This window comes from Candidatus Sulfotelmatobacter sp., from assembly GCA_036500765.1.
Taxonomy (GTDB): domain Bacteria; phylum Acidobacteriota; class Terriglobia; order Terriglobales; family Acidobacteriaceae; genus Sulfotelmatobacter.
Genome location: DASYBM010000016.1, coordinates 113,382 through 344,067, shown reverse-complemented (window position 1 = coordinate 344,067; position 230,686 = coordinate 113,382). Strand labels below are relative to the sequence as shown.

The following is a 230,686-nucleotide window of genomic DNA, read 5'->3' as shown; positions in this document are numbered from 1 at the left end:
CCGGCGCTGCTATACCCCGGATTTTGCGGCTGGTCGAGACGACTGCGAACGGCCTGAATCGCGGCGACAATTCCGTCGCGCTGAACTTTACCGATGACTTCCCGCACTAGATCAGGTCGCGACTTCGCCTTCTGCAGCAGGCTCTTGCGCGCAAATTCCGCGGCTGCGCGCTCGGTTCCGGCCGATACTACGGATGCGGCAATCCGCACCAGCGCGCAACCGGGAAGAAGTTGCGGTGCGGGAACTTCCTCCACGGCAATTTCACCGCTGCGTGCGTCCTGGAGAACTTGTTTCAGAGCTTCACCTGTTCAGTCACGGGAACGTTCGGTTGGGATTTCATCCGGGACAGAACCGCGCGGAATTTTCCGTTGGGTTCCCTTTCGATTTCATCGAGGTATTCAAATCGAACGACAAGTTGCGCGCTGATCCAGCGTCGGATTTCGCGTCGAATATCCGCTTCGTCGCCGGCGCCGTAGCGGTCGCGGCGCACCACTCGAACTGTAATTTCGCCCACCTTCTCCTGGACGACCTGCGCCTCTTTTACCTTGAGCGCATCCTTGAACACATAGTCGAAGCGCATGATGCGGGCGCCCTCCGGGGTGATGACATAATCGTCCTGGCGTCCTTCAATGCGCAGCATGACCCTGGAAGTGCGCCCGCAAGGGCAGGCGCAACCGCCCTGCTGCCACACGCCAATATCGCCTACTTCGTAACGAATCAAGGGGAAAACGTCGCTGGCAAAACCGGTGCAGAGAATCGACTTGGCCGTACTGCCGGGATGAAGTTCTGTGCCTTCGATAATCCCAAACTCGAAGTCTTCATGGTAAACCAATTCTGGACACTGCGACGCGTTGCCACAACCTTCGGAGCAACCGTACTGGTCGCTCAGAACGGCGCCGGTTCCGGTGAATTTCTGGATGTCGCGGCGTTGAAAGTCGAGCAAGTTCTCTGCGCCAGTGAAAACTGCGCGGGGAGGGGCATGCAGAGTCAACCCGGCTTCCATGGCATGCAGCGCCAGCATATGGATGATCGACGGATACCCGGAATAGAACTCGAAACTGCGGGAGTTGAGAAACCCCATCACACTGCCGATTTTGGCGGGCGTGAGGTGATGCATGGTAAGCAAAGCCTGAGACAGGGGCCGATTCCAGCGCCAATAAGGCGGCGATTGCTGGTGGAGCGGAACCACTCGTTTGCCGGTGAAGTTCGCGTGCCATGCGCCGGGCTCAACGCCGAAGCGCAGCCGGTGACGCCACCATACCGCCCATTGAAACGCAATGGCCGCTTTCGTGACATAAAAATGCAGAGCTTTTCCCGTGGTTCCACTGGTGTGGCGAAATATAAGATCGCGACTGGACGCATCCTGCGAAACGAGGCGAGCGAAGTTCTGCCGCACGTCCTCTTTGGTCAGCACCGGCAGCTTAGAAAGATCCTCGCGGCAACGGATGTCGTCCGGCGATAACTTCAGACTCTTCCAGCGTTCGCGATAGTACGGGACGGTTTCATAGGCATGGCGGACGAGACGGCGAAGCCTTTCGTTCTGGAACGCTTCGATCTCCGACGCGCTCCATTGTTCGGAATCCATTAATTCCCGCAACCGCTGGTCAAAGATGCTTCCGAAACGGGCGCGCGCTTCTTTCTTGCCGTAGTACCAGCAGGCCGCATTCTGGAGGAAAACCGGCAAGCGAGGATAAATTTGCTCGACGAGAACGGATTCGCTCATGGCTGGTGAGCCGCCTCGACGGGTTGATCGGTGGAAATCTCGTGCGGGGAAAGTTCGATGTGTCCCTTCCAACCGAAGTGAGGGATAAAGCGAAGAGTATCGTCGGGGGAAACATCGACGAGTGACCGATTCCACGCAGAGTCGTTGCTTTGAATGACGATCTCGCGCCAGTGGTGATTGGCGAGCGGGAAACTCCGGCACTGAAACGCCCGCGACACAATCGGAATCTGGTCGGGATCAAAACCCATGAGATAGGCGCAAGCGGCGTCCACACTGGGGGGATGCACGCCAAACAGCAGAACTCCCGCGGGCACGGGGTCGGGGTTCAGCGGCCCGCTTCCTTGACCGGCCAGAATTCCATCGACCAAGACGAGATGGCGCTTACGGCTGTGCCGTTGGGGATCCCGGAGCGAACCGTCGGCGTTGCCATAGAACACCAGTTTGTTCAAGTCGAGGCACATGCGCCACACGGTGTCATTGCCGAACCAATTGCCGCTGCGAACGGTCGTCTCGGTATCGCCGAACATTGGCTTGCCCACGCCGCGAGCCAGTTGGTGAACCCAAGGGCCGACCACGGGAATGCGATGCGAAATCTCGCGAATGGCGGCGGCAACTTTGCGCTCGGTGCGGTGCTTCAAGCCGGGAGTGGGGGCCTCATCTCCGCCATGCGCTCGAGCGCCTTCGGTATGATGGGGCAGCCAGTTTTTGTCGGCGTTAACTCCTACCAGGTTTTTGAGACTCGCCGTAACGCCCGCTTTTTTATGAGTCTTCAACTTCGGCAGGCTGAACACTACATCGCACTGGATGGCGCAACCGGCGATGAGATATTCGTGGCGCCCGCCGCTGTGGTGACGATTGACCACGCCGGCATCGTAGTCCGCGCCGTAGTAGTGTCCGGCGCCGGGATGGCCGGCGAATTCGCTGGCTTGCCCGAGATCGAAGGCGATCGATCCATAAGGATTGGGAGAGAGCTTGCGACGCTCCACTACTACATCTCCGCGCGTGGTCCACTCTTCCCGCCGCAGATCGATGAGTTCGAAGGCGAGTCCGCGTGCCCGATACAAATCTCGAATGGCATCGAGGCCGAGAAGCCGTGATATCTCGGAAAACGAAGCGTCCGTTTGCGGCGCATCGGCAAGGATGATCTTGCCTTTTGGGCCGATTGCTTTCCAAACGTAGTCGGCGACCGCGCGGATCACGCTGCCGTGCGTAATTACATAGCGCCAGCCCTGGGGATCACGCGGGTGCCGCTGGTGCACCAGGTTCGGCTTCAGCAGAACGGTTTCGCCGGGATGAATCAATTCTCCCAACGGGTTCCACTCCGGCGTATTGAAGTGGGCGGCGTCGAGGCCCGCTGTTTGGAAGCAGCCACGCACGCCTTCGTAGGCGGGGTTCGATTCTGCTCCGGCATCGCCACAGGTATATTCCGGACAATACTCAGAGGGCGCGAAGGGCGGTGTCGACGAGTAGTCGGAGCTGCTGCCGCGCCAGGCAACCACTGAATTTTCCGGAAACCGTCTCATCGCGACTGCCGCATCGAGGTTCGAACCGCCTCGTCCTTTCCTGGCTGCCCTATTCGTTCCGCTCGTTGCAGTTCATAGATCTTCGATTTGATATGAAACGCTTGCACGCCCTGCAAGCCGCAATAAATCAGGCCGGGAACGCCATCGAGGAATCCCAGGCTGAAAAGATACTTGAATAAAAAGAACCACAGCGGAGCGCCGGGAAGGCGAAGGAACCTGGTTTTGAGCCAGCGGCGACGCTGCGCCTGCGTGCCGAAAAATGAGGGCTCGAGTTGCCCGTTGGCTTCACCTTCCATCCAGACTTTTGCTTCCCAATTGGAATATTCGTCGTGCTTGCGAATGTAGCGGGAGAGCGAATCGACGTTGCGGTGAGCCAGCGGATTCTTTAGCCGAGCCGTGGCGCCTTCGACCACAACGTGCTCGTGAATTTCCATGTCGGCCATGGATAAATCCTGATCTTTCAGGCGGCATTCGTAGCCGCCTTTGCCGCGGCGAAACAGTGAGAGCTTCCAGAAACCTGCGCCACCGTAGCGAAGCAGCCGGCTGAGAAAGTACATGCGCAGGGAAATGTAGTAGCCGTTGACGTTCGGGTCGGCGATGGCTTGGCGGATTTCCTGCTCGAGTGCGGGAGTCAGTTCTTCGTCGGCATCGAGCAGCAAAATCCAATCAAACGCGAGAGGCAGATTTTCCATGGCCCACTGACGCTTCTTGGGCCAGCCACCCTGGTAGTGGAATTGGACCAGATTGGCTCCGAAAGAACGAGCGATTTCAGGAGTCGCGTCGGTGCTCTGCGAGTCGATGACATAAATCTCGCCCATCTCGCCCAACGCTTCCAGACAACGAGGCAAATTTTTTTCTTCGTTCCGGGCGGCGACGATCACGCTGACCGGTAATCTTCCGTTCGCGGTCAGCGCGTCCAACTTGGCGATTTCTTCGACTTTTTGCATTTCTGAAATGCCTTACAAATGAAGTTCGCACCAGCGTTGCAGCACGTACAAAGACCATGGACGCGACCACGAAGTCGCGCCACTCAGAAAACTTTCCCACACTCGTTCTACCTGCGCGCCGTCCAGTAATCCGCCTAGCGGGCCGGCACCGGTCCGCTCTTTCTTGAGTACAAGCTCGATCTCGGAGAGAAGCTCTTGCCGCATCCAGTGCTCGAAGGGCAACGTAAAACCGCGTTTGGGACGGTGCACAATTTCCTCGGGCAGCGAGCCCGCCAGAGCCCCGACCAGGAGTTTCTTGGGCGTGCCATTCAGTTTCGACCGCCCGGGAAGCGCCAGCACCGCCTTGGCCAACCGATGATCGATCAGGGGAACGCGAACCTCCAGGCCCTGGGACATGCTCATAAAATCGGCATCGCGCAGCAGCGTATTGAGCATATAACAGCGCGACTCGAGATAGGAAACACGATTCACAGGGTCGAGCAAACGAGATCGTTGCAGCCGATCGCACTGCGAAGCGGTGGCAGTTCGAGCGGTGGCTTGATCGGTGCGAGGAAAAAGAAGGTCACGCTGCCCCGGCGTAAACAGCATTCGAGTGAGGAAGTAAGGGTGCAGAATCCGGCCATTCGCGCGGGCGAGCGAGGCCAGTTTGCGATTCTGGTCGCTCTCGGGAGCGAGTGCGGCAAACATCGACGCCAGCGAACCACGAACGGGGCGGGGCACACGTTTCCAGAGCCAGGCGTACCGCTCGACACTCGGTAACGTTCGGAACGAAGAGTACCCGGCAAAGACCTCGTCGCCTCCGAGTCCTGAGAGCGCGACTTTCACCCCGGCGCGCCGGGTTTCTCGCGAAACAAAATAAGTGTTGATGCCGTCCATGGTGGGCAAGTCCATCGCGCCCAAGGCATCTGGAATCGCGGCCAGGACATCGCTCTGCGAAACGTTGATCTCGTGATGATCGGTGTGAAACCTGGCGGCAACGGCGCGCGAGTATTCGGCCTCGGAAAAATCGGCTTCCCGGAAAACGATCGAGAATGTACTGGCGGTTATACCACTGCGGCTGAGAATGCTGACCAGGGCACTGGAATCAATGCCTCCGGAGAGAAACACTCCCACGGGCACGTCGCTGACTAACTGCAAGCGCACGGCTTCTTCCAGGAGGGGCTGTAAGGGCGCGGCGGGCGGTTCGTTTCTAACTGCGAACGGTTCGCTCGAATGCCCGCCAGTCGCCGGATCGTCCACCAGATCCCAATAGGAGGACTGCTGAAGAGTTCCGCCCTTCCAGCTCAGAGTGTGGCCTGGAGGAAGCGAACGAACTCCCTCCACGATTGTCAGCGGATCGTAGGCCGAACCGAAAGTCAGGTAGTTGATGAGACCGGCGGGATCGATGCGAAGTTGAATAAGGCCGGTTCCCAGCAGAGTGCGAACTTCCGAGGCGAAAATCAAATACGAACCGGCATGGGCGTAGTACAGGGGCTTGATGCCCATGGGATCGCGGGCGATGAATAAGCGATGCCGGTGCGCGTCCCACAAAGCAAAAGCGAACATGCCACGAAATTTCGCCAGGCACGCATCGCCCCAACGGGCGTACGCCTTCAGCAGGACTTCAGTGTCAGAGTGGCTGACGAAGTTTGTGCCGGCTTGCTGGAGTTCGGCGCGAACCTCGCGGAAGTTATAGATCTCGCCGTTGTAGACGATCCAGTTGCCGGTTTCCGCATCGTGCATGGGCTGATGGCCGAGCGGGGAGAGATCGAGAATAGAAAGACGCCGGTTGCCCAGGCCGATTTCTATCGGATCGGGGATGGCATCGCGGAGAAGAATCGTGCCGGAATCATCGGGCCCGCGGTGCGCCAGGGACTGCGTGCCGCGTTCCAGCACGCCGTCGGGGATGCGCGCGCCATGCGCTATGATGCCGAAGATTCCACACATATTGAGCTATCACCCTGTACTGGAGCAGTCTAGCGTACGCGAGGCGCCGTGCCGCATCATTGCACTTTCTCAACCGTAATCCTCACGGCGTAGGTGCCCGAGCCAGTCGCGCATGGCTTGTAAGCGGTCGCATAAGTAATCGCGGCATTACCTGCCGACCAAAGAGAAATATTGCCGCCGCCAAAATTGGACGCGCCTCCCAACATCAGACGATTGCCATCGGAGATGCCGGCTCCCGAAAGCGGCACGCGGATGGCCTTCTGACTGGTTTCGTCGGACCATCCGATCGTGAGCGCGGCTTCTGCGCTGCCGGCGGACGAGCACGCACTTGTGGAATCGACGTAATAGCTGACCCGATATTGCCCAGATTTGCAGGCAGTAGCGGGACACAAATTCGTCGGCGAAATGGCTGCCTTTTGGCCAATCAACGATACCGCCCACCGGCGGCCCTCTTCACCGGAAGCCGCAGTGTTGCCCGAGTCGGCGGCGCAACCGACACATTTTCCTGTCACGGTGAGATTTCCGTTAATAGTCACCGGAACATTGAAGGTCTTGGCCGCGGCCGTCAGCTTCTCCTGCGGTTTGCCATCGGGAAATTTTCCAATGTATTCGCGAACTTCGTTCTGGGCACGGCTGTAAAACGTGTCGATGTTTCCTTCATAGCCGAGATCGAGGTCGTTAAGGTCGGCGTCTGGGCGATGATTGGCAGTGGTCCAGGTTTTTCCCCAATTGCTGTCCCCTAATGTAATCAGCGGAGTGAAAGAGGAAATTGCCCCGCGGTGGCCAAAGTTGAGTCGTCCCTTGTGGCCGGTTTGCGGCGTCTGTAGCCCATTGGCGGCTTTCATAATTGTCGCTCCCGGAATGTAACCGGTCGCGTTGGTTTGGAGCGCCTCCAGATTCGCAGCTGCCGGCGGAGTGGCCGCCGTCGATATCAACACATGCGCCGATCCCGTGATTGCCCCGGGAGGAACCGTGCTCACGATAGCGCCTGCGCCGAGAATGTCCGCCTGGAGCGGGGGTGGGACATTGGAATAGTTGGCGGTCGACCTGTCGTCGTTCGGGCTGATAATGACTGCCCCCGGCCAAAAATCCAGGCGCGGCATGTACAGGTTGCGCGAGAGATCTTCCGCCGCATTGGTGTACGAAGAAAGTTCTCCGCCATTGTCGGTGAAAGAACAAGTCAGGGTGGCGCATGAACTCTGCTGCACCGTGGTCACCAGATACTTGCCCGTGCCTTCGGGAAATGGACGAAGGCTGCGCGAGTCCCAATCGATTTTGAGTATTTTGTAACTCGATGCTCCGGCGATCCGGGGAAATGTTCCGGTCACGCTTCCAGAACCGCTGGAAAGGGCATAGCCGGCGGGCAGTGGAAAGCCTTCACCAAATGTGGCGTGCACCGGAACTACCCAGTAGAGCCAGTCCCGCGAACCCGTCTTCGCTCCCCAGTTTGGAAACGTGCCGGAAGCGCCATTGTTCGCAAGTCCGCTGAGCTTGACTTGCACGCCCTCGGCGATGATCCCGGCGTTGCCGACGTTTCCTAGTGGGCTGTATTCCGTACAGGTGGGGGACGATTCGTAATAAACGTTCTCCGAGATGAAGCCGCCGTATCCTCCATGCTGGTTGCTGACCCGCACGCCAAAAACCGACCAGCCTTGAATGACACTATCGGAAATCCTCAGGCCGTTGCCGGAGAGCCACTCCACGCCCTTGCCCTCGCATTGCAACGAAAGATTAAGATTCTTGAGCCAGCCGACGGCGGACCAGCGGTTGAAAGGCCCCGGAGCCACAACGTACGCACCACAGTACGTGGGATTGCAAGTTACGCCATGTCCACCGATGGTGGTATCCAGTCCGTCGAGCAGAAACGCCTGGTCGTCGTCCACCTGAACGTAGGAACCGAAGCTGCCATTGCGCGGGGCGAGGCGAGTAGTCACGTTGAAGATGCGCGTCGCCTCGGCGTTGACCTCGATGAACGGCTTCGTGCCTGCGATCATCATTGGCCTGCCGCGGGGGCTCAACAGCGTGATGTCGCCGAAAGCACTCGCGGATCCGTGTTCGCCCACAAAAACGCAGGCGTCATTCGGCGTGTAGCAATTGAGAATTGAGCCAGCGAAATCGACCGTCTGGCCTCCTGCCCGAATGGATATGGGCGCAAAAACGTCATACTCGCCGGGGGGAATCACGACCCTGCCGGACTGCGAGCTTCCCGTGGGATTGGTGGGAGTAAATCGCGCCGCAATGGAAGCCTCCTGAATTCCGCCCGAGGCGCTGCCCACAACGTAGCCGGCGGAATGGGAATGAGCCGTGGTGAACTCCAGCGTGCCGGAGTGCCCATCTCCTTTGCAGGTTCCTCCCGTAACCTTAACGGGCTCCGGCGCCCCGGTGCCGGAGATGTAGACGTAGTACCAGGGCTCGGCGGCGATTACGCCGGGCGGACAGGGATCGAGCGTTAAGGAGTTACGACCCGCCGAATTGAGTGCCGACGAGGGACTTTGACGCCAGTTCAGATCCGTTGCAGAACGATAAATGTTTGCCGCCAGCGGACCTGAATCGGAAGCCGAGGCGTAGGGCGGGTGGTGTAACGAAGTGAAGATCGCGAAAGCCAGGGTCAAGACTCCAACCGAGGCGCCCAGGGCTCGGGTGGCGGGTCGCCAGGAACCTCGTCGCGAACGGAAGTGACTCCCGGGGAAACGATCTGGACTCAACATGGTGCCCTCCTGATGTGCGGCTGAGACGTTTGGCCAGGCGGATGCTTTCGAGTATTCGATACTGTAAGGCGGGCGAACCGATTTCGCCAAACTCGACTGGTGCAAGAGCGGCGACTGGCAGGCGATGCACCACAATTGGGGCCGCAGTTGATGCCCGCACCGTTCTGTTGTATCGTGCGATTTGCTCCATTTTGAGTCGCGAACCCCTGCGCGTCATCCTTCGCGTTCCGAAGGGCGAATGAGCACAACGGTTTTCATGCCAATTTCTGCTAACGTCGTGCTCGGCCATGGAGTGAAGATCTTCCAGCCCGATCTGGTCAACCTCTACGGATGCAGCGTAGGAGACGAAACTAAGATTGGCGCCTTCGTCGAGATTCAGAAGAACGCTTTGATTGGGAAGCGCTGCAAGATTTCTTCTCACACATTCGTTTGCGAAGGGGTCACCATCGACGACGAAGTATTCGTCGGCCACGGAGTGATGTTCATCAACGACTTATATCCACGAGCAACCGAGGATGGCCGACTGCAAACTGAGGCTGACTGGAAAGTTGTGCCGACGCGTGTAAAGCGCGGCGCGTCGATCGGAAGTGGGTCCGTGATCCTGGCGGGGGTGACAATCGGCGAGGGCGCCCTGATCGGCGCCGGAGCGGTCGTAACTCACGATGTGCCCGACCACCAGATTGCGAAGGGCGTTCCGGCGAGATTGGGGCGCAGTCTCTCGCAGATGGTAACGTCGAAGTCAACATTGCACTCGGCATCGAAGCGTAAATCGAAATCGGCACGTTAACCAAGTTCGACAGGGAGGAATTTTGGTTCGTATCGGCGTGATCGGCTACGGCTACTGGGGTCCGAATCTGGTGCGGAATTGTTTTGAGGCGAGCGGCGCACAAGTCGCCTGCGTGAGCGATTTGCGAGAGGAGCGGCTGGCTCGGGTGAAGAGCCGGTATCCCACGATCAAGACCACGGCGGATTTTCGTGAATTGATTGACGACCCTTCGATTGATGCGGTCGCGATCGCTACGCCGGTCTCTACACACTATGACCTGGCTCTGCGCGCGTTGCAGGCGGGCAAGCACGTGCTGGTCGAGAAACCTCTGGCGTCGAATATCGATCAGGTGCAGCGCCTGATCGACCTGGCGCAGAAAAGAAACCGCGTGCTTATGGTCGATCATACTTTTGTGTATACGGGAGCCGTGCGCAAGATTCGCGAACTGGTCGACAGCGGAGGCCTGGGCGAAATTTATTATTACGATTCGGTTCGGGTAAACCTCGGGTTGTTTCAGCACGATGTGAACGTACTGTGGGATCTGGCAGTGCACGACCTGTCGATCATGGATTACGTGCTGCCATTCCGGCCCTGCGCAGTTTCCGCTACCGGACTCAGCCACGTACCGGGCAGCACCGAGAACATCGCGTACCTCACGCTATTTTTCGAAGGCAGCCAGATCGCGCACATCCATGCGAACTGGCTGGCACCGGTGAAGTTGCGGCGGACGCTGATTGGCGCCAGCCGCAAGATGATCGTTTATGACGATATTGAGCAGAGCGAAAAGATCAAGGTCTACGACAAGGGCATCACGCTAAACAATCATCAGAACCAGGAAAAGATGTATCAGTTGATGGTGGGCTACCGCACGGGTGACATGCTGGCACCGCAGATCGACGGCACCGAAGCGCTGCGCTGCGAAATCGACCACTTCCTGCGCTGCATCGAACGGCAGGAGGAACCGATCACGGGCGGCGCTGCGGGACTGCGGGTCGTGGAAATTTTGCAGGCTGCATCGCAATCAATGGAGCAGCATGGGCGTCCAGTGGACTTGCGCCTGACGACGATGGAGGCCACGGCATAGCCGCGCGGCCGACGAGAAATAGAATTGAACTTCTAGCTGCTAGTTTCCGAGTTCCTAGCTAGAAGGTAAGAGCTAGAAGCTGAATTTCATGGCCAAGATTAAAGTTCCTTACCTCGATTTGAAAGCGCAGTACCAGAGCATCAAGCCCGAGATTGATGCGGCCATCGCGCGCGTATTGGAAAGCTGCCAATTCGTGCTGGGCCCGGAAGTCGCAGGCTTTGAGCGGGAGTTCGCGGACTACTGCGGAACGGCCGAATGCATCGCGCTGAATTCCGGCACCAGCGCCTTACATCTGGCGTTGCTGGCGGCCGGAGTTGGTCCCGGCGATGAAGTGATCACCGTGCCGTTCACTTTTGTGGCCAGCGTGGCTGCGGTTCTTTATGCCGGAGCGCGGCCGGTTCTCGTGGACATCGATCCGCGCTCGTTCACCATGGATCCGTCCGCGATCGAAGCGGCGATCACGCCGCGCACCAAGGCAATCCTGCCGGTGCATCTCTACGGCCAATCCGCCGACATGGATCCGATCATGGAAATTGCGCGGCGGCGCGGGTTGGTTGTTATCGAAGACGCGGCTCAAGCTCACGGAGCAAAATATAAAGGCCGCACTGTGGGCAGCATCGGCGACATGGCGTGCTTCAGTTTTTATCCTGGCAAGAATCTGGGAGCCTACGGCGAGGGCGGCGCTGTGACTACCAGCAATCCCGGATATGCGCGGACGATCGGTATGCTGCGCGACTGGGGTCAGGACCGCAAGTATCATCATGTGCTGCGGGGATTCAATTATCGAATGGAAGGCTTTCAGGGTGCGATCCTGCGTGTGAAGTTGGGTCACCTCGACAGGTGGACTGAGGCTCGCCGTGCGGTGGTGAAACTCTACAATGAATATCTGGCCGACTCGGGCGTTGAAATGCCCACCGAGATGCCGTGGGGACGGCACGTGTATCACGTTTACACGCTGCGCGTGGACGATCGCGACGGCCTGCAATCCGCGCTGTTGGCCGATGGAATTCAGACGGGCATTCATTATCCAGTGCCCGCGCATTTGCAGCCGGGGTATGCTGATTTGGGTTATGGCCGCGGAGATTTTCCCAACGCGGAAGCGGCGGCGCAACAAGTTCTCTCGCTTCCACTCTACCCTGAACTTTCCTTCCAGGCAGTTGCGGAAGTTGCCACATCTGTAAAGAAGGCGGTCCCGCACAGATCGACGACCGCGGTATCGCGCTAACGCTGGAGCAAGAATTGATCATGGCTACATTCGCAGCGATTCCCGACATTCTGGAAGTCACGCTACGGGACGGGTCGTATCTCATCGACTTCCAGTTCACCGCGGAAGATACCGCGACGATTGCCGCCGCGCTGGAAGGCTGCGGATTCCGCTGGATCGAAGTCGGGCACGGCCTGGGCCTGAATGCGTCGCAATGCGGCAAGGGCATAGCCGCAGCAACCGACGAAGAGTACATGGAAGCCGCGAGTGGGGCTCTCCAGCACGCGAAGTGGGGAATGTTCTTCATCCCGGGCATTGGACGCGAGGAAGATATTCGGATGGCCGCCAACTACGGCATGTCGTTCCTTCGCGTTGGCACTAACGTGACGGAAGCTGTGCAGGCTGAGCCTTACATCGCATTGGCGAAAGAGCTGAGGCTGATCGTCTCCTATAACGCGATGAAGTCGTACGCCGTTTCCCCGGCGGAATTTGGCGCGGTCGTGGCGAAGGTGCATGACTGGGGCGCGGATATTGCCTGTCTGGTCGATTCTGCGGGCAGCATGGACCCGGATTCGGTGGCGGCGTACCTGCGCGCTGCAAAGTCGGAAAGTGCGTCTCCGCTCGGCTACCACGGGCACGACAATCTCTCTCTCGCCATGGCCAACACGCTGCGCGCTATTGATGAAGGTGTGGTGCTGGTTGATTCTTCGCTGCAAGGCATGGGACGATCCGCCGGCAATACCGTCACCGAAGTGCTGGTGGCGATCCTGCAAAGACGCGGGTCCGTGCAGCATATCGATCTGAAGGCCGCGATGGACGTGGGCCAGGGACTGATTCAGCCGCTGCTCGGGAAACGCGGTGTCGACCCCATGGCCGTGACCGGCGGGCTGGCCAAGTTTCATTCGTCCTTCACCGGCAAGGTGCAAAATTACGCGCGCAAGCATGACATCGATGTGCGCGACCTGATCGTCCGCCTGTGTCAGGAAGATCAGCTATCTGCGCCGGACGAATTGCTGGAGCGCCTCAGCCACGAACTCGCAACTCTGAAGATGCCTCGCGTGCTTTCGATTCCCGCATTCCGTGTGGAATCGGACAGAGAGAAAACTTCTGCCGACGCCTTGGACGCACTGCTGAAAGAATTGCGAGCCCGTGCCGTCAAGGCGGGGAAGTTTTCGGCGCTGAACGTGGTTACGGGAGAGAAGCCGCTGAAGGATTTCCTGGTCTCGGGCAACATCCATTCCACCCAGTCGCACGTGGTCGGTTCGGTGACCCTGACGGGCGCTGCGCATCTGGATACTGTTCTGCATACGGCCGACGGCAGAACGGACGTTTTGTTATTGGATGTTGACCGCAAACCTTTCGGCCCTAGGAACGTTGCGGAAAGCGCTCGGGCGATCCTCCAGAGAACTGCGCTTCTCACTTACCTCGACAGTCGGGTATGGGTTGAGGCCGTCGAGGAGCAGGTGGTCCGTCTGCTGCACGAAGTACTGAACGATTGTGAGATTGTGATCGCCGGCGACCATCCCCGCAGCCGTTTCCTGGCTTTGCGATTTGCCGAACGCGGTGCGCGCGTCACGCTGCTGCCTGATCCGGAGCAGACTTCCAACGCGCCGTCGCTCGATCATGTTCGATCGCTCTCGCTGGACGGGCAGGAATTACAACTGTCTGTCATGAAGGCTGAGTCTGGTTCGGCGTTCGATGCGTTGAATCGCGCGAGGGTAGTGGTCGTGTGGCCATCTGGAAGACCGTGGTTTGATCGGCGATTCACAAAATGCCTGGCCCCGAAGACCTATGTACTGGACGCGGGGATTGGAACGATTCTGCCGACCGGAATCGCCACAGCGCAGCAACAGGGATGCTTCCTGCTGCGAGTCAACATCTGGCCCGCCTTGACCGGCAGGCTGTCCGCGACGCACGAATCGCTGATGGAAATGCGCGACGCGCTGGGTTGGGAAACTTTGGACGGGGTACCGGTAGTAGCCGGCGGTGCCATGGGTAAATCCGGCGACGTGATCGTTGACAGCGTGCATCATCCGACGCGAGTGGTTGGAGTCTGCGACGGTCAAGGCGGGGTGCGCTTTCGCTATAACGAACACGACGCTGAACGCGTGCGCCGGGTTCAGACGGAGATTAACCGACGACTGGTCACACCGCAACTCACCGGCGCAAGCGCTCGTTAGAGGGGAATTCGCGACTCTGCATCATCTTCATCGATTCGAACTATGACGTCCAAGCGAATTCTCATTCTCGGCGGGGGTCGGTATAACGTGCCGTCGATTCGTGCGGCCCGAGAAGCGGGATTCGCGACTCTGGTTGCCGACAAGAATCCTGAAGCGCCGGGGTTGAAGATCGCTGATTATGGACTGCCGATCGACCTTACCGATTGCCAATCGCTCACGAGAGCGGTGACTGACCTGGGCGGAATCGATGGCGTGGTCAGCATGGCGGAGGTCGGCGTGCGCGCCGCCGCTAACATTTCCACGCGCCTGGGCTTACCTTCAATCTCTGAGGAAGGCGCCGCCAACGCGACCAGCAAAGCCGCCATGCGCCGCCGCTGGCTGCCCCTGGGACGGTATTCTGCGGCGTTCGAAGTCGTGAACATTTTGGATGACGCTCAATCGGCCGCCGCGAGGTTGGGACGATTCCCTCTGATTTTCAAGCCCGACCTGAGCCTGGGCGGCTCCCGGGGCGTCACGCGCGTCGAGCGAACCGAAGATATCACGAAGGCCTTTCTTGCCGCTCAATCTGGCGGCCTCGCTCACTCCGATGTCGTTATGGAACATTGCGTCGAGGGCAGTGAACACAGTGCCGAGGTGCTCATCTGGAACGGTAAGACTTCGGTTCTGTGCATCGGCCAGAAAATCAAATCGTTGCCGCCCTACCGGGTCGATATCAGTGTGCAATATCCTGCTCAACTGACGACGACGCAGGAATCGACCGTGGCGGATATGTGCCATCAAGCCGTGAATGCGCTGGGATTAACTCAAGGTGTTGCGCACATCGAATTCGGCTATACCGACGAGGGTCCGGTGCTCTTCGAACTCGGGGCGCGTTGCGGCGGCGGACACACGCCGCAGATCGCCCATCATGTCAGCGGCGTAAACGAATTCGTCGAAGCCTGCCGCATGGCTTGTGGGATCGCTCCAAGGCAGTTCGAGCCGACGCACCGCCGCGGGGCCGATTATCGATTTCTGATTTTCGCCCCGGGCGCCGTCGAGCGCATCGACATTCCCTCAGCAATCAAGGCAGACGGTGGAGTGCTGGACGTAGACATCACCGTGCAGCCCTGTGACGAGATTCGGCCGCTGCGCAGCACTTCGGAGCGATCCGGATTTCTGGTGGCGACTGGCGAGACTCTACAGGAAGCGGTCGGCTGCGCCGACCGGGGCTGCCGCAAAATCGCAATCCACTATTCCGACGGCGCTACACGCCACGCCGCGGAGCTTGTCGATTTTCAGGAGTTGGCTCACCCATGACCATGCCGCAAGTGCTCGACCCGGAGGACGTAAATCAAGTCATTCAGCGCTATCGACGGCGTATTGCAGAGCATGGCGTAACCTTTGCGTCGTTGAATTCCGGCAGCGAAGAAAAGCAGGCGATGCGGCAGTGGGTTCACGCCTCAGCGCTGCGCGGAGAACGGCCATCGATTCTCGAAGTGGGCTGCGGCCTGGGTGATTTTTACAAATACCTCATAGCTCAGAAGCAAGATTGCACCTATCATGGCTACGACATCGTTCCCGAGTATATTGCGCAGTGCCAGAGCGCTTACCCGCAAGCGACTCATCCGGAAACCAGATTTGAAGTGCGCAATATTTTTCTCGACGGGATTAACGGCATCTATGACACCGTGTTGATGTCGCAGGTCCTCAACAACCGCTACGAGAAGTCGGACAACATGCAGGTGATGCGGCGCGCGCTGGAGTTGGCGTTTCAGCACACGCGGGTTTCCGTCTCGGTGGATATGCTCTCCACTTACGTCGACTTTCGCAATCCCGATCTTTTCTACTATTCGCCGGAAGAAATATTCAGCATGGCGAAGGCAATCGCACCGCGCGTGGTGATCCGCCACGATTACCGCGCCTTTGAATTCTGCGTGCAACTTTTTCATCAGGAAGCCGAGGGTTACCTGAAGTGACCAAGCATCTGCTGTGCCTGACGGTCGACACGGACCCCGATGGCCTGAGCGGAACAACTACTAACCGGCAAACTCTAAGCTTTGCAGGACTGGAGCGGCTGAAGTGCTTGCCAAATGAACTTGCTGCTTTCGCCGAACTGGGGCGAATACCGATGACATGGTTCGTTCGAGCCGACGGTCAATTGGAAAGCATTCTTGGCACCGCATCATACCTGCTCGAGACCTACGAAGACTTTTGGACGCAAGTAACCACCGCCGGTGATGAACTCGCCTGGCATCCTCACCTTTATCGTCAGGACAGGCCGGAAGACGCTGCGTTGCTCATCACCGATGCGATTCAGGCGCAAGATGAATTGGAGCGATTGTGGAACAATATCGGTGAAAGTTTTCGTCCTTTTCATTCCACCGCTTTTCGCAACGGCGAAGGTTGGCACACACCGCAAACTTACGCTGTCATCGAGCGGCTTGGACTCCTCTGCGATTCAACGGCGATTCCGGGACGCAGCGGGGCCGCAGGGCATCCCATGAATTGGGTCGGCACACCGAACCAGCCGTACTTCCCTTCTGCGGACAATCTTTGCCAGCCCGGTCCTCCGCGATCGATGCTTGAACTTCCTATGAACACCTGGCTCTTGCAGGCGCCGTATGACGAGACTCCGCGAGTCCGTTATATGAATCCCGCGGTGCATCCATATCTTTTTGCAAAGCCTCTGCGAGACTGGGAGAATGCTTGCAAGCTTTTGCCTTCCGATTTGTATGTCTGGGTGATGATTTTTCATCCCGACGAATTGCTTGCCACGAAGGATCAGGACGCGCTTTACTCGCGTTCGACAAAGGCACTCTGTGCCAATCTGGTTTCTATGGCCGAGAGCCTGCAGGGATTGGGACACGTCTTTGAATGGACTACAGTATCCCGGGCGGCGGAGTGTTGGAGAGCACAAAAGAAAGGGACGAGCGCATGAGTTCAATGGTGCCCACCACGACGATCGAGACTCTCCAGTACTGCGAGGCCGATCTGCTAGGCGAAACCGGTGGCATGGCGATCGAATGGTATGGACGCGCGGCGACTGCGCTCTACCGCGCCTACGGGCTCGCCAGAAAAATGTCGCCCGCAAAAGCCGATGAAGCCGAAGTGATTCTTCCTTCCATCTCTTGCGCGACCCCCGCCAATGCCGCGCTGCTGGCCGGCGTCACACCGAGATTTGCGGACGTCGATCCCAATTCAGGGATGCCGACAGTGGAAAGCATTCAGGAACGGTGGACCCCGCAAACCTGTGCTGTAGTGTTCATTCATTTGTATGGTCAAACGGCGGACTTACGGCCCTTAGCCGAATGGTGCCGCAGCAGGAAAATTCTTCTCATCGAAGACCTGGCTCAAGCTTTGGGCGCGCGCTTGCCGAACGGCACGGCCGCAGGCTCGATCGGGGATCTCGCGGTATGCAGCTTCAACCCGACCAAGATTTTGGAATGTGGCGGCGGAGCCCTGCTGATCCGTTCGCAGAAGCTGGCATCTATGTGCGCAGAATGGACGCATTCTGACCCTCCGCTTCAGGAGATCGAGGACGGGCAAGCCGGAACGCTTGCCCTCAGCTACCGAAATCTGCACCATTCGCTGGTTGGATTGTTGCGGTCGCGGGCTCGATCGGGGGATGAAGTCTCGAGTGCATTTCTCAAACTCCAACCAGCATATCGAAGACTCTATCTGCGCCGCATGAAGAACGCTGTTGCGTTGGCGCAAGCATGGCCCCAATTGAAGGCAATACTGCGGCATCGCACTCGCAATGCGCAGCAGTATGAACAAGACCTGGCGGACGGACCCTGGCAACTTCTCAGCCAATGGCAACAGAGCGGTGTGTGCTGGCGTTATTCGCTGTTGGTGAATTTTCCGGAGAAGCTGGTCGACTTCAGCGAGGCCGTGAGGCGCGACGGGTTTCACGTATCGAACCTCTATTGGCCGGTGAATGACTTCTTCCGTCCCAGCGACGCCTGCCCCAATGCCGACCAATTTGCCCGCCGGATTCTTAACCTATGGGTGGACAATACTGTCGATCGGCCGTGGGTGCAAAAATGTGGCGAGAGTCTAATCAAAAATGCAGCCCGGTTTCTTTCCTGACTCCGGTACACTGGAAGCCGACTTTTCAATTTTTATGGGCGGCCCCGAACTCAGCATCGTCATCCCGGTCTTCAACGAAGAGGTCGTGCTTCCGGTTTTGATAGAAAGATTGCGCACCTTCATCGACCGGCTCGCTCCTCTGGAGACGGAAATTATTCTGATCGACGATCATTCCGCCGACAACTCTCCGCAACTGTTGAAGAAGATCTGCGGGCAGGATTCCAGGTTCCGCTACGCCCGTCTTGCGCGCAATAGTGGAAGCCACGTGGCTATCCTGGCGGGACTCGCACAAGCGCGGGGCGAATGTTCGGTGTTTCTCGCTGCCGACTTGCAAGATCCTCCCGAGCTGATTTTGCAGATGTTGGATTTGTGGCGTTCCGGCCACCACGTCGTGTGGGCTGTGCGAGAGGAGCGCGAGGGCATTTCGAAGGCCGACTTGTTTCTGGCCAATACTTTCTACCGCCTGCTAAATTTTTTGGGAGAAGTCAATCTTCCTCCGCGCGGCTCCGACTTTGCCCTTCTCGATCGCAAGGTTGCGGACGCGTTGTTGAAGTCGGCAGGCAGCAATCCAAGTATTGGCGGCGAGATCGCACGCCTGGGATTCTCTTCGGCGCAAATTACTTACACCAAGGAAAAGCGGGCGGCGGGCGGCTCCAAGTGGACGCTCAAGCGCAAACTGAAGGCTTTCGCCGATGCTTTCGTATCGTTCTCCTATGCTCCATTGCGGGCGATGTCGTATCTGGGAATGATGTTCAGCTTCCTTGGATTCGCCTATGCTCTCGTTGTCATCTGCGTCCGCTTGATGACACGCACACCCGTGCAGGGGTGGGCATCGTTAATTGTCGTGGTGCTGGTGCTGGGCGGAGTTCAAATGATGATGCTCGGCGTGCTGGGCGAATATCTGTGGAGAACGCTGGAGGCGGCGCGGCAGCGTCCCATTTATTTTCTGGAAGAGACATCCGAGGGCAACTTAGAAGCCGGCGCCAATGTCGAAGCCCAACCACAAAAAATGGGGCGGCGCTTTGGGACGTAATTTTCGTGTGCAGTCGGCCGTTGTGGGCCTTCTCATCGGCCTCGCCTCTGTCGCGATTCTGCTGCGACAAGTGGATCTCAAACAATCCTGGAACGCGCTGGGACGACTCATCGGGCCCTTCCTGCTGATTCCGCTGATGGTGTTTGTTGTCAACCTGCCGCTGCGCGCCTGGCGCTGGCAAATAATTTTTCCGACCTCGCGGCGTCCCGGTTTCGGAGCCTGTCTGACGGTTCTCGGGATCGGGAATATGGCCAATTTTCTATTGCCAGGGCGAGCCGGCGATTTGGCTCGCTGCATTCTGCTGGGACCTGCGGGTTCCCTCACGGATAGCACCCGCACGCTTGGCACACTCGCAGTCGAAAAAGTTCTGGATGGGTTGGCGCTCGTCGGCATGGTTCTGTTCTCGATTTGGGCGTTGCATCCTCCACCGTGGGTTTTTCAATTGCTAAAAGCAGCCATTCTGATCTTCGGAGCGGCGCTGGTTCTGTTGGTAGTTCTCCGTTATCGGACGCGACTTCTGATTGACATTGTGCGCCGCGCTTTTCGATCCATGCGTCTCTCTGCGCTGGAGGGAAAGTTCGATGGCCTGCTGAATTCGTTTGCCGATGGGCTCAGCGCCATCGGTTCCGCAGGGCAGATGCTGGCTTTGCTGCTGCTTACCGCAACCATCTGGGCCACCGAAGCTGGAACGATCTGGGGCCTGGCCCGGGCGCTCGGTCTCGCCGTATCGTTGAAGTCGGCTGTGATTGCGTCGGCGGTTTTGGGCTTGGGCCTGATGATTCCGGCAGCTCCCGGCGGTGTGGGAACCTATGAACTGTTCGGAACGGAAGCCTTCAAACTGACCGGAATTGCCGCCAGCAGCGCGCTGGCGTTGACGGTGGTAATTCACGCCTGGGTTTTTGTGGCGAATATCGCGGCGGGAATTTGCTTGCTGGCGATTCAGGGGATCAGCCTGGCTCAACTCAGAAACCGTCTGGAGGTCGAGCCCGATGCTCAATCCACGCTGCAGCGATCGAGCTGATTCCTCCGGTTTGATAGAATCCGTTTTTCTTTTCTCCGCAGGCGAGTGCGACTATGATGTTGTGCTTCTGCGTTTGAAGTGGAATCATTTTGACAAGGCATGTTGAGCTGACGGTTATCCCCGAACTGGACGGGGTGCGTGGCATCGCAATCCTTCTTGTCCTGGCTTTCCATTTCGGCCACATGCTTCCTGGTTACGGAAACCAATTATTCTCATTAGGTTGGACAGGGGTCGATCTTTTCTTCGTTCTTTCCGGGTTCCTGATTACCCGGATTCTGTGGACAACCAGAGATAGTCCAGAATATTTTTCAAGCTTTTACGGGCGAAGGATTCTACGAATTTTCCCGCTCGCATTCGCTTTCCTGGCGTCCTATTTCTGGATTGCGCTGCCGTTGGCTCATCATTTCGGCTACGACCTCGATCGCAACGGATCGGACCAGTTGTGGTATTGGGCGTATCTGGCAAACTGGCACCCCCACGGACTTCACGGGAGCCTGTCGCATCTGTGGTCGCTATCGATCGAAGAGCAGTTCTATTTGATCTGGCCGACCGTGGTCTTCGCGATCGCTCTGAAAAATCTGCGACGACTCTGCATCGTACTGATCCTTCTACCTCTCGCACTCCGTTATGTTTTGATGGGGATATTTCATCTCTCCATTCATACGATTCCGGGAATGACGTTCTGTCGCACCGAGGCGCTGGCGCTAGGCGCGCTGATCGCTCTTTCCCTCGGAATCGAGGGTCTTGCGATACCGAGGCTGCCGAAACTTGCTTTGGCGTCCGCGGTGGGAGTGCTCGCCATTGCCCTCACGGCTGGGACGGAATCGAATTTAATGGGAATCTATGGTCTGACACTCGTGGCGCTCGCATGTGCTGGATTTGTGCTGCGCGCGGTTCAGAGCGCGGGAGATAGTACCCGATTGTCGAGCATGCTCCGGTCGAGTTGGCTGCGGCGATTTGGTAAGTACAGCTATGCGATCTATGTTCTGCACGCACCCATCGTGGCAGTGGCGTTTCACTTGTATGCCAGATCGCCAACGCCCCTGCGCGGATGCACTCTTTTCTTTGCGGGAATCATTTCTTCGTACCTTGCGGGATGGGTTTCGTGGCATCTGTTCGAGAGCAAGATTCTTCGCCTAAAGCGCTATTTTGAGTACGATCAAGCGAGGAAACAACCGGCCGCAGCAGTTGCGGTCAGTTGACTGTCATCCGTGCCAGGTTGTGCCCGGCTTGATAGAATCATCCATCCGATTCCTAAACAGTTCTGAAGCAGTACTCTCCGGGGGTTCTGGAATGCAGCGTGTTCTGATTACGGGCGGCGCGGGATTGATCGGATCCCACATTGCCGATCTGCTGGTGCAGCGCGATGTCCGCGAGATTGTAGTGCTCGATAATTTTGTGCGCGGGCGACGGGAGAATCTTGCTACGGCTGTGGCGAGCGGTCGCGTCACAGTTGTGGAAGGTGACATTCGCGATCGTAAGCTTTTGGCCGAGGTCATGCAGAGCATCGACGTGGTATTTCATCAAGCCGCGATCCGCATCACGCAGTGTGCCGAAGATCCGCGACTGGCGCTTGAAGTGCTTGTTGAGGGCACTTTCAATGTTGCGGAGCAGGCGATGCGAGCGAAGGTTTCCAAAGTGATAGCCGCATCGTCGGCCTCCGTTTATGGAATGGCGGATGAGTTTCCCACGAACGAAAATCAACATCCCTACCACAATCGAACGTTTTATGGAGCCGCCAAGACTTTCAATGAAGGTCTGTTCCGCAGCTTCTATGAGATGTACGGCCTGCGCTATGTAATGCTACGGTACTTCAATGTCTACGGACCGCGCATGGATGTCTACGGCGCATATACAGAAGTTCTGATTCGCTGGATGGAGCGAATTGCCGCCGGAAAGAGACCTCTCATTCTCGGCGACGGCCAGCAGACTATGGACTTCGTGATTGCCGAAGATATCGCACGCTGCAACCTGGCCGCGGTTGACGCGGACGTCACCGACGAAGTATTCAATGTCGCCAGCGGCTCCGAGATCAGCCTGAAGGATCTCGCGCACACTCTATTGCGTGTGATGGGATCGAACGCGCCGCTTGAGTATGGACCAGAGCGAAAAGTAAACTCGGTTCCGCGCCGGCTCGCCGATGTTTCCAAAGCGAAACAAATGCTGGGATTTCAGGCGACCATTTCGATCGAAGATGGCCTGCGCCAGCTTGTGGCGTGGTGGCAGGCGGAACGCCAGACCAGCGAGGCTGTTCGTGTTTGATCCGAGAGTGTGTGATCTGAGAATGCTTCGTTCACAAGTGTGTGAACCGCGAAACCACGATCCGCAACACTACGATCCGCGCACTGGGGAAATTCGTGCCCATGCCTAAGAATTTTGTTCCAGTCGCGCGTCCGAATCTCGGACCAGAAGAGGTATCGGCTGCCGAACGGGCGATTCTCTCCGGCTGGGTGACGCAAGGGCCCGAAGTCGCAGCCTTTGAGCAGGAGTTCGCCGCTTTCGTGAAGGCGCCGCATGCGTGTGCGGTCTCCAGCGGCACGACGGCTCTTCATCTGGCGTTGCTGGCTGTTGGTGTCCGACCCGGCGATGAGGTCATCACGGTTAGCCATTCCTATATCGCTACCGCAAACAGTATTCGCTACTGCGGCGCGTTGCCGGTTTTCGTCGACATCGATCCGCAAACGTTCAATATCGATCCCCGGAAGATCGAGGCAGCAATCAGCGAGCGCTCGCGCGCCATTCTGTGTGTTCACCAGATGGGAATGCCGTGCGACTTGAACGCTATTCTCGAAATTGCGGAGCGGCACAAAATTTCCGTTGTGGAAGACGCCGCATGCGCCGTGGGAAGCGAAATTCTTCGGCACGGACGTTGGGAAAAAATCGGCAAGCCGCACTCCGATGTGGCGTGCTTCTCCTTTCATCCGCGCAAATTGCTCACGACGGGCGATGGCGGCATGTTGACCACAACCAGCGCCGAAATCGATCGCAAGTTCCGTCTGTGGCGGCAGCATGGCATGAGCACGCCGGACACGGTGAGACACTCCTCGCCGCAAGTCATGTTCGAATCGTACCCGGAACTGGGCTTCAACTATCGCTTGACCGACATTCAGGCTGCGATTGGCCGCGAACAACTAAAGCGCCTGCCAGCAGCCCTTGCGCAGCGACGACAGCTCGCGACGCGCTATCACAAGCTGCTGGCGGATGTTCCGGGATTGATTCTACCCGCGGAACCCGAGTGGGCGCGCACCAATTGGCAGAGCTACTGTGTGCGCCTACCCGAAAATACAGATCAACGCCGCTTCATGCAGGAAATGCTCGACGAAGGCATCGCCACGCGACGCGGAATTATGTGCGCGCATCTGGAGCCAGCGTATCAGTCTCCGAATACGTGGCGCTGCGCGCAAGTGGAACGCGAACCCGACAGAAGCTGCCCGAATCTGGTCGAGAGTGAGCGGGCACAAAATGAGGCTGTGATCCTGCCTCTATTCCCGCAAATGACAGAAGCGCAGCAAGACATGGTTGCACACGCTCTTCGGCATGCGTGCTGTGAAAAATAGTTTGAATGAGCGCCCCAACGCAGTTTCAGCGTGACACGCCGACCCGCAGCGCTCTGAAACTTCTGCTGTGGCTCTCGATTGTGCTGGCCGGCGCGGAGTTTACGGTGCGCGGGCCAGTCCGATTCCTGCAGATTCCAAATGATTGGAACGATCTGTCGCAGAACTACGCCGCTTCGAAGCTTTGGCTAAAGGGCCGGAGCCCGGCCGATCCCGGGAATTTTGTGGCGTTGTGGAAGCAGGAGAGCGGCAGCCGCCTCGACCTCAACGACGTTCGGACTCATCTGGCTCCCCCTCTCGGTGGACTTATAGTGCTGGCGCCGATTGCGGTCTTTCACTTTAAAACCGCCAAAATGATTTGGCTCGTGGTTCTGCTGCTGGCGTTCGTGGCCACGGTTTTATCGTTAATAAAGGCCGGAGGTTTGCGTTGGGGAGAGCTTCGCACTTTGGCTTTCGTCGCCGCTTGTCTGGCCCTCGCTCCTTTCCAAACTGGAATCGGCAGCGGCAATGCCACAGTCCTCGTCATTGGTCTGTGCGCGTTGGCGATCGGGGCAGCCACCGAAAACCACGATATCTCTGCCGGATTTCTATTCGGATTGTCCTGTAGCCTGAAGCCGCAAATCGGCGCATTTCTGGTGCTTTACTATCTGATGCGGCGGCGCTGGCAACTATTCGTGACCGCGGTATCTACGGCGATTGGATTAATCGTGGTAGCCGCTCTGTATCTGCAACTCCGCGGCACTTCCTGGCTTCAGGATTATCTTCACAATGCCCAGGGATTTGTGACCAGCAACCACATCGACGATTTCTCGTCCGCAAATCCCAGTCGCTTTACCTTGATCAATCTGCAAGTCCCGTTGTTTTCGATAACGGGTCAGTCCTCATTGGCAAACTGGCTGGCGTTCGGCGTAGTCGGAGTCTTGTTGTGCGTCTGGCTTTACTGGGTCGGCAAAGGAAGCTCGCGCGGTTCGGCGATGCTGGCTCTCGGAGCAATCTCAGTCGTTGCCCTGCTGCCGGTCTATCACCGGTTCTACGACGCCGGGCTTCTGGCTGTGCCTCTCTGCTGGTGCGTCACCAACGCCGCAGACATGTCGAAGTCGACTATCAGAATCGTGCTGCTCCTCATGGCCCCCTTCTTGTTTCCCGGAGCGGCATTCTTGCAGCAACTCGTCGTGCATGGTCATATCTCCGACACGGTCGCGAATTCCTGGTGGTGGAATTGCGTCGTGATGCCTCACGAAAGCTGGGCTCTGCTCTTACTATGCCTGCTTCTGCTTTATCGAATGAAGCTCGCCGCATCGCATCGTCTCAAAGCAACCCCTTAACCACAGAGGACGCGGAATTCCACGGAAAAATCAAGTCCTCTGCGTCCTTTGTGGTTAATGCGTATCTGGGCGGCTGGTTTTGGACGCAACCAGGCTGCGGCACAACTTCACGATTTCTTCCACGTGCGCTTTCCAGGAAAATTGCTGCGACCGCTCGAATCCAACGTCCGCCATGTGTCTCGATGTGCCTGACGCCCCAGCCAACCGAGCCAATGTTTCCGCCAGCTCCTTCGCTGAGAGTGGCGGGAAATACGCGGCCGCATCCTGGCAGATTTCGCGATGCACCGGAAGGTCGGAAGCGATCACGGGCACTCCGCTAGCCATCGCTTCCACCAAAGGGTGAGCGAAGGTTTCAGCATAGGCAGGAGTCACATATAGATCGGTGCGGCGGTACAACTGATGGAGTTGCTGGTACGGAATCGCCCCTAGTTCAACCACCATGTCCGAGATTCCCAGTTTTTTCACCAAGGCGGCGGCGGCTTCGGGCCGATACGTCCCGGGGTTTTTGCCGGCCGCGAGTTGACAAGTCAGCAACAGTTTGACCGGACGATCCCCCATGCGATCGCGCAGCAGAGGCAGCGCTCGAAAAAGCGTTTCGAAATTCCGGTAGTAGTTGTAGTGGCTGACAAAGAGCAGCTTCAGGGATTGTTCGGTGCGACGCAGCTTCTCCTCCACTGCCGGTGCGAGTGGAGTGTCATCTTGAAAAAAAGTTTGACGATCAAACCCATGATGAATGGCCACTATGGGAGCACTGGTCCATCGGATTAGTTCGTCCGCGAATGCGTGGCTGGGCGCGACCGTAACATCGGCCCAATGAATCGACCTTTTGGCAAACGCTGCCCTCATGTGGGTGTCGAGCCAGGTGCGGTATTCGCGGCGCGACAGCAGGTCCCGGTAAAAGTCGCCGCAGGTGTAGAGCGAGTTGCGGGAGAGCAGAATTTGCGGTATCGGCGATTTCCGCAGCGCGAAGTTTCCGGTAGAAAGCAGGACTTGGGCGCGACAGTTCCGAATGAGGCGAGGCAGCGCCGACTGTTCGTACCAGAACCGGCCAACGTGCGCAATGTCGGGCACTACTAGAGCAATATTTTGGAAGTCGCCAAGCTCTTCCCGTAGGGTCGGGCGCAAAGCAACAGTGACCTGGAGGTCGGGTTGCGCAGCCAAATGCGGAAGCACGTTGCGGACATAGGTCAGACCTCCGCCCGCGCTGGCTGCGAGGGAGTTGATAAACAAATGCATCATCGGTTGGGAGCGACCACACCCAACGGTCGGAGTATCGCGCCAAAGCGCCACTCGATCGCATGCCCAGAGGGAGCCACGTCCATAAAAACGAAAGCGAGACACCAAAACAATACGCACAGATGATAGCCAGCGGCGAATAGCCAATCTTCAAAGGCGGCATGAATCAATCCCGCTAACATGATCATCGCAATAGGGACCGCCGGGTGGCACGCGTTCCCTGTCGTGAGCATCCACAAAACCGTGCGCGCAATCTTGCCCAGCAACAGGAACATCAGCAAGAAGAACGGTAATACACCGAGAATTCCAACTCCGGCGAGAATAGCCAGATAACTGCTGCCGTTCTCCGATGTAATATCCTCCGTGGAAACAAACATTTCTACGGGGCCGTCGTTTATGACGTCGGCCGTTCCCAACCCGGTTCCAAACCAGAAGTGATTGCTGATGGTGTCCAGCGCCCTCTGCCAGGGATCCTCGCGCGACGCAAATACGTTGCCATTCGTGCTGTCTTTATAGAGGACGGTCTTGGTCACCGAAGAGAAAGCTCGCTCTGTGGCGTCAGGGTTAAAAATTGCCCCGGCCGCAATGCAAATAGTGATGATGGCAACGCCGGCGCCAATCATGGTGTATTTGCGCAAAGCGGCGCACAGTAAGCCACAGGAGATTAAAGCCGCGGCCATGCCGGCTCGCGAGTGACTGTGAAAAGTCAGGTACATTGACAGCAGGTAAAGGATCAACCGACGGCGGTTTACGGCAAGGGGCTCTGGCAGCAGCGCTCCCCAAAACAACATCGGAGCTGCGGCGACTCCCATTACGGCGCCGAGTGAGTTGGGATTTCCCATGAATCCGATGCCGAAGATAAGGTAGTACACGGCCATCACGGCAACAAACCCCTCGCACGCTGCCAATAGTCCCGTAAAAAAACGACTCTCACGCCCAGTCACCGCAAGTCTGGCTCCCGTGCCGGCATAAAGAAACAACAGCCCAAAGCTCGAAGCCTTCAAGATGGCTACGCCTGGAAATTGCGAAACCGAAGCCGACACGATCGAAGTAAGGACCGCGAAAACCGCTGTGACATGAAAGAGGCCGAAGCGATGATTTCGCTCTTTCAGCATGACCAGCGAGCCCACCGCAGCCCCCACGGCAAGAATGGCCCATCTCCCCGTAGTCCAATACCCTCCTACGGCTACTCGCACGCCGGCAAACAGAAAAGCGACTATAACGAGCGCGAAGAAAAACCGCCGGTACATCCAAACCGCAACCGCCAAACCCTCGATGAGGATCAAGCCTCCCATGTTCGTAACGTTCGCGAAATAGCGAGGCTGGGAATACGCCAGAAGGAGCAATACCAAAGGGCATACAACTGCTGCCGCGATGAGCGCGATTTTGGGAACACGCTCATTCATGGATTGCTCCATTGCCTGCAACCATTCCTGCGACGCCTCTCGCCCATTCTCGAGGTGAATAGCCAGCAATATGCCGCGCGCTGTTGGCGCCCATGGTTACGCAAAGATCGGGTTGAAGGGCAAGACTTCGCATGGCCGCAGTTAACGACGGAACCTCTTTCGGCGGAACCAGCAATCCGTTCCAATTTTCTTTCAGCAGGTCGGCGCCGCACCCTGCGGCGTGGCTCAGGATCACCGGCAAGGAGCACGCCATCGCTTCGTTCACTACCAGCCCCCAGGTATCGGTATAGGTTGGCAGAATCAACATTTCCGCCAATGCATAGTAGATTGCGAGTTGATCCCGTTGGGCAAAACCAGCGAATTTTATCATCCCAGGCGAAATCGATGCAGCCGCCCGTTCCAACTCTGGTCGAAACGCGCCATCGCCCACAAAAACGAGTCCGACCTGTTGTCGCAGCGAATCATCGAGCCTGGCGTAGGCCGATAGCAACTCAAGTACACCTTTCTCGCGCACCAGCCGGCCTACAAAGAGAAAATAGCGGCGGGGCAAAGCTAGTTCGGAACGATGCTCGGTTGCATTCTGGCGTGCGGCCTCCGCTGCCGCGGAAAACAGGTCGTTGTCGACGGCATTCGGCGCGGTAAAAATGCGGCTGTCACGGATCTTCAGGGAGTGCAAATATTCCCGAGCCGACGACCCCGGCACTACGAATCCGTTACAGGAGCGGAGAAACTCGATTTTCATCAATTCCACCACCGTCCGGCGGCTACGATGATCCTGCTGCGTGCTTTCGGCCCAAAGAAAAAAGGGAGTCTTATGAAACCGCGCCCAGATCAGAGATTGCCACGAGGCAACGTAATTGTAGCCTCCGCAGAGAATGAAATCCGGCTGGGCTTCACCGAGTGCGAACGTCACTCCACGGTTCAATAAGGCATTGTAATTGCCAATGCGGCTTCGCCACGAAGGCAGAACCTGGCAGGAGAAGCGGATCTCGTTCTTGTAGACCTGCCATTGCCGAAGCTCAGGGTCGGTCTCAGCCAGAAAAATAACGTGCAAATCCACTTCGCCCTGCTGCGCCAGTTCGTTGAACAACGGAATGCGATAGGGAGAGATGATCTCCGTCAGAATGACAAGGCGGCGCTTCATCTGACCGACTCCCGATAGATTCGCGACAGACTCTCAGCTTGCTGCGCCAGGGTTAGATTTTCCAGAATCGTATCGCGCGCCGCGGCGCCAATGCTGCGGCGGCGGGGCTCGTCGCGCAACAGCATCGCCAGCGCCAGCTGCAATTCGCGCTCGTTATCGGGCCCCACCAGAAAACCGTTGGAACCATGCCGGACAATTTCCGCAATTCCCTGCCCGCGGCAACCGATCACTGGCTTACCAACGGCCATCGCTTCCAGATAAACGCAACCCAGACCTTCGTATCGACTGGGCAGTGCAAACACGGTACAGCGGCGCATGGCCTCTGCCACCTGGGTGCGATACTGGCGTCCAAGAAAGCGAACGCGTTGACTGACTTGAAGTTGTTGCACCAGTCCTTGCAGCCGTGAAAGTTCAGGACCTGCACCGATGATTTCAAGCGTTAGAGCAGGAAAGTCGGCAGTGAGAGCGGCAACCGCACGAATCAATGCGGCATGGCCTTTGATTGGAATCAGGTTGCCAACGCTAAGCACAATTGGCGCGCTCGCGGCAACGGCGCCGGGGGAAAACAACTCAGGATCCACGCCGTTATAGACGACGGAAGTCCGGCAACTCGGCCCCGTGCCCTCCAAGACTTGCTCGCGGACATGCTCGCTGACGCAAATCACGCGGCGCGATGAGCGGTATACTCGCCGGGAAATGCGGCGGCACCATTCTCCAGCCCGCCCGCTGACCTGACTAGTCGAGAAGGCATCGAGCCCGTGCACTGAGACCACATAAGGCAAGCCCAACTCCGCGCTCAACAGCATAGCCGCGTGCCCGCACGGCAAAGGCGCATGCGCATGGATCAGATCGATAGGATGCGACCGCTGCAAATCGCGTACACGCCCGACCATGCTGGCGAAAAGGAATGCGCCTGACGTGGGAAGTCCATAACCACCGGGCAGCGAGAAATAGCGAATCCATTGCGAACGCACGCCTGACTCTCTGCTCTCGAGTTTTGACCGGTAGAAGGGCTGCGCCGCGAACACGGTGTTCACCACACCAACCTTGGCGAGCGCGTCGAGCGGCTCGGCCACAAAGCATCCGCCGGCATCGTCGTGCGCGCTGGGATAGAACGGAGTTAAGGTGAGAACATGAAGGGGAGTGCCGGTCCGCTGTGTTCTCTGGAGTGGCCCATCCCGGAGAACCGGGGGCAATTCCGGGTTCCCACTCACCGGCTCGGAGCCTCCGGGCTCCGCACAGAAATTGCCTCAAGCTTGCCGATGTCGGCTTCTTCGGCAAGGCATGGCTCACAAATCGTAGTCATTTCCGGGTCGGAAGGGCCAGTCACAGCCAGGAAGCCACTGGAGAAGGCTTGCTTCCCGATACACTCGCCGAGGTGCCTGCTGGTTTCTTCCATTCTAATTGAAGTTCGCGGAGACGCGCTTGTAGACGCGCTCGCCAGTCCCCTTGCTCGATTGATCTTTGCAGGTGCCGGCGCGCGATTTCGAGCAAACGTCTCCGCATTGCCTTCTCCGCGTCAGGCGTTACTGGCATTTGCTCGTCAGGATCCGATTCGAGGTCGTACAGATCCTCCGCCGCGCGGTCAAAACGAAGCACCAGTTTGAAGCGTGACTCCCGCACCGACAGCATGCGAGGTCCGCTCCGATTCTCGCGACGAAAGGGATTCGTGCAACCTGCGATGCATTCCGAAATTGCAACGCCATCAAAATCTTCCTCTTTTCGCAACTGTGGCCAATAACTGCGGCCTTGGAAGCCTGGTGGGACTGGCAGTTCCGCAATATCCAGCAACGTAGGCGCAAGATGTACCAGGCTGAACGGAGACTTCTTCACCGGCTGCTTGGCGCTTCCCGGCACGCGTAACAACAGCGGTACATGCAGCAACTCTTCCATCAATTTCGAGGGCGGATGAAAACGGCCCTCATGCTCCAGAAATTCCTCCCCATGATCCGCCGTAAACGCAAAGACAGTGTCGCTCCAGAGATTCTGTCTTCGCAGCGTTTCCACCAACCGCCCCATTTGCGCATCCGCCCAACGGACTCCGGCATCATAGAGCGCGACGATTTCATCGCGATGGCGCGCCAGCCGCCGTGCTCCGAGATCCGACCGGTTCCAGTAGGAATTCAAATAGCGTGCGCGATAGGGCGTAACGGGTGCGTGCCCCATGAGTGCCAGAGCAGCCTCGGTTGGATAATACGGCGCATGTGGATCCATCAAATGCAGCCACAGAAAGAACGGCGAATTTCCAACCGAGGACAGCCACGCGCAAGCCTCGTCCACAATTGAGTCAGCCGCCGGAAAGCGGCGCAACTGGTCGAGCGAGTCCGCCGGCGGCGTTACCCGCTGACAGTATTCGAAATAAACCTCGCCGTAGATGGCTCCCCATGGCCCCAGAGCCGCGCCGGCCTTCTGTAATCTTCGGTTGAGACGGCCTGCCCAGCCGCCTCCGCCGGGCGCGTTCGCGCTGCCATCGTGGTTACGATCATCGTTGCCACCATCTGAGAGCGGGCTCAGTTCGTCTTCCGGTTGCAGAAAATCGCGAAACGTATCGAATCCGCGCCCATAGCCGAACCGCGACGAGATATAGGGATTGGCGGCGGAAAAGGCGGCCGTAGCGTATCCGGCTTGCTTCAGAGTGGACGCCAGCGTCGATTCGTCCGGCGCCAAGCCTAGTACGTCGCGACCGAGCGCCAATGGGTAGCGGGAAGCCAGGATAGCCGGCAAAGAATAGTAAGTGGGCGCGCCCGCGACAATGGCCGTAGGTAACACGAAACTCTCATTGGCCAGCGAATCCAGAAAAGGCGTGGTGGGGCGATCGTAGCCCATGAAGCCGACGTGGTCGGCACGCAGGCAATCCACGGTCACGAGAACGATTGATTTCTTTGCTCCCATGTTTTCGTATTATTTTCGTACTTCCTTTCTATGTCTGCATTCTATGCTTGCTCACTCTATGCCTGCTCCCGAGCGATGCTGGCCTTGGTAAATCTCTTACGAATCACCTTCACTTGCACTCTACCCTGCTCTGCCGGGTAGGACCCGCTCAGGATCAACTCGTGCACATCCTCGTCGTGAACATAAAGCAAATCGGCGTGTTTTGATTCCAGCGCCGTCAGAAAATCGTCGATGCACTGAAGCGTGCGGCTGCGAAAATCCCGCACCGTCGAATGAAAATTGATCGAATGCACGGAAACAATCGCCGGAATCCCGCGGACAAAACAGTTTTCCGCCTGTTGAAGACAAGTATCGATGGAGAACTCTGCATTCACCGCAGGCTCGAATTCCACCGTACGCGAAAGATGCAAAACCGCATGACGATCGAAGTGCGGAGGCATGAAGGCTCCCGGGCCATTTTGCGCCACGCGAATTCCATGCTGCGCCCATGCCCAGTGCGTATCGTCATTGGAGCGGTAACCCGGAGCGCAGGCTGAACGCGGTAACCGGGAGAAGAGTTTGGCGAATGCTCCCACCGCCTGCCCAATCAATTCTTTCTGCGCTTCCGCCGATAGGAATCGTTCGTCCTCCGCTTGGTCTGGATCCCAATATTCGTAGCCGATCCAGGGCATGCGCCAGTGAATGTAAGGCGTCCCCGCCTGCCACAACCTGCGCAGAAGGTCGGAGCGTTCGCCGCTGCGATTGGCGATGCGCTCGACGGCCGGCCGGCAGAAGTGCGTGGTTCCATGCAGCGCAGGCTGGAAGACCCCTTCGCCGATTCCCGCGCGATAAGCCTCTACCAGACCCGGGCGCGCCCATCCGGCAGGAAATCCATCGGCGAGCGGCAGCAGATGAACCTGCCGAAACGACTCCGCTGCCATCTTCGCAAAATCCAGATTGGCCACAATAAAATTCATTTCCATGCAGGGATGACGACCTGCGCAATCGCAATGACGTTGCAGTACAGCACTCAAACCGGCCAGATCTTCAGCCGTCTCCAGCGTGTAAAAATCGTAGGGATGTTCGCCGAGCGTCAGTCCCGTCGCTTGCAGCCGCTCGAGCCCTTCTGCATCGCGCAGCCCCACGCGACCCCAGTCGTCGCTTTGAAACAGCAACATGGGCCGGTCAAAATAGAACCCGTCGATTGGAAGCAGGTCGCGTCCGCGCTGCCAAAGCTTCTGCGCCAGATTCATCGTGGTTCTACTCCCGCCATTATTTCCTGGCCCAGACGCTGTAGTTGGCGGCAAACTGGTCGTTGGCGCTGCCGGCAACGCGCGTCAGCAATTCGCCGGACAGATTGAGCAGCGGACAGATTGTCCAACGGAAAATGGAGCGCAAAACAGGATAACGCACGAAAGTATTGAGGCAAATGTTGACGGTCCGAAAGAAGCCCACAATGCTTCCGCCCTCTGGAATAATCTCAGACTCGCCGAAGACCGCGACCAACTGACGCAGGCTCCCGGGAAGAAAACGCCAACGGTCAGAATCAGACTCGCACGGATAAACCGAAGGCGCGCTTAACAAAAGGCAGCCCCCAGGTTTCAGCACGCGGTGAATCTCTGCAATCACAACCGCCGGTTCGGGAATAAATTCGAGGGTCTGCGTGCAGATTACGAGATCGAATTGGCCGCCAGCCAACGGAATTTGTTCTCCCCGCGCCACGATATTGACCAACGGCGTCCAGCGCAAATCGATCGCCACATATCGGCGGACCCGGTCCTCTAGCAAGGGCCGATAAGGCTGAATCCTTCCCCCCAGATCGAGGACGTCCAGCTTTCGGCCATTCAGCTTCCGGGCGCCCAGATCGTGGCTATCCAGTTTGGGGGCCGCGAGCCATTTCCGGAAAATCTCGCGCCGCCGTCGCAGCACCAGCCAGTTGGGATTGGTCAGGGAAGGATACAGCCGATCTCTTCCTTCGCGAGCGACGCTGCCCAAAGTCTCCATGCTGTTCATGAATTCGAAAAAACAATTTAACAGGAGGTTCCCGATGCGAGGTTGAAATGCGCGAGCTTCAGAACATCCGCGTCAGAAATAACTGAGTCATAGATCGAATTCATAATTGCCGAATTCAAGATCGCCGAATCGTTGACATCCGATCGAAGATCGCGAAATCCGAGATTGCGAAACCTAGAGATAGCCGAGTTCGCGCAGCCGTTGCTCCACCAGTCGTTGCTCGGCCAGGTCCGCGTTGGAAGTGTCGTCACGGGAAAATTCGCGCAAGACAAATATCAGCAACTCTTCCAAAGTGCCGAATACATGACCGAATTTCTTTTCCGCAATCGCGCACAGGTCCGCCGGGAGCCGCACTTCCCTCATTTCCGTCATATTTTCACCAAAACCAGATGCGGCCCCTTCATCGCCCTAAGAAAGCCCGCGCTCGACCCCAAACCGCATCGGCGATCAAACGGTCATCCGCATCCAATCCCATGGCGAGCGCCACCCCTGAGAATGCACCGTAGGCCAGCACCAGTGAGACAATCACCGCGACCCACTCCGCCCGCCTCCAGACTGAAATCCTGCTTACCAGTAGCGTAATCAGCAGAGCGCTTGCCGTGGAGGGCAATAACTTCAGGTAGCTGCGGTTATAGGGGAACAATTTCAGGGCCTTGTGCACCTCGGAGAGATTCCACGTGTTCGTACCGATATTGGTAAGGGCCGCTGCCATAGCCGCACCCAGCGCGCCCCAGCGCGGCACCAACTGGAAGCACAGCACTACCATCACCACCGCCATCACAGCCTGCACCCGAACCAACCGCCGCTGGTTGCCGGACATCAGTAAGAGATAACCGACCGAGCCGACGCCGCAGTTTACCAATTGCCCGCACGTTCCGACGATCAGAATCAGCCATCCCGTTTCGAAGTCGTGGCCGAACATGCCCATGATCGGACGCGCGTAAATAATCATCACAATGGCTAGGGGAAAGGTCAGGCCCAGCATCCATTTGGTAAGCGTCTGGAACAAGCGCCCCAGCAGAATATTCTCCCCGCGCGAGTGGATATCCGCGATTACGGGCGAGAAGATCTGATTCACCGACTGCAAAATAATCGTTTCGTACGCGACCAACGCAGCGACCACCGCGTAAACTCCCACTTCGCGGGCGCCCCGGTAGACGCCCAAAGCAATGCGGTCGGTCTGGCCCATAAGAAACGTCATCAAGCCAACCCCGAACATGGCTGCGGAAAACGACCATACTTCCCGGTCCATTCCAAGCCTTTTCAGATCCGGCGACCGGGCCTCGACCGGGGTCAGTCGCCACACCAGCGAAATCAGCAGCGCCAGCACCACGCACGCGCTCACAATCTGCGCCGCCAGGTATCCCCACAATCCTCCTCCAAGCCCGATCAAAAGCACCGACACTGCCATCGTGACCGGGCTGGAAACGAACCTCGTGATCATGGTGCGACGGCCTACTTCCCGGTAGCCAGCGACGATATCTCCGAAAAATGTGGTGAATATCGACGTGATCATGATCGGCACAAATAGCGGCAGGTAGCGCGCGAGTTGAGGAGAATGATAAAAACGCCGCGCCACCCAGGGACCGGCTTCCAGCAAAATTGCGGAGAAGATCAGGTTGGTCGCCAACAGTATCCAGGTGCCGTTCCACAGCAGCGTCCGCAACGCTTGAAATTTCTTCGATGCCGAGTAAACCGCCACGAACCGCACCGCGGATTCGGGAATTCCCATCACGCCGAAGATGCCCAGGAAACTGATGATCGTGATCCCCAGGGCATAGATACCCAGCGCCTCCGCCCCCAAAACCCGGGCCAGGTAAACTTTGAAGGCGTAACCCAGCCCGGCGGTAAAAATCGTCCCCGTAAATACAACTCCGGATTGGCGGGCAATGCGCCCCATCTCCGTCGTGAATTTGACACTCTCCGATCCGGGGGACGAACTGATTTTGGTTGAGACTGCCGGCGGCGGCTGACGAACCTCCTCGCTCCGGTTTATGTGATCTGAAAGCAGCGTCATAGTTGCGCCGCTTTAGTCTACATGTTTTCGGTTCGTTTTCTTCCAACGCCCGATCATGGCGCGAACCCCGGCCTCCACCAAGGGAGAAGTCTTGATGATCTTCGCGGCGCGGTAACGCAAAATCTCCCGCACGTGCTGAACTGCGGACGTCCGTAGGCTTACGTAGAGCGTTTCCCGGCTTTGATTCGCGAACCGTTCTTTGTACTCCTCCGTCCCCAGTCCCAGGTCGACCGTGGTGAAATCGGGGTTCTCCGCCGCTTCCTCGACTATCTTCGCCAGCAGGCAAAAGCCCGGAGAATATTTTTCCAAATCGCTGTCGAATGTAGGGTGGTACCAAAACCAGGTACCGTAAAACTGAAAGCCATAGTTCCACGCCAGAACCTTCGAGCCCGACATCATCCGCGTGAGCGCCACCCACCCCGGCTCCGCCAGCAGTTTCGTCAATTCCTTCACGAACTGCTGGCGTTCACGGTTCGCCAGATTACTCACGCGGCCAGTGGCCAGAAAGCGCGCCACATGTGCCTGCATGAACGCAGGCAATAAGGGCCCAATCTCTGGCCAGGTGCGGGCATGGTCGAGCCGTACGGGGGATTCACTGCCCAGCGCTTTCAGCGACCGGCGTACCATTTTGTTCCCTGGCAAGACCGGTTTCTTCTCACCGGGACGATGTTCCAGGCTGCTTAGCAAAACCTGAGCGCAGATGTAGGCTGTGCGCGCGAAGCATCGATAACCGTTTTCCTGCGAGGCCGTTTGCAGGGCCGCGATCGAATCGGAGTCGGCGGGCAGGTTGGTGAGCGTAATGTCGCAAATGCCTTGCTTCCTTAATTCCCCTAACACCCACGCAATCAACCCGTCCCTATGAGCCGGCAAGCTGAGAAAATCGCAGTAGTCTCCCGTAGTAGCGCAAAGAAAAGAGGCGTGAGTTCGATCGGAATCGGTGGCCAGGGACGCGACTCCACACAGCGTTCCGCTCTCGTCGTACGCCAAACAAAGCAGTGGCCGCAGGGTCGCATCGTAAGCGCGCTGTACTGCCAGGGACCACTCGTAGGTATAGAAAACCTGAGGCTGATCCACTCGCTGCACCAGTGCATTCCACTGCTGCCGCAGATTCGCATCTTCCGGAATTTCCTTAAGCAGTACGACGCGCACGATTGAATTCACTTCGCGAAAGGTTCGCTGAATAGGTAATAGTATCAACCCATCGCAGAGCGAGCGGCCACCTCACCAGCGGCTGCCCGAGCATCGCCGTGGGTGCAGATTAGTCTCGGCGATACTCCTCGTCACTTCGATGGTGAATTTTTGCATAATGCTCCCAGGGTTCGAGTCGGGCGACCGGCTCGTTGCTGCATGCGCACGTGGAACCCTGACACGTGCGCCTCAAGTTCGGCCAGATTCATTTCAGCCGTAACGTGCACCCGAGGCAGCGCATAGGGAGGCAGATCGACGCCAAGCCCCCCTCCAAAGTTCACAAAGGCAGCTTCGTAACCGGCTTTCTGCGGCATCGCCAATACTTCCGGCGTAACCGATTCTCGGTTCCCAAAGGGGTAAGCAAACGCCCAAAGTCGGTGTGGAAGAGCTCCCTCCAAACGAATCCGGCTTTCGGAAATTTCGGCGTACGCTTCTTCCGCGGGAAGTAGCGACAGCATCGGATGGCTCAGCGTGTGCGCGCCGACCGTCATTCCGGAGGCGGCCAATTCTCGAAGTTCGCCGCGTGTGAGCAGCCCGAACCGGCGCCACCAGGCGGGTTTGTCCTGGCGGGAATCTCTCTGCCCCCCAAACTGCATCCGCGCGGCGGCAAGAAACGACGCTCGCGCTCCCTCATCCACCTGCGAAAGCCGCTTCACGGAATTCCACCAGAGCGCGCGCCGTTCTTTGCGCGATCGCGGTTCACTTGATCTGAGTTCACCCCGAATAGTTAACCCTACGCTTGAAATCTCGAACGGTCCTGCCGGAGCGAGCAGAAACAGCAGGAACAACTCTTCGTACCACAGTGTGCTTCGCGATTCCGCGACCGAAGCCCCAGTCACGAAGAACAGACACGTCACTTCCTCCTGTTGCAGAACGGGCAACATGTCGGTCAGACAATTGAGAAGGCCATCGTCACAAGTCAGAAGAACCGCCCGCGGCGGCAGCGCGCCCCGCTCTTCGCGCCAGGCCAACACATCGTCAGGGGAGATCACGTTATAGTGCGCCTTCAGCAGGCGCAGTTGCCGGCGGAGCATTTCAGCGCCGATAAGGTTTCCATCCAAGGCTGCGTCGATCGGTTCGTAGCCTTGTGGCAGGACACCGTGGTAGGTCACCACCGCAAGTCCTGCGGCGCTGGCGCGGTGAAAAACGCCGGCCATCGCCAGTGCGGGATAGAACACTTTATTCAGGAAGGGACTGACGATTCTCATCAATCAATCCTCATCGTCGCTTGACCAAGTTTTGAGCCCCGGTTCCCGTTTACGGAGTTTCAGCGTCCGACTGTTTCGCAATCGCGATGTAGTCTAGACATTCACGATCCCGAGCATCATGATCCGAGCCATCATGATCCCGGCCGCTGCTCGATCACCCTACAAGGAGCGCCCATCGCAGTGCTTTTCGGAGGAATATCTTTGACCACAACACTTCCCGCTCCAATCGTCGCCCAGGCCCCGATTCGCCGGCGAGGCAGCACACTCACGCCACTCCCGAGCAGGACGCCGGTTTCCAATATTGCTCCACCGGAGAGATTGCAGCCGGAAGGAATCACGCAAAAATCGCCTACGCAAACGTCGTGGGTGATCGAACAATTCAGATAAATCACAACATGCGATCCGATCCTTATATCGGCGGTAAACTGCGTGCCCGCCATAATTACGGTGCCGGCTCCGATTGCGACCGATTCTGCAACTTGAACGGCCGGATGAACGACCGAAACAAATTTTGATTTCACCGCTGACATCGTTTCAACGACTCTGGATCGCACTTCGGGCTTTCCGATCGCGCAAACAAATCGCAACGATTCGTACTGATTGTTTCGATACCAGTCGTCCCCGCCGAGGACCGGGACTCCTCCCACTTTCTTCCCGGCAAGCTTTTCATCCGCGTCCAAGAAACCCAAGACATCCCATTGCCGGCCGGCTTCGTTGCACGCTCTTACCGTGGCCAGGACTTCCCGGCCCAGGCCGCCAGCGCCGAGAATCACCAGTTTTGCAGGCTCAGTCATGCGGCTCATTCTACCCGGTGGTCGGCAAATTTCTTGATCAGTAACTTCGGCCCAATCTCGGTTTTCTTCAACACCGATACAATTCTCTCCGCAGCACAGCCATCTCCATACAAATTCTGCATGTTCGCGAGCGACTTTCGAAACTCGGAACTCACGGCTTTCTCAATCCCGCGCGCGATCTCTTCCGGCGAGTTTCCGACGTCGATCACATTGGCAGACCGGACGCGGCCCTCTTGACGAATTCCTATATTCACGACGGGCAGGCGAAAACTTGCGGCCTCGATGATGCCGCTGCTGGAATTTCCCACCATGGCCGCGACATGTCTTTGCACGCTGTGGTACGTACGATGGCCAAGATTTTTCACCAGCCGAGCGTTCGGGGTCTTCGCGACAAACTTTTCTATGCTGGCGACAATCTCGGAGCGATGCGGATCCGCGTTGGAGTGCGTAAACAACAGCGAGTAGCCCGGTGCCGAGACCGCTGCCAGCAGCGCAGAGATATGCTCCGCGGGATTCTGTTCCAGCGTTACCGGATGGTAGGTGATCAGAAGGGTTTGCGACAGGTCCAGTCCAATTTCCGCTTCCAGTTCCTCCCTCGGTATCGCCTCCATCGATAAGATCGAATCGATCACGGGAGAACCCGTCGTATGCACCCGCCACGACTCTTCCCCAAGTTGCTCGATGCGTCGGGCATATTCCGCGGTGGCGGCGAAGTGCACATGACTAAGCTTGGTGATGCAGTGTCGAATGGCGTCATCGATCGCGCCGAAAGTGAGTTCTCCGCCATGAATGTGGCCGATCGGAATCCGACAAGGCAGCGCGGCCACGGCTGCCGACAGCATCTCGTACCGGTCTCCGAGCAAAAGGATAATGTCAGATCGAAGTTCTCCGTAGGCCGTGGCGAACTCCTGCACGCCGGCTCCGATGGCGACCGCTGCGTCCTGCCTTGAATCGCCCGGCAGTCGCATCGGCACTCGGGCAGCAATGGCGAACCCATCGTTCTCCATCTCCTGAACGGTGCTTCCCTGGGTGGGATCGAAGTGGGCCGCGGCCACAATCAGCTGCAATTCGAATTGTGGGTCAGCCTGAAGCAGGCGCAGCACCGGAAAATAGATTCCATAGTCCGATCGGCCCACCGTCACAACGGCAACCCGGAGCGTCATGCCAGATCACCGGCAGCGATCGGCGTATCGAAGCAAATTTCGCGCGCGGCGCTTCTACCCACTATCTTTTTCCAGTCGGCAGGAGAGATACCGGTGCCCGGCCGCTTAAAAGCAAGCATCTCCCGAGTGATTACCTCGCCCCGCGCAATCGTGCGCGCCGCCACGATGCTGCGCCGAGCTACATCTCGCACATTCTGCTCGGCGGCCGTAGGCCTTTTTACCCCGTCGCCTCGCGCTGCCTCAATCAACCGAATCGATCGAGCCATATTCTTGAAGGCATCGGGTGCGAGAGACGCCTTGTGGTCGGGCCCCGGCAGATTGATGTCTAACGTGATGTGCTTCTCGATAATATCTGCCTCGAGCGCGACCGCGGCAATGGCCAACTCGTTTCCGAGCGAGTGGTCGCTGAATCCGACGGGCACGTTGAAGTGCCGCTTCATCGCCGGAATGACCTTCAAGTTGGCCGACTCGGGAGTGGCGGGATAGCTTGAAACGCAATGCAGAAGCGCCAGTTCGGGGCAGCCGGAAGCGAGCAGCGTCTCCACGGCGCTCTCAACTTCCTCCAGGTACGACATCCCAGTCGACAGGATTACCGGTTTCCGCTTTCGGCCCAGAAACGCCAACAGCGGAAGGTCAGTCACGTCCCCGGAACTGACTTTGAAGGCGGGAACTCCGATCCTCATGAGCAAATCCGCGCTTTCTTCATCAAACGCCGTCGACAGAAAAATAATTCTGCGCCTCGCGGCGTGTTCAGCGACGGCGTATGTCATCGCCTCCGGCATCTCGAGCCCCCGCACCATTTCCAGTTGTGCTTCCGCGCTTCCGGTCGTCGCCTTCTGATAGTCGGCCTTCGGCGCGGCGGCTGAAATCAGCTTTTCAGCTTTGAAAGTCTGGAACTTCACGGCGTCGGCCCCGGCTTCGACAGCCGCATCGACGAGACGCAGCCCCGTTTCCAGACTGCCGTTATGGTTCACTCCCGCTTCGGCAATGACGAAGCAGGGATTCCCACTTCCGATTTTCTTGCCGCCAATTTCCATCGCCTGACATTATAGGCGAGACGGAATCGGCTTCCCCCACACTGCAATGTCATCCTGCACGGAGCCGTTCTTCAGGCGGAATGAAGGATCTCCCGTTCAACCGACCTGCGCTTCACCCACGAAGCTTTGCTGCTCGATGATAAGATTTACTCGCATCCATAACAGGATCGGGCACTGATGGAGTTCATCGAGAAAATTTGCACGACCGAAAAGGCCAGCCTGCGTGAAGTAATGGCCTGCATCGATCGCGGCGCCAAGGGCATCGCGCTGGTGGTCGACGAACGCAAGCGCCTGATCGCAACTTTGACCGATGGAGATTTACGGCGCGCCGTGCTGGCTGGAATCGGCCTGGACTTTCCGGTTGCGACTCTGATTGCAAAACGCCGCACGCAGGACAACCGCAACCCGATCACGCTTCCCCAAGGCAGCCCGAAAGACGCCATTCTCAGCGAAATGAAAGCCCGCGCCGTTAGGCAAATTCCGCTCGTGGATGGCGACGGATGCGTGCTCGAACTCGCCGTACTCGACGATCTGGTGGCCGAGCGTCACGCCCCAGTTCACGCGGTGGTAATGGCCGGCGGCCTGGGTGCGCGCCTGATGCCACTGACTGCCGACACACCCAAACCCATGCTGCCCGTGGGCGAGCAACCGCTAATCGATCGCCTGGTACACCAACTGAAGCAAGCCGGCATCGCGCGCATCAATATCAGCACCAATTACAAAGGCGATCAGATCTCCGCGCATTTCGGCAAGGGTGAAGCCTTCGGCATCGAAGTCGAATGCGTAACTGAGGATCAACCCCTGGGCACGGCCGGTTCCTTGTCATTGGTCTCAGGGAACGATCCGCTCCTGGTGATCAATGGCGACATCCTGACCGCTCTCGATTTCCGGGCCTTCCTCGACTTCCATTTCGAGCACGCCGCCGCTATGACGGTTGCGGTGCGCGAATACGGCTTCGATGTTCCCTATGGCGTCGTCGAAACCGATGGTTTGCACGTCACCGCAGTCACGGAAAAACCGACGGTAAAGTTCTTCGTCAATGCCGGCATCTACTTGATTTCTCCCTCGGCACGGGCCTTGATTCCGTCGGGCCAGCATTTCGACATGCCCCAACTGATCGACATTCTCGTTCAGTCTCGGAGTAAGGTGGTCAGCTTTCCGGTGTGGGAGTATTGGCTCGACATCGGCCGCCACGAGGATTACGAGCGCGCCCAGCACGACGTGCAAAGCATGGGAGGGGCGACTGTGAACCGTGGAGTAACCGCCAAGTGAATTGGAAATCCAAATCGGTACTGGTCACGGGCGCAGGCGGCTTCATCGGCAGTCATCTCGCCGAAGCGCTTGTTCGCGCTGGCGCGCAGACCCGCGCACTCGTTCACTACAACAGCTCGGGGCGCCGCGGTTGGATGGATGAAAGCGATCTGCGCGACGACATGGAGATTATGGCCGGCGACATCCGTGAGGCGGACAGCGTCAAGGCCGCGCTGAAGGGCGTAGACGTGGTGTTCCACCTCGCCGCTCTGATCGCCATCCCCTATTCTTATGTGTCGCCGTCGTCGTACGTCAGCGCGAACATCATCGGCACCATGAATATTCTTCAGGAATCGCTGCGTTCCGGCGTGTCGCGAATCGTGCATACCTCGACCAGCGAAGTTTACGGAACTGCACGCCAAATCCCGATCTCGGAAGACCACGCTCTGCAAAGCCAGTCGCCGTACTCCGCGACCAAGATTGGGGCGGATAAATTGGCGGAGTCGTTCCATTGCGCGTTTGGGCTACCGGTCAGCATTGTTCGTCCCTTCAATACTTACGGTCCGCGCCAGTCGGCCCGCGCCGTCATTCCCACGATCATGACGCAGGCCTTGGCCGGGGAGCCGATTCGCGTCGGGAACGTGGCTCCTACGCGAGATTTCAATTACGTGGCGGACACCGTCCGAGGATTTCTATTGAATGCGGCGAGTGAGAAAGCCGTCGGCCGTGTCGTCAATCTCGGCACCGGCACTGAAATCTCCATCGGCGATCTTGCCCGCACGATCTGCTCTGCCGTCGGCAGTGATTGCAAAATTATCCAGGAGGAACAGCGCGTTCGGCCCGCCGGAAGTGAAGTCGATCGCCTCCTCGCCGACAATCGCCTGGCAAACGAGTTATTAGGCTGGCGTCCGGAGGTGAGCTTGCGCGCGGGCTTGCAGCACACCCTGGACTGGATGCGCTCGAATCTCGACCGCTATCGGACCGGAGTCTACGCCCTGTGAAACCCAACACGGCAACGGCATACATTCCGCTCTCCGCCCCTGAAATTCGCGGCAACGAGTGGAAGTATGTCAAAGACTGCCTCGACACGGGATGGGTATCTTCGGTCGGTGAGTACGTAAATCGCTTCGAGAGCATGCTCGCCGAAACTATGCTCGCGGAAACTATGATCGCTGAAACGGTGGGAGCGCAGTCGGCGGTCGCCACCAGCAACGGGACCTCGGCTCTGCACATAGCACTGCTGGTCAGCGGAGTCCAGCCCGATGACGAAGTGCTGGTCTCGACCCTCACGTTTATCGCGCCCGTCAATGCCATTCGTTACGCCGGAGCATGGCCGGTCCTGATCGATGCCGAGCCCCAGTACTGGCAACTCGATGCGCAAAAAACGCAGGACTTTCTGCGCCAGAACTGCCAATACTCGCAGGGAGAAAGAGAGCTGCGCAACCGCCGCACGGGACGCCGCATAAAAGCCATCCTCCCGGTGCACATTCTCGGTCATCCCGTCGATATGGAACCGATCGTCTCCGTGGCCCACGAATTCGGTCTTACCGTGATTGAAGACGCCACCGAGTGCCTGGGTGCGAAATATCGCGGCCGGAACACCGGGACAATCGGAGACATCGCCTGCTTCAGCTTCAACGGCAACAAAATCATCACCACCGGCGGCGGCGGCGCCATCGTAACTTCAAACGCGGACTGGGCCGCGAAAGCGAAGTATCTCACTACGCAGGCAAAAGACGATCCCGTGGAATTCGTGCACGGAGAAATCGGATACAACTATCGCCTCACCAACATCCAGGCCGCCATGGGCTGCGGCCAGATCGAAATGCTGCCGGAGTTCATTCGCAAGAAACAGGCGATCGCCTCTTGCTATGCGGAGGGTCTGAAGAACACGCCCGGCATTACCTTGATGCCGCAGGCGGAGTGGGCGGAAAGCATTTTTTGGCTATACACGGTTTTAATAGATGAAGATCTTTTTGGACTCAGCTCGCGAAATACCATGAGGGAACTGGAGGCACGAGGCATCCAGACTCGGCCCCTGTGGCAACCGATGCATCGCAGCCCGGTGCATCGCGACTGCGAGGCCTTTCATTGTGAAGCAGCCGACTGGATCCACGCCCGCGCCCTGAGCCTTCCCTGCTCGGTCGGATTGTCGGATTCCGATCAAGCTTACGTCATCGAATCGCTTATGAACCTCAACCGACGCGCAATTGGGCGATAGTTAACCGCATGGCGATTCACCTGTTTGTTCCACGATGGATGGATCGGTCCGATACCAATTCCCAGAATGCGAACGCCCGCGCTCTGCTGTCTCGCTTCAAAGATCCACGCGCCCGCTGGACAGCCATTTGCAGCGAAGAGCCCGCCGGGTCAATTCGACAAAACGGCGTTGAAACGCTGCGTCTTTCCGGGTCGCGCTTCTGGCAATGCGAGTTGGGCGCAGCTTACCAATCCGGATTCGATGCCGTTTTTTATCCGGGGCCGCATTGGGGGGACCAACTTGGGCTCAGGCTTCGCAGGCTCTCGGGACGGCGAAGTCCCGTGATCGCGACTCTCGAGGGCTTAATCACCTCGCCCCAGTCGATCGAGCGACTTTCCAATCTGGTCGGCCACCCGGTTTTCTCCCAACCGAACACGGACGCGGCGGTGCCGCGCCTTCGCTGGTTGTATGAAAGCGCCGATCACATCATCGCGGTCAGCCCGTTTCTCGCCCGCGCCGCCGCGTTTCTCTACGGAGATAAAGTTTCCTGTCTGCCGCTCGGTCTGGAGGCCAACATTTTCCACAACGCCGACCGGCAGGAACCTTCACGTTGCCGGATCGTGGGTTGCGGAACGGTGAAGAGTTCCAAGCATCCGCAGATGTTTCTCGGCCTGGCCGAACGTTATAAAGAAGCGGACTTCGTCTGGTTTGGCGACGGCGAAATGGTGCGGGCGCTCATGACCGAGGCGAGCCAGATGGGTCTTGAAAATCTTAGTTTTCCCGGCGCGCTTCCTCCCGCACTCTTGGCGGAAGAATTTCGTAAATCGTCGATCTTCGTCCTGCCCTCTCGTTCCGAGGGCGTTCCGAAAGTGACTCAGGAAGCCGCAGCGTGCGGCCTGCCCATTGTGTTGCACGGTTTTTTTGAAGCGCCCACCGTCGTTCACGAACGTAACGGATTGGTGGCATGGTCCGGTGAAGAACTGAGCGACTACGTCGGCGCATTGATCCACGATCCCGCCATGCGGCTAACGATGGGGCAACAGGGCGCGGCGATGGCAAGGGAATGGGATTGGGAGCGGATTGCCCCGCAGTGGGAGGATCTCATAATTCGGCTGGTCGGCTGAACTGCGCCGGTCTTCGGGACGACGCCTCTCCGGGATGACGCCTCTCAATGAGGGATTTCAAGTGCGGCTCCTCGCGCATCCCAGATCTCCTGAAAGAATTTTGAGACTTCCTGCGGACGACTGGGCGCCAGAAAATCTTCGAGCCTCGCGCTTTGCTGGGGCAGGCGACCCTCAATTCCCTCGCCCACGAGCGTTTCCAGCCGGCCCAGGTTCGCCGCAAAATGAAAAATTCCCTCATCCTCGAATTGCCGCTTATTGGGAAACCCATGCCAGCCAAAACTCACGATCGGAATGCTGTGGCGGAGGCAATCGAGAAACATCGTCGAAAAGTGGAGGACCGCCACGCAGGAACGCGCGAGCACCGCTTCAACGCCCGGCCCTTGCGAGTACGCCACCTCGGCCTGCAATCCCGCTTCTCGCTGCAATTCCTCAACGGCTTGCCGATATGCCGGAATCGTTTCGTTAGGATGCACTCGAATTGTCAGGCGGCGACGGGTCGAATGCGCCACGCGCAGCAGCGAGCGCAGAATGTCGACCAGATCCTTCCGATGATAAAGCGGGGGTACATCGTAGGGCGCCGTAATAAACAGAATGTCCTTGCATGCAACGTTCTCTTGCTGCGAAACGGCCGCGTTCGCTTCCGGAAAATTTCGTTCCGCAAAATTATGCACCACCGTCTTGCGGCGAAAATTCTCATTCACCGAACGCTGAAAGAACGCACCACGCAGCACAAATACGTCCACCGGTTCATCGGTTACGGCATACGTCCAATGCATGATGCCGTGTTGCAGCAGAACCGTGGGAACTCGCTCGGCATCTTCGCGCAGCAGCAGAACTCGTTCATCTCCCGCATTGCCGACGACGATCGTCTCCGGCCGTACGGCTTCACGCCACCGTTGCAGAACGCGATTATTGAACAACACAAACGGCAAGCGGCGCGTCAGCAGATGGCTCCACCACTCGCTATTCAACATCACCGTTCGCAACGCATCTTCGTCGGCGGTGAGGGCGGCCGCGGCCAAGGCCTCGATAATTCGGCGGCCAATCGAGCGCGTCTCTCCCAACGACGGAATGTCGGAGGTTCGCGACCACGCATACAACCAGTGCGACTTTCGTCCCACTTCGCGAAGACGCTTTCCACCCGTCCGCGGATCTTCCACCAGAAAATTCATCTTTTGCGGAAAGAACGGTTCGTAGAGCAGTCCGATTTTCGTGAAGTTGTAGGCCAGCGAATAAAACCAGATTCCGCCGCGCGGCGCGTCTTGCGCCTGTTTCCACTTGCCCGCGGCCGATACACGACGCGACCACAAGGGCAGCGCCCGGTGCAAAAACTCCGCTGGCGTTGGACGCGAGTCCCACAACTTCCGCAACGCACGCCCGCCCCGATGACTTTGTAGAATCGGCACGTCGGCAACCACCGTGTATCTCGAGCCGGTAACTTTGCGGACTTGTAACAACCGGTCAAGCCAGGGCGAATATGAGACGAACTTGCATTCCTCGAAACTCTGCGCGCGGATCCAGCGATCAAGATGAAACGCCTGCGCGATGTAACTCACCTGCTCGAGCAACAACTCTTCAAACACCTTCAGCACAGGCAGGCCATCGATTATCGGGGAACTCTGAAAAAGCTTCGAAACCAGCGCGTATGCGACCGGCAACGCCGCATCCACCGAGCCCAGCATTTTGTCCGGCCCGTAATAGTGTTCCGCGGCCTTCAGGCATGGGCTGTCCGGCGCAAATTCACACAGCAGACCGACCGTTCCTACCGCGTAAGTGGGATCGCTATCGCCCGCGTAAAGATGAAGCGTTTTCGCCATGAAAGAAATAGGGGATTGCAAGTCGTGGTGTAGAATTCGCTTCGCGAAGTATCGCAATCTTCGAATTAGCGAGCGGAAGCTAGTGAGCGGAAGACAAGCTGCGCATCGCCTTCAGTCTCCGCTCCAGCAATTCCCACTGTTCTTCGGTGTCCAAGTCGCAGGCTTCCTCTTCCGGAGAAACCACCCCCACCGTTTTCGAGCCATACAACGACCCGTGAGCCAACACCGACTGAGTCTTGGCCGCGAAAACGCTCCCGTCGCGATGGTACGCCGGCGGCAGCAATTGACGCGCCGGAATGGGATCGCTGCCCTTCATGCTCGGCTGCAACAGCCCGTCGGGGGTTTCAAAATAGACCCAGTGCGGATTGTATTCCAGCGGCACAGGCCGAACCGACACTACAGTATCCGTTTCGCCTCCCCCTAGTCGCGCCACACAACGATCGATCGTTCCTGCGCTGCGCAGCGGACTGGTGGGTTGAAGCAGGCAGATTGCATCGTAATCTTGCCCTTGGCTCCGCGACCAGCGGATGGTATGCAGGATGACGTCGATCATTGGCGTGGCATCGAGCGCCAGTTCAACCGGCCGCAGAAAAGGCACGTCGAGTCCGAGCGACTTCCCGACCTCTGCGATTTCCGGATCTTCTGTGCTGAGTAACACCCTGGAGAGGGAGCATGCCATGTGCGCGGCGCTCGCGGTATATGCCAACAGGGGCTGACCATCCAGCAGGCGGATGTTCTTTCGGCTGACACCTTTGGATCCACCACGCGCCGGAACTATGCCCAGAACCGTGGGCCCGGAAGTTTGTCCCGTCATTCGAATCAAATCGTCCGCTAGAATAGGGAAGTATAGCGGAAATATAGCCGACTCCCCAGCATTCGGCATGTCCCCTCGCGACTAAAATTGACCGCGGTTTTTAGCTGATCCGATGTTAAGATGTTGGACGAACTCTCCAGCCAACTCGGTGCGAAACAATTTCCTGCGCGACGATCAGCCCTCTTCGACCGGGGATTTTAGGTTCTAGGTGTGTACGATAGCCCTGTTTGGGCTTTGGAGCAGTCAAAGATTCGTTGAGGAGCAGCATGGATTTCGGACCCCTGGTACCGGCCAACCCCTCAGTTCGCGAGATGTATCCGAATCAAAACCTGGAGACGCAAAGCCCGCCGGGTGCGCGCCTCTATTCCGAATTCCCCACGCGCGATTCCGCACTCGGCGAATCGATCCGAATCTTGCGCAAGCGCAAATGGATCGTACTGGGCTGCCTGATCACCATTTTTTGCGTCGTCGCCATCGCCAGCCTGAAGATGACCAAGAGATACGAGGCGAAGGGCACCATCGAAATCAATAAGCCCGATGCCAGCCTCAACTTTCAGAATACCGCCACCTTCAGCCTGGATTATTTCGACCCTACCGAATTAGAAACGGACATAAAAACTTTGCAGAGCGATTCCCTCGCTCTGCAAGTGATCGGCGAACTGCATCTGTATCAGGACACGAAGTTCTCCGGCCAGGCTCCCCCTCCACCTTCGGAATCCCCCGACCTGGCGCCTGACCCACTGCAAAACGATCCTGCCCGGGCCACCGCCGCCATCGGCGATTTAAAGGGAAATTTGACCGTCACCCTGGTTCCGAATACCCGCATCATCGAGGTAAAATTCCGCAGCCCCGATCCCCAACGGGCCTCGACAGTGGTCAACACGCTGATGCGCACTTATGTCGAAAACAATTTCCAGAAACGCTATAACTCCACCTTGCAGGCCTCGGAGTGGCTAAAGGGGCAACTCGTCGATCTCCAGATGCAGGTGGAAACCTCGCAGGAAAAGCTCGTCCAATATCAGAAAGAGCACGAAATCCTGGGCATCGACGAAAAACAGAACATCACGATGTCAAAGTTGGACGAGCTCAACAAACAGCTCACCTCCGCCGAAAGCGATCGCATGGACAAGGAGGCCCTCTACCGGTTGGTCGAGTCCGGCGATCCGGACGCGATCGCCAGCAGCGCCGAAGGCCTGGATGACGGAACTCCCGGCACACAATCGACCTCGGCGCTGCTCGATCAATTGAAGAGCAAGCAGGCCGAACTTAAGATCCAGGGCGCCGACTTGAGCACCCAGTTCGGCCCGGCTTACCCCAAGCTGACTCAGTTGAACAATCAGCTGAAGGAAATCGATTCCCAGATTCAGGCGGAAATGAAGAAGGTTGTCGCCAAGGTCCGCGGCCAGTACACCGCAGCTCTACAGCGCGAGAGTATGTTGAAGGATGCCTTCGAAAAGCAAAAGCAGGAAGCCAACAAACTGAATGAAAGCGCTATCGAATACACCCTGCTCAAACAGAAAGTGGAAACCAGTCGCCAGCTGTACGAAGGTCTATTGCAGAAACTCAGCGAAGCCGACGTGTCGGCTGCGCTGAAGAATAACAATTTCCACGTCGTCGATAGCGCACAACCGCCAACTTATCCCATCGAACCAAATATCCCGCGCAACCTGATGTTTGCTTTGGTGCTCGGCCTGGCCTCTGGCATCGGCCTGGCGTTCCTGCTTGAGGGAATCGACAATACCGTTCGCACCACAGAACAGGCCCAGATGATTTCCGGCCTGGCGTCGCTGGGCATGATTCCCCTGGGCTCGAAAACTGCCCGCGATGGCCCCAACCCCAAACGCCTGGTGATCGCCACCTCCAAAGAAGCCGTCGAACTGGTGACCCAGGTCCGGCCCCAGTCGCAAATGGCAGAGTCCTATCGTGCCCTCCGTACCTCTCTTTTGCTTTCGAACCTGGGAGCGCCTCCGAAAGTCATTATGGTCACCAGTGCCCTGCCCCAGGAAGGCAAGACGACCACCAGCATCAATTGTGCGGTGGTGCTGGCCCAAAAAGGTGTGCGCGTCCTTCTCATCGACGCCGATTTGCGTCGTCCCAGCATTCACAAGACCCTCGGCATGGGCCACCACAGCGGGTTAAGCAACGTGTTGACTGGCAGCACCACTCTGGAGCATGCCATCGCCCGGACCGCAGTTCTTCCCAATTTGTACGTGCTGCCGGCGGGAACTCCTCCGCCCAATCCGGCCGAACTTTTGGCTTCGCCCAACATGCGCGATGTGCTGGTCCAACTGCGTGAACAGTATGACCATATCGTGATCGACACGCCTCCGTCGCTGTCGGTGACCGACGCCGTCGTCCTTTCCACCCGCGCCGACGCCGTCGTGCTCGTGATTCGCTCCGGCCAAACCACCAAGCAGGCCCTGCGCCGCTCCCGCGATATTCTCGTGAATGTCAACGCCAAGGTCGTCGGGGTTCTGCTCAACGCCGTGGACCTGAGTTCGCCGGACTATTACTACTATTACGAATATCAAAGCAAGTATGCCCGCTATTACCGTGAGGGAGACTCCTCCGATCATGACGAAGAAGATGACGGTGTGGCTGAAACTTCTTCCTCCTCTAGCAGCGCGTAAAAAAAAGAGCGGCGCATAAGGGCAGCGCATAGTCTGCCGCGCCTGATAATTGATTTTCCTGACTACGCAGCATGAAGATTCCTTTTGATACTCCCGGTCGCCGCTGGCTGGTCACTGCCAGTGCCCTTGCGCTGGTAGCGATATACGTCGCTCTCGCCGCGACCCGGTTCGCCGCCTCCTCGCTCGGCCGAGGCGAGGTACGAAGCGGCGACTTCAAGAGACTGCGCTGGGCCGTCCGCCTCGATCCGGGCGACGCCGAATATCGTAACTATCTAGGCGGATACTATCGAGCCTTCGCCCAGGACCTCGGCGATCTGGCCACTGCAAGGGAGTACTACCGGGAAGCGGCGCAACTCAACCCTCATTCGGCCGACTATTGGTTCGACTTGGCGGCCGTTTATCAACTGCTGGGAGATGCGTCCCGCCAGACTTCCGCCTTTGAACGGGCTATCGAAGCCGATCCCACTAAACCGACAGTCGCCTGGGAGGCCGCCAATCTCTACATGGTTCAAGGCGCGAACGAAAAGGCCCTGCGTGAGTTTCGAGTGGTACTGGCCAACGATGCTTCGCTCGCACCCTCGGCCATCCAATTCTGCTGGCGCATCGAACCCGACGTCGACGCCCTGTTACGCGACGTCGTTCCTCCTCAAAACGACGCCTACCTCGCATTTCTCGACTTGCTGGAAAAAAACAAGCCAGAGGACGGCGCGACCGTGACCGATCAGACCGCCCAGACCGCGAAGGTGTGGAACGCACTGCTTCAGACCAATCAGCCCTTCGAGCGGCGCCGTGCCGACGAATACTTCCGTTATCTGATTTTGCATAAGGACGTCGATCAGGCGGTTCGGGTCTGGCAGCAAACCGCCGATCGTTTCGGGCTCTCCAGATATTTGCCGACGGCGGGCAATCTGATCGTCAATGGAAACTTCGGCCTCAACGTTTTAAACACGGGCCTGGACTGGCAATACCAAAAGCAGGATCGGGTCAAGCTGGAACTCGATTCCAAAGACTGTCCGGACGACCGCCGGGATTTCAGGAGCGCTTGCAACGGACGGCAGGCCTTGACCGTGAACTTTGACGGCCCCGGAATCCGCGACGCCGGTATCTATCAATTGATTGCCGTCCAGCCCAATACTACTTACAATTTCTCCGCTTATTACAAGACCTCAGAGCAGCAGGGCGCAGGAGCGCCCCACTTCACCGTGCAAGACATGTACACTCTGGCAATCTATTACGAAAGCGATGACTTGAAAGACGCCGGATTTTGGACCAAGGCGGAGGGCGAGTTCACCACCGGGCCCGATTGCAAGCTCATCGTTCTCCACATCCGGCGACTTCCGGAAGGTCATCCCATCCGTGTTAAGCTCTGGATCGGCAATTTCCGTCTCACCAGAAAACCGGCGTAAACGGCGCTGCGCAACCAGAGCGCCGAGTGAATCGGACTACTGGATGAAATAAGAACAGCATGGGTTCTCACAAAAAGAAAACGACGGTCAACTTACAATCGCGCTCCGAGCAGATAGACACGATCTTGCTCTACGCAACCTTCGGATTGTTAATGTTCGGCCCCATTGCCCTGGGCGCCGTGCAGCCCTGGTCGACATTCGTGCTGGAGGCCGGTTCGGCTCTGCTCACTCTGCTCTGGTTCGCCAAGCAATGGCTCGATGGCGAACTGACCATCCAATGGAATCCGCTGTTCCTGCCCATGTCGGCATTCGGCCTTCTGATCCTGTTGCAGATGGTTCCCGGCCGCAGCGCTTATGCGCACGACACAATTTCAGGCGCTATGCTCTACTGCGCCTATGCCATGCTCTGTTTCCTGTCGGCCCAAACTTTGTTGCGCAGCTCGCAGGCCCGCAAGCTCGCTGTTATCCTTGCCATTTACGGCGTCACCATCGCCTGTTTCGCGCTGTTGCAGGATGTCGCTCCCAACGGCAAGGTGTACTGGATTGTTCATCTCAGTCACGGCGGCAGGATTTATGGCCCCTACGTGAACCACAATCATTATGCCGGACTGATGGAACTGCTGGCGCCCATCCCGCTGGTTATATCGCTAACCCGGCTGGCAAAGGAAAAGGAACGGATTGCCGCCGGCGTCGCCGCCGCGATTATGGTAGCGACCGTCTTTCTCTCCGACTCGCGTGGAGGCATGATCGCAATTTTCGTCGAACTGGTATTGTTCGTCGTCATCCTGCTTCGCCAGTTCAAAAGCGTTCGCCACAGAAAAGCTATGCAGATTGCCATGGGCGCGTTTGCTGTCGTGCTCATCGCCATGCTGACCTGGCTGGGCGGGAAAGAACTCACCTCGCGGATTTCAAGCATTTCGGCGGAAGCCCACACGGAATTCTCCGGCGGAACACGCCTCTCCATTGCCCGCGATAGCCTGAAAATGTTCCGCGAAAAGCCCATGTTGGGGTGGGGACTGCGAAGTTTTCCCGTAGTCTACCCGCAATTCCGCAGCTTCTACACCGACTTCGATATTAATGAAGCCCACAATGACTACGTGCAACTATTGTGCGAAATGGGGCTGCTCGGTTTTGGCTCGATGGTATGGTTCCTGATCGTGCTTTATCGCGCCGCGTTCCGCAAGATCGGCAACTGGACCTCGGACGTAAGCGGCGCGCTGACCTTAGCGTGCATGTTGGGCTTTTCGGGGATTCTGGTCCACAGCCTGTTCGACTTCAATCTTCAGATTCCCGCGAATGCAGCGCTGTTCTATGTGCTGTGCACCCTCGCCGCCGCCCCGCCGCTGTTCCTCCGCGCCAAGAAACGCAGGCCCGTCTCCACCGAGGAAGAAGAAACGGTGCGCGCCACCGAAGTCGTGTAACGCCGTCCGTTAGCAGGTCCAACGAAGTTGTCATCCTGAGCGCAGCCGTTTTTCAGGCGGAGCGAAGGATCTCGGGCCTAACGGGGCGGCGTAGAGCCCAACCGTAGTGACCATGAATCTCTCGCATTTTTTCCAAAAAGTGGGGATTTTGAGGGGGCTCGAACTTTGGCTAGGGCTTGGTAGGGCTCGCAGGATTGTCGCTCTTCACCAGCACCCAGGTCGTAACCCCGATAATCGCTCCCGCGCCAATACCGACCGCGAGAGGAGAATTCATGATTCCGCCGCCTGCCGCCGGGGCCGCGCCGACTCCACGTTTCTTATTTTTCTTCTTGCCATCCTTGTCGGGAGTAGCGGACGTTTCGTCGCGGGTCGTGTCCTGACCTTGCGCCAGCGTCGTCACATCCTTGCCGTCGCTAATGGTCAAGTTCCCTTTGCGGGCGGCAATCCGAACCGTACCATCGATGTCGGTGACATTAAATTCCGTCCAGGCACTGGACGCCGGCACGATTTTTACATCTCCCGCTGTGGCTGCAACTCCTTTGGAAGTCGCTACCGCTATACCGCCATGTTGAATATCGACCGACGATCCTTCGAACTGCACTAGAGAGTCGGAGAGAACCGTGATACTCGACCCGGGCTGGTTGATATTCACGACAGAATCGGAACGGGTCTGAAGGAGATCGCCGGAGAAAATAGCCGAAGTCGAACGCGGTACGTGCGCGCCATTCACCCAGGCGGCGCCGTTGCCATTGACGTAAAGCATGGCCGCGTTTGTGTCGGCCGCGAACAACGAACCGGGGAACAGTATCATCAGCACGCAACTCACCATACCGCGAAACGCGGACTTACCCATTCCCACACTCCGTTAATAACTATTTAGGTGACCGTGCACCGAATCGTATCCTCCTTAGTTGTCACCAGTCAATGCCTTTTGTGCAGGGAAAACCGTTTTCGGTGGAAAACTCAACGGTTTCGGGAATGCATTTACTCGCGGGACAAGCCGTCAGACAAGCAATTGCAGACGATTCGCTTCAGCGCCAGCGATCCACCAGACTCCACCACACCAGTCTTTGCCACTCCGCCAAACAAGTTTTCGCCCATTCCCGATGGGTCCACCAGTCCTTCCCAAATTCCGCGTCGTCGCGAGCCGCCGCCATCGAGAAATATTTCCCGTGAATCTCGTGACGAAAAATACTGAGCGCGCGGCGAGTGTGGTAATCGGAGGTGACGAGCAGAATGTGGCTGGCCGGATCTCCCGCCAGACATTTTTCCACGTCGTGCGCTTCGTCCCGCGTCGACAACCCTTCAATGGGACAGATTTGGATCGAAGCCGCCTCAGGCAGGCTCTGCACATATTCTTGCGCAATCTGCATCGTGCTCACGTTGTAAACCATTTCTGCGGTTGGAACGTCCATGAGCACGCGGGGTCCATATCCCTCCCGCAATAGCTGAAGGGCATGCGCCGGACGATGATTCGTCTCGCCGGCCAGAACCAGAATTATGTCCGATTTTTCCGGAGCGTCCACTACCAGCAACCGGCCGGCATTCGCCGTTAATGTCGTCAATATCGCGATCGATAGCAGCGCGAAAATCCACACTCGTCCGCTTGCCCGCACGTTCTTCAACAACAATGAATCCCCCTGGCCGAATTGCGGATTCCGGCTTTCCCCGCACTCCGCCGCCGAACCGGCTTATCCCTGCATGCTAAAATCGAATCGCCTTGATGCTGCTTATTCTGGCTTCATCCCGGAAATTTTCATGACCATCTACTCTGCCCCAGATACGTCGTTTGAGCAACTCAAGAGCGCGACGGTCGATCATGCGAGTGTCGATCACCCGAGCGTTGAACAATGGAAGGCCAGAATTCAGCAGCGCCAGGCCCGCATCGGCATCATCGGCCTCGGTTACGTCGGGCTTCCGCTCGCGCTCTTGTACAGCGAACAGAAGTTTCCCGTGACCGGCTTCGACATCGACGCCCGCAAGGTCGACACCCTGGCCAAAGGCGGCTCTTATATCTATCGCATCGCCACTGACGAAATTCAGGCCGCCAAGGCCAACGGATTTTCCGCCACCGCCGACTATTCGCAAATCTCCGCCATGGACGCCATCATCATCTGCGTCCCCACTCCTCTGAATGAATACCATGAGCCCGACCTCAGCTTCATCACCAACACCACCCACTCCATCGCCCCTCATCTTCGCGCCGGACAGTTGGTCGTGCTCGAGAGTACGACCTACCCCGGCACCACCGAAGAAGTAATGATTCCGATCCTCGAAAAAGAAAATAAGGCCGGCCTAAAGGCCGCGCGCAGCGCCCCTCTCACGGGAAAAGAATTCTTCGTAGCCTTCTCCCCCGAACGCGAAGATCCCGGCAACACCACGGTCGCCCGCCGCGACATTCCGAAAGTCGTCGGAGGATTAAACCCGCAAGCCTCTGCGCTCGCCGCAGTCCTTTACGGTGCTATTTTCAATCGCACCGTTCCGGTATCGTCGCCCGCAGCCGCGGAGATGACCAAACTCCTCGAAAACATTTACCGCTGCGTCAACATCGCCCTGGTCAACGAACTCAAGCTGTTGTGCCTGCGCATGGGCATTGATATCTGGGAGGTCATCGAAGCCGCGTCCACCAAGCCTTTCGGCTTTCATCCCTTCTATCCCGGCCCGGGCCTCGGCGGCCATTGCATTCCCGTCGATCCCTTCTACCTCTCGTGGAAGGCCAAAGAGTGGGATTTCCGCACCCGCTTCATCGAACTCGCCGGGGAAATCAACACCAACATGCCCTACCACGTTTTATCGTCGGTCGCGGGCGCGCTGAACGGCCACAAGAAAGCGGTAAATGGCGCGCGGGTTCTGGTGTTGGGCGTGGCCTACAAGCGCGACATCGACGACCTTCGCGAGTCACCCTCACTCACCATCATCGAACTCCTACAGAAAGATGGAGCCCAGGTCAGCTATCACGATCCCTATTTCCCTGTCATCGGCAAAGGCCGGAAGTATGATCTGCAAATGAAGTGCGCGGAACTGAAAAATCTTGCGCAGTACGATTGTGTCGTTATCGTAACCGACCACTCCGATTACGATTATCGACGCATCGTGCAGGAGGCCCAACTGGTGGTCGACACCCGCAACGCCACCAAGGGGATCGCAGACCCAAAGATTATCCACTGCTGAGGGAGCGCGCAAACACCCGGCGCGCCGCAGTTCCCCCGGCAATCTTCCCCCGGAATCTGGCCCTGGCAATCCGGCCCCGGCAATCCGGCCCGGGGAAATCTGACCCCCTGGATGTATTTTTTTGCATGGGTTCGTTGCTCCGCGCCTCCCGCGCCAAGCCAAGTTATCGTAAAATATTCCTTTGAATGGAGTTACTTCTACTCCTCGACAGGAAGAATGGCCTTTATCGTGCATCACGGCATCTGGGACGGTACGCTTACTTGAATCTTGAACGCTGCTTTTCCAGGTTCCCATCGACCGAAATGGCAGAAGAACTTTCGCCCTCTAGTGGGTGTTTAAGCATCTGAAGCAGGCTGGAACCAGAATTGGTTATGGCGTCTCCCTCTACCGAATCAATACTGTTCTCCTCGTTACCCCATTGGCGGGCTCCGTGGCACGAGTTCGTCTTCAGCTACGGTACGCAAGCGGTGATCATCGCGATTCTGGTTTGGATTCCCGTTCTGCATCCCGAGATCCTCGAGCGCCCCAAGAAGGACCTCCAACTCGTGGCCTTGGTGGCCACGCCGCCCCCGGTAAATCACGCGCCACAGCGGCAACTGATAAGGCCGGTCCGATTAGCTCAGCTCGATCCTCCGGCGGCGGCACTTCGTTTGCCAGATTCCCGTCCGCAGCCAAAACCTAAGGTCGAAGACGCGCCGCAAGTTCCACTGAAGATGGTCTCCAAGATCGATCCCCTTCCTCTCTCATCTCCGGCACTTCCGCGGCAGATCGTGCGAACCAATGTCTTTTCTACCGGGAGCTCCGCGCCGCAGACCATTGAGCGGCCTCCACAACAAGTACAGACTGGTGGCTTTGGCGATCCGAACGGAATTCCTGCCAAGACGACTCAGACCAGGGCCGTCAACATCGCCGCTGCGGGCGGATTCGATATGCCCGTGGGCCCCGGCAAGGGCAACGGAACCGGCGGCGCGAATGGCGTTCGCGGAGTCGTAGCGAGCACCGGATTCGGCGGCGGCCTCGCCACCGGCGACGCCCGTACTTCTTCTCCTCCGCGATCCGCAGTTCATTCTGCCGGTTTCGGCGACGCCGACGTCCCCGCTCCCCCGACCGTTCAGTCGCGTCCCGCTGCGCAGGCGGCGGCGAAAATCGTTCCCGCAGAAATCCTCTCCAAGCCGCTTCCGATCTACACTGAGGAGGCACGCTCTGAACGCATTGAGGGCGAGGTGCTGCTACAGGTCGTTCTTGAAGCCAGCGGCAGGCTGCGTGTATTGAAGATCGTTCATGGGTTGGGGCATGGTCTGGACGACGCGGCGGTACACGCCGCCGAGCAGATTCGCTTCAAGCCCGCTTTGCAGGACGGCCAGCCTTCGGACTCGACCGTCGTATTGCACATTATTTTTCAGTTGGCGTGAGTTTTCATCGGCGCGATCGGTTCCCAGAAGGTTTTTATGCGAATACTTGGTACGGGCTCCCACGTGGTTGGTCTTGTCTTGGTATGTGTTCTGATCGCTGCCGCTCAGACAGCTGCGCCGGCTCCGGCCCAGCCGGCTCTTGATCCGGCGACCGCACCGGCTGCGGCCCCAGCGCCGGCCATGTCGGCACCCACCGCGCCCGCTCAGAGCCCGGATTCACTTTCCCCGGCCGCCGTCACGCTCAATGATGTTGTCGACCGGGTGGTGCAGCGCGAGCATTTGTTCATGGCGCAGATGCGGCACATGCATCCCATGGTCGAAACTTATCTGCAAGACCTGAAGAACGACAGCGCGGGCAACCCGATCCCGGTCAAAGACCAGTATTTTCTCGGCCGCCTCGATATGACCGATGGCCCCGAGGACACCTCCTTCGTGGGCCAGCCCGGCTTCGGCCATCGCATGCTCACCAAGCTGACCGGCGTCTACTCCCTGCATTTCCTGCCCATGGGCTTCGCTCAAATGGTGGTACTCGACTCCGATTTCCAAAAGAGATATTACAAATTCACCTTCGTGCGCCGCGAATTCCTTGGCGAACTGCGTTGCCTCGTGATCGATGTCCAGCCCAGAGAAGGCGACAAGACCTCGCGCTTCATGGGCAGAATCTGGGTGGAGGACCAGGATTACAACATCGTCCGCTTCAATGGAAGTTATTATCCGCAGCCCAAAATCAACTTCTTCTTCCATTTCGACAGTTGGCGCCTGAACATGCGCCCCGGCACATGGCTGCCCGCCTACGTCTATACCGAAGAATCGAATCTCAAAACCGGGCTCACCAAGAGCCTGAACTTCAAGGCACAGACCCGGCTCTGGGGTTATGACTTGCGAGGCCTGAGCAGGAACGAGGAATTCACCCAGATCCTCGTCGATTCTCCGCAATCCATCAACGACCTGAGCGCCGCCGCTTCCGATGCCACTCCCATCGTTGCCGAGCGCATGTGGGAAAAACAGGCCGAAGAAAATGCCGTCGACCGCCTCCAGAAGATCGGCTTACTTGCGCCTCCCGGCGAAGTCGACAAAGTTCTGGCGACCGTGGTCAACAATCTGCTCGTCACCAACAACATCGACTTGCAGGGAGACTTTCACTGCCGCATTCTTCTCACCTCTCCGCTTGAATCTTTCACCATCGGCCACACTATTGTCATGAGCCGCGGTCTGCTCGATGTCCTTCCCGACGAAGCGTCCCTCGCCATGGTTCTGGCCCATGAACTCAGCCACATCGTTCTCGGCCATCGCTTCGACACTAAGCTCGCCTTCAACGACAAGCTCTTCTTCCCCGACGAAGAATCCTTCCAGCGCCTCGACTTCAAGCACAGCGCCGCGGAGGAAGAAGCCGCCGACACCAAGGCTCTTGAGCTCCTGAAGAACTCCCCGTACAAAGACAAACTGGGAAATGCCGGACTGTTTCTGCGAGCGTTGCAGCAGAAAAGGGCCGAACTCCAGCAGTTAATTCGTCCTCATCTCGGCGACAGCTTTGCCAGTGGAAAGAACAGCGTCCGCATGGCGAGCCTGCTGGCTTCCGCCCCGGCACTCGACGAGAAGAAACTCGATCAGATCGCGGCCCTGCCTTTGGGCGGCCGCATCAAAGTCGATCCCTGGACCGATCAGGTAGAACTCTCCAAAGCCAAACCCGTCGCGTTAACTTCGGCACGCGAGAAAATGGAGTTCGAGATCACACCCTTCTTTCCTTACCTGACCCGGATCTCCGCCGGAGGCGCAGAAAAAATGGCGCTGACCACGAAGTCGCCTTCGCAGGCCGAGCAAAAATAAACTGTTGGCCGGAAATGTTTGTTAAGAAAACAGAGACGGACGCGGAAGGACTCAAGCCTTCTCGCTGGGCAGGCATACAATCCAACTGAGCCGCTCAACTTTTCACGAAACTCACGACTCGCGAACTACTGAATGGCGCTGCCGACTTGCGAAAACACGTTGTTGGCATTGGACCCGATGAGTCGGATCGTGCCCACGACAATCACCAGAATCACAGCCAACATCACTGCGTATTCGGCAATGTCCTGTCCACGCTCATCGTTCCAGAGCTGCTGTAAACGTTTTGCCACGGGCTCCTCTTTCTGGCTGTAACCAAATTCTAGTAGCTACACCCACCCCCCGCCAATGGCACCGAAGTGCCACATCACGTCTCCGCAACCTGTTCTAAGCAATGCTCTTAAGCGGTAGCGCCTGATTCACCGCAAACAGCGCCAGCTCCAGCCGCGTCGAAACCCCCAACTTGTCAAAGATATTGCTGAGATGATGTTTTACGGTATCTTCGCTGATCTTGAAATATTCCGCTATTTCCTTGTTAGAGTACCCGGCCACGACCGCCGAAACGATTTCCAGTTCGCGCGGCGTCAGGCCGAACTTTTTCTGCCGCGCTTCGTCGTGCGAGGACTGCATCAACGTACGCAGATACTGCACCAGATTCGATACGCTCTCCCGCCCTACCCAGTATTCTCCGGCCATCACCGTGTGAATCGCCTTCAGCAGCAGCTGCGTGGCGGAATCTTTCAGCACCACGCCGCGAGCGCCCAACTGTAGCGCCTCCACAATCTGGCTTTTCTCCGCGGCCGCGGTCAGCAAAATTACCCGCACCGGAGTCGCGTTCGCGGGCATACTCAACTCCCGCAAGGCTTCCAGTCCCGGATGTTTCGGCATTGCCAGATCAAGCAGCAAAATGTCGGGTTTCAGTTGCTTGGCCATCTTCACGGCTTCGGCGCCGTCCGACGCTTCCCCCAGAACCTTCAAGTCGGCCTCGGCCTCCAGCAACCGGCGCAAACCATCGCGGAAGATCGGGTGGTCGTCGGCAATCACCAGTCGAACCTGTTGCGCTTTTCTAAAGTTCATGAGGCACTTCCCCGCTCCGCGGCACGCTGATTTCCAGCCGGGTTCCCTGTCCGGGATTCGATTCTACCGTGAGTTGCCCGGCAATCAACCGCACACGTTCCTTGATGATCATAGGCCCTTTCCCCGCCTCTTCCATCTGATCCTGGTTATAACGGCCGGCAAAAGGAAATCCCTTGCCATCGTCTTCCATGGTGAGGCTCCATCGTCCCTGGCTCGACGCCAGACGCACCAGCGCATGCCGCGCTCCGCTGTGTTTTCTCACGTTGACCAATCCTTCCTGCACAATCCGCAGGATCTCGCGACATACCCGTTGCGGCATATCCAGCTCCTCGAGTTCGGTCACGAAGCGCGCGCTGATCCCGGTCTCCCGTTGAAAACGTTCGACCGTATCGTTCAAAACCCCGAGCAGACGCTGCGCATCCACGTCGATCGCTTTCATCTGCTGCATCAGTTCTCGCAACTTAAGCACTTCCTCGCGCAGCAGTCCCTGAATCCGGCCCAATTCAGAACCAATCGGTTTCCCCGCATCGGATTGCCGCCGCAGCACGTCCACCTGCATTTCCACGGCGATCAACGACTGTACCGCTCCGTCGTGAAGTTCCCGCGCAAAGCGCGCGCGCTCCGCCGCTCCAGCCCGCCGCCGCAGCCGGTGCAGAAGATATACGTTGTAGACCGCAGGCCCCACCTGATGGACCAGATCCAGCAGAAAACGCAATTGTTCCTGCTTCTCGCCCCGCCGTGAGGGATTAAACAGGAAGACCCGGCCCCTCCATTCGCTGCCAAATAGAAACGCAACGGTAGCCACAGAATCGAATTTCTGCACCTCCCGCAACTGGGAAAATGGGCCAAGATCCGCCACCGGCACTGCGTGCCCGGTCTCATCCAACGCCAGCGTTTTCCATCGGCCCTCATCCGCTGAGGCGCAACACACGGCCCCGGGAAAATCGTCCAGATAAGTCTTTCCATCTCGCGCGGCCGATTCCAACCAGCGAAATTCCGACGCCACCCGGCCGTCGGGCTCGTCGAGTTCTCCGACAAATACTTTTTGACTGTGCGATTCCTGCGATGCCACCACCACCCGCGAGGCTCCATACATGGCCATGGCTTCGTGAAAGATCTCCTGAATGGTTCCGGTCAGGCCCGCTTCCACCCGTATTCGCGACAGCGTTCCGGTCACTACTGCCTTCTCTGCCCGCAAATGTTTCTGCTGCTCCGCCAGATATCCCAGCATCAAACCCATCACCAGCAGGTAGATCGACAGCATGAACAGCTGTTGCGGACCGAAGGCCGCAGAATTTACCCGCAGCCCAAGCAACGCCCGCCACGTCGCCGCCCGTCCCGGACTCAACCAGCCGTGGATCAGAACAAAGCTCTCAATCCACAGCAAGGCTACTTCGGCCGCAGCCGTCCCCAGCGTTTCCCAAAGCCCCCAACGATAGGCCGCGGCTGCCAGCACGAAGAAAAAAAACAAGAAAAAGGGAGCCCTCGGTCCTTCGGCAAAAATTGAAATCAATGCCGGCCAGGCCACGTCTCCCGCATGCACCAACCAGCGAAAGCCTGCGGTCGACTCCCGCCGCCGCCGGAGCAGCATCAGAATCAGAATTCCATTCGCCAAATAAAAAACAAATAGACCATACGCCGCCCATGAACTCCCCAGTTCGGTGGGGTCCATGCGGATCGCCACCAGCGTTGAGACTGCCAGGAACACCCGGGCAGTCGCCAACCACCTCTCGATCCGACGGGTCTCACCCGGATCGGCGGGAATCCTCAGCCTCCAGGGTTGTCGATAGCGCTCAACGCGAGGATTCACTCGGTTCTATTCTCCACAGGCGTGGCGGGCTCGCTGCATATTATTGGTTAAGAAAGCTTACCGGCAAGTAGATGGCGAAACTCCACATCGCCCAGTGGGTCGCCTATATGGGCTTTAAGATTACTACAGTAATCCTTGCCGCTCCATATTTCAGTCTAGAATGGCCGCAGAGGAGTGTCTTTGAGCAAGCGTTCCCACCTCTGGTTGGCGGCTGTCGCCCTTTTGCTGGCGATATTTGTTTTGTGTGCCGGGTTCCTGCCTCGGTCTTTCGGTCTCACCGCTTTCAGCGACCTCGTCCAATGTGTCTTCTTGATTTCGGGCGCCGTTGCCTTCATCCCTCTGGCGCTTCGTTCCGAGGGACGCATGCGGCTCTTCTGGTCGCTCATTACTTTCGGCATCTGTTTCTGGCTCACGTACCAGCTTTTGTGGACCTACTACGAAGTGTACCTGCGCAGCGACGTACCCGACCTTTTCCCCGGCGACGTCATTCTTTTTTTGCACATCGTTCCCTTCATGGCCGCTTTGGCCCTGCGCCCTCACCTGCCCCGCGACGAATACTCCGCCCGCGTGGGACGCCTCGATTTTGCGCTCCTGCTGATGTGGTGGTTCTATCTCTATGTTCTACTCGTCATACCCTGGCAATACGTCGTGGCCAATCTGGAAGCATATAACCGCGACTTGAACGCGGTTTATTCCGCCGAGGAAGTCGCCTTTCTACTGGCTTTGATTTCGTGTTGCATTCTCAGCAAAGGAGCCTGGAGAAATCTTTACGGCGGCCTGTTTGGCATGAGCCTGTGCTACGCCTCCAGTTCGACGGTGTGCAACTGGGCGATCGCCCACAAGGTCTACTACAGCGGCAGCCTCTACGACATCCCGATGGTCGCGTCGATGGCCTGGCTCACCTGGATTGGCCTGCGCACGAAAGCTCAAAAGCCTACAGCCGACGCCCGCGAGGTTTCCACTCTTTACGGCGTTTGGATCGCCCGCAGCAGCATGATTGCCGTATTTTCGCTGCCTTTATTTGCGGCCTGGGCGCTCGCCGACAATTTTGTTCCCACGCGAGTCCGGGTGTTCCGCCTCACTCTCACTCTAGTCGCGGCATTCTTCATGGGCGTGCTCATCTTCGTCCGCCAGCACTTGCTCGATCGCGAACTCATCCGCCTGCTCAACCTGTCGCGCGAGTCTTTTGACAATTTGACGCGCCTACAGGCGCAAATCCTGCAATCGGAAAAACTGGCGTCGATTGGCCAGTTCGTCGGCGGCGCTGCGCACGAATTGAATAACCCGATCACCGCCATGCTGGGTTATTCCGACATGCTGCTGAGCACGGCGCTCACCGCGGAGCAGCAGCCGCTGGCCAAAAAAATTGGCCAATACGTTCGCCGCACCCGGTCGCTAGTGGCCAGTCTCATCAGCTTTGCCCGTCAGGCGCCTGCTCCCAAGAGCCCGATCGACCTCAATACCTTGGCCCGCACGGCGGTCAAGTTGAGCCAGTCGCAGTGGGAGGCCCTCCAGATCGAGGTCCGCACTCAGTTTGATCCGGCGCTCCCCCGAGTCCTGGGCGATTCCAATCAGTTGCTACAGGTCTGTCTGCAACTCATTGCCAGTTGCCTGCACGCACTTGGTGAATCCGGCGGCGGAGTCCTGAGCGTCGCCACGGAGAGGCAGGACGACGCTGCCGCGCTTGTGATCGAATGCATGGCTACCCCAGCGCCGAATGGCTCAATGGCTCGCGATAATGCTCGCGACAATGAAAATGGGCTGGGCCTAAGCGCCTGCCTGGGAATCTTGCAAGAACATCACGGTCAGATTTCCACCGAACGCCGCGCTGATGGAGCCATCGCGCTTCGCGTGGAAATCCCCGCTGCGGAATCGGTCGCCCCCAGCAGTAAGGACTCTACCGTGCCGGTGCTGTGGCAATCTCAACCGTACGCTTAAGCTGCCCGCACGCAGCATAAATATCCCGCCCGCGCGGACGCCGCACAAAAGCCGGAATCCCAGCCTCGCGCAGAATGTTCTGAAACGCCGTGACCCGCTCCGCATCCGGAGTCGTAAACTCGATCCCCGGCCCCGGATTGAGCGCAATCAGATTCACCTTGCAGCGCATCCCGCGCAGCAACTCGACGACTTCATTCGCATTCTCCGGCGCGTCGTTCACGCCCCCCAGCAGGACATACTCAAACGTGATCCACTCCCGCGGGCGCAGCGGATACTCCCGCGCCGCCGCCATCAGCATCGCCAGATTCCATTTCTTGTTCAGCGGCATCAGCCGCGTGCGTAGCTCATCGTTCGACGCATTCAACGATATCGCCAGCTTCGGGCGAAATTTCTCCAACCCAAAGTCGCGAATGCGCGGCACAATCCCCGCCGTCGACACCGTCATCCGCCGCTCTGCAATGCCAACTTCCTCCGCCAGCAGCCGCGCCGCCTTCACAAAATTGTCGTAATTCAAAAACGGCTCGCCCATCCCCATGAAAACTAGGTTGATGCGATCCTCCGGCGGCGAAACCTTCTGATCCCGAAGCACCGCACAAACCTGCCCCACAATCTCCCCCGCAGTCAGATTTCGCTTCACCCCAAGCAGCGCCGTTAAACAAAACTGACAATCGGCCGCGCATCCGACTTGGCTGGAAATACAAATAGTCGAGCGGCCTGGATTCTGGCCTTGGCGATGCCGACGATCCTCTTCCAGAACATCAGAAGAAAGCGCTTCGGCCCCAGCTTCACTCCCATCCCCCGCTTCCCCGCCGTCCCCCTCCGGCATCCAAACCGTCTCCACACTCTGCCCGTCGGGGAAAGCAATCAGATACCGCACCGTCCCATCCACCGATACAAATCTCTGCTCAATCCGCGGCAGCCCAATCGACACGCCTTTCTCCGCCAGCTTCGTCCGTAGTCCTTGCGGCAAAGTCGATATCTCTTCGATCGACTCGACCCGCTGCCGATAAACCGCCTCCAGCAATTGCTTCCCGCGATAGGAGGGCTCACCCAAGCTCTCGATGAGCGAAGCGAGTTCGGCCCGAGTCGTCCCGAGCAACGCCATTTGCGAGTACTCCGTCATGGAATTAACGCGCTGCGTGACCCTACTTTCCGGCACCATTCTTCTTTCCCGGGACATCGGGCTCCGCTTCGTCTCCGTAAAATGAGAATGCAATCGATATTTCCAGATTTAGTTCAACAAGGTGCGACATCTGTTCAGGCCACAAGGTAGGTCCACCATCTCCATAGCGCGACCACCAGACGCATGACACGTCCATTTTCACCTCGGGCAACTCCTGCAAGCGCAGCAAGGCCTCCTTACTCGGGTAGACAGTATCTATTATCCAATCAATGTGACGCCGCAAGTCCTTTGAGGTGACGACGCCTTCCGACACGAGCAACCAAACGTTGTGCTTTCCCACGCGGGCAATTCCCACGCTATTGACCGGCCCTCTCTCACCCAGGATCGTCACCCTCGTCGGATTCACACCGAGCAACTCGGTGACTTTCTCCGGGTGCACGGCACCGGTGGAAATGCGCAACGTGGCCGCCGTTCTTTCGCAGGTCTGATAGTTGTCATCAATCGGAGTGAGTCGCGATTGAACTGCTCGTGTTTCCTTCATAGATCGGATTCCACCCTAACCCCTTGATTCCAAACCACTAAACTATTCTCGCACACCCGCCGCCCCTATGTCAGAATAGTACACAGCCCCGCGCCGCGTTCCTGAGGGCCTTCCAAGTCATCTATACATGCAGAAATCGATGCCCCAAGAAATCAAAAAAGAAGTTCGCAGCAAAGAAGTCCGCAACATTCGCCGTCAGAAGCTGCCTAACGGACTGACCGTCATCACCGAGCAGATGCAGCACATCCGCTCTGCCTCCATCGGAATCTGGCTGCAGACCGGCTCGCGCGACGAAGACGCCGAATGGAACGGCATCTCCCACTTCCTCGAACACATGGTTTTCAAAGGCACCCAGCACCGCACCGCCGAGGAAATCGCCCGTCAGGTCGACTCCATCGGTGGCAACATGGACGCCTTCACCGCCAAGGAATGCATCTGCTTCAACGTCAAGGTGCTCGACGAACACGTCCCCATCGCGCTCGACATTCTCAGCGACCTGGTGCTCAATCCAACTTTTGATGCCGCCGACATTACGCGCGAACGCGGCGTGATCATGGAAGAAATCAAAATGGACGAAGATAATCCCGATTATCTCGTCCACGAAATCTTCACCCAGAATTTCTGGAAAGATCATCCTCTGGGTAAGCCGATCCTCGGGACCAAAGAAACCGTGAAGCGCTTCGAGCGCGAGCCGGTCGTGAACGCCTACGGCCACCGCTTCGCCCCTGGCAACATCATCGTCTCGGCGGCCGGCAATCTCGATCATGACAAATTCGTCGAACTCGTGACCGGACACTTCGAAAAGATGAAGCCGGTGAAGAACGGCTTTCACTCTTCCGCACCGAAAATTGTCTCCCGCATCATTCTGCGTAATAAGAAAGCGCTCGAACAAGTTCAGCTCTGCATCGGCGTGCCGGCGCATCCCATCGCGCACGAAAAGCGCCACGCCGGCTACATTCTCAACACCCTGCTCGGCGGTGGCATGAGTTCCCGCCTCTTCCAGAACATTCGCGAACGCCAGGGCCTCGCTTACTCCATCTACAGCGATCTCAACCCCTATCGCGACACCGGGTGCCTCGCCGTCTACGCCGGCACCTCGCTGACGTCGGCGTCGAAAGTCGTGCAGTCGGTGGTCAGCGAATTCCGCAAGCTGAAAGCCGAGCCGGTGCCGGAAGAAGAATTGAAGCGCTCGAAAGCCCAGCTCAAAGGCAGCCTGATGCTATCGCTCGAATCGAGCACCGCCCGCATGTCAAACCTGGCGCGCCAGGAAATGTATTTCGACCGCTTCTACGATCTCGACGAGTTGATCGAAAAGATCGAAGCCGTCACCGCCGAAGATCTGACCGAACTGGCCAACGAATTCTTCAAGACCGAATCGGTAGCGGTGACCGCGCTGGGAAATCTGCCGGGATTGAAAATAACGCGCGACCAACTGGCCTGCTGACCCGGGCGGCCCAGGTTATAATGTAAGTCGTTACTGTACGTACAATTTGCTAGTACATTCTTTCAAATCTGCCCTCTCGCGCCAGCTGCCGTCCACCGTCGCTCGAGGATGCCATTTCCTAAGGCGGAAACGGCCCTTAGAACGATGATCTCTCGTGAGGGCAAGGGTAGCATCCTCTTCGCGTAATCTCGCGCTCTAGCGTCGCCCTGAAGCGCTGGACGACTTTTCAACGACTTACGAACTTCTGCGGTTTGGCGGTTCTGCCTTCCAGTCAGAGCGGTTGCGTCGGAGATCCCTCGCTTCGCCTGAAAAACGGCTCCGCTCGGGATGACGTCGCAATTTGATGACTATGGTTCTACTTCCTGTAACTTCCACTCACCCCGCACATCCCATCTGTGCTCGCAGGGAGAACCTGCCGACAAATTCGAACCATCTCCAAGGAGATTCCATGAAAAAGATTTTCAGCAGTCTGCTGCTCACGTGTGTCCTGACCGCAACCTTGTCTGCCTTCGCGCAAGACACAATGAAACAGGACGACATGAAGAAAGACGAGATGAAGCAGGACACCATGAAGCAAGACAACATGAAGAAAGACACCAAGAAGAGCAAGAAGGCCGCCAAGAAAGACGCGATGAAGAACGACAGCATGAAAAAAGACGACATGAAGAAAGATGACATGAAGAAGGACGACTCGATGAAGAAAGACGAGATGAAGCAAAACTAGCCCGCGCAGTCGTGGCGCGGGCGCAAACGCCCGCGTCGCTCATTCCGATCGGTTACCGCAGGCCGTAGCGTTCTGCATACTCCTTACGTAGAAAATTGCTATACCAGTCATCCAGAGACTTAAAGGTTGATCGCACTTCGTATGAGTCTCCATGCAAATTCGCGTATCCTCCTGACAAGGTTTCGACCACGCTTAGGCCAAGCCCGGTGTGGAAGGCAAGCCAATGGGCCGGCATCCCTTTCTGCCATCGGCCCTGATTCACGCTGTCGATGTCATCGCCCAAGTCAACATTCCCAAATGGGCTTAGAACAGTCTCGGACTCAAATAGATCGCCGCCGCCAGTTTCACACCAGAAGGTCTTAAGATCCTGCGGAATATCTAACTTTCGTTCGCGAAGCCACGAATCTAATTTTTCCGGCCGAATCGCGCCAAAGAAACGGAATAAATCGGCTCTGGCCGCCTGATCTTTCTGTAGCTGATCAATCATGAAATAACGCTCACTGCCCCCGCGCGCTTCCATCCTCCACATCCTCATCCACTTCGGCTTCAGACTCCAGAGTCACGTGGCCCGCAGTCGCGGTCTGCATATATTGCCGCAGACATCGCAGGCACGGAACGTATCCCTGCGCCATCGCCTCTTTCGCGGGAATGGTGCGCTCGGTCTCTTTGTTGTGAATGGCCCCGCACCCGGGGGCGTGAAATAATCTCGCACCCTTGGTCACCACGACCAACATGTCCGGAGGAATCCCCTGCCCCGGTTGGCCGTGCTCTGTCTTCAACTCGGGCGTGGCCGTCATCGAATTCGCCACGTGCAATCCGCCGGCAAACAATCCCATCGCCGCCAACGGAACCAGCCAGGTCGACCAGGTCGGCCACCTCCGGCCCGCACGTGCAGTCTGCGCCAGCCGCTTCTCAATGCTCTTCTCCAGCCGCAGGCCATACCCCGCCGGCACCTGGATCGTCAGTTCGTCGATCATGCGCTCGTCGCCATACAGCGCGATCACATTCCGCGTCCCCGCCAGCACTGACGCGCAGCGCTGGCAGGTGCGGAAATGCTCGTCCATGGCCGCACGCAGCCCCGCGTCGACGTCGCCTTCGATGTAATTCGAAATCTCCTTCCACACCAGTTCGCAGTTCGCTTCCCGGTTCACCATGGCTTGTTTCCCTTCTCGAATGGCAGCCGGCTGAACCAGCCCTGCTCCCATCCAGCGGCGAGCAGATCGCGCAACATGAGCCGCGCCCGCAGCAGCCGCGTCTTCACCGACGCCACTGAAATTCCAAGCGCCTCCGCCGTCTCCTGAATATTCAATTGCTCCATATCGCGCAGCACGAACACTTCGCGATATTTGCGGTCGAGCGTGCTCAGCGCCTCGGCCAATTTCCGCCGGACCTCTTTTCGTTCCAGCGATTCGGAGGGAATCTCGCGCCAATCGGCAAAATCCCGCGGCGCATAATCGCCCTCTGCCTCACCATCACGTCGGCCGTCGATGGCTTCCATCACGACAGTTTTCTCCCTTCGCCGCCGCATCAGCGCCTCGTTTACCGTAATCTGAATCAGCCAGGTGCTGAACCGAGCCTCGGCGCGAAATTGGCGGATGTTGGCAAACGCCTTGAGCATCGCCTCTTGCGCCACATCCTCCGCATCCGACTCGTTGCGCAAAATGGCCAGCGCCGCCGCGTAGACGCGCCGCTCATAAGGCCGGATCAGCTCGTAGAACAATTCGTTCTGCCCGCGCTGCACTCGCGCGATCAACTCCTGCTCGCGCGTGATGCCTGCAGGCTGCGGATTGTTCACGACTGGATCGCTCAAGATCATCTCTGGCTCGGGTATGTTTGTCGTCAGTCGTCGGTCGTCAGTCGTCGATCGGCCGTTAGCCAATCGTCGTTGATCGAAGCAGTGTCTTGCTGACGACCGATGACCGACGACCGACGACGATTTCCTCAGTAATCCGGATCCTTCTTCCAACCCGTCAGCATCGACACGAAATTGTTCCAGCCATGCAGCAGGACCATCACCAGATGCCCCAACACAAACCCCAACATCGCCCACATGATCAGGAAATGCCACAGCCGCGCCCAGTGAAATCCGCCCATCAGCCACGCCAGCCAGGAAAACTGCACCGGCTTCCACACCGCCAGTCCGGTCAGCAGCGAGAGTACTCCGAGGCCGATCACGGTCGTGTACGCATGCTTTTGCAGCGGATTGTACGCCTCGGTCGCGACCGGTTTCGGCCCGAAGAAGAAATAATGCTTCACCATCGGCCACACGCCCGGAATATCGCGCCGAGTAAAAAGCACCTGCCGGTAATTCCCGCTGAACACCTGATATCCGAGATAGATCACTCCGGTCGCGATGTAAATCCACATGAACGTCAGGTGCCATTGCAGCGCCCCGCCCAGCCATCCGCCGATGGCGAACGACTTCGGCCAGTTCAACAGATCTTTTTGCGGAATCTTCGCCCCGAAACTGGGGAACGCGCGAAAGATCTGTAACCCGCTGCCGACCATCACGAACAGCGCAATCGCATTCAGCCAGTGGCACACCCGCACCGCCAGGGGATGCTCATAGACCGCGCGACCAACGGTTTCGGTCTCGTCGCCCTTCGTGCGCGTGATTTCAAGAATTGCGCCGCTCATGTTTACCTCCGATTAGGAAACGCTTGTCATCCTGAGCGTAGCCGTCCTTCAGGCCGAGCGAAGGATCTCCGATCTCCCTCTCATCTGATCTCAGCCCGAATCCAATCCGCACCACTACATTCCCATTACAGCCCGTAAAACTCCGAATACCCCTGATCTTCCCAGTATCCAACTTTGTCGAGAACGTTTGTGACTTTCATGTCCGTCAAATACTTCGCTTGCTTGTATCCGACTTTCGTTGGGATATTCAAGCGCAACGGAGCGCCGTGCTCGCGCGGGAGCGGCTGGTCGTACATCTCATAACAAAGCAGCGTTTGCGGATGCAGCGCCGTCGCCATATCCAGCGATTCGTAGTAATCGTCGGCGCAGGCCACCGTCAAAAATCGCGCCGAAGTATCGGCGCCGATCATCGTGAGAAAATCCGAAAGCCGCGCGCCGCCAAAGCTGCCGATCACATCCCAACCCTCCACGCACACATGCCGCGTGTTCTGCCGAATTCGCGGCAAGGCCTGAATCTGATCCATTTTGTAATCGCCGGGCTTCTGCACCAGACCGCTCACCGTCAGACTCCAGTTCTCGAAAATCACGCCGGGATCGTCGATGTCATAACTATTAAGGGGGAATTTTTCCGGCGGCGTGAGCTCCGCTTCGGCAAAAGTCGGCGCGAGATGTCCACGCCGAAACAGCCGCGCCGAAGCCCAGTCGCTGAAGCCCAGCCCTTTCTTGAGCAGCCCTTCCTGAAAACCTGGAATGGCAAATGCCCCCAATGCCAGCACGGGCAAAACCTTCAGCAATTCCCGGCGCGACACCTGCGCAAACCGTCGCTCATCCATGTTAGGAGGGACAATGCCGGGCCGGACCGCGCCAGGACGAACGATGCTGGGCGCAGCAATGACCCTTGGCGGCGCTGCTGCGGGATCGTTCGTTTCAGGCGGCTTCGATTCCTCCGGCTTCGGTTGATCGTCTTCTGGTTCCATGCTCCTCCCGCTGCAGCGTTCCCATAGATGGGATTCAAAAGTTCCCGGAAAGTTACGGTCACGATAGCACGGTCTTCGACTTATGTGGGGTGGACACTCCGTTCGACGAGCTGATTACGTAACGCCGCCGTCCCGGCGGCTGTCGTGCGGGCATCCCACCCGCACAGCGAAAGTAAAATACGCTGTCTAAAGCTTTAAAGATGGTGATGCTGGAATCGCCGAGGGATGAAGACGCCCCTTCGACAAGCTCGGGGCAGGCTCTCGGGACAGCCGGCGGGACGCCGGCTGTACGTAATCAGCTTGTCGAAGGGAGTGTGCGCCCACAGGCCCAAAAATTAAGGGCGGCCGGGGGACTCTTGCGAGTCCAGGACGCCCGGGGTGAAGTCTCTGTGGATTTTGCCGATGATCGCAATAGTCTGGAACTCTCCTCCGGAGCTCGGCATGTTTGCGATTATCGGTATTGTCATCGTCTTCGGCTGCGTGGCCGCCGGCTACCTGATGGAGCACGGCAATCTTAGAGTGCTCGCGCAACCGGCGGAATTGATCATTATCGGTGGCGCCGCCATCGGTACACTTCTGGTCGGAAATCCTCTGCACATTCTCAAAAAGATCGGCGGTGGCATTGGCGGCGTATTCTCCGGGTCGAAGTTCGGCAAGCAGACCTATATCGACGCCCTGAAAATGCTCTACGATCTTCTCAATAAGGCTCGCAAAGATGGCTTGATGGCCCTCGAAGCCGATATCGAAGAGCCGCACAAGAGCCAGGTCTTCAGCAAGAACCCGGCGTTCCTCCAGAATCATCATGTCTGCGATTTCGTTTGCGATTCTCTGCGCATGGCCATTACCGGCATCGACGCCTTCGATCTCGACCAGATGCTCGATCTCGACCTTGAAGTTCACCATGCCAGTTCCGCGCAGCCCACCGCCGCTCTCAGCACCATGGCCGATTCTCTGCCCGGGCTCGGCATTGTCGCCGCGGTACTGGGCGTGGTAATCACCATGGGATCTCTGGGCGGCCCGCCGGAAGAAATCGGACACAAGGTCGCCGCAGCCCTGGTGGGAACATTTCTCGGCATCCTGCTGTGCTACGGATTAGTCGGCCCCATCGCCTCCAACATGACCAAAGCCGCCGAAGAGGAACACGCCTTCCTCTATGTCATGAGGGTTCTCATGGTTTCTTTTTTGAAAGGCACCGCCCCCATCATGGCTGTGGAAATGGCGCGCCGAGCCGTCCCCGGACATGTGCGGCCATCCTTCAAGGAACTTGAACAGGCTTGCCGCGCGGGAGGAGTTGCTGCCGCAGCCGCAGGCGCCGGCGAATAACGCTCGACTGAACAGAGATTCATGGACCACACTCGCCCCATCATCATCGTCAAGAAAAAAAGCGGCCACGGCGGACACCACGGCGGCGCATGGAAGGTAGCCTACGCCGATTTCGTCACGGCGATGATGGCCCTGTTCATCGTGCTCTGGCTGCTCAATGCCAGCAAAGAGGTACAGGTCGCCGTCGGTGGATACTTCAAAGATCCTACCGGCACTTCGAAAAAAGTCGGCTCCAACATGGTCGGCAGCGGAGACAATTTCACTCTCACTCGCGACAACATGCCGAAATTGAAAGACCAGTTGCAGCAGGCCATGAAGCAGATGAACGATTTCGAAAAACTGAAGAGCCACATCGAGATGACGATAACTTCCGAAGGCCTGCGTATCGAACTCTCCGAATCGGCCAGCGGCACCTTTTTTGACAGCGGCAGTGCCAAACTCAAGGGCGATGGCACCGAACTGCTCATCACACTCGCTCAGGAACTCGGCAAACTACCCAACAAACTCTCCATCGAAGGCCACACCGATTCCAAGCCGTACACTTCCTCCAGCTACGACAATTGGGCACTCTCGTCGGATCGCGCCAACGCCGCCCGCCGCGTGATGCAGGCCAATGGAATCGGGCCCAACCAGGTTACACAGGTCCGCGGATTTGCCGATCAGCGTCTGCGCAAGCCTGATGCTCCGCTCGATCCCGCCAACCGCCGCATCTCGCTGATCGTGCAATACATCATGCAGGACCGCGACGCCGAGGATGCCGTGAAGGCTTCCGCCGAGAACGGCGCCGACAGCAAAAAAAATACCGCCGGCGACAAGCCCTCGGCCGCCGGGACGAAACCTGCCGCGAAACCATAGTTCTCGCCGGTTTGACCGCTACCCGCGACTATGCCACACTGCTCTGGGATTTGCTTTATGCCCCGCCGCCGCTCCATTCTCCCGCGCTATTTCGAGCGGCTTCTGCGCGCCTTATTCCTGCTTGCATCCGTACTCGCTGCGAACGCTCAACGTGGCGGCCTTAACGATCCCAGACCTTTGCAGGAGGTGTACACCACTTATCAGACAGCACCCGGCACTGGCGTCCTCATCTTTACGGTTTACGCCGAGCGTACCAGCCGGCATCTCGATCGACAGGCACTGTTGAAGCTGGTGAACATTTCCAACCCTCAGTCTGCAACCTGGCAGACGACCGAAGATAACTCGCAAGGCGTTTTCACCAACATCCCTTACGGAAGCTACGACGTGGAAGTCAGTGCCGTCGGCTTTCTCAGCACGCACCAACAACTGCAAGTAATGAGTTCGCTGCGCCCGTCGCAGATCGACGTCGTTCTGCATCCCGATCCCGAGGCAATCAAGCTCGACGTGGCTGGCGCAGCGCTGTCGCCGCAGACGCGCAAGCAAATCCGACGCGCCGTTTCCGCCCTCAAGTCCGAAAACCTAAAGTCGGCTGAGAAAGAGCTGGACCAAGCCTATAAGTCCTCTCCGTCGAATCCCGATCTCAACTTCTTGCTCGGCTATTTGTATTTTCAAAAGAAAGATTTTGCTCGGGCAGAAACTTTTCTGGTCGCCGCCGTGAACCTGAACCCGCGCAACGTGCAAGCCCTGACTCTTCTTGGCAGAGCCGGCCTGGAACGCCAGGACTACCCCGCCGCCCGCTCCGCTCTTGAGCAGGCGATCACGGCAGATGCCGAAAACTGGCTGCCGCACGACTTGCTCGCCGACGCCTACCTTCACCAGCAAAACTACGACAAGGCGCGCGACGAAGCGAAAATTGCCATTTCCAAAGGCCAGAGCGCCGCCAGCCCGGCACAACTCATTCTCGGTCAGGCCTTAGTGAGCCTGGGCCGCGATCAAGAAGCAATTCAAGCGCTCCATACTTTTCTCGAGCAATCGCCTGCAACCCCGATTGGCTTTCACGTGCGCTCTCTGATCGCCGAGATTGAGCAGCACCACTCCGGCCTCCTTGGCGTCGATCCCATGGCAGCACTCTCCGATCCGGGCCCTTCGGTCAATTGGAAGCCTCCCAGCATCGACGAAATCAAGCCCGCGGTAGCAGCCGGCGTAGCCTGTCCATACGATCAGGTCATCGAAGAATCCGGCAAGCGCGTGCAGGAACTGGTAGCGGACGTAGCTCGTTTCGCTGCCGTCGAAGATTTATTCCACCAGTCGCTCGACCCCTTCGGCATCCCCATTCGGACCGAAACCCGAAAATATAATTACGTGGCTGCCATCACTGAACCTCAGCCCGGATCTCTTTCGGTCGACGAATTTCGCGCCGACAAGCTCGCTCTGGCGGGATATCCGGACCAGATTTCCAGCACCGGCTTTGCGACATTCGCGCTGGTTTTTCATCCCTACATGCGCGGCGACTTCGAAATGTCCTGCGAAGGCCTCGGAGATTGGCACGGCCAAGCCAGCTGGCTGGTTCACTTTCGCCAGCGCGCCGACCGTCCCAACCACATGCACAGCTATAACGTGGGAAGCGTGACTCATCCGGTCGCTCTCAAAGGAAGGGCCTGGATCACGGCCGACAAATTCCAGATCGTCCGCATGGAAGCCGATCTGGTCAACCCGATGCCGGAAATCGAACTGCTCACCGAGCACCAGGTCGTCGAGTACGGCCCCGTCCCCTTTCCGAAAAAGAACACCTCGCTGTGGCTGCCCAAGAGCGCCGAGATTTATTTCGACTTCCGCAAACACCGCTACTACCGGCGCCATAGCTTCGATCACTACATGCTCTACTCCGTCGACACTGAGGAAAAGCGCAAAGAGCCAGTGGCCAGGCCTGCACCGGAAGCGAAACCCTCTTAGAAGCGAAACCCTCTTAGAAGAGTCAACGGCCGCCAACCTAAAACACGTCGCACTCGAACGCGATGGAGATCGTTTACACTCCGTTATTGAGCGGGGCCGCTTCGTGTTCATACATGGGAGCAGCGGAGATTGCAACGAAGAGCCCGGCCAGATCGAGATCACTCGGCGCCGTTCCACGGTCGATGTCTTCCGCGATGCGAGCAGCGAATTTGAATATTCCTGTCCAGGCGACGAAGTTGCGAGGATCGCTCGCAAAGGAGGGCGATACGAACGTTGCCCCAAGATCCAATCCTCGTCTGTGCAAGTAGAGCGCTTGCGCGATGTAGGCGAGCGCCTCGGACTGCTGCATCGTTAGCGGTGTTTTATCGATGTCCATCGCCGCGTGAACGGCTTCATGCACCATCAGCGCCCGCCTGCCAACATGCGGCATCTCCGCGAACGGGATTAATAGCTGATTGGTTCCCGTGTTGTATTGCGCATTCGCTCCCATGCAGGGCCGATGAATCACCGTGATTTTCCCACTTTCGATTGCACTTGCCACTCCCAGAAGATCGCCGCGCCCAAGTTCTAGCGCGCCAGCCTTAAACGTCAACGTGGCGGCGAAGTGATCGTGCAGAATATCAAGCGCGGTCCTCTTTGCGGCGGCCTGCTGCGGTCCCGGCGGCAACCATTCGTCCTTGGGAATATAGATTTGCATCGGCTGCCCGTTGGGAAGGGCCCCGAAGCAATAGTTCTTCCCGTCGAGACTGACGTCGTGACATCCAATCCATTCACGCAAATACCAGTTCACTTCCTCGGGATTATAGGTTGCGAAATTGTAATAGATGATGTCCCACACGTCGCAGCGCTTAGACTGGGTCTGCAAACTCCACCAATTATCCCAGCCTAGAACGGGCTGGACCTTTAACAGATCTTCTGTGGGAGGCCACGGAGAGCGCAAAGTGCGCGGCTTCTTTACATTGGGCGCCATACCACACTCCTACTTCGTTAGTTGTTGAAGATATTTCGGGCGCGCGCTTTGCGGCTCCGCTTCAACTTGAAATAGGGGGGAAGTTGACCGATTGTACATCTGCATTCGACCGCCTGCGAGCACTAAATGTTTGAAATAACTTTACAATTCGTCCTTTGCCTCGCATGGCGCCACCGGCTGTATAATCCCCGGTTGATTCCCGCTCAGGAGCGCTTGCCCATGAAGAGTTTTCCGCGACTCGTTTGTTATTTGATTGTCTGCTCGTGCTTCGTCCCCGCCGCGTGGTCACAAGAAAAAGACAAACAGGAAAAGGTCGATCTCGAAACCGTTGCCCGCATCCGCAACGAAGGCTTCCGCAATTCCAAAGTCATGGAATACGCCTACGGACTTATGGATACGATCGGTGAGCGCCTCACCGGGTCGCCCAACATGAAGCGCGCCAACGAATGGACGCGCGATCAACTCACCGCCATGGGCCTGAGCAACGCTCACCTCGAACCCTGGGGGCCGTTCGGCCGCGGATGGGCCAATCAATACACCAATGCCCGCATGACGTCGCCCGACATCGCGCCTCTCATCGTCTACTCCAAAGCCTGGACACCCGGTACCAACGGCGTTGTGACCGGAAAGTGCGTGCGCGTCAACATTGAAGACAAGAAAGATTTCGACAAATATCGTGGCAAGCTCGCGGGCATGATCGTGATCCTGGGCTCCGACACCGACGTGATCAAGCCCATCACCGAAGCGCCTTTCAAGCGCCTGAGTGACGAGGACCTCGCCAAGGAAGCGGAATACGAAATCCCCGGTGAGCGCCCGGCAGGCCGCGCCGCCGAATTCGCCCGGCGCCGCCAGCTCAACAAAGATATGAACCAGTTCTTCGCCGAAGAAAAAGTTCTAGCCGTCATCGACCACAGCCGCGGCACCGCCGGCGGTGGCACTATCTTCGTGCAATCCGGCGGCTCTTACAAGACCGGCGAAACCACGACCGTGCCTCAGCTCACCATGGCATCGGAGCACTGGACGCGCATCGTCCGCCTGCTTCAGCACAAACAGGATGTCACGCTCGAACTGAACGTCGCCAACACTTTCTACGACGATGACCCCATGCAGTACGACACCATCGCGGAAATTCCCGGCACCGACAAGAAAGATGAAGTCGTCATGCTGGGCGCGCACCTCGATTCGTGGCACGCCGGCACCGGGGCCACCGACAACGGCGCGGGAACCATCGTGATGATGGAAGCCATGCGCATCATCAAGGCTCTCGACCTTAAGCCGCGCCGCACCATCCGCATCGGCCTGTGGAGCGGAGAAGAAGAAGGACTGCTCGGCTCGCAAGGCTACGTCGAACATCACTTCGGCTCGCGCCCGCCGCTGGACGATCCCAACATGAAAGACATGCCGACGCTCATGCGTCGCGAAGCCGGCCCCTTTACTCCGAAGCCGGAGCAGGCTAAAGTTTCCGCCTACTTCAACGTGGATAACGGCAGCGGCAAAATTCGCGGCATCTACCTTCAGGAAAACGCCGCCGTCGAACCCATCTTCGAAGCCTGGATGAAGCCCTTCAAAGACCTGGGCATGACCACCATCACGATGCGCAATACCGGCGGCACCGATCATCAATCCTTCGACGCCGCCGGCATCCCCGGATTTCAGTTCATTCAGGATCCTCTCGATTACGAAACCCGCACCCACCACTCCAACATGGACGTCTACGACCGGCTGCAACCCGAAGACTTAAAACAAATCTCGGTCATCGTCGCCAGCTTCGTCTACGACGCCGCCATGCGCGAACAGATGCTCCCTCGCAAACCGATTGAACCGGCGCTGCCCAAAGAGCCGTCGAAAAAAGATGAGTAATCAACGAAGGAAGGATGAAGAAGCAGGCCCGTTGCGACGATTGTGCACTTAAGTTAATTGGTTTGCCACAGACGCTCCCTCGCTCTGGACCGATCTACTGCCGACTTCTTGGGTTGCCGGAGCAGTCGCGATAGGAGTTGTGACCGGAGCAGCGGAAGGCACAATCGAGGCATGCGCAACGGGAAGAACGGCCGTCACCCGCGTTCCCTGGCCTTTGGAGTAAATTTGCAGAGTCCCGCCTAACCTGCGTAAGCGCTCACGCATTCCGCGAACGCCGACTCCGGTGTGGGCGGACGACTGGAGCGCGAGCTGTTTTTCGAATGCAATCCCTTTGCCCGCGTCTTCGATTTCGATCCTTACGCAAGCCTTGTCTTGGGTAATGCGAATTCCGGCCGTGGGGCTTCCAGCGTGACGATGAATATTAGTGAGGCACTCCTGCACCACCCGAAAGATGGAAAGTTCCATCTCCTTCGACAGATCCTCAAAGGCTTGAGGGATGTCCAGTTTCGTGTCGATTTTACTGCGCTCCGAGAATCCTTCGACATACCACCTGAGGGCGGATGCCAGACCTGTTTCATCCAGCAGCGGAGGATGCAGCAAGTGAGAAATGATTCGGATCTGCTTGCTGGCCTCCTGAACCATGGCAGCGTTTTCGGCAACGCGTCTGGCTACATTCGGGCTTAGCTTATGAGATTCCGCTTCTACCGAAGCGCTGTTCATGCTGATCGCAGCGAGCAGTTGTCCGACACTGTCGTGCAACTCCCGCGCGATCCGCCTGCGCTCTTCGTCCTGCAACATGGTCATGCGCGCGTTAAGCGCTTCGAGTTGCTGCGTTTTGCGATGCAGCTCCGCAAACACCTTTACCTTTGCCCGAAGCAGCTCCGGGACAACCGGAACGGAAACGTAATCTACGGCTCCGTGTTGATATCCTTTGAGGCGGTCCAGATCGGTGACAAGAATGCCGGAGATGAAAACAATCGGCGTGTTTTGAAAGCGCGGGTGATCATGAATCATCTGCGCCGTTTCGAAACCATCCATCCCAGGCATGCTCACGTCCATCAGGACAAGGGCAATATCGGTTTTCAGCAGGTGCTCCAAGGCCTCCATCCCGGAATGAGCCTTGATTAGGTTCTCGCCCAGTTCACCAAGCATAGCTTCATAGGTGAGCAGCTTGCCCGGTTGGTCATCAACCATCAGAATATTGATCTTTTCATCCACGGCCAGAGATACCTGCGACAACCACTGCGATTGGGGGAAAAGGCAGTGGCACACTGGGCATCTATTATTTACGACTTTGACCGCAAGGGAATACAGGGAATCCAGTAGCGGACCAAAGTCCGCAACCTGAGCCAGGATGGTTGAGCCCAGGATCGTTAAGTCACGTTCGCTGAATCATGATCGTTCGAGGCGCTCCGATGATCAGGCAGCAAATTTTACGCTCCATTCCTCATCGGAAAATCCAATGCAGCACGGCTAAGTGCCTCTTAATATGGCGATTCCTTGCCGGGAAGTCATTTGGCGGCACAATTGCTTCCCTACGGAAGTCCTTCTAAGTGTTGTTCCATCAAGGGGCCGGAGGTTCCCACAACGGGCACCAATTCGTGCCAATTGTGAAAACAAGCCAAGTGCCCAGTTTGGAGGTGACACGCGTGAGAGGCGAACCCAAAGAACGCTGGAAAGAGTTGTGCGAACGAGCTATTGCGGAGCAAGACCCTGACAGATTCTTAGCCACAATTCAAGAGTTGCTTCGCGTGTTGGACGAGAATCACGAACGACTGCACAGGGCACCGGACCTGCCCATGCCACCCCGTCACAACGATCCTAACTTAAGTCGGTCAGTGGCCTGATCACGCGGGCCGTGCGCTTGCTCTGCACTGTCTTCGTACGGGCGTTCATTGTACGGTCGTTCATTCGTCCGCGGGATGTGATCTCCCGTGCGCCGCTCGACGAAGAAGGGATAGGAGGCAAAGCGTTCGCGCAGACGTTCGACGTGCTCGTGCAATGCGTCCCGAAGTTCGACGAGGATCGGTCGGACTTCCTCATCCTCTGTCGTGGCCAGAAGCTCGGCACAGAGTTTGCGAATCTTATCTTCCATACGAAGCATTTGCGCGCCTGAAAGTAGACGATCAGCCAGCGCCCTATCAGGCTAACGGGGCTTCCCCGGCCTTAACAATACAGCTTGCACTGTATGCCGCTTCGTTACCTTTACACCTACCTTTACACCTCCGCCTAGAACCGATACGTGAATCCCACCGACGGAACCATCGTTTGCGTGACACTATTTGTCACTAATATGCCAAATCCGAAATCGGGCGGGTCGTAGACCAGCCCGCGGTATTCAGCCCGCATCGAGATTCGCTTAGAAAGCGCATAATTCACTCCCACTCCATAAGTGAACACGCCTTTCGCCTGCCCCTGCGCTCCGGAAAATGTATCGAACTGGTTCCCCGTCGGCTCGAATATTAACGCCCCGCCTCCCGCCAGAATATAAGGATTGAATCGGGAGTGGCCGCGGTTGGGAAGATTCAGCACCAGGCTTCCAGTCAACTGATTGATCCCCGACTGAATTCTGAATCCTCCCGACGATAACCCGTATTTCTGCGAGTTGACCTCATACCCATAGGCTCCCTCCAGCGAAACCCAGCGATTCATGTGGTATCGATAGGTCGCCAGAAAACCTCCCGTCTCGGTTGCGCTGTAGGCCGTGCCATTCCCCTGCACGCCATTGGTGAAAAAGCCCGTCCCTTGCACACTGATCTCCGACCGGTTCTCCTGCGCCCCGACCGAGAGTGTGGCCAGACAAAGCAAACCTCCCAGGAATAGAATTGCTCGCCGCATTGCCCATCGCCGCAAATCGACTTCCCGCACAAAGGCTCGTCGCATAAACGGATCTCTCCTTCTAATTATTTTTTCCTGGTACAGCGGACCGATCCCACTCGAGTGCTTCGCCCGTTCGTACCGATAGCGGGCGACACGGCTCTAACTTTTTTTGTTTCTGTGATGCTCGCGCTCGCCGAAGCCGTTGCATTTCGACAAATAGAGTTTTGTCAATCGGGCGTAAAGATTTTCAAGATTGTGTAACCGGATTTCTCGACGTAGCGCAGCGGCGGAAAGCGTGAGAAACTTTCCTGTATAGCAACCCGCGCCGAATCATCGGCGCTTGAAAGCGGATCGGTAATCCATGTTTTCGCCTCAACCAATCGGCGTCATAAAATCTCCCTACCAAAACACCAAACAAATTCCCAAAGGCTTCAACGCTCAACACGAGGCCGAAGGTATGCTCGAAATTCTGCCGCAATTCGAACCCGGCCTCGCTGACATCGAAGGCTTCTCTCACCTCTTCGTTCTGTGGGTGTTCGATCGCTCGGAAGGATTCGACCTGGTCGGCACGCCGCCCATTGACGATCGCCCGCATGGCGTCTTCGCCACCCGCTCCCCGCGCCGTCCCAACCCTCTCGGACTGACTGTCGTCGAGCTGCTCCGTCGCGAGGCCAATTCGCTGCACGTTCGCGGCGTCGACATGCTCGACGGCACGCCAATTCTCGACCTCAAGCCTTACCTGTCGAGCATTCCCATGGAAAAACTGCGCCGGGGCTGGCTGACGGAAGCCGAAGCGCGACGATTGAAATAATCCCCGTTGAAATAACGCCGTTCCCGCCCGCCAGAACTGTGCAATTTCCTTCATCTTGCGGGCTCACCGAAAAGTAAGGTAGCGTTCCAAGGCAAGGTGCGCCCCTCCCTCTGCGCATTGCTATCGCGTGGTTCCGAACCTGGAGGCTTTTTATGCGCTCAAAAAACACTGCGGATTTTTTTGGCTCTCATCACCGTTTGACCGGCCTTTCTATGATTATTTTCAGAAGCGCCATGCTCGCGGCCATATTGTCGGCCGCCACTCTCGGCTCAGCCCAGACGGTCACCACGCTTTATAGTTTCGCCGGCAATCGCATCAGCGGAGCCAATCCCTTTTACGTGACCCTGGTACAGGGCACCAACGGCAACCTCTACGGCACTACCTACAACGGTGGAGCGAACAACGTCGGCACCATCTTTTCCGTGAATACTGCCGGACAGCAAAAAGTCGTCTACAGCTTTAAGGGCGGCACCAGCGACGGCGCCAATCCCACCGGCGGCCTTACCCTTGGTACCGACGGCAATTTCTATGGCACCACGCAGCAGGGCGGCACCGAAAGCATGGGCACCGTTTTCAAGATGACCCCTGCCGGCGCTGTGACCATCTTGCACAACTTCAACACCTTCATCGATGGAGCTTTTCCGTGGAACCCGCCCACTCTCGCGTCCGACGGGAATTTCTACGGCACCACCAGCGGCGGCGGCGAAAACGGCCGCGGCATCGTTTACAAGATCACCAGTTCCGGCACCCTCACCACCATCTACAAATTTGACGTAACCGACACGCACGGCTTCGGCCCCATCGCCCCACCCACCCAGGGCAGCGACGGAAATCTCTACATCCCGGTCGCCGAGGGCGGCACGTTTTATTGTGGAACGATTCTGAAGATGTCCACCGCCGGAGTCATCGGCGCAACTTACGATTTCCCCTGCGGCGCGGGCGGATCGTTCCCCATCGGTCCTCTGGTTCAGGCTTCGAATGGAAATTTCTATAGCACCACTCAAGACGGCGGCACCAACGGCGAAGGCGTGATTTATCAGGTGACTCCGAGCCTCGGAGTCACCGTGCTCCACAGCTTCGGCGCAACTTTTGGCGACGGCACCTTCCCCAGCGCCGGCATGCTGCTCGGCACCGACGGCAACTACTACGGTTCTACCTCTGACGGCGGCTCCGAGGGTGACGGTACTCTGTTCAACACCAGCACCAGCGGGACCTACGCCAGCCTCTACAGCTTCAACAACACCGCCAATCTCACGCAGACCGACCCGTTGTCACCTCCGGTCCAATACACCGACGGCAATTTCTACGGCGTCACCGAATTCGGCGGGACCTCCAACGACGGCACGGTTTACAGCCTCGATATGGGATTGGCGCCGTTCGTGAATACAGCGCTATTCAGCGGCAAGGCGGGCGCCACCGTCACTCTTCTGGGCACTCATCTGAAGGGGGCGACCAAAGTCACCTTCAACGGCGCGGCCGCGAATTTCAAAGTGCTCTCCGACACTCATCTGTCCGCAATCATTCCCGCCGGCGCCAGCACAGGCCCGATCGAAGTCACGACTGCCGGCGCGGTCTTGCAGAGCAGAAAGAATTTTGTCGTGAAGCCGTAGCCTGATTGAAACCGGCACTCGAAGAAACTCTCAGTCTATGGAGTTGATTTCCTTTGAAGACGTCTACCCGTCTTCGACCCAGGGATCTCCACATTTCGACCAGAGGAGAATTCGAATGCGCCGACTATACATCGCTCACCTAATCGTCATTTTGGCCTTCGCCGCGTCCGCCTTCGCTCAGAAGTCAACTGGCGGATCATATCAAGTGGCCACGCTCACCGGCAGCGATTCTACTGCCGACAGCCAGTTCGGTAACCCCAGCGCCATCAGCGGCGACACGGTTGTAGTGGGTGACATCGGGGCGGGCGCCGTATACGTTTTCGTGAAATCGGCGGATGGCTGGCAGAATTCGACCCAGGTCGCCAAGCTCACCCCTTCCATCTCCAACACCGGTGATTTCGGCGGCTCCGTCGCCATCAGCGGAAACACTATCGTTGTTGGCGCGTCCTTCGCCAACAGCGACCAGGGCGTCGTCTTTGTCTACGTCGAGCCCGCTGGCGGATGGGCCGACATGACCGAAACCGCGCAACTCGCAGGCACCTCGTCGTTCGGTCTCGGCCTCTCGGTCGCCATTAGCGGCAACACCATCGTCGCCGGCAGCGCATATGCGGGATACGTCTACGAGAAGCCTTCTAGCGGATGGGTCGACATGACCGAGGTTGCCCAATTGAGCAACCCGGCCGCTTACGGGAGCGGCAGTCCAGTGGCCGTCAGCGGAAACACCATCATCGTCGTAGCCGGTGGCTGCTGCAATGAAGGACAGAATTATCCCGGCGAAGCCGACGTCTTCGTCAAACCCTCCACCGGATGGGTCACTAAGAACATTCCCAACGCCGCACTCATGGGATCGGACGAAACCGCTGACGATTTCTACGGAAGCGCCCTTTCCATGAGCGGCGACACCGTCGTCGTCGGCGCCTACTACCACCACAACCAAGTCGGAGCAGCCTATGTGTTCGTCAAACCGACGCAGGGCTGGAAGAGCATGACCCAAACCGCCGAGCTCACCCGGCCCCTCGGCCAGCCCAATGATGAATTCGGCAGCGCCGTTTCCATTGCCGGCAACACTATTGCCGTCGCAGCCTATAACCATTTCACGACGCCGGGCGGCGCAATCTACACCTACGTAAAGCCCGCAAGCGGATGGCATACCACGTCACAAGCCACTTCCGAGCTGCTTCCTCCGGCGGGCCAAGGCGACTCTCTGGGCTACACCGTGGGTGTCAGCGGTGGTGCGGTGATGGCAGGAAATCCGTTCGCCACCATAAACAGCCAACAAAACCAAGGCGCCGTCTTGATCTTCAGCCACTAGCCACCAGGCGGCCGCAAATTTTTCAGCGCGGGCGTAGAGGATTCTACAGGAGCGGCACTTCGTCGATCGCTTCGGTCTAATCGCGCGCTTAGTGCGCCAGGAACCACTTCGACGCCGTGTCGTCCGTCTTCAAGAAGTTCAACAACTCCGTCGAGACTTTAATCCGTCCCGACGGATCCGAGGGATGCGTTCCGTCGATGTAAAGATCCTGGCAGCTCCACGTCAGTTGATCGCTGCGCGGAATCATTCCGTTGGCCCAGTAATACGGGCCCCACGCCAGCCACGGCGCGTAGACCGTACCCAGCGCGGGATTAAAATTCATCGCCGGGTCTCCGCTGATCTGATCCTGGATCGCATTCTTCACCGCAAAGCCGGATTCATACGCATACGGCTCTGGATTGAGCGTGGCCGCACCATCCGAATATCCCGTGTAGTTCATGCTCGAGTAATACGCCAGCTTGATATTGGGAAACTTGCTCTGAAGGTTCTGTGCAATCTCTTGTAACTGCGATTGCAGGTTGACCATATCGTGAGGAAATGTTCCTGCCGGGCCGCCGTCTACATCCAGAATCCACGCCCCCACCACTTGCAGCGGCGTCACTCCAGCGTTGGGCAGGTAATCATAGGTGATGGCATTCCAGAAATTATTGGTCGGCGAAGCCAGCAGCGAGGCCGTAGCACCTCCGGTCGCGCCGTTGACTACAACCAGGTTCGGATTCTTCGACGGATCGGTGTTCACCAGGTCCACGAACTCAAACCACGGCTGTTGCGCCACCGACAATCCCACCGAAATGAATACGTACTTCCCCGTGGGACTGTAATTGCCGTTCCCATCCAACGGCACAATCGCAGACGCCGCGCTCTGCCCATACGAGTCATGGCCCGGATCGTCCACATTGCTGCCGTTCGCGTAAAGTCCGCCCTCTTCCGCTCCCAGATAGTAATTCGTTCCCAGATCGTTGATCGGCACCAGCGGCCCCGAGCCATCACCGGCATTCACGCTGATGTTGTTACAGTTCTTGTATCCCGAATACGCGGCTACCGGCAACGTAAACACCTTGCTTGCCTTCTGCTGCACGCTGGAAGAATCCGTGACCCGCGCGGTAAACATATAATTGCCTGCACTTACCGTGGACGCGAGCGACCCGGTGATGAGTCCGGAAGTCGACAGCGACAATCCCGTCGGCAACGTCGACCCCGTCGCCAGTGTCCAGGTGTAAGGCGCCTTGCCCCCGACGGCAAAAAGATTGTCCTGATACGGATATTTCGGGGTCCCGGCGGGCAGCGTCGGAAACGTATTAATCCCCAGCACCGTCGCATTCGTCCCGCTGCCCCACAAGCTGACTCCGTTCGGAGCCGCAATATCGTAAGTCAGCGAAATCAGGCCGGTCTGGCTTCCAATGGCAGTAGGCACATACCCGATCGTCAGCTTCAGCGACTTGCCCGGCGCAATCGAAGTCGCCGCCGTCCACCCGGTCATTGCGAATGGATACGTCACCACCACGTTGGTCACCTGAAACGAGGTCGTCCCGGTGTTGGTGATAGTGAGCGTCTGCGGCTTGCTCGAAGATCCCAGCGCCTGGTTCAGAAAACTCATCGACGTCGTGCTCAGCGTCGGTATCGCAGTCGTGCTGGCGCCGACTCCGTTCGTGTTGACGGCCTGGCTCGCCTCTCCGGCGATGGCAAAGGTGAAGTGCCCCGCATATGCTCCAGTCGCAGTCGGAGTGAATTGGACTCCATAATCCTCGCGCTGTCCGGGCCCAAGCGTAATCGGCACTGTTCCCGTGATCACTTTGAGCTGCTTGATACTCGCGGTAATTGAGTTCAGGGTAATGCTCTTGCTTCCGCTCACGTTGTAAACGCTGATCGTTTGTACCGAGTTCCCTTCCACCGGGACATAACCAAAATCCAATCCGGTTGGAAAAATCACCGGATTCGCCTCCTGAGCCCGGAGTGGCAGCAATCCCATCATCATCCAACCCACGATTCCCAGTAGCAGCGCGCGTACACCCAATTTCGCTCTCATAGTGACCTTTTTTATACCGTCCAAGTTGAAAGGTATTCTATGAGAATTCCGCCCGCCCGAGAATGATGAAAGAAAATGCACACCGAACCGTTGCCAACCCAAGATGAGGATGAGGAGAAAAGAGGAGAAAAGAAAATATTAAAGAGAGAGGACGAGGGTTGCCCCATTCCAGCCGCGCTCTTTGCGGCTAGAGTGGGACACGCAAATGCAAGAAGCCAAGGTCTTTATTCGATTTCGCTTCTATTGCGAACAAGTCGGACTGAACGCGGTCAGCACATTATTCGCCGCCGACAGCGTGCAGTACAGATTCACACCGGTAGAATCGGTGTCGTTATAGAGTTGCGACGCCGACTGGTTCGAGTTTCCCAGCAGGTTAAAGCTGGAGTCGAACTCTAACGTGTCCTGATGCTGCCCGGCGTTCGTCAGCAGACTCAGGTAGGTGATCACGCCGCCCTGTTTTGTAGTGTTCTGCACATCGTAGGTTTGCCACGCCTTGGTCGTCTGGTTGATGTCGCCGTTGGATTGCGTGATCTGCGAAATATCCATAGTCAGCGGAAACTGCAGGTTGTGCGTGTAGGTCACCGTCGGCTGCCCCGTGGTCGCCACAGTCGTCGTGGTATTCACGCTGCTGCTCTGATTGATGTCCTGCACATACTCGGTGTTGGTGATGTCGAAGCTCTGATTATTCGAGAAGTTCACGCCCTGGTTAATAGTTGTTGTGACCTTCCCGTGCGAAGTATTCACGTATCCGCTGATCGTGAAGTTGCGGTTGGACTTCACGCCCACGGTTCCGGTAATCGTGTTGCCAACCTTCAGATTCTCGGTCACGACCGGCGATGGAGCCGCCGTCAGCGTGTTCCTGGTCAGCGCTCCGCTGACCGAAGTCGAGCCAGCATCCAGATAAACCAGCAGCGAGGCGGTCGCCGAAAAATAGTTGTCTGAGTTGTAGACGCTGAGCGAAATGGTGTGCGGCTGGCCGTTGCTCAGAATCGCAGCGAAGGGCGTGAGGTTCACCCGATACGGCGTAAAGTTCAGCGTCTGCACCCCCGGAATGGGGAACCACAACCAGGGATCGATGCCGCCTGTAAAAATCCACGGAAAGATCGGCGCTACGCCCGCCGGCGATCCGTCGACCGTAATTTCAGTTTCGCGGAAGCCCGTGTTCCCGCAGCTGAACAGTTCGCCGGAAACATCGTTGGGCACGCAGGTATACCAGAACTCGTCGTCGTTCTGGCTCTGCGCATAAACGTCGAGATACGCGTTCTCAATGTTCGTCGGCAGCGTGAATGTGCCCGACAACGTGCTCGTGGTTGAAGTCAGCCCGACCGTCCCTCCAGTCGATCCGGCCGAGAGGGCGAATACTTCGTTAGCGGTCACCGGCGCCGTCTGCCCCTTTGCCAGGGGATAAAACTCCAACGTGGAACTGGCAAAAATGATCCCCGTATAGGTGCTGTTCACAAGGTTGCCGATGTCCGCCGTGCCCTGCTGCGAGGTCTGGAAAATCGGACTGTAGTCGGTGAGGTCACTTTCCACGTGCCACGATGGCCCGAGTGTTGACGACGGTTCGGCCGTGGTCCCGAAGTAAATGTTCGTCGGCCCCAGCCAGAAATTCGCCGTGCGGTCGTACTGTACTCCCGCCGTCACATTGATATCGGCGGTGAAAACCACCTTCGCCCACGGCCCCGGACAATCCGCCGGCGGCGCATAGTTGAACGACACGGGGTTGAAGTTATCGAACTCCGCATCGCTCATGAGTTGCACGATGCAGGGCGTGGTTGACGGACGTGTGATGTTGGGATCGGCCGTTACCGTATTCGATAATCCAATCACGTACGGCCCAGAGGCGAAAGCCGAGGGCGCAAACGCCAGGAAAGCCACGACCAAGCACCTGATTGCAGAAACCGGCATCGCAGAACAAAGCAGGAAATTAGCAGATTTGTTTTGGCACACGGGAGAACCTCCTCAGAAATTGCTGAAAGCCGCGCCCCGCAAGGCTCTTGCGGCAGTTTCGCACGGGAAAGAAGTGTTGCAGTTCGGTGCCGCAAGTGTCAAGCCGAACAAAATCTTAACCACAGAGGACACTGAGAGCACAGAGGGTAACCCTGTGTTCCAGCGCGATCTCTGTGGTTAAATAGTTCCTCCCAGCGGCGAAGACCATCCCATGAACATCCTTGATCTCGTAGTCGGAAAGCCGATCAGAACCAGCGACGAACGCGCCGAGCAGATCGGCCCGGTGCAAGGCATCCCGATCTTCGGACTCGACGGCCTCAGTTCCGCCGCCTACGGCCCGGAGGCCGCACTCAGCCTGCTGATTCCGCTCGGACTGCTTGGCGTTCGCTATATCGTTCCTGTCAGCGCCGCCATCATCACGCTGCTCATCATCGTTTATTTTTCTTATCGCCAGACCATCGAAGCCTATCCTTCCGGCGGAGGCTCTTATACCGTTGCGCGCTTCAACCTCGGCGCGCCCGCAGGCCTGCTCGCCGCCGCCGCGCTTCTCGCGGACTACATTCTCACCGCCGCCGTCGGCATCTCCGCCGGAGTTGGCGCATTAGTCTCTGCGGTTCCCTCGTTGCTGCCGCACATGGTTGGCCTCTGCATCGGTATTCTCATCGTCATCACAATTCTTAATCTGCGAGGCTTGCGGGAAGCCGGAACGGCCTTCGCCGTCCCCACCTATCTTTTCGTCGGCACTCTGCTCATCACCATCGTCGCCGGAGTCATCAAAGTTCTCGTCAGCGGAGGCCATCCCACGCCAGTGGTCAATCTCCCGGCCCCGCCGCGCATGACTGAAGCCGTCACCTACTGGCTGCTGTTGAAAGTATTCGCCAGCGGATGCACCGCCCTCACCGGCGTAGAAGCCGTCAGCAACGGCGTTAAGGCCTTCCGCGAACCGACGGTCAAAAATGCCCAGCGCACACTCACCGTAATCATTTTTCTTTTGGCTGTATTGCTGGCGGGAATTTCTTATCTCGTCAAAACTTATGGCATCTCTGCTACCGATCCCGGCGCGCCCGGCTACCAGAGCGTGCTTTCCATGCTGACCGCTGCGGTGTTCGGGAAAGGAATTTTCTATTATCTGACCATGGGCGCGATCCTTGTCGTGCTCTCGCTCTCGGCCAACACTGCCTTCGCCGATTTCCCACGCCTGTGCCGCGCCATCGCCCAGAACAATTATCTGCCGCACGTCTTCGGCTATCGCGGACGCCGCCTCGTCTATACCTACGGCATCGTCGTTCTCGCGGTCCTGTGCGGTGGCGTGCTGATTCTTTTCGGCGGCGTCACCGACCGGCTTATTCCCCTCTACGCAGTTGGCGCTTTTCTCGCCTTCACCCTCTCGCAAGCCGGCATGGTCATCCACTGGCACAAGAAACGCGGCCCGCATTGGGTAAAGAGTGCATTCGTCAACGGACTCGGCGCGACCGTCACCGGCATCACGACAGTCGTCGTGCTGGTCGCAAAATTCGCCGAAGGCGCGTGGATCACTCTATTATTTATTCCCCTGACGATCGTTCTCTTCGCTCTGGTCCGCCGCCATTATCATTACGTGAAGCAACTGACCACCTGCAAAGTTCCGGTCGACGCCGAAGGCCTTGCCCAGCAGCCCATCGCCGTCATCGCCATCGACCGCTGGAGCAACATCAGCCGCCAGGGCATTGAATTCGCCGCCCGCCTTTCGTCCGAAGTCATCGCCCTGCACGTCGAGCCCAACGAACATTCCGAATTGCTCGAGGATGACTGGGCAGAATACGTCGACCGTCCCTTCCGCCTGGCCGGCAAAAATCCGCCGCAATTACATCTGCTGCCGTCGCCCTACCGCTTCGTCATCATCCCCGTCGTTCAGTTCGTGCTCGACCTGTCGAAGAAAAATCCCGGCCGCAACATCGTCGTCGTCATCCCCGAACTGGTCGAAGACCGCTGGTATGAATACTTCCTCCACAACCAGCGCGGACGCCTGCTCGAATGGGTCCTGCTCGCCCGCGGCAACGAACGCATCTTCACCGTAAGCGCGCCCTGGTACATCCGCCACCAGGGCTAATGCCAGTGTGGGGCGGACACTCCTGTCCGCCGCCTTTGAAGTTGGGCTGGCTCCGCCGAGATTTCGTTTCGTGGCCGCCACGAAATGGGATGCCCCACCCGTGGCACTTTCACGGGTGGGTTGCCGCGCTGCTGGTGTCAAGAGATTTTCCGGATGGTGAGTTCGGCCCTGCGGGTTTCGTTTACCAGCACCGGACCTGCTTCGTCGTAGGCGTAGTGGCGAAAGCTGCTCCACGGCCACAGCTCTGGTTCGGGAACGAGCCCGCGCACCACAGGATTGCGATGCATGTAGCGCAGCTTTTCGATGCGCTTCTTATCGGTGAACACGACGAAGTCGTAAAAGCGGTGCTGCCAAACGTGTCCCTCCGCCAAGGGCGTGCGCCAGAGCGCCCCGTCTTGCGGATCGACCCTGCGGCGAAGATTCTGCAGGAGTCGGCGGGCGAAAGTTTGTTTCAGAGCTGCTAGCACTAGGGAGAGATTACCGCGCTGTGGTTCGCCGAATAGAAGATGGACATGCTCCGGCATAACCACGTAACCCACCACGACAAATTGATGCCGCTGGCGGACCTGCTCCATGACTTCAAGGAAAAGATCGCGGGCCTGGGCGGTGCCGAGCAGGGGACGCCGCTGGTAGCAACTCGTGGTGATGAAGTGGAGGTATCCCGCACCATAGTAGCGGTGAAGATTTGCAGGCATTTCTGACGGTGTAGCACAAACACGAAATTTTGGATGTGACGAGTGAACATGGTTTCGGCGAAATCGCCGAAGGCTGGCTCGCTCACCCATCAGCACGAACGAGGCTGCCCCACCCGTCGTTCTGTGACGGGTGGGTACTACAGACCTTAAATTCGAATCCTTTCAGACCTCCCTTCGTTGACGCGTGACAAGCAAGGCATTCACCAAATCCCGCCCAAATATCATCGGCACGAATACCCACCCGTCAGAAAACGACGGGTGGGGCATCCAGCTCCTTGACTGTTGAAGACCAACTGGGCAATGGGGGCGAACGCGGGGGCGCGAACGCGGGGGCGAACGCGGGGCGAACGCGGGGACAGACGGGACGTTCACCAATGTTTTACTCCCCGGTCATCGAGTGTCCCCCAACCTCATGCTATCCTTCCGACGTGTCCACCCCCGCCGCGAATCCCGCAACGCCCCGGCACGCCGCCTTCGTCCGCGTCACGCATTGGATCACGACCGTCTGCTTCTTCGCTCTGCTCATTACCGGAGGCGAGATCGTCATCTCGCACCCGCGTTTCTATTGGGGAGAAACCGGCAACGATCTCACGACTCCGCTGTTCAAGATTCCGATTCCCGCGTCCAGGAATTTGGTTCCCACCGGCTACGGCTACACGCTGCCCGACGCGAATGGATGGAGCCGCTATCTGCACTTTCAGGCGGCGTGGGCCGTGGTGCTGGTCGGCCTGCTGTATGCCGTCTGGGGATTGTGGACCGGCCACTTTCGCAGCAATCTGTTTCCTGCGCCGGGCGAGAGAACGTGGAATTCTTTCTCGCGCGTGATCGCGAATCATCTACGTTTCAAGCGCCCGGACGAATCCGAAGCATCTTCTTATAACGTTGTGCAGCGCGCAACATATCTCACCGTGATCTTCGTTCTGTTTCCGCTCGTGATCTGGACCGGACTCGCGCTGTCGCCCGGGTTTAACTCCGCGTTTCCCGCAGGCGTCAATCTGCTCGGAGGCCGCCAGTCCGCGCGCACGCTTCATTTTTTCATCACGATATTGCTTGTGCTGTTCGTCATCGTCCACGTCGCCATGATATTTTTGGCCGGATTCACCAGTCGCATGCGGGCGATGATCACTGGAAACATAAATAGAGGAACGATGGTTCCCCCGAAGTATTGGCGATTGCAGAAATGACGGCTAAAAGTAGCGCCGGCATCTTGCCGGCTGTCCCGCGGGCGTCCTCGCCCTCGGTGGCAGAAGTAGAGGAACTCTCATGAACAAACTATCCCGGCGCAAATTCCTCACCGCCGGTCTCGCCACCGCGGCCGGCATTTCTGGCGTGGCCGCGGCTGCCGCCGTGGCGCGCCGCTATGGACTCATCCCGCCCGATGGCGGCGGCATCTACGGTCCCGGCGAAACGCTCACCTACGCCGCGCAGCGGCTCATCACGAAGCACTCGCTGGCGCGCGAGTTCCCGCGCAGCATGATTTCGAAGACTCCTTTCGCCAACGAACTCGCGCCCTTCAACGATGCCTTCAAACGCCACCAGGCCACGGGATTCGCCCATTGGCGCCTCGACGTCGATGGCATGGTCGCGCATCCCACATCGTTTTCGCTGTCCGACATCAAAAGTCTTCCACGCAGCAGCCAGATCACCGAAGTTGTGTGCGAAGAAGGCTGGTCCTACATCGCCGAGTGGATCGGCACGCCGCTCATCAATGTTCTGAACGCCGCCGGCGCGCTGCCCCAGGCGCGCTACGTAGTTTATTTCTCTGTCGATCCCGGCGACTGGTGGGAGAGCATCGACATGGCCGACGCCCTGCATCCGCAGACTCTTCTCACCTACGCGATGAACGACGGAGATCTTCCCATCGGCTTCGGCGGCCCGCTGCGCCTGCGCGTACCTCGCCAACTCGGCTACAAGAGCGTGAAGTTCATCACGCATCTGACCGTCACCGACTCCCAGAAGCGCTTCGGCAAAGGGCTCGGAGGCGCGAACGCAGAAGCCGGATACGCCTGGTACGCCGGCATCTGAAGTGGCTCGATTAGAAACGGTCGATTAGCGAGAAGCAAAAAGAAATGGCTCCTCAGGTAGGATTCGAACCTACAACCCTTCGGTTAACAGCCGAATGCTCTGCCATTGAGCTACTGAGGAGTGTGGAGACCGGGCGTGTGCCGCGATCTCGGACCGACGCCTTATCATAGCATTCCGGCTGCAAGTCTGAAAGTTGAAGTTCCAAAAGGGCTCGCCGGTAACGTCGGCGCGGCGCGTAACTTCCGTTCTGGTACTCTAGCTTTCTAGTCGTTTCATTGCCCACGATTGGACGGGTTCCACAGGAGCTCTCATGGCAGGAGGGTTGCGTTTGTTCCTCGCTCTTTCTTCTTTCTTCTTAGTCGCTGCTGCGGTATTGGCCGGGGATGATTCCCAGTCGCCGTCCTCTTCGGCATCATCTTCTTCGTCGTCCCCGCACCTTCCTCAAACTCCGGTGAAGCCTGTGATCGATATGTTTCACGGCACCAAGGTGCTCGACAATTATCGCTGGCTGGAGAACGGCAACAGTCCTGAGACACAGAAGTGGGTGGAAGAAGAAAACGCCTACACGCGGGCCATACTTGATCGCCTGCCCCGGCGAGACGCTATTCACCGGCGGCTGACGGAATTGTTGCAGATCGGCAGCGTCACGCCGCCCGTGATTGCGGGACGACATTATTTTTATACCAAGCGCGAGGGGATGCAGAACCAGCCGATTCTTTATGTACGCGATGGACTCAACGGCGCGGATCGCGTTCTGGTCGACGCCAACGAACTCGCCGCCGATGGGACGATTGCGCTTGACTGGTATCAGCCCAGCGACAACGGAAAATATGTTGCCTACGGCACTTCGCCGAGCGGGTCGGAGATGAGCACGCTGCGCATCATCGAAACCAAGACCGGCACGCTGCTGCCCGATACGATTGAACGCACGCGCGCAGCGTCGATCGCGTGGAAGCATGACAATTCCGGCTTTTATTACACGCGTTATCCGAAACCGGGCGATGTTCCCGCCGGCCAGGAGATGTACAACCGCCACGTTTTTTATCACGAACTCGGCGACGATCCTGTTAATGACGATCAGCCGATTTTTGGCGAAGGCCGCGATGCCGAAGACTGGCCCAGCGTGCAACTCTCGAACGATGGCAAATGGCTGCTGATCAATGTTTCCGAGGGGTGGACGAAGTCTGAACTTTATCTGATGGACTTGAAGAAAGGCACGCCGCCCACGCGCATTACGACCGGTAAGAATTTTCTTTACGGCGCCGACGTTTACGACGGGAAGCTCTACATCACTACTAATGAAGACGCGCCGCGTTACCGTGTCTTCGTGGCCGATGCGGGTGATTATGAGCGCGAACACTGGAAGGAAATCATTCCGCAGTCCGATGCTGTGCTGCAAGGGGCCGGAGTTTACGGTGGAAAACTCTTTGCCCAGTACGAGCAGAACGCAACTTCGCAGTTGAAGCTTTTCGATCTCGACGGAAAAAAGATCAGCGATATCGCGCTTCCGGCTATCGGCACGGTCTTCGGCACGACTGGCCGATGGGATCGGGACGAGGCTTTCTTCGGATTCACGTCGTTCACTGTGCCGCCCAGCATCTATCGCGTGGAGCTCGCGCCGATACATATCGAGACGAAGCCAGCCGAGCCTTCTGCCTCCGCTGTCGGCATGACTTTGCTCTGGACTAAAGTCGACGCGCCGTCAATTCGTCCCGATGGCTACAGCGTGAAGCAGGAGTGGTTCAACTCGAAGGACGGGACGCGCGTGCCGATGTTCGTTGTGCACAAAAACGGTCTACCGAAGAACGGGAAGAATCCTACGCTCCTCACAGCCTACGGAGGCTTCAACGTAAGTCTCACGCCCAGCTTCAGCCGCACCGCCTATCTCTGGATGGAGCACGGCGGCATCTACGCCGTGGCCAACCTGCGCGGCGGCGCCGAGTTCGGCGAGGACTGGCATCGCGCGGGCATGCTCGAGAAAAAACAGAACGTGTTCGATGACATGATCGCCGCCGCCGAGCACCTGATCGCCGAAAAATATACCGACAAGAATCATCTGGCGATTCAAGGCGGATCGAATGGCGGCTTGCTGATGGGCGCGATGATCACGCAGCGGCCTGACCTGTTTCGCGCCGTGGTCTGCCAGGTGCCGCTGCTCGACATGCTGCACTATCAAGATTTCCAGATCGCGAAATTGTGGATCCCGGAATATGGGACGTCGGAAAATGCCGAGCAGTTCAAGTGGCTCTACGCCTACTCGCCGTACCACCACGTGAAGGCGGGCACGGAGTATCCCGCAGTGTTATTTATGACGGCGGATACCGATACGCGCGTCGATCCGATGCACGCGAAGAAGATGGCGGCGGAGATGCAGGCTGAGGCAAAGAATGGGACGAGTAAGACGCGGCCGATTTTGTTACGGATTGAGAGTAAGGCGGGGCATGGGGCGGGGAAGCCGGTGACGAAGCAGATTGAGGAGTATACGGATGTTTATTCGTTTTTGTTTTGGCAGTTGGGGGTGAGGGAGGCGTCGTTGGTCGGTGGTCGTTAGTCGTTGGCCGTTTCCGCCGACGGAGCAGTCGAAGCACAGGAAAATAGGCTCGTCGAGGTCCGTGGTTCCCCCCTTTCGACAGGCTCGGATAAGGCTCTTCCGCAAGCGGAGCAAGAGGATGGGATCCCCTCGCAACGTACAATATTTATTTTGACTTCCAAGTCAAGATGTAATAGTTTCCTTTCGGACTCAGGTTTTTTCTTGTCTTCGGTTCCCACTGGAGGCCTAATCGACTTAGTTAATATACGGAGGCGTGCATGCGCGAACGTCTTGATCTCAAGGGACGATCCTATGTCTCACTTACCGACCGAGCTTTTGTAACAACGGCAGTTATCTTCGTACACGGGTTTTGGGGATGTCCGGAAAAAACCTGGATTCAATTCCAAACCCTAATGGACACTTCGCAGCAGACGGTTCCTTGGTGGGGATCTTACGATGCCTACTTCTACGCATACAAAAGCGAGAGTCAGATCGGGCCGAATGCGGCGTCTCTCCTAAGCTTCATCGGCAGCGTATATCCCTCGCCACAGTGGCGCGAAATTGGAGCGGACGCCGACCTGGCCACTCGAAAGTATAAGTTACTCATGCTGGTGGGACACTCCGAAGGAGGCGTCCTAATCCGGAGTGCAATTTTGCGCCGCGTTCAATCGCTCCAGCATGGGCCGCCGGGGGCTCGCCGGATTGAAGGTGACGGTATACTCAACGCAAACTTGAGACTCTTCGCTCCAGCATTTTGGGGAACCGTCATATCTGGTTACGCCGGCCTTTTGCTTCGAACCCCGGTACTCGGAAGCTTGGTTGAGTCTCGTCTCCACAAGTCAGCAGCCTATAAACAACTCGCAGATAGATCTCCCGTACTGAAGGACATCCGTGACCGCACCGTTTCGTTGGCCAAGAAGTACCCGGATGTTAGAGCGTTCCGAGCTAGGAGCTTGTTTCCTGATGACGACAAGATTGTTGGTGCAGAGGCTCTGGAGACGGATCCACCAGCCGACTATGAGAAGAACCAGACGCATTCAAGTATTTGTAAGCCGAACAGAAAGTACCTAAAGCCTTTGACATTTGTGAGGGACGATGATTACACACTCGCTGTCGCGTCGTGAGCTGAGCAGGTTTGAGGAGGGTTTTATCGGCCCTCGTAAGCGGACCTATCAGATCGCAATCGCACCTCGCCGATTCGACGCAATGGTGGACGTTGAGGCCATGATGTGGCTGCAGCTCGGGGCGGAACTGGAGATTTTCCGGCAGTCTGACGTGCGGGAACTGTTCGAGAAACACCGCGACAGGCTTCTCGGTTCAATGAAGTATCTGGAACGGGTAAAGGTGTCAAAACTTTTTCGAGGGGAAGCCGAAATTCTCTCGAAGCACATCGGAACCGAGGGGATCCCATTTATGGGGCATCCCCTTCAGGTCAATCCTCAACTGTTCGACTCCAGCTTGGTCTTGATGCTTTTTCACGAAGTGGGACGCTGCTTCCGAACGGGCGACTTAACGATGTGTCTTGCTTATTCCTCTTCCGGCAAATTCCAGCGCTACGTTAGGGAGAAGTGGAGCCCGGAGGCGATTCTGCGCGGGAAGCACTTGTCCGGTTTGAACTTGCTGATCTCACAGTGCCTAGGGTTCCTCGGTCACGCAGGAAGCCTCGAGGAACTTTGGGGCTACATGGCCTCTGTTTGCGAAAGCAACTACGCTTTAACTCAACTCCAGACGCGTGTCCGAGCGGCACATAACTGGCGTCTGGACTTGCACGATCCTAAAGTGCTAGAGAGGTTCGAGTCATTCGCCAGACTTTTGGTACAACGCGCTGACGAAGATGACGCCCTTGTTCGCATGGGATTCAATTCAGCCGATCTGGCAGCGGAGATAGAGGTCTTATGTGACTCGTGGTGCGGGAACGGTGGCTCGTTTCTTGCGGACGACGCTCCGGGGGGATCGTCCAAGCAGCAGAGGAACGCTGGAGCGGGACGCGCCGACAAGGCAGCCAACAAAGTGGCCGACAAGAAGAAGCCCCCTATGGCCGCCTAAGCTGGCCCCCGCACATCAGTACGAAAGAGTATTCCCGCTTTGTTCTCTGACGGGTGGGTTGCGGCGCTGACGATGCCAAGGAGGGGCAGCCGGGCCATCTCTATTTGAGCGGGATCACAGAAAGTTCACGGTGCATCGAGGTCCGTGGTTCCCACCCTTTCGCGAAGAACGCGAAAGGATGGGGCAGCCACTGTATTCTCCCTTCCAACATTTTGAAGGACGGCGCCACCCGCCGGAGTCATCGGATCGTCACTTGAATCTCCACTCGCTGGTCTTATGGGGCACTTCAAACTTTACGCCCGACTTGAGATGAACGATCTCGTAGTACCCGCTGTTCATGCCCATTGAGATATTCGCCGGGTGATCGGGGTGAAGAATGATGTCGATGTCGTCACCCTCTTTGAATTCAGAAGGCACGCTCAATCCCTCAGCCAAGTCGAAGACTAACTCTCGTGCACCGTCAAGGACCTGGAACGAAGCCGATCCAATCCATCCCATCTTGTAGTTCATTTGACGGATTTTACGCTTGATTTCGGCCGGGCGGAACCCCGGGGAAAATCGGTTAATCGAGGTTCGTGGTTCCCACCCTTTTGCAAAGAACGCGAAAAGGATGGGGCACCCACAGTTTAGTCTCTTCCTAACGTTTCAAACTGGAGGACGGGCCACCCCGCCTATCGGGGCTGTTTTGCTTTTTGCATCGTCAACGGCAGCGGACAGGAGTGTCCGCTCTACAGTGGCCAGGTCAAAGGCGTGCGGCCGAGGCGGCCGCGGCCACATGAGCGTTAGGCAACAAGTCATACTTCTCGCACAAGAATCCCCACTTCTCGCAAAGGACGCGAGAAATGGGGCACCCGGCAGATAGGTCTGGAAATCGAATCCGGGACGTCAAACATCACGGCAATGACAACCTCGAAACGCCACGTCAATGACAACAACAAGAACAACATCAGGAACAAAGTCAAAGGCAGCGGACAGGAGTGTCCGCTCTACACGGGCAAGGTCAAGAACGAAAAGCAGATTCCTCCTTCGTCGGAATGACAAGTAGGATTCGGAATGAGAAGTAGGATTCGGAATGACAAGTACGATTCGGGTTGAGAAATTAGGATAGAGGTGACAGGCCAGCCTCTTTGCCCGATAATTGTGGCGCTCGAATCGGAGGTTGGTGTAGGTAAATCTGTTGAGCGTCTGCCCTACCAAGGCGAGTCGGCGTCCGACCGGCTGGCTTACGAAAATTATTTGAAAGACGTGGAGCGTGGAAAGAGTCTGCTGCAACTCATTTCTCTGTAAGTAAGAACTGCCTCTGCGCGGCACTTCGTGCTAAAGTTTGCTCATGGAGATCCGAGTCAACGTTCCCGAGGAGTTGGCAACGCAGGCGCGGGAGCGCGGCGTGCCGGTGGAAACCTACGTCGAAGAACTGTTGGCTCAGACGGTCGCCTTCTCGGATGAGACAAGCCCGGAAGAGCCTCTCGTCCCGAAAAAACCTCGACTGCTCGTAGATGCTAAAACGCCGCGAACACCAGAACAGGTTCGCGCATGGCTCGAAGCGTTGGCGCAATTTTCCGACAAAATCCCCCCTCTGCCCGAAACTATCTCTCGAGAATGGATTTACCAGGATCACGACTAAATGCCCATTGCCTCGTGTTTGGTCGACACGAATATCCTGCTCCGCGCCGCCAGACGTTCCGATCCGCAATATGAAGTGGTTAACGTTGCTCTCGCCAAGCTCGTTCTAGACGCCACAATTCTTCACTACACTTCCCAGAATATTGCTGAACTGTGGAACGCGATGACGCGGCCCGCCGACAAAAATGGCTTTGGATTAACCGTCGCCGAAGCAGAGCGCGAAGTACGGGTGATCGAGGCTGGGATGAGTCTGCTGTCAGATAGCGAGGCGATTTACCGCGAGTGGCGAAGGATCATCGTGCGGCATGCCGTCACCGGTGTTCGCGTTCACGATGCGCGCCTTATCGCGGCGATGCATGTCCACGGTGTGAAACACATTCTCACCTTTAATGTCGCCGACTTCAAGCGATACGAAGACATCACTGTAACGCACCCGCGCGACTTGTAATAGCGGTATTTACGGGCTCTTCCGCCCGTCCGCTACGAAACCCGAGGCTGCCCCACCTTTCGCGGTGTTCGAAGGCGAAAAGCAGGTTCCTCCTTCGTCGGAATGACAGAGATTATGGAGTAGGGCGCTGCGCGGGCGGACGGGGGGGTCCGCAGCTTCATTTTGTCAAGTTGGTTTCCACAGATGTTGGATGGTCAGTTGACCTTGACTGAGAAAATTCTGGTCTCAATACTGGGAGGATGCGTGCGTGGTTGGCGCGGACGTGGGATTGGGGAGGAACAGTGATGGGTGAGGATTCGAAGTCGGGGAAGAGTGGGGATCACAGTTTGATTTTGCCTTGGTTGATGGCGGTGGCGGATCCGGGGGAGAAGTGGTGGAGGAAGTTGCGGGGGGATCCGAAGCGGTTGGGGGAAGTTTCGCAGGCGGCGTTTTTGCTGAAGGCGCGGACGTTGGGGTTCAGCGTGGCGGTGCCTTGGGGAGACAGCGAGCGCTATGACTTTGTGGTGTGGGCGAAAACAGGGCAGAGAATGTTGCGGGTGCAGGTGAAGGGGACGGGGAGGCTGCGTCTGCGGGGATATGAGGTGCAGCCGGTGCATTCGACGCGGGGGTGGGGGAAGAAGCGGTATACGAAGAAAGATATCGATGTGCTGGTCGGGCATGTACAGCCGCTGGATGTGTGGTATGTGATCCCGATTGAGGCGGTGGGGCGGGCGAAGAGCTTGCGGTTTTATCCGGATATCGAGAGCCGGAGGCCGATGTGGGAGAAGTGGCGCGAGGCGTGGCAGGTGTTGGGGTAGCGGACGGTTGGCTTCTGAAACGAGCGGGTGCAGTCTCTCTGCACCCGATTTTAGGATAGTGGTTCATTTTGGCTTGCGCGCCGCGCCCGATGAGTGAGAGATCCTTCGCTTCGCCTGAAAAACGGCTACGCTCAGGATGACAACCGCGACGAGGAAAATCCGGGAACGAGTGGGATGTTTCCCAGTTGGCGAGTGGCATCCCTTTCTGTCTGGGTGTACGCTCTCACGGTAAGAACTTTAGGAGGTTTTATGAAGCATCCGCAGAAACCCGCTGCGCTCCTCGTGCTGACTTTCACGCTGGTCCTGTCCGGCTACTCCGCTGCGCAAACTCAAATTGTCTGGCAGGGCCACACCTGGAATGTCACCAACGGCCCCATGGCCGGCGTGGCTCCCGGCAGTCCCAGCAATGTCACCATTGACTCGAACGGATACCTTCATCTGAACATCACCAACAATGCAGGGAAATGGACCGCCGGCGAACTTTTTATGGTAGATAATCTCGGCTTCGGAACCTACCAGTGGGTGGTCCAGGGAAATGTCTGGAGCATGGATCCGGTCACGGTGCTCGGCCTGTTCCCCTACGGACCGGCCAACGGAATCGGAGTTGATGGAACTAACGAAATCGACATTGAATTTTCGCAGTGGGATAACACCTGTTCCTGCAACGCCGACTTCACCGTCTATCCCTCGACCGGTCATCACCATAGTAAGTCGAGTTACAACCTTAATTTCACCGTCAGCAACGGAACGACTCTCACGACCGCGCGTATGCAGTGGAGTTCCACCAGCGTTGTCTTTACTCTGATGAGTGGAAATCAGCCCATCGGAACCACGGCCAATGTTCTGAAAACCGCCACTTATACATCCACGAACACGGCGAACATTCCGCAGCAGCCGATCCCGGTGGGCATGAATCTCTGGGCCTACAAAACCGTGCCTGCTACCAACCAGTCAGTGATCATTCAAAGCTTCCAGTACATGCCGTAAGTCGCGGGGGACCGGCTTCTGTCGCCGCTTCCTGGGTTCGGAAATGCTGGGTTCGAAAATGCAAAGTCAAAAGCAGCGGGCAAGAGTGCCCGCTCCACACTTACCAGCGGCCCGTCGTGCGGTAACTCCTTGCGGCGCAGGACTCTGCCCGTAAGTTACTGGGGCCCTGGGATCAATTTCCAGTCTCAATTTCGGGCAAAGATAAGGAGTAATCCGAATTTCACGAACTCAATTTGCGAACCACGAAAAAAAACATTTCCCAGATTCGGCTTGTGGCATCTGAGTTCAATCCTCTTTCAGAAATGAGGCTCACATGTCTCACAGAATCTTGTTGCTGCTTACCCTTGCGGCAGTCAGCGTCTCTGTCGCTGTTCCTCTTGCCGCCAATGCTCAAACACCCATTCAAATCTACGGATCGTGGCACTGTGGCAGTGACTATTGCACTTGGGCCTCGGTGCGCGACATGACCGATTTCGATACCGCCAATCACTGGATGATTGACCGCGGGGATGGCTCGGGATTGCCGTCGGTGAATCTGGTGGTGCTTAGTTTTGTGCAGCCTCTCAAACTGCTCGATAAGACGACCGACTCTGGCGACACGAACGGCGTGCCCGTGGGAATGAATGCGGCGGTGGTCAGTTACTTCACCAGCCACAATATCCGCGTGATGCTCTCCATCGGGGGCATAACCTACACCACGTATTGGGACCAGGCACTCTCGCAGAACGCCACGCAGTTGGGATTGAATGCGGCCGCGCTCGCCAAGAGCCTGGGAGTGGGTATTGAAATTGACTACGAGAACAGCTCAAGCCCGAACATCATCGGACTGCAAGCGTTCATTAACGCATACCGCTCGCAACTTCCCTATGATTCGACCGGAGCCAATCCCGCGGCGCGATTGACGATTGACCTGGCGGCGGGGGATCGGTATCTGATTGGCCTGGCACAGTATGCCACCGCCAATTGGCTGCAAACCTCTAATCCGGTATTGGACTATGCCAATGCCATGGTGCCGAACAAGCAGCCCGGCACTTCGGCCGCCGAGTCGAACTGGCAGGAACATATCGACGGCAAGCCGCAGTACAGTCCGCCGATTGGGCCGCTGGCTCCCGCCAAATTTACGGGCAGCGTCTACCTCGTTACCGGAACCAGGCCCGCGCCCGAGTGTAACAACTTTAGCGCTTCGCTCGAGAACAGCACCGGGACTTATGTACAAACGGTCGCGCCGAATGGCGCCGGCGCCACCGACGGCATGCTGGGCTACATGTTCTGGGCAGCCGAGTGCCAGGGAACGCGCACGGTCTGCACAACTCCGCCCAATACCTGCGAAAGCGGGGTCGGTACCGGAGCTAAGACCTATAGCATTCCAATTCCGATGCCGGCGTTGCGGCAGAACTGAAGGCGCGGGATGGCACAGTTGCAGACGAAAAAGGATGCCCCAACCGTTGTTCTTTGACGGGTAGGGCATCCCGTTTCGTCATTTTCGTCGTTCGCTTAGCGAGTGCCGTCTTTCGCGTCGTTTGCGAAAAGGCATGCTACCCTCAACTCCGCCGACCGTGGGTTGGAACCTGAGCGTGAACGGTCGTCGTGCCCACGCTTCGAAATGCGCGAAGCGTGGGGCAGTCGATTTCGTGCCATGCTGAAGGAAGGCCGCGCGCGCTTTGTGGACTCCCATTATTTTTCACGGATTTTTTATCTTCGGGGAAACGAATTTGTGGTTTGATGGGGAAAATTCATTCTCCGCTCAGGAGAATCCCCCATGTTTGGAAAAACGCATCGAAAAATACTTCGCAAGTTGCCCACCTTATTTATTGCCCTCACAACCTTGGTTTGTTTGCAGGTTTCAATCGCGTTGGCCGACGGTAATGTGAAAAAGGTCAACCACATTATTATCGTGATGCAGGAAAACCATTCGTTCGACAATTATTTTGGAGCGCTGGCGTATGCGCCAGGGAGTCCGTATCACAATGGCAATGGGTCGTGCGCGAGCAGCGACCACACTTGCGTCGATGGCCTGACCTGCACGCTGAACGGCACCACATGGAATTGCACGAACTCCAATCTCGACGACGACGGTTCAACCGTCAACGCCTTTAAAGCAACCAGTCGCTGCGTGATACCCGACCTGGATCATTCGTGGTTGGGAACGCACAACGAGATGAATTTCGAGAGCCCAAACAAGACGCTGACGAATCCGTTGAGCGACGGCTTCGTGCGGCAGAACGATCTCACCGAGCAGATTGACAACGGAGAGAATCCCACCGACGACCAGACTATTTCGTTTTACAACCAGGATGATCTGCCGTTTTATTACGGGCTGGCGCAGAATTTTGCGATCAGCGATCGTCAGTTCGCAGCGGTTCTGGGGCCGACCTTTCCGAACCGGTCTTATCTGATGACGGCCACGTCGTTCGGGCATCTGACGACCGACGACACCATTCCGCCGATCGTTGGGTATAAACCGATTACGGGCACGATCTTCGATAAGCTCGACAGTCACGGCATTTCCTGGGCCGATTATTTTGAGGACGTCACGCAAGACGACAGCTTCCGGCCGTTCGATCTGGCGCATAATCTGCCGCTGGCCACTTTTTTTCTACAGGCGGCGGGAATTGGGACGTTGCCGCAAGTATCGTTCGTGGACCCGAACTTCGGAACCCTCGGCAACGCGCTGGAGGATGACGAGCACCCGCCCACCGACATTCAGCGCGGGCAGTATCACGTGTCGAATGTGATCAACGCGGTGCGCAATGGGCCATTCTGGAAAGACTCGATCATTTTTGTTTTATACGACGAGCATGGCGGGTTTTACGATCATGCCAAGCCTCCGCGGGCGCCGCAGAATGGCGCGCGCACGCCGGACGGAATTTTTCCCGGACAGTGCGAGGATCTTTCGTTTCCGCCTTTCAGCGAGCAGCCCGGCGGGGGAGCGGAATGTTCGTGGAATTTCGTCAGCACGACCGACACCACGCTACTGGATGCGGAGGCTTTGTGTCCTGAGCTGACCAGCGATCCGACCGGGCCATTTCCCGCGAGCTGCGCCGCGTTCGATCAGCTCGGAGTGCGGGTGCCGCTGATCGCGGTATCGCCGTTCTCGAAACCGTCGTATGTTTCGCACACGGTGGGAGATCATACGTCGCTGCTGGCGTTGATCGAGAAGCGCTTCCTGTCGTCGACCACGACTGTGCACCTCACCAAGCGTGACCAGTACGCCAACGATCTGGAAGGGATGTTCGACTTCGACCATTCGCCTTCGCTGAACACTGCCGTGGGTTCGGCGCAGCCGCCGCAAAATGACTGCACTCCGGCGCCGACGCCGGGGGAACGGAAAGTACGATAGCTCGTTAGACGAGTGGCGGGTTAACAGCCCGCCACTCGTCATTCGTCATTCATTCGCCGTTCAACCACCGTTCAACCCGTGGGAAGCGTTAAGCCGTTTCGTGGGCGTGCATGTACGCGCGCAGGATGGCGTTGATGCGGGTCTGGTAGCCGGGGTGTTGGCGGAACCAGCGGAGCAGGTCGGCATCGAGGCGCATGGTCACGATTTCTTTTGGGGTGGGCATGACGACCTTGGCGTGCTTCCAGAAGGCAGCATCGGTAGGGCGGGCGTCGGGGTCGGCGAGGATGGCGCGGCGTATCTCGGCAGGAGTCTGGCGGCGCAGGCGGTTCCAGTCGGTGCCGGTCGCGCTTTTGCGGGCCGATCCGTTATCTTTCGACCGTTTGCCAATAGCGGCGGCGTTCGTGCGGCTCGGAGCGCCACGCCGAGATGATGCGCCGGGCTTCCTCACTAAACTTGTCTTTTGCGTCGGCATAAATGAGCGTAATCTCCCAGCCCGTTGACTAATCCGATAGCGTAAATCCGATCCTCGCCATAGTCGAAACGGTCGTCCGGAGTTTCGACTGTTGGGCCTTCGAAGATTCTCACCGCATCCTCGAAGGCGATGCCGTGCAATCGGACGTGGCGGGCATTCTTTTCTTCATTCCAAGTGTAGCGCATAATATGTATTTACACAATGTAAATATGGACGCGCTTAATAATCACGTCAAGAACATTTGGTCAGCGAACCAGCGCTCAGATGTTTTGACCCGGATTCCTCTGTCAAGTCCATTTTCGTAGGCATTCGCCGTCCACGAAAGTGGACGTTTCTTCCACAGCCTAAGCTCAACAAACCACATCATCGCGAAAATCACGCCTATATGTATCAATTATTTGACGCTGGCCATTTCGTGCCTTTCCCACAGTGTTCCCGCAGGAATATTCGCGAAGCTCGACTGCACTTTGACAGTCGTTGGATGAATCCTGTGAAATGAAGTTCGAGCGAACCAAGCACATGTCTTCTTCCAGCACAGTTCTCGTCACTGGCGGATCGGGATTCATCGGTTGCCATTGCATACTGCAACTCCTTAATACGGGCTATCTCGTGCGCACCACGGTGCGGAGCCTGAAGCGCGAGGGTGATGTGCGCGCCATGCTGAAGGTTGGCGGAGTCGAGGCGGGCGATCGCCTGTCGTTGGTCGCGGCTGATCTTGAAAAGGATGCGGGGTGGCCAGAGGCCGTGGCGGGCTGTGAGTATGTGCTGCATGTGGCGTCGCCGTTTCCGCCGGGTGTTCCCAAGCATGAGGATGAGTTGATTGTGCCGGCGCGCGAAGGGGCGCTGCGGGTTTTGCGTGCCGCGGCTGGAGCCGGAGCGAAGCGCGTGGTGCTGACATCGTCGTTTGCGGCGATTGGCTATGGGCATCCGGCGCAGAGCGCTCCTTTCACCGAGAAGGACTGGACTGACCCGAATGGCGACGACGTGACTGCGTATGCGAAATCGAAAACCCTGGCGGAGCGGGCGGCTTGGGATTTCATCGCCGAGTCCAACGCAAAGGGCGGCGCGCTGGAATTGTCAGTGGTGAATCCGGTGGGCGTATTTGGGCCGGTCCTAGGGCCCGATTATTCGACATCGATTCTGTTCGTGCAGCGATTGATGGACGGCGCCGTCCCCGGAGTACCTCGCTATTATTTCGGCGCTGTGGACGTGCGCGATGTCGCCGATTTGCATTTGCGAGCCATGACTCATCCGGCGGCGAAGGGCGAGCGCTTTCTCGCGGTCGCTGGCGATTTTATATCGGTGCTCGACATGGCGAAGATGCTGAAGTCCGGCATGGGTGTTGCGGCCAAACGAGTGCCGACGCGGCAACTCCCGAACTGGATGATACGACTGGCTGCGCTGCGCGATCCGGCGGTGAGGGTGATCGTGCCCGAACTTGGGAAGGTAAAGAACGCGAGCAATGAAAAGGCCAGGCGTGTGCTGGCCTGGGCGCCACGATCGAACGAAGAGGCGATTGTGGCCACGGCGGAAAGTTTGGTGCGGCTGGGCCTGCTGAAGGAAGGCGCGAAGACAGTAGCCTGACACATCCGTTTACCGGACTCCTCATTCCGGCCAATGTTTATGAAAAAAGACTTTCACTCGCCACTGCCGACGGTGAATATGGCGGCGCGGCTGGTGGCAGGTGATTGGGGTGTGAAATCGCCGGATTGCGGGAAGATGGCATGAATAGTGCTGGGGACGGGGAAATATACAGGGACTCCACCAAACGGACAAGTCTGCACCGCCTCACCGCGAGCCGAAAGGTACCGGCCCCAGGGTACGGCCGGACGGCGGAGAATCGGATCGCGAAACTGAGATGCGGCGGGGAAATGCGTAGGTTGTCGAAATCAGCCGCCGCCGTATATCCGACGGCCGAGTAAGGTTTTTTGGAGGGCGATCTACTACATTCGCATCATCCATCGGCGACCAAAACCTGACGGCCAGACGCAGGCGGCGCGAGCTACTTTGAACTACAAAGCCCCAGCATAGATTAACTAGCCACCATTCACTAACCACGAACAACCTGAGACGAATAATCCCGTTCACTCTTTCTTAGAGATTGCATCAAAACGAGGCGCCTGGTGTGAAGCGGCGCGCTTGGGAGCCTCGGATTGAAATATTGTTCGACAAGAATCTGCAGCATGCTGCTACCGCCATTTGCGGCAGCTATGTTCTCCGCAACTAGTCTTAGCCAGACAGCAATATTCGGGCCGGAAGCGCTGCTTCCGGATGCGCCCAGCCCCTATACCGCCATGCCAAGCTTCGACGTATCTTCTCTGCCCACGGGTACGTTTGATCGAGATGCGTTGGAGGAGGGTACTTTCGATCGAGATACAGACCAGGATCCAGCGTCGTCAGTCACGAAACAGCCATCACGACAAGATGAAGGACTGGTCAAGCGATCGGTGAAGCGAACCCTCGAAGACCAGAGGGATATTTACCTGGCGCCCTTAAAGCCCTCGAATTTCAGGTGGGATCTGCCAGTGCTGGCGGGGGCTGCAGTTTTTTTTGTGACGGACCATCGCATCGAAAACAGTTTGCCGGGTGGACACTACACGTTCTATCAGGACTCTTCCGACGTAGCGATTGCGGCGCTGGGGAGTACGCTGGCGGGGGTGTGGCTCTATGGGATCAAGACCGATCATCCGCATGCGAAGGAAACCGGAGAGATTGAACTGGAGACTCTGGTGAACACGTTCCTGATCTATACGCCCATGCAATTCATCGCAGCACGGCAGCGTCCGGGAGAAGGCAATGGGCACGGCGACTTCTTGCGCCACTCGGCGATTAATACATCTTTCCCCGGCGGACACGCCATGTTCACGTGGGCCATGGCCACGGTGGTTGCGCAGGAATATCCGAAGCCATGGATACAGGTGCTGAATTACACGGCGGCGCTGACGGTGACGACCACGCGCTTTTTGGCGCGCGACCACTGGGCTTCGGACATGTGGGTGGGAGCGGCGCTGGGGGTCGCGATTGGGACACATGTATTCCATGCACGTTGCGATCCGGGGTTGAGCGCGTCCTGCGAGCGCCATCACGAAAAGATGCTGAAGCGCAAAGAGAAATTGGCGAAATCACCGCTTGCCGCGTGGCCCAACCACAAGCCAATGGAACTCTACGACGACGAGTCTTCTATTGGACGGCCGATCTCCCAGTGATGTCCGAAGGGATCGACGACGCGGCCGATGCGCCAGCCGTGTTCCTCGACGACGGCATAGACTTGCGAGGCGCCGGCTGCGAGAGCGCGAGCGAAGAATGCATCGGGATCGGCTACAGTCAGGATGATGCGGACGGAACAGCCGCCCAGGGTTTGCGGGCTGAAGTTGAAATGTTCGGGAGACTCGTCACCCACCCAAAACTCTGCGCCTTCGACGGAGAGCCTTGCGATGACGCTGCCGCCGGCGTCGAGGCGAAAAACTTCGACGGCTCCGAAGGCGGACTTGTAGTAGTCAACGGCGTGGGCGCTGTCGCGGACTGAGAGCCAGGGAGCGATGGTGGTGGGGATTGCAGCGAGCTTCGGCATAGTTCTAATAGCTTCTGCGCGAATGGGAGTCAGGTCAAGTTTGCAAAATTCACCCCACTCTAAGGGGGAAGCTCTACGGCTCCGCGCAGCATGATAAAATCCTCGAACCTCAAGGCTGGCGCGGGTTTGTGCCTTCTGTGCCGGCCTGAAACCTCTCTCCCGGAGGCTGTCGATGTTCTCCCGCTCCCTGTCATTTCTGCGCGCGATATCCTTCTTGATCTGTTGTTCTATGGCAGGCGTTCTGATGCCGTTCGCGTTTGCGCAACAAACACGGTCCAACCTGCCCAACCATCTTTCGAAACGCGTCGTAGGCGACTACGGATATTGGAGCAAGTATCAGACTCCGCCATACGGCGCGGCGCAGATTCCCTACCAGAAGCTGACGCACATCAATCATGCCGGAGTATCGTTCGACGCGACGGGTACGCTGTCGATTCCGTCGGGATTCATTGAGCCGGAACTGAATGACATGGCACACGCCGCGGGCGTGAAAGTGCTGCTGCTGCTGGGCGGAGACTTCGTGGGAGTGGAGAGCAGCGGCACCAAGCAGATGCTGGTCGACAACATTGCATCCGTTGAAAAGCAGTATGGCTACGATGGGGTTGACATGGACTGGGAGTATCCGGAGAGTAGCGGAGACCGTCAGTTCTTGGTGGAACTGATGGCGGGACTGCGGCAGTCGAATCCGGATTATGTTTTATCGATCGACGCCGCGCCGTGGGGCGGGTATGGATACGATCTGCTGCAACTAAAACTTTCTCTCGACTACTTCAATATTATGATGTACGACTGCGCGGGGCCGTGGACGGCGCACGGGCAGCTCAATTCGCCGATCTTTTGGGATCCGCATAATCCCGCGCCTTACGAGTGTCAGCCGGGAGGAAGCGTGGACGAGACTGCCACGTATTTTCTGGGAGAGGTCTCGGGCGCGCAGCTCACGATGGGGACTCCTTTCTACGGGTATTACTACGCCAACATCCATCATCTTTTTGGACTGTGCCCGAATGCGGCATTCACCGACGACCAGGAATGCGATAACACGGTGAAGAGCGGAAATTACGGGACCTCGATCAAGCCGATGATCAACCGGAATGGATGGTACCGAACCTACGATCCGATTGCACTGGTTCCCTATCTGCTCCGGGAAGATGGCAGCAACGGTTACATTACTTATGATGACGCTTTCTCGACCTACTACCGCGTCTGGTATTCGGATTGGCAACGCGGGCTGGGTGGGACGTTCATGTGGTCGCTCGACGCGGACTATGATGGGCACTCGCAGGACTTGCTGGACGCGATGTATGGGGCGTCGGTGGCCGGGAAGTGAGTCCAAGATCAGGGGACGGCGCGTGAGTTGGGTGGTGGTTTGGGCCTTGGTTAATTTGGTTTTACGCGCGGGCCGGTGGTGCGGGAGATCCTTCGCTTCGCCTGAAAAACGGCTCCGCTCGGGATGACATCGCTGCTCTAAAAACAGAGACTGCCGCCCTACCGCGGTCTGAATAGGTTTGACCGGTGGTAGCCAACGTGTTATAAATGGCCGTTTTGCGCTGGTATGCCGGGACTGGAGGCCTATTCTCCAGTTCGGTTTTGCGGCATAGCTGCTTGCGTTATTTCCAGCACGAAATCCGACGCGGCCAAGCTCCAACACTCCTTATAAGTCTTGCGGTGGAAGCGTGTTCGGAATTCCAGAAACAGAATTTCCCAGGCTCGATTGGGCGTCCTCATGGTTGAAGTGTGAACTGTGATCCGCGAGCGTGGATGCTGATCTGGAAGGCGATGCCTCAACACGTTCGTATATACCTAGGAACCGTTTTATTTCGGAGGACTCATTTATGCGCACCTGGCTTGCCACCGCCGCGTTGGTCACGCGCCGCGTGGCTACAAGACTTTTCGCAGTTACTGCGCTGCTCACCGTCGGCGCATCTACGGCCCTGGCTCAACCGGAGGGCGCAGCCGTCGGCGGCGAAGCTTCGCTCAAACTACCCGACCTTTCTTCGGTCAGCTTTTTCAATGGCGCGATTGATGGCCACAAGCTGCTGCTGATTGGAATTTTGTTCTGCCTGTTCGGACTGGGCTTTGGCATGGCGATCTTCATGCGGTTGAAGAATCTGCCGGTGCACCGGTCGATGCGCGAGATTTCGGAATTGATCTATGAGACGTGCAAGACTTATCTGGTGACGCAGGGCAAGTTCATACTGCTGCTGTGGGCATTTATTGCGGTGATTATTGCGGCTTACTTTGGGTGGCTGGCGCCGGTGCCGGGGAAATCGGTGGCGCTGACGCTGCCGATTATTTTGGGATTCAGTCTGGTCGGAATTGCTGGCAGCTATGGCGTGGCGTGGTTCGGCATTCGCGTGAATACGTTTGCGAATTCGCGGACGGCGTTCGCTTCCCTGCCGGGCAGGCCGTATCCCGTGTATCAGATTCCGCTGGAGGCGGGCATGAGCATCGGAATGATGCTGATCAGCGTGGAGTTGCTGATCATGCTGTTCATTCTGTTGTTTATTCCTGGGGACTATGCGGGGCCATGCTTCATTGGATTCGCGATTGGAGAGTCGCTGGGCGCCGCGGCGCTGCGAATTGCGGGGGGAATTTTCACGAAGATCGCCGACATCGGGTCAGATCTGATGAAGATTGTTTTCAAAATTAAGGAAGATGACGCGCGGAATCCGGGAGTGATTGCCGATTGCACGGGCGATAATGCAGGCGACTCGGTGGGGCCGTCGGCGGACGGGTTTGAAACTTATGGCGTGACGGGCGTGGCGCTGATCACGTTCATCCTGCTGGGCGTGAGAGATTCCAACGTGCAGGTGCAGTTGCTGGTATGGATTTTTGTGATGCGCGTAATGATGCTGGTGTCGAGTGCGGTGTCGTACTTCCTGAACGGAGCCATTGCCAAGGCGAAGTATGGGTCGGCGAACGAGATGAACTTTGAAGCGCCGCTGACTTCGCTGGTGTGGCTGACTTCGATCATTTCGATCGCAATGACTTACGGAATTTCTTATTACATCATTCCGGAACTGGGCAGCGATGGCACGCAGTGGTGGAAGCTGGCGACGATTATTTCTTGCGGTACGCTGGCGGGCGCGGTGATTCCGGAACTGGTGAAAGTATTCACTTCGACGGAATCGCGGCATGTAAAAGAAGTGGTGAGGTCGGCGGAAGAAGGCGGCGCGTCGCTGGGAATTCTGTCGGGGTTCGTGGCGGGAAATTTCTCCGGCTACTATCTCGGCTTAGCGATGATGATGCTGATGGCGCTTGCGTATTACATGAGCACGATGGGACTGGCGGTGGCGGCGGGCATGCTGGCTCCGGCGGTTTTTGCGTTCGGGTTGGTGGCGTTTGGATTTCTGGGCATGGGTCCGGTTACGATTGCGGTGGATTCTTACGGTCCCGTGACGGACAATGCACAGTCGGTGTATGAACTTTCGCTGATCGAGGCGGTGCCGAACGTGGTGGCCGAGGTGCAGAAAGATTTCAACGTCAGCGTCGATTTCGAGCGGGCGAAGCATTTGCTGGAAGCGAATGACGGCGCGGGAAATACGTTTAAAGCGACGGCGAAGCCGGTGCTGATCGGAACGGCCGTGGTGGGCGCGACGACGATGATTTTTTCGATCATCATGAGTTTGACGCACGGGCTTACGCTCGACGTGGCGAAGCTTTCTCTTCTCTATGCGCCGTTTTTTCTGGGACTGATCACTGGCGGCGCGATGATTTACTGGTTCACCGGCGCTTCGACTCAGGCTGTAACTACGGGAGCTTATCGCGCGGTTGAGTTCATCAAGGCGAATATTAAACTCGAAGGCGTGGAGAAGGCTTCGGTGGAGGACAGCAAGAAAGTGGTGGCCATCTGCACGAAGTACGCGCAGAAGGGCATGTTGAACATCTTCATTGCGGTGTTCTTTGGGACGCTGGCGTTTGCGTTTGTGGATCCATTTTTCTTCGTGGGTTATTTGATCTCGATTGCGATCTTCGGCTTGTATCAGGCGATTTTTATGGCCAATGCCGGCGCGGCTTGGGACAATGCCAAGAAGATTGTGGAAGTCGAGATGAAGCAGAAGGGGACACCGCTGCACGACGCTACAGTCGTTGGCGATACCGTGGGCGATCCGTTTAAGGATACTTCGTCTGTGGCGTTGAACCCAGTGATCAAGTTCACGACGTTGTTCGGGCTACTGGCGGTGGAGTTGGCTGAGAGCCTGAAGCCGGGGGGGAATGCGTCTGCACTGACGATTGGCCTGGCGGTGGCGTTCTTTCTGGTTTCATTCACGTTCGTGTACCGGTCGTTTTACGGAATGCGGATCAAATCGGAGTAGAAGACGGCCAAGAAAGATCAACGCCATCCGAAAATTCGGATGGCGTTTTTATTTGGCGGAGAGAGTTCGCGGACCTCAGCGGCTAAAGCCGGCATCGGTTCTGCGGCTTACGGCACGACTGAAGTCGTACCTTCCCGTTTTCATTCGTTCCCGTTCGTGCCCTTCCCCGTGGAACCGTGTTTACGATTCGGACAATTTTCTAGCGCCAATCTCGCTCGCGGCGGTCGCGATTTACGTCGCGGTATTCGCGGCGGAGTTCGCGGCGCTCGTGGCGGGCAGCGCGATAGTTGCCGTAGTAAAGGTCGCGGCGCAGTTCGCGGCGATCATGTGCGATATTGCGATCGTCGTGGCGGATATCGCGGTTCAGACCTCGGTCGCCATCCCAGGCCAGCGCCGGGGCTACGCCCATTCCGACTAAAAGAAGAATCCCAGCTATCGCGCGTTTCATATGTTTTCCTCCGACCGCAATTCGCGGCTACAGAGTTAAACACCGGGAGTGGGGAGGAGTTGCGGTCTGCGGTTTGGTGAGCTGCGGGCTGGTGACGAATGCCCCCGCTTTGGCGGGGGCAGGGCGGACGGGGCGTCCGCCCCTCCACGAACTTTTCTAGTTCGGGCCTTTCATCTTTTCTTTCACGCTGTGGGCGAGCTTTTCGATTTCTTCGGCTTTCTTGATTACGTCGAGGGAGAGGACATTTTCGTCGGACTTGTCGACGGATTGTTTGAGTTCGACGGACAACTTCAGCAATTTGTCGGTATCGTGCTTAAGGGCGGCGGCGCGCTCTTTGGCGGCTTTCTTGAGCATATCGCTGGAAATGCGATCGCGAGCTTCATCATCATCGGTACCGGGCGGGTTGACGTCGTGGGTGGGTTGCGGCGGAGACGACTGGCGCGTCATCTGCGCAAAGCCGGGAAAGGCGAAGACCAATAGGAATATCGCCCATACGAGATGGTGTCGCATGGAAACCTCACAGAGAGTCAATGGACAGTGTTCTCAAGAAAATTATACTTCGGCGGATACGAGAATGGCCGTGGAGCGGGCGCGGAAAAAGCAGGTCCCTCCACTGCGCTTCCCCTTCCTTGCGGGAAGGGGAAGCTTCGGTCGGGATGACAAATCAATGGCAGTCGGGATGGATTGATAAACCGATGGATTGGATCGCAGCGGTCGCGGTTACAGGGCGCTCATGTTGGCTAAGAACTCTCCGTTCGATTTTGTTTTGCCCATACGTTCGACGAGAAGTTCCATCGCTTCAACCGGGGAGAGCGGATTCAGAACTTTGCGCAGGACCCAGATGCGTTGCAGGTCTTCTTTAGGGATGAGCAGTTCTTCTTTACGGGTGCCGGAGCGTTGAATGTCGATGGCCGGGAAAACGCGTTTGTCGACGAGTTTGCGCTCGAGGATGATTTCGCTGTTGCCGGTGCCTTTGAACTCTTCGAAGATCACGTCGTCCATGCGGGAGCCGGTGTCGATCAAGGCGGTGGCGATGATGGTGAGTGAGCCGCCTTCTTCGATGTTGCGGGCGGAGCCGAAGAAACGCTTCGGACGCTGAAGGGCATTGGAATCGACGCCGCCGGAGAGGACTTTGCCGCTCGGCGGGACAATCGTGTTATAGGCGCGGGCGAGACGGGTGATGGAGTCGAGCAGGATCACGACATCGCGCTTATGCTCGACTAATCTCTTAGCTTTTTCGATCACCATTTCGGCGACCTGGACGTGGCGGGCGGCGGGCTCGTCGAAGGTGGAGGAGATGACTTCGCCCTTGACTGAGCGCTGCATGTCGGTGACTTCTTCCGGACGCTCGTCGATCAGCAGGACCATCAAGACGACTTCAGGATGATTGGCGGTGATCGAGTTGGCGACGTTCTGTAGGAGCATGGTCTTACCGGCGCGCGGGGGAGAAACGATGAGGCCGCGCTGGCCTTTGCCGAGAGGCGTGAGCAGATCCATGACGCGGGCGCTGGCGTTCTCGCGGGTGGTCTCAAGCTTGAGGCGCTCCTGCGGATACAGCGGCGTCAGGTTGTCGAAGAGAATCTTGTTGCGGGCTTCATCGGGCGATTCGAAGTTGACGGCTTCAATCTTGACGAGAGCGAAATATTTTTCGCCTTCGTGGGGCGGGCGCACCTGTCCGCTGATGGTGTCGCCGGTCTTGAGGTCGAATTTGCGGATTTGTGAGGGCGAGACGTAGATGTCGTCCGGCCCGGGAAGGTAGTTGTAGTCGGGCGAGCGGAGAAAGCCGTAGCCGTCAGGCAGGATTTCGAGGACGCCTTCGGCAAAGATGTGGCCTTCTTTTTCGCTCTGCGCCTGGAGGATTTTGAAGATCAAGTCCTGCTTGCGCATACCGCTGGCACCGGGCAGATCCAAGGTCCTTGCGATCTTGGTCAGCTCGGTGATGTTCTTTTCTTTCAGTTCAGCAATGGTCATGATTCACCTGAACCCGCGCACTAGAACCTATTCGGTAGTGTCGGCGGGAGATTTTCAAAAGGAGGGGACGCAGGGAAGACGCAAATACCACGAGGCAGGAAGGCGGGGCTGGGTTAAGCAGCCCGCCGTTGTGCCTCAGCAAAATTCTCTGGTTCCGACAAAACTTCTTGCCGCTCCGAGTCAGCGATGCGGTCGAGTACGCCGTTCATCGTTTCCTGGATTCTGGTACTGGGCCGATGGAACTTCCGCGTGGCCTTGGAGGCAAGCTGACAGAGCATATAACGATTCCGCAAAGTCTGTAAAGCGTCAAACACACGATCAGAGCGCATGTGCCTTGATTCTCCTTACTTTATGATTTGGTGGCCTTCCGCATTCGTCCTTTGCGAGGAGGGCGACCTGGACCGGACAGAAGGGCCTAAGTCACTGATTCCCAGTAAGTTGTAAAGGAGTTAGCGTAAAAACTCACTTTTGAATAGATGCTTGACAGGACGCCGAAGATGCTCGATTTTCTGGGCTTCGCTTGACAGGCGCAGAAAGAGTAAAACAACCTGGAAGCTCCCGGATGTCCTAGAACTGCTTAATTTAGCTGTATGCGGGAGAGAGGTCAAGTAATTATTTAAGAGCGGGCGTAAAAATTGGTAAAGATCGGCAACAGCAGTGAAAAGCAGACGAATGTTTTGTAATCCGCGAGGCGCTCCCTTAAGCGTACTCAGGATTCCTCTGTGCTGCGGGAGTTTTGTGATACCGGGTCGACAGTATATCCGACTACAGGATTTCCCTATTGACAGAATTGCAGGACAAGATCAATATTCATGCGTTTTATTAAAACCTTTCAGTACGGGGTGCCCCCATGACAGGCCGAATCGGGTTTCCTGCCTCCTCTCGCCTTCTGTGTCACACCTTTCTGGTTGCTTGCCCTTTGGTTGTAGCCAATCTGGCGCAGGCGGCCAGCGCTTACATTCGGGTTAATCAAGTCGGCTATGTTGAAGGCTCCACTAAGCGCGCTTATCTGATGGCCAGCGCGGCAGAGACCGGAGCAACCTTCGCGATCAAAAACTCGAGCGGAACCACGGTTTATTCAGCTTCGGTGGGAACGAGTGTGGGAGCCTGGGGAACTTACGCGGACGTTTATGCGCTCGATTTCGACTCAGTATCGACCGCCGGAACCTACACGATTTCGGTGGCTTCGCCGATCGCGGCGACATCGCCGGCTTTCAAGATCGACACGGCCGCGAACCTATACGACACGCCGCTGGCCAATTCGCTCTTCTTTTATGAATCGGAGCGAGACGGGCCGAACTACATTGCGAATGCGCTGCGCAGCTCACCGGGGCACCTGAATGATGAGAGTGCGACGGCCTACTTCACGCCCACTTTCAACAAGAAGGACAATGCCGGCCCGCTGACGCCGACCGGCGCGGTGTTGGACGCATCCGGCGGCTGGTGGGACGCGGGCGACTACATGAAGTTCGTAGAAACGCACAGTTACACGGTTGCGATGATGTTGATCGGGGTTCGCGATTTTCCGGCGCAAATGGGGTCGGGATCATCGACGTCGAACTTTACCGCGGAAGCGCAATTCGGGCTGGACTGGCTGCAAAAGATGTGGGTCGACAGCTCGAAGACACTCTACTACCAGGTGGCGGTGGCGTCGGGCGGCCACAGCTATGTGGGCGATCACGACATTTGGCGGCTGCCGCAGGCCGATGACGACTATCAGAGTTGCGTGTCGCCGTATGAGTACATCTGTCACCGGCCGGTATTTCAGAACACGGCGGGAGGCGCGGGAGCATCGATCAGCCCCAACCTGGCGGGACGGCTGGCCGCCGATTTTGCGCTCTGCTACAAAGTATTTGCCGCCAGCAACGTCACCTATGCGAATCAGTGCCTGCTCTCGGCAGAACATATTTTCGATTTGGCGAATACTTCACCGAGCGGAAATCTGCTCACCGCAGGACCGTTTGATTTTTATCCGGAAGTCGAGTGGCGCGACGATCTGGAACTGGGGGCGACGGAGTTGTACTTCGCGCTGGAAGGCGCAACCAACCTGCCGGCCGGACTGCCGCATACGAGCGCAACGTATTATCTGCCGCTGGCCGCAACCTGGGCCAATGCTTATATCACCGGTCCGAATGATGCGGCCGATACGTTGAATCTTTACGATGTAAGCGGCCTCGCGCATTTCGAGTTGTACCGTGCCTTTGTGCTGGCCGGAAATCCGACGGGGCTGGCGACCTCGGAAGCCGCGCTGCTGGCGGACTTGAAGAAGCAACTGGACAAAGGTGTCACGCAAGCCGGCAAAGATCCTTTCGGTTTCGGATTTCCGTGGAACACCTACGACACTACCTCGCACGGCGGCGGCCTGGTGGTAATGGCGAACGAGTACGACAACCTGACCGGTTCGACCACCTACGCGGCCTACGGAACCCGCTGGCAAGCTAACGTGCTGGGAGCGAATGCCTGGGGAACGTCGTTGCTGGTCGGCGATGGCGACACTTTTCCGCTCTGCATGCAGCATCAAGTCACGAACATTGTAGATGTACCGCCCAACGGACCGCCGTTCCTGCTGGGCGCTGGGGTGGAGGGTCCGAACTCGGCCGCAGCCAAGGGAACGCTCTCGGGCATGGTAGCGTGCCCGCCGAATGGGGTCGACCAATTCGCGGTCTTCAACGGGAACGGCGCGGTGTATCAGGACAATGTGCAGTCTTACTCGACCGTAGAACCAGCCATCGATCTCACAGCCTCATCTTTTCTTGGCTTCGCCTGGGAGATTGCGGGAGCTCCGTCGGGCACTCCGTAATTCAACTTCGAAGGGGGCGCCGTGGTATCAGCCACCGCGCTCCTTGTTTCCTTCTGTGTTTGTCCTAACCCCGCTACCGTAAAGGCGGCGGCTCAGCCTTGCTGTGGAAAATTCAAGGAGAGACTCATGACACGAAAGATAGCGGTGCAGCTCTGTGCCGGCATGGCGATTCTGTTTTTGTCGGGACTGCCAGGCATGGCCCCAATCGCGAACGCACAAACGCAGATGCAAATCTATGGCGCCTGGCATTGCTATACGGACGGTTGCAGCTGGGCCTCGGTTCCGAACATGACCACCTTCGATACCGACAATCACTGGATGATCGATCGCGATCTGAACAACACATATTCGCCGTCGGTCAACCTGGTGATTCTGAGTTTTGTGGATCCCGACAAGCTGATGAATCTCACGACCGATTCGGGCGACGTCAACGGCATTCCCGTCGGCATGAATACGGCGGTGATCAACTATTTTCAGAGCCGCGGCGTGCGGGTGATGATGTCGATTGGGGGAGCCAGTTACCGGAAAAATTGGGACAAGGCGCTCGGCAGCAATCCGACTCAGCTCGGCATTAACGCTGCGAATGCGGCCAAGCAATTCAACGTGGGGATGGAAATCGATTACGAAAACAGCAGCAGTCCGAACTTGAGCGGACTGCAACAGTTCGTCAGCGCATATCGCTCACAGATTCCTTATGACGCAACCGGGGCGAACTATGCCGCGCGCCTGACCATCGACCTCGGAGATGGCGATACGTATCTGACCAAGCTGGCCGGTTATGCGGTGACCAATTGGTTGCAGACCAGCGCGCCGGTGCTGGATTACGCCAATGCCATGGTGGCGACGCAGAAGACGAGCGTTTCGACTCTGGAATCGGGATGGCAGCAGCATGTGGATGGCGACGGGACAGCGGTTGGGCCGATGGCGCCGGCAAAGCTAACAGGAAGCTTGTGGTTGGTCGGCGGCCAACCGAATTGCGATAACTTCAGCAATTCGGACCAGAATACAGCTGCGAGTTTTGTGGAAACTCTAGCGCCTGCGGGCGCGGGGACGAGCGAGGGGATGCTGGGATACATGTTCTGGGCGGCGGGGTGCCAAGGCAACGGTACGGGCTGCACGTTCCCGCCTAACACATGTCAGCTAGGAATGGGCGGAGCTATGACGGCTTTCAACGTTCCAGTTCCGATGCCGGCGCTGCGGCAGAACTGAGAATCGCCGGAAGCCAACTGCTGTACACTCGCGGGGCGGATCATTCGACCTGACTCATGGGAAGCTGCGTCCGCCCTTCGCCCCTACTGCCCTGCAACGCTCCACTCCTTTACGCGCAACTAGCGTGCTGTCGACGATATTTCCCAGGGCGTAGGCTGCAAAGATTCAGCGAGCCCAATCGTTCTGTTACAAGTCCGGATGCATCCAATGCTAAATATGACAGCTGAGGGAAATCGCGCGCGCGTTCAAGTGATTGATCCGGAAACCGCAGTTCATAACTCGAGGCAGCTTCATTGGTGGCTGGAGCAACTAGTGGCTCGGAAGGGCAGCGATCTGCTGCTGGTTTCGCATGCGGCGGCGGCGGTTCGCGTGGAGGGTGCACTGGTTGCCGTCGGCGATAGCCCGTTGACGGGGGATGAAATTGAGGCTGCGGTGCTGCCGGCGCTGGCGGAACATGCGCGGGAAGAGTATGAGCGCAACAAGATTGCGGATTCGTCGTATCGAGCCGAAGGGTTGGGAAGGTTCCGCATTAATCTGCATCGCGAGCGCGGACTTGCGGCGGCGACGGTGCGAGCGCTGCCGTCGAAAGTGCCGGGGCTCGACGAGCTTAAGTTGCCGTCGGGGGTGGGGGCTCTGGCCAGGTTGCAGCGCGGGCTGGTGATAATTGGAGGAGCGACTGGGTCGGGTAAAACCACGACGCTGGCTGCACTGGTGAACGAAATGAATCAGCACGATGCGCGGCACATTGTCACGATCGAAGATCCGATCGAGTACGAGCATGCGCATAACTTGAGCGTGATCGAGCAGGTGGAAATCGGGATTGATGCGCCGGACTTCCCTACCGCGCTGCGAGCGGCCATGCGGCAGGCGCCGGATGTGATCGTGGTCGGCGAGATGCGGGATCCGGAGACGGCGAGGATTGCGCTCTCGGCGGCGGAGACTGGGCACCTGGTATTTACTACTTTGCATACGACCGACGCGGCGTCGACGGTCTCGCGTATTGCGGATTCGTTTCCGCAGGAGCGGCAACACACCGTCCGCGCTGAGATGGCGATGGCGTTGGCGGCCATGATGACCCAGACGCTGATTCCACGGAAGAATGGCGGGCGCGTGCCGGCTGCGGAGTTGCTGATGGTGGGGTATGGGGCGCGGCAGCATATCCGCAAGAATGCGTTACAGCATTTGCAGCAGGAGATCACGATTACGCGGAAACAAGGGTCGTTCACGCTGGAGGAGTCGCTGGCGCTGCTGGTCACTCAGAACGATCTGGGACGCGAAGAGGCGATGGTGCGGGCGCTGCATCCGGAGGATCTGGATGTGATGTTGAAGGCGAAGGGATTCTAGGGTGCTTTTCCACCAGCAGACCAAATCCCAGTTCTCGCGAAGAACGGCGAGAAATAGGCCAACCGGTTCGATAGCGTTCCAAATTTTATTGCGTGGTTTCGAATTCCATGTTTTCGTCGACGGAGAGCTGGGCGGGGGTGCCTGAACCGTCGTCGCCGTTGCGGGTTGCGATTACTTTGAAACTGCCGGCGCTGGTTTCGATTTCGTAGGAGTATGGAGGGCGCTGGCGGGCGACGCTGATGTCATTATTCGAGATCAGTTCATCGAGGGAGACGTATTTGCCTTCGGCGGCGAAGTGGCGTCGCTCGGCCTGGGCGATGCTGATTAGATCGCTGCGGACGCCGGTAATGTTGATGGCGGCCTTTGGGTTATTGGCACCAGCTTCGGCCGAAGAACTCTGCATCTGCCTGGAATAGATGTACATGCCGATCGCCATCGCCATGACTACGCCAAGAAAACCAAACATGCGGCCCATAGGTCTCTCCCGGAGACAATTGCACCGCGAATCGGGAGCCGCGACAAGTAACTAGAGTTCAGGGGCGAGTTGGGTTGTGGGGTTAAGAAACGCCGCGAGCTGCGCTCGAAGGACAGCCGGGGCGCGGCTGTCCCCACATTCTTACCTATGTCCAAACACTCTTTATGTCTTCTCTTAAGAACGAAACCAACAGATTACGGAGTGAGCTCAAACACCACTCCGCAACCGTAATAGTTGGCGCAACTGCCCTTGCCCCCAGCCGAGGTTGTACCGAAGAGATTGCCGGCGCTGTCGCGGGTCAAGCCCGCCATGGGCCAAATTCCATCGATGAATTCATTCCCAGTGTTGAAGCTGTGAAGCAAGCTATAGACACCGTGGCTGCTCACTTTAAAAACACCACCCCACTGAGCAGCTCCGCCGTAGAGCGTCGTGCCGTAGAGATTACCCGCCGGATCCAAAACCAAGGTCGAGATCGGACCATAACCAGTATCGACATAGGCGAAGTTGTAGAGCACAGTCAAACTACCAGACGGGTTGACTTTGAAGACCGTACCGCAACCGGTGTGTCCAGGATCGCAATTCAGGTTACCTCCTGCGGAGGTTGTGCCATAGAGGTTGCCTTGAGAGTCGCGGGCCAAGCCGGCATCCGGGAACGCGCCGTCGGCACCGTCAGTAAAGGAGTACAGAACTGTCTCATAGCCGCTGGGGTCAACTTTGAAAACGGTTCCGCAGCCCTCGCCTCGACCGCAACTAAGATCGCCGCTTTTTAAGGTGGTGCCGTAAAGATTTCCCTCGGCGTCAGTAACTGGAACGACAGAGTATGGAAGGGAACCGTCTGCCCCACCGGTAAAGCTGTAGAGAACGCTCTCAACGCCGGTGGGAGTAACTTTGTAGACGGTGCCGCAGCCGCCCGAGCATCCGGTACCACCCTGATAAGTCGTACCGTAGAGGTTGCCTGCTGCATCCGCGGCCAGACCAGCTAGCGGCTGCGCGCCATCGGCTCCGCCGGAAAAGCTGTGCAGGATCGTCTCCTGCCCTGTCGGACTCAGCTTGAACACCGTTCCACAACCTCTCACGAAGAAAACGAAGCAATTGTAATCGCCGCCATTCTGCGTGGTGCCGTAGAAATTGCCCGCCGCATCCTGAATCAAAGGACCGATGGTGGGAGTTCTGCCGTCTGGGGTCGTGTTCGTGAAGCTGTACAGGGTGCTCTCGTTGCCCTGACTGGTAAGCTCGAAAATATTTCCGAGCTTCGAGGGACCGCCGATTTGCGTGGTGCCGTAGAGGTTGCCGTTCACATCAAGCAAGGCAGAAGGATTGCCGCCGCCTGGCTGATTTGGGAAGCGCAGGAGGATTTTGAAGGTTTGCGCTGATGCGGGAGCGGCGAGGAGAAATGCAGCCACAGAACAAAGAAGGAGCGATGGAATGCGCTTCATGGGAGATACCTCCGCGAGAAGCGAATTTTAGTATGCGTCTTTTGGGCTGGATAGAGTCTTTCCGCTCCGTGACGGTAATTGCACAGTGGGTATGACCATTCATTACCACCTTGGAGAACCTATCCCCGTCCCTCCGGGAGTCGGTCCCGTCACTCGTTTCTCGGATGCGGCTTCACGCCCAGTAGGTGCGGTCGAGGCTGCGGTATTGGATGGCTTCGGCGATGTGTTTGGGTTCGAGATTGGTCGCGGCTTCGAGGTCGGCGACGGTGCGGGCGACTTTCAAGATGCGGTCGTGGGCGCGGGCGCTCAGGCCTTGCTGGGTCATGGCGCGTTCGAGCAGGCGTTCGCAGTCGGTGGAGAGTTCGCAGTGAGTGCGGATATGGCGGGAGGACATTTGCGCGTTGCAGTAAAGTTTTTCGCGGGATGCGGAGAAGCGCGTCAGTTGCTTGTGGCGGGCGCGGATTACGCGTTCACGGATGGTGGCGGAGTTTTCGGGTTCGTGGGTGGAGCGCATCTCTTTATAGTTTACAGCGGGGACGTCGATGTGGATGTCGATGCGGTCCATGAGCGGGCCGGAGATTTTTGAGACGTAGCGCTGGATCATGGGCGTGGTGCACTGGCAGTCGCGGGTGCGGTCGTTGTGGAACCCGCAGGGGCAGGGGTTCATGGCGGCGGCGAGCATGAAACGCGCGGGGAAGGTCAGCGACATCGATGCGCGGGCGATGCTGACCGTGCCATCTTCGAGCGGCTGGCGGAGGACTTCGAGGACGTTGCGGGGGAATTCGGGAAGCTCGTCGAGAAAGAGCAGGCCGTTGTGGGCGAGGGAAACTTCGCCGGGACGCGGGATCACGCCGCCGCCGATGAGACCGGCGTCGGAGATGGTGTGGTGGGGCGAGCGGTAGGGGCGGGTTCCGACTAGTCCACTGCCCTGGTCGAGCACGCCGGCGACGCTGTGAATCTTGGTGGTTTCGAGGGCTTCTTCGAAAGTGAACGGAGGCAGAATCGTCGGCATGCGCTTGGCCAGCATGGTTTTGCCGGAGCCGGGCGGCCCGATCATGAGGATGTTGTGGCCTCCAGCGCAGGCGATTTCGATGGCGCGCTTGGCGGTCTGCTGGCCGCGGACATCTTTGAAGTCCACGAAGAATTGTTGAGATTCGCGCAGGAGCGAGTCACCGTCGGACTTGATTGGGACGATGCCGTTGCCCGAGTTGACGAAGTGAATCACGTCGAGCAGCGAGCGCACGGGATAGACATCGAGACCCGAGACCATCGCCGCTTCTTTGGCGTTGGCCTCGGGGACGACCATGCGAGCGATCTTTTTTCCGCGGGCTTCGATGGCAATGGGGAGGGCTCCACGAACGCCGCGGACGCCGCCGTCGAGCGAGAGTTCGCCGACGAAGAGGCAGTCGCCAATATCTTTTTTGGTTAAGCCCCCATACGCGCCGACGATGCCGAGGGCCATGGGCAGGTCGAAGCCGGAACCTTCTTTCTTGATGTCGGCGGGGGCAAGGTTGATGGTGATGTGGGTGGGCGGAATGTCGTAGCCGCAGTTCTTGAGGGCGGCGCGGACGCGGTCGCGGCTCTCTCGCACGGCGGCGTCGGGCAGGCCCACGGTGTGGAAATGGTCCTGATCGCACTTGATGCCGGAGCAGTCGACCTCCACCTGAATAATGTTGGCGTCGATACCGTAGACGGCGGCGCTGAGAGTCTTGTAGAGCATGGGCAGTTCGCGGATCCAGATCCCAGAGAACGCGAGAAATGGGGCACCCGGGCACACTAGGGCTTAGCCTCGCATTGAGGGCCAGGTAGATACATTACGGGTGCAGGAGCGGCGCTGGCTGTGACGGATGTCACTAAGGGCTGTGGAAAAAGCCGCGCCTTTGAGGTCCCGCGCCGGGATACTGACGAGTAGATTTCTGGTTCCCCCCCAAGCTTCCAAAGACGTTTGTACTTCTCCGTACGTATAGAATTAGGTGACCTCAGTAAAGGATGGCCTTTCGGGAATGACCCTCAACCCAGTGAACACCCCGCCTACGCCACGCCCTCCCGGAAAGCTGGAACGAGAAGAATCTCAGCTATGGCGATGGGTGCTGGGGTTCCTGATATTTCTTTCGGTCGCTCTGACCGCGCTGCTGTGGGAACGCCTGGAAAACATTCCTTACTCGCTGCGTGCAATTCCGATCGGCGTGCTGGTCCTTTCCGTGCTGTTTGCCGTGTATGCCTACGGGCGACGGCGGGAAGTCGGCGAACTCAAAGTCTTGCTGCGCGGTTTGCAGGAGCACGTTGGCGCAGCGCCATCTGAAGAACAACTGGATCAGCTCAGCCAGGTGATCATGCGGTCGCAACGCAACTTCAAGGAGTTGATCGACTCCTTCGATGACCCGGCATGCGCGGTGTCGCTCGATGGCTCCTTGCGGACCGTGAACAAGCGCATCACCGAATTGACAGGATTGACTTATACCGAACTGGTAGGGCGGAAGGTCTACGACTTGATTGAAGAGCCATCCCAGGAAGAAGTGGAACACGGCCTGGGACGATTTCTGGAGAAGAAACGCTGGGCGGGAACGGTGCGCTTGCGGCTGAAGAGAAGTGCGCGGCCGCTTTACTTTGAATCCGTGGTGAATGCGATTGTCAAAGGCGACGAGGTGGTGGGCGCAAGCATTCTGGGCCGCGATGTAACCGAACTGCGCGAAAAGGAATTGCGTTTCACCGAATTATTCGAAACCTTGCAGGAGGGCGTGTACTTCAGCTCGCCCGAAGGTGAATTGCTGGACGCCAATCCCGCGCTGGTGAACATGTTGGGATATGCGGAGAAGAGTGAACTGCTGACGGCCGAGGCAGCGGCATTGAATTTCGACGCGGGCCAGGCCGTGCTGGGGCGCGCGGTTGACGATCGTGGCGGCGTGCGCACGCGCGAGGTCAAACTGCGGCGCAAGGATGGAAAGGCGGCGGTCTTTCTGGATTCGTCGCGGGCGGTGTGGGACACGTCGGGAAACATTATTCGTTACCAGGGAACGCTGGTGGACATCACAGAAAGGCGGCGGATGGAACGGCAACTGGCGCAGCAAGAGGAGTTTCGCGGCCGGCTGCTGGAAAGTTTTCCGGATCTGATTTTGGTGGTAGATCTCGAGGAGCGCTATACCTTTGTCAGTTCGAGGGCGCGTGATCTTCTGGGCTACGAGCCGCAGGATATGCTGGGAAAGAAGATATCGGAACTGGACGATCATTCGCCGGAGCTGGCTTCTCTTTACCACGACGTGGTTTCGGGCCAGCAAGTTTTCGCATCGGCAGAATATGGAGCGAGGCACCGCGATGGAAGCTGGCGGACCATGCGCGCCTCGGGCAGCCAACTCGTGGACGCCGACTCGAAGATCAGCGGCGTAATTGTTTCGGTGCGCGATATTACGGTCGAACGAAAGCTGGAACAGCAGGTCGTGCAGAGCGAGCGACTGGCGGCAATGGGAGCGATGATTGGGGGTGTCGCGCATGAATTGAACAACCCCTTGACCAGCATCATGGGCGTGAGCGAACTCCTGCAGGACACCGAGACGAACGAAACCTCTCGCAAGCAACTGGCGATGTTGCAGCAGCAGGCGCGGCGCGCCGCGGAGATTGTGCAGAACCTGACCTATTTCTCGCGGCCACCGGCGCCGGGCAAGAGCAAGATCAATCTGGTGGAAGTGGTGGAGCGCACGTTGAATCTGCACGCCTACTCACTGCGCAAGAACAATATTACAGTCGATTTTCTAAAAGAAACCGGGGTGCCTTATGCGCTGGGGGATCCGCATCAGCTAATGCAGATTTTTCTGAATCTGATTCTGAACGCGGAGCAGGCGATCCGCGATGTGCGGGACAAGGGGACGCTGCGGATTCGATTGGGCAAGGGCGAAGGCACGGTGTGGGTGAGCTTTCACGACGACGGGCCGGGCATCCCGAAGGAAAATTTGCCGAGCATTTTCGATCCGTTCTACACCACGAAGAGGCCGGGACGCGGCACAGGATTGGGCCTGAGCATTTGCAAGTCGGTGATGAAAGAGCATAACGGCAGCGTGGAGGCAGCAAATTCTCCCGAGGGAGGAGCGGTGTTTACGGTGACGTTGCCGGTGGGGGCATTGAGTTAAGGCTTCTTCTCGGCGGTGTAGGTCATCGTGCCGCCGCGTTGCTTATCTGCGGATTCCACTCGCATCGACTTTCCGTCTTTGGAGACCGTAAAGCGGGCAACGGTCATCACTGTTCCGTCCTGCTTGTCAGTTTCCTCCATCGTGTATTCGTCAATGGGCCGCAGCGAAACCGTGGCGTGGCCATCTCTGTCGATGGCATAATCTTTGCCGTCAAACTTCGCTTCGTAACTTTGGCTGCCATCGGAAATCTTCATTCCGTCGGCGGTGCTCTGGTAGGTCGTGATCGTTCCTGCTGCTGTGGCGTTCTCGACCGTCTGCATGCTCCATTTCCCCGAGAGCGCGTGCGTGCCGGCAGGACCCTTGGCCACGCGTGTAAAGCCCGCTTTGCCCGTGACGGTTTCCGCTTCACCGATGTTTGTGAAATCCTCAGCCATGGTGAAACCGTCTTGAGACACGGTTTCGACGCAACTGAATGTGGGCAGCCCATCTTTTTTCATGGTGAACTTGACCGCGTGATCGTCGACGATGCGCACGGTAATTGTGTCGAAGTAGGGGTGACCGGCGACTTTCTGGTCGGTCCCGTCCGCCTTTACGTCAACTTTCGGGACGCAAGTCAGGCAGTGGTACATGCCTTTGTCGATGACATATTCTTCGGGTGCGCCGGCAAATTGCAGAGTGTCCATCTTCATTTCCCACGTTCCGTCGAAACGGCTTTGGGCCAGGGCGGCAGAGATTAGCGATAGGAGGAGAGCGAGATGCTTCATGGGATCACGGTTTGGGACGCAGGATTTCGATACGGGGCTCGCGGGCTTCGCCCCGCTCGAACGGCCGAGGCGGCCGTCGCCACCTGGGCATTTGCCAGCGATCGCGCATCTTGGCCACATGAGCATTGCCAGCGGCTACACATTCTTAGCGCTCTTACTTAGCGCTCGACGGCCATGGCTACAGCGTTACCGCCGCCGAGACAGAGGGCGGCGATGCCGCGGTGGACGTCGCGGCGGATCATTTCGTAAATCAGCGTGACCAGGACGCGAGCACCGCTTGCGCCGATGGGGTGTCCGATGGCAACGGCTCCGCCATTAACGTTGACTTTGTCGGGATTCAGGCCAAGTTCGCGCATCACGCCCAGCGCCTGTACTGAGAAGGCTTCGTTCAGTTCGTAGAGATCGACGTCTTCATTCTTCCAGCCTGTTTTTTCCCAGATAGTGCGAACTGCGCCGACGGGGGCCATCATCACCCACTTGGGTTCGACGCCGCTAGTAGCTTGCGCCACGATGCGGACCATGGGCTTCGCGCCGAGTTCCCGTGCGCGCTTCGCACTGGTCACGACTACGGCCGCAGCACCGTCGTTGACGCCAGGCGCGTTGCCAGCGGTAACAGTTCCGTCTTTCTTGAAGGCAGGCTTCAGCGATCGCAGCACTTCGATGGTCGTGTCTTCGCGAGGGCCCTCGTCTTTATCGAAGATGGTGAGCGGCGCGCCTTTCTTCTTCGCAGGAATCTCGACAGGAATAATTTGTGACTTAAACCGGCATTCTTTGATTGCAGAGAGCGCCTTGCGATGTGAGTTCAGCGCGAACTCGTCCTGCTCTTCGCGGGTGATGCCATATTTTTCGGCGACGTTCTCGCCGGTGATGCCCATGTGGTAGTCGTTGTAGATGTCCCACAAGCCGTCGTGAACCATGGAGTCGACGATCTGCGCGTTGCCCAGACGATATCCCTTGCGCGCTTGCGGCAGGAGATAGGGGGCGTTGGTCATGGATTCCATTCCACCGGCGACGACTACGGAACTGTTTCCGGTCTGCACCGCTTGCGCGGCGAGCGCGACAGATTTCAATCCCGAGCCGCATACTTTGTTTATTGTCATGGCACCTGTCGCGGGAGAGAGTCCGCCGTAAATGGCAGCTTGCCGCGCGGGATTCTGGCCGAGTCCAGCGGTGACGACGTTACCCATAATGCATTCGTCGATTTTTGCAACCTCGACACCGGATCGTTTGACTGCCTCACGCACGACGAGGGCGCCGAGTTGCGGCGCGCTGAAATCGGAGAGGCTGCCCTGAAATTTTCCCACCGGCGTGCGGCAGCCGGAAATGATAACTATATCGTCAAAAGAGGCCATGAATCACGCTCCCGCGAAGATCTCGCGCTACTCATTATAGATGTAGGGGCGCTGGAATGCGTCGCACACAGAGCGAGGACCGAGCCGGAGTGGAGGGATCGAGGCGAGGAGGAATCTTCTGTGAGATCGCAACCGTCGAGCGAATCGCGCGGGTGCTCAACTGACGAAATCGCGGGCGACGCGGTGCCACGCGAAAATTTCTTCTTGAGTCTTGTTGTCGACGCTCTCTCGCTGTGACTTTGGTATCACGACTTGCGCAGAGCGATCGTCATTTTTCTCTTGACTTCATTTTTCATTAACTCTATGTTTCAAATAGTTGCAACAGAACATCGCTGCAACATTTTCCATGAAAAATGGAAGGGAGAATAGAACCATGGCAACCAAGAAAAAGGCAAAAAAGAAAAAGAAGCATTAAGAAGTTTTGTAAAAGGCAAAAAGGGGACGCTCAAGAGCGTCCCCTAAGTTTTTGTGCGCGCTAGGTTGCGCGAACCGTCGCAATTTCCGCGTTATGCGGAATCCGCTTCTCTTTCTCGGGACACAGACTGCGGTAGGCGCAAAAATTGCAGTGATTTCCGGGCTTCGCGGGAAAGAGGCCATCGGCAATTCCCGCGGCCACTTTTTCCACGAGCTCGCGGGCATTCATTAATTCGGATTCCGCGCGAGTCGTGATCACCGGGACGTTCTCTTCCAGGTTGTGAAAGATGAGAGCGCTGACCTTGTATCCCCACTTTTCTTTAGCGGCGATCGCATAAAGCGACAACTGCAAACTCTTATCGGCAATTTCCTGATCGCGCGCCTTTCCCGTCTTGTAGTCGATGATAGCGACCGTGCCGTCGGGGCGACTGTCGATGCGGTCGATTCTGCCTGCGACCGTGGTCTCGCCGATCTTGATCTCAAAAGTCTCCTCGGTATGCAGCACCTGTTCGGCGGGGATGGATCGCGCTGCAGCCAGGAAGTCGCGTAACTGAGTGAGGCCCAACTGCTCGTAGAGTTCGTGCTGGTAGGATTCCTGGATCCTGGCATCGACGAGATCCTGCCGGAAAAGGTCCAGCAACTCTTCGTCGGTCTTCGGGCGTCCGGCGCGGATGGAATCGAAATAAGTCTTGAGGACGCGATGAACTGCGGCGCCGTACTGCATAGCGGCGGCCGGCTTGGCGGGAATGCGCCAGTCGCGCTCCAGCTTGAATCGAAGTCCGCAGCGCTCATAGGTGTCGACCGCCGAGGCGCTGAGGCGTTTGTGTAGTCCCTCGAGCACCGGCAATTCGAACCAGACGTTCGTCTGCGACTCGGCTGGAAAAATAACGGACGTGCCAGCCGTGATGTCAAGCGTAGCCTGCGCGCCCGCCGCCGGAGTGGCTCGAAACCAGCGGTCAAGCGAACGATTCGCCATCAACTTGCGCAGATATCCGGTGGGAGTTTTATCGGTCTTTCCTTTGCCTTCGTTAGCGTAGATGTGCAGCGAATCGCGGGCGCGGGTCATGGCGACGTAGAAGAGACGGCGTTCTTCCTCGTCGTGCAGCGTCTTATCGTCGGCGCCGGTCTGGGAGTCAGGATCTCGCAGCTCCCGCGGGAAAGCCACCAGCGTTTCCTTGAAAAACGTAGGGAAGGAGGCCGAGTTGGCGCGGAGAATGAATACGTGGGGAAATTCCAGACCCTTGGCTCCGTGCACTGTCATCAGTCGAACCGCGTTTTCGGTCTCGACCGGCTGAAGAGGAATCGGGCCACCAGCCTCGCGAAAATATCCGAGATAGTCGACCAGTTCTTCCAGTTCGGTGGTCTGGTTAAGCGCCTTGCCTTCCCATCCGGACACGAAGTTCAGAGCGGATTGCAAAATGGGCGAGGCGGCGTCGAGCACAAATTGCTGCACGATGACGTCGAGGGCCTGGCGCGCTTTCGCTTGCTTTTGCAGAATTTGCTGGCGGCAGCTCTCGATAGCGGACAGTACGGCCGCGCCCCCATTGACGCGGTCGAGGACTGAAGAGAGCGGCACGGCTTTGCCTTCGCGGTTATCGCGCGAGATCGCCCGCAGAACCTGACGCAGTTGCTCGGGATCGACGTGGAAGCAGGGCAGGGCGGCGACGCGAAACAGGCTGACGTCGTCGGCGGTGGAGACAACGGCGTTGAGGCAGGCGAACAAGTCGCGTACTTCCGGCGTGTCGGAGATGTCCATGCTTTCGATGACAAACGGAATCTCGGCTTCAGCCAACTCCTGGACGACCTCGTCACGGTGACTATGCGAGCGGTAGAGGACGCCGAAGTCGGACCATTTGCATTTCGACTTCTTCTGTGCGTCGCGGATGAAACTGACCAGATCGGGCCCCTCGGCCTTCTTGCTGGCAAGAATGATCGCCGATACCGGAGGGCTGAAAAGTTGCGTGCCGGCAGCGACGGCTTCTTCTTCGCGAGCCGACAGCAGGGGCGAGCGCTGATAGGCCAGAGCAGCGTCGGGATGTTTCGTAAACACAGACGGATTGTCGTCGATTACCGCAAACGCAGTTCGGAGGATCGGCGTGGTGGAGCGCCGATTCTTGTCGAGGACTACGAGTCTGGCCGCAGGGAATGTTCGACGAAATAATTCGAAGGCTTCGCTGGAGGCTCCACGAAAACGATAGATGGATTGGTCGGGATCGCCGACGGCGAACAGATTCCCATCGGGGCCGGCGAGACGGGAAAGAATCTTGATCTGCGCGAAGTTGGCGTCTTGAAACTCGTCGGCGAGAATGAAACGGGCGCCGCGGCGAGCCTCGGCAAGCACGGCTTCATGGTTGTGCAGCAGCGCATGCGCGCGGGTGATCATGTGGCTGAAGCTGCCAAGATTTTCGTCCAGGAGCCAGCGCTCCATGGTGGTGAAGATGCTGGAGATCTCGCGGCAGCGCCCGAGAACTTCGTCGCGCTCCAGAACGTTCTTCGATTTCATCACGCGTGGGACGGGAACTTCGCCGCGTTCAAGTTGATCGACGTACTGCGCATAGCGCTCGGCGGTCACCAGTTCGTCGTGACAGCGGCTGACGAACTCCAGAAGATCATTGAGAAACTGGCCGATATTGGCGGCGCGGATGTAGTGCTTGAGATGCAGGTCGCGAATGCGACGGCGTAAATAGATCCACAGATCTTTTTCGTCGAGCACGCCGAAATCCCGGTGGACCCGCTTCAGCAGCTTGAGGCAATAGTCGTGAAAGGTCAGGGCCTTTACCGCTTTACTCCCCAGCAGCTTGCTCACGCGTTCCTGCATTTCATCGGCGGCATTGACGGTGTAGGTGAGGGCCAGGATTTCTTCGGGATGGGCGTGACCTTCTTTCACCAGGCGGGCGATGCGGTTGACGAGCACCGATGTCTTTCCTGTGCCTGCGCCGGCAACCACCAGCATGGGTCCGTGGACGTGTTCGATGGCCTGGCGCTGACGATCGTCGGGAATAAACGCGGCGGGGCGGGAGTTAGACTTTGGCGGCATTGCGCTCAGGATACCATTCGCGGGAAAGAAGGTGCGGACTGGATGCACCGACAGATTCGGGTGGGATGCCTCGACATTTTCTCGCTATAGTCGCGGCGGGCAGGACGCTCGACCGGACCTCCGTCGGGACGGCGGCGCTATGTAAGGGCGATCGCTACGGCAGAGATGGCGGCGGTCTCGGCGCGGAGGATTGTCGGGCCGAGTGACGCCGAAATCCATCCGTCTTTGTGAAAGAGCTGTAGCTCGTCATGGGCCCAACCGCCTTCGGGACCGATGGCTAGAGCGATCTGCTTTGAAGAACGGTCCAGGACATCGCGCAGCATCGTTTGGTGTTCCGATTCGGCGAGGACAATTCGCAAGGCGCTGGGCTCAAGTCCAATCGCGTCTGCCAGCTTGATTGGCGACGCAATCTCGGGTGGAACGGCGCGGCGCGATTGTTCGGCGGCCTGAAGGGCGAGCCTGCGCCAGCGCTCGGCTCGCTTGGCTGCGGCCTGGGCCAGGTGCGCGTCGGTGCGGCGCGCGATCACAGGAACGATTTGCGCGACGCCGAGCTCCGTGCATTTCTCGATCGCCCATTCCATTCGATCAAATTTGAAGATAGCGAGCAGCAAGGTGAGGTCGGCGACGAGAGCGGAGGCAATTTGTTCCCCGAGTTCGAACGCGACGCGGCTGTCTTCAATTTGTGCGACGCGTCCCAGGCGCACGACGGGGCCGGTTGCGATGTCAAATTCCTGGCCGACGCGGGCGCGGAGAACGCGAATCAGATGATCTGCGTGTTCACCGGTCACGGCGGCGTGCGTCTCTGAGAATTCGTCGGCGATCCATCGGCGTCGGGTCATGCCATCAACGGCGTACGGCAGCGCCTAAAGGCGCGATTCAATTGTCGGCGCGAACGGCATCGCTGAAGCGATGCCCTGATACGAATCTGATTCTGCCATGATGCGAATCTGATTCACCTAGTAATTGAACACGTCCGAAAAACCCCTACCCGAACATGCTATCCGAACATGTCTTTCACTTTTCCGAGCAGCGAGCGCAACAACGGCTGATTATCGACCTTCGCGAGCCCATCGAGTTCCTGCAGCAATTCCTTTTGGCGCTTGTTCAGCTTAGTCGGAACCTGCACGCGGAACTCAACGTACAAATCGCCCTTCCCGTGACTGTTCAGCACGGGCACGCCTTTGTTGCGGATGCGGAAGGTTGCGCTGGGCTGCGTGCCTTCGGGAATTTTAAGAGCGTGCTCGCCTTCCATCGTCGGCACTCGAATCTCCGCGCCCATAGCGGCTTGTGTGACGGATATCGGCACGACGCAGTGCAGATCGTTGCCTTCGCGGGCAAAGAAAGGATGCTCTTTGACATGCAGCACGACGTATAAATCACCGGCGGGCCCGCCGAACTGGCCCACTTCGCCTGCGCCCGCAAAGCGGATGCGCGTTCCGTCTTCAACACCCGCGGGAACTTTGGCGTCGACCGTGCGCTGGCGCAGAATGCGGCCTTCGCCCTTGCACTTCGGGCACGGATCGGTGATGACATTACCGGTACCCTGGCAGGTGGGACAGGTGCGAGCAATGCTGAAGAATCCCTGCTGGTAGCGCACTTGGCCGCGCCCGTTGCAGGATCGGCAAGTCGCAGGTCCCTTGCCCGGCGCTGAGCCAGCGCCATGACACTCTTCGCAGGCTTCGTGGCGGCGAACCGTAACGCGCGACTCTGTACCGAAGAATGCTTCTTCGAATTCCAGAGTCAAATCTTCGCGCAGATCGGCGCCGCGTTGAACCCGGCTGCGTTTTCGTCCGCCACCTCCGCCGAACATGTCTCCGAAGCCGAAAAACTCTCCGAAGATATCGCTGAAGTCCTGGAAGACCGTGGGATCGAAGCCTGCACCTTGGCTCGCGCCGCCGAGTCCGGCGTGGCCATAGCGGTCATATACGGCGCGTTTGTCAGTGTCGGCGAGCACGGCGTAGGCCTCGCTGACTTCTTTAAATCTTTCTTCCGCATCCGGATTATTGGGATTGCGGTCGGGATGGTACTGAAGCGCCAGCTTGCGATAGGCGCCTTTCAGTTCCACTTCGGTCACCGTGCGGGTCACGCCCAGGACTTCGTAGTAGTCGCGTTTTGCGTTCGTGGTCAGAATGAAAAACCTTTCTTGAACGTCTGGCAATGCCCGCTTCGTCGTGCCGGACTCCCCAGCGGCTAAAGCCGAGACATGCTTTCAGCCTAACGGCACGACTGAAGTCGTGCCCTTCCCAGCGCCATATCGACCCCGTGCCAAATCGTTCCAGCGCCATATCATCTCAGCACCATATCGATCCAGCGCCGTATCTACTTTAGGAATTCTTTGCGACCTTCACCATCGCGGGGCGCAGCAGGCGATCTTTAATCTTGTAACCGCGCTGCAATTCCTCCAGCACCTCGTGGTCGGGAGCGTCAGTGGTTTCCACCATTTCGATGGCCTCGTGCACATGCGGATCGAACTGTTCGCCCTTGGCTGGAATCGCGCGGACGCCCAGTTTTGTCAGCGCATCCTGCAACTGCCTATAGATGAGTTCGACTCCGCTGCGAAAATCGCCCGGTTCCGACTTCACCTGTAACGCTCGCTCGAAGCTGTCGAGCACCGGCAGCAGCGGCCGGATGGAGTCGGCGGCGGCGTAGTCGCGAAAATCCTGTTGCTCTTTCGTCGCCCGGCGGCGGGCGTTTTCGAATTCGGCTTGCGCGCGCGCCAGGCGGTCGAGTAGAGAATCGCGCTCGGCCTTCAGCTTTTGCAACTCAGCTTCCGGTCCTGCCAACTGGCCGACCGTGGTTCCGCCGCCAGCGGATTCCCTGGGATTCTCGTCGCCATCGGCGGGAGGAAGTTCGTGATCTAAATGAAGTTCCGTCATTTCTCTTTCCGATTGTCCGTTTGCTTTCTTCATAACTACCTGCGTATTACTCCGATTCGTTCAGGATCTTGTCGAACAGCCGCGCGATGTAGGAAACCGCGGTCATCGTGTGCTGATAATCCATGCGCGTGGGGCCGATTACGGCCAGCGAACCCATGACTTGGTTGCCGGAGTGCGCGGGAGCACCAATTAGAACGAAATTCTGCATCGACGGCAAAGTCTGGTCGAGGCCAATCACGACTCGCACCGCTTCCTGCTTTACATCGAGATAAGCGCCGAGCAACTGGACGACTTTTTCCTTTTCTTCCAGCGTCTTCAGCATTTCCTGAAGGCGCTGGCGGTCTTGATCTCCTGTAACAAGGTTCGATGCGCCCTCGATGAAAACGACTTGCGAGCCCTGCTCGTGGGCCAGCGCGCCTTGTTTATAGAGTTGCTCGATCGAGTGCATCAGGCGATCGTATTCGCTGCGTTCCTGCTCCAGGCGGCGGGCGAGTTCGGCGCGCATCGACTCCATGGTCCAGCCGCGGAAGTTTTCGTTGATGTAGCGGGCGGCCATGTCGAGTTCCGACTGCGACAGATCGAGCCGCAGCACGCGGTCGCGGACCAGGCCGGAGCGCGTGACCAGCACGGCCAGCACTTTCTGATCGCCAAGGCGCGAGAAATATACGTGCTCAAGCGCGTTCTTCGGACCGCTGGTCGCGACAGTCACGCCGACGTTGCGCGAAATCAGCGAGAGCACGTGCGAAGTGCGCTCCATGAATTCCTGCACGTCGGTGACGCCGGCCAGCGAGTCGGAGATCATAGCCTCTTCCTGCGGCGCGAGGCGGGCGGTGCCGGAGATCTGCTCGACGTAATAACGATAGGCCTCGGTGGTCGGAATGCGGCCGGCGGAGGCGTGCGGCTGCTCGAGGAATCCGGCGTCGGAGAGGTCGGCCATCACGTTGCGGATGGACGCGGGGCTCAGGCCTTCGCGATTCGAGCGCGCAAGCGTGCGCGAGCCGACCGGCTCACCGGTCGAGATAAACGTCTCGACCAGCGCGGTCAGGATTTCGCGTTCGCGCGTTCCGATATTGGGGTCAGCAGGCATACGGCGCTTGTGTCAGTTATATCAATCGCAGCGGCGGAGGGGGAGATACCGCTACGATTCATTCTACCTAACTATATTTAGATGCAGAAGGTTGGGTTTCGGAGCAAGGGTGCGCCGTTTGGATTCCGGACGAGGGGTGACTTTCAACCTTTCGACCCCAGATGACTCTAATGCGTGACGCGGAAAGTGCTGCTGCTGGTGAGCGTGCCGCTGGGAGTCGTGACGACGACCGGGCCAGTCGTTGCGCCGCTCGGAACAATCGCTGTCATGTACGTATCAGAGACGACCTTGAAGCTCGCAGCTGCGACGCCGTTGAATGTCACAGCCGTTGCGCCCCTGAGCCCTTGTCCGAGAATCTGTGCGGATTTCCCGACCTTAGCAGTCGGCTGCACGAAGGCGATGAACGGACCGATCCCGCCATTTAGGCGGAAGACCGCGCCCTCCTCGCCCGTCCCACCCCCGATCGTAATGCCATAGAACATTCCGTTGGTATCTTGGGTTAGCCCGCCGTAAAGACCGCCTCCGTCAGCACAGTCCACCTCGGAACAAAAATAATGCAGCATAGTCAGTACCCCCATTGGGGCAAGCTTGAAAACTGTTCCGCAGCCAGGTGTAAAGAGGCCGCTGCAGTACCTGCCAGCGCCTCCTTCCCAAGTTGTTCCGTAAAGATTCCCATCAGTGGCCCCAATGAGAGGAGCGGTTGGAAATTTCCCGTCACAGAAGTTGTAGATAGTGGTCAGAGTACCGGTGGGTGTGATTTTGAAGGCTGTGCCCGTTCGTTCTCCGTAGTAGCAGGTGTAGATCCCGCCACTCTCCGTTGTTCCGTAGAAGTTCCCGTCGGTGGCTTGCATCAAGGCGGCCGCTGGCGTTTGGCCATCGATGCAGTTTGCCTGGGCGCAAAAATTATAAAGCGTCGTTAGTTCTCCTGCGGGCGTGATTCGGAAGATTGTTCCGCCGCTGTAAGCTCCGCCTTGAGCGGTTGTCCCGTAGAGATTTCCATCCGTGCCTTGAATTACACCGCCATTCGGATTCCACCCGTCCGCGCCAGTAAAGCTGTGCAGCGTGGTAAACCCTTGCTTCGGACTGATCTTGAAGATCGTCCCGCAACCCGGAACATACAGATTGGTACAGTTCCCGCTGCCACCGTATTCTGTCGTGCCGTAGAGGTCGCCGTTTGTCCCTTGCGTCAAGGCTCCGGCGGGATTCGCGCCATCAGTGAGAGCAAAATCATGGAGCGTCGTCAGCACCCCATCCATGGTGATCTTGAAGACCGTTCCGCAGTCCGTGCTGCAGAGACCGAAGCCCCACGTGGTGCCATAGAAGACTCCGTCTGTGCCCAGAAGCAGCCCCGCATAAGGATAAGCGCCATCGGGGCAAGTGTCCCCCTGAGCGCAGAAGGAGTAAAGACTCGTTATCGCACCGCCAAGGCTCATGCGGAACACCGTGCCAAAGCGACTCGACCCTCCAGTCACTGTGGTTCCGTACAGATTGCCGTCCGTCCCCTGTACGAGAGAGACGTATTGTGGATAGGAGCCGTTCGTCCCGTTGAAACTAGCGAGCGTTTTGAATTGTGCCGACGACGAAATGGTGAGTGCCGTGCAGAACGCAGCGGCGAGGCACGCCGATCTTAAGAACGACGGAGTGCTTCGCAGGACGATTCGATTCACGGTATGCCCCTCTTCTGCGCGACTTCCGCGCCCGGATGCGCAAGCGATTGTACATCTCGGGGAGGATGCCGGGGAGGGTGAAAGAACTTGCAGGTTGTGGGTCTACTGATCCGATGCGCGCTGACATGCAGAACAGGCAATGACAGTTGTTGATCCCCGACTTCCCACGCCCCGAGGCGCATTAGTGACAAAGGTTCCGCCCCTTCTCGTAAATCGAGAGTGAGCGTATCGTCAGATGTTCACTGGGTCTAACTGCACAGCCATGAAAGCTAAACCACACATCGCAGTCATCGGCGCTGGAGCTTTCGGGGGGTGGACGGCGCTGCATCTGCTGGAGCGCGGGGCGCGGGTTACGCTGCTGGACGCGTGGGGGCCGGGGAATTCGCGGGCGTCTTCGGGCGGGGAGACGCGGATCATGCGCGGGACTTACGGGCCCGATCAGCCTTATACCGAGATGGCGGCGCGGGCGCTCAAACTGTGGGCGAAGTATGAGCGGCGCTGGAAGCGGCAGTTTCTGCATCGCACGGGCGTGCTGTGGATGGCTTCGGGGAATGACGACGGGTTCGAGCGGGGATCGATTGAGTCGCTGGGGGCGGCGAAGATCAAGTTTCAGGAACTGTCATCGGCGCAGATGAGGAAGCGCTGGCCGCAGATTAACTTTGAGGGGATTACGTGGGGCATCTTCGAGCCGGAGTGCGGATATCTCGACGCGCGGGCCAGTTGTCAGGCGGTGGTTGAGGCATTCGTTGCGGCGGGCGGCAAGTATCGGCAGCTCGCGGTATTGAAGGAAGGGCTGGAGGGCGGTGTCGAGCATGGGAAGCCGCTTGGGCTGGCGCTTTCGGACGGTTCTCTGCTGAAGGTCGACCGCTATGTGTTTGCCTGCGGGCCTTGGCTGGGCAAGCTATTCGCGCAGGCGATTGGCAATCTCGTGCAGGCTACGAAGCAGGACATGTTTTTCATTGGCACGCCTGCGGGGGACGATCGATTCAGCGACGAGTATCTTCCTGTCTGGGGAGATCATCGTGGACATTTTTTCTATGGCATTCCTGGCCGGGGTGATCGCGGATTCAAAATCGCGGACGATACGCGAGGGCCGGCGTTCGATCCAACTTCGGGGGAGCGCGTGGTCTCGCAGGAGACGTTGAAAGGCGTTCGCGAGTATCTTGGCTTTCGCTTTCCTGCTCTGAAAGATGCGCCGCTGGTGGAGACGCGCGTTTGCCAGTATGAGGAGACTCCGGATGGGCATTTCATCATCGACCGGCATCCGCGGAGCGAGAATGTTTGGATTGTGGGTGGAGGGTCGGGGCACGGGTTTAAGCATGGGCCGGCTCTCGGGGAGACGGTGGCGGAGTTGGTGCTGAAAGAGCGTGAGGCCGATGCGATTTGGCGGCTGGCGAGATTCAGACCCAAACCCGCGTTGTCATCCTGAGCGGCGTTCTTGGCCGCGAAGGACCTATGCATTTGCCGACTGCATCGGCGCCGTAGACGAATGCATAGATCCTTCGCCGCCAAAAGCTGCGGCTCAGGATGACAAAGGATGAATGGCTATCACGTTTGTGCCGTAGTCAAAATCCCCACTCTAACGTCGCAAAAGGCGCGACGTTAGAATGGGCCACCCAGAGCTTTCTATTGAATCTGAATCACGCTGGCGGGGGCGTTGGCTCTGATTTCCGTTACCCGCGCTACTACGTTCCGGGCGAATTCGTAGATTGACTTGGCATGGGGGGAGTTCTCGCCTTCGAGGACGACGGGGGTGCCTCCGTCGCCGGACTTGCGGACTTCGGGGTCGAGGGCGATGTTGCCCAGGAACGAGACGCCGAAGCGCTCGGCCATTTTTTCTGCGCCGCCGCGGGAGAAGATGTCCACCTCGTGCTGGCAGTGCGGGCAGGTGAAGTAGCTCATGTTCTCGACCACGCCGACGATGTCAACTTTCATCTGCCGAAACATTTCGACGGCCTTGCGCGCGTCTTGCAGCGAAACGTCCGACGGAGTCGAGACCACCACCGCGCCCGTGAGCGGCACGGTCTGCACCAGCGAGAGCGCGATGTCGCCGGTGCCCGGCGGCAGATCGACGACGAGGTAGTCGAGCTGTCCCCATTCGACGAGGCCAAGGAACTGGCGGACGATCTGGTGCAGCATGGGGCCGCGCCAGATGATGGGCTTGTCGCCGGGATTGAGGAATCCGACAGAAATCGTTTTCAGGCCGAAGGCTTGCAGCGGCTCAATGCGGTTCTCGCCCACCATCCGCGGCTGGTCGTTGACGCCCAGCATGAGCGGGACGTTGGGGCCGTAGACGTCGGCATCGAGCAGGCCGACTTTGTGGCCCATCTTGACCAGAGCCACGGCCAGGTTCACCGCCAGCGTGGTCTTGCCGACGCCGCCCTTGCCCGAACCGACGGCGATGATGGCGTCCACGCCCGGCAGCGGTTGCGGGCCCTGGGCCGCCGGGCCTTGGGGGTGCTGATGCGGGGTATGTGCGCTCAAAGGAGTATGCTCCGGGGATGAATTGAGGAAATAAGGACCAAATGTCGATTATACAGGCCTGGGAAGCAGGTCGGGAGTCGACGCAGGCCGCCATTCCGGCAAGGGCCTTGATCGCGTCTTGGCTTCCGCAAACGGTGGACGGCGGGACTACAATCTTCGATGGAGCTTCATGATGATCAAGCGATTTTGTTTTCTGTTTTTTGTGGCGGCCGCCGCGATAACGGTGGCGGCGCAGACTGAGCCGCTGCTCACTTCAGTGAACATGCCGAAGTATCCTCCATTGGCTTGCCAAGGACGAGTCGAGGGAGTCGTGACTTTAACCTTCACTTTGCCGCCTAACGGAGCCGAGCCAACAAACGTTGAGGTAGTTTCCGGTCATCCGATGCTCAAGAGCGCGGCAGCGGAGAATCTGAAGTCGTGGCGCTTTGAAAATCCCTATGCTGTCGAACGGAAGTACGAAACGACATTCAAGTACCGCCTCTCGGGAGTAGAAGTCGCGGGGGCAAGAAGGGTAACCGTTACTTTTGAGTCGTTTCATCGGGTGGAGATCGTGACGGATATCGCTCAGGCGACCGTGAACTATTAGAATGCGAATCACCGTGGAACTGGACGACGATCTCGTACAAATGGCGGAGGAGTTCACTGGCATCGCGGACAATACAGACCTGATCCGGGAAGCGCTCAAGGCGCTCATCGAGCGCGAGAGTGCGCGACGGTTGGCGTCTCTAGGTGGGACCATGCCGGGATTGAAGAATCCTCCACGCCGGAGGGCGAGCCGGCGCTAAAGCCCTGTTTAACTTCTCGGCTGATTTACGGCACGGCTGAAGCCGTGCCCTTCCACGAAAACCCCTTGCGGCGCTGAAGCGGCGCTCTTTCAAGGCGACTTTTATCTAGCGCGGAACGCGATGCGGATGGCAGGGCTTCTGCGAAAGTCAACCCTTCTTGCGCCGCCGCTCCAACTCAGAACGCCGAATTTCGCGACGCCTTCCGGCATCATCATAGCGGCGCTGTTGCTCTTCGGTTTCGGGAATCACGGGGGCGACCTTCAAGTGCTTGCCAGCGCCATCGACGGCTACGAAAGTCAGGTACGCGGAAGCGACGTGCCTGGCGGTGTCGGCGATGTAGTTTTCGACAAAGACTTTCACGCCCACTTCCATCGAACTATGAAAGACGCGGTTGACCGAGCTGCGCAGAATGACAAGATCGCCCACGCGCACCGGAACGAGAAAGTCGATGTGGTCGACGGACGCCGTGACGACGTAGTTGCGCGAGTGCCGATGCGCGGCCATGGCTCCGGCCAGATCGATCCAGTGCATGAGGCGTCCGCCGAGCAGGGCGGCGAGAGGATTGGCGTCATTCGGCAATACGATTTCGGCCATCTCGGATTGCGAATCGCGGACTGGCCGGGGCGCCAGCGGGTCTGTCATGTTGGTCTTCCTTTCGTAAATCGGCCTTTCGTAGTGAGGACGTGTTTCGCTCGGTGTCGATTTTCAGACTCCGAGATCAAGCTCGCTTTTTGAGGTATGACTCCAGGAAGCATTCGGCCATTTTCTGGATGCGGCCGTCGGAGTGTCGCCTGACCCAGGAGGCGCGCGACAAATCGAATTCCAGATCGCCGTCTTCGACCGGCCGATGATCTTTTTCGCAAACGTAGCGGAGAATCAGCACACGGGCCGGACCGGCGGTGCCAGCGTCGGGCGGCAATCGGTTCGCGCCCGAATCGGCCGGAGCGGAGACGGCGAAGCGCACCGCATCCCACACGCGTTCCGTGGGCGACCAACTGCAACGGCTGGCGTAACCCAGATTGCAGAATGACTCCAAAACGTCTTGCGCCGGAGTTTCGCCTTCGTGGCCGAGAGCAGTGCAGTGCCCACACCATCCGCCGCCGAGCGGCAGCCGCGCAGGATGCGGCCACGAGCCGTTTTCCAGTCTCGTCGTCGGCATGAAATAGGGGCAGGCCAATTCTTATCTCTTAAAAATGTGAATTTGTCGGGACTCGCAATTGTAATCAGTTGAGCGAAGTCTGGCCAGTTCAACTATGCTGACGGACGTGAAGAACTTTGGCTTGCGCGCCGCACCGGTTAAGCGGGAGATCCTTCACTCCGCCTGAAGAACGGCTTCGCTCAGGATGACAATCCTAGTCTAGAAAGCTAAACTGCAATAATCTCAACTAGTCGCTAGTCACAAGCCGCTCAGCTTATGGGCCGTATTGCTACGCTCAATGAAATTTTGACGGAGAATCCCAAAGACGCTTTCGCGCGTTACGGGCTCGCCATGGAGTACTCGAAGCAAGGCGACTTCGATCGGGCACTGGCCGAGTTCGCGATTCTGTTGGAGAGCCATCCCGAATATACGGCGGGATATTTTATGGCGGCGCAAACCCTGGTGCGAGCCGAGCGTGTAGAAGACGCGAAAAAGATGCTGCAGGACGGCATCGCCTCGGCGCAGCATACCGGCAACCTGCACGCGCAGTCCGAGATGGAAGCGATGCTGGCGGAACTCGGGTAGCTCCCTACCCTGGTTACGAGCTTCTTTCTACCCGTCGCGTATATTTCTGTGTCGTACAATTCTGTGTCGTATCAGCGAACCCGTTCGGCCTGAGGGCTCCGGCACTGGAGACTTGGTGGCCCTGCTTCCCTTGTTCCCGCTCGAAGTCGTGCTGCTCCCCGGCACTCCCCTGCCCTTGCACATTTTCGAGCCGCGATACAAAGAGATGATTGGCGAGTGCCTGGCCGCCGATGCACCTTTTGGCGTGATCCGTGCCGTGAAGGATCGAATTGCTGATGTGGGATGCACCGCCGAGATCATTACAGTGACGAAAAAGTATCCAGACGGTCGTATGGATTTGGTTGCAGAGGGGCGCAAGCGCTTCGAAGTTCTCAGGCTGAACCGAGAACGGTCGTTTTTGCAGGCAGACGTGTTGCTCATAGTGGACGAAAACAGCGTCGCGAGTCCAGAGGGTAAAGCGCGAGCCATTCAAGCTCACTCGAAGATTCTCGCCCTGGCTGGAAGCGTGCAGGATCTTTCAGACCTAGATCACAAGGAGTTGTCGTTTTATCTTGCGGGTTCGCTGCCGCTCGATCTTGACTTCAAACAGAAGCTATTGAGGATGCGCTCCGAACATGACCGCATCCAGGAGGTTGCGGCCTACCTCGAAGGTATTCTGCCGAACCTGCGCCGCGCTGCGCGGGTGCGGCAAAAGGCCGGGGGCAACGGGCATGCGGGTTAGGCGAGGGGTGCAGGTCTGTGGCACGAAAACGTGCAAACGCGGCGGCGCGTATAATCTCATCAAGTTGTTTGTGGGGGTTTTCTTTCATGAGTCTTCCGCGCACGCTGGGTGAACTGCGCCACAGTATTTTCTCCGAAGAGCGTTTGCGCACCCGCCGAGTCAAAGACGAACTGCGCGAGAATCTGACCACGCGACTGCGCTCCGCTGCCGACGCGTCGATTTTTGCGGGCATCGTGGGGTACGACGATACCGTCGTGCCGCAGATCGTCAACGCGATTCTTTCGCGCCATAATTTCATTCTGCTCGGGCTGCGCGGACAGGCCAAAAGCCGCATCCTGCGCGCCTTGACAACTCTGCTCGATCCGTACATGCCATATCTTGCGGGATGCGAGGTGCACGACAATCCCTACACGCCGATCTGCCGGCGTTGCCGCGAGGAAGTTGCGAGGCATGGAGATAATTCGCCGATCGCCTACCTGACGCCCGACGATCGCTACGTAGAGAAACTCGCCACACCCGACGTGACCATTGCCGATCTGATTGGCGACATCGATCCCATTAAGGCGGCGCGCGGAGGCCACGAACTGTCGAGTGAAATGACCGTGCATTACGGCCTGCTGCCGCGTGCCAATCGCGGCATCTTCGCGATCAACGAACTCCCCGATCTCGCGGGAAAGATTCAGGTGGGATTGTTCAACATCATGCAGGAAGGCGATGTGCAGATTAAAGGCTATCCCATTCGCCTGCCGCTGGATGTGGCGCTGGTGTTCAGTGCGAATCCGGAAGACTACACGGCGCGCGGCAAGATCATTACGCCGTTGAAGGATCGCATTGGCTCGGAAATTCGGACGCACTATCCGGCAACCGTCGAGGAAGGAATCGCGATCACCGCGCAGGAGGCCTGGACCAAGCGCAACGGCCACGACCGAACCCAGTTCAACCTGCACCTGCCGAATTATGTACAGGAAGTGATTGAACGCATTGCCTTTGCCGCCCGCGAGGATAAGAAGATCGACAGGCGCTCGGGAGTGAGCCAGCGGCTGCCGATCAGCGCGATGGAAAACGTAGTCTCGAATGCGGAGCGCAGGGCGATTCGCAATGACGAAAAAGTTGTCGTGCCGCGGATCAGCGACGTCTATGCCGCGCTTCCAGCGATCACTGGCAAGCTCGAACTGGAATACGAGGGCGAAATGAAGGGCGCCGACCACGTCGGGCGAGAACTGATTCGCGCCGCGATCGCCAAGACCTACGATGAATACTACACCGGCGCCAATGTGCAGCAGATTGTGCAGTGGTTCGATCTGGGCGGCGAAATTCAGCTTTCGGATTCGGTTCCGGCTGTGGAAGCGTTGGAGAACCTGAGAGAAATTCAGGGTCTCGTCGACAAGCTCGGGCCGCTCCACGTCTCGCAGAAAGACAGTCCGGAGCAGCAGGTGTCGGCGGCGGAGTTCATCCTGGAGGGCCTCCATGCGCATAAGCGCATCGGCCGCAGCGAGGAGCGCATATTCAAAGCAGGAGAGAAGAAGCCGGAACCGGTGCGGGAAAAAGCGTTCGATCCGGAAGAGCGGCCGTATCGGCAGAGGAAGCAGTTTAACTAAAGCGGTCGTTAGTCGTCGGTCGTTGGTCGTTGGTCTTCAGCTTATGACTTCCGTTAAACGCATTCCCGCGATACTCCAAAACAGAGACGGCAAGCCGTGTGGGTTGCCAACGACCAACGACCGACGACCAACGACGGTTTTATGAAACGCATCCGCTATTCCAAATACGTCCCCGACCCCGCCGGCGAAATGAGCATGGAGGATCTGCTCAGCGCGCTCTCGGACTACCTGCTACAGAGCGGGTTTCAGGAGTCCATGTGGTACGAACTGCCCGAGGGCGAACAGACGCTCGATGATCTCAGGCGCGCCATCGAACAGGCGCTGATGAACGGCGAAATGTTCGACGAGAACCTGCGCGACGAGATCGAGCAGATGCAGGCCGACGGTCAACTCGATGAACTGATCGAGAAGCTCATCGAGCGCATGCAGCAGGAAGATTATATTTCGATCGATGAACCACATGACCCCGCGCGCCGTTCGAGTGTGGGCGGGAAGGCCGGGGAAGCGCAGCAAGCCAAGTTTGAAATCACCGACAAGAGTCTCGACTTCCTCGGGTTCAAGTCGCTGCGCAACTTGCTGGGGTCGCTGGGCAAATCGAGCTTTGGGCGGCATGACACACGCGATCTCGCTACGGGCATCGAAACCAGCGGATCGGCGAAAACCTACGAGTTCGGCGATACGCTCAATCTCGACATCACAGCCACGCTGTCGAGCGCAATTCGGCGCGAGGGCCTGACGGTGCCGCTCAATATTGAATATTCCGATTTACAGGTGCATCAGTGCGAATACCAGTCGTCATGCGCCACGGTGCTGATGCTCGATTGCTCGCACTCCATGATTCTCTATGGCGAAGATCGGTTTACTCCGGCGAAAAAAGTTGCGATGGCACTGTCGCATCTGATTCGCACACAGTATCCCGGAGATTCGCTGTCGCTGGTACTGTTCCACGATTCGGCGGAAGAAATTCCGTTATCGCAGCTCGCGCGCGTGAAAGTAGGGCCTTACTACACCAATACACGTGAGGGTCTGAGGCTGGCGCAGAGGATTCTCCAGCGCCAGAGAAAAGACATGAAGCAGATCGTGATGATCACGGACGGCAAGCCATCGGCTCTGACGCTGGAAGACGGACGCATCTATAAAAACGCGTTCGGCCTCGATCCGCTCGTGGTGAGCCAGACGCTGGAAGAGGTTTCGAAGTGCAAACGTGCGGGCGTGCTCATCAACACGTTCATGCTGGCATCCGACTATGGGTTGGTGCAGTTCGTGCAGAAAGTCACGGAGATGTGCCGCGGCAAAGCCTACTTCACCACGCCTTATACGCTCGGCCAGTATCTGCTGATGGATTACATGTCGCGCAAGACCAAGACCATTCACTGACCCTTGCCTTCCTCTTCGCGTTGGTCTGCCCGCCGACGAAAAGCTTAAGTTGCCTGGCGGGCGTGCCCAATTTGCGGCACGGAGAGCCCGCAAGAGCCCCATTGATGGGGCTTTTGTTTTCTACAATCCAGAATAATCGCTCTGATTCGCTTCGTACCTCCAACTGCTGATAATCTTTTTACAAACCCATGGCGAACTGCATTCAATGTGGGCGGCAGCTGCCTGCGCTGACATTTGGCAAAAAAATCTGCCAATGGTGCGTGCAGCATGAGGCTGCGCAGCGTGGCGAAGCGGAAGAAGACGCGGTGCAGCCCGTAATGGCTGCTCCCTGGGTTCGCCGCGAATCCAGCGTCAATCTCACTCAGATAATCCTTGGCGCCAACGTGATGGTCTTCATCGCGATGGTGATTGCCAGCGGGCCTTCGCTCGACTTCACTGGGCAGGTGATGGTGCACTTCGGCGCTAACTTCGGCCCCTATACCTTGTCCGGTCAGTGGTGGCGGCTGGTAACTTACATGTTTCTGCACGGCGGCATTTTTCACATCGCCATCAACATGTGGTGCTTATGGGATCTCGGTGCACTTTGCGAATCGCTCTACGGACGCTGGACCTATGCAGCTCTGTACCTGATTACCGGCGTGGCGGCGGGATTGACGAGCCTGGCATGGAACACGGGAGTTATGAGTGTCGGCGCGTCGGGAGCAATTTTCGGCTTGGCCGGCGCCCTGATCGCGTCCTTCTCCCTGGGCGAATTTTCGCTTTCCGGGATCGACATGAAGGGTACGCTGCGCAGTCTGCTTTTCTTTTGCGCCTTCAGCCTGTTTTTCGGACGTGTAGTCGACGGAATCGACAACGCGGCGCATATTGGTGGGCTGGTTAGTGGACTGATTTTTGGCACCCTGATCGCGCGCGCCGCTCCCGCGCAAGACAAGCCGCTCCAGCGCGCCGGGGTTCTGCTCTTCATGGTCCTGCTCGTGGGTGGCAGTGGTCTGGCGGTCCATCGCTGGCGCGGCTATGGATTGGCCGTATCTGCGCAGGATCGACAGGCCAATATCGACCGGATCATCTCTTCGCTGCAAAGCAAGGTCAAACGGAATCCGCAAGATGTGGCGGCGCATTACGCACTCGCCCAGGCTTACTTCGGCAACCGGCAGTTCTCCAAGGGCGAGGGCGAATTGGAACGCGTCCTCGAACTACAACCCCAGAATACACAGGCCCTGATGGATCTGGGCGTCGCTTATCTGCGGGAAGAGCGAGCCAAGGAGGCGCAGGCGGAATTCACAAAACTGGTGACGCTGGAACCGAACAACGCCAAAGCTCATTTTGGTTTGGGAATGGCCTTGGCGGACCAGGGCGATCATGAGAAAGCAATTACTGAATATCAAGCCGCGTTGAGGATAGAACCACAGGCCAGCGACGCTTACTATCGAACGGGCGTATCCCAGGCATATCTCAAACAATATGATGAAGCCATCGCGTCTTTTTTAAAAGAACGTGAAACCAATGGCGATGACGCCGAACTGGAGAGTGCGCTGGCCGATGCCTACGAAGCCAAAGGCATGACCCAAAAAGCACAAGAGGCGCGAAATCTGGCGGCGCAGTTCACGACTGCGCAGCCGCGGTAGCTTTGTGACGACTCTTTAAATAGCAGGGGCGCCGGGCTCTGACCTCTAACTCTTCGTAATTTCTGCCACCGCACGCCAAGCCTGATTGATGGCCTCGTCTGTGTAGGCGTAGGCGCCGGCGTCGGCGTTGGCGATGGCAATTCGGCCATGTGGCTTACGCGCGACTTCGCAGGGCGTCACGCCCCCCTCCAGCCAGAACGAATCGAACAGAGAGTTGTATTCGTAGGCATAGCCGTGTGGCCAGCGATTGACCGTAATGGCGGCGATGTCGCGCGCGGGATCGAATCCGCCCGGTCCCGCGGTGCGGGCCAGTTGATCGCGAATTTTGCGCTCCATGGTTTCGAAGGTGGTGGTATAGAGTTCCATGCGACCCATGCTGTGCTGCTGGCGCGCGGGAAGTCCCGGATGGCACGCCGCCTTCATCATGTGCACAACGATCGGTTCTTCCGGCTTGCGGGCGCACTCGTATCCACCGATACTCACCGGCAGGTCGAGGTTCACGGATGTGTGGTACATTCCCGGAGCGTACACCGAATTCGTCTCCAACTTTTGGAACGCGGTCCAATTACGCAGGGCGACATTGGTGTAAAGCAACGGCACTTTCTGCGCCGAAGCCAGCGCTTCTTTCTGGCTGCCGGGAAGTTCATCGCAAATGTAGGGGATCACCACATGCCAGCATGCAAGAATCGAATTCTTCGCCCTCGCGGTATAGATCTTGCCCCCGCGGGCGTAAGTGACTTCCACTTCTTTCGCGCTGGCGGCGTCGCCAACGTGCTTTACGCGAACAGCGGTACTGTTGAGACGAATGTGCACTGGCGAACTGGGATCGTCGAGCTTCGCGTAATTCGCTTTAGCAAGAATCACGTCCGACCAGGAGTTGCCGGGAATCGCATCTGGAATTAATTTGCGGACCAGCAGGCGCGCGATGGTGGCGTTGCCGTCAGGAAAGTGAAAGAAATATTTCTCGGCCTCCGCGTTGGGAATGGCATCGCGGTTCATGCCCTTGCCCGGCGCTGGGTCTAACTTCAAGCCATCGAAACCAGGCATATCAAATCCCCAGGCGTCCTGTGCCGCAACCGCGTCAATGCCCACGCCGAACAATCCGTGCGGCATCGCCTGGTACATCTTGATGATGTCTTGATGAACTCCGCAGATTTCTTTCAGATAGTTGGCATAACTGATGCGCGCCAGCTTCGCCTTCTTCTCGGTTGAGGTCAGGCCGGGGAAATAGTCTTTGGCTTCGGCACGCAGTCGAACCAGATCGCTCTTGGCCTGATCGGCCAGGGGAGCATCGCTCAGAAATTGCTTCATCAATTCCGAGGATGGACTGGCTGCGTCTTCGGCCTCATCTCCCCCACGAGGATGAGGATTGATGACGAGTCTATCGACACCAAACGTTTCTTTGTCGAAGAAAATTCTGGGCCTCAGGCCCTGTGAGGCATACAGATTCTTGTTGAAGTACTTGGGGTATGAAGACACGTCGATGCCGAGCTCTTCAATTACGGCCTTGGCAACTGCGCTGTACGGAGCGGGGCTCTCGATAGAAAACGTCCCCCCAAAACCCAGGCGGAAGGCATTGCCCACGCGAAATTCGTTGCGTTTGGCGTGGCCGCCAAAGTCATCATGGTTCTCGATGATCAGGATGCGCGCTTTGCCACCGACCGCCTTGCGGTAGAAGTGCGCAGCCACGAGGCCGCTGATGCCGCCGCCGACAACAATCAAGTCATAGATTTCTCGGGTATCTTCGGGCTTGCCCGCGGAATCCCAGAATGTGCCATCGCGCAGACTGTGGGCCGCGTCGAACGAACCAGGATGACTGCCACGCATGCCGGTGAGCGCAGGGGGATAGTAATTCGCCGACTTTTCGGGCGCGGCTTGATCAGGCCCAATTCCGGCCGCGGCAATATCCCACGGCATCATGGCGGCGCCTGCCGTCATCGCCACACCGTTGAGGAAATCGCGGCGCGTAATCTTGCGATGCATTCCCAGTTCCCGGTCCCGTGAGTCCAATATCTCCTCCGCTAGAGTTTTATGACGCGACGCAGCGCCTTGAAGGCGCGAATCGGTTAGTTGGCCATTCGCGCTATGCCTGAAGGCATACCCTGATACGAATCGTGAATCGATACGGATCGCGAACCAATACCAGTCGTAAATCCATGGCTCAGAGCTAAGAGGATGAGCCTTCGGCTTTCTTCACGGCAAGTTCCGCGCCCTGGAAGCCGATCTTGCTATGCGTGCCGTCGCAGAATGGTTTGTTAACCGAGCCGCCGCAGCGGCAGAGTGAGAATGCAGGTTTGCCGGTGAGATCGTATGCGGTGCCATTGGCGTCCACTAATTCGATGGAACCTTCGGGAGCCTCTACCCGGTACGGGCCATTCGGTCTGACAGTGATCTTTACTTGAGCCATGAATTCCTCCAACCTTACGGGTTTCTAGTAAGCATACGAAGATATCACGGCGGTGGGGGATCGTGCATGAGGGGTGAGCGGAATGACAAGGTTTGTGGCGCTTGGGCGCTCGGCTTCGCCTTCGCTTGGACGGCCGAGGCGGCCGTCGCCACATGAGCTGTGTGAGCGGAATGAGCAGTATGAGCGTCGCGGCTTTTACGCTGCCGCGGTTCGCACTGACGCCAGACTGCGATACAGATGGAGGTATTCGTCAATCATGCGCTTGGTGGTAAAGCGTTCGCGGGCGCGGGAGTAGGCTAGTTCGGCGTAGGCGCGGCGCATGGCGCGGTCGGCGTTGAGCCTTTCAATATTTTCGGCGAGGCTGGCCGCATCGTTGGTACGGAAATAAAGAGCCGCGTCTCCCCAGATTTCGCGGAAGCTCGGAATGTCATTGGCCACGATGGCGCAGCGGGAAAACGCGGCTTCTAGTACGCCCATGCCAAGTGGTTCGTAGCGCGCCGTGGCGGCGTAGATCGATGCTCGACTATACAGGGCGCGCAATTGCGCCTCGGTCTGCGGGCCGCGAATCGCCACCGAGGTCTGCTCGGTTGTAACTTTCACGTCAGCGCGAATCGGAATTCGCGGCACAGGCACGGTGTGTTCGGCGCCCACGATGCACACCGGAACAGAATGAACCTGCTGGGTCAGAAGAAAAACCTGCTTGCCGGCGTCCACCATGCGGCCGACGGCCAGCACGCAGTCGTCTTTACTGACGTAGGGATTGAAAAAAATGGGATTGCGACCGGGGTAAATTACTTCTCCCCGCTGCGGCTGCCCATAATATGCACTGATTCGATCGAGCATCCAGGCCGAAGGCGCGACCACTGCATCCGCTCCGTGCAGCCCGCGCAGAACGGTGTCGTGATACCAATTCGGCGAGCGCTCCGGCTGCAGAGAGTGATTGTGAACGGCATGCGCCCAGGTGATTAAGTCGCCGTGTGCCATGACGACCCGCGGCACATCGACCGGCAGATTTCCATAGCAGAACTGGTTGAGATGCAGCACGTCTGGACGCAGCTCCCGGACCAGAGCGGTCAGGAATTCCGTGGATTCGGGAAGATCTTCTTCCGCCTCCTGCATCCACTCCAGATGAAAAGCCGTAGGCCGGTAATCGAGGCCGTGCAGGTGGTCCATCCAGGTAGTCTGCTCGGGAAGCGGAATCTCGCCGAAACTGACCAGGGTGACGCGCACCCCGCGCGTGACGAGCCCGGTCACCAATTCACGGGCGTAGGCCCATGATCCCGAGAGCGAATCGGCGGTAACCAGGACGTGCACAGAGCCTCCGGGGAAACCCGTGAAATGCCGTGTGGAACACGGGGTTCCAAGTTTCAGGCGCGTCCATTCTAGTGCGAGTGGGGGGGCGAGGGGAAGGAATTTCACAGGAGCGGGTGTTGCGGATTCATATATTCGAGGAAGTCCGATCGGAACTCTGAGCGCCTATTTTGACCGCGACACGGCAGGCGCGGACGCCCGGCCGGGCAGCCGACCGGGACGCTGGCGCTACGATTCCGCTTGGGCTTAGCTGCCGTGGGACAGCCGAGGCACCTGTATCGCTGGGGGCGACGCGCGTATTCAGTTTGCCAGTACTTAGTTTGCCTGGAGGCGCAGGCGGAGCTCCCGGGCCAGATTATCGATGGCGCGAATTTTTTCTACGGCCGGGGTCGGAACATCGGGTACCGACATGGCGAGTTCGCAGGAGAGAAGCATGGCAGTGAGAGTCTCCCGCATTTCGCTGTGCATCTGTGCTGCGACGGCGCGGCGGGCGGCGCCTTCCTCGCGCGTGCGGCGATGCAGCGCAGCCCGTACGTCTCTGACCAGACGATCCATGCCGGTGACCGCAAAATTTACGTAGACCGGGAACGCCGTACCCAAGTGTTCCATCATCTGGTCGCTTTCCTGGGGCTCGGTTTCAAGCAGGAACTGATCGATGACGGCGGCGGAATAGCTTTGTTCGCGCAGCCGCGTGGCAGCCTCTTGTAGAGATTGCGCCCATTGCGTTTCCCGGCCTGTGGCCGCGTGCAGTGCGGCCGCACAGTCCGGCCCGCTGGCGGAAGATGTGATAACAAGAATCATGCCTTACCGGTTGCACGTCTGCCGCCAGAGTGTCAGGCGCTGAAAGGACGGCACTTAGCGCTGTCAGTGGCGGCAATTCTTCCCGTTGCGGCACTCGCGTCCTGGCGGCAAGTTCAAGAACGGGCTTCGAGAGCTTCGAAGATCATTGTCGATATTCATGCGCGGCGTAGTCCTTGAGTTTCCGGTATAGGGTCGTCTTCCCAATGCCGAGCAGGCGGGCGGCCTGCAATTTGTCGCCGCGAAGTTCTGTGATGGCACTCAGAATCGTTTGCCGCTCGAGTTCGGCCATGGGAATGATCTTTCCGTGCCCGTTCGCCCCGCCATTTCCATGTAACACCTCTGACGGTGGAAGATTGGCTACCTCGCGAGGCAGGTCCGTGGTGTGGATCAGCGGACCACTGGTGAAGGCGTACGTGCGTTCGAGACAATTCTCCAGTTCGCGAACATTGCCCGGCCAGTCATAGGCTAGCATCGCTTTCAGGGCGTCGTCCGTGAGCATTTTCTCCACTCCCGAGGTCCGGGTCATGCGCTCCAGAAAATGACCGATCAACAGGGGAATATCTTGCCGTCGCTCGCGCAGCGCCGGAATGCGCAGGCTCAATACATTCAGCCGAAAGTAGAGGTCGCGGCGGAATTCGCCCTGAGTGACGGCTAGTTCCAGATCGCGGTTGGTCGCGGCCAGAATGCGCACATTAATCGGCACTCGCCGCGTGCTGCCGACCGGGCGAATTTCCTTCTCCTGAATCGCGCGCAGCATTTTGGCTTGCAGATCGACCGGAAGCTCTCCTACTTCGTCGAGAAATATCGTGCCTCCTTCGGCCATGGTCAAGAGTCCATCTTTGTTTTGATTGGCACCCGTGAATGCCCCTTTCACATAGCCGAACAATTCGCTCTCAATGAGCGTCGGCACCAGCGATCCGCAGTCGACGGGGATGAAGGGCTTGTCGCGGAATGGACCGGAATAGTGGATGGAGCGAGCGACCATCTCTTTGCCGGTCCCGCTTTCGCCGAGGATCAGCACGGGATGAATGCTGTTGGCGGCCTTGGCAATGATGCGGTAGAGCTTCTCCATTTCCGGGGCGCGGCCGACGATGCCTCCAAATCCCTGTTTCGATCGCACTTTCTCGCGCAATAAACGATTTTCAGATTTCAGCTTCAAGTGGATCGCGACCCGCTCGAGCAGCATCTTCAACTCGTCAACGCTGAAAGGCTTGGTTACAAAGTCGTAAGCGCCATTCTTCATGGCTTGCACCGCCGACTGAACGGTGCCGTACCCGGTCACAACCACGACCACCGCTTCCGGACGCCGCTCCTTAATGCGGCGCAGCGCCTCCAGGCCGCCGGCGCCGGGGAGCCGCAGGTCGAGCAGGACGGCGTCAAAAGCCTGCGTTTCAAGATAGCGATAGGCATGTTCGGCGGAGTCGGCCACATACGCCGTATAGCCCAGCGACTGCGCTACTTCGCGGCAGGCCTCCCGGATCGAGCGTTCGTCATCCACGATCAGGAGATTGAGAAAATTTGCGGCTTCAAACTGCGGTGTGGCAATCATGGGACTTAGACCTGCTGACGTCATGGTGTTTATTTCCCTTCTTCATTTCTCGGAGGTGATATTTTCGGGCTCGTTTCTGGCAAGAAATCGTGGTGATGCTCGTCTTGAGGCTTTTCATCGAGACGGTTCTGAGAGTTCAACACTGTTTCCGGAATCAGGGGCAGAAGCACACTCACCCGAGTGCCCCGCTCAGGGGCGCTTTCTACATGGATCAATCCGCCGTTCCTGGTCACAATGTCGTGGACAGTCGCCAGGCCCAGCCCGGTTCCTTTCCCCGCCTTCGTGGTAAAAAAAGCTTCGAATAGATGGGTTCGAGTGTCGGCATCCATGCCGTTGCCGTTGTCTTCTACCACGAACAGTGCGCAGGGAAGCAAGGCCGAGCTGGGAGCGGTCGATGGCGGTTCGGTCAACAACTGCATCTTGCAATTGGCGGTCTCGACCGTGATCCGTCCCCCGCGGGGCAAAGCGTCCCGTGCGTTAAGCACCAGATTGAGCAGAATCTGCTGCGCTTCGGTCGAGTCGATCTTGACCATCCCCAGATCAGGATCGAGTTGGAATCTCAAGTCGATGTTTTCTCCGATCAGGCGACCCAGCAAGTTGCGCATGCCTTCAGCGATTTCATTCAGCGACAAGAGGCGTGGCTCGGAGGTCGGGGGGCGGGACACCGTCAACAACTGCCGCACCAGACCATTGGCCTGTATTCCCGCGTTTCGAATCTCTTCCGCATATTTCCGGACCCGGTGGTGCGGCTCGAGATTGGCCAGCAGCAGGTCGCAATACAACAGCACCCCTGTCAGAAGATTGTTGAAGTCGTGCGCCACTCCTCCGGCCAATCGACCGACCGCTTCCAGGCGCTCGGCCTGGCGAAGCCGCTGCTCAATCTTGTGGCCCCGCAATGCTTGTTCTGCCGCTATGAGAGCGTAGTCCGCATCGCCGTAGATTCCCTCCACTCGCCATACCGTCCAGCGGACATGCTGGCTATTTCCACGCATGGTGAGGGAGTCCAATTGGAAGGTGTCACGTTGCCGCCCAAATAGCTCTGCAAAAAGCCGTTCGGCCTCGGGCCGGTCTTGTGGATGAATCAGATCTAAGAAGCACAGCGGAAGGGCCATTCCGATCTCGCCGCCGATAACCTGTGCCAAAGCGGGATTCAGCGCGGTGACTTTGCCCTGGCGCTGGCAGTGGGCTAACGCGAAAGGAGCATTCTGGAAAACAGGAAGCAGTTCCGTTTTCGGGTCCGGCGGCGTCCACGGGATTTCAGCGGCAGCACTCATATATCTACTTTGCGCGGGATCATACCCCGGAGGAACCCTCGAACCCCTCGCCTGAGACCTTGGTTTTCCCAAAATGGGATTGGGGTTGGGTTCTGCCTCCGACCAAATTCGTTTCGAGGCCACTATAGAGAAGTGGGTCTCCCCCTGCGAAGGGCAGATGTCACTAAAACGGGAAATCTTTCTGTGGAAAACTTTCCGAAAGGCTTAACGATCGACTTTGGAACGTTGGCTGGCGGCCACAAACACCGATTCGGTGAGCCGGAACGTGAGCCGACGGCCTTTTTCGAGGCGAATTCGGGCTCCGGCGGCCTGGCTTTGCCGAACACGCTGGCCTTGCGAGACATCCCCAGGCGGAGTTTCGTTGTTTAAACCTTCGCGTAGAGCTTCGGGATGAACCTCAATTCCGCGCACGAATAGGCTGGAGGTTTGAATCGGCAGGCTCGCCCCTTCGAAATGGATGGAATCCAGGACCAATCGCATATAACCACGGTTGCGGTTGAGATTGGAGGTCCGAGCCGACTCCACTCGGCCGACTACAGTCGCGCCGCGAGGGACTAGCTTGTTTCCTTCGATGGCTACCGGAGCATCGACGATCGCCTCGAAGGTTCCGCTAATCCCCGGGGTCCGAATCGTGATAGGGGATTTCAAGCGAACAGATAGCAGCGTACCGGCGGGCAGACTTTGTGGATCGTGAAACGGAAGGCCAGTCTCAGCGCCCAGGCTATTGTCCGAGGTCTCGGACGCGTCGCCTTTAGGGGAATCTGGCGTGCCTTCACCGTCACGAAAGGGAACCTGATGTGGCTCAGCGGAAGCGGCACCGGCATCCTGCACCCCCGCCGGTCGGGCACAACCCGTGCCCGACACCAGCAGCGGGAATATCACCAGGAGCATTAACAGCGTGGGCCCAATCGCCAGGCGCTGACAAACTGTCAGGCGTGCCCAGATTGTCAGACCTGGGTGCCTGCGGAACCGGCTCATTAGAATCATCCTCGCCCGCATTTCTTCAACCAGTAAGTGGCAACCCGAATACCACTCACGCTCTCATCAAATCAATAACTTGGCGATAGCACTTTCGGGTAGGCCGTGTAGATTCTGCGAGGCAGATAGGGCAAAGCTGCCGGAGATCGGACATTTCACGAGTCAGAAACCGCGTCTAAAAAAGCCGGAGGGCCAGTTTCGGCCCTCCGCATCAGGATTCGTTAATACTTTTCTGCTACCCGCTTATCGCTTTTTCATCGGTTTTTTCTTCGGGGCAGGCTTAGCCGCTTTCTCACTCTCGCGACCTCCAATCAAGCTCAACGCATCTGCCGCATTGAATGGAAATTGCTTGACCGATGTTTCCGACTGGCCTGGGGTATTGAGAGTAATGTCGACCCGGCGATTGCTGGCCAACTTGATGACCTGAATTCGAGCTAATGCCCGCTTGCGCTCTTCGGTTGTCAGGTCCGAGCGGCTCTCGATAGAAGTTTTCACTTCCTCTAGAGTCAGGTTTTTCTGGAAGCCGAACGCCTTGGTTTCGATATCGGCATCGGGAATGCCCTGTTCCACCAGATAGCTCTTTACGCGAGCCACGCGGCGTTCCGACAGGGCCTGGTTAAAGGCCGCGGTCCCACGGATATCCGCGTGACCCTCGAGGACGAGATGTGTGTCCGGCTTGTTCTCCAGATATTTCTTGTAGTCCACCGCCAAGGCGTCGAGGATTTTGCGTTGTGAGGGAAGAAGGCCGGCACTGGGATCCTTCGCCGGCGGCATTGCTGTCGGGAAGTAAACACTGTGCAGAGCCAACCTGGCTTCCAGCGCCTTGTCGACCGGAGGCGGCGGCGGATTCTCCAAGGTGATCTGAGTCGAAGCCTGTGCCGTCAAACCGCGCGCATCGGTGCAAGTAGCAGTGACTGTCACCGCGCCGGCGGGAAGTCCGGCAGTGCTCAGAGTCGTCGAGTTGCCGCTACCGGAGACGTTCCCGGCGCTGGATGTCCAGTTGGCTACCGAAACTTGAGCACCGTCAGGGCTGGTGCAGGTAGCCGTCAGATTCACGCTTCCCCCAGGGACCAAATCCGTCGGGCTGGCCGAGAGCGACATGGTAGGAGGATTCTTCGGCGGCAAGGGCTTGATCGTATAGTTTGCCGTGCAACTGGCTTCATTGTTCTTGTTGGCTTTCGGGTCGGTCACATGCGCGGTAAGCACGTAGCTGCCCGGAGTCGCGTTGTTCGTGTCGATGGTGGCGGCAGTGTCTTTTCCCGTCACGGCGCCACCAGTTCCGCTCCAACTGTAAGTAACCGTGTGCTTGGGATTGAAGTTGCTGGCGGTCACAGTGGCGCTGATGGGTTCCCCTACCATCACTTCGGCAGGCTGGACCGTGCAGGCGGCCGCTGGAACTGGAGGCGCTGCGCCGCCCCAACTGAGGACCACACCGGTGCGTAGTCTTACGCCTTCGAAATTAGGATGGCGGAGGTTGGGAAATGCCGGGGAGGCGAAACCGGAAAAGTTGTGCGCCGCAAAAACATAGTCCGCTCCGAACACGCGCCAGGAAAACATTTTCCCGAAAGGAATATCCATGCCGCCGCCTGCTATGGCGCCGACGCCGTTGCTCGTATTAAATCCGGCGTTATAGGTTACGCGATTGAATGTGGCCAGACCATGCAGGAAAAATGCGACGTCCTCGGTGCGCCAGATGAAGCGTGGACCCGCCCCGATTGTCCACTCCGATGAGGCCGAGCCCGTATCCCGGCTGTAGCCGGCATCGGTCTCCAGGCCCCAATGTGAATCGAAGTTGTATGTGAATGCACCACCAATTCCCTTCGCCATTCCCGGAAGCTTGAATGGCGTTGGATTATTGGGATCGGGGCCCAGCGGAACCGTGCCTCCTGGATCTGTGTACTGATAGCCCGCGAACACGTCCCACTTGGGAGTGGAATCGCTTTGGGCAACTGCGGGGGTAGAAATCGCGACGATCGCGATCAGGGCTGAGATACCGGTCAGAAACGGGCGCATCCGACGTTCAATGCTGCTGACTTTCATGAAAATTCCTCCAAGATGTATCGACTCCCGAATGCTGCACAGAAGCCTGGAAGCAAAGGTTTAGAAACCTGGGTGTAGACGAAACCTATTGCATCGGGAACCCGAGATTTTACAGCACCGCGCCAGTAAAACAAAAGCGTAGACTTGTTTTTGTGTATTTCACGGAGGCGGCTCTTACGGTAGTCGGTTGTCTCAAAGCGAAATTCGGGAGGGCTGGCCTCACCCGCAGCGGGTTCCATCCAGACCTTGCCGGACCGCAAGCTGGCCGAGTATCGTGGAAACTCGCCTCCTTGAGGGGGGCATCATTTCGGGAGTCGAATGGAATCAAGGTTTAACCCCGAGATTGGATAGATCGGATGGTCACAGTGATCGACCGCAGATATCGAGAAAGACCAGTAGTCCAGGCCGGCAACCGATGAATCACGAAAAAATATTGATCGTGGAAGATGAAGAGAACGAGCGGTCTGGGCTGGCAGAAATAGTGTCTTCATGGGGATATCGCGTGGAAACGGCCCGCGATGGCTCCGAGGGCCTGGAGAAGGCCACGCAATGGTCCCCTTCGATCGTGATTACGGATCTCAAGATGCCGCGTATGGGGGGGATCGAGTTATTGGGCCATCTCGCGGAACAGGCCACCACCATTGCGGTGATCCTGGTTACCGCGCAGGGCACAATCGACAGCGCGGTGCAGGCGATGCGCATGGGCGCCTACGACTACCTCACCAAACCGATCGACACCGATCGCTTGCGGACCATGTTGGGCAACGCCGCCGCACTGCTGGGAACCCGCGCCGAACTCGAGGCCACGCGCCGTCGTCTGCGCGACGCAGGATCCCTGGGACGTTTGAATGGCGGCTCCCGCAAGATGCAGGAGATTTTCCGGCTGATCGAGATGGTGGCGCCCAGCACGGCCTCGGTGCTCATCACGGGCGCAAGCGGAACGGGAAAAGAACTGGTAGCGCGGACCATTCACGAACTCAGCCCCCGCAAGGACCGGCCCTTCGTCGCCATCAACTGCGCCGCCATTCCCGATACGCTGATGGAAAGCGAAATCTTCGGCCATGAAAAAGGAGCATTCACGGGCGCGCTGGAGCGTCGCACGGGTTGCTTCGAGCTCGCCGAAGGCGGAACGCTTCTGCTTGACGAAATCGGCGAGATGCCCATAGCAACCCAGGCCAAGCTGCTGCGCGTCCTGGAGGACCGGAAGCTGCGCCGCCTGGGCAGTAAAGTCGAAACCTCAGTCGATGTGCGTGTGCTCGCCGCCACTAACAAGGTTCCCGACGAGGCGGTCGGACGGGGCGAGTTGCGTAGCGATCTTTATTACCGCCTCAATGTGTTCAACATCCACATGCCGCCGCTGCGCGAGCACAAAGAGGACGTCGCCGGCCTGGTACAACTCTTACTGGCCGAGATGAGCGCCAAACACTCCCGCAAAGTTGGAGCGGTCAGTGAGGCGGTTCTGAACCAGTTCAACAACTATTCATGGCCGGGCAATGTACGGGAGTTGCGCAACACGCTCGAACGCGCCGTCATCGTTTGCGATACCGGGGTGATTGAGACCAAACATTTGCCGCCCGGATTTGGACAGGCTCCGTTGCGCACTGCCGCAAACGATCCCGACGCGGTGCGACTGGGGGTGGGCACCACCGTTGAAGAAGCCGAGAAGATGCTGATCCTGAAAACGCTGGAGGCCACCAGCAACAACAAGACGCGGGCTGCGGAAATCCTCGGCATCAGTTTGAAAACGCTGCATAACAAACTGAAGGAATATGGCAGCGCCTCCGCGGAGGGAGTTCCCGGCAAGGAGGAAGTATCGAGTAGCTAGCTCCTCGTGCATTGCCTGAGCCGGCCGGTTTCTCTTCATGCTGCGACGAAAGACCATCATCGTGCTGGTCATCACTCTTATGGTGACAGTGATGGTTTCCGCTTTCTCGTACCTCTATATTTCGCAGATCTTGCGGCTGCGCATTGCCAACTCCAACGAAACCGCCGCCAATCTCACCCACCAGCTAGCGTACGCCGTGTCGAACGCCGTGCCCGACTTCAGCAGCACGACAGTCGATACCAGCAACACCGCCGCCCTGCGCCGCGCGTTCGCCGACTACGTGCAAACCGACGTGGCTTTGAACAATCTGCTTCAATCCGATCCCGGCGACTGGAGATTCATCTACGACGTGGCCATCGTCGATATCACCGGCAAGGCGCTGCTGCATACCAACGCAAATATGGTGGGCAAGGTGATTGCGCCACGTCCTGATTTTCAGAAGGTTGTAAGCGCCCATCTCCGCGAACAAATCCGCCTCGTATTCAACCCGGCCGCCGTATATGACGTGACCTACCCGCTGGAGTTGAACGGCGAGCCTTTCGGTACGATCCGAATCGGCGTACAAACCATTTTTCTCAAGAGCGAGGTTGAGGCCCGGCTGATGAAAGCGGGATACATCTCGATTGCCCTGATCTTCGGCTCTTTATTTCTGGCAGCGGGAATTTCCAACCTCGCGTTGGGCCCGCTGAAGCAAATCAACCTCAATCTCGATAGCGTGAGCGCCGGAGAGGCTAACTCACTTTCTGGCGATGAATCTCGCCACGACGAATACGGGCTCGTCTCTCTGAAAATAGCCAACCTTGGCCGCCAGATTCGCGACAGCCGCGAAATTTTTTCCGCCCTCAAGGACAACGTGGATCAGCTCATGTCGAAGCTGCAAGACGGCCTGATGCTGTTCGCGCGCGATTCGCGCGTCGTGCTGGTGAGCGCGCCGGTGGAAGCTTTTCTGGGCCGCCCCCGCGGAGAACTTCTGGGTCACACCGTCCATGAGGTGTTCGACCGCAGTTCTGCGCTGGGCCTCGCCCTGCTGGATGCTTTTGACCGCCGCAAACCGCTATCGCAACGAGAGTTCGCGGCGGCGGGCGGAAAGCGCGTCCAGGTTTCGCTGGACTTCGTGCAGGAAAAGAATTCGCAGATCGGCGCGCTCCTCATCATGCGCGACACCGAATCGGTGCGCCGCATCGGCGACGAAATCGAGATGTCGCGCCGCCTCTCCGCCAGTGGCCGCTTAACTCGGGGCGTGGCTCACGAAGTAAAAAATCCCATCAACGCCATCGTGCTCCACCTGCAACTGTTGCGCAACAAACTGGCCGAGCAGGAACCGGACACCCGGCGTCACATGGATATCATCGACAGCGAAATTCGCCGCCTTGACCGCGTGGTACAAACCCTGGTTGATTTCACCCGGCCCCGCGATCTTCGTCTGGAGGAAGTGGATCTTCGCCGCCTCATGGAGGAGGTGGCGCAGCTTGCAGCACCCGATGCTGAGCAACACGGCGTCACCATCGAACGGCATATGCCGCAACAGCGCCTGCGTGTCAAAGTCGACGTCGATCTGATGAAACAGGCCATACTCAATGTGGTCCTCAACGGGGTGCAAGCCATGCCGGATGGAGGGCTGCTGACCATTTCCGCTCGGCGCGAAAACAATGCCGTAATTGCCGAAGTGCGCGATCAGGGCGAAGGCATTCCCCCGGATCTGCACGATAAGATTTTTGAACTTTATTTCACAACCAAGAAAGACGGCAGCGGCATCGGACTGGCGCAGACCTATCAGGTTCTGCAATGGCACTATGGCTCGGTGGACTTCGAATCTGGCGCGACGGGAACGGTTTTCAGTTTCCGGATTCCGTTCGGGGGAGAACCGATCGAGGCGGGTCCGGAGTACGCCGAAGATGCGGCTCAAAATACGACAGCGACGCAGCGCGGCGATTGATTCTGACACGCCTGCGAAACGCAGCTTGTGAGATGGTGCCGCGGCACAGCGCATTAAGCGAGTAAGATTGAATTGTGCCGAAGTGAGACCAACTGGAACCTGGGAATGAATCTGCCCGCAATTCTCTTCGTCACTTTCGTCTGCGCGGCATCGGCCGCACCGCAGGCCGGCAACGCTGCTACGGGGCAAGCGGCGGCAACTCAAGGTCGGGAGGCGGCGCCATCCGTTCAGAAACCCTCCGCATCGTCGCAGTCCGCGCCCTCCGCAGCAACTGCCGCGAGGACCTCTGGAGGTCAGACGACGCCTGCCACTGCCGCCGGCAAGAGGCGACGTAGAAAAAAAGTCCCGGCCAACTGCGACAGCACTCCGGCGCCCGCCGATCCCACTCCATCCAACTCCACCGCCACGCCTGGAACCGCTACTGCCCCCAGAACTGCACCGTCAGCGAGAACGACTGCACAGACAAACTGCCCTCCGCCGAAGATAGTGGTGCGGCAGGGGGGAAGCTCAGAACCGAGCATTCAGTTGGCCGGAGGCACAGCCGTGGACCAAACCTCGCACCAGCATGATACCGACGAAATGCTGGGCGAGACCAATACCAACCTCAAGAAGATCGCCGATCGCCAACTTACACCGAGCCAGCAAGACATGCTCAGTCAAATTCGCCAGTTCATGGATCAATCGAAGACGGCTGTCGAGGCCGGGGATCTGGACCGCGCACGCACCCTGGCATGGAAAGCTGAATTGCTTTCCGAAGAACTGGTCAAACCTTAGAGTAGTTCTAAACTTCAACCTTAACCACAGGGGACACAGAGTTTCACAGAGTATATCCTCTGGGGCACTCCGTGCCCTCTGTGGTTCAGATTTCCGGCCCGCAGATCTCACTGCCCTTTGGCTCGAGCTGTATTAACTTTCGTCAGCAGATCCTGCGACATGGGCTGCAAAGGCCCCGGCATTTTTGAAACTTCGGTCAGCACCTCGCGGGCCTCGCTCAGTTTGTTCAACTTGGCATAAGCGAAGCCCAGGCCATAGAGGGCTCTCGCATACTGCTGCTGTTCCTCTCCGCCTTTAAGCAGCGTCGAAGCAGTTTTGAGTTCGGGAATCGCCGACGCCGTTTTCTCCTGCTTCAAATATGCCCACCCAATCGTACTATGTGCAGCTCCTGCCGAGGTCTTCCGGGACTGATCGGCATCCGGAGCATCCGGTTTTGCCACTTCAATCGCCTTCTGCGCATAGCTGATTGCTTTAGCTGCGCTCCCCGGCCTGGTATCGTCTGCGTAGTGACCGGCGAGGAGCAGTAGCGCCGCCAGCGAGTTGGGATTAGTCGCCAGGACTTTCTCGCCAAACGAAACCAGTCGCACCTGATCGTTCAACTGTCCTGGACCCAGCGTGTACATCGCGTAGTTGGATACCTGTTCTGAGTACTTGGAATCGGGAAACGCCGCGGTGAATTTCTCGATCTCATCCATACGGCTCTTGGCATCGGTCTCGCTGCTGATGGCGTAGAAGCCCGAACTCTCCAGAAATTCGCAGGCGCTCTTGGCAGACGACCTTTCCTCGTTGACCTTGCTGGCAAATTCCTCGTCGCTCATGCCTGCGGGTTTCGCCTGTTTGACAATCGAGAGGCAAACTTCGCCGCCTTTTGCCGCATAGTCCATCAGCTTGACGTTATTCTTGGCCTGCTGCGCCGCGCCCGCAACTGACACCAGAATATCCAGATTGTGGGGCGAGCCTGCCAGCGCCTTGTCCCCGTAATCCAGCGCCTTCGGCAGATCGCCGGTCGCCACGTAAGCCTGCTCGAGTTGCCAGTCGCCATAGGCCACCGCCGCCGGGTTCGACGCGAACTTTTGCACGAAGTCCTGATACATCGCAACTTTCTTTTGCGGATCGCCTTCGCTGGTAATGGCCTGGAGCGCCTTGTCCTCATCGGTGCCAGCTGCAATCGAGATGCTTTCGGCCTGGCCGCTGGCGTGAGGAAGAAAGACTGCGAATGCTAGAAAAATAAGAACCAACAGAATCGACCAGCTGCAGCGTTTCATAGCCCTCCTCCTATATTCGCGAGAAATCAGGACTGCAAATTCCGAGCGAATCGTAGCGCCGAACGCCGCTATACGCAAGGGCGGAGTTCACGAGCCGCATCGATCCACCACGGAGTCGCGGAGACACAGAGAAAACAAAAATCTTCTCCGTGTCTCTGTGCCTCCGTGGTGAATTCGCCTTTGCTAAAGTAGACCCATGCGTGGCATTCTCGGCCAGCGTCCGTTGCGTTTCGTCTTTGCCGCCAACCTGGTCTCCATGTTGGGCAGCGGGATGAACTCGTCCGCGGTGGCCTGGTACATTTTGCAGGCCACGCATTCCGAAACCGCCCTGGGAACGCTGGTCGTCCTGCAAACCATTCCCGCCATGCTGATGCTTCCCTTCACCGGCGTGATTATCGATCGCGAAGACCGCCGGCGCCTCGTCATGTGGCTCGACGCCGTGCGGGGCGTGATCATTCTGGCCGTAGCCATCCTCGCCTTCCGGCATCGCGTGGAAGTCTGGCAACTTTACTTAATGAACATGCTGGTGTCGGCCGGCTTCTGGATGTTCTGGCCCACCATTACCGCGCTCATTCAGGAACTCACTCCGGAAGGCGAGTTCGTTGGTTCAAACACCATCCTGATGGCCGGAGTGCAGAGCGGGTGGCTCATCGCCGGCGCTATCGTCGGCTTCATGTACAACCACGTTGGCCTCGGCGGAGTACTGCTGATTGACGTTTCTACTTATGTCGTCTCCTTCCTCTGCTACCTCGCGGTGCGCAAAGGGCGCCACGTTTTGCTGCATCCGCAAGAGTTGCGCGCCGACATCATCGCGGCGGAAAGCCAAGTGGCACGCTTCTGGCATGACCTGCGCGAAGGTCTGCACTTCCTGCGAGATCATCCCGCAGCCATCGCGCTGGGAATCAGCTGGGCCTTGTTCCTCGGCGCCATGATGAATGGAGGCATTGTGACCCCGTCTCTGAGCGAGCGCATCTTTCACGCCGGGCCTGTGGGATACGGCTGGCTCAGCGCCGGCTGGGGCACGGGAGCGTTCATCAGCGTGTTTTATACGCCGCAGGCCATTGCCCAACTCGGCGGCCGCCGAACCGTTGCGTTCTCGATGGCGTTGCTCGCCGTAGGGATGGTATGCGCTCCCGTCTCCCGTTTTTTGTTTTTGGCGATCGCCGCCTATTTTGTGATGGGCTCGGCACGCGGTACCGGCGGCGTCGCCATGAACACCAGCCTGATGGAGATGGTCCCGAAGCATCTGATGGGCCGGGTGCAGAACACTTATTACTTTGCTGGAACCATCCTGCAGATCTTCCTCGCCGTCTGCGTCGGCAGCGTCGCCCACAACATTAGCCTCGTAGCTGGGTTCGCCATACTGGCCTGCGTGTACGCGCTGTCGTTCGTAGCCGCAAGTTGGCCGGTGGGAGCGACTGTTCCCGAAGAGGTGGCACAATGAGCGGGAATCAATTCACCACGGAGGCACAGAGACGCGGAGAAATCTTTTTTCTGTCCGCAATTTCGATTACCAGTCCACCGCCGATTGCCCGCTAGGTATTTGATCTCAGCTCGGCAATAAGAGTTCTCCGTGGCGCAGTGCCTCCGTGGTTAAAAAGCAATTCTGTTATCCTTCCTCTTCCGAAGGAGCCACCATGTCCTCTGATCTTCAGGGCCGCAACGCCGTTGTTTTCGGAGTCGCCAACAAGCGCTCCATCGCGTGGTCCATCGCCCAGGGATTGCACGCCGCCGGTATGAAGCTGGCCATCACCTATCAGAACGAGCGCATGGAATTAGAGGCCAAAGACTTGATCCTGTCGCTGCCCGGAGCCGAGGCCTACAAGTGCGATGTCTCGAAAGATGAAGAAATCGAACGCCTCTTCGCCACGTTAAAAGAACGCCAGGGCAAGCTGCACACGCTGGTGCACTCCGTCGCCTACGCTCCCGCTGACGAATTGAAGGGAGACTTCATCAATACTACGCGCGAGGGCTTTCGCGTCGCGCTCGATGTGAGCGTATATTCGCTGATCGCCGTGGCCCGCGCCGCCGCGCCGCTGATGGAAGACGGCGGCTCGATCCTGACCATGACTTATTACGCCTCCGAAAAAGTTGTCCCGCGTTATAACGTGATGGCCGTCGCCAAGGCCGGTCTCGAATGCTCGGTGCGTTACCTGGCCTACGAACTGGGAAAAAAGAAAATCCGCGTGAACGCCATTTCCGCCGGCCCCATCAAAACGCTCGCCGCCCGCGGCATCGCCGGTTTCGGCGACATGCACAAAGGCCACGCCGAGCGCGCCCCCCTGGGCCGCAACGTAGAAGTGAGTGAAGTGGGATCGACAGGAGTCTTTCTCGCTTCCGACGCAAGCTCAGGCATTACCGGCGAAGTGATCTATGTAGACTGCGGCTATAACATCATGGGCTTCTGACGTTACCCGACAAGGAATGCCAGCTCAAATGAAGAAACCCAACATCGTTTCATTCCCGCTCTTCGCGTGTGCAGCTTTGCTGCTGTCCGCTGCGCCCTTCACAAACGGACAGTCCTTATCGCACGCCGCCTCCGTATTCGATTCCATGCCGCACGCGAAGCGAGTCGATCAAGTCGCGATCTCTCCTGACGGAGCTCAGGTCGCCTACATCGTCGACGGAGAACTATCGGTGATTCCCGTGAGCGCGGGCACCGCACGTCTGATCACGGTTGGGGACAAGCTCGCGCTGCGCGACGTGTCGTGGTCGCGGGATTCCAGACAGATCGCGTTCCTCGCTGATCTGACTGGCGAAATTCCTGCCGCTCAGCTTTTCACTATCTCACTGGACGGAAGTACCCCGGTGAAACGGGTTGAAATTAAAGGCTACGCTGCGACCCCGACTTTTTCTCCGGACGGCTCCAGGCTCGCGCTGCTCGTCACCGACGGCTTGCCGCGAGTTGCCGGCCCACTGCAACCGATGATCCCGTTGGCAGGCGTAATCGGCGACAAAATTTACGAACAGCGCCTTGCGACGGTTGACCTCGCGAGCAACACGATCACTTCAATCACGCCCGCCGACGTCTACATTTACGAATACGACTGGACGCCCGACAGTCAGGGCTGGGTTGCGACCGCCGCGCACGGAGCGGGCGATGCCAATTGGTACGTCGCGAAACTCTATCGCATCAACTCGCAGTCCGGAGAAATGCACGAGATCTATGCGCCCAAGTGGCAGATCGCCGAGCCTCACATTTCGCCAGACGGCAAATCAGTTGCCTTCATTGAAGGCCTCATGAGCGATGAGAGCGTTACCGGCGGCGAAGTTTACGTGGTCCCGGCAGCGGGCGGTATGGCGCGCAACCTGACTCCAGGGATTAAGAGTTCTCCTTCTTCGCTGGCCTGGACCGGTCCCGAGGAAATTACATTCGCTCAAAGCGTGGATGGCAAGTCTGGATTTTCCACCATTAAAGTCTCGACCGGCGCCGTGAAGCCAGTATGGGCAGGCGAAGAGTATGTGGGTACGACGCCGACTCCCAGCGGTTCGTTTTCTCGCGAAGGCTCGGTGTCGGCCGTGGTCCGCCAGTCAGCCAGTATGCCGCCTGAAGTTTGGGCTGGCCAGATCGGCAACTGGAAGCAGGTAACCACGATTAACGACGGCGTGAAACCCGTGTGGGGCGAGATGCGCAATGTCCATTGGACCAACGGCGCGACCAAGCTCGAAGGTTGGTTGATGCTACCGAAAGACTTCATGCCCGGCAAAAAATATCCGCTCGTAGTGAACGTTCATGGCGGGCCGTCCGGGGCCTGCGGCTCGTATTGGGATACGAGAATAATGGGCTTCGAATCGGCGATGGGTTACTTCGCATTGTGCCCCAATCCGCGGGGCAGTTACGGGCAGGGCGAAGCCTTCACGCGCGGCAACATTAAAGATTTTGGCGGCGGCGATTTTCGCGACATCATGGCCGGCGTGGACGCGATCGCGAGACAATATCCCATCGACACGCGCCGCCTTGGCATTCGCGGACACAGCTACGGTGGATACATGACCATGTGGGCCGAGACCCAAACCCAACTCTTCGCCGCCGCCGTCGCGGGCGCGGGCCTGTCCGATTGGCTTAGCTATTATGGGCTAAACGACATCGATGAATGGATGATTCCATTCTTCGGTGCTTCGGTTTATGACGATCCCGCCGTGTACGCCAAGAGCGATCCGATGCACTTCATCAAAGCTGTGAAGACGCCGACCCTCATATTGGTCGGCGACCGCGATGGCGAAGTTCCCATGGAACAATCGGTGGAGTGGTGGCACGCGCTCAAGACTATGAAGGTGCCGACTCAACTCGTCGTCTACGCCAACGAAGGACACATGTTCATAAAGCCCGCCGACGCCCGCGACTACACCGTCCGGACGCTGGAGTGTTCGAGGAATGGTTCGGGAAAGTCCCGGCGAAATAACGACGCATTGATTTAAGACGAGCTGATAAGATGGAGAGCAGATGAAGAATTCGCGTCTCATCTTCACGATTTTCGCCGCCGCCATCTTGTTCTCAATGATGCGCGAGTGGAGCGCGCCGGTCGCCTGTGCGCGGTCAATTCTAGCGTCAATGGGAGTGACTGAAGCACAACGCTAACCGCCGATTCTGATCCGTCTCCCGCTCTCGCCCTCCCGCTCCAACTCAATCTCCAGATCCCAACGCAGCCGCGGAAATTTCTCTCCCCACTCGATGAGCAGAATGCTGTTCTCCGCAAGCATATCATCCAGACCGAGCGTTTCGAGTTCACGCGGCGTGTCGATTCGGTAGAGATCGATGTGATAGAGATTGGCTTGCGGGCCGCGATACTCGTGCACCAGCGTGAATGTAGGACTGGTGACGTCTTCCTCCGCGGCGGCCTCGAACGCGGCCGCGATTCCTTTGACCAGCGTGGTCTTGCCCGCGCCGAGATTGCCGCGCAGGAGCACCATCTTCGGGGGCGCGAGCAGATCGGCTAGCGTGCGGCCGAAGGCGATGGTCTCTTCGGGTGAGTGCGTGATTATTTCGCGGAGTGTGTCTTTTACTTTCGCCTGGCCCGGCACACCTCCAGTATAGGCGAGCGGGATCGGGCGAGTTGCACTTGCCGGACAGCCGGGGGCGGCTCTCCCCACATTTACTTCCGTCTGCTAAGGACGTCTCAGTACGTAGAGAAGGCGCTGGTCTTCATGCCGAGAAGCTTGCGGTCGACCACATGATCGAGCGAGGTCCGCAGGCGGCGATGGTCGTCGTCTTCGAGCGCAACGAAACGAAACGGTTGCAGCACGCTGTCGTTCATTTTCCGCGTCGGCGTGAGGACTTCGGCCATGCCGTGCACCGGGCCGGCCTGCGTCTGAAACGCGACTTCGACGAATTCGCCTTGTCCCAGGCAATCGGACATCTGGAGCAAGCCGCCCGTCGCAGAAATGGATTGGAGTTTGGCTTTCGTGCGCCGGCCGTCTTCTAACCGGATCGCAGCCAGGACGGAATCTCCGAGCTGGACCCGGGCCGCGCGCCGCGAGGGATGGGGTTGGGGGAAGTGAGTCATAGGCTGACAGCACTATGGCACTAGCCCCTGTTAAGTAATAGGTTACGGGAGGGCCTCGTCCGGATTCCTGCGTCGGAAGCGGCAAGTGGACGCGCCGTCGACCTGTTCTTTGAAGCAGTTAGCAACGCGTTAACCACCTGATTAATGTCCGACTGGCCCGACTGTAGCAGGATTTCCCGCGCCCACATGAACGCGCCGTTTATTATCTCTCTGTATTCTGGAAAGGATCTTCATGATTAGGATCATCATGAGTGGTGTGAGCGCTCTAGCGTCGTTGTCGATATTATTCGCCGCCACTCTCGCTGGCGGTCAAGGGGCGCCCGCGTATTCTCCGCTGCGAGTCGGCATCGTCGGCCTGGTGCACGGGCACGTCCACGGATTTCTCGGCCAGTCGTTGCACAGTCCGGAGATTGAAATCGTCGGCGTCGCCGAACCAAACGCCAGCCTTCTATCGCAAGCCGCGACCCGCTACGGCTTCGATCACTCCATTCTCTTCACCGACCTGGAAGAGATGTTGCAGAAAACCCATCCGCAGGCCGTACTCGCCTACACCAATACCTACGATCATCGCCGTGTGGTCGAAATCTGCGCCCGGCACGGCGTTCACGTGCTCATGGAAAAACCGCTCGCGGTTAGTCTCGACGACGCGCTGGCCATCGAGAAAGCGGCTCACGCCGGCAAAGTTCACGTGCTGGTTAACTACGAAACTTCCTGGTACCGCAGCAATCACGCCGCATACGATCTTGTGCATGAAGGCGCTCTCGGCGATGTCCGCAAGGTGGTGATTCACGATGGCCACAACGGCCCGAAAGAAATCGGCGTTGAGCCCGAATTTCTCGCCTGGCTTACCGATCCCCAACTCAACGGCGGCGGCGCACTGTTCGACTTCGGATGCTACGGCGCCGATCTGATGACCTGGCTCATGGACGGCCAGCGCCCGCAAACCGTCACTGCCGTCACGCAACAGATCAAACCGGAAATTTATTCTCGCGTGGATGACGAAGCGACGATCGTTTTGACTTACCCGAAAGCGCAAGCCATCGTGCAAGCCTCATGGAACTGGCCCTTCGGCCGCAAAGACATGGAAGTGTATGGCCAAACCGGATACGTGATCACGGTGGAAGGCAACGACATCCGCGTGCGGCGTAGCGGGGATAGACAGGAAGAACAACTCGTCGCCAAACCCGTGCCCGCTCCCTATGGCAATTCGCTCTCATATTTTCGCGCTGTAGTTCTTGATGGAGCGAAGGAAGACGGGCTGTCGTCGCTGTCTACGAATGTGACGGTTACGGAAATCCTCGAAGCCGCCCGCCTTTCGTCAGCGACGGGAAAAGCAGTGCGACTGCCGGAGCGTATGTTGTACAGCGGTCCGCCACGCTTTTCGGTCGCTCCTTAAAAGCCTTTTGGCAGCCGATTTTGTCGCGGGCGACTCAGCCCTCCCAGCACGCAAACTTCTCTTGCGCCGTTCGCTGCGCGCGCCGGAACGCCTCGGGCAGTCCATGCAATAAATCCGTCGCGACCATGGAATGCTCTCCTACACTCTCACGCATCACGTCGCCCGCCAGCCCGTGCAAATGCACGGCCGCACATACCGCGAGCATCGCGTACTTTGGGTTCTGTGCGATCTTTGCTTGGCCAATTCCAGCTTGCGCGATCATGGCCGCAACCATCCCGGTAAGAATGTCGCCCGTGCCGCCGGTCGACATTCCCGGATTGCCAGTCGTGTTCACCCAAGCCTCGCCGCTGGGCTCAACCACTAGCGTTCGATTACCCTTGAGCACGACGATTAGTTCGTGTTCACGGGCAAACTTTCGCGCCACGCCCAGACGGTCTTTCTGCACCTTAGCGGTGGTGCATCCCGCCAGCCGCGCCATTTCCCCCGGATGCGGAGTAATCACTAGCAGCCGTCCTTTGCCGTTCAATTCATCGGCGAGGTTTTCAAATGCGTTCAATCCGTCCGCATCCAGAACGATGGGAACCTGGCTCGATCTCACCAAACTACGAACCAACTCAGAAGTCTCGATGTGTCGCGAAATGCCCGGCCCTATTGCCAAAACGCTCATGCCCTTAGCAAGTTCATCCAGTCGCGCCGCAGCCGCTGCCGAAATCGTTCCTGCGCGCGTTTCCGCCAGAGGCTCGGTCATCAGTTCCGGATGAAATCCAGCGACCGTGGCTAGCACCGACTCCGCAGTCGCAACCGTCGCCAACCCAGCTCCGGCGCGCAGCGCCGACATACCGGCCATGGCCACCGACCCTGCCTTCCCAAGCGATCCGCCGAATACCAGCACGTGCCCATAGAGACCTTTGTTCGAATCCGCCGGACGCGGCCCAATCATTGGCGCGAAATCACGGGCTGTAATCACATTGAGTGCCAGCCCCGAAACGATCGCTTCTTCAGGCGATCCGATGTCCGCCACGCAGGTCGGCCCCTCGGTCAGCCCGCCAAAAACATGCGCCGGACGTGCTGCGGTGAAGGTGATAACTGAATCCGCCCGCGCGATGATTCCCTGCTGCTGTGGACCCATCGCATCCGCATCGGCGCCGGAAGGAATATCGACCGCAACCACTGGCCCCTGACTCGCATTCAGAATCGCAATGGCATCGGCATAGAGTCCACTGACCGGCGGCTTGAACCCAGTCCCGAGGATCGCGTCCAGGTATAAGTCAGCGGGAAGAGAGAGCCGCACGCGGTCGCTCTTCAGATCATCGCTGGAGTAGACGCGGACCACTGGAATCGGCAGCCTGGCGAACATCGCCGCGGCATCGCCTCGCAACTCTGCGGGATCGGCCAGCAGAATGACTTGCACCGCCTTCCCCGCTTCATGCAACCGCCGCGCCGCCACGAATCCGTCGCCGCCGTTGTTGCCCTTGCCGGAAAAGACAACAATTTTCTCTGCGGCGGCGTAACCCGCCAGCACATGCTCCGCTACCGCCGATCCCGCATTCTCCATCAGCGTGAGCGAGGGCACGCCGAAGCGCTCGCTGGTAGCGCGGTCGATGGCACGCATTTCTGCCGCAGTGACGATTTTCATGGTGCGGTCGTTGGTCGTCGGTCGTTAGTCGTTGGTCGTTAGCCGTTCGCGGAACTTATCCTTTCGGGATTGTTGCCGACGACTAACGACTAACGACTAGCGACCAACGACTACCCGCCAACGACCGATCTTAAAACAAAATGGCCCTCCGCGGCGGGGCGGAGGGCCTCGGGAAATTATCCGATCATGCTTTTGGGCCGGACGCTGATTGCAGTGCCTGCACCTTGCTGTGTTTGCGCCCGTAGCTGAAGTAAATTGCGAGCCCAATTATCAACCAGACCACCAACCTGATCTGCGTGGCAGGAGAAAGAAAAACGATCAGCGCCCCCGAGAAAAGAATGGACAGAATCGGAACCAGCGGCACCATGGGAGTTCGGAAGGGCCGGTTGAGTTCGGGATGCGTCCTGCGCATCACCCACACGCCGGCACTGACCAGCACGAAGGCGAGCAGGGTGCCCACACTGGTCATCTCGTCTAGCACGCTAAGAGGAATCACCGTGGCCAGAATGGCAACAAAAACCCCCACGACGATGGAACTCAGATAGGGCGTCCGAAATTTAGGGTGAATCTTGCCGGCCCAGGGCCAGAGCAAACCGTCACGCGACATGGAGTAGAACACGCGCGACTGCCCGAGCAACATCACCAGCATCACGGTGGCCAGGCCGCCAAGAGCGCCGATTTCAACTAGAAACGTCGCCCATTGCTGCCCGGTTACGCGGATGCCGACGACAACCGGGTCCGGAACATTGAGTTGACCGTAAGGCACGATATGAGTCAGCAGGCCAGAAACTAAAATGTAGAGAACAGTACAAATGACCAGCGATCCCAAAATGCCCAGAGGCATATCCTTCTTCGGGTTCTTAGCCTCCTGTGCGGCGGTAGAAACAGCGTCGAACCCGATATATGCGAAGAAGACGACTCCTGCCCCGCGTAAAATTCCCGACCATCCGAAGTGTCCCCACTCGCCGGTATTGGCCGGAATAAAAGGATGCCAGTAGTTGGGCTTCCATGCATGTGAGAACAAGAATGCCGCGGCCAGAACGATAAACATGCACACCACAGCTACTTTCATAATTACCACGGCAGTAGTGAAGTTCGCCGACTCTTTGATCCCGATCACCAGGATTGTGGTGATGACCATGATGACGATGAAGCCGACATAGTCATATTTCAGATGCACAGGCGTCCCGAAGAGCATGAAATCCGAAGTAGGAAATGGAGGCAGGTTCCAGCCGATATCGTGCAGAAATGCCCGCAGATGTCCGCTCCAACCGACCGCTACTGTGGCTGCCCCAAAGGCATATTCCAGGATCAGATCCCAGCCGATGATCCAGGCGACGAGTTCCCCCAGAGTGGCGTAGGAATAGGTGTAGGCGCTGCCCGCGATCGGAATCATCGAGGCAAACTCGGCATAACAGAGCCCCGCGAATGCGCAGGCAATCCCCGCCAGCACAAACGAAATCACAAGCGCTGGTCCGGCGAACTGAGCGGCCGCCTGACCGGTAATCACAAAAATACCTGCCCCAATGATCGCGCCGATGCCGAGTGTTAGCAGATTCAACGGCCCCAGGGCGCGTCGAAGGCTTTGTTCGCCTTCGACTTCAACCGCCTCTTTCATCAAAGTGGGCAGGTCTTTTCTCGCGAACAGATTCGCCATGCTCCGTTTCTCCTTGGTTTCGCTGACAGTCGGCATCCTAAACTCCTTCACGATGATGTCGGGGCTGCTCCCACACGCGCATTGCGCGACCACGCATAGTACACCGGAATCCCCAACAGCACCACGATCAGCCCCGGCCAGGTGAATTGTGGTTTGTAGCGCAATAGTACGACATCGATGAATAAAGCCATCACAATATAAACGATGGGCAGCACCGGATAACCGAATGCCCGGTAAGGCCGGGACGCGTCCGGGCGCGTGCGCCGCAACACGAACAGCCCCACAATCGTCAGAATGTAAAAGACCAGCACGGCGAAAATGATGTAGTCGAGAAGCTGCCCGTAGCTGCCCGAAACACAGAGCAGGCAAGCCCAGACCATCTGTACCATCAGCGAAACCGCGGGCGTCTTATAAGTAGGATGCAGCTTCGCCACGTTGCGGAAGAACAGGCCATCTTTCGCCATGGCGTAATACACGCGCGCGCCGGAGAGAATGAGCCCGTTCGCGCAGCCGAATCCGGAAATCATGATCGCCGCCGCCATCAGCAGTCCGCCGGCCGCGCCGAACATCTGGGTCATAACAGCCGTGCCGACGCGATCTTCGGCAGCGTATTTAATGCCGCGCTCAAGAATCGTCGCGGCCCCCGGCGTTCCATCCAGCGGCAGAGCGCTCAGATAAATAAAGTTGCAGGCGATGTAGAGTGCGATCACAACGCCAGTGCCCAGAGCCAGCGATAGCGGCAGGTTGCGGCTGGGATTCTTTACTTCCCCGGCGGTGAACGTCACATTATTCCAGGCATCGGCCGAGAACAGCGAACCGACCTGCGCAACGGCCAGCACCGTCAGCGTGCTCACGAAAATACCGGCGCCAATGTCATGCTGCGCGCCCAGCCCTGCGTTACGCCAGAAATGGCCGAAATTCGCAGCCACGGCTTGCGGATTGCGTCCCAGCAAGAAACCGAATACGGCCAGCCCCAACAGCGCCGAAACTTTGGCGGCGGTGAAAACATTCTGAATCGCCGCACCCGTCTTCACTCCAAAGATGTTTACGATCGAAAGAAAAATTACGAGCAGAATTGCCATCAGATTCTGGGTATTGATGCCGACATCCATATTGCCCAGCACCATTGGACCCAGATGAATCGGCGGAACTTTCCAGATATGCCAAATCCAGTTGGTAGAAGAAATCGAGGGAACGAATACGCCCAGAAATTTGCCAAACGCCACGCCGACGGCGGCGATGGTCCCGGTCTGAATCACCAGAAATAAAGTCCAGCCGTAGAGAAATCCCCACAGCGGCCCCAGCGCCTCGCGCAGATAAACGTATTGGCCGCCGGCTCGCGGCATCATGGCCGCCAGCTCGCCATAGCTGAGCGCGGCCACAATCGTCATGAATCCGGCGACAGCCCACGCCCCGATCAGCAATCCCGGTGAATCGACTTCACGGCCAATTTCAGCCGACACGATGAAGATGCCCGACCCGATCATCGACCCCATGACCAGCATGGTGGCGCTGGTCAGGCCCAGCCCCTGCACCAGTTCTTTATCCTGATGACTGTGTATGTCCCAGTCGCTGCCTTTGGGCGGCTGCGTTGTCGATGTACTCAGGGCTCCTCCGTGAATTCGTCGTCGGTCGTCGTCCAGTGGTCGTCGGTCGTCGGTCGCTGGTCGTCGGTCGATCGCGGTTCGGCAACGCTGATAGCGTTGGGTTTTAGCTAACGACCAACGACCGACGACGAATTTCCAAGTCTGAGAACTCTACCTCAGAATGCGGAAAAATTCCTCTGCTGATTTTCGCGGCTCCTGTAATAGGTCAGATATCACCGCCACCGAATCGGCCCCAGCTTCAATCACAGAGGCCGCGTTCGCCCGCGTAATCCCCCCAATCGCCACCAGCGGCTTGCGGGTTAGGGATCGCGCCCGGCGCACGCCTTCGAGGCCCACAACGGGATCGGGCCTTTCTTTGCTCGAAGTCGCGAACACGGGCCCAATCGCCAGATAGTCGGCTGAGGTCAGATCGGCCTCACGCAATTGCTCGGGATTGTGGGTGGAAACTCCCAGCCAGCGCTCAGTCCCGATAATCCCGCGCACCGTCTCCGGAGACAAATCCTCCTGCCCGACGTGCACGCCGTCGAAATCGGCGGCTAGGCACAAGTCGGCCCGGTCATTCATGATCAGCCGCACCGAATCCTGGGTGCCCCATCCTAACGCCGCGTCTTTTGCGGTGTTAGGGTGGGTGCCGCCTAAGTGTTCCCTCAATTCCCGTGCCTGCTCCAGCATCACCCGAGCGTTGCCGGATTTGTTGCGATATTGCAACAGAGTCACGCCGGCGGAACGCAACTCGACTGCCGCATTAAACAAGGTTTCGGCGCTAGGAAAGCAAGCCGCATCGAGAATGGGATACAAGCGGGGAATCTGCACCATGCGTTGCTAGCTCTGCTGGCGCGACAACTCGCAGATCCAGTTGACCTCCCAGCTCTTGCCGCCATCGGGCGAGAATGACTGCTCCATGCGTGAGGAATTGGAAGAAATATCGAGCCAGACGTAGCGCACCAGTATGGTGCGGCCTTTGAAATTCTCCTGATGGAAAAACTCGCCGCGCTTGCCGTTAAATCCACCCACGACGGGAGGCGTGTCAAGCGTTCCGTTATCGAGATCGACGAGATAGATGCTCCACTGCCGCGTCGCTGGATTGTAGAGACGGAGCGTCTGCGCCTTGATGTGGAGCTTCTTCTCGGGGCTGGTTACCTCGAACTGCTCGAAGTTCGCGTTGCTGTCGAGAAGTTTGTGGTGGTTCGAAATACCATCGTACACGTCCCACTTATCGGAGTGGTTGAGCCGGTCTGGAAGCCGGCGGACATGCGCCTTCCAGTCGCCGATGAGGAAGTCGAAATCATGAGAACCATCGCGCTGCGGCAGGAGCGCAGGATTGTCGGTGGTCTGGGCGGAAAGCGGGCCATAGAAAGTTACTCCAAGAAAGAGCGCTGCGAGAAGAAAGAGCGCTGCGAGAACCACGAGGGCACTGCGTTTCATGACCGGGAACGTCCTTTCAGATAATCAGATGCGCCGAGGACGTTTTCGTTAGCAAGGGCAGTGCCTAATCCCTTTGAGAACGTCGTGGAAAAGGAAGGTGAGATTTTTACTTCGCGTCCCTGATCTGCCATAAGACCAGGTCCACTTTCTTCAGATCGGTGATGTCGGCCCACGGAAAAGATCTCTTGAATTTTTCGCAAATCATCAACCCTTCGGCACTCTTTATCAGCGCAACGTAGTTATCGCAGAGCTGGTCGTACACAACTATGCAACCGACGCAACGACGCTCCCGATCCTTGCCGGAAGGCAAACGCAGTCCGAAGTTGCTGAGAACGAATTCGTCGATTACCGGCTTGTCTGGGTGCAGCGTCGCTACGAGCTTACTCGCAAACGAAGCCTCGACTCTCGATGTTCGCTCTAGCAGTGTACACAGACCGTTAGGGAACGTGATTCCAGTCCCCTTGCTCATTTCTAGCAATGTGTAAAAGTGCAGTTGCCACGCATCGTTCCTCCGAACCTTATAGAAACCGTTGAATTTATTTTGAAATGAACGGTCTCTGCTCACGTCGCGTCCGTGGATGTTTTCCTGTATCCAGCAATATCGTTTAAGCCCAGTCTCGATTTTGGAGAGAGCGCCGTCGATTCTTGACTCCGTTAGCTGAACCACCCGACCCTCCATTCGCCAACTTCTAGGCGTTGATTCGGACCAGTGCGAGAGATCCTGCCTACACTCACTTCCCGTTCTTCGCCAGAAATCGCTCAATAAATCCGGTATCAATCTTCCCCGCGCGGAAATCTTCGTCCGCCAGAATCTTGCGGTGCAGCGGGATCGTCGTATAAATGCCCTCGACAATAAACATCTCCAGCGCCCGCGACATGCGCGAAATCGCTTCGCTGCGGTCTTTGCCGCGGACGACCAACTTCGCGATCAGCGAATCGTAATATGGCGGGATCACGCCCTCGGCATAAGCGGCTGTGTCGACGCGCACTCCAGTCCCGCCCGGAGGATGGAATGCGGTAATCTTTCCCGCGGACGGCGTGAATTTCTCGGGATGCTCGGCGTTGATGCGGCACTCGATGGCGTGTCCGCGGTGAACGATCGGCCCCTGCAGCACCTCGCTCATGTGCGCGCCCGCCGCGATCATGATCTGGCTCTTCACCAGATCGACGTCGGTCACCATCTCCGTCACGGGATGCTCGACCTGAATGCGGGTGTTCATCTCGATGAAGTGCAGGCGCTTGTCTTTGTCCATCAGGAACTCAATGGTGCCGGCGTTGCTGTAGCCAATCGCCGCCAGCGACTTGCATAGGACCTCGCCAATCTCATCGCGCAACTGCGGCGTCACCTGAGTCGACGGCGATTCCTCCAGCAACTTCTGGTGGCGGCGCTGGATCGAGCACTCGCGTTCGCCCAGGCTCACCACGTTGCCATGCTCGTCGGCCAACACCTGAAACTCGATGTGCCGGGGATGCTCGACGTATTTCTCCATGTAGAGATCGCCGTTGCCAAACGCGCCCGCGGCTTCGGCCTGCGCCGCTTTGAACAGGCCTGGCAGTTCCTCTTCGTTGCGGACGATGCGCATGCCGCGCCCGCCGCCCCCGGCTGACGCTTTCACGATCACCGGGAAGCCGACCTGCCGCGCCCACTCGATCGCCTCGCCGTCCGACGCGATAATCCCGTCGGAGCCGGGCAGAATCGGCACGCCTGCCTGCTTCATCGCGGTGCGGGCTTTTTCTTTCTCGCCCATCAGCCGCATCACTTCTGGCTGCGGGCCGATGAACTTAATGCCGCTGGTCTCGCACACTTCGGCGAAGTTGGCGTTCTCCGCCAGCAGTCCGTAGCCGGGATGGATCGCCTCCACGTTGGCAATCTCCGCCGCACTGATCACCGCTGGAATATTCAGATAGCTCAGCGCAAGCTGCGGCGGACCGATACAAATTGCCTCATCGGCAAAGCGCACCGGCAGCGAGTTGCGGTCGGCCTCGCTATAAATCGCAACCGTGCGGATGCCCAGCTCCTTGCACGCGCAAATCACCCGCAGTGCAATCTCTCCGCGGTTAGCAATGAGGATTTTCTTGAACATGTTAAAAATCAGCTATCAGCCGTCAGCTCTCAGCTTCTTGCACAGCACGAAATGAAACACGTGGCGACGGACGCATTCGTCCGCCCGCGGCGGAATCGTAATGGGCCCGGACGAATGCGTCCGGGGCTACGTGTTTGTTTGGGTCGGCCGCAGCCTGTGCTTCTGTAAACGCAAAAAGGCGCGCAACTTGCGCGCCCGGAATCCCCCAGCCTCACTTCTTCGGCCTTACGACGAACAGTTCCTGCCCATATTCAATCGGCTGCCCGTTCACTGCCAGCTTCTTAACGATCTCCCCGGCAACGTCCGACTCGATCTCGTTCAGCAGCTTCATAGCTTCGACGATGCAAAGAACCTGTCCCACTTCTACCTGATCTCCGGCCTTTACAAACGGAGGCGCACCCGGTGAGGGGGCTTCGTAGAAGGTCCCCACGATGGGAGACTTCACCATGTGAAGGTTTTCCTCCGGTGCAGGCGCCGCCGGAGCCGCCGCTGCCGTGGGAGCAACTATAGGTACAGCGCCTAGTTCAGGCGCTGCTGCCGGGGCCGCGGGCACGGCGTAAAACCGCGGCTCTCCATGCTCGTGGACAACCGTGCGATCTCCGGCGCGCTTGATCCGGACCTTGACATCGCCGCGCTCCAACTCGAACTCGGCAATGTCCTTCTCGATTAAGAACTCGATGAGTTCTTTCAGCTCTTTTTGATTCATTCGTGTAAGGTAGGACCGTCCGCCACTTGCCGTCATCGAAACGCCGCACGACGTCCTGACCCGGCAGGACAACAATGCGCAAAGAAACCGGGGCGTCTTCCTGCCCGGCTGTACGGTACGCATTCAAAGTACGGCGCTGCAAAAAAAAACTAAGAAGGCTAAACCGCCAGAAAATCCTTGCTCGTCGGCGTCATCACTTCACAACCGCCGGTCGTGACCGCCACCATGTCCTCGATCCTGACGCCCCATTTGCCGGGGAAGTATACTCCGGGCTCGATGGTGATGACCATCCCAGGCTGCAGAATCTCGCGCTGGCCATCCGCGACTCTCGGCGCCTCATGAATCTCTAGCCCAACTCCATGCCCGGTCGAGTGCGTGAAATAGCGCCCTAACCCGGCTTTCCGGAGTACCCTACGAGCCGCCGCATCGACCTCGCCGACGGTAACTCCCGGCCCTACGGCATCAATCGCCGCCTGCTGGGCCTCCCGGACCACCTCATATGCCTCGTGGGCATCCTCTGGCGCATTATTCTTCCCAGAGCCAGCCCACACAGTACGAGTCTGATCGGAACAGTAACCTGAAAGTATAACACCGAAGTCGCAGACTACGAACCCGCCCGCCGCAATCGTCTGATCGGACGCGCGCCCGTGCGGCAGGGCCGATCTCGCTCCCGAAGCGATGATAGTTGGGAAAGACATTGCTTCCGCCCCGGCACGCCGCGCCGAATATTCCATCTCGCCCGCAACCTCGGTCTCTTTCACTCCCGGACGCATTACTTCCAGTGCGCGGTCGAATAACTTTGCCCCTAACCGTACCGCCTCCCGGATTTTTTCTAACTCGTCGGCGTCCTTAATCTTACGGAGCCGTTCGACAATCGAGGACGCATCCTTGAGCGTTACGCCCGACGGCCGAAGCTCGGCCAAGCGCTTCTTCTCCGCAATGGTGAAGTGCTCAGCCTCAATTCCAACCGCCCAACCCCGGGCGCGCTTCCGCCGAGTCCTCAGAAAATCTGCCAGCGCCGGTAACACCGATTTGCGCGCAATCACCACCTTCGAGGCCTTGACCTCTTCATGCGCCTGTGTGTCATAGCGAACGTCGGTAAAAAAAACGCTGCCTGCCTCTTCCACCAGCAAAAAGCCGGCGCTGCCGGTAAAGCCGCAAAGATATCGGATGTTAGGAAGATGGCTGATCAGGAGTGCATCGAATCGGGTGGTAGCGATATGCTGCCGCAATTTCTTCTGGCGCGCTGAATAGTCCATTCGGTGCAGTGTATCAGCGGGTGTGTCCGGCTGTGGGGGCGCTCGGAGCGATTGCAAGGGGAATTGTCTCACCTTCCTCAATATATCGTTGAATATCCCGGGCGGCATCAGGGCCGACATAGGCACTGAAATGTTCGGAGAGGAACCTAGTCGTAAGCACTAATTCCCTGCTCTGCGCCTGGTGCAACAGGTTCAGCATGGCATCGTCCAACGATTGTTTCCCTTTACTTCGTTCTTGGATCAGAAAGTTCCAGCGCTGTGCCAGGAAGTTGCCCCGCAGGTATGCGAGCCGCTGGAAATCGTCGTCGCTGAAGAATCGATCCTGGACTTCGCTGCCTTTGGCATGCAACACGCGCGAAGCTTTATACTCGCGATAGGCCGTGTCTACATCATTCGCATAATCTTCCGCGCTAATCAACCCGGCCCTTAGAAGCAGCGTTCTCGCGTAATAGTCAGTAAACCCTTCCGTGAACCAGAATGGATTTTCGCCATGGATTTCTCCCAGCTTTCCTGGGTTCCAGGTGTGGAACATCTCGTGCGCCAACAGAAACTTAGTTTGAAAATCAAGACGCGTGCCTTCGCCCATGAACAGCGCGAACGAGTCTTCCAAGGCCGTTCCGCCATAGTTGCCGGGGGCATCATCGCTAGGCAGCAAGGTCAGTACATAGTTCGCTGCGCCCGGATCATGCCAGAACGACCGCTCGCCAGTAAGAATTCTGCGAACCAGGTCCACAAGTTGGCCATCTGTAAAATCCCACTGGCCCCTCGTTGCGACGAAGACAGTCTTGCCTTCCAAATCCAACTTATTAAGGCGAATGGCCCCACCCGCAAATAGCCCGTTCGACAACTTGATTAGGTATGTCTTTGAAAATTGACAAGAGAAGTCTCCCGAGAAGCTGTCCACGACCTTCCAAGCGGGAGGCATGTTTTTCCACTCAACGAAAAGAGGAATTTCCTCGTCCTCTGGCAAGGCTGGATAAACCAGAAAGTTCCGTCCCGCCACCTGAAAATAGGACTGATCCAGCATCACTCGAAGGTAGGATGAGGCGTTGATCTTGCCCGCCCAATCCTTCGTCACGCGATATCTGAGCCGCACGATCTGACCAGGTTGAAAAGTCAGCCGTCTCTGCCAGGCTTTTTCCACGACCTGAATCGTTGTTCCGGGGGATAACGCCTCCAGGTTGCTAATGGCCCTGTAGAGTTCTTTCTGTCCCTGCCATTCCGAAGGCAAATTCAACTCAGTAGTCTTGGTCGAGGTGAGCCGGAAACTGACCAAAACCTCGAGCGAAAGAGAACCGTCCACGAGCTTGGGCTCGATGGTGTAGGCAAGGAACGGCCCCGCTTTCGGCAATGTGGCGCAGTCAGCGACGGCCGGAACACTGAGAGCTAGGCCGAGCAAGGGCAGAATGAAGAAGAGTCTCACGTCGATGTTTCCTACAAAGTGTCCACATTAATGTAGCAGGACGAAAGGTGGCAGGACGAAGCCTGACACCCTCAAAACAAAACCGCCGACCTGACAGTTTCTTCAGGCCGGCGGCTTCAATCTTCGAACTCGCTGCTAGTTTCGACGCTATGTCTGAATGATGCGCGGCGTGATGAAGAAAATCAGCTCCTGGTTCGAGGTGTTGACCTGCGTGTGCTTGAACAGGTTGCCGAGGTACGGAATGTTGCCGAGCAATGGCACCTGCGAGATGTTGATCGAGTTCTGCGTCTGGATGACGCCGCCGATCACCACCGTGCCGCCATCGGTCACCAGCACCTGCGTGGTAGCCTGCTGCGTGATTAATTCCGGGTTGCCCTGCACTTCCTGGCCGAAGTTGGGCGTGGTGTTTTCCACGTCCACGTTGAGGAAGATGGTGTTTTCCGAAGTGATCTGCGGAGTCACCGTCAAGCGCAGGAAAGCGTCGACGTAGGTCACCGTCGGAGGACCACCCAACTGCGCCTGCGTCACGATTGGCACGCGCACGCCCTGCTTGACTAGCGCTTGAATATTGTTCTGGGTAACAACTCGCGGACGGGAAAGCACCTTTAGCAATCCGCGAGATTCAGCCAGCGAGAGCACCGCGTCAATCCGAATGTTGTTGCTGGCGTTCACAAAACTTAAACCGCTCGAAGGCGAAGTCGATCCCAGGTTCGAGAATAGAGGAATCGACGATCCTGTGGAGCTGCCGCCGGTCCCGGGCACTGTGATGTAGCCGGGGGTAAGTCCGCCAACCGTGGTGGGCGACGACCCAACCGCCTGGTTGCCACCGATCGCGCTGTGTCCGTTGCCCCAGCCAAAGCCGAGCTGCGTACCGATGTCGCGGGCAAACTGCCGGGTCGCGGCCACTACGCGAGCTTCAATCTCGACTTCCTGCGTCTTGCGATCCAATTGCGTCAGCAGGCGGTCGATGATCGGAAGCGTCTTCGGAATGTCGTTGACAATCACGGCGTTGGTGCGATCGTCGGCCACCACATCGCCGCGCTGCGAGAGGAATTTCTTGACCGTAATGATTACATCCTTGGCCTTGGCGTAGCTCAGGAAACGCGTGACCGAAACTTTTTCTACGGCCAGCATTTCGGAATCGATCTGCGCCCGGCGGCCATCGGCCTCTCTCTTCAGTGTTTCGACCGTGGCGATGCGCAGGACGTTGCCCTCCAGTTCACGCGCCAGGTCGTTGTTCTTCAATACGATGTCGAGCGCCTGATCCCACGGCACATCGTCGAGCACCACCGTCAGCGTGCCGTGAACGTTCGGATCGAGCACCACGTTCAGACCGCTGATTTCGTGAATCAGACGGAAGAAGTCTTTCAGGTCGACATCTTTCAGGTTGACCGAGATCGGCTCACCCGTGTACTTCGGGCCGGCGACGGCAGGTTGCTGTCCGGCCATGGATTTTTGCTCCGCGGCCAGATTCACGGCGGGTGTAATTCCCTGGCTCTGCGCCTGGGCTGCGTGCTCACTTACGGGCAGCAGTTCCACAGCAGTCTTATCGGAAAACCGCGCAGCCGCTTCCTGGGCGCGAACCGTCGGTTCATCGGCGGCTACGGTCTTGACGTCATTGTTAGAATCCTTCGCAACTTCGCTCGCAACGTCGTTGGCAGGCTGACTCTTGGCCTGATACGAAGGCTCGACTACCACAAAGTCGGTGGGAGTCGCATTCGGAGCCGCCAGCTTCGGCGCGAGCGCGGTCTCAGCCTTGGGAGCGGAAGGCGATTCCATCACGCGCGGCGCGAAGGGCGACATCTCCTTACTGGGCGCGCTGGCAGCAACCGTCTTTGTCCCGGCGGTCTCTGTCTCGGCGGTCTTTGTCTCGACAGCTTTCGCTTCCGCGGCAGTCTTCGCCTCGGCGTTGGCATGCAGGGTCAGAACCAGCTTGCCTGCGGGACCCGGCGTTAACTCATAGGTGCAAGCCTGGGTGAGATCGACGACGACGCGAGTGGTGGGATGCAACTGGCCATCCATGCCAATGCGCACGCTCTTGACCCCGGCAGCGCCCACGGCGATGCGACTCTGCCCGGTCGCCATTACGGTCTCCGGCAGATCCACCACCACGCGAGCGGGCGAGTCCACCGTGCTGAGCTTCGGCGTCAGCGTGCCGGTGGTGCTCATCACAACCCGGATGTCGTCCGTGCTTCGGACTACGTTGACTCGATCGAGCTGGCTCGGTGTCTGCGCTGCCGCAGCCACCACCCCCATCAAAATGAAGACCAGCAACGATACGAACATGGTCAGTTGTTGCTTTCGCATTTCGCCTCTCCCCACCCGCGGGCCTGGCCCGCGTGTCCTTCTCAAGATCCGATTTCGGCGCCCCGTTCCCGTTTCGCCGTCTTGCCTGATCTTCCTAAACTAGACTGCCGGAGTGAAGATTCTCTTCACCACTTCCCGCGTGAATGGCTTGCCCAGCTTGTCCTGAATCGTCTCCTGGAACACCACCGAATCACCCGTAATCTTCACCACATATCCGTTGAACACGGGATCGTTTTCCCGCAAAAAATAAGCCTTGTTCAGATTGTTGGTCACTACGGCGATGAAGCCGCTGTCGGATTTCACCACGCCCCGCAGATTGATTCCGCCAATCTCCAGGCACTTCTTGCCCGTCGAACAACCGGATCCGTTGGTCTGCACCACCGGACTGAAGAACGGATCGCGCTTCCCGTTCATCGCCCACTTCTTATCTTCAGGCTTGGCCTTGGCAAGGCTCGGGCTTTTGGCCGCGGCCGAAGGCGCGTCCAGAACCGGAGCTGCAGTCTTTATTGTTGCCGCTGTCGTCGCAGTCTTGGCGGCCTGTTTCGTCTCCATCTTGGGAACCTCGGCTACTAGCTTCGAGGCCGGCATCTTGGCCACCGCAACCTTGGCGGGCACGATGACTGGCTTCGCCGCTGGAGTCTTTGCTACGAGGACCTTCGCGGGCGCCGCAGCTGGTTTCGCCGCCGGAGCTGGAGCTTTCACCGCCGGAGCTGGAGCATTCTTGGCCACGGCCGACGCACCTTCGGTATGCAAGATTAGAATCAGTTTGCCGGCAGAGCCCGGAGTCAACTCATACGCCAGCTGCTTCTCCAGATCGACCACCACGCTTGTCGTCGGAGGAGTCTTGCCGTCCATGCCGATGCGGACACCCTTCACTCCGCCGCTGCCGACAGGAATCTTGTTCTGCGCGCTGGCCACGATCGTGTCTGGCAGTTCGACCAGTAAACGCGCGGGCGAAGTCAGTTTCGTCACGTTCGGCGTCACCGCCTGGCTGGAACTGATTTCGATCTGGAAGCCGTCTGCGCCGGGAGCCACGTGCACTCCTTGCAACTGGTTGTGGGAAGCAGATGCCGGCTTCGCTCCCGGAATCGCCGCAGGTTTCACCGCGGAAGCCGGAGCCCCCGGCGCCGGCTTCGTCGCCGCCGGAACTGGGGCGGCTTTCGGAGCCGGGCTGGCTGGGTTCTGTTGAAGCGCTTTCGCCGTTCTGCGCGCGTTATCGATGGCATCCGCGTTCTGCGCCACAGCCTGCGTGGCCGCCGAACCGCTCACCATCATTGCCACTGCCAAAATGCCTGTCGTTAATTGGATCGTCAGCTTCATAGTCATCCCTACTTCGCTCCAGGCGTTCCCGGTTTGGTCCCGGCGCCTGCCGCTGAAGGTGTCAAATCGTGACTGAAGTATGTCGTTGCCGTGAAACTCGCGATGATGCTTTCGTTGGGCGCGTACTGGTAGGTGCGTTTGGTTTTCGCCCCGCTCGGATTCCTGGTCGTCGAAACCAGCAGCCCGCTGATATTGACGATGCGCTCCAGCTTGCTCACCCGGTCAAAAAAATTCAGCGCCGAATAGTAGGGCCCGTCGAGCTCAAGATCGAAGGGCACTTCGGTGTAATACTGCTGCGAATGCGTGTCCTTGGCCGAATAGCGTCGCAGTTCCACACCCGCCTTCTGGGCCTCGGCGCCCATCATGGTGATGAAACCGTCCACCTGTTTGTCGTCAGGGACAATGCGCTGCTCGATTTCCAGTTGCTGTTTGAGCTCGGCTAATTGTTGCTCCATCTGCTTTAGCTTCGGCCGGTAGGACTCGAGCTCGTTGTTTTCCCGGATCTTGTCTTCCAAGGCATGTTGCGCGGCCGTATTCTTGTCGTTCTGGCTCTTGAACAGGGTGAAGTACAATGCCGCCGTCACCACCGCTCCGCCAAGAACTACGACTCCCCACTGCTTGATGCCCGACAGTTCGCTAAAATTCGCCATAGGTCCGCCTCTTGAAATGCTTAGGACTTCCCCTTCTCGCAGGTCAGCGTGAACTGAAACGCCTGCATGTCTTTGATCTGGTCGTCCTGATAGGTTTCCTTGATCTCGACACTTTTGAAGAATCCGGTCTTTTGCAGGTTCGCGATCAGATTCGCGACCGCGTCCGTGCTCAGCGCCATTCCTTCCAGGTTCACGCTCGAACCCGAGTCGTCCATCTTGCTCAGCCACACCGCTTCGGTGTTATTGACGGTTTCGCCCAGCATAGCCAGAAGGTCGACCGGACCGGTCTGGTTGTGGCGCAATCCGTCGATCACATCCACCCGGCGCTTGTAGTTGTTGGCTTGCGTCTGGCGTTCGAGGAAGCGCGCCTTCACGTCGGCCAGTTCCCGATTCTTCTGCTCGGCCACCTTCATGTGCGCTTCGATCGCCTTTGACTGGTGATCCAGCCGATACCAGTAGCTCAGGTTGAATAACCCCGCCACTACCACCACCGCCAGAATCTTCAGCTTGGGCGATCCCATATCGCCCATTTCCATCGATGGCATTGACGGACCGCCGCCGCCACCGCGCTTGTTCTTTCCCTTGGAATTTTCGAGCAGGTTGATTTTGATCATAGCGATTCAAAGCTCCTCAGGGCCAAGCCCACCGCCACTGCCATCTGACCCGGATTCTGCTCCACCAGTTCCGCTCCGTGTCCTTCGACCGGAGGGGTCACGCGCTGGAACGGATTCAACAATTCCACCGGCATCGAGAACTCCTGCCGCAACGCTTCCACCAGGCCCGGCACCTTCGACGATCCGCCCGCCAGATAGATTTTTTCGATGTGCTCGCCGGCCGCGCTGGCCCGGAAGAAATCGAAGGTCTTCTGAATTTCCAGCACGATGATTTCTGTTACCTGTTGCAGGATCGGCTGCTTCGCGTCCTCGCTTACCGTGCCCACCTTGTTGCCCAGTTTGAGCGACTCGGCGTCTTCAAAGCTCAGGTCCAGTTCCTTCTGCAGTGAGTCCGTGTACTGGTGTCCGCCCACGCTGACGTCGCGCGGGAACAGCGGCGTCGTACCCTTCACGATGTTGATGTTCATCACGCTAGCGCCCAGGTTCAACAACGCGACGACTTGTCCCGGAGCCGGCTGGTAGTTGTACTCGTAGCAGTTCTGCAACGCCAGCGCGTCGATGTCCACAATAGCGGGCGTGCGGCCCGACATCGAGAGTACGTTGGTGTAGTTCAGAATCTTGTCCTTCTTCACCGCGACCAGCAGAACGTCCATCTGCGGACTGCCCACTTCGTCGCTGAGAATCTGATAGTCGAGACTCACATCGGAAAGATCGAAGGGAATGTGCTGCGCCGCTTCTTTCTCGATGGTCTCGGCCAGTTCCTGGTCGCTCATCGAAGGCAGCGAGATCTTTTTCACGATCACCGAGTGCCCGCTCACCGCGGTGGCGACGGCTTTGGTTTTGATCGCGTTGTCGAGGAACAGCTTTGAAATCGCGCTCGAAACCGTGCCCGAGTCTACGATCATCGAATCGACCACGATGTCGGAAGACAGCGGCTCCAGCCCGAGGTGCGCCACTTCGATCTGCCCACCCTTTTTCTTGAGCTCCACCGCCTTAATGCTCGAGGATCCCACATCCAGGCCAACAATCGACTTCGATCCCATTCCAAACATGTGCCCACCTTTGTAGCGCCGGCGTCCCGTCGGCACTCTTTTTTGTAGCGCCGGCGACCCGCCGGCTGTCCCGAGGGCGTCCTCGCCCTCGGCCTTTCCTTGCTACCGCTATCCGGTTACTGCGACCCGGCCGCTTTCGATGACGCCTTCGCTTTTCGTTTCGGCTGCGGTTCCATTTCGCTCGATTGCTCTTCCATCCACTGGTCCAGCCGCGATTTCTTGAAGCGCCAGCGGTTGCCCAACTTGAATGCCGGAATCTTCTGCTCGCCGACGTACTTGTAAAGCGTGTCCGGACTCACGCCCAGATATTGCGACGCTTGCCGGATATTCATCACTTCTCGCGAGTCGGCCATATTCCCTTTACCTTTGCCACCACAATCATTGCCCGCTCCGCTATTCATCGGCCCGCGGACTTTCTTCAGGAGACTGCCTCGCCCTCAATTGCCTCTCCGAGGGCTTTCGGTGTTCCGAGCATATCTCAGGCCGGAAAAACCCCGCCTCGAAGCGAATCTCCGCGTTTCTTTGGGTTTTTGGCCTGTTTTCTGGAGTTCAGGAAGGAAGGGACTGGAAGGTAAATCTGTATATAGTGGTATGGCGGATTAACTACACTATTAGGAGTGGTTTTCGTTGAGGCGTTGCCCGGTCACCGCAAGACCGGTAACTGAAGTACTACGCACGGTACGGAGGTACTATGTCGCTCGCACAACTAAAAGTATTTTAAGGAGTTATCGTGTCGCTTTTCCGAGCCCTGCATTCCTGCGCAACGACCCAGAAGTCCGTTCGCCGCGACGCAAGCAGGGTACGTCCCGTCTGTCCCCCACGGTTCCGTCTGTCCCCCACGGTTCCTGTCCCCCACGGTTCCTGCCTTGACGGGAAACGTGGAGGGGGTAACTTGGCCAACTGAGAACTATTGGTGACTGGTGCAATCATGATTTCTCGGCCGAATCTCTCGAGAACCGCCATGGATGAGTTGTCACGGAGTGTAACCAGGCTTCTTCTGGTTGGAACCCTTGCGGTGCAATTTGCGGCGGCGCAGGCAGAAAAAGTCGCTTATTCGTTTAAGAGCGGACCTGACGGGGTGTATCCAAGCGCTGGAGTGGTTCGAGACTCGGCGGGGAACCTGTATGGCACGACGATGTATGGGGGAGCAAACGGCCTTGGAACGGTTTTCAAGCTCTCTAGGGGGGCAAGACCATTTTGCACAACTTTGCCGGCAAAGACGGAGCCAACCCGACGTATTTGATTCGCGACGCCGGCGGCAACCTGTATGGAATAACGATCTTCGGCGGCGACCTTAATTGCCCTGAGGGAAAGGGCTGCGGCACCGTGTTTCGGCTGGATCCGGCGGGGAGAGAGACGGTGATCCACAGCTTCACACAGTCGGTTACAGACGGAGGAGTGCCAACCGGACTGATAATGGATGCGAAAGGAAACCTCTACGGAACAACCGAGCTTGGCGGTGCGCAAAACGTAGGAACGGTTTTTAAGATAGACAAGAGCGGCAAAGAGACCGTGCTCTACAGCTTCACGGGCGCGAATGGCGGGCCCGACGGGGCGTCCCCCCTAGGCGGCGTGATCCTGGATGCTTCCGGAAATCTTTATGGTTCTACGGCCTACGGCGGGCTGGGGAACACGGGTACAGTGTTCAAGATCGATGCAGCGGGAAAAGAGACGGTTTTGTACAGATTCACGGGAGGAAACAACGGCAGCACTGATGGGAAGAATCCGATGGGCGGTCTCGTGATGGACGCGGCTGGTAATCTTTACGGCACCACCTCGATCGGAGGGACGAACGGCGCCGGCACAATTTTCAAAGTAGATCCCCACGAAAACGAAACTGCGCTTCATAGCTTTGCTGGCAGCGCAGACGGTTCGTACCCCCAGTCACCCCTATCACGCGATGCGGTAGGCAACCTGTATGGCAACGCCGACGGAGGGACCAATGGCGTGGGGGCGGTATTCAAATACGACACGGCAGGCAACGAAAGCTTACTGCACAGCTTCAGCGGTCCAGATGGCGAATATCCCGGCGGAGCCTTGTTTCTTAACTCAACCAGCACAGGCGTCGTCATCTACGGCACAACCCAACAGGGAGGCGCATCCGGTTGGGGGACTGTGTTCGAGATCGTGCCGTAAAACCTAACCGCACGCTGTTACATGAGACGCTGAGAAATCTCGGGCACAGACAGGCATTTACCAGCACCTACTGCACGTCGGAAACTTTGCCGCTCAGAAACGTCACTTTGAGATCTTTATAAACCCAGAGCTGTTTCGCACCCAGATTCACAATCTTGTCCGGCTTGCCCAGCGCTCCCTGCACTTGATCGGTAGTCATCCCCTTCTCGATGGTCTGCGGATCGGCCTGCTGTTGTTGCTGCTCCTGCCCGCCGCCTTGTTGGGCTCCCTGTTGCCCCTGGTCACCGCCCTGCTGTTGTCCGCCTTGGTCGTCCTGGGACTCTTCACTGATAGAGAGCAATTGCCCGATCGTGTCCTCCACGTCGCCGGCGCTGGCCTTCGCCAATGACCCTTTCGGAAACTGAAAGACGACCTTGGCCTTGTTGTAGGTCGGCGGATCGGTCTTGTTGCACGTGTCGCACGCAATGATCATCATCGACACGTCGTCTTTGTTTAGGTCGACGTCGATCTTCGCCGGATATACCTTGTCGCCGGAAGCGAACAGATGCGTCGTCTGCGTCTTGCCGAACTTGCTCATGCCGAAGCCGATGCCCTTTGACAGCATCGAGCTGGGAGTGTGCACCGTCCCGCCCTCGTACTTCGTAGACAGAACGCTGGTATCGGAATAGGGCACGGCCAGGATTCCGCCCTTCTTGATTTCCAGCAGAGTACCCTTTTCGATCACCGAGTACCCACTGGTATCCGAGCCCATCTTCACGACTTTGTATTGCGCAACCAGTTGCTCCTGCAAAGAAACGGCTTGCGCACCAGCATGCGACCACGGAAACATCGTGGCGCACACTCCAACGATAACTGGAATAGCTTTCTCCAACTTCTGCCTCATGACTACATTTCTCCTCTCTAGATCCCAGCCTTTGGATCCTCGCCTACTGCGAACCGCCGCCCGAGGACGCTGCCTCTTGTTTGACTTCCGCTTCGGTCTGGTCAGCCGCCTTCTCCTGATCGTCCAGCGTCTTGGCTGCGCTCTTATCCACGGGCGGCTCGGGCACATCTCCTGCCGAGGTCGTGGTGTCCGGTGACTTCGGCAGGCCGCCGGTTCCCTGTTTTTTCGCCAGTTCACCCATTCCGCTGGTGAGTTGTTCGCGGAAATGGTTGTGCATTTCCTGCAAGTCGTCGACCGCGACGGCCACCGTTTTGCCGACAGCACAATCGGTCTTCTTGCTGGCCGCAACGCTGACGTTCACATTGTTGTCGTCATCCGGCTTGTCGGTGAGCCGGGTGATCACATCGCCGGCGGTCAACGAGCATTCTTCGCCGTCGGCCACAACGCTGAGATCGTCGGCCACGACGAATGTCCGCCGCGCCGGATTCAGCGCTGGAGGCGCTTCATTGCTGTTCGCCGGAGCGCTCCCCTGATCGGCGGACGACTTAGGTTTGCCCGCCGCGGCTTGGTCTTCGGCGAGTTGCGCCTTGATTTCTGCGGCGAGCGCTTGTTTCACTTCGGCGCTCATGACGACGCCGTTGCCGCTGTCCGCTACCGGAATGAATCCCATGCTGGCCACCAATTCACCCGATGCCGGCCAACCCCAGTTCCATCCCTGATCTGCACCTGCTGCCGCCGCCTGTGCCGCGTAAGCCGCTTGCAAATTGGCCGCAATCAAATAGTCGGTCAGCCAGAATGCCGCCGAAGGATACACCGGATATGGCGCGAAATAACCGCCGTAGGCGCCATACCATGGCGCTCCGCCCCAGCCCCAACCGTAGGCTACCGGCGCCGGCCACGGGTTATACGCCCAGCCGTAGTAGGCTGGACCGTAATAATACGAGGGGTAATAACCATAGTAGGGACGGCCGCCGTAATAGTAGCCGCGGTAGACTCCCGACCGGTACCCGCCATGGTAGTAATACGTGCGCGAATAATAGCTGTGCCCGCCGCGCGTCACATAGGCGCGCTGCACATATCCTCCGTGCCGGCCCGTGGTTACCACCCGCGCTCCATTGTGATTCGACACGATCGTGCGGCCGCCGTGCAGATTGTGCGAAATCTGCATCCCGTTGCGATTGACCGAGCGAATCTGCCCGTTGGGGCGAATGTGCGCCGTCCCTCCACCCTTTAGAGAAACCTGCCGTCCCGGCGCGGTGTGCGCGTTCCCGGCGTGCGTCGTCGTGTTCGCATGAGTCGTAGTGCCCGCGTGAGCGGTCGTGCCGCCCGCGTGCGTCGTGGTTCCGGAGTGCGTCGTGGTTCCGGCATGCGTGGTCGTCCCCCCGGCATGGGTCGTAGTGCCCGCGTGAGTCGTGGTACCGGTATGGGTCGTGGTGCCGCCCGCATGAGTCGTCGTACCGGAGTGCGTGGCAGTGCCAGTGTGGCTCGTCGTGGCGCCATGGCTCATGGTGTTGGTGTGGCTGGGCGCCGCGGAATGCTGCGTCGATGTATTCGCGTGGCTCGGCGCGGAGGACGCATGCGCCGGGGCGCTGGCATGCGGCGCCGGAGCGCTATGCGCCGCAGGCGCGCTAGTCTTGTGCTGCGCCAAAGCAAACGCCGGTATCAGCAACAACAATCCAAGCCAGAAATACTTTCGCAGACCGTTTTCATTCCTGCTGAAATTCATCGTCTACTCCTGAATTCAAGGATTTCACTGGACCGCCAAACACACCCGTCCAAAACCAGTAGCGGACGAACTCGTTTGATCGTTTTCAGGGCCCAGGTGAGAACAGCAAGAGGGTTGGGTCGTGTCATAGCAGCGCCCAACTGCCATCTTGCGGCGGCAGCAACGTTACCAAAACCGGGCGAGAGGCGCAATCGTTTTTTGAATTTGTGTTGTGCCCCGGTTACCCGGCATTCCCATTATTGCTTCAGAATCCAGGTCGCCATTTTGTCCAGGGCCACGGGAGCGATGGTTTCTTCGATCTGAGCGTATTCGGTGGGCGAACCCGTTTTGGCGGTTTGGAATAGGTGATTCAGGCCGGGGAGTTCGTCGATCTCGGCGCGCGGGTTGCCCGCAAGAGCCTGGCGAATGGGCGGCAGATTTTGGCTGGGCAGCACTTGTTTGTCGAGCGATCCGTTGAGCGCCAGCACCGGGCAGGTCACTTTGCGCAGCGCGGAGGCGGGATCGTAGGTCAGGAAGTAGCGGAACCACACGGAAGTCATCTGGCTGACCTGCAATCCCACCTGGGCTTCGGGGATTTCCGTCATTTTTTGTTTCAATTCTTTTTCGAGAACGGCTTCGTCTTTTTCCGTCTCAATCAAATGCAACATCTCGCGAAGGGTGGCGGCGCTCTTGGCCGCGGCTTCGGGATTGCGGCCGCTGGCAACCTCAATCGCTTCGCTTTGCGCCACAATCACCTGGTCGCCCGGAACGCCGGTGCCTGCCATCATCACGATGAAAGCGATGTCTTTGTTGCGGGCGGCGACCATTGGGGCGATCACCCCGCCTTCGCTGTGGCCGATCAGTCCGATCTTGTGGGGATCGATTTCCTTGCGCGTTTTCAGGTAGGCGACGCCGGCTTCGGTATCGGTAGCAAAGTCAGCGGTAGTGGCGTTGCCGAAGACTCCGGTCGATTTGCCGACACCCCGATCGTCGGCGCGCAGCACGGCAATACCGTGTCGGGTGAGATAGTCGGAAAGAACGAGGAAGGGTTTGTGGCCGAGCAGGCTCTCGTCGCGATCCTGTGGGCCGGAGCCGGTGATCAGCAAGACCGCTGGGAACGGCCCGGTTCCCTGCGGAATGGTGAGCGTAGCGGCGAGAGTGACGTTCTGAATTTTGTTTTCGTAGGAGACATCTTCGTCGCGATAAGGAAACGGCTTGACTGGATTCTGTGGGCGCTTGAGTTCGAGTTCCGCCGTATTCTTGACCGGTCTCAACAGCAGGGGCATGGTGCCGCCGCCTTGCGACCACGTGCCATCCATGGTCGATAGATCGGCGGCGATTTTGCCTTCGAAGGTTCCGCCGATCTTTTGCGCTTCGATCTTGATGGACGCGCCATCGCGCGTAACCGAGGTCATGGCCAAACCGCTCATGCCCTGATCAGGACTATCTAAAGTGGCGGTCAGGCCGTCAGCGCCGTTTACGATGTGGAAGACGACACGCAGCTTGACGGAGCCGGTATCGAGCGCTCCCATCCAGGCGCCATCGATGTCAGAGGGCTTGGCGGGTTTGGCTTCGCTCTTGGCTTTGCCGGGTGCGCGTTTGAATTCCAGGGACAGCGGCGTGCCTTGTGTCCAGGTGCCGGAGATAGTTTTCCCGTCGGGAGCGACTTTACCTTCATAGGTACCGTGAACCGCGGTTACATCGAGACTCAGTTTCGAGTCTTTGATACTGACGGAATTGACGGGGATACCGTTAGCGCCCTGATCGATACTGTCGAGAGTGGCTTTGAGGCTATTGTCGGCGGCTCTGGTGATATGTAGGACGAGGTGCAGGTCTTGACCTCCGGCGTTGAGAGTTCCTTGCCAATCGCCACTGACATCGAGATTCTGGGCGCGCGTGGTACTGGCAGCGACAACCAGGATTGCGAGCATCAAAACACGTTTCATGTGTTTGCCCTCCTTGGACAAGATTGCTCTTTCCTGTGTGATTCAGCCTGTGTAGATTCAGCCTCTGTGATTCAGTCTGTGTGATTCACCAGTTTATCGCCGACCAGTCTATCTTGGTCGCAAATGGGTTCGGAGATAAAATACTGAACAGGCCGACCCTCGCGGCCTGCGGAACCCGCTTCCAAACGCTTTCCGCCCGAATGCATTGAAGCGAAGTCCCATGACGTCAATTTTCCGATGCCTGTTGATCGCAAGCGTAATGTTAAGCGCGCTCACGTTCGCCCAGGTGACGGGCACGGCTGCCGCGAAGCCGGCAAACCGCGCAGTGATTGAGGGCCTGGTCACGAAGGAACCGGGGAGCGAACCGGTGAAGAAGGCGGTAATTGAGCTGATCGCCGAGAATCAGACCGAAGGCGGAGATTATACCGCGGTGAGCGCGGCCGACGGCAGTTTTCATATCGAGGGAATCTTGCCGGGACGTTATCGTCTCTTTGCGGAGCGAACTGGATTACTCGAAGTCGACAAGCATCGGACGCGCGCCGATGGGCGCGTATTGACCCTGGCGGCCGGGCAGGAATTGAAAGACCTGCGAATTTGGTTGCAGGCCGCGGCGGTGGTGCGGGGACGCGTGACGGACGAAGATGGCGACGCCATGCCCAATGCGCAGGTCACGGTGCTCAGGCAAACATTCGTTTCCGGGCACGGAAGGTGGGAGCAGGCGGGCGCGGAGCGGACGAACGATCTGGGCGAGTATCGAGTGCCGGGACTGGGCGCGGGAAATTACTACGTGTCGGTGAGCCCGGCGCCGGATTTCAAAAGCTTGATCGAAGCGGCGGGGGTGGGAACGGCAGAGCCACGTGCTGCGGACAAAGCGGCGACTCACACTTCTTATCAAACGACGTATTATCCCGGCACCGCGGATCGCAGCCAGGCCGCGCCAATCCAGTTGCGTGCGGGCGACGATTTTCCGATCGACTTTTCACTGACGCCGACTCCGAGTCTAAGCATTCGCGGGGTGGTGGTGAATTTGCCGCCGCGAGCGTCGGCGGCGATCATGTTGCAGTCGCGCGATTTCAGTTTGGTGCTCAATGGGGCGGAGATGCATCCCGACGGCAGCTTCGTGATTCGCGATGTGGCGCCGGGAAGTTATACGATTCTAGCCACGGTGGAAGGCGCGGCTGTACCGATGATGGCGCGGCAAGCGCTGCAAGTGGTTTCCAGCAGCGTGGAAGACCTGCGCCTGGCGCCGCAGCCGGGAGGATCGGTCCGCGGGCGGCTGCGGGTGACGAGCGGAGGGAGTCTCGTGAAATTCGATCCCAACCAGTTTTTTCTAGCGCTGCATCCAGTTGACGGCGACGATGAAATGTTGAATATGTCGATGGCGGGAGCTGGGGCGAATTCAGTCATCCATGTTGCTGGCGATGGCAGCTTCGAGTGGAAGGGCGTTCCGGCCGGCACCTACTACATGGAACTGACGGGCGATCCGGGAACAAGCGCCGACTGGTATTTGAAGTCCGTGTTTGCCGGCGGCCGCGAGGCGGATGATTCGGGCTTTAGCGTGAATGGGGGTAACGTCGCGCTCGATCTGATGGCGAGCGCGAATGGAGCGGTGGTGGAGGGCGCGGTTGCAGACCGGAAGGGCGAGCCGATGGCCAACGCGGTGATTGTTGCCGTTCCCGAAGCGCGCCTGCGTACGCGCGTCGACCGCTGGCGCAAGACGGTCAGCGATCAGAGTGGACGCTTCAGCCTCCGCGGTGTGCGTCCGGGTGAATACACGCTGTTCGCCTGGGAAACCGTAGACGGCGAGTCCTACTACAATCCCGAATTTCTGAAAGCTTTTGAGGCACAGGGAAGCGCCCTACACGTTGCCGAAGGCGACCGGAAAAGCGTGAACCTGGAAGAGATCCCCGAGCCGGAAGAGCAACCGTAAAGCTTTTCAATCAAAAATCATCAATTACTTTTTGACAGAAGATGGGCCCCCGCCTTATTTGTGGTTGGGCACGCAGTTGGCCAGCATTTCGGAATGCGTGAGGCTGAATGCGCCTGGATCCTGCCAGACGGCTTCGCCTTTACATATTCCCGAATAACAATTTACGTCCGGTGGCGAGTTCTTAGGCACAACCTGACTGCTCAAGAACTTCGCTTGTCCGGTAGTGTTGTTGACCGGGGGAGTGACGCAGGCGAACCAACTCATCGACGTCTTGGGATAAGAAAAATTTCCGCCAGTCGATATCACCGAGTCCGATGCCCAGCGATCGATATCGACTTGCGGCGGGTTGGCGGTGAGGCAGGTCGTGGTGTTCTCCCAAAGATTTACATTGCCGGGATAAGTGTAAACATAGGGCGCGCTGGTGAGTTGCGAGCACAGGTTGAGTGGAGGGCCGGTGTACAGCGAACCATCGCAGCCATAGTCGACTCGCGCCACGCCCGGGCCGCCGGCGATGACCACATAGTCAAAGTAATTCGACATGCCGTAGTGGGCGAGCGAGTAGGCGAGCGCTCCGGCTCCGCCGCTCGATCCCTGACCGCAGAACGCGGTGGTGTGACTGCCTCCCTGAATTTTGTCGAAGATAAATTTGAAGACGGTCGCGCCGCGGCAGGCGGCGGTTTTCAAACCGATGCCGCCGGTATCTTCCCAGTCGCTGGTCCAGGCAAGTTGCGCGACGCGAAAGCCATCAGTCACATAGTCATTGGCAAACCCGCTGTTGAGAAAAGTTGTGCCTCCACCTCCGTTCATCAGGATGATTGTGCCCTTCGCCTTCACTGTGGGCAGGGTCTGCGCTAAGGTCGCAGTCAGATCGGGAAGTCCGGGGCAGATCACGTTGATGGAGTGGCAAGTCGCACCGGTTGCCGCGCCTTGCGGGCAACTAACACTGCCCAGCACTTCAACCGTACCGAGCGGGAGAACGGTCGCGGGACTGTCGGTAATTTTGTCGTCGGCTTGCGCTGCAAGACCGAGGCTCGATAATGCGACGACGAGAGCGACGATGGTGCGGTATCGCATGGAATTCTCCTCGGCAGAATTATGAGCGTCCTAAGGACGAGGATCGGAAGAGTTGCTACGGGAACATTTGCCCAAGAACAAGGGGAGTGTGCTGGCTTGCGGTCATGGTGTCAAGATGAAGGAATCTGCATGGCGTCGGCGGCGCGGGCGAGGACGCCCCCCGCGACAGCCGGCGGGACGCCGGCGCTACTACTTCACTACCGGCGAATCTCCGTTGGCGGGTTTGGTTTCGTCGGCGTGGATTTTGCCGTCATCCTCTGCATAAAAAGACCGATGTTGGGCGTCCAGAGTCTTCGGCGTCATGGCGAGGACGTAGCTGTCTTTCTTTCCCTTGAAGCTGGCAGTGTAGTCGCCGCGATCGGGATTGACCATGCGTTTGGTAAAGGTCCCGGAGTGCACCAGTTCGGTGAGCGTAGTGGCGTAGTGGCCATATTGTTTGTTGAACTGGTGTTGGGCGCGGATGACGACGCGCATATAGGCAAGCGCGGCGGCCTCGGAGTCGGAGCGGGCTGGATCGCCGTGAAACTTGGGCTGGTAAGCAGGGGATGCATTTTGATCCGTGGGAGGCGCTGTCGGGGTTTGTTGGGCGAGTAGAGGCGCGGCGAGGGCAATGATGAAGGATAGGACGAGAACGAATCGTGTCATTTTTTCTCCGGATGGCGATCAATCGGCATGGGTTCTTAATGAATTCTCTTCCAGGAGGATAAACCCGGGGCTAAAGCCGCATATACTAGACTTCCCTACGCGGCCCTAAAGGGCCGCTCTTCCACAAGGCCGCTCTTCCACTGATCTACAACGAGGGGACATCGCTCGCTACGGCTGATGTTCAGGGCCAATGCTGAGTTCACGCTCATTTTTCCATGTTACTCCCGTAATTTCCCTTCGGTCACGTTCTCTTTGCATCGGAAAGAATTAACACTATGCTGGATACAAGAATCCAGACCCTACAGGGAAAACTATGAAAGCAGCAGTTGCGAGAAAACCAGTCATCAAAATCGCGGTCGTGGAGAGCGATCCCTTGCGATTTGTTGGGTTCCGCGCGTTGTTCGACTCTGAGCCCGAGTTTGAACTTATTTCTGCGACCCTGCCCGAGATCAGCATGCTGCAAGGGGTCGACCTCGTCCTGCTCGGCAATCGCAACGGACAAAACCTATTTGACGTGATGGCCAGCCTGAAGGCCACGCGGCCCGATTTGCGCATCATCGTGACCGGCTCGGGCATTGACGAAGAAACTATTTTGAAGGCGATCGCGTCTGGGGCCAAGGGTTATGTGGATGAAGCGGCAACTCCTGCCGAGTTTGCGCAGGCGATCCGGATTGTGAATCAGGGATCGGTATGGGCGCCGCGCCGGGTCTTATCGATGTTCATCGAACGCGTGTCCTCGTCGCCGGGACGAATTTTTCCGGCGGGCCGCGTGACTTTCACCGATCGCGAAAAAGAAGTGCTGGAAATGCTGGTGGCCGGTCGATCCAATAAAGAAATTGGCGGACAGTTGGGGATCGAGGAGCGCACGGTAAAGGCGCATGTGGCGAAATTGATGCGCAAGGTGGGTGTGCAGAACCGGATTGCCTTGTCGGTGCATGCCATTACGCATTCGCTGGTGGCGACGAAGTAAGGGCAGCTTCTAGCTAAACCTGGTTGGCTTTTGGTGGGTACCGGGGGTCACTTTCGGGTGCTTACCTTCGTAATCTTGGCAGAACTTTATAGGTGACGCATACTCGGCTCACCTACCACAGAACCTGGGAGACGGGGTTGAGAGTGGCGATTAGGGTCACTACTTTCAGCCCCGCATTTTTTTTGTCCCAGACTTCAAACGGCGAGACAATCGCGCCGACAATCTCAGAATCGGCTTCCGGTTGTCGGCTTCCGGCTTTCGCCAACCCACAACTCCTAAGATCAAGTTTGCTTCCTCTTTTGCACAGCGCGGTCGCTGCGAAGGCAGAAACCGGAAGCCTGAAGCCGAGAGCCGGACGCCCTCTTTTACGGAGTAATCTCAAAAGCGACGCCGTATCCGTTCGCGCCTCCGCTCTGCGTAGTTCCGAAAATATTGCCGCCAGAGACGAGCAGTGGAGAGAGCGGGATCCCGCCGTTGGTTCCGGTAAACTCCTGCACAACCCTCTCAGTCCACTGCTCACCCGGAGCGGGCGTCAATTGATAGACCACGCCTTCGCCGCCGCCGGAGCCGCCGCCGCTCCAAGTTGTGCCATACAGGGAGCCGTTGTCCCATACCAGGCCGCCGTTGGGCTGGCTCCCGTCGGAACCTCCGCTGAAGGCGTAGAGCGTGTTTTCGACCCATTTGCCGCCGACGTGCGATATGCGGAAGACGACGCCGCAGCCCTCGGGGCCGTAGCCGGACCAGCAGTTGTTGAGGATGCCGCCATCTGCGCCGGCGCCGTAAATGTTGCCAGCGCTGTCAAAGGTCAATGCAGAAGGAAGGCCGCCGTCGGTGCTGCCCTTGAAGGCATAGACCACTGAATCGGTCCACGGGCCGCTGGTCGTTGGAGTGAGCCGGAAGACGAGCCCTGGCTCACTGGGCAACTCGAAGCCGCTCCAGGCTCCCGCGGCGGAGCCGAAGAAATTTCCTTTCGAATCGAAGATCAGTTGGGCGGGACCGACGCCGTCCCATCCACCGAAGAAAGCATGGATTACTTTGAAGTTCCAATTCCCGCTTGCTGAAGGTGAGAGCCTGAAGATAACGCCGCAGCCTCCGGTGTTCGAGCAGGCCTGCGTGCTGAGGACCCCGTCCGCTACGTTCGAGCCAAAGAGATTGCCAGCCTTGTCAAAGACCAAATTACCGCTGGTGGGATATCCCCCATCTTTTCCGCCAGTGAAGGCATAAAGCACGGTTTCCTGCCACTCGCCACTGGAGGTTGGGGTTAACTTGTACACGACACCGCACCCTATGCTGCAATTCGGACCCGTGAAGTCGCCACCGAACTCAGCAGTGCCGTAGAGATTACCGGCACTATCGAAAATCGGGGTGGACAGCGGATTGCCGCCATCGGCGCCGCCGGTGAAGTTATAGAGGATGGTTACCTGCCAGGCTCCCGAAACTTGCGACAGTTTATAGACGACGCCATCGTGCCCAGTAGTCACGCCGTAAAGATTGCCGGCTGCGTCGGATACCAGACCAGCTGCGGGCGAATAGGGCACGGTTGGGCCAAAATTGTAGATCGTGCTCTCCGTTTGGGCGTGAAGGCGCGCGGCTGAAACCAGAGTCGTGCTCGCAAGCAGGAGGGCCATCATTACGAAGCTGGAGAGTTTCGCTGCGGGTGAAGGGCTGGGAGTGGGCATGAGAGTTCTCCTTATGGCCAGGCGGATTAGTTAATACGCGAGTCGGTGGCGGAGGGGAAGGTGCAACTACGAGGCGATACCGCGCAGCTACAGGCCGGGAACTATAGCATGGAAAAGAAACACTGGGCAAGACCGCAGATTGTTGCAGAGTGGTAAAGGTGGATTCACGCGCCGGGGCCTGTATTCCTGCGCTCGCGCGTGCAACTTCTGGCTCTTCATTTACAATCGAAGGATCAATCCCAGTAATTTTTGTGTACGAGGAGCTATGAAAAAGCTGATATTGCTGACCGTAATCGTGTCCCTGTGCTCGTTTGTGTTTGCGGGGGATGAGCCGGCAAGAGATTCGAAGGCTTCGGACCGAGTGCAGGCCGCGGCGGACGTGTTGAATCAGATCGAGAGTGCCCCGGACTCGGGCATTCCCCAGGAAATTCTGAGCAAGGCCGAGTGTGTGGCAGTGGTGCCATCGATGTTGAAAGGCGGCTTCGTGTTTGGGGGAAAGTACGGCCGTGGGCTGGCCAGTTGCCGCACTCCGAAGGGTTGGAGCACGCCGGCGTTCTTCACCATCGCGGGAGGCAGCTTCGGATTTCAGATTGGTGGACAGGCCGTCGATCTGGTGATGTTGATTATGAATAATGACGGCATGCAGCACCTTTTGACGAGTAAAGTGGCGTTGGGAGCCGACGCCTCGGTGGCGGCGGGCCCCGTGGGGCGTCACGCCGAGGGCAATACCGACTGGAAACTCCGCGCCCAGGTGCTGACTTATTCGCGGGCGCGCGGAGTATTTGCCGGAGCCACCCTAAACGGCGCGGTGCTGAAGCAGGACAAAGACTCGACGCGCGACTTCTACGGCCACATGATGACATTCAAGGCGGCGTTGACCGGCGAAGTCGACCCGCCGCCCGCTGCGAATCCCTTTCTAACCACACTGGCAAAGTGGGCGCAGGCGGCGGCGAAGTAGCAGGCAAAACCCACGGGCGGGTCAATCACAAAGGACACGAAGGTACACGAAGTAGAACATTGTGAGATTTCTCCTTCGTGATCCTTCGTGTCCTTCGTGGGTATCGCTTCTATAACTTGCTCAGATGCGGCGAAAACTTGAATATGCGGCAGCATGGCCGTTCATCAAGATTCTGGGACTGTTGCCGCGTTCGTTGTCGCGTGCGTTTGCCATCGGACTTTCTCAGCTGGTTTATCTGCTGCACTTCCGGTTGCGTCAGGTGGGGATGCGCAATCTGGCGATGGTGTTTCCGGAAAAAAGTCAACGCGAGCGGAGGCGCATTCTTCGCGGAGAGTTTACTTCGCTGGGGCGGCAACTCGCCGAACTGTGCCAGTTCCCGCGCTATACGCGGGAGAACGTCGACGAAGTGGTGGTCTATGACGGGCTGGAGAATTACGAACGGGCCTACGCTCGGGGTAAGGGCGTGCTGTTTCTGACGGCGCACTTTGGGGCCTGGGAGCTTTCCGCATTTGCGCATTCGCTGCATGGGCACTGGCTGCACGTGGTGATGCGGCCCATGGACAATGAGTATCTCGATCGCTTGTTGCAGAGTTATCGCACTATGCACGGTAACAAGACCGTGGCGAAAGATGATTCCGTGCGCGGGTTGCTGTCGGCGATGAAGGCGGGCGAGACGGTTGGAATATTGATGGACACGAATATGACTCCGCCGCAGGGAGTGTTCGTGGATTTTTTCGGGATCCCGGCTTGCACGGCGAGTGGACTGGCTCGTATTGCGTTGCGCACGGATGCGGCGCTGGTTCCGGGGTTCACGATTTGGGATGAGGCTTTGGGGAAGTATCGGCTGCGGTTTGATCCGGCGCTGGCGTTGGTTCGCACCGGCAATCTCGAAGCCGACCTCGTCGCCAATACGCAGAGGTTTACAAAAGTGATCGAGGATTATGTACGGAAGTATCCCGAGCAGTGGTTGTGGGTGCACCGGCGGTGGAAGACGCGGCCGGAGGGGAGCCCGCCTCTGTATTGAAGTCGGCACACGCGAACGCAGAAAAATCAATCGGGTATTTTCCCCCAAGAACTGCTGCCTGACTTCGGGCCTTGACTCCGCAAAGTAAGTGGGCATAAATGGAGAAAGCCATTTCGAGGCGGTTTTTCCGTGCACATTCGCCTTCGCCCCAACCGCGCCGGATTTTGCCTAAGCGCCCTGCTGCTCCTAATCATCGCTCTCAGTGCATGTGCTTCCCCCCGAAGCGCGCAGATGACTGCGGCCTTGCCGCCTGCCATCCCCGCGGCTGAACCTGTGCTTCTGTACACCGGAAACGGTGCTTCACCTTCGGATGTCACTGCCCTGGAGACGATTCTCGGCAACTTAAGTGTTGGCTACACCGCCAGCGACTCCGCTCAACTCAATGCCATGAGCGAACAACAGTTGGGAGGATATAAGCTGATTATCATCCCCGGCGGCAATTCCATCACGATCGGAGAGAGTCTTACGGTGAGCACCGCATCGGCGATTCGAGGCGCGGTGCAGCAATATGGCGCGCACTACCTGGGAGTCTGCGCGGGCGCGTTCTTCGGTGGATACTCGGTTTACAACGGCGTGGATCTGACCTCAGGAGTGGCCTTCAACTTCTATGCCGACGAAGCCCAGGGGATTCATATCGAACCGGTCGAAATCTCCTTCCCAAACTCCGTTCCGCTGGATGTGTACTGGCAGGATGGTCCCGAACTTTCAGGTTGGGGCGAGGTCGTCGCGAAATTTCCCGATGGCACTTCCGCGATTGTCGAGGGCTCATCGGGCAACGGATTTGTAATCTTCACCGGCGTTCATCCCGAGGCGCCGCAGGGCTGGCTTGGGTCCATGAACTTCACAACTCCAGCGTCAGTCGACCAAGCCTATGCCGCGACTGTCATACAAGCCGCGCTGTCGGGTACCGCGCTGCCACACTTTTAAGACCGTGGTGGATTAATTGCCGAGAATCCGTAGTGGTTGTGGGTGGGTGGCGGCGTCGATGTCCGGCCAGAAAATAACAGCCTGGTCTCTCACTTGTGCGAGACCAGGCCGAGAAAGCAAGGAATCTTCTCTGGGTTATTGGTGTGTAGGAACCGGCGAGGTTGCGATACCGGCGGCAAATGCTTCCGCGGAATAAGGCGAACCCTTCACCGGCGTTAGTTTCCCGGTCTGACTGTTGAAGGAATAAGCAGAGACGTTGCTAGAGCCGGCATTCACCACGTACGCGAAAGCATCGTCGAGGTCGAGAGCGATTCCGTTTGGTCCCGTACCCGCAGCGACGGGTGATCCAGCCAATAGATCCAGTGCGCCGGACGACTGGACGCTGTAAACGTATACTCCTGCTCCCGCCGCTACCAGGATGTACTTCCCGTTTTGCGATGTGATGACGCCCGCGACGTAGGGTCCTGCTTTGAAGGGAGAGCCAGCGACAGCGGTCAAGGAACCATCGAAATTGATTGCGAATACAGACACGTCGCTGGACCCAGTGTTTGCTGCGTATACGAATTGGCCCCAAGGGTCCACAACCACGGAAAGAGGACGAGTGCCGGCGGCCGTCGGCAGTCCGACTTGTGTCAAGGCGCCGCTGGAGTTATCGATGGCGAAGGTGTAAACGTCTCCCGAACCCGCGTTGGCGACATAGGCGAAGTACCCGGTCGGATCCACCGCCAGCGAGTAGGGATACTGCCCAGCGACGAAAGGAGAACCGGCCACAGGGGTGAGGACTCCAGTCTGCTGATCAATCGAGAACGCCTGAATTTCTCCCGAGCCACTGCCCGAACAATCGGCTCCGCAGCTAAGCGCGTAGAGGAATCGGCCACTAGGGTCAGTGGTCACGAATGCGGTGCCCGTAGCGGCCGGGAAAGGCGATCCAGGAATTGTAGTCAGGACCTTGCTTTGATTTACGCTGAAGGCGCTGATTCCGCCCGGAATCACGTCCGCGACATAGATAAACAGTCCAGAGGGAACCACCGCCACGGAGTTCGGCGCGCCGCCGGCCGCGAACGGCGAATTAGGCAGGACCAATAAACCGCCGCCAGCCTTAATGCTGTACCCTGACAAGTTATCCGAGGATTGGTTGGCGACGAAGGTCAGCTCTGCACGTTGGCGGGTTTGGGCGTTTACGAACGGCGTGCTAAACATTGCGGCAATAACCGCCGTCGCCCAAAAGGTGCGTTCTACACACTGCTTCATTGGTCCTCCCGTTGATCAGACATCTCAAGCACGGTCCTCAAGAGAGAATGCCCCTCGAATCGAGCTTGTACTCTCAATTAAACAAACAATTAGGAGTTTCTAACAGGTGACGAAGGACCATGTCATAAACTCGTTGAAACGCACACTTCGGCAAAGCCGCGAGCAGTGTGAAACGAACCGATCTGGACTCCGGTAGAATCAAATCTTCCTATGAATACTCTCGAACAAATTGCGGAACGTGAACGGCAGTTCTTATTGGGAACTTATAACCGATATCCTATTGTGCTGACGCGCGGCAAGGGCGTGTTTCTCTATGACATCGAGGATAAGAAGTATCTTGATTTCGTTTCGGGCCTCGGAGTGAATGCCCTGGGGCATGCACATCCGCGGATTGTGAAGGCGATTCGAGAGCAGGCGGCGCGGCTGGTGCATGTGTCCAATCTCTACTATCACGAGTATCAGGGGCCGCTCGCCGAGAAATTGTGCGGGCTGGCGAGTGGGGCTGCGGCAGCGGTAGGAGATTCGTCCGCAATCGGATCCTCCCCAATAAAGTTTCGCGCTTTTTTTTCCAACAGCGGGACCGAGGCCATCGAGGGATCGATCAAGCTGGCGCGGCTGGCGGGACATCGCGCGGGCGGCGAGGCGAAGTCGCGGCTGGTGGCGCTGGAGGGGTCGTATCACGGGCGGACTTTTGGTGCATTGTCGCTGACGGGACAGGACAAGCATCGCAAGGGATTTGAGCCGCTGCTCGAAGATGTAACGTTCGTGAAGCAGAACGATCTCGAGGGTCTGCGGGCGGCAATCAACGACAATACCTGCGCGATTGTGCTGGAGCCCATTTTTGGCGAGGGCGGCATCTACGAGTGTTCGGTAGAGTTTCTGCGCGAGTGCCGTGCGCTGGCGGATCGTCACAAAGTAGCGCTGATCTTTGACGAGATTCAGTGCGGGCTCGGGCGCACGGGAACGATTTTTGCCTTTCAGAGTTTTGGAGTGACTCCCGACATTGTTGCGATCGCCAAGCCGATTGCGGCGGGATTGCCGCTGGGGGCGTTCATTGCCAAAGAAGAATTCGCGACCGCGATCGCGCCGGGCCAGCATGGCACGACGTTCGGTGGTGGTCCGCTGGCATGCCGCGTGGCGCTGGAGTTTCTGGCGATTGTCGAGGAGGAGAAGTTGCTGGAGAACGTGAATAAAGTGGGAGCGTATTTGCAGCAGGAGCTGAAAGGGCTGGTGGAGAAACGCGCTGCCGCTATCGGGGTGCGAGGGCGGGGATTCATCCAGGGGATTCAGTTGGAGGTTCCGGCGCGGCCGATTGTCGATGCGGCGCTGGCCGACGGTGTGCTGTTCAACAGCACGCAGGATACGGTGGTGCGATTTCTGCCTCCGTTCTTGATGGAGGAGAAGCATATTGATAAGGGGATTCGGGTGTTGAAGAAGCTGTTGGGCACGAAAAAGAGGAAAGCGGCGTAAGGCGGGCGTCAGGCGCTGGGCGTCGGGCATCAGTACAGTATCGCCGGCATCCCTTCGACTTCGCTCAGGGCAGGCTCTGCCGGCTGACCCGAAGGCGTCCCGCCCTCGGGGGTGGTGAACGCGGCGATGCCTGAACCTGTTAGCAATTTCCCGGTTTCTGCGCGTCGGGCGAGGACGCCCGCCGGACAGCTGCCGGGACGGCGGCGCTACGAAAGCGAAAAAACGGGGAGCCGAAGCTCCCCAAGTGAAGCGACAGAGGCGTTGTTTCTCTTAGATAGAATCGTAGGATGAGCAAAGAGTTGTCCGGGCGGGAAGATTCTTGTGCATGAAATTCAGGAGATTCCGGCAGCAGCCGTTTGGGGCCTGAGTGATGGCGTTCAGGAGTGCTGGATGGATTTCGACGGGGCGCGCATGCGGTATTTGCGCGCGGGTTCCGGGCCGCCTTTAATTCTGTTGCACGGTCTGATGGGCTATTCTTTCTCGTGGCGTTACGCGATGCCCGCACTGGCGCCCTATGCCACGACCTACGCACTGGATTTACTCGGAGCGGGTTTTTCGGACCGTCCGAGGGGAATTGATCACTCGATGCGCGGGACGGCTTTGCGGGTGCTGAAGTTCGCGAAGAACCTTGGGCTGCAATCGTTCGATCTGCTAGGCACGTCCCGCGGCGGGGCAGTGGCGATGGCCGCGGCGGCGGAATGCGTAAGCAATAATGGTTCCGGGCCGCGTCTGCGAAGGCTCGTACTGGTCTGCCCGGTCAATCCATACTCGAGGCACGGTAAGTGGCTGGCGCCGGCATGTGGCAGTCGCCCGGGCGCGGCAGCGTCCCGCCTCGTGATGGCGCGCATGCCATTTCTTTACCCTTATGTGCACGGGCGGTTGTATGCGGATCGCAAGAAGATTCGTCCCGGTACCCTGGAAGGCTATACGGCGCCGCTGGTTATCCCTGGATTGTTTGAGCATGCACTAAGTATTGTTCGCACCTGGACGTCTGACTTGCGGGAGTTGGAGCTGCTGTTGCCGAAGTTGAGATCCGTGCCCACGCTGCTGATGTGGGGAAGCAAAGATCCGGCGGTGTATTTTTCCTCGATGGCACCTCTCGCGCGGCATTTCGAAGACGCGCGCATAGTAGTGTTTCCCGGTATCGGGCATCTGCCGTATGAGGAGTGTCCGGAAAAATTTAACCGGGCGTTGATCGACTTTGTGATTGCGTAATTTTGTAATTGGGTAATTTGAAGTCGAACTGTTCCTGGTGGAGATTTTGATCTCCGACTACTCAATTACAAAATTACTCAATTACAAAATGCCTTTCTCATGAGCCACTCCATTCTCGACCTGCTGCGGAATGCGGTGGTGCACTACGGATACTGGGCCGTGGCTGTGGCCTTGCTGGTGGAGAATGCTGGCGTCCCGGTGCCAGGCGAGACCATGCTGTTGCTGGCGAGTTTCCTCGCGTATTCCGAGCGCGATCTTAGGCTTCCCTGGATCATCGTAGTGGCGACCCTGGCGGCAACCGTTGGCGACAACCTGGGATACGCGGTCGGTTACTACGGCGGCCGTCCCCTGCTGGTTCGGTATCAGGCAGTTTTCAAAATTCAGCAAACAATGGTGGCGCGCGGCGAAGGCTTATTTGCGCGTTACGGTGCGCTGACCATTTTCCTGGCGCGCTTCGTCTTCGGCCTGCGGATCATCGCGGGACCGCTGGCCGGCGTGCTGCGGATGCCATGGCGGAAATTTACCCTTTTTAACTTTTTGGGGGCGGGAGTCTGGGTTACGGTAATTTCGGGCGCTGGTTATCTGTTCGGCCGGCACCTGGGCCGACTGGAGCGCGATATACGGCGGTTCGATGCCTTGGCCGCCGGGCTGGTGCTGATCGGTTTGGCTTGGTGGTGGTGGCGCAGTCGAAGGCGGGATTAAGGAATTGCGAACGAAGCCCGCAACATCGAAATGAAATAGCAAGATCGAAGAGACAGCAAGATCGAACCAGCGAAGCGGCCGACCGGGCATCCGCGAAGTAACCTTTTGCACAGATGCGGAGCGTGCGCCAGAGTCTATACTGTGCGGGTGTCGCGGGTGCCTTCGATCGAAGTTACGGAGAGAAGCATAGTCCCGTGGCAGCGGTAATGCAGCGCAGCGGAAATATACCGGTTGCGTCCGAGCCGGAAGTCGGACGAGGAGGAAACATGAAAAACATCGGGTTCTTGACTCTGCTCATCATGGCAACACTTCTCTTCACGCTTGCCTTCCCAGCGGCGGCAGCCGGTCCAAAAGCAGCGGCCGCGCCTGCGCCAGCCGTGGCGGCAGCTCCCGCGACGCCGGCCGTTGCACCCGTGCCGGAACGCCATCCCCACATCGACGAAGCTCTCGAACATATGCGACAGGCGAAACACGAATTAGAAAGCGCCGAGCACGATTTCGACGGACACCGTGCCAAGTCCATTGAACACCTGGACCGCGCTATGCACGAAGCCGAAATCTGCATGGGAATGCACTAGAAACCCTGAAACCACGAAGGCAGCGTCCCCAGACGCTGCCTTTTTTCTTTTGGACCGGAAACCCCGGGCGCTATTTCCTCGGGACTAATCGTCTCCGCATTTAGTCTTTTCCAGATTCATCCCGGCGGAAGGTGTAGCCGATGGAAGCGCCTAACCGAAGAACGTTGTCCGAGTGGAAGGCCGAGTTATCGATGATGCGGTAATAATGCACTTCAGGGCGGACGAACAAGCTGCGCCACAGCCGGAAATGGACTTCCATGCCCGCGTGCAGGAGAAATTGATTGCTGTTAAAGCGAGTGGAGCATCCAGAGGAATAAGGACAACCCCCGGGCGGCGAATAGAAAAGTAACCGCTGGCCCCCGGGTCCGGCCAGGAATTCGAGCTTCGCCCGCTTGGAGAGGCGGTCGACGTACACGGCATTGATGTCGTATAGAACGGGGCGATACTGCTGGTAGTTGTTGTAAATGCCTTCGTGATATCGAAAAGCGGCTTCCACGTTGTAACCGTAGTTGTGGCCCTTGAAGCTGCGGTCCGTGAAGATGTGCTCGATGCTGATGCTGGGGTAAGTACCGGCCTTCTCCGCGGGAGGCAGGTAGTTCAACGAAGCAGTCGTATTCGCCGTGGACATGAGAGTGCTGCCGCCAACGGCAACGTCAAGCTGGGCCTGAGCGAGAGCGGACAACAGCAACAGCGCAAAACCGGGCATGAACAACCCGAGCATTTTTTGGTACCAACTTTTATACAGGCTTGGATACAGGCGCAAATACAGCCCCCTTTGATTCTTCGAATCGTGTTTGATTGTATACGCTAGATGGGCGCAGTCTCGATGGGCGCGGTCTGATCAACGGATGCCAGCGGCAGCTAAAAGCCCCGGCGGCCGGAACCGGCAACTTCCAGCCGTCGGGCGATCGAGAGTTTAGTCGGGACCGATAGTGTAGCCGATGGAAGCCCCGACACGAATGATGTCATTGTTGTTGAAGTCCACATTATTGTTCACGATGTGGTAGTAGTGCGCCTCAGGCCGGAGAAAGAAGTGTCCAAAAAAGTAGTAGCGCAGGCCCGCGCCAACGTCGACGAGAAAATGGTTGCTGCTCTGGTAGCAGGCGCCGAAATACACGCAACTGGTAGTGGGCTGATAGCCGTAGAAGCGTGTGCTTTGCCAACCGATGCCCCCCATCAGATCCAGGCCGGTCTTCTTGTTGATCTTGGGCTGGTAGACGCCATTGAAATCAAATATCAGAGGGCGATAGGGCTCACCACCCGGTCCGCCATAAGCTCCCTGGCCACCCCGCCAAACTGCGTCGAAGCCCACGCCGAGGCGTTTGTGAAAAATGACGTCGGCGCCAATATTGGGATACAAGCCGCCTTTTTCGGGGCAGGTGAGGGTAGAAACGTTACAACCTCCGCTCCCAGTCGGATCCACGACCGTACCGAAGCCGAACATGGCATCGCCCTGCTGGGCAGAGGCCAGACTGGCCACTAAAGAAAATGCAAACACAATCGCGAAGAAGGCAAACTTTCTCAAGAGGAACCTCCTGTAATCTGTCGTTTGATGGCGGTAAGATGCGGCCGCCAACGCATTCTGTTGCAAGCCCCTGGGTAATCCGTTCATCATAGTTTTAACAGCCACGGAATTCAAACTGCCGGCGCATTGGAACACACTCCACCCACAGGCATTCCCAGAAGCCAAACCCCACGCCAAGGAAGAAGTTGCTCCGAAAGTTGCGCCCAAATCAAAAGCAGCCAGTCAAGATCTCTTAACAGTCAAGATCTCTTAAAAGGAACGCTGCCTCCACCGCGCAGGACATGGTCAAGAGCGATTGGACCTCCACCGAAGAAGATCAGGCCGAAGGCCAGCGTGGCTGCGGCGAGTGGGAATTCATATCCGGGACGCCCGGATGAACCAAGCATCCCATTGTGCAGGTGCACCTTCCAGATGGCGACGGCGAGGTCGATGCAGATGGCGAAAGCCGCGGCACGGGTGAAAAACCCCACGAGGATCAGCAATCCGCCCAACAGTTCGGTAAAGGAAGAAACATAACCTAACCAGCGAGGGATCCCGAGGCTGGCCACGAAATGCACGTGGTCGTGCAAGTGAATGAAGGAATTGTCATAGCCGTGCCGCACCATAATGGCGCCCAGGGACAGACGCATGACCAGCAGGGCCAGAGGCTGCAAGCGATCGAGATAGCGCAATTGGTCTTTCTCCGAATTTTCTCCGAACCAGTATCTCTGCTAGTGTCAGCCGAATTAGTGTTCTACCGAGACTAGGGCCTACCGAATCAGCATATCGGCAAAGGATGTGCCTGGGAAGTCGCCGAGGCCTCAGCTGTCCTTGCGATACAGCAGATTCCGCATGGCCTCGCGACGCGCCGCATTCGCGCCCTTGTCCGCCTTCCAACCGTCGCCTTCTTTCGCTCCAGACCCGGCAGAATCCTCTTCACTGCAAGCCGGACACCGGTTGGCAAACCCCGGCTTCCCCGGCTTCAACTCAAACTCCTCACCGCATGCCGCGCAGATTTTGATCGGAAATGCCATACCGCAATTTTATCAACTCCCGGTGCCAAATTTCTCGCGTACTACGCGGAAAGCATGCTCCGAGCTAGTCGAAGGATGGAGCTTTCACACAGCTACTTGGCCACGAGCGTCTCCTGGCTGGCCGCGCATAGCCACGCCCCATTCTCCTGCACCCAGGTATCGGTAAACCGTCCGCGCCGCACGTAATGTTTGCCTTTATCTCCGCCTTCCTCCCGATACGCTCCGGTCACGACCACGACGTGATCGTAGGGGTCGGCCCGCATTCCCTCATTAATGATTTGACCGGGATGATAGTTCGGGGCGGTGATACTAGCCAGAAATTGCGCCTTGTTCAAGAACGATCCGTCAGCATCGGTGTAGGCGAACGATGCCGCCAGCAGAGCATCGAGTGCGTTGCCGTCTTTGTTCTTCTCCGCCTCGTTCCACGCATTCTCCAGTGACAGCACCCGAACCTTTTCCGAATCGCGAGACGCCATCTGCGCATGGCTCACCACCAGGAACAACGCAGCCAGCAAGACGCACACTGTCAAAGCCTTCATGGTCACGGCTCCTTTTGTGATTGCGGGTTCGAAGAAAGCTAAGGGATTTATCGGCAGATTGCAATGGGATGTGAATTTCCACAGACATTATGTGACAACCATCACAGCTTTGGTCCCGGCTCTTAATCCACAATAAATCGATGTCATTCCGAACCAACGCGAAGCGGCGGTGAGGAACCTGCTGTTCGCCTGGAACCTCCTCAATGCCCAACCAAAAGCTCTACTACGTCTACCTCCTGTCAAGCAAAAGCCGCGCAATCTACATTGGCATGACCGCATTTCTGATGAATCGTGTTTTGCGTCACCGGGCTGGCGAAGGCGGGGACTTCACGCGAAAGTATAGAATTCACCGGCTCGTTTACTACGAGGTCTTCCATAGTGTCACAGCCGCAATCGCCCGCGAGACGGAAATCAAGAAATGGAGGCGCGAAAAAAAAGTTGCATTGTTTGTCGAGAAAAATCCAACGTGGGAAGATCTTGCTGCCGACTGGGGATTACCAGTCGTGATGCGGGTGGAAGGAAAAGTGGAAGAAAAAGCAGGTTCCTCACCGCCGCTCCGCGACGGTTCGGAATGACATCACTGTGTATGTGACTAGTGAAGCGTGTGTGACTAGTGAAGTGTGTGTGATTAGGAAAAATCTACTCCTGTGCCCAAATCGATGTCATTCCGAACCGGCGCAAAGCGGCGGTGAGGAACCTGCTGCTCTCCTAATTCAGAAAATACTGCCGGTACAACGTATCTCTCTGCGCCGGCCGGAATCCCGCATCGCGAATAATCCTTCGCAACTCCTCTTCCGTGGTGCAATTCGTCACGCCCGCCGCGCGCACTACGTTCTCTTCGAGCATCACCGATCCCACATCGTTGCCGCCGAAGCGAAGTCCCATCTGGCAGACTTTCAGCCCCTGCGTCACCCAACTCGACTGCACGTTAAGAAAATTCGAAAGATAAATCCGCGAAATGGCCAGCACTTTCAAGTAATCGACCGCCGTCGCTTCGTCCCAGTGCCGGCCGCCCAGCGCCGTATTCTGCGGCTGAAAGCTCCATGGGATAAACGCGGTGAACCCGCCCGTCTCTTCCTGCAAATCATAGAGCCGCTGAAAATGGTTGACCAGGTTCTCGTAATTCTCGCCCACGCCAAACATCATGGTCGCAGTCGTGCGCATCCCGATCTGGTGCGCCGTGCGATGCACGTTGAGCCAGTCGTCGGTCAGGCACTTCAGCCGCGCAATTTTATAACGGACTTCATCGTCGAGCACTTCCGCGCCGCCGCCCGGAATCGAGTCGAGGCCGGCATCGCGCAGCCGCAGAATCGTATCGCGAATCGAGAGCGCGCTGTATTCCGCAATGGCAATAATTTCCGACGCCGAATAACAATGCAGATGAATCTGCGGAAACCGTTCCTTGATTCCGCGCAGCATCTTCTCGTGCCAGTCAATCTTCAAATCCGGATGCAGCCCGCCCTGCATCAGCACGCCCGTCCCGCCCAGTTCCACGGTCTCGCGAATCTTCTCGTAAATCGTGTCGAACTCAAGAATGTATCCCTCCCGCGCCGCCGGCCCCTTCAGCGGGCGATAAAACGCGCAGAACGTGCAGTACTCCGTGCAAAAGTTGGTGTAATTAATATTGCGGTCAATGATGTATGTGACTGTGCCTTCGGGATGCAGCCTGCGGCGCACGGAGTCGGCCTCCATACCAATCCCGATCAGATCATCGGACTCGAACATCTCCAAGGCTTGTTGTTTAGTAAGAGACATACCTGCTCCGCACAACATTCAATTCTAGCGGAGCGGCAAAGAACTCGCCAATGATGGGCAATTTACAAAATTCGGGGTTCCCCTCCCGTAGCCGGCCCATTTATGGCTGTGGAATTCGACGAAGCCGTGCATCCCAAAAGCTCCTGGGGCAGCGAAGAAGCCGGAAGGGGCCTAACCGGCAACAAAGAACTCATAGGTTAGCATGCACGCCTCAACACTTCCCTAACTTGCTAAGACGTGATCGTAGGTTAGCCTGGAACTGTCGGCTTTAGAGTTAGAGAATGAGGCAAAGAAGGGGTGCCGACTACATCAAAAGCGCCGGGAGTAACTCTGGCCGTACCTTCGGCAAGACTGAAAGCAGGAAACTTCAGTCCGCCGCGACGTCCTTGGGAGCATCCCCATCGCGGCGCTTCACCACGCGATTTGAAGGGAGCCCAGCGTCGCGAATTTTGTACAGCAACGCGCGATAGCTGATGCTCAACGCGCGCGCCGCCTGTTTGCGGTTCCAGTGGCAGTTCTGTAAGACTTTCAAAATAACTTTGCGCTCCAACTCGCGCACCGCCTGACGAGTTAGTTTCTTCAGCGAGATCTGGCCATCGACCGGAATCTCGGTATTGAAAAAGTTGGCCTCCCGCGGCGCCAGATCCGAAGAGATGACTTCCTCGTTGCCCAGAATTACGTAGCGCTTGATCAGATTTTCCAGTTCGCGAACGTTGCCTGGCCAATGATACTTTCGCAATTCCGACATGAGTTCGCCCGACAGAGCCCGCGCTTTGCAGTTGTACTTCCGGTTGTGATACTCGAGGAAATACGTCACCAACTCAGGAATATCGCTGGCCCGCTCGCGTAAAGGCGGAAGGTGCAGATTCACCACGTTAATGCGATAAAACAAATCGGCGCGGAACGTGCCGTTCTCAATTTCCTGCTCCAGCTTTCGATTGGTGGCGCAGACCACGCGCACTTCCACTTTCTTGTCCTCCTGCGCGCCGATCCGGCAGAACTGCCCGTCTTGCAGCAGTTGCAGCAGCTTCGATTGCAGCGCCATGTCGAGTTCGGAAATTTCATCGAGAAATAGCGTGCCGCGATGCGCCATTTCCACGCGGCCGGGCTTCATTCCATAGGCGCCGGTGAATGCCCCTTTCTCGTAGCCGAAGAGCTCGCTCTCCAGCAGAGTTCCCGGAATCGCCGGACAATTCACCTTCACCCACGGCCCCGTCCGCCACGGCGATGCGGCATGAATCATGCGCGCGATAATGTCTTTGCCCGTTCCGCTCTCTCCCTGAATCAGTACCGGAACATTGGCGGCGGCAAGTTTGGTAAGCCGGTCGCGGACGGACTGCATAGCCTCAGTGCGCCCGAAAATAATAGCGTCGGGCGGCATTTCCCCCAAAGGCTGGACGAGCGTATTCACACCGCTGGTTGTCATGGCTGGTTTTTTCGATCAACTCTTAGGGGAGGTACTTTACCTGCATCCGGAGAGCCAAAGGCATTTCGACCAATGGCGCACCCGTCAAATCTAGCTCATGTAGTTGAAGAGTATCAGCTTACCAAAGAGCCAGAGCAGCAAGTTTTAGTAATCAGGGGGAGAGTGATGAGAATAACACTTCTTAGGGGAGATGCGCAAAGATTTTCACACAGCAGACGCAATTTTCCGCCTTCGGGAATTGGAATTTCCCGAAAGCAGCAGCGGGCGGGCGAACTTAAGGCCCAGCAAATAATAGCCTTCCGCCGGAGTAGTACGCAGCGCTTTGGCGCGCAAGGTACGGGCAGCTCTGGGCAGCAAGGCGAGAGCAGCCACGGGGGCGCTGGGGATCTCCAGCCGAAGCTGCGCGATTGCAGGCAGTACGCGCCGAATCGCTACCAGCATTCCGCCGGCACTCACGTTGAGGGCGGTGGCAAATTCAAGAAATTCCTTGCCCTTGCCGTCCCGGGTACGCACAAAAACAGGGATTGCCAGCGGCAACCGCGCCCACTTCCGCCGCTCGCCTCCGCCTTTCGCCCCGTTCATGCAGACCTCTCCATCGGAATTCAGCGGGTTCGGGAGCACATGAGGGGCCAAATCTCAGGCAAATACGGCAAGAAACCCCGTATTTTGACTGTATGCTCCGCATCTTCTATCCGGAAATCCCTAAAAGGGCGGCAGTTTCCCCGTCTTTAATTCGCTTTTGATTCGCCTCGGCAGAGCGCTGGGCTTCGAGACGTTAACCTCGAAAAGTGCAAGCTTTTGCTACACTTGGGTAATTCCCGTGCATTTTCCGTTGACAACAATTTGTGGCTGTCATACGATTTTCTGAATGGCGGTCTGTTCTGAGATGAACAGGTCCGATTTCCCCCTCTCCCCGTTAACAACCTGTGGTTTCCCTAATGGCCACTGTCCAAAAGAACCCGTGTGTTTCCGACCCGGAAGAGCCTTTGGCATCCGTGCCGGCTGGCGCTCGTCCTGATGAGGATGTGCCTAGCCCGGAAACATTGCTACAGGAATACAAGGCTCTGCGCGAACGTTACCAACGCACGACTAACGCTCTGGCCTCGGCCGCCCACGACCTGAAAACGCCTCTGTCGATTCTGAACGGCTACGTTGAAGTGCTGTACAGTGAGAAACTCGGTCCACTTACCGACAGGCAGCGCGAAGTGCTTCAGGATATGCAGTCCAGCGGAAAGCGCCTGCAACAGTTCATTCAGGATTTTCTAACCTACAGCGCCCTTGAAACCGGCGGGCTGCGAATGCAGTTTGAACCGGGAAACATCAACGACTGCCTGTCGGAAATGTGCCGCATGTGGTCGAATCGCTTTCAGGGAAAAGGGCTGGCACTATATTTTCTGGCCAACGACAAGCTCCCGGTGTTTCCCTTCGATTCTCCGAAGCTGGAGCGCGTGATCTCGAACCTGTTGGAGAATTCCTTCAAGTTCACCCCGCAGAGCGGCACGGTGTGGCTGCACGCGGAACCCTATATGTGGGAACGTCGCGCCTCGGCGCAACCTTCGACCGCCGAGCGCCGCCGTCAGAATGTTTCCCATCCCAATTCGGTGAAGGTCAGCGTTTCCGATACGGGTCCGGGAATTCCGGCGGAATTTCATCTGGAAGTTTTCGACGACTTTTTCCGCCTTCCCGGCAACCAATCTCAGGATGGCATGGGGTTAGGCCTGGCCATCGCGCGCCGCCTGGTGCAAGGCATGGGCGGCAAGATCTGGGTGGAAAGCGATTCAGGCGCGGGCTGCAAGTTTTCCTTCCTCATCCCTTACAAACCAGTCACAGCCGCCGCCAGCAAAGGAAAAAATCGATGAAGCCAACCGCCAAGATTCTGCTGGTGGACGATGAACCCGGCATGCTCCGCTATATCAAGACATTGCTGGAAGTGGACGACTACAAAGTCGAAACCGCCACCACCGGCGAAGAAGCCTTGCTGCGCGTCGAAAAGGGCTTGCAGCCCGACCTGGTGCTGCTCGATGTGCTCATGCCCGGCATTGACGGCTTGCAGACGCTCGAGCAAATGCGCCAACTGCAACCCGGAGTCAAAGTCGTGATGTTGTCGTGCGTCAACGACACGCGCAAAGTCGTACACGCGATGAAACTCGGCGCGCAGGATTATCTCACCAAGCCGTTTCAGAAAGCGGAACTCGACGCCGTCATCGATCTCAGCCTCGGACAGGGAAAGCAGAGCTACAGCGGAGAGGTAGAAGAGCTTGCCGACGACGTGTTCTTTATCGCGGCGAGTCCCGCCATGCGAAAGATTCGCTCGCAAGCCGCGCTGGTGGCCAATGTCGACATTCCCGTACTCCTGCTCGGCGAAAGTGGAACCGGCAAAGAAGTGCTCGCGCGCCTGATTCACAAGCTTTCTCCGCGCGCCCACCGCACGTTTCTGAAGGTGAACTGCGCCGCGGTTCCCGCCGATCTTCTCGAAAGCGAACTTTTCGGTTATGAGCAGGGCGCCTTCACGGGCGCGAACCACGCCAAGCCGGGAAAGTTCGAGCTGTGCAATCGGGGAACGATTCTGCTCGACGAAATCGGTGAGATGCCGCCCTCCCTGCAAGCCAAGCTTTTGCACGTTTTGCAGGACGGGCAGTTTTCGCGCCTGGGAAGCCGCACCGTCATCAAAGTCGACGTGCGCATCCTGGCGGCCACTAACATTAACATCCCGGAAGCGCTCGCCAACAAACGGTTGCGCGAGGATCTCTACTATCGGCTGAACGCCTTCACCATGCAGATTCCGCCGCTGCGTGAGCGCAAGGAAGAGATTCCCATTCTGCTTAAACATTCCATGACGCGCATGGCCGAGCGTTACGCCCGCGCGCCATTGCCGCTGTCTCCGGCGCTGCTGCTGGCCTGCCAGAATCATTCCTGGCCGGGCAACCTCCGGGAGTTGAATAACTTCCTGAAGCGCTATCTGATTCTCGGGGATGAGAATCTGGCGGTCACCGAACTTCTACCCCGTAACGATGGCAATGGCGGATTGCCTGGAGATTCTTCTGCCCGCGCCGGCGATGCGGGCGGATTGAAATCTCTGGCGCGCACCGCCAAAGACGAAGCCGAGGCGCAAGCGATCACCCAGGCACTGGAACAAACGAATTGGAACCGCAAGCAGGCCGCGGCGATTCTCCAGATCAGCTACAAGGCTCTGCTCTACAAAATCCGGCAGTACGGCATTGCCGAAGCCCGGGGCCACCACAAGCTGTCGGCGGGCGCGTAGTTTTTTGGTGGGCGTCAGGCGCCGGCCTTCAGGATTGGTAAGAACCTCATCGAAATTTCACAGCGAGAGGCTTGCCTACGCATGCAGTGTCACGTCCTGGGTGCCATATCCGTCGCGGTTTTCGATGGATCGGCCTTACCAGCGCCCTCTGGAGAGAATGTGGGAGCGAGATCGTGGTTCCAACTCGTCGAAACCCACGACGAGTGGGTCAGCCTGTTCCGTAACGGTGTCGGCGAAATGCAACGACGCCAGCCCTCGCTTTTCGTCTCGCCTGCGACTACGGTACTGCCAGCGTGATGTTTTGACTTTTGACATCAGCGCCCGATGTGGCTGTGACCGTGATCGTGTAGTTGCCTGCGGGGGTGCCGCTGACCGGGGGGACGCTGGTTGAGCTGCTGCATGCAGGTTGCAGCAGGAGCAGCGCAAAGAGCGCGCAGAACATCAGAATTCCCAACGCGCGTTGCCGCCGGCGTCCGCCGCCAACCCCCACTCCCAGCATAGTCAGTCCAGGAACTGCCAGCCAGATCGCATAGAAATGGCGCGTCAGCAAGCTAGTGGTCGTCACCACCGGCCGCGCCGTTGTCGTGATATCGAGCGTCGAAGATCCCGCACCCTCCAACGTGACCGATTGCGTGGAGAAGTTGCAAGCCGCCCCGGTGGGTAGTCCGGTGCAGGCCAGCGAAATGGCATGGGAATATACCGGGTTGGGCGAGAGATTCACGGTGTAGGGGGCTGTGTCCCCTGCCTGCAATACGCTGTTGCTGGGTGGCGCGACCGACATCCTGAAGTCCGACATTTGCGCCGGCACCTGAGCGTGCGCCAGCACAATGTTGCCCTGGGTCGTGGCCTGCACGTTGCCGCCATTGAACGAGCCTTGCGTTCCCTGGGCGTTTGGCGTGGGCGTTAACACAATCGTAACGGTCGCGGTTGAGCCCGCCTGAAGGGCTTGAAGCGGGCAACTCACATTGGCGCTGGTTGAGCCTCCACCGCACGTTACTCCATTGGCGCTCGCCGAAACAAACGTGACCGGAACTCCCGTGAGATTGTCGCTCACCGTGATACCGCTCGCAGCATCAGGTCCGTTATTGGTCACAATATAGGTGAACGTTGCCTGGCTGCCAGCGTCGATAAATGTCTGATTGGTGCCTTGAAACAACGTGCCGACGATCGACATGCTCAACGCGGGTCCGAATTGGGTTACAAATGCATCGTAACCGCCATTGTTGGTTGAACCATTGATGCTCCCATATTGGCCGAGCGCTTCTTGCAGCGGGAACAGCGTAGTGGAATTGGTATCCCCGGCGAAATACGCGTTCTGATTAGTATCGATTGTGACGCCGGTGCCCTGGTCGGTACCGGTGCCGCCAAAGTAATTCGCCCAGGATGAAACCGTCTGCTGGCCGGTTATCGCGACCGTGTTCAGCCGGGCCATAAAGGCATCCTGCGGTCCCTGGAGAGTGCTCTGAATGGGGTTGGAGGGCGGAGATACCGGAAAATCGATCGACTGCGTCCATCCCGTCACGACTGCGCCGCTGGAGGAGTCCACGGCGATCGCCAGTCCGGCTTCGTTCAGGCTTCCTCCCAGATAGGAGAAATAGTTGAGCGCCACATTACAAGATCCGTTTGTACAGCTCCCAACGGCATTTGTAGGATTGGTCAGGCGTGCCACAAAGGCGTCGTTCTGAGGATTGGCGGGCGGCGTACAAGGCGTGCCTAAGGTCGGGTTTACCGGAGTGTCGAGGCAGCGTTGATACGCAGCCGTATTATTGACCGTGGCGACAGTGGTTCCAATGTCGGTGGAGTTCGTGGTTCCCACAATGTAGACATTGGCCGCGCCGCTATCAAGCGCAACGCCTGAGCCAGAGTCGGTCCCGGTGCCGCCCACGTACGTCGACCAGACCAGTTGCTGTGCCGGGGAAATGTTGGGGTTCAGGTTGAGCTTGGCCACAAACGCGTCCGGATCGGTCGTAGTCGTGGAGGTCGTGCATGTTTGAGGACTTACGATAATGGAAGGAGGCGGCTGATCCAGACATGGCTGGTAGGCATTCAGGATGGGGAAGTCAGTCGCGCTGGAGGTTCCTGTGTAGAGAAAGTTTGTTGTGCCAGTGAAGTAGACAATGCCGTTGCTGTCGACGGCAATTCCGCCGCCCGTAGCAATGGGATCGGGAGTCGTGTCAAACACTCCACCGCCAAAATAGGTCGAATACGCAATGCTGTTGGTGCGAAATCCGAGCGTATTCACCTTGGTCACGAAAAATTGAGCCAGGCCCGGCGCGCGCGACAGGTTCTGATATGGCACGCCCTGCGGCAGATTGCTGGCCGGGAATTGATCGCTGGCGGAAGAAACATCTGTCGAAGTGGTCGTTCCGGTCACGTAAACATCGCCGGACGCATCAATGGCCATCCCACTGGCGATGTCGGTACCATTGCCGGACAGATAAGACGAATACAGCAGGACAGTCGCGTCGAACTGCAATTCGGTCACAAACGCATGCGTGCCCGCGCTCGCCGGAGAGGTCTGATACGCATTCGTTCCGGTCGTCGGGAAAAGGGCGGAAGTCGTTGTCCCCGCCACATAAGGATCGCCCCGCTGGTCGACTCCGATTCCGACGGGGTAGTCGATGCCTTCGCCACCGAGGTAGGTCACGTAATCAAGCACAGCAGCGATCGAGCCGAGTGGCGGGGTGATCTTAGCGACATAAACGTTCTGCGCACCCGCCGTGCTGTTCAGCGCAGGCTGGAATAGGCCGGGAACGGTAGGAAGATTCGGCGAAGTCGTCGAACCGGCCAGATAAATGTTGAAAGAACCATCGACCGCGATCGACGAAAAATGCTCGTCCCCGCTGCCGCCGAAGTAAGTGGAGAAGCTCAAGATGGGATCAATCACCAGCTCGCGCGCGTGATCGTAGGCGCCGATCGCGAATCCCGCTCGGCGATCGCCGCGCAGCACGAACTTGCCTTCGACTGTTTGCTGGCGCCCTGCGATTTCCTGGTAGATGCGTGGCGCCTCCAGTTGCACGCTACCGCCCTCGCCTTGAATCACGAGCGCTCCATTCTTTAATTGGAGGTGCTTCGCTCCGTTAAATTCAAGTTCGGCTTGCTGTGGATCGGCTCCGGGGGCAACCTGGAAATCGTATTCGAGACGTCCTTGATTTCCGTAAAAAACGAGATTGATTCCGGGATAAATATTCTCGTAGCGCACGCGGGCATATTGCGGCACACCAGTTTTCCACTTCGCGGGATCATTGCCGAGAAAATAGTTGCTCTTGCCGGGCAGCAGCTCCGTCCCGCTGATTTTGGGATTGTGATTGGCCCCAGCCAACTTCATCTCCACCGACTCGACCCGGCTCGGGGAGGCTTCGTATTTACTCGACTTGCTTGCGCTAGCCGATGCTTTGGCTTCGGCTTTCCGATCCGGGGAGACCAGACTAAGGATCGCGCCCTCCGTCCCCAGAAAAAGGCTATAGCCCGAGCCACGCGTCACAAACTTCGCTCTGGGGTCGGTCGCATCCAGATTCCCTTGTCCCCGGTTGGGTTCGAAGATCAGGGGCAGTCCGGCCAGCAGTGAGCGCGCCCGCGAATTCGCATCCGCCTTGGCTTGGCCCCACAGCCTCTGCGAGGGCATTGCCAGGCCAGACGGCATCGGCGCCTCAGCAGTCATCCGTTCGGCGATCGTCCGTTCGGCGATCGTCTGTTCAGCAACGGCTTGCTCGGTAGTCGCTCGCTCAGAGAGCGTTGGCCGAGAAATCGTGGAAATCCTGGTTGCAGCCGACTGGACCGGGGCGTTCGCGGCGACTGGGCGTGAGCGGGAACCCCACCCGAGAACTGCGCATCCTGCGCCGAGCAGTACCAGCCCAGCCACCAGAATGCGAACTCGTACTACGGATGTTCCCAACCAACGGTGATTCACGTTCACTCGTTCCTCCGATGCGGTGCAAACCAATATTCGTTCGCGTTCCGATCCTGCGCGTTCCGATCCTTCGCTGCGATCAATCGCGTTCAGAACAATTTTTCGCCTAGCGTCAGTGGAGAGACTTAGGACGGCGCACACATCCATCGAGCCTCGCGCCGGCGAACCTGAGCGCGGCTTGCGTGTCACTGGAAACTGGCGGAAAAATTAAATAACTACTTAAACATCTGACGAATAGACAAGTCAAGCGACCCTCGGCTGGGCAGGGTGCAACTTGGCTTACGCGCCGAGCCAGCGAAGCGGGAAATCTCTTCGACTCCGCCCGAAAAACGGCTGCGCTCAGGATGAGACCGCAACTAGGCATCGGTAAAGTCTAATGACTACTCCCGCCCACTCCAAGATTCGTCAGATGCGGTTGATGGCGAGGAAAGATGCCGAGTGGTAGCACAAAAGTGCCGTGACGCCGACGGCAACAGGAAAAAGAACGAACAACTTTCCGCAATTGCTTGCAGGGATGCGCTCGTCTCCGGGGTCGCGCAATTCCTCAAACCGCTCATTCTTAGTGGGAAAACCTACGACTCTCTCGCCGCGCAGATGGCAGCGGGATTGCTTGTCAGATCACTGAGCCATGCGCATGCGTGCGTCCTCCCGCGGCTCGCGAACGGGGTTTGTTCCGAAATCCGAACAGAATAACCGAATCAGTTCCAACCGCATTTTGCTGTTGCAAACTGCTGTTGTTTCTATACATTGAGGGCTACAAGGCCGCGTCCAGTCGAAACGCAGGCCGGTTGTTCAGACATTAAGCCGTATATTGTGCTCGTTTGTCTTAAGTACTACGCGCTTTTGGCGAGGCGCGCCCAGACATGCAATCGAATTCACAGGAACGGCGGACGATGCGACGGTTTGACATGCGGCTGCCCGCCATTGTTCGCGAAGGCGCGAGCGAGGTTCATACCGAAACTCAGAATGTCAGCGCGCGCGGCGTTTTCTTTTATCTTGATCGCGCCATCGAGGCTGGCACCAAGCTGGAAGTCACTCTGACTTTCCCTCCGCACATCACGCTCACCGACGCGGTCCGCGTCCGCTTCACCGCGCGCGTGATCCGCGTAGAACAACCCCTGCCTTCCGCCCGCGTTGGCACCGCCGCCATGATCGAAGACTACGAGTTCCTCCGCTCCGGCGGCAGCCCCGACTTTCTGGCCGCCCTGCAGGCGGAGTGGAAAACGTCGAACTGACCCATGTAGGGCGGACACTCCTGTCCGCCGCGGTTGATCTTGGGTTGGATCTTGTTTTTGGGTTCCACCTGGGCGGAAATGGTACTGACCACCTAAAAATCAAAATCAAAGTCAAAGGCGGCGGACAAGAGTGTCCGCCCTACACTTTCTTTCCCAATTCTTTCTGCTGCTGGCGCAGTCGAGCGAATCTTCGAACCAGGGTGCCGAGATAAATTCCGTGGATTGTCCATGTGGCGATGTAAGCGGCGATGAGAAATTTGATGGCGTTCATCGTGAACTCCGAGTGAGAGGCAGACTGGCCTTGGCCGCCTCTCCTGTTCCGACCAGTGATTCCATGGCGTGCGCCTCTTCGATCTCACGCGATAGCACTTCCAAGCGGAAGCGCGACCAGCACACTAGAAATGCAAAACACAGAAACGCCATCCAACTGATGAGCAGCACATGCAGCATACGCGGATCCATCGAACCGCCGCCGCCGATCACGGGCTGCGGATGTTGCGTGCGGAAGAACCAGATCGAAAAATAAACCAGAGGAACATCCAGCGCCCCGAAGACGGCCAGCGCCGCCGCCATCATCTGGGTCTGCGCACTGTTGGAAAAGCGCCGCAGCACCAGGTAACTGACATAAATCAACCACAACACCAGCGTCGAAGTCAGACGAATATCTCCCGGCGCCCACCAGATGCCCCACACCGGCCGCGCCCAGATCGGGCCTGTAACCAGCACGATGGTGCAAAAAACCACGCCCACCTCGGCGCTCGTAACGGCAAGAACGTCAAGCTGGTCTCCAGGAAAGAGCCATCCGATCAGGAAATAAAATGCCGGAATCATCAGCACCGTCGTGGCCACGGCGCTGGGACGCATGCCCGCCGGGATCATGGCCTGCACCTGTGGCAGGAAACAGGCGATCGTTCCCACGACTCCGATTGCAATCACAATCCACTTCGCCGCCGTTTTCGTCGCAGCCTTGCTACTCGCAAGATATTGGATCGAAGCAATGAAGTTGATGAAGAACAGCAAAAACGCGGTCCACGCCGAGGGCACGTGATAATAAATGATGCGGTAGACATCGCCCTGCTGGGCGTCAGTCGGCGTGCTCTTGCTGAGGGCGAGATATAGGGCGTAGGCCAGGAATAGCGCCGTCAGAACCGCCAGGATGGGGAAGAGCCGTTTCATTCCGCGTGCAGAATTTTTTCGAATAATGCCAGACAAGCTGTAGTAAACACCACATCGTAGGTGAGAAGCAACACGATGTAGAAGTGCGCCGAGTCTTCGCCGGTCAGAATCGAGGTAGTGGCCGCAACCATGGCGATCACGGCCGGAATCGAAATCGGAAACAGCAGCAGTGGCAGCATGAGTTCGCGGTTGCGGGTACGCAACGACATAGCCGCAAAAAATGTTCCATTTACCACTAGCGCCCAGGTTCCGAACACCGCGACCGGAATCAGTTGCCACGCCGGACCCAAGACTCGCAGATTGTAGAAAATTACGAACAGCGGCGTCATCAGGGCTTCCAGCACGCTTACGAAAATAAAATTGCCCACTGCCTTGGCCAGAAATAATGCATTTGCCGGCGCAGGAGAAACCCGGTAGGCATCGAGAACCTGATTCCGCAACTCGCGCGCCCAGGTCTGGTTGAGCGCCACCACGGCCGCAAACAGGAACGCGACCCATACCAGTCCGCCCACAATGTGCCGCGACTCTTCCGCCAGCGGATCGAACGAGAACACGAAGATCACCACCACCAGCAGCGAAAAGAAGAGCATCGAGTTGAGCGCGTCTTTCGACCGCCACTCCAGCCGGATATCTTTCACCAGCGTCGCCGCCATTACGGCCCAGAGCGAATTCATGGCGTCACCGTCCGAGCCAGAGTTGCCGTCCGGTCGACGATTTGGCCAGCGTGCATCCATACGAATTCGTCGGCGACGCCTTCGAGCAGCGAAGTCTGATGTGTGATCACGAACACTGTCTTCCCCGCATCGCGCATTCCCTTGAGCAGCGCGACCATGGCTTGTGCCGATTGCGCGTCCACGTTTGAGAATGGCTCATCCAGCAGTAGCACCTTCGGATCGTGCAGAATCGCCCGCGCCAGCGACATCCGCTGGCGCATCCCTTGCGAATACTGGCCAACCGCGCGCGTCAATTCCGGATCGAGGCCCACGGCGCGAATCACTTCTAAGCAACGTGCATCGCCTGCAATGTTATAGAGCCGCGCGAAATACCGCAGATTCTCCATCCCGCTCATCTCGTCATAAAGGAGTGACGGGTGCGCCATGTAGCCGATATCACGGCAGGCATCCTGCGGCGTGCGTCCAAAAATCGAAATCTCTCCCCGCGTCGGTTGCGCGAGGCCGGCCAGCGCACGCAGCAGCGTGGTCTTCCCTGCTCCGTTCTCGCCGAGAATCGCGTGAAAGCGTCCCGCGTCGAACTCGGCGCTCACGCCGCGCAACGCGGCAAAGCGTCCAAACTGCTTGATGATGTTGCTGACCGTGATGATGGGAGCAGTCACAGCAACGAATCTATGGATTCCGAGTGCTTTTTGCAAAGGTAGGAATCGCGAGAGGCAAGGGGTAGAACGTTGACCGGACGGCTTCCGGAAACCGGCGCAGATCGCCAGCAGCAGGTCCCTCGACTCCGCCTTGCGATCGATGAAGCCGATTGCAAGGCTGCGCCGGGGATGACAATCTATTTGAGAACAAACAATAGAGTCGCGCGGTGCTAGTTGGCAGCGCCCGTGGGCGTGCTCTGCATCTGGGTCATGCTCTTGGCGGGTTCAGCGGCCGGCTTCGGCCCCGGCGTGCCCGGCTGTGGAGCGTATTTCGAGGCACATTTCGCCTGCAACTGTTTGGCGTGGAACACGCCGTCGCGGTCAAAGCGCCCATCGGCCAGCGCCTGCGAGTCGTCTTTGAAAGTGTCGGGCGGCGCTTCGGTCCCGGTGTAGTCCACATGGAGAGTTTGATCTTCTTCCATCAGCACGAACTGCACGTGCGTCCCCACTCGTTGGATCGAGCCGGGCTGTACGTTTCCCGCAACCCGCAGGCGTTTCGAGTACGCGCCGTCGCCCATTTTGTGCAGCTCTTTGATGGTGACGTAGTAACTCTTACTGTCCTGCACGCCGGTGTAGGCGAGATAGCCGAGCAGCAGGACAATCACTGCCGTCGCGCCACCGAACTTGAGATAAGTATTCATAGAATTGTTCGAGATAACCGCCCGAAGGAAATTCAAGTCACTCTCAAACTCTACGCGTCAGCGGCGGGAGAATCAAGATTACTGTGGAGGGGGAGCTACTTGGGAATGCGTCAACCACGAAGGACACGAAGGCAAGCCAGACGCCGGTGCGTCATCCGGTAGAATGATGAAGCGGCCTCTCCTTCATTATGATCCATCCCTGGCACGACGTTACCCCCGGCGATAAGCTTCCCCAGGAATTCGATTGCGTTATCGAGATTCCGTTCGGCTCCAGCGTGAAGTACGAACTGGACAAGTCGAGCGGCCTGATCCGGCTTGATCGCATCCTCTATTCGGCGGTGTACTATCCGGCGAATTATGGGTTCATTCCGCAAACTCTCGCCGAAGACGATGACCCGCTCGACGTGCTGGTGCTCTGCCAGGAGCCGGTTGTCCCGCTGACTATTATTCATGCGCGCGCTATTGGCTTGATGACCATGATCGACGCCGGCAAACAGGATCATAAAATCATCGCAGTCGCGACCGAAGACCCGGAGTTCAATTCCTACCGCGAGGCGGCCGAGATGCCGCCGCATCGCTTGCTCATGCTGCGACGCTTTTTTCAGGATTACAAACAACTGGAAGGCAAGGCCGTCGAGGTCGATGAGATACGCCCCTCCCGCGAAGCGTATCCCATCATCCTCGACGCGCTGCACCGCTACAGCGAACAACGCCGC

The 230,686-nt window shown here is 57.9% G+C and carries 198 protein-coding genes and 1 tRNA gene (2 of these 199 only partly in view); 86 read left to right on the top strand and 113 right to left on the bottom strand.

Annotated features, from left to right (window positions below; genetic code table 11):
* The 6 genes in view from VGM18_18555 to VGM18_18530 are tightly spaced (at most 56 nt apart) and all read right to left on the bottom strand, a layout consistent with a single transcriptional unit that may run on beyond the window.
* A protein-coding gene (locus tag VGM18_18555; protein HEY3975015.1) for a bi-domain-containing oxidoreductase crosses the window boundary here: on the bottom strand, positions 1-254 show its 5' end (the start). The gene continues 1,984 nt to the left of window position 1, outside the view; 254 of the gene's 2,238 nt are visible here — the first part of the coding sequence; its start codon is at positions 252-254; the stop codon falls past the left edge of the window.
* Positions 255-292: 38 nt separating this feature from the next.
* Complete coding sequence (locus VGM18_18550; GenBank protein HEY3975014.1) at positions 293-1,723, bottom strand: hypothetical protein; 1,431 nt, start codon at positions 1,721-1,723, stop codon at positions 293-295.
* The gene (locus VGM18_18545) at positions 1,720-3,246 is read right to left on the bottom strand and encodes a DUF362 domain-containing protein (protein ID HEY3975013.1); all 1,527 of its coding nucleotides are present in this window, start codon (positions 3,244-3,246) and stop codon (positions 1,720-1,722) included. The genes VGM18_18550 and VGM18_18545 overlap by 4 nt, the downstream gene beginning before the upstream one ends.
* Complete coding sequence (locus tag VGM18_18540) at positions 3,243-4,193, bottom strand: glycosyltransferase family 2 protein (GenBank protein ID HEY3975012.1); 951 nt, start codon at positions 4,191-4,193, stop codon at positions 3,243-3,245. The genes VGM18_18545 and VGM18_18540 overlap by 4 nt, the downstream gene beginning before the upstream one ends.
* A 12-nt stretch (positions 4,194-4,205) precedes the next feature.
* Positions 4,206-6,119, bottom strand: coding sequence for an asparagine synthase (glutamine-hydrolyzing) (gene asnB, locus VGM18_18535; protein ID HEY3975011.1), 1,914 nt, complete (start codon positions 6,117-6,119; stop codon positions 4,206-4,208).
* 56 nt (positions 6,120-6,175) lie between these two features.
* Positions 6,176-8,731: a hypothetical protein gene (locus VGM18_18530; protein ID HEY3975010.1), complete on the bottom strand. Its 2,556-nt coding sequence runs from the start codon at positions 8,729-8,731 to the stop codon at positions 6,176-6,178.
* A gap of 352 nt (positions 8,732-9,083) precedes the next feature.
* Here VGM18_18530 and VGM18_18525 point away from each other — a divergent pair, with 352 nt between their 5' ends.
* From VGM18_18525 to VGM18_18460, 14 genes are all read left to right on the top strand, one after another.
* Positions 9,084-9,614 carry an acyltransferase gene (locus tag VGM18_18525; GenBank protein ID HEY3975009.1) on the top strand — a complete coding sequence of 177 codons (531 nt, stop codon included), beginning with the start codon at positions 9,084-9,086 and terminating at the stop codon, positions 9,612-9,614.
* Between the two features lie 22 nt (positions 9,615-9,636).
* The gene (locus VGM18_18520; protein ID HEY3975008.1) at positions 9,637-10,677 is read left to right on the top strand and encodes a Gfo/Idh/MocA family oxidoreductase; all 1,041 of its coding nucleotides are present in this window, start codon (positions 9,637-9,639) and stop codon (positions 10,675-10,677) included.
* Between the two features lie 88 nt (positions 10,678-10,765).
* On the top strand, positions 10,766-11,902 hold the full coding sequence (locus VGM18_18515) for a DegT/DnrJ/EryC1/StrS family aminotransferase (protein ID HEY3975007.1): 1,137 nt from the start codon (positions 10,766-10,768) through the stop codon (positions 11,900-11,902).
* A gap of 20 nt (positions 11,903-11,922) precedes the next feature.
* Positions 11,923-14,061: a 4-hydroxy-2-oxovalerate aldolase gene (locus tag VGM18_18510; protein ID HEY3975006.1), complete on the top strand. Its 2,139-nt coding sequence runs from the start codon at positions 11,923-11,925 to the stop codon at positions 14,059-14,061.
* Positions 14,062-14,103: 42 nt separating this feature from the next.
* On the top strand, positions 14,104-15,357 hold the full coding sequence (locus VGM18_18505; GenBank protein HEY3975005.1) for an ATP-grasp domain-containing protein: 1,254 nt from the start codon (positions 14,104-14,106) through the stop codon (positions 15,355-15,357).
* Entirely contained in the window at positions 15,354-16,016 is a 663-nt protein-coding gene (locus tag VGM18_18500; GenBank protein HEY3975004.1) for a class I SAM-dependent methyltransferase, read from the top strand. Before VGM18_18505 ends, VGM18_18500 begins: the two co-directional genes overlap by 4 nt.
* The gene (locus VGM18_18495) at positions 16,013-16,978 is read left to right on the top strand and encodes a hypothetical protein (GenBank protein HEY3975003.1); all 966 of its coding nucleotides are present in this window, start codon (positions 16,013-16,015) and stop codon (positions 16,976-16,978) included. Before VGM18_18500 ends, VGM18_18495 begins: the two co-directional genes overlap by 4 nt.
* Positions 16,975-18,129, top strand: a complete 1,155-nt coding sequence (locus VGM18_18490; GenBank protein ID HEY3975002.1) for a DegT/DnrJ/EryC1/StrS family aminotransferase — start codon at positions 16,975-16,977, stop codon at positions 18,127-18,129. Before VGM18_18495 ends, VGM18_18490 begins: the two co-directional genes overlap by 4 nt.
* The gene (locus tag VGM18_18485) at positions 18,107-19,162 is read left to right on the top strand and encodes a glycosyltransferase family 2 protein (protein ID HEY3975001.1); all 1,056 of its coding nucleotides are present in this window, start codon (positions 18,107-18,109) and stop codon (positions 19,160-19,162) included. The genes VGM18_18490 and VGM18_18485 overlap by 23 nt, the downstream gene beginning before the upstream one ends.
* Positions 19,116-20,183, top strand: a complete 1,068-nt coding sequence (locus VGM18_18480; protein HEY3975000.1) for a lysylphosphatidylglycerol synthase transmembrane domain-containing protein — start codon at positions 19,116-19,118, stop codon at positions 20,181-20,183. Before VGM18_18485 ends, VGM18_18480 begins: the two co-directional genes overlap by 47 nt.
* 89 nt (positions 20,184-20,272) lie before the next feature.
* Positions 20,273-21,385: an acyltransferase gene (locus VGM18_18475; protein HEY3974999.1), complete on the top strand. Its 1,113-nt coding sequence runs from the start codon at positions 20,273-20,275 to the stop codon at positions 21,383-21,385.
* 91 nt (positions 21,386-21,476) lie between these two features.
* The gene (locus VGM18_18470; protein ID HEY3974998.1) at positions 21,477-22,445 is read left to right on the top strand and encodes an SDR family NAD(P)-dependent oxidoreductase; all 969 of its coding nucleotides are present in this window, start codon (positions 21,477-21,479) and stop codon (positions 22,443-22,445) included.
* A gap of 101 nt (positions 22,446-22,546) precedes the next feature.
* Positions 22,547-23,740, top strand: a complete 1,194-nt coding sequence (locus VGM18_18465; protein HEY3974997.1) for a DegT/DnrJ/EryC1/StrS family aminotransferase — start codon at positions 22,547-22,549, stop codon at positions 23,738-23,740.
* A 5-nt stretch (positions 23,741-23,745) separates the two neighbouring features.
* The gene (locus VGM18_18460) at positions 23,746-25,062 is read left to right on the top strand and encodes a glycosyltransferase family 87 protein (GenBank protein ID HEY3974996.1); all 1,317 of its coding nucleotides are present in this window, start codon (positions 23,746-23,748) and stop codon (positions 25,060-25,062) included.
* A 54-nt stretch (positions 25,063-25,116) separates the two neighbouring features.
* On the opposite strand, the gene VGM18_18455 is transcribed toward VGM18_18460, so the two are convergent.
* The 14 genes from VGM18_18455 to neuB form a co-directional block, all read right to left on the bottom strand.
* Entirely contained in the window at positions 25,117-26,301 is a 1,185-nt protein-coding gene (locus VGM18_18455; protein ID HEY3974995.1) for a glycosyltransferase family 1 protein, read from the bottom strand.
* Positions 26,298-27,704 carry an O-antigen ligase family protein gene (locus tag VGM18_18450; GenBank protein ID HEY3974994.1) on the bottom strand — a complete coding sequence of 469 codons (1,407 nt, stop codon included), beginning with the start codon at positions 27,702-27,704 and terminating at the stop codon, positions 26,298-26,300. The genes VGM18_18455 and VGM18_18450 overlap by 4 nt, the downstream gene beginning before the upstream one ends.
* Positions 27,697-28,848: a glycosyltransferase family 4 protein gene (locus tag VGM18_18445; protein ID HEY3974993.1), complete on the bottom strand. Its 1,152-nt coding sequence runs from the start codon at positions 28,846-28,848 to the stop codon at positions 27,697-27,699. Before VGM18_18445 ends, VGM18_18450 begins: the two co-directional genes overlap by 8 nt.
* Positions 28,845-30,044 (bottom strand): glycosyltransferase, encoded by a 1,200-nt coding sequence (locus tag VGM18_18440; protein ID HEY3974992.1) that lies wholly within the window; start codon positions 30,042-30,044, stop codon positions 28,845-28,847. Before VGM18_18440 ends, VGM18_18445 begins: the two co-directional genes overlap by 4 nt.
* A gap of 130 nt (positions 30,045-30,174) precedes the next feature.
* Positions 30,175-31,740 carry a sulfatase gene (locus VGM18_18435; GenBank protein HEY3974991.1) on the bottom strand — a complete coding sequence of 522 codons (1,566 nt, stop codon included), beginning with the start codon at positions 31,738-31,740 and terminating at the stop codon, positions 30,175-30,177.
* Between the two features lie 56 nt (positions 31,741-31,796).
* Positions 31,797-32,972, bottom strand: a complete 1,176-nt coding sequence (locus VGM18_18430) for a hypothetical protein (GenBank protein HEY3974990.1) — start codon at positions 32,970-32,972, stop codon at positions 31,797-31,799.
* Positions 32,973-32,991: 19 nt separating this feature from the next.
* Positions 32,992-33,723, bottom strand: a complete 732-nt coding sequence (locus tag VGM18_18425; GenBank protein ID HEY3974989.1) for a class I SAM-dependent methyltransferase — start codon at positions 33,721-33,723, stop codon at positions 32,992-32,994.
* 183 nt (positions 33,724-33,906) lie between these two features.
* Positions 33,907-34,104, bottom strand: a complete 198-nt coding sequence (locus tag VGM18_18420; GenBank protein HEY3974988.1) for a hypothetical protein — start codon at positions 34,102-34,104, stop codon at positions 33,907-33,909.
* A gap of 28 nt (positions 34,105-34,132) precedes the next feature.
* Positions 34,133-35,749 (bottom strand): oligosaccharide flippase family protein, encoded by a 1,617-nt coding sequence (locus VGM18_18415; GenBank protein ID HEY3974987.1) that lies wholly within the window; start codon positions 35,747-35,749, stop codon positions 34,133-34,135.
* Between the two features lie 12 nt (positions 35,750-35,761).
* Positions 35,762-36,910 carry a GNAT family N-acetyltransferase gene (locus VGM18_18410; GenBank protein HEY3974986.1) on the bottom strand — a complete coding sequence of 383 codons (1,149 nt, stop codon included), beginning with the start codon at positions 36,908-36,910 and terminating at the stop codon, positions 35,762-35,764.
* A 119-nt stretch (positions 36,911-37,029) separates the two neighbouring features.
* Positions 37,030-38,145, bottom strand: a complete 1,116-nt coding sequence (locus VGM18_18405; protein HEY3974985.1) for a polysaccharide deacetylase family protein — start codon at positions 38,143-38,145, stop codon at positions 37,030-37,032.
* Between the two features lie 131 nt (positions 38,146-38,276).
* Positions 38,277-38,939: an acetyltransferase gene (locus VGM18_18400; protein ID HEY3974984.1), complete on the bottom strand. Its 663-nt coding sequence runs from the start codon at positions 38,937-38,939 to the stop codon at positions 38,277-38,279.
* Positions 38,940-38,944: 5 nt separating this feature from the next.
* Entirely contained in the window at positions 38,945-40,102 is a 1,158-nt protein-coding gene (gene neuC, locus VGM18_18395; protein ID HEY3974983.1) for a UDP-N-acetylglucosamine 2-epimerase, read from the bottom strand.
* Complete coding sequence (gene neuB, locus VGM18_18390) at positions 40,099-41,139, bottom strand: N-acetylneuraminate synthase (protein HEY3974982.1); 1,041 nt, start codon at positions 41,137-41,139, stop codon at positions 40,099-40,101. The genes neuC and neuB overlap by 4 nt, the downstream gene beginning before the upstream one ends.
* Positions 41,140-41,316: 177 nt before the next feature.
* Here neuB and VGM18_18385 point away from each other — a divergent pair, with 177 nt between their 5' ends.
* From VGM18_18385 to VGM18_18370, 4 genes are read left to right on the top strand one after another with little or no spacing between them, the layout of a single operon-like run.
* A complete protein-coding gene (locus VGM18_18385) occupies positions 41,317-42,411 on the top strand; it encodes a nucleotidyltransferase family protein (protein HEY3974981.1) in 1,095 nt (364 codons plus the stop codon).
* Positions 42,408-43,391: an SDR family NAD(P)-dependent oxidoreductase gene (locus VGM18_18380; GenBank protein HEY3974980.1), complete on the top strand. Its 984-nt coding sequence runs from the start codon at positions 42,408-42,410 to the stop codon at positions 43,389-43,391. Before VGM18_18385 ends, VGM18_18380 begins: the two co-directional genes overlap by 4 nt.
* Positions 43,388-44,611: a LegC family aminotransferase gene (locus VGM18_18375; protein ID HEY3974979.1), complete on the top strand. Its 1,224-nt coding sequence runs from the start codon at positions 43,388-43,390 to the stop codon at positions 44,609-44,611. The genes VGM18_18380 and VGM18_18375 overlap by 4 nt, the downstream gene beginning before the upstream one ends.
* 8 nt (positions 44,612-44,619) lie before the next feature.
* Positions 44,620-45,714, top strand: a complete 1,095-nt coding sequence (locus tag VGM18_18370) for a glycosyltransferase (protein HEY3974978.1) — start codon at positions 44,620-44,622, stop codon at positions 45,712-45,714.
* A 44-nt stretch (positions 45,715-45,758) separates the two neighbouring features.
* Here the strand turns inward: VGM18_18370 and VGM18_18365 are convergent, their stop codons facing one another.
* Complete coding sequence (locus tag VGM18_18365) at positions 45,759-47,531, bottom strand: hypothetical protein (GenBank protein HEY3974977.1); 1,773 nt, start codon at positions 47,529-47,531, stop codon at positions 45,759-45,761.
* Positions 47,532-47,610: 79 nt separating this feature from the next.
* Entirely contained in the window at positions 47,611-48,345 is a 735-nt protein-coding gene (locus VGM18_18360) for an acylneuraminate cytidylyltransferase family protein (protein HEY3974976.1), read from the bottom strand.
* Positions 48,346-48,611: 266 nt separating this feature from the next.
* Between VGM18_18360 and VGM18_18355 the strand changes: the two genes are divergently transcribed.
* From VGM18_18355 to VGM18_18345, 3 genes are all read left to right on the top strand, one after another.
* Complete coding sequence (locus VGM18_18355) at positions 48,612-50,975, top strand: polysaccharide biosynthesis tyrosine autokinase (protein ID HEY3974975.1); 2,364 nt, start codon at positions 48,612-48,614, stop codon at positions 50,973-50,975.
* Between the two features lie 71 nt (positions 50,976-51,046).
* A complete protein-coding gene (locus VGM18_18350) occupies positions 51,047-52,381 on the top strand; it encodes a carbohydrate binding domain-containing protein (protein ID HEY3974974.1) in 1,335 nt (444 codons plus the stop codon).
* 59 nt (positions 52,382-52,440) lie between these two features.
* Positions 52,441-53,802 carry an O-antigen ligase family protein gene (locus VGM18_18345; protein HEY3974973.1) on the top strand — a complete coding sequence of 454 codons (1,362 nt, stop codon included), beginning with the start codon at positions 52,441-52,443 and terminating at the stop codon, positions 53,800-53,802.
* A gap of 169 nt (positions 53,803-53,971) precedes the next feature.
* Here the strand turns inward: VGM18_18345 and VGM18_18340 are convergent, their stop codons facing one another.
* Positions 53,972-54,655, bottom strand: a complete 684-nt coding sequence (locus VGM18_18340; GenBank protein ID HEY3974972.1) for a hypothetical protein — start codon at positions 54,653-54,655, stop codon at positions 53,972-53,974.
* Between the two features lie 178 nt (positions 54,656-54,833).
* The gene (locus VGM18_18335; protein HEY3974971.1) at positions 54,834-55,433 is read right to left on the bottom strand and encodes a YdcF family protein; all 600 of its coding nucleotides are present in this window, start codon (positions 55,431-55,433) and stop codon (positions 54,834-54,836) included.
* A 127-nt stretch (positions 55,434-55,560) separates the two neighbouring features.
* On the opposite strand from VGM18_18335, the gene VGM18_18330 reads away from it, so the two are divergent.
* From VGM18_18330 to VGM18_18320, 3 genes are all read left to right on the top strand, one after another.
* On the top strand, positions 55,561-56,973 hold the full coding sequence (locus VGM18_18330) for a nucleotide sugar dehydrogenase (GenBank protein ID HEY3974970.1): 1,413 nt from the start codon (positions 55,561-55,563) through the stop codon (positions 56,971-56,973).
* A 371-nt stretch (positions 56,974-57,344) separates the two neighbouring features.
* A complete protein-coding gene (locus VGM18_18325; GenBank protein ID HEY3974969.1) occupies positions 57,345-58,385 on the top strand; it encodes an energy transducer TonB in 1,041 nt (346 codons plus the stop codon).
* 36 nt (positions 58,386-58,421) lie between these two features.
* The gene (locus VGM18_18320; GenBank protein HEY3974968.1) at positions 58,422-60,212 is read left to right on the top strand and encodes a M48 family metalloprotease; all 1,791 of its coding nucleotides are present in this window, start codon (positions 58,422-58,424) and stop codon (positions 60,210-60,212) included.
* A 125-nt stretch (positions 60,213-60,337) separates the two neighbouring features.
* Here VGM18_18320 and VGM18_18315 read toward each other — a convergent pair whose 3' ends face one another.
* The 3 genes from VGM18_18315 to VGM18_18305 form a co-directional block, all read right to left on the bottom strand.
* Positions 60,338-60,502, bottom strand: a complete 165-nt coding sequence (locus VGM18_18315) for a hypothetical protein (protein HEY3974967.1) — start codon at positions 60,500-60,502, stop codon at positions 60,338-60,340.
* A gap of 94 nt (positions 60,503-60,596) precedes the next feature.
* Entirely contained in the window at positions 60,597-61,286 is a 690-nt protein-coding gene (locus VGM18_18310) for a response regulator transcription factor (GenBank protein HEY3974966.1), read from the bottom strand.
* Entirely contained in the window at positions 61,276-63,096 is a 1,821-nt protein-coding gene (locus VGM18_18305) for a histidine kinase (protein ID HEY3974965.1), read from the bottom strand. Before VGM18_18305 ends, VGM18_18310 begins: the two co-directional genes overlap by 11 nt.
* 180 nt (positions 63,097-63,276) lie before the next feature.
* On the opposite strand from VGM18_18305, the gene VGM18_18300 reads away from it, so the two are divergent.
* A complete protein-coding gene (locus VGM18_18300) occupies positions 63,277-65,034 on the top strand; it encodes a histidine kinase dimerization/phospho-acceptor domain-containing protein (protein ID HEY3974964.1) in 1,758 nt (585 codons plus the stop codon).
* Here the strand turns inward: VGM18_18300 and rlmN are convergent.
* Complete coding sequence (gene rlmN, locus VGM18_18295; protein ID HEY3974963.1) at positions 64,994-66,139, bottom strand: 23S rRNA (adenine(2503)-C(2))-methyltransferase RlmN; 1,146 nt, start codon at positions 66,137-66,139, stop codon at positions 64,994-64,996. The two genes, VGM18_18300 and rlmN, sit on opposite strands and share 41 nt — an antisense overlap.
* Positions 66,140-66,179: 40 nt before the next feature.
* Positions 66,180-66,698, bottom strand: coding sequence for a DUF4279 domain-containing protein (locus VGM18_18290; protein HEY3974962.1), 519 nt, complete (start codon positions 66,696-66,698; stop codon positions 66,180-66,182).
* A gap of 139 nt (positions 66,699-66,837) precedes the next feature.
* Between VGM18_18290 and VGM18_18285 the strand changes: the two genes are divergently transcribed.
* Together VGM18_18285 and VGM18_18280 are read left to right on the top strand one after the other, a co-directional pair.
* The gene (locus VGM18_18285; GenBank protein ID HEY3974961.1) at positions 66,838-68,142 is read left to right on the top strand and encodes a pitrilysin family protein; all 1,305 of its coding nucleotides are present in this window, start codon (positions 66,838-66,840) and stop codon (positions 68,140-68,142) included.
* Between the two features lie 448 nt (positions 68,143-68,590).
* Positions 68,591-68,866 (top strand): pentapeptide MXKDX repeat protein, encoded by a 276-nt coding sequence (locus tag VGM18_18280; GenBank protein HEY3974960.1) that lies wholly within the window; start codon positions 68,591-68,593, stop codon positions 68,864-68,866.
* A 52-nt stretch (positions 68,867-68,918) separates the two neighbouring features.
* Here the strand turns inward: VGM18_18280 and VGM18_18275 are convergent, their stop codons facing one another.
* The 5 genes from VGM18_18275 to VGM18_18255 all read right to left on the bottom strand — a co-directional run bounded on the left by VGM18_18275 (position 68,919) and on the right by VGM18_18255 (position 72,480).
* Positions 68,919-69,386, bottom strand: coding sequence for a hypothetical protein (locus VGM18_18275; GenBank protein HEY3974959.1), 468 nt, complete (start codon positions 69,384-69,386; stop codon positions 68,919-68,921).
* Positions 69,364-70,020 (bottom strand): zf-HC2 domain-containing protein, encoded by a 657-nt coding sequence (locus VGM18_18270; GenBank protein ID HEY3974958.1) that lies wholly within the window; start codon positions 70,018-70,020, stop codon positions 69,364-69,366. The genes VGM18_18275 and VGM18_18270 overlap by 23 nt, the downstream gene beginning before the upstream one ends.
* Entirely contained in the window at positions 70,014-70,676 is a 663-nt protein-coding gene (locus VGM18_18265) for a sigma-70 family RNA polymerase sigma factor (GenBank protein ID HEY3974957.1), read from the bottom strand. Before VGM18_18265 ends, VGM18_18270 begins: the two co-directional genes overlap by 7 nt.
* A 131-nt stretch (positions 70,677-70,807) precedes the next feature.
* A complete protein-coding gene (locus VGM18_18260; protein ID HEY3974956.1) occupies positions 70,808-71,503 on the bottom strand; it encodes a cytochrome b/b6 domain-containing protein in 696 nt (231 codons plus the stop codon).
* 125 nt (positions 71,504-71,628) lie between these two features.
* Positions 71,629-72,480 carry a molybdopterin-dependent oxidoreductase gene (locus tag VGM18_18255; GenBank protein ID HEY3974955.1) on the bottom strand — a complete coding sequence of 284 codons (852 nt, stop codon included), beginning with the start codon at positions 72,478-72,480 and terminating at the stop codon, positions 71,629-71,631.
* A 402-nt stretch (positions 72,481-72,882) separates the two neighbouring features.
* Between VGM18_18255 and motA the strand changes: the two genes are divergently transcribed.
* The 3 genes from motA to VGM18_18240 are packed head-to-tail and all read left to right on the top strand — an operon-like array spanning position 72,883 to position 76,611.
* The gene (motA, locus tag VGM18_18250) at positions 72,883-73,803 is read left to right on the top strand and encodes a flagellar motor stator protein MotA (protein HEY3974954.1); all 921 of its coding nucleotides are present in this window, start codon (positions 72,883-72,885) and stop codon (positions 73,801-73,803) included.
* 21 nt (positions 73,804-73,824) lie between these two features.
* Positions 73,825-74,658 carry a flagellar motor protein MotB gene (locus VGM18_18245; GenBank protein HEY3974953.1) on the top strand — a complete coding sequence of 278 codons (834 nt, stop codon included), beginning with the start codon at positions 73,825-73,827 and terminating at the stop codon, positions 74,656-74,658.
* Positions 74,659-74,715: 57 nt separating this feature from the next.
* Positions 74,716-76,611 carry a tetratricopeptide repeat protein gene (locus tag VGM18_18240; GenBank protein ID HEY3974952.1) on the top strand — a complete coding sequence of 632 codons (1,896 nt, stop codon included), beginning with the start codon at positions 74,716-74,718 and terminating at the stop codon, positions 76,609-76,611.
* A gap of 73 nt (positions 76,612-76,684) precedes the next feature.
* Here the strand turns inward: VGM18_18240 and VGM18_18235 are convergent, their stop codons facing one another.
* Positions 76,685-77,581 (bottom strand): hypothetical protein, encoded by an 897-nt coding sequence (locus VGM18_18235; protein ID HEY3974951.1) that lies wholly within the window; start codon positions 77,579-77,581, stop codon positions 76,685-76,687.
* Positions 77,582-77,800: 219 nt separating this feature from the next.
* Here VGM18_18235 and VGM18_18230 point away from each other — a divergent pair, with 219 nt between their 5' ends.
* Positions 77,801-79,441: a M20/M25/M40 family metallo-hydrolase gene (locus tag VGM18_18230; GenBank protein ID HEY3974950.1), complete on the top strand. Its 1,641-nt coding sequence runs from the start codon at positions 77,801-77,803 to the stop codon at positions 79,439-79,441.
* A 48-nt stretch (positions 79,442-79,489) separates the two neighbouring features.
* On the opposite strand, the gene VGM18_18225 is transcribed toward VGM18_18230, so the two are convergent.
* The 3 genes from VGM18_18225 to VGM18_18215 all read right to left on the bottom strand — a co-directional run bounded on the left by VGM18_18225 (position 79,490) and on the right by VGM18_18215 (position 82,324).
* Positions 79,490-80,659 (bottom strand): response regulator, encoded by a 1,170-nt coding sequence (locus VGM18_18225; GenBank protein HEY3974949.1) that lies wholly within the window; start codon positions 80,657-80,659, stop codon positions 79,490-79,492.
* 592 nt (positions 80,660-81,251) lie between these two features.
* Positions 81,252-81,545: a hypothetical protein gene (locus VGM18_18220; protein ID HEY3974948.1), complete on the bottom strand. Its 294-nt coding sequence runs from the start codon at positions 81,543-81,545 to the stop codon at positions 81,252-81,254.
* Positions 81,546-81,670: 125 nt separating this feature from the next.
* Positions 81,671-82,324 carry a porin family protein gene (locus tag VGM18_18215; GenBank protein HEY3974947.1) on the bottom strand — a complete coding sequence of 218 codons (654 nt, stop codon included), beginning with the start codon at positions 82,322-82,324 and terminating at the stop codon, positions 81,671-81,673.
* A gap of 298 nt (positions 82,325-82,622) precedes the next feature.
* Here VGM18_18215 and tsaA point away from each other — a divergent pair, with 298 nt between their 5' ends.
* The 3 genes from tsaA (at position 82,623) to VGM18_18200 (ending at position 85,994) form a co-directional block, all read left to right on the top strand.
* The gene (gene tsaA, locus VGM18_18210) at positions 82,623-83,072 is read left to right on the top strand and encodes a tRNA (N6-threonylcarbamoyladenosine(37)-N6)-methyltransferase TrmO (protein HEY3974946.1); all 450 of its coding nucleotides are present in this window, start codon (positions 82,623-82,625) and stop codon (positions 83,070-83,072) included.
* A gap of 212 nt (positions 83,073-83,284) precedes the next feature.
* The gene (locus tag VGM18_18205) at positions 83,285-84,682 is read left to right on the top strand and encodes a choice-of-anchor tandem repeat GloVer-containing protein (protein HEY3974945.1); all 1,398 of its coding nucleotides are present in this window, start codon (positions 83,285-83,287) and stop codon (positions 84,680-84,682) included.
* A gap of 115 nt (positions 84,683-84,797) precedes the next feature.
* Positions 84,798-85,994 carry a hypothetical protein gene (locus tag VGM18_18200; protein ID HEY3974944.1) on the top strand — a complete coding sequence of 399 codons (1,197 nt, stop codon included), beginning with the start codon at positions 84,798-84,800 and terminating at the stop codon, positions 85,992-85,994.
* Positions 85,995-86,082: 88 nt separating this feature from the next.
* Here the strand turns inward: VGM18_18200 and VGM18_18195 are convergent, their stop codons facing one another.
* Both VGM18_18195 and VGM18_18190 read right to left on the bottom strand, forming a co-directional pair.
* Complete coding sequence (locus VGM18_18195; protein HEY3974943.1) at positions 86,083-88,020, bottom strand: choice-of-anchor D domain-containing protein; 1,938 nt, start codon at positions 88,018-88,020, stop codon at positions 86,083-86,085.
* Between the two features lie 240 nt (positions 88,021-88,260).
* Positions 88,261-89,898 carry a peptide-N4-asparagine amidase gene (locus VGM18_18190; GenBank protein ID HEY3974942.1) on the bottom strand — a complete coding sequence of 546 codons (1,638 nt, stop codon included), beginning with the start codon at positions 89,896-89,898 and terminating at the stop codon, positions 88,261-88,263.
* A gap of 283 nt (positions 89,899-90,181) precedes the next feature.
* Here VGM18_18190 and VGM18_18185 point away from each other — a divergent pair, with 283 nt between their 5' ends.
* The gene (locus VGM18_18185) at positions 90,182-92,059 is read left to right on the top strand and encodes an APC family permease (protein ID HEY3974941.1); all 1,878 of its coding nucleotides are present in this window, start codon (positions 90,182-90,184) and stop codon (positions 92,057-92,059) included.
* A gap of 137 nt (positions 92,060-92,196) precedes the next feature.
* On the opposite strand, the gene VGM18_18180 is transcribed toward VGM18_18185, so the two are convergent.
* On the bottom strand, positions 92,197-92,754 hold the full coding sequence (locus VGM18_18180; GenBank protein HEY3974940.1) for a transposase: 558 nt from the start codon (positions 92,752-92,754) through the stop codon (positions 92,197-92,199).
* A gap of 428 nt (positions 92,755-93,182) precedes the next feature.
* Here VGM18_18180 and VGM18_18175 point away from each other — a divergent pair, with 428 nt between their 5' ends.
* The gene (locus tag VGM18_18175) at positions 93,183-93,938 is read left to right on the top strand and encodes a cytochrome b/b6 domain-containing protein (GenBank protein HEY3974939.1); all 756 of its coding nucleotides are present in this window, start codon (positions 93,183-93,185) and stop codon (positions 93,936-93,938) included.
* A 79-nt stretch (positions 93,939-94,017) separates the two neighbouring features.
* A complete protein-coding gene (locus VGM18_18170; GenBank protein ID HEY3974938.1) occupies positions 94,018-94,779 on the top strand; it encodes a molybdopterin-dependent oxidoreductase in 762 nt (253 codons plus the stop codon).
* A 45-nt stretch (positions 94,780-94,824) separates the two neighbouring features.
* Here VGM18_18170 and VGM18_18165 read toward each other — a convergent pair.
* Positions 94,825-94,899: transfer RNA gene (locus tag VGM18_18165), tRNA-Asn, on the bottom strand.
* 190 nt (positions 94,900-95,089) lie between these two features.
* Between VGM18_18165 and VGM18_18160 the strand changes: the two genes are divergently transcribed.
* The 3 genes from VGM18_18160 to VGM18_18150 all read left to right on the top strand — a co-directional run bounded on the left by VGM18_18160 (position 95,090) and on the right by VGM18_18150 (position 99,355).
* Positions 95,090-97,330 (top strand): prolyl oligopeptidase family serine peptidase, encoded by a 2,241-nt coding sequence (locus VGM18_18160; protein HEY3974937.1) that lies wholly within the window; start codon positions 95,090-95,092, stop codon positions 97,328-97,330.
* 257 nt (positions 97,331-97,587) lie between these two features.
* On the top strand, positions 97,588-98,433 hold the full coding sequence (locus VGM18_18155; GenBank protein HEY3974936.1) for a hypothetical protein: 846 nt from the start codon (positions 97,588-97,590) through the stop codon (positions 98,431-98,433).
* A complete protein-coding gene (locus tag VGM18_18150) occupies positions 98,405-99,355 on the top strand; it encodes a hypothetical protein (protein HEY3974935.1) in 951 nt (316 codons plus the stop codon). The genes VGM18_18155 and VGM18_18150 overlap by 29 nt, the downstream gene beginning before the upstream one ends.
* A 249-nt stretch (positions 99,356-99,604) precedes the next feature.
* On the opposite strand, the gene VGM18_18145 is transcribed toward VGM18_18150, so the two are convergent.
* Positions 99,605-99,865, bottom strand: a complete 261-nt coding sequence (locus tag VGM18_18145; GenBank protein HEY3974934.1) for a hypothetical protein — start codon at positions 99,863-99,865, stop codon at positions 99,605-99,607.
* 390 nt (positions 99,866-100,255) lie between these two features.
* On the opposite strand from VGM18_18145, the gene VGM18_18140 reads away from it, so the two are divergent.
* The 8 genes from VGM18_18140 (at position 100,256) to VGM18_18105 (ending at position 106,550) form a co-directional block, all read left to right on the top strand.
* Positions 100,256-100,393: a hypothetical protein gene (locus tag VGM18_18140; protein HEY3974933.1), complete on the top strand. Its 138-nt coding sequence runs from the start codon at positions 100,256-100,258 to the stop codon at positions 100,391-100,393.
* 102 nt (positions 100,394-100,495) lie between these two features.
* Entirely contained in the window at positions 100,496-100,642 is a 147-nt protein-coding gene (locus VGM18_18135; GenBank protein ID HEY3974932.1) for a hypothetical protein, read from the top strand.
* 43 nt (positions 100,643-100,685) lie between these two features.
* Positions 100,686-100,979: a hypothetical protein gene (locus VGM18_18130; GenBank protein HEY3974931.1), complete on the top strand. Its 294-nt coding sequence runs from the start codon at positions 100,686-100,688 to the stop codon at positions 100,977-100,979.
* Positions 100,980-101,426 (top strand): type II toxin-antitoxin system VapC family toxin, encoded by a 447-nt coding sequence (locus tag VGM18_18125; protein ID HEY3974930.1) that lies wholly within the window; start codon positions 100,980-100,982, stop codon positions 101,424-101,426.
* A 284-nt stretch (positions 101,427-101,710) separates the two neighbouring features.
* Positions 101,711-102,223, top strand: coding sequence for a group I intron-associated PD-(D/E)XK endonuclease (locus tag VGM18_18120; GenBank protein ID HEY3974929.1), 513 nt, complete (start codon positions 101,711-101,713; stop codon positions 102,221-102,223).
* A gap of 249 nt (positions 102,224-102,472) precedes the next feature.
* Positions 102,473-103,210 carry a glycoside hydrolase family 16 protein gene (locus VGM18_18115; protein HEY3974928.1) on the top strand — a complete coding sequence of 246 codons (738 nt, stop codon included), beginning with the start codon at positions 102,473-102,475 and terminating at the stop codon, positions 103,208-103,210.
* 313 nt (positions 103,211-103,523) lie between these two features.
* Positions 103,524-104,609: a hypothetical protein gene (locus VGM18_18110; protein HEY3974927.1), complete on the top strand. Its 1,086-nt coding sequence runs from the start codon at positions 103,524-103,526 to the stop codon at positions 104,607-104,609.
* A gap of 360 nt (positions 104,610-104,969) precedes the next feature.
* On the top strand, positions 104,970-106,550 hold the full coding sequence (locus VGM18_18105) for an alkaline phosphatase family protein (GenBank protein ID HEY3974926.1): 1,581 nt from the start codon (positions 104,970-104,972) through the stop codon (positions 106,548-106,550).
* Between the two features lie 88 nt (positions 106,551-106,638).
* Here VGM18_18105 and VGM18_18100 read toward each other — a convergent pair whose 3' ends face one another.
* Positions 106,639-107,022 carry a BrnA antitoxin family protein gene (locus VGM18_18100; GenBank protein HEY3974925.1) on the bottom strand — a complete coding sequence of 128 codons (384 nt, stop codon included), beginning with the start codon at positions 107,020-107,022 and terminating at the stop codon, positions 106,639-106,641.
* Entirely contained in the window at positions 106,998-107,207 is a 210-nt protein-coding gene (locus VGM18_18095) for a BrnT family toxin (protein ID HEY3974924.1), read from the bottom strand. Before VGM18_18095 ends, VGM18_18100 begins: the two co-directional genes overlap by 25 nt.
* A 310-nt stretch (positions 107,208-107,517) precedes the next feature.
* Here VGM18_18095 and VGM18_18090 point away from each other — a divergent pair, with 310 nt between their 5' ends.
* Entirely contained in the window at positions 107,518-108,606 is a 1,089-nt protein-coding gene (locus VGM18_18090) for an aldehyde reductase (GenBank protein HEY3974923.1), read from the top strand.
* Between the two features lie 599 nt (positions 108,607-109,205).
* Positions 109,206-110,228 carry a phosphatase PAP2 family protein gene (locus VGM18_18085; protein HEY3974922.1) on the top strand — a complete coding sequence of 341 codons (1,023 nt, stop codon included), beginning with the start codon at positions 109,206-109,208 and terminating at the stop codon, positions 110,226-110,228.
* Here the strand turns inward: VGM18_18085 and VGM18_18080 are convergent.
* Positions 110,186-110,593 carry a VOC family protein gene (locus VGM18_18080; GenBank protein ID HEY3974921.1) on the bottom strand — a complete coding sequence of 136 codons (408 nt, stop codon included), beginning with the start codon at positions 110,591-110,593 and terminating at the stop codon, positions 110,186-110,188. The two genes, VGM18_18085 and VGM18_18080, sit on opposite strands and share 43 nt — an antisense overlap.
* 244 nt (positions 110,594-110,837) lie before the next feature.
* Here VGM18_18080 and VGM18_18075 point away from each other — a divergent pair, with 244 nt between their 5' ends.
* Positions 110,838-111,920: a glycoside hydrolase family 18 protein gene (locus VGM18_18075; GenBank protein HEY3974920.1), complete on the top strand. Its 1,083-nt coding sequence runs from the start codon at positions 110,838-110,840 to the stop codon at positions 111,918-111,920.
* 505 nt (positions 111,921-112,425) lie between these two features.
* A complete protein-coding gene (locus tag VGM18_18070; GenBank protein ID HEY3974919.1) occupies positions 112,426-114,909 on the top strand; it encodes a sodium-translocating pyrophosphatase in 2,484 nt (827 codons plus the stop codon).
* Between the two features lie 199 nt (positions 114,910-115,108).
* Here VGM18_18070 and VGM18_18065 read toward each other — a convergent pair whose 3' ends face one another.
* From VGM18_18065 to rho, 3 genes are all read right to left on the bottom strand, one after another.
* Positions 115,109-115,357 (bottom strand): hypothetical protein, encoded by a 249-nt coding sequence (locus VGM18_18065; protein HEY3974918.1) that lies wholly within the window; start codon positions 115,355-115,357, stop codon positions 115,109-115,111.
* A 156-nt stretch (positions 115,358-115,513) separates the two neighbouring features.
* Entirely contained in the window at positions 115,514-115,867 is a 354-nt protein-coding gene (locus VGM18_18060) for a hypothetical protein (protein ID HEY3974917.1), read from the bottom strand.
* A 210-nt stretch (positions 115,868-116,077) separates the two neighbouring features.
* Positions 116,078-117,328, bottom strand: coding sequence for a transcription termination factor Rho (rho, locus tag VGM18_18055; protein HEY3974916.1), 1,251 nt, complete (start codon positions 117,326-117,328; stop codon positions 116,078-116,080).
* 850 nt (positions 117,329-118,178) lie between these two features.
* Between rho and VGM18_18050 the strand changes: the two genes are divergently transcribed.
* The 3 genes from VGM18_18050 (at position 118,179) to VGM18_18040 (ending at position 122,681) form a co-directional block, all read left to right on the top strand.
* Complete coding sequence (locus tag VGM18_18050) at positions 118,179-120,128, top strand: glycoside hydrolase family 9 protein (GenBank protein HEY3974915.1); 1,950 nt, start codon at positions 118,179-118,181, stop codon at positions 120,126-120,128.
* 126 nt (positions 120,129-120,254) lie between these two features.
* The gene (locus tag VGM18_18045) at positions 120,255-121,337 is read left to right on the top strand and encodes a hypothetical protein (GenBank protein ID HEY3974914.1); all 1,083 of its coding nucleotides are present in this window, start codon (positions 120,255-120,257) and stop codon (positions 121,335-121,337) included.
* 207 nt (positions 121,338-121,544) lie between these two features.
* The gene (locus VGM18_18040) at positions 121,545-122,681 is read left to right on the top strand and encodes a PilT/PilU family type 4a pilus ATPase (GenBank protein HEY3974913.1); all 1,137 of its coding nucleotides are present in this window, start codon (positions 121,545-121,547) and stop codon (positions 122,679-122,681) included.
* Between the two features lie 85 nt (positions 122,682-122,766).
* On the opposite strand, the gene VGM18_18035 is transcribed toward VGM18_18040, so the two are convergent.
* From VGM18_18035 to VGM18_18025, 3 genes are all read right to left on the bottom strand, one after another.
* Entirely contained in the window at positions 122,767-123,156 is a 390-nt protein-coding gene (locus VGM18_18035) for a hypothetical protein (protein HEY3974912.1), read from the bottom strand.
* A gap of 194 nt (positions 123,157-123,350) precedes the next feature.
* A complete protein-coding gene (locus VGM18_18030; protein HEY3974911.1) occupies positions 123,351-124,592 on the bottom strand; it encodes a choice-of-anchor tandem repeat GloVer-containing protein in 1,242 nt (413 codons plus the stop codon).
* 172 nt (positions 124,593-124,764) lie between these two features.
* Entirely contained in the window at positions 124,765-126,312 is a 1,548-nt protein-coding gene (locus VGM18_18025) for a YifB family Mg chelatase-like AAA ATPase (GenBank protein ID HEY3974910.1), read from the bottom strand.
* A gap of 283 nt (positions 126,313-126,595) precedes the next feature.
* Between VGM18_18025 and VGM18_18020 the strand changes: the two genes are divergently transcribed.
* Positions 126,596-128,713, top strand: a complete 2,118-nt coding sequence (locus VGM18_18020; protein HEY3974909.1) for a PAS domain S-box protein — start codon at positions 126,596-126,598, stop codon at positions 128,711-128,713.
* On the opposite strand, the gene VGM18_18015 is transcribed toward VGM18_18020, so the two are convergent.
* The 8 genes from VGM18_18015 to VGM18_17980 form a co-directional block, all read right to left on the bottom strand.
* The gene (locus VGM18_18015) at positions 128,710-129,477 is read right to left on the bottom strand and encodes a hypothetical protein (protein HEY3974908.1); all 768 of its coding nucleotides are present in this window, start codon (positions 129,475-129,477) and stop codon (positions 128,710-128,712) included. The genes VGM18_18020 and VGM18_18015 overlap by 4 nt on opposite strands.
* Before the next feature lie 158 nt (positions 129,478-129,635).
* A complete protein-coding gene (locus VGM18_18010) occupies positions 129,636-130,829 on the bottom strand; it encodes an acetyl-CoA C-acetyltransferase (GenBank protein HEY3974907.1) in 1,194 nt (397 codons plus the stop codon).
* Between the two features lie 475 nt (positions 130,830-131,304).
* Positions 131,305-134,280, bottom strand: coding sequence for an ATP-dependent DNA helicase (locus tag VGM18_18005; protein HEY3974906.1), 2,976 nt, complete (start codon positions 134,278-134,280; stop codon positions 131,305-131,307).
* Positions 134,281-134,417: 137 nt separating this feature from the next.
* Positions 134,418-135,119 carry an RsmE family RNA methyltransferase gene (locus VGM18_18000; protein HEY3974905.1) on the bottom strand — a complete coding sequence of 234 codons (702 nt, stop codon included), beginning with the start codon at positions 135,117-135,119 and terminating at the stop codon, positions 134,418-134,420.
* Between the two features lie 158 nt (positions 135,120-135,277).
* Positions 135,278-136,438 (bottom strand): molecular chaperone DnaJ, encoded by a 1,161-nt coding sequence (gene dnaJ / locus VGM18_17995; GenBank protein HEY3974904.1) that lies wholly within the window; start codon positions 136,436-136,438, stop codon positions 135,278-135,280.
* Between the two features lie 166 nt (positions 136,439-136,604).
* Complete coding sequence (grpE, locus tag VGM18_17990) at positions 136,605-137,156, bottom strand: nucleotide exchange factor GrpE (protein ID HEY3974903.1); 552 nt, start codon at positions 137,154-137,156, stop codon at positions 136,605-136,607.
* A 46-nt stretch (positions 137,157-137,202) separates the two neighbouring features.
* The gene (gene hrcA / locus VGM18_17985) at positions 137,203-138,243 is read right to left on the bottom strand and encodes a heat-inducible transcriptional repressor HrcA (protein HEY3974902.1); all 1,041 of its coding nucleotides are present in this window, start codon (positions 138,241-138,243) and stop codon (positions 137,203-137,205) included.
* A 167-nt stretch (positions 138,244-138,410) separates the two neighbouring features.
* A complete protein-coding gene (locus VGM18_17980; GenBank protein HEY3974901.1) occupies positions 138,411-139,910 on the bottom strand; it encodes a choice-of-anchor tandem repeat GloVer-containing protein in 1,500 nt (499 codons plus the stop codon).
* A gap of 262 nt (positions 139,911-140,172) precedes the next feature.
* Here VGM18_17980 and VGM18_17975 point away from each other — a divergent pair, with 262 nt between their 5' ends.
* A complete protein-coding gene (locus VGM18_17975) occupies positions 140,173-141,339 on the top strand; it encodes an FAD-dependent oxidoreductase (protein HEY3974900.1) in 1,167 nt (388 codons plus the stop codon).
* Between the two features lie 197 nt (positions 141,340-141,536).
* Here the strand turns inward: VGM18_17975 and VGM18_17970 are convergent, their stop codons facing one another.
* Positions 141,537-142,394, bottom strand: coding sequence for an Mrp/NBP35 family ATP-binding protein (locus VGM18_17970; protein ID HEY3974899.1), 858 nt, complete (start codon positions 142,392-142,394; stop codon positions 141,537-141,539).
* Between the two features lie 169 nt (positions 142,395-142,563).
* Here VGM18_17970 and VGM18_17965 point away from each other — a divergent pair, with 169 nt between their 5' ends.
* Complete coding sequence (locus VGM18_17965; protein HEY3974898.1) at positions 142,564-142,980, top strand: energy transducer TonB; 417 nt, start codon at positions 142,564-142,566, stop codon at positions 142,978-142,980.
* Between the two features lies 1 nt (position 142,981).
* Positions 142,982-143,179 carry a type II toxin-antitoxin system VapB family antitoxin gene (locus VGM18_17960; GenBank protein HEY3974897.1) on the top strand — a complete coding sequence of 66 codons (198 nt, stop codon included), beginning with the start codon at positions 142,982-142,984 and terminating at the stop codon, positions 143,177-143,179.
* 147 nt (positions 143,180-143,326) lie between these two features.
* On the opposite strand, the gene VGM18_17955 is transcribed toward VGM18_17960, so the two are convergent.
* Positions 143,327-143,821, bottom strand: coding sequence for an acyl-CoA thioesterase (locus tag VGM18_17955; protein ID HEY3974896.1), 495 nt, complete (start codon positions 143,819-143,821; stop codon positions 143,327-143,329).
* A gap of 76 nt (positions 143,822-143,897) precedes the next feature.
* Positions 143,898-144,338 (bottom strand): hypothetical protein, encoded by a 441-nt coding sequence (locus VGM18_17950; protein ID HEY3974895.1) that lies wholly within the window; start codon positions 144,336-144,338, stop codon positions 143,898-143,900.
* A gap of 255 nt (positions 144,339-144,593) precedes the next feature.
* Between VGM18_17950 and VGM18_17945 the strand changes: the two genes are divergently transcribed.
* The 5 genes from VGM18_17945 to VGM18_17925 all read left to right on the top strand — a co-directional run bounded on the left by VGM18_17945 (position 144,594) and on the right by VGM18_17925 (position 150,223).
* Positions 144,594-144,902, top strand: a complete 309-nt coding sequence (locus VGM18_17945; protein HEY3974894.1) for a tetratricopeptide repeat protein — start codon at positions 144,594-144,596, stop codon at positions 144,900-144,902.
* A gap of 115 nt (positions 144,903-145,017) precedes the next feature.
* On the top strand, positions 145,018-145,623 hold the full coding sequence (locus VGM18_17940; GenBank protein ID HEY3974893.1) for an LON peptidase substrate-binding domain-containing protein: 606 nt from the start codon (positions 145,018-145,020) through the stop codon (positions 145,621-145,623).
* Positions 145,624-145,709: 86 nt separating this feature from the next.
* The gene (locus VGM18_17935) at positions 145,710-147,221 is read left to right on the top strand and encodes a magnesium chelatase (GenBank protein ID HEY3974892.1); all 1,512 of its coding nucleotides are present in this window, start codon (positions 145,710-145,712) and stop codon (positions 147,219-147,221) included.
* Between the two features lie 141 nt (positions 147,222-147,362).
* A complete protein-coding gene (locus tag VGM18_17930; protein ID HEY3974891.1) occupies positions 147,363-148,598 on the top strand; it encodes a VWA domain-containing protein in 1,236 nt (411 codons plus the stop codon).
* Positions 148,599-148,786: 188 nt separating this feature from the next.
* Entirely contained in the window at positions 148,787-150,223 is a 1,437-nt protein-coding gene (locus VGM18_17925) for a rhomboid family intramembrane serine protease (protein HEY3974890.1), read from the top strand.
* A gap of 45 nt (positions 150,224-150,268) precedes the next feature.
* Here VGM18_17925 and VGM18_17920 read toward each other — a convergent pair whose 3' ends face one another.
* The 8 genes from VGM18_17920 to VGM18_17885 all read right to left on the bottom strand — a co-directional run bounded on the left by VGM18_17920 (position 150,269) and on the right by VGM18_17885 (position 160,583).
* A complete protein-coding gene (locus VGM18_17920; protein HEY3974889.1) occupies positions 150,269-152,233 on the bottom strand; it encodes an NAD(P)-binding protein in 1,965 nt (654 codons plus the stop codon).
* Between the two features lie 157 nt (positions 152,234-152,390).
* The gene (locus VGM18_17915) at positions 152,391-152,630 is read right to left on the bottom strand and encodes a CDGSH iron-sulfur domain-containing protein (protein HEY3974888.1); all 240 of its coding nucleotides are present in this window, start codon (positions 152,628-152,630) and stop codon (positions 152,391-152,393) included.
* A 195-nt stretch (positions 152,631-152,825) separates the two neighbouring features.
* The gene (locus VGM18_17910; GenBank protein ID HEY3974887.1) at positions 152,826-153,944 is read right to left on the bottom strand and encodes a glycosyltransferase family 4 protein; all 1,119 of its coding nucleotides are present in this window, start codon (positions 153,942-153,944) and stop codon (positions 152,826-152,828) included.
* A 312-nt stretch (positions 153,945-154,256) separates the two neighbouring features.
* Positions 154,257-154,742, bottom strand: coding sequence for a hypothetical protein (locus tag VGM18_17905; GenBank protein ID HEY3974886.1), 486 nt, complete (start codon positions 154,740-154,742; stop codon positions 154,257-154,259).
* Between the two features lie 142 nt (positions 154,743-154,884).
* On the bottom strand, positions 154,885-156,315 hold the full coding sequence (locus tag VGM18_17900) for a sigma-54 dependent transcriptional regulator (GenBank protein ID HEY3974885.1): 1,431 nt from the start codon (positions 156,313-156,315) through the stop codon (positions 154,885-154,887).
* Positions 156,316-156,320: 5 nt separating this feature from the next.
* Positions 156,321-157,565, bottom strand: coding sequence for an ATP-binding protein (locus VGM18_17895; protein HEY3974884.1), 1,245 nt, complete (start codon positions 157,563-157,565; stop codon positions 156,321-156,323).
* Positions 157,566-157,769: 204 nt separating this feature from the next.
* Positions 157,770-158,543, bottom strand: coding sequence for a hypothetical protein (locus VGM18_17890; protein HEY3974883.1), 774 nt, complete (start codon positions 158,541-158,543; stop codon positions 157,770-157,772).
* 243 nt (positions 158,544-158,786) lie between these two features.
* Complete coding sequence (locus tag VGM18_17885) at positions 158,787-160,583, bottom strand: OmpA family protein (GenBank protein HEY3974882.1); 1,797 nt, start codon at positions 160,581-160,583, stop codon at positions 158,787-158,789.
* Positions 160,584-160,998: 415 nt separating this feature from the next.
* Here VGM18_17885 and VGM18_17880 point away from each other — a divergent pair, with 415 nt between their 5' ends.
* Both VGM18_17880 and VGM18_17875 read left to right on the top strand, forming a co-directional pair.
* Positions 160,999-162,408 (top strand): sigma-54 dependent transcriptional regulator, encoded by a 1,410-nt coding sequence (locus tag VGM18_17880; protein ID HEY3974881.1) that lies wholly within the window; start codon positions 160,999-161,001, stop codon positions 162,406-162,408.
* Positions 162,409-162,445: 37 nt separating this feature from the next.
* Positions 162,446-164,344, top strand: coding sequence for an ATP-binding protein (locus tag VGM18_17875; GenBank protein ID HEY3974880.1), 1,899 nt, complete (start codon positions 162,446-162,448; stop codon positions 164,342-164,344).
* A gap of 293 nt (positions 164,345-164,637) precedes the next feature.
* On the opposite strand, the gene VGM18_17870 is transcribed toward VGM18_17875, so the two are convergent.
* Positions 164,638-164,865: a hypothetical protein gene (locus VGM18_17870; protein HEY3974879.1), complete on the bottom strand. Its 228-nt coding sequence runs from the start codon at positions 164,863-164,865 to the stop codon at positions 164,638-164,640.
* Between the two features lie 22 nt (positions 164,866-164,887).
* On the opposite strand from VGM18_17870, the gene VGM18_17865 reads away from it, so the two are divergent.
* A complete protein-coding gene (locus VGM18_17865) occupies positions 164,888-165,118 on the top strand; it encodes a hypothetical protein (GenBank protein HEY3974878.1) in 231 nt (76 codons plus the stop codon).
* A gap of 107 nt (positions 165,119-165,225) precedes the next feature.
* On the opposite strand, the gene VGM18_17860 is transcribed toward VGM18_17865, so the two are convergent.
* Positions 165,226-166,383, bottom strand: a complete 1,158-nt coding sequence (locus VGM18_17860) for a hypothetical protein (GenBank protein ID HEY3974877.1) — start codon at positions 166,381-166,383, stop codon at positions 165,226-165,228.
* Positions 166,384-166,579: 196 nt separating this feature from the next.
* Here VGM18_17860 and VGM18_17855 point away from each other — a divergent pair, with 196 nt between their 5' ends.
* The 3 genes from VGM18_17855 (at position 166,580) to VGM18_17845 (ending at position 170,802) form a co-directional block, all read left to right on the top strand.
* The gene (locus VGM18_17855; protein HEY3974876.1) at positions 166,580-167,827 is read left to right on the top strand and encodes an MFS transporter; all 1,248 of its coding nucleotides are present in this window, start codon (positions 166,580-166,582) and stop codon (positions 167,825-167,827) included.
* A 193-nt stretch (positions 167,828-168,020) separates the two neighbouring features.
* Complete coding sequence (locus tag VGM18_17850) at positions 168,021-168,791, top strand: enoyl-ACP reductase (protein HEY3974875.1); 771 nt, start codon at positions 168,021-168,023, stop codon at positions 168,789-168,791.
* A gap of 28 nt (positions 168,792-168,819) precedes the next feature.
* Positions 168,820-170,802: a S9 family peptidase gene (locus tag VGM18_17845; protein ID HEY3974874.1), complete on the top strand. Its 1,983-nt coding sequence runs from the start codon at positions 168,820-168,822 to the stop codon at positions 170,800-170,802.
* 156 nt (positions 170,803-170,958) lie between these two features.
* Here VGM18_17845 and tsaE read toward each other — a convergent pair whose 3' ends face one another.
* Entirely contained in the window at positions 170,959-171,474 is a 516-nt protein-coding gene (gene tsaE / locus VGM18_17840; GenBank protein HEY3974873.1) for a tRNA (adenosine(37)-N6)-threonylcarbamoyltransferase complex ATPase subunit type 1 TsaE, read from the bottom strand.
* Positions 171,475-171,500: 26 nt separating this feature from the next.
* Positions 171,501-171,887 carry a hypothetical protein gene (locus VGM18_17835; GenBank protein ID HEY3974872.1) on the bottom strand — a complete coding sequence of 129 codons (387 nt, stop codon included), beginning with the start codon at positions 171,885-171,887 and terminating at the stop codon, positions 171,501-171,503.
* A gap of 232 nt (positions 171,888-172,119) precedes the next feature.
* Here VGM18_17835 and VGM18_17830 point away from each other — a divergent pair, with 232 nt between their 5' ends.
* Entirely contained in the window at positions 172,120-173,283 is a 1,164-nt protein-coding gene (locus tag VGM18_17830; GenBank protein ID HEY3974871.1) for a Gfo/Idh/MocA family oxidoreductase, read from the top strand.
* Between the two features lie 34 nt (positions 173,284-173,317).
* Here the strand turns inward: VGM18_17830 and VGM18_17825 are convergent, their stop codons facing one another.
* The 16 genes from VGM18_17825 to VGM18_17750 form a co-directional block, all read right to left on the bottom strand.
* Complete coding sequence (locus tag VGM18_17825) at positions 173,318-174,919, bottom strand: NAD(P)H-hydrate dehydratase (GenBank protein HEY3974870.1); 1,602 nt, start codon at positions 174,917-174,919, stop codon at positions 173,318-173,320.
* A gap of 184 nt (positions 174,920-175,103) precedes the next feature.
* Positions 175,104-176,612, bottom strand: a complete 1,509-nt coding sequence (locus VGM18_17820) for an amino acid permease (GenBank protein HEY3974869.1) — start codon at positions 176,610-176,612, stop codon at positions 175,104-175,106.
* Between the two features lie 11 nt (positions 176,613-176,623).
* Positions 176,624-178,111 (bottom strand): amino acid permease, encoded by a 1,488-nt coding sequence (locus VGM18_17815; GenBank protein HEY3974868.1) that lies wholly within the window; start codon positions 178,109-178,111, stop codon positions 176,624-176,626.
* 222 nt (positions 178,112-178,333) lie between these two features.
* On the bottom strand, positions 178,334-178,999 hold the full coding sequence (gene thiE, locus VGM18_17810) for a thiamine phosphate synthase (GenBank protein HEY3974867.1): 666 nt from the start codon (positions 178,997-178,999) through the stop codon (positions 178,334-178,336).
* Between the two features lie 6 nt (positions 179,000-179,005).
* A complete protein-coding gene (locus tag VGM18_17805) occupies positions 179,006-179,608 on the bottom strand; it encodes a hypothetical protein (protein HEY3974866.1) in 603 nt (200 codons plus the stop codon).
* A gap of 106 nt (positions 179,609-179,714) precedes the next feature.
* On the bottom strand, positions 179,715-180,077 hold the full coding sequence (locus VGM18_17800) for a hypothetical protein (protein ID HEY3974865.1): 363 nt from the start codon (positions 180,075-180,077) through the stop codon (positions 179,715-179,717).
* Between the two features lie 262 nt (positions 180,078-180,339).
* Positions 180,340-181,692, bottom strand: coding sequence for an acetyl-CoA carboxylase biotin carboxylase subunit (gene accC, locus VGM18_17795; GenBank protein HEY3974864.1), 1,353 nt, complete (start codon positions 181,690-181,692; stop codon positions 180,340-180,342).
* 211 nt (positions 181,693-181,903) lie between these two features.
* Positions 181,904-182,398: an acetyl-CoA carboxylase biotin carboxyl carrier protein gene (gene accB / locus VGM18_17790; GenBank protein HEY3974863.1), complete on the bottom strand. Its 495-nt coding sequence runs from the start codon at positions 182,396-182,398 to the stop codon at positions 181,904-181,906.
* Positions 182,399-182,556: 158 nt separating this feature from the next.
* A complete protein-coding gene (locus VGM18_17785) occupies positions 182,557-183,657 on the bottom strand; it encodes a Xaa-Pro peptidase family protein (GenBank protein HEY3974862.1) in 1,101 nt (366 codons plus the stop codon).
* Between the two features lie 13 nt (positions 183,658-183,670).
* A complete protein-coding gene (locus tag VGM18_17780; protein ID HEY3974861.1) occupies positions 183,671-185,056 on the bottom strand; it encodes a hypothetical protein in 1,386 nt (461 codons plus the stop codon).
* Between the two features lie 171 nt (positions 185,057-185,227).
* Positions 185,228-187,387, bottom strand: a complete 2,160-nt coding sequence (gene pilQ / locus VGM18_17775; protein HEY3974860.1) for a type IV pilus secretin PilQ — start codon at positions 187,385-187,387, stop codon at positions 185,228-185,230.
* 99 nt (positions 187,388-187,486) lie between these two features.
* Positions 187,487-188,707 (bottom strand): AMIN domain-containing protein, encoded by a 1,221-nt coding sequence (locus tag VGM18_17770; GenBank protein HEY3974859.1) that lies wholly within the window; start codon positions 188,705-188,707, stop codon positions 187,487-187,489.
* An 8-nt stretch (positions 188,708-188,715) separates the two neighbouring features.
* The gene (gene pilO, locus VGM18_17765) at positions 188,716-189,357 is read right to left on the bottom strand and encodes a type 4a pilus biogenesis protein PilO (protein ID HEY3974858.1); all 642 of its coding nucleotides are present in this window, start codon (positions 189,355-189,357) and stop codon (positions 188,716-188,718) included.
* A gap of 20 nt (positions 189,358-189,377) precedes the next feature.
* On the bottom strand, positions 189,378-189,971 hold the full coding sequence (locus VGM18_17760) for a PilN domain-containing protein (protein ID HEY3974857.1): 594 nt from the start codon (positions 189,969-189,971) through the stop codon (positions 189,378-189,380).
* The gene (gene pilM / locus VGM18_17755; GenBank protein ID HEY3974856.1) at positions 189,968-191,059 is read right to left on the bottom strand and encodes a type IV pilus assembly protein PilM; all 1,092 of its coding nucleotides are present in this window, start codon (positions 191,057-191,059) and stop codon (positions 189,968-189,970) included. Before pilM ends, VGM18_17760 begins: the two co-directional genes overlap by 4 nt.
* Positions 191,060-191,139: 80 nt before the next feature.
* Positions 191,140-191,376: a helix-turn-helix domain-containing protein gene (locus tag VGM18_17750; GenBank protein ID HEY3974855.1), complete on the bottom strand. Its 237-nt coding sequence runs from the start codon at positions 191,374-191,376 to the stop codon at positions 191,140-191,142.
* Positions 191,377-192,220: 844 nt separating this feature from the next.
* On the opposite strand from VGM18_17750, the gene VGM18_17745 reads away from it, so the two are divergent.
* Entirely contained in the window at positions 192,221-193,159 is a 939-nt protein-coding gene (locus VGM18_17745) for a choice-of-anchor tandem repeat GloVer-containing protein (GenBank protein HEY3974854.1), read from the top strand.
* A 67-nt stretch (positions 193,160-193,226) separates the two neighbouring features.
* Here VGM18_17745 and VGM18_17740 read toward each other — a convergent pair whose 3' ends face one another.
* The 3 genes from VGM18_17740 to VGM18_17730 all read right to left on the bottom strand — a co-directional run bounded on the left by VGM18_17740 (position 193,227) and on the right by VGM18_17730 (position 197,693).
* Entirely contained in the window at positions 193,227-194,042 is an 816-nt protein-coding gene (locus VGM18_17740) for a hypothetical protein (protein ID HEY3974853.1), read from the bottom strand.
* A 43-nt stretch (positions 194,043-194,085) separates the two neighbouring features.
* Positions 194,086-195,768 carry a hypothetical protein gene (locus tag VGM18_17735; protein HEY3974852.1) on the bottom strand — a complete coding sequence of 561 codons (1,683 nt, stop codon included), beginning with the start codon at positions 195,766-195,768 and terminating at the stop codon, positions 194,086-194,088.
* 236 nt (positions 195,769-196,004) lie between these two features.
* A complete protein-coding gene (locus VGM18_17730) occupies positions 196,005-197,693 on the bottom strand; it encodes an alpha/beta fold hydrolase (GenBank protein HEY3974851.1) in 1,689 nt (562 codons plus the stop codon).
* Between the two features lie 220 nt (positions 197,694-197,913).
* Between VGM18_17730 and VGM18_17725 the strand changes: the two genes are divergently transcribed.
* The gene (locus VGM18_17725; protein HEY3974850.1) at positions 197,914-199,623 is read left to right on the top strand and encodes a carboxypeptidase-like regulatory domain-containing protein; all 1,710 of its coding nucleotides are present in this window, start codon (positions 197,914-197,916) and stop codon (positions 199,621-199,623) included.
* Positions 199,624-199,677: 54 nt separating this feature from the next.
* Here the strand turns inward: VGM18_17725 and VGM18_17720 are convergent, their stop codons facing one another.
* Together VGM18_17720 and VGM18_17715 are read right to left on the bottom strand one after the other, a co-directional pair.
* Entirely contained in the window at positions 199,678-200,697 is a 1,020-nt protein-coding gene (locus VGM18_17720) for a hypothetical protein (GenBank protein HEY3974849.1), read from the bottom strand.
* Positions 200,698-200,886: 189 nt separating this feature from the next.
* Positions 200,887-201,342 (bottom strand): hypothetical protein, encoded by a 456-nt coding sequence (locus VGM18_17715; GenBank protein ID HEY3974848.1) that lies wholly within the window; start codon positions 201,340-201,342, stop codon positions 200,887-200,889.
* 313 nt (positions 201,343-201,655) lie between these two features.
* Between VGM18_17715 and VGM18_17710 the strand changes: the two genes are divergently transcribed.
* A complete protein-coding gene (locus VGM18_17710; protein ID HEY3974847.1) occupies positions 201,656-202,312 on the top strand; it encodes a response regulator transcription factor in 657 nt (218 codons plus the stop codon).
* Between the two features lie 112 nt (positions 202,313-202,424).
* Here VGM18_17710 and VGM18_17705 read toward each other — a convergent pair whose 3' ends face one another.
* Together VGM18_17705 and VGM18_17700 are read right to left on the bottom strand one after the other, a co-directional pair.
* Positions 202,425-202,577: a hypothetical protein gene (locus tag VGM18_17705; GenBank protein ID HEY3974846.1), complete on the bottom strand. Its 153-nt coding sequence runs from the start codon at positions 202,575-202,577 to the stop codon at positions 202,425-202,427.
* Positions 202,578-202,677: 100 nt separating this feature from the next.
* On the bottom strand, positions 202,678-203,991 hold the full coding sequence (locus tag VGM18_17700; GenBank protein ID HEY3974845.1) for a choice-of-anchor tandem repeat GloVer-containing protein: 1,314 nt from the start codon (positions 203,989-203,991) through the stop codon (positions 202,678-202,680).
* Between the two features lie 265 nt (positions 203,992-204,256).
* Between VGM18_17700 and VGM18_17695 the strand changes: the two genes are divergently transcribed.
* The 3 genes from VGM18_17695 (at position 204,257) to VGM18_17685 (ending at position 206,900) form a co-directional block, all read left to right on the top strand.
* Positions 204,257-204,949 carry a lipid-binding SYLF domain-containing protein gene (locus VGM18_17695; protein ID HEY3974844.1) on the top strand — a complete coding sequence of 231 codons (693 nt, stop codon included), beginning with the start codon at positions 204,257-204,259 and terminating at the stop codon, positions 204,947-204,949.
* Between the two features lie 124 nt (positions 204,950-205,073).
* Positions 205,074-205,973, top strand: a complete 900-nt coding sequence (locus VGM18_17690; GenBank protein ID HEY3974843.1) for a lysophospholipid acyltransferase family protein — start codon at positions 205,074-205,076, stop codon at positions 205,971-205,973.
* A gap of 231 nt (positions 205,974-206,204) precedes the next feature.
* The gene (locus VGM18_17685; protein ID HEY3974842.1) at positions 206,205-206,900 is read left to right on the top strand and encodes a BPL-N domain-containing protein; all 696 of its coding nucleotides are present in this window, start codon (positions 206,205-206,207) and stop codon (positions 206,898-206,900) included.
* 135 nt (positions 206,901-207,035) lie between these two features.
* Here the strand turns inward: VGM18_17685 and VGM18_17680 are convergent, their stop codons facing one another.
* Entirely contained in the window at positions 207,036-208,151 is a 1,116-nt protein-coding gene (locus tag VGM18_17680; protein HEY3974841.1) for a beta-propeller fold lactonase family protein, read from the bottom strand.
* A 210-nt stretch (positions 208,152-208,361) separates the two neighbouring features.
* Between VGM18_17680 and VGM18_17675 the strand changes: the two genes are divergently transcribed.
* The 4 genes from VGM18_17675 to VGM18_17660 all read left to right on the top strand — a co-directional run bounded on the left by VGM18_17675 (position 208,362) and on the right by VGM18_17660 (position 212,116).
* Positions 208,362-209,621: an aspartate aminotransferase family protein gene (locus tag VGM18_17675; protein ID HEY3974840.1), complete on the top strand. Its 1,260-nt coding sequence runs from the start codon at positions 208,362-208,364 to the stop codon at positions 209,619-209,621.
* A gap of 321 nt (positions 209,622-209,942) precedes the next feature.
* Positions 209,943-210,836: an alpha/beta hydrolase gene (locus VGM18_17670; protein HEY3974839.1), complete on the top strand. Its 894-nt coding sequence runs from the start codon at positions 209,943-209,945 to the stop codon at positions 210,834-210,836.
* 99 nt (positions 210,837-210,935) lie between these two features.
* Positions 210,936-211,538: a DedA family protein gene (locus tag VGM18_17665; GenBank protein ID HEY3974838.1), complete on the top strand. Its 603-nt coding sequence runs from the start codon at positions 210,936-210,938 to the stop codon at positions 211,536-211,538.
* A gap of 266 nt (positions 211,539-211,804) precedes the next feature.
* Positions 211,805-212,116 carry a hypothetical protein gene (locus VGM18_17660; GenBank protein HEY3974837.1) on the top strand — a complete coding sequence of 104 codons (312 nt, stop codon included), beginning with the start codon at positions 211,805-211,807 and terminating at the stop codon, positions 212,114-212,116.
* Positions 212,117-212,216: 100 nt separating this feature from the next.
* Here VGM18_17660 and VGM18_17655 read toward each other — a convergent pair whose 3' ends face one another.
* The 5 genes from VGM18_17655 to VGM18_17635 all read right to left on the bottom strand — a co-directional run bounded on the left by VGM18_17655 (position 212,217) and on the right by VGM18_17635 (position 215,193).
* Positions 212,217-212,837, bottom strand: a complete 621-nt coding sequence (locus VGM18_17655) for a hypothetical protein (protein ID HEY3974836.1) — start codon at positions 212,835-212,837, stop codon at positions 212,217-212,219.
* Positions 212,838-213,032: 195 nt separating this feature from the next.
* Positions 213,033-213,641, bottom strand: a complete 609-nt coding sequence (locus VGM18_17650) for a hypothetical protein (protein HEY3974835.1) — start codon at positions 213,639-213,641, stop codon at positions 213,033-213,035.
* A 239-nt stretch (positions 213,642-213,880) separates the two neighbouring features.
* Complete coding sequence (locus VGM18_17645; GenBank protein HEY3974834.1) at positions 213,881-214,312, bottom strand: DoxX family protein; 432 nt, start codon at positions 214,310-214,312, stop codon at positions 213,881-213,883.
* A gap of 129 nt (positions 214,313-214,441) precedes the next feature.
* Complete coding sequence (locus VGM18_17640; GenBank protein ID HEY3974833.1) at positions 214,442-214,654, bottom strand: hypothetical protein; 213 nt, start codon at positions 214,652-214,654, stop codon at positions 214,442-214,444.
* 92 nt (positions 214,655-214,746) lie between these two features.
* Positions 214,747-215,193, bottom strand: a complete 447-nt coding sequence (locus VGM18_17635; protein ID HEY3974832.1) for a nuclear transport factor 2 family protein — start codon at positions 215,191-215,193, stop codon at positions 214,747-214,749.
* 203 nt (positions 215,194-215,396) lie between these two features.
* Between VGM18_17635 and VGM18_17630 the strand changes: the two genes are divergently transcribed.
* Positions 215,397-215,768 carry a GIY-YIG nuclease family protein gene (locus tag VGM18_17630; GenBank protein HEY3974831.1) on the top strand — a complete coding sequence of 124 codons (372 nt, stop codon included), beginning with the start codon at positions 215,397-215,399 and terminating at the stop codon, positions 215,766-215,768.
* Positions 215,769-215,901: 133 nt separating this feature from the next.
* Here VGM18_17630 and mqnC read toward each other — a convergent pair whose 3' ends face one another.
* The 3 genes from mqnC to VGM18_17615 all read right to left on the bottom strand — a co-directional run bounded on the left by mqnC (position 215,902) and on the right by VGM18_17615 (position 218,956).
* Positions 215,902-216,948 carry a cyclic dehypoxanthinyl futalosine synthase gene (gene mqnC / locus VGM18_17625; GenBank protein ID HEY3974830.1) on the bottom strand — a complete coding sequence of 349 codons (1,047 nt, stop codon included), beginning with the start codon at positions 216,946-216,948 and terminating at the stop codon, positions 215,902-215,904.
* Between the two features lie 367 nt (positions 216,949-217,315).
* Positions 217,316-218,374 carry a sigma 54-interacting transcriptional regulator gene (locus tag VGM18_17620; protein ID HEY3974829.1) on the bottom strand — a complete coding sequence of 353 codons (1,059 nt, stop codon included), beginning with the start codon at positions 218,372-218,374 and terminating at the stop codon, positions 217,316-217,318.
* 204 nt (positions 218,375-218,578) lie between these two features.
* A complete protein-coding gene (locus VGM18_17615; GenBank protein HEY3974828.1) occupies positions 218,579-218,956 on the bottom strand; it encodes a PilZ domain-containing protein in 378 nt (125 codons plus the stop codon).
* A gap of 443 nt (positions 218,957-219,399) precedes the next feature.
* Here VGM18_17615 and VGM18_17610 point away from each other — a divergent pair, with 443 nt between their 5' ends.
* Together VGM18_17610 and VGM18_17605 are read left to right on the top strand one after the other, a co-directional pair.
* Positions 219,400-220,233: a HAMP domain-containing sensor histidine kinase gene (locus tag VGM18_17610; GenBank protein ID HEY3974827.1), complete on the top strand. Its 834-nt coding sequence runs from the start codon at positions 219,400-219,402 to the stop codon at positions 220,231-220,233.
* The gene (locus VGM18_17605) at positions 220,230-221,636 is read left to right on the top strand and encodes a sigma-54 dependent transcriptional regulator (protein ID HEY3974826.1); all 1,407 of its coding nucleotides are present in this window, start codon (positions 220,230-220,232) and stop codon (positions 221,634-221,636) included. Before VGM18_17610 ends, VGM18_17605 begins: the two co-directional genes overlap by 4 nt.
* Before the next feature lie 277 nt (positions 221,637-221,913).
* On the opposite strand, the gene VGM18_17600 is transcribed toward VGM18_17605, so the two are convergent.
* Entirely contained in the window at positions 221,914-225,552 is a 3,639-nt protein-coding gene (locus tag VGM18_17600; GenBank protein HEY3974825.1) for an SBBP repeat-containing protein, read from the bottom strand.
* 857 nt (positions 225,553-226,409) lie between these two features.
* Here VGM18_17600 and VGM18_17595 point away from each other — a divergent pair.
* A complete protein-coding gene (locus tag VGM18_17595; protein ID HEY3974824.1) occupies positions 226,410-226,781 on the top strand; it encodes a PilZ domain-containing protein in 372 nt (123 codons plus the stop codon).
* A gap of 139 nt (positions 226,782-226,920) precedes the next feature.
* Here the strand turns inward: VGM18_17595 and VGM18_17590 are convergent, their stop codons facing one another.
* The 5 genes from VGM18_17590 to VGM18_17570 all read right to left on the bottom strand — a co-directional run bounded on the left by VGM18_17590 (position 226,921) and on the right by VGM18_17570 (position 229,970).
* Positions 226,921-227,052 (bottom strand): hypothetical protein, encoded by a 132-nt coding sequence (locus VGM18_17590; GenBank protein ID HEY3974823.1) that lies wholly within the window; start codon positions 227,050-227,052, stop codon positions 226,921-226,923.
* Entirely contained in the window at positions 227,049-227,957 is a 909-nt protein-coding gene (gene ccsA, locus VGM18_17585) for a cytochrome c biogenesis protein CcsA (protein ID HEY3974822.1), read from the bottom strand. Before ccsA ends, VGM18_17590 begins: the two co-directional genes overlap by 4 nt.
* Positions 227,954-228,631, bottom strand: a complete 678-nt coding sequence (locus VGM18_17580; GenBank protein HEY3974821.1) for a heme exporter protein CcmB — start codon at positions 228,629-228,631, stop codon at positions 227,954-227,956. Before VGM18_17580 ends, ccsA begins: the two co-directional genes overlap by 4 nt.
* Positions 228,628-229,290, bottom strand: coding sequence for an ABC transporter ATP-binding protein (locus VGM18_17575; protein HEY3974820.1), 663 nt, complete (start codon positions 229,288-229,290; stop codon positions 228,628-228,630). The genes VGM18_17580 and VGM18_17575 overlap by 4 nt, the downstream gene beginning before the upstream one ends.
* A gap of 209 nt (positions 229,291-229,499) precedes the next feature.
* On the bottom strand, positions 229,500-229,970 hold the full coding sequence (locus VGM18_17570; protein ID HEY3974819.1) for a cytochrome c maturation protein CcmE: 471 nt from the start codon (positions 229,968-229,970) through the stop codon (positions 229,500-229,502).
* 188 nt (positions 229,971-230,158) lie between these two features.
* On the opposite strand from VGM18_17570, the gene VGM18_17565 reads away from it, so the two are divergent.
* Positions 230,159-230,686, top strand: the 5' portion of a protein-coding gene (locus VGM18_17565) for an inorganic diphosphatase (GenBank protein HEY3974818.1). Its footprint extends 24 nt past the window's final position; 528 of the gene's 552 nt are visible here — the first part of the coding sequence; it begins with the start codon at positions 230,159-230,161; its stop codon lies off the right edge, out of view.

What these genes read in the sequence shown, in the direction of transcription:
- pilO (HEY3974858.1), bottom strand. Translation starts at nt 189,357, where the DNA reads ATGGCGAATTTTAGCGAACTGTCGGGCATCAAGCAGTGGGGAGTCGTA.
- VGM18_18145 (HEY3974934.1), bottom strand. Translation starts at nt 99,865, where the DNA reads ATGAACTACAAGATGGGATGGATTGGATCGGCTTCGTTCCAGGTCCTT.
- hrcA (HEY3974902.1), bottom strand. Translation starts at nt 138,243, where the DNA reads ATGCCTGCTGACCCCAATATCGGAACGCGCGAACGCGAAATCCTGACC.
- VGM18_17900 (HEY3974885.1), bottom strand. Translation starts at nt 156,315, where the DNA reads ATGACGTCAGCAGGTCTAAGTCCCATGATTGCCACACCGCAGTTTGAA.
- VGM18_18370 (HEY3974978.1), top strand. Translation starts at nt 44,620, where the DNA reads ATGGCGATTCACCTGTTTGTTCCACGATGGATGGATCGGTCCGATACC.
- VGM18_18340 (HEY3974972.1), bottom strand. Translation starts at nt 54,655, where the DNA reads ATGGGTAAGTCCGCGTTTCGCGGTATGGTGAGTTGCGTGCTGATGATA.
- VGM18_17690 (HEY3974843.1), top strand. Translation starts at nt 205,074, where the DNA reads ATGCGGCGAAAACTTGAATATGCGGCAGCATGGCCGTTCATCAAGATT.
- asnB (HEY3975011.1), bottom strand. Translation starts at nt 6,119, where the DNA reads ATGTGTGGAATCTTCGGCATCATAGCGCATGGCGCGCGCATCCCCGAC.
- VGM18_17880 (HEY3974881.1), top strand. Translation starts at nt 160,999, where the DNA reads ATGAATCACGAAAAAATATTGATCGTGGAAGATGAAGAGAACGAGCGG.
- VGM18_17735 (HEY3974852.1), bottom strand. Translation starts at nt 195,768, where the DNA reads ATGAATTTCAGCAGGAATGAAAACGGTCTGCGAAAGTATTTCTGGCTT.
- VGM18_17760 (HEY3974857.1), bottom strand. Translation starts at nt 189,971, where the DNA reads ATGATCAAAATCAACCTGCTCGAAAATTCCAAGGGAAAGAACAAGCGC.
- VGM18_18500 (HEY3975004.1), top strand. Translation starts at nt 15,354, where the DNA reads ATGACCATGCCGCAAGTGCTCGACCCGGAGGACGTAAATCAAGTCATT.
- VGM18_18235 (HEY3974951.1), bottom strand. Translation starts at nt 77,581, where the DNA reads ATGGCGCCCAATGTAAAGAAGCCGCGCACTTTGCGCTCTCCGTGGCCT.
- VGM18_17620 (HEY3974829.1), bottom strand. Translation starts at nt 218,374, where the DNA reads ATGACAACCAGCGGTGTGAATACGCTCGTCCAGCCTTTGGGGGAAATG.
- VGM18_17675 (HEY3974840.1), top strand. Translation starts at nt 208,362, where the DNA reads ATGAATACTCTCGAACAAATTGCGGAACGTGAACGGCAGTTCTTATTG.
- VGM18_18420 (HEY3974988.1), bottom strand. Translation starts at nt 34,104, where the DNA reads ATGACGGAAATGAGGGAAGTGCGGCTCCCGGCGGACCTGTGCGCGATT.
- VGM18_18075 (HEY3974920.1), top strand. Translation starts at nt 110,838, where the DNA reads ATGCCGTTCGCGTTTGCGCAACAAACACGGTCCAACCTGCCCAACCAT.
- VGM18_17955 (HEY3974896.1), bottom strand. Translation starts at nt 143,821, where the DNA reads ATGACAGACCCGCTGGCGCCCCGGCCAGTCCGCGATTCGCAATCCGAG.
- VGM18_18290 (HEY3974962.1), bottom strand. Translation starts at nt 66,698, where the DNA reads ATGAAGGAAACACGAGCAGTTCAATCGCGACTCACTCCGATTGATGAC.
- VGM18_18090 (HEY3974923.1), top strand. Translation starts at nt 107,518, where the DNA reads ATGAAGTTCGAGCGAACCAAGCACATGTCTTCTTCCAGCACAGTTCTC.
- VGM18_18000 (HEY3974905.1), bottom strand. Translation starts at nt 135,119, where the DNA reads ATGACCCGACGCCGATGGATCGCCGACGAATTCTCAGAGACGCACGCC.
- VGM18_17965 (HEY3974898.1), top strand. Translation starts at nt 142,564, where the DNA reads ATGATGATCAAGCGATTTTGTTTTCTGTTTTTTGTGGCGGCCGCCGCG.
- VGM18_18485 (HEY3975001.1), top strand. Translation starts at nt 18,107, where the DNA reads ATGCAGCCCGGTTTCTTTCCTGACTCCGGTACACTGGAAGCCGACTTT.
- VGM18_18450 (HEY3974994.1), bottom strand. Translation starts at nt 27,704, where the DNA reads ATGAATGAGCGTGTTCCCAAAATCGCGCTCATCGCGGCAGCAGTTGTA.
- VGM18_17905 (HEY3974886.1), bottom strand. Translation starts at nt 154,742, where the DNA reads ATGATTCTTGTTATCACATCTTCCGCCAGCGGGCCGGACTGTGCGGCC.
- VGM18_18060 (HEY3974917.1), bottom strand. Translation starts at nt 115,867, where the DNA reads ATGCGACACCATCTCGTATGGGCGATATTCCTATTGGTCTTCGCCTTT.
- VGM18_18515 (HEY3975007.1), top strand. Translation starts at nt 10,766, where the DNA reads ATGGCCAAGATTAAAGTTCCTTACCTCGATTTGAAAGCGCAGTACCAG.
- ccsA (HEY3974822.1), bottom strand. Translation starts at nt 227,957, where the DNA reads ATGAAACGGCTCTTCCCCATCCTGGCGGTTCTGACGGCGCTATTCCTG.
- VGM18_18040 (HEY3974913.1), top strand. Translation starts at nt 121,545, where the DNA reads ATGCTAAATATGACAGCTGAGGGAAATCGCGCGCGCGTTCAAGTGATT.
- neuC (HEY3974983.1), bottom strand. Translation starts at nt 40,102, where the DNA reads ATGACGCTCCGGGTTGCCGTTGTGACGGTGGGCCGATCGGACTATGGA.
- VGM18_17700 (HEY3974845.1), bottom strand. Translation starts at nt 203,991, where the DNA reads ATGCCCACTCCCAGCCCTTCACCCGCAGCGAAACTCTCCAGCTTCGTA.
- VGM18_18195 (HEY3974943.1), bottom strand. Translation starts at nt 88,020, where the DNA reads ATGAGAGCGAAATTGGGTGTACGCGCGCTGCTACTGGGAATCGTGGGT.
- accB (HEY3974863.1), bottom strand. Translation starts at nt 182,398, where the DNA reads ATGAATCAAAAAGAGCTGAAAGAACTCATCGAGTTCTTAATCGAGAAG.
- VGM18_18110 (HEY3974927.1), top strand. Translation starts at nt 103,524, where the DNA reads ATGTCTCACAGAATCTTGTTGCTGCTTACCCTTGCGGCAGTCAGCGTC.
- VGM18_18010 (HEY3974907.1), bottom strand. Translation starts at nt 130,829, where the DNA reads ATGGCCTCTTTTGACGATATAGTTATCATTTCCGGCTGCCGCACGCCG.
- VGM18_18200 (HEY3974944.1), top strand. Translation starts at nt 84,798, where the DNA reads ATGCGCCGACTATACATCGCTCACCTAATCGTCATTTTGGCCTTCGCC.
- VGM18_18120 (HEY3974929.1), top strand. Translation starts at nt 101,711, where the DNA reads ATGGGTGAGGATTCGAAGTCGGGGAAGAGTGGGGATCACAGTTTGATT.
- VGM18_18285 (HEY3974961.1), top strand. Translation starts at nt 66,838, where the DNA reads ATGCCCCAAGAAATCAAAAAAGAAGTTCGCAGCAAAGAAGTCCGCAAC.
- VGM18_17725 (HEY3974850.1), top strand. Translation starts at nt 197,914, where the DNA reads ATGACGTCAATTTTCCGATGCCTGTTGATCGCAAGCGTAATGTTAAGC.
- VGM18_18155 (HEY3974936.1), top strand. Translation starts at nt 97,588, where the DNA reads ATGCGCGAACGTCTTGATCTCAAGGGACGATCCTATGTCTCACTTACC.
- VGM18_18025 (HEY3974910.1), bottom strand. Translation starts at nt 126,312, where the DNA reads ATGCTCTACAAGACTCTCAGCGCCGCCGTCTACGGTATCGACGCCAAC.
- neuB (HEY3974982.1), bottom strand. Translation starts at nt 41,139, where the DNA reads ATGGAAATTGGCGGCAAGAAAATCGGAAGTGGGAATCCCTGCTTCGTC.
- VGM18_18205 (HEY3974945.1), top strand. Translation starts at nt 83,285, where the DNA reads ATGATTATTTTCAGAAGCGCCATGCTCGCGGCCATATTGTCGGCCGCC.
- VGM18_17770 (HEY3974859.1), bottom strand. Translation starts at nt 188,707, where the DNA reads ATGAAGCTGACGATCCAATTAACGACAGGCATTTTGGCAGTGGCAATG.
- VGM18_18455 (HEY3974995.1), bottom strand. Translation starts at nt 26,301, where the DNA reads ATGATGCATTTGTTTATCAACTCCCTCGCAGCCAGCGCGGGCGGAGGT.
- VGM18_17945 (HEY3974894.1), top strand. Translation starts at nt 144,594, where the DNA reads ATGGGCCGTATTGCTACGCTCAATGAAATTTTGACGGAGAATCCCAAA.
- VGM18_17885 (HEY3974882.1), bottom strand. Translation starts at nt 160,583, where the DNA reads ATGAAAGTCAGCAGCATTGAACGTCGGATGCGCCCGTTTCTGACCGGT.
- VGM18_18245 (HEY3974953.1), top strand. Translation starts at nt 73,825, where the DNA reads ATGGACCACACTCGCCCCATCATCATCGTCAAGAAAAAAAGCGGCCAC.
- VGM18_17730 (HEY3974851.1), bottom strand. Translation starts at nt 197,693, where the DNA reads ATGAAACGTGTTTTGATGCTCGCAATCCTGGTTGTCGCTGCCAGTACC.
- pilQ (HEY3974860.1), bottom strand. Translation starts at nt 187,387, where the DNA reads ATGCGAAAGCAACAACTGACCATGTTCGTATCGTTGCTGGTCTTCATT.
- VGM18_18170 (HEY3974938.1), top strand. Translation starts at nt 94,018, where the DNA reads ATGAACAAACTATCCCGGCGCAAATTCCTCACCGCCGGTCTCGCCACC.
- VGM18_18325 (HEY3974969.1), top strand. Translation starts at nt 57,345, where the DNA reads ATGGCGTCTCCCTCTACCGAATCAATACTGTTCTCCTCGTTACCCCAT.
- VGM18_18400 (HEY3974984.1), bottom strand. Translation starts at nt 38,939, where the DNA reads ATGACTGAGCCTGCAAAACTGGTGATTCTCGGCGCTGGCGGCCTGGGC.
- VGM18_17710 (HEY3974847.1), top strand. Translation starts at nt 201,656, where the DNA reads ATGAAAGCAGCAGTTGCGAGAAAACCAGTCATCAAAATCGCGGTCGTG.
- VGM18_17635 (HEY3974832.1), bottom strand. Translation starts at nt 215,193, where the DNA reads ATGAAGGCTTTGACAGTGTGCGTCTTGCTGGCTGCGTTGTTCCTGGTG.
- VGM18_18045 (HEY3974914.1), top strand. Translation starts at nt 120,255, where the DNA reads ATGACACGAAAGATAGCGGTGCAGCTCTGTGCCGGCATGGCGATTCTG.
- VGM18_18365 (HEY3974977.1), bottom strand. Translation starts at nt 47,531, where the DNA reads ATGGCGAAAACGCTTCATCTTTACGCGGGCGATAGCGATCCCACTTAC.
- VGM18_18275 (HEY3974959.1), bottom strand. Translation starts at nt 69,386, where the DNA reads ATGGAAGCGCGCGGGGGCAGTGAGCGTTATTTCATGATTGATCAGCTA.
- VGM18_17805 (HEY3974866.1), bottom strand. Translation starts at nt 179,608, where the DNA reads ATGAAACGCAGTGCCCTCGTGGTTCTCGCAGCGCTCTTTCTTCTCGCA.
- thiE (HEY3974867.1), bottom strand. Translation starts at nt 178,999, where the DNA reads ATGGTGCAGATTCCCCGCTTGTATCCCATTCTCGATGCGGCTTGCTTT.
- VGM18_18065 (HEY3974918.1), bottom strand. Translation starts at nt 115,357, where the DNA reads ATGAAACGCGCGATAGCTGGGATTCTTCTTTTAGTCGGAATGGGCGTA.
- VGM18_17830 (HEY3974871.1), top strand. Translation starts at nt 172,120, where the DNA reads ATGATTAGGATCATCATGAGTGGTGTGAGCGCTCTAGCGTCGTTGTCG.
- VGM18_18185 (HEY3974941.1), top strand. Translation starts at nt 90,182, where the DNA reads ATGAACATCCTTGATCTCGTAGTCGGAAAGCCGATCAGAACCAGCGAC.
- VGM18_17950 (HEY3974895.1), bottom strand. Translation starts at nt 144,338, where the DNA reads ATGCCGACGACGAGACTGGAAAACGGCTCGTGGCCGCATCCTGCGCGG.
- VGM18_18240 (HEY3974952.1), top strand. Translation starts at nt 74,716, where the DNA reads ATGCCCCGCCGCCGCTCCATTCTCCCGCGCTATTTCGAGCGGCTTCTG.
- VGM18_18350 (HEY3974974.1), top strand. Translation starts at nt 51,047, where the DNA reads ATGAAGATTCCTTTTGATACTCCCGGTCGCCGCTGGCTGGTCACTGCC.
- VGM18_18510 (HEY3975006.1), top strand. Translation starts at nt 11,923, where the DNA reads ATGGCTACATTCGCAGCGATTCCCGACATTCTGGAAGTCACGCTACGG.
- VGM18_17975 (HEY3974900.1), top strand. Translation starts at nt 140,173, where the DNA reads ATGAAAGCTAAACCACACATCGCAGTCATCGGCGCTGGAGCTTTCGGG.
- VGM18_18525 (HEY3975009.1), top strand. Translation starts at nt 9,084, where the DNA reads ATGCCAATTTCTGCTAACGTCGTGCTCGGCCATGGAGTGAAGATCTTC.
- VGM18_18470 (HEY3974998.1), top strand. Translation starts at nt 21,477, where the DNA reads ATGCAGCGTGTTCTGATTACGGGCGGCGCGGGATTGATCGGATCCCAC.
- VGM18_17960 (HEY3974897.1), top strand. Translation starts at nt 142,982, where the DNA reads ATGCGAATCACCGTGGAACTGGACGACGATCTCGTACAAATGGCGGAG.
- VGM18_17930 (HEY3974891.1), top strand. Translation starts at nt 147,363, where the DNA reads ATGAAACGCATCCGCTATTCCAAATACGTCCCCGACCCCGCCGGCGAA.
- VGM18_18085 (HEY3974922.1), top strand. Translation starts at nt 109,206, where the DNA reads ATGCTGCTACCGCCATTTGCGGCAGCTATGTTCTCCGCAACTAGTCTT.
- VGM18_18545 (HEY3975013.1), bottom strand. Translation starts at nt 3,246, where the DNA reads ATGAGACGGTTTCCGGAAAATTCAGTGGTTGCCTGGCGCGGCAGCAGC.
- VGM18_17785 (HEY3974862.1), bottom strand. Translation starts at nt 183,657, where the DNA reads ATGGACTATTCAGCGCGCCAGAAGAAATTGCGGCAGCATATCGCTACC.
- VGM18_18070 (HEY3974919.1), top strand. Translation starts at nt 112,426, where the DNA reads ATGCGCACCTGGCTTGCCACCGCCGCGTTGGTCACGCGCCGCGTGGCT.
- VGM18_17605 (HEY3974826.1), top strand. Translation starts at nt 220,230, where the DNA reads ATGAAGCCAACCGCCAAGATTCTGCTGGTGGACGATGAACCCGGCATG.
- VGM18_18280 (HEY3974960.1), top strand. Translation starts at nt 68,591, where the DNA reads ATGAAAAAGATTTTCAGCAGTCTGCTGCTCACGTGTGTCCTGACCGCA.
- VGM18_17615 (HEY3974828.1), bottom strand. Translation starts at nt 218,956, where the DNA reads ATGAACGGGGCGAAAGGCGGAGGCGAGCGGCGGAAGTGGGCGCGGTTG.
- VGM18_17935 (HEY3974892.1), top strand. Translation starts at nt 145,710, where the DNA reads ATGAGTCTTCCGCGCACGCTGGGTGAACTGCGCCACAGTATTTTCTCC.
- VGM18_18140 (HEY3974933.1), top strand. Translation starts at nt 100,256, where the DNA reads ATGACAACCTCGAAACGCCACGTCAATGACAACAACAAGAACAACATC.
- VGM18_18385 (HEY3974981.1), top strand. Translation starts at nt 41,317, where the DNA reads ATGGAGTTCATCGAGAAAATTTGCACGACCGAAAAGGCCAGCCTGCGT.
- VGM18_17715 (HEY3974848.1), bottom strand. Translation starts at nt 201,342, where the DNA reads ATGACACGATTCGTTCTCGTCCTATCCTTCATCATTGCCCTCGCCGCG.
- VGM18_18435 (HEY3974991.1), bottom strand. Translation starts at nt 31,740, where the DNA reads ATGGGAGCAAAGAAATCAATCGTTCTCGTGACCGTGGATTGCCTGCGT.
- VGM18_18405 (HEY3974985.1), bottom strand. Translation starts at nt 38,145, where the DNA reads ATGAGAATCGTCAGTCCCTTCCTGAATAAAGTGTTCTATCCCGCACTG.
- VGM18_17570 (HEY3974819.1), bottom strand. Translation starts at nt 229,970, where the DNA reads ATGAATACTTATCTCAAGTTCGGTGGCGCGACGGCAGTGATTGTCCTG.
- VGM18_17590 (HEY3974823.1), bottom strand. Translation starts at nt 227,052, where the DNA reads ATGAACGCCATCAAATTTCTCATCGCCGCTTACATCGCCACATGGACA.
- VGM18_18460 (HEY3974996.1), top strand. Translation starts at nt 23,746, where the DNA reads ATGAGCGCCCCAACGCAGTTTCAGCGTGACACGCCGACCCGCAGCGCT.
- VGM18_17860 (HEY3974877.1), bottom strand. Translation starts at nt 166,383, where the DNA reads ATGAAACGCTGCAGCTGGTCGATTCTGTTGGTTCTTATTTTTCTAGCA.
- VGM18_18030 (HEY3974911.1), bottom strand. Translation starts at nt 124,592, where the DNA reads ATGAAGCGCATTCCATCGCTCCTTCTTTGTTCTGTGGCTGCATTTCTC.
- VGM18_18080 (HEY3974921.1), bottom strand. Translation starts at nt 110,593, where the DNA reads ATGCCGAAGCTCGCTGCAATCCCCACCACCATCGCTCCCTGGCTCTCA.
- VGM18_17580 (HEY3974821.1), bottom strand. Translation starts at nt 228,631, where the DNA reads ATGAATTCGCTCTGGGCCGTAATGGCGGCGACGCTGGTGAAAGATATC.
- tsaA (HEY3974946.1), top strand. Translation starts at nt 82,623, where the DNA reads ATGTTTTCGCCTCAACCAATCGGCGTCATAAAATCTCCCTACCAAAAC.
- VGM18_17845 (HEY3974874.1), top strand. Translation starts at nt 168,820, where the DNA reads ATGAAGAAACCCAACATCGTTTCATTCCCGCTCTTCGCGTGTGCAGCT.
- VGM18_17820 (HEY3974869.1), bottom strand. Translation starts at nt 176,612, where the DNA reads ATGCCGACTGTCAGCGAAACCAAGGAGAAACGGAGCATGGCGAATCTG.
- VGM18_18270 (HEY3974958.1), bottom strand. Translation starts at nt 70,020, where the DNA reads ATGGTGAACCGGGAAGCGAACTGCGAACTGGTGTGGAAGGAGATTTCG.
- VGM18_18035 (HEY3974912.1), bottom strand. Translation starts at nt 123,156, where the DNA reads ATGGGCCGCATGTTTGGTTTTCTTGGCGTAGTCATGGCGATGGCGATC.
- VGM18_17850 (HEY3974875.1), top strand. Translation starts at nt 168,021, where the DNA reads ATGTCCTCTGATCTTCAGGGCCGCAACGCCGTTGTTTTCGGAGTCGCC.
- VGM18_18360 (HEY3974976.1), bottom strand. Translation starts at nt 48,345, where the DNA reads ATGACGGGACAAACTTCCGGGCCCACGGTTCTGGGCATAGTTCCGGCG.
- VGM18_17720 (HEY3974849.1), bottom strand. Translation starts at nt 200,697, where the DNA reads ATGCGATACCGCACCATCGTCGCTCTCGTCGTCGCATTATCGAGCCTC.
- rlmN (HEY3974963.1), bottom strand. Translation starts at nt 66,139, where the DNA reads ATGGCGTTGCTCGGGACGACTCGGGCCGAACTCGCTTCGCTCATCGAG.
- VGM18_17800 (HEY3974865.1), bottom strand. Translation starts at nt 180,077, where the DNA reads ATGAGCAAGGGGACTGGAATCACGTTCCCTAACGGTCTGTGTACACTG.
- VGM18_18160 (HEY3974937.1), top strand. Translation starts at nt 95,090, where the DNA reads ATGGCAGGAGGGTTGCGTTTGTTCCTCGCTCTTTCTTCTTTCTTCTTA.
- VGM18_18130 (HEY3974931.1), top strand. Translation starts at nt 100,686, where the DNA reads ATGGAGATCCGAGTCAACGTTCCCGAGGAGTTGGCAACGCAGGCGCGG.
- VGM18_17740 (HEY3974853.1), bottom strand. Translation starts at nt 194,042, where the DNA reads ATGAGGCAGAAGTTGGAGAAAGCTATTCCAGTTATCGTTGGAGTGTGC.
- VGM18_17655 (HEY3974836.1), bottom strand. Translation starts at nt 212,837, where the DNA reads ATGCTCGGGTTGTTCATGCCCGGTTTTGCGCTGTTGCTGTTGTCCGCT.
- VGM18_18550 (HEY3975014.1), bottom strand. Translation starts at nt 1,723, where the DNA reads ATGAGCGAATCCGTTCTCGTCGAGCAAATTTATCCTCGCTTGCCGGTT.
- VGM18_18215 (HEY3974947.1), bottom strand. Translation starts at nt 82,324, where the DNA reads ATGCGACGAGCCTTTGTGCGGGAAGTCGATTTGCGGCGATGGGCAATG.
- VGM18_18310 (HEY3974966.1), bottom strand. Translation starts at nt 61,286, where the DNA reads ATGAACTTTAGAAAAGCGCAACAGGTTCGACTGGTGATTGCCGACGAC.
- VGM18_17870 (HEY3974879.1), bottom strand. Translation starts at nt 164,865, where the DNA reads ATGCTCGGTTCTGAGCTTCCCCCCTGCCGCACCACTATCTTCGGCGGA.
- VGM18_17855 (HEY3974876.1), top strand. Translation starts at nt 166,580, where the DNA reads ATGCGTGGCATTCTCGGCCAGCGTCCGTTGCGTTTCGTCTTTGCCGCC.
- rho (HEY3974916.1), bottom strand. Translation starts at nt 117,328, where the DNA reads ATGACCATTGCTGAACTGAAAGAAAAGAACATCACCGAGCTGACCAAG.
- VGM18_18150 (HEY3974935.1), top strand. Translation starts at nt 98,405, where the DNA reads ATGATTACACACTCGCTGTCGCGTCGTGAGCTGAGCAGGTTTGAGGAG.
- VGM18_17915 (HEY3974888.1), bottom strand. Translation starts at nt 152,630, where the DNA reads ATGGCTCAAGTAAAGATCACTGTCAGACCGAATGGCCCGTACCGGGTA.
- VGM18_18445 (HEY3974993.1), bottom strand. Translation starts at nt 28,848, where the DNA reads ATGAAGCGCCGCCTTGTCATTCTGACGGAGATCATCTCTCCCTATCGC.
- VGM18_18465 (HEY3974997.1), top strand. Translation starts at nt 22,547, where the DNA reads ATGCCTAAGAATTTTGTTCCAGTCGCGCGTCCGAATCTCGGACCAGAA.
- VGM18_18415 (HEY3974987.1), bottom strand. Translation starts at nt 35,749, where the DNA reads ATGACGCTGCTTTCAGATCACATAAACCGGAGCGAGGAGGTTCGTCAG.
- grpE (HEY3974903.1), bottom strand. Translation starts at nt 137,156, where the DNA reads ATGACGGAACTTCATTTAGATCACGAACTTCCTCCCGCCGATGGCGAC.
- VGM18_18330 (HEY3974970.1), top strand. Translation starts at nt 55,561, where the DNA reads ATGACCATCTACTCTGCCCCAGATACGTCGTTTGAGCAACTCAAGAGC.
- VGM18_18480 (HEY3975000.1), top strand. Translation starts at nt 19,116, where the DNA reads ATGTCGAAGCCCAACCACAAAAAATGGGGCGGCGCTTTGGGACGTAAT.
- motA (HEY3974954.1), top strand. Translation starts at nt 72,883, where the DNA reads ATGATCGCAATAGTCTGGAACTCTCCTCCGGAGCTCGGCATGTTTGCG.
- VGM18_18050 (HEY3974915.1), top strand. Translation starts at nt 118,179, where the DNA reads ATGACAGGCCGAATCGGGTTTCCTGCCTCCTCTCGCCTTCTGTGTCAC.
- VGM18_17685 (HEY3974842.1), top strand. Translation starts at nt 206,205, where the DNA reads ATGACTGCGGCCTTGCCGCCTGCCATCCCCGCGGCTGAACCTGTGCTT.
- VGM18_18095 (HEY3974924.1), bottom strand. Translation starts at nt 107,207, where the DNA reads ATGCGCTACACTTGGAATGAAGAAAAGAATGCCCGCCACGTCCGATTG.
- VGM18_17640 (HEY3974833.1), bottom strand. Translation starts at nt 214,654, where the DNA reads ATGGCATTTCCGATCAAAATCTGCGCGGCATGCGGTGAGGAGTTTGAG.
- VGM18_18540 (HEY3975012.1), bottom strand. Translation starts at nt 4,193, where the DNA reads ATGCAAAAAGTCGAAGAAATCGCCAAGTTGGACGCGCTGACCGCGAAC.
- VGM18_17665 (HEY3974838.1), top strand. Translation starts at nt 210,936, where the DNA reads ATGAGCCACTCCATTCTCGACCTGCTGCGGAATGCGGTGGTGCACTAC.
- VGM18_17825 (HEY3974870.1), bottom strand. Translation starts at nt 174,919, where the DNA reads ATGAAAATCGTCACTGCGGCAGAAATGCGTGCCATCGACCGCGCTACC.
- VGM18_18345 (HEY3974973.1), top strand. Translation starts at nt 52,441, where the DNA reads ATGGGTTCTCACAAAAAGAAAACGACGGTCAACTTACAATCGCGCTCC.
- VGM18_18355 (HEY3974975.1), top strand. Translation starts at nt 48,612, where the DNA reads ATGGATTTCGGACCCCTGGTACCGGCCAACCCCTCAGTTCGCGAGATG.
- VGM18_18490 (HEY3975002.1), top strand. Translation starts at nt 16,975, where the DNA reads ATGAGTTCAATGGTGCCCACCACGACGATCGAGACTCTCCAGTACTGC.
- mqnC (HEY3974830.1), bottom strand. Translation starts at nt 216,948, where the DNA reads ATGTCTCTTACTAAACAACAAGCCTTGGAGATGTTCGAGTCCGATGAT.
- VGM18_17890 (HEY3974883.1), bottom strand. Translation starts at nt 158,543, where the DNA reads ATGAGCCGGTTCCGCAGGCACCCAGGTCTGACAATCTGGGCACGCCTG.
- VGM18_18020 (HEY3974909.1), top strand. Translation starts at nt 126,596, where the DNA reads ATGACCCTCAACCCAGTGAACACCCCGCCTACGCCACGCCCTCCCGGA.
- VGM18_18260 (HEY3974956.1), bottom strand. Translation starts at nt 71,503, where the DNA reads ATGAGCGGCGCAATTCTTGAAATCACGCGCACGAAGGGCGACGAGACC.
- VGM18_17595 (HEY3974824.1), top strand. Translation starts at nt 226,410, where the DNA reads ATGCAATCGAATTCACAGGAACGGCGGACGATGCGACGGTTTGACATG.
- VGM18_18425 (HEY3974989.1), bottom strand. Translation starts at nt 33,723, where the DNA reads ATGGAGACTTTGGGCAGCGTCGCTCGCGAAGGAAGAGATCGGCTGTAT.
- VGM18_18220 (HEY3974948.1), bottom strand. Translation starts at nt 81,545, where the DNA reads ATGCTTCGTATGGAAGATAAGATTCGCAAACTCTGTGCCGAGCTTCTG.
- VGM18_18230 (HEY3974950.1), top strand. Translation starts at nt 77,801, where the DNA reads ATGAAGAGTTTTCCGCGACTCGTTTGTTATTTGATTGTCTGCTCGTGC.
- VGM18_17750 (HEY3974855.1), bottom strand. Translation starts at nt 191,376, where the DNA reads ATGGCCGACTCGCGAGAAGTGATGAATATCCGGCAAGCGTCGCAATAT.
- VGM18_18505 (HEY3975005.1), top strand. Translation starts at nt 14,104, where the DNA reads ATGACGTCCAAGCGAATTCTCATTCTCGGCGGGGGTCGGTATAACGTG.
- VGM18_18255 (HEY3974955.1), bottom strand. Translation starts at nt 72,480, where the DNA reads ATGGAACCAGAAGACGATCAACCGAAGCCGGAGGAATCGAAGCCGCCT.
- VGM18_17630 (HEY3974831.1), top strand. Translation starts at nt 215,397, where the DNA reads ATGCCCAACCAAAAGCTCTACTACGTCTACCTCCTGTCAAGCAAAAGC.
- accC (HEY3974864.1), bottom strand. Translation starts at nt 181,692, where the DNA reads ATGTTCAAGAAAATCCTCATTGCTAACCGCGGAGAGATTGCACTGCGG.
- VGM18_17835 (HEY3974872.1), bottom strand. Translation starts at nt 171,887, where the DNA reads ATGACTCACTTCCCCCAACCCCATCCCTCGCGGCGCGCGGCCCGGGTC.
- VGM18_17925 (HEY3974890.1), top strand. Translation starts at nt 148,787, where the DNA reads ATGGCGAACTGCATTCAATGTGGGCGGCAGCTGCCTGCGCTGACATTT.
- VGM18_17875 (HEY3974880.1), top strand. Translation starts at nt 162,446, where the DNA reads ATGCTGCGACGAAAGACCATCATCGTGCTGGTCATCACTCTTATGGTG.
- VGM18_18125 (HEY3974930.1), top strand. Translation starts at nt 100,980, where the DNA reads ATGCCCATTGCCTCGTGTTTGGTCGACACGAATATCCTGCTCCGCGCC.
- VGM18_18100 (HEY3974925.1), bottom strand. Translation starts at nt 107,022, where the DNA reads ATGCCGACGCAAAAGACAAGTTTAGTGAGGAAGCCCGGCGCATCATCT.
- VGM18_17660 (HEY3974837.1), top strand. Translation starts at nt 211,805, where the DNA reads ATGAAAAACATCGGGTTCTTGACTCTGCTCATCATGGCAACACTTCTC.
- VGM18_18430 (HEY3974990.1), bottom strand. Translation starts at nt 32,972, where the DNA reads ATGAATCTGGCGCAGAAGCTTTGGCAGCGCGGACGCGACCTGCTTCCA.
- VGM18_17680 (HEY3974841.1), bottom strand. Translation starts at nt 208,151, where the DNA reads ATGAAGCAGTGTGTAGAACGCACCTTTTGGGCGACGGCGGTTATTGCC.
- VGM18_18180 (HEY3974940.1), bottom strand. Translation starts at nt 92,754, where the DNA reads ATGCCTGCAAATCTTCACCGCTACTATGGTGCGGGATACCTCCACTTC.
- VGM18_18015 (HEY3974908.1), bottom strand. Translation starts at nt 129,477, where the DNA reads ATGAAGCATCTCGCTCTCCTCCTATCGCTAATCTCTGCCGCCCTGGCC.
- VGM18_18320 (HEY3974968.1), top strand. Translation starts at nt 58,422, where the DNA reads ATGCGAATACTTGGTACGGGCTCCCACGTGGTTGGTCTTGTCTTGGTA.
- VGM18_17895 (HEY3974884.1), bottom strand. Translation starts at nt 157,565, where the DNA reads ATGAGTGCTGCCGCTGAAATCCCGTGGACGCCGCCGGACCCGAAAACG.
- VGM18_18105 (HEY3974926.1), top strand. Translation starts at nt 104,970, where the DNA reads ATGTTTGGAAAAACGCATCGAAAAATACTTCGCAAGTTGCCCACCTTA.
- VGM18_18115 (HEY3974928.1), top strand. Translation starts at nt 102,473, where the DNA reads ATGAAGCATCCGCAGAAACCCGCTGCGCTCCTCGTGCTGACTTTCACG.
- VGM18_18005 (HEY3974906.1), bottom strand. Translation starts at nt 134,280, where the DNA reads ATGCCGCCAAAGTCTAACTCCCGCCCCGCCGCGTTTATTCCCGACGAT.
- VGM18_17695 (HEY3974844.1), top strand. Translation starts at nt 204,257, where the DNA reads ATGAAAAAGCTGATATTGCTGACCGTAATCGTGTCCCTGTGCTCGTTT.